The sequence below is a fragment of the Streptococcus sp. V919 genome (genome assembly GCF_054353475.1).
In genome coordinates this window covers 1-193,142 of sequence record NZ_JBTHHY010000002.1, presented here as the reverse complement: position 1 = coordinate 193,142, position 193,142 = coordinate 1, and the positions used below count along the sequence as shown (strand labels likewise).

Sequence of the window (193,142 nt, the reverse complement as noted above, 5' to 3'; positions counted from 1 at the left end):
TCGTTGTTGGCTCTTCAGTTGTTGTTGTTGAAGTAGTCGTTGTTGGCTCTTCAGTTGTTGTTGTTGAAGTAGTCGTTGTTGGCTCTTCAGTTGTTGTTGTTGAAGTAGTCGTTGTTGGCTCTTCAGTTGTTGTTGTTGTTGTCGTAGTAGTAGGTTCTGTATATACATTCGTAAATGTATTATCTTTACCGTACTGAATATCTGCTACTAACGCTTTACCTTCTTGAGTCACTACTACAGTAACTTCTTTTTCGCTATTATCATACGTAATTCTTGAGTCAGTCCCTGAGACTTCTTTTACCTTAAAGATATAAGTGCCTGGCTTTTCAAATAGTAGATTTGTAAATTGGATAGTTCCATCGGCTCCATTAGTTGCAGTTTGGACAACATTCCCTTTTTCATCAAGCAAATTGAAGGTGAACTCGCCCTCTTGAAGTGTACGTCCTTGCAGTTCCTTTTTGAAACTCAAGTCTTTTTTAATTGAATCTAAAATAGTATTCGTAATAACTGTCTTAGTACCCTCATTAGAAATACTATGATCGTATCCTTCTGGCACTTCAACTTCATCTACAGAATACTCATATTTCACTCCATTGAGAGAATCTGGTAATTCATTAAAAGTATACGTCCATTGATTATCTTCATTCAATTCAATTGGCATACCATAGTTTTTACCATTTTGTTTCAACTGAACTTTAATACCTTTACGTAATGATAATTTATTGTCATTATCCTTCCAAACTTTTGTTACTGTATGTGAAACAGTATTCCGAGTATTCGTGATGGTCACTCCGTCATTTCCTAGAGCATCTCCAGAAATGGTTGTCGTATAATCTTGCCCGTATTGTTCTTCGAGAACTTCACGAACAGCATAATCATTCACAGAAGGATCTAATAGCTTACCATCTGTCGTAAGTTTAAAGATTCCCTTCCAATCATTCGTTTCATTTAATTCTAATGTACTAAGAACTTTTGAAGGATCAGAAGTTTTAAATAATTCTACTTTAATCTTAGAAACTGAAGCATCTCTATCCCCAACCCATTTCTTTTCGACTGGGATATATTGAGGCAATTGATTCGAGACAACATTTGTCTCTCCTAAAGCTTTTGGATTACTTGCATCACGATTCGTATAGAAAGAATTATTAGCAACCAATGTATCAATAGATCCATCTGTGTAAGAAGGATTCTTCATGTTTAAAACAAAACCAACAATTTCCCCAGCAGCAATGGTTTCTCCTTCATTCAGTACGACTTTAATTGCTGTGACTTTTGTAAAATCAGTTACAGCATCTGCCTTTATCCAACCATCTGCTTGAGTCGCAGTATACGGATCTGAAGATAAGTCTTTGGCAGTATTGTAATAAACAGTGAATTTAGGGTCCACCTCAAGAGCTTTCGTTAAGAACGGAGTAAAGTTAGACCCTTTTTCATCCCCGGCATACGGAAGTCGATCATACAAAGTGAATGTTTTGATTGGTGTAATACTGTAGTTCTTCGTTTTTAACAGATATTTAAATTCTTGATCATAATCCGTTAAGACTTTATCTTTAGTCCATGTACCGTCTGATGTTGAGATGAATTTTTCAGAGCGAATCTCTGTTGGTGTATCTACTATAGTTTTTGACTTTGCACCGATTATTTTATCAGAAACTGTTCCATCAACATTTGTAACCTTGAAAATATTATCTACCAGAGATGGAGACTTCACTTTTCCAGGTAATGGTGAAAAGTCTTTAGCTGTGAAGTACGCATGATTATCTGTATTTTTCTTATAATCATCTGGGTTTTGAATCGATGTTGGCAAGGCATTCGACGTAATCTTTGCAAATATAACTGGAGAAAAGTCAACACCAATTGTTTTATCATTGTAGAAATCTAAATCTTTCAATTCAAAAACAAGGGCTTGCCTTCCGCTACCATTGTAATCTTCAATCACATACGGTTCTTTCTTGAGCATATTCTTTTGTTCTTGTTTATGAATATAATATTTTTCGTAAGTGATTCCCTCAGGTAAAACATCAATAATCTTACCACCATTAATTCGTCTACTTTTCGACAATCCATCAAATTTTATCGTTACATTGTATTGAACAACCTCACCTAAAGCACCTTGAGGATTTGAGAGTGTTGATTTATTTAATTGAATTGTTTCTTCTTTATACCTTAACTCTTCAGAAGAATCAGATGGTTTGGTTACAAATTTTCCGTTTTGGCCAAATCCATCGACAAGACCCTCTGCATGGAAACCATTTTCATATCGAATTGGATTTTCTCTTTCTGTCTCATCGAATGGATTTAATAATTTTGTTTGAACATAAACTGTAGGTTTTTCATACGGCGGAATAGTACTTCCATCCTTCAATTTGATTTTGATACTTTGATATGTTCTATTCACTCTAGATGCGTTAGCTTTATCTAATGTTCCAGCATAAATCTGATTTGCTTGGTTCGTAATCGCATCATAAGCCTCTTGGTCAACGATAACTTGTTTGCTTGTCCCTTTTTCAACACTACCTAGAAGTACTTCAGTACCATCAGCCTTAACACCATAAACATCATAATCAAATGGTGCTCTATTATACGGTACGCCTACAGCATAATAATACATGCGAGAATCTAACGTATCATCAATCAGCGTCAATTCTGAAATAGCATTGGGAGCAGTATTCGTAAAACGTAAAAGCCAAGTTGCAACAGCAGAATCAGGAGCTCCTTCATCTACTTTTAATATTGACGCATCATTATTAGACTTTCCTGATGCTCCATCACTAATAAGTTGTCCTACTAATTTGAATTGAATTCCATCATTTAAAATCAGGTTTTCTTCAGTATCACTTTGGTTTACAAAACTTAATTCTGTTTTTACGTTATTAACAATGTTTGTTTTTACTTTTGCATCTGGGAAGCTTAATAATAACGTTAATTTTCGTAAAGCATTCTCTGCTTCGGTATTATACGGAGTTAACTCATCCCCCCCAGTCACTGTTGTAGACACTGTTCCATCCGCATTCAAAGTCCATCCTGGATTCTTTGCAGGATCAAAAACAGCAGTCCCAGTTGAACCATCTACTTTTGTATAGACAGGTAAAGTATCCGTTACAGTAATAGTCTTAACAGCACGTGTTTGTGCTCTTCCATTTCCCCAGTTTTGAGTTTGACCGCCACCGTTAGTATTTGTGGATAAACTAAATTTGAAGGGAATATCACTAGGTTCTGTGATCCCGCCATTCGTTGCAGAACCGCCGTAAAGTTCTCTATTATCAATTGTATAATCTTGCAAATCGTTTGGACCATCATATTTAAACAACGATTGTTTATCGACTTTAACAGTATACTTTAAATCATTTAACGTTGGAGATAAAGTTTCTCCCGTTGAACTCTTTAATGAGATTTCTGGAGTGAAGGAATATCCTTCCGGTGTCACCCGATCTTTAAACTTGAACGAAAATGGCAAACTTGCAGAAGTCGTTTGTGTAATATCAGAAAGATATACTTTTAGAACGCCCGGAGTCGAATTGTCTGTTTTCACAACTGGACTTCCTGTAGAAACGGAAAAACTTTCAATGTAATCTACAGGATACTTAATTTCGATATATCCTCCAGTCACAGGTTGTTCTAGTCTTGAACCATCCAAGGAAATTGTTCCTTGCCTTCTAGCTGTCGTATATTGTGGGGCTTCACCAGTTACATTAGCTGCGGTTACTTTTACTTTTCCATTCTGTGCAAGCCCAACAGTAGCTGTAGCTATATTTTGCGAATTCTCTTGTGCATAAACCATTGCAGGAACAAGCGAGTTTGCAAATAAGGTCAAAATAACAGAGCCGGTATATATTTTTTTAAGCAGCTTTTTCATATTTTCTCCTTCTTCAATTTAAAACCTTTCATAATTATAGATACTAGCATTATACAACAAATATAGATTAAAAACAACTAATTTATCTTTTTTTAAAAGAAAAATATTGTTTCAAACTGTAAGATTTTCTATCTCGTACAACATCGACCAACTTGTGTGTAGTACTATCACAAATAATGAAGCTCATATTGCTATCGGAAGATTTAACAGATTTAAATTCATCAAAACACAAATGCTCGGGTAAATCATGTAATGGTTTAATCGTTAATAATCGTGCTGTATCATCTATGATACGTCTAACGGTATGAATTGAAACATTTGTTTCTTTGGCAATATATGTTTCAGATACTGTTTCACTTATTTTTGCCTTAATTTCATTTTTTAATCGTTTCGAGATATGACAGTATTTTTCTACAATTTGACTAGTATCTGCAGTAAATGAAGAACCACATTCTCTACAGAGAAATCTCTGCTTTCGTAGATTTAAGTAGGCCGGAAGGCCTGAAACAGAACAGAGAGTGATACGAGAAGTTTTCGTCCCGTTTTTAACGATATTGTTATTTTGGCTAACGCACCCACAAACGGCACAAAATTCTGGTTTATGCGTATATGTAGCTGAATAAAATAAAGATTTTCTATTTTTTAATATCTTCTCTTGAACATTATTATCCCAAATAATGTTTTTATCTTTGATTTGTAGTGTAGCTTCTAGTATATTGTTCATATGGCCATCATCCTTTTGTTTTAGGTTTCAGCGCTTTTAATATAATGGATGTTGGCCTTTTTGTATACACTAAAATAGGGTTGGTGGAAAATTTCCATCAACCCTAAAAATTATAGAACCATTCTTTTTATATCTCATTTATTCTGCCAAGGCACCCATTGGATCCCATGGTGCAAGGACGATTGGTTCTGCTTCGTAAGCAGCTCGTTCTTCTGCTGTTAGTAATTCCTTACGAACAACAATTTGGTAAGTGTATTCGTCCATCCAAGCATCTGAAGCAACAAAGTAACCATCTGTACCAACCTTGTCTCCCCATGAGTTTTCAACTTTCCACTTGACTGATTTACCATTTTCATCCAAATCCACACCTGTCAAGACCATGGCGTGGGTCATCAAACTTTCGCTGTAGTCCAAACGTCCAGCCTTGTCTTGAGTGAGTTGAATGTCCATACTTGATTCAAAGTCATAAACATCTGTCGCAAGGATTCCTGCTTTACGGTTGCTGAGCTGACCGACATCTGAACCAAACCAAACAGTTTCTCCTGTCTGCATTTGAGCAATCGCCAATTCTTTCAAGCGTTCCATCGGTACGTTAATGTAGCGAACTGCACGGCTACCAACGACATTTCCCAACATCTCAACTGTGTATGATTTGCCATAAGGTTTATCAGCAGTTGGAGCATTGATCACAGAAACGTAGTCTTCTAGTGGAAGGTCGACATATTTCTTGTAAAACTCTTGTGGAGTGATCCCTTTTTCGCTTTGGTAGTTATTATCCTTATCACGATAAGCAAAGTCAAATTTACGCGGTGGGAGACCTAGTGACATTGCAAGGAAGTTAAAGATTTCTTGCAAGAGCTCTTCTTTCTTAGCTTGAACACTTGCTTGATCAGCACCTGAAGCTAATAGGTCACGCAATATTTGAGCATCTTGACGAAGCAATTTGTTAAGAATTGCATTGAGCTCACGACTATTGCTAGATGAAACAGACTCCGGATAAACAGACTTAGGCACGACACCGTATTTCTCAAAGAGAGAAACCACCATATCCCACTGACCACCATCTTGTTGTGGAGTTTGGAGCAGGAAGCTAACCTTGCGGCTCGTCAATTCTTGGTCAGCAGTTGCAATGACTTGCTCCAAGAACCAGTTAGATTTTTCATACTTGTCCCAGAAGAAGGTGTGGGCTTGTGACAATTCAAAGTTTTCAAGTTTGTATTGAGAGATGAGTTTGTGGCGGAAGGTGTTGAGAGCCGCAAACATCCAGCAACGACCAGAAGCTTTCTGGTTGGTTACTTTATCCTTAGTCAAATCAAGTGAGAAAACTGGTGTGTTGTCTACATGACTTTGACGACGCTCGAGGGCTGCAAAAATACCGTTATGACTGGCAGCATTTTCGATAGCTTGGTATTTTACATTTGCTTCATAGTTGGCAAATAATTTATCTGTAAATGATTCTTGAATCGCGTTCATAAAATCCTCCTTTTTATTCTACAGTCTATTATAACGCTTTTCACAAAGGAAGCAACCAAAAATCGAAAAAGGTAGGGACATTTTCCCTACCTTTCCAATTTATTGAACACTCTCAAACAAGCCTTCTAGTTCTTCCTTGCTTAGGCGACGCCATTCTCCACGTTGTAAATCCTCATCCAAGGTCAAAGTTCCCATGGTTAAACGTTGCAAATCCACAACTTCCTTACCACAGTAGGCCACCATCCGTTTGACCTGGTGGAATTTGCCTTCTGCAATAGTCACACGGACCAGACTTTGACTCTTTCCCGTATCCACCGACACAAGTTCCAGTTTGGCTGGCTGACAGGTAAAATCCTTGAGCGGAATTCCTTGCGCAAATGTCTCAACATCTGCATTTGTCATCATTCCCTTGACCAGCGCCAGATAAGTTTTATCCACATGACGTTTTGGTGAAAGAAGAGCATGAGCTAGCTGGCCATCATTGGTCAAGAGCAAGAGTCCATGCGTATCGATATCCAAACGTCCTACTGGGAAAACTTCCTTGGCACGTGCATAGTCATCCATCAAATCCAAGACTGTCTTGTGTTTTGGATCCTCAGTTGCTGAGATAACTCCTTGGGGCTTGTTCATCATATAGTAAACAAACTCCTCGTAGTCTAGCTTTTGCCCATCAAAGCGAATCTCATCTTTCTCTTCATCAATTTGCAACTTGGCAGATTTTTCTTTCTTGCCATTGACCGTCACGCGCCCTAACTTGAGAAAGTTTTTGACCTCAGTCCGACTCCCAACAGCGCAGGCTACTAAAAATTTATCTAATCTCATAAAACTATTATATCATGAAAGTTCTTGCCCTTAGAACAAAAAAAGCCGCCTGATTGGGCGACTTAATTTTTTATAGGGAGATTATTATGAAAAAGTTTTAGGAGTTTAAGTTAAGGTATTCTTAACTTATGAGACAAGTATACAGCTCCTAACTTAAAGTTTCCTTAAGTTAGTTTAAATGTGAGATTTTTCCATTTATCCTGCCAATTTTTCTTGGAGAATCGAGTTTGATAGAGCTTCATCCGGTCTTCATTCTCTAAGAAATGAGGAGTCGGACGAACCTGAAAGTTGAAAACATCCTCCAAACCATAAGGAGCAAAGAGCTCTAAACTTGCATCAGCATGCAAACGAAGACCTATCGCCGTACAGCGCTCAGGATATTTACTCATGGCATCACAGGAATTTCTATACGGAGGCGTATGGGGACTATGTTGATGCATATAGACTTGATTTTTCAGCTCCCATTGATACTGGGGAAAGTCCTCTCTCAACTTGTTTTCTATTGCCAGCGTTTCTTCATAACTGACATCTGGGTCAAAGAAAATCACATCCACATCCGTTTCACGGTCAAAAACTGGTTTATCTGATAAGATATTCCAGATAAAATTTCGGACCGAACCTGCCGCCAACCAGGAATCTTTCAACTCCAGGTCTCGGATGATGGTCAGAATGGCCATCATGTCAGGATTTTCTCTGAAAAAATCTAAGATTTCAGCTTTATTTTTCAATGTATTCATACCCCAAATGCTCATAGGCCTTAGCTGTCGCGACCCGTCCAGACCGTGTCCGCATGATAAAACCTTTCTGGATCAGGTAAGGTTCATACATATCCTCTACCGTCTCACGCTCTTCCGCAATATTGACCGAAAGAGTGCCTAGACCGACAGGACCACCACCGTACATCTCAATCATGGTGCGAAGAATTTTTTGGTCAATGTAGTCCAAGCCTTCATGGTCTACATCCAGCATGGTCAAGGCCTTATCCGTAATCACATCATCAATCAAGCCATCGCCCATAATCTGGGCAAAGTCACGCACACGCTTGAGAAGACGATTAGCAATACGAGGAGTTCCACGACTGCGTAAAGCTAACTCGGAAGCTGCCTCGTGGGTAATTTCCATCTCAAAGATATCTGCCGTCCGCTCGACAATCTCTGTCAAGTCAGCATGGTTATAGTACTCCATGTGACCTGTAATCCCAAAACGAGCTCGGAGAGGATTTGAAAGCATTCCTGCTCGAGTGGTCGCACCAATCAAGGTAAATGGTGGCAAGTCTAGATGGACACTACGGCTAGCTTCTCCCGCACCAATCATGATGTCAATGTAGAAGTCTTCCATAGCACTGTAAAGCACTTCTTCTACCGACATGGGTAAGCGATGAATCTCGTCAATAAAGAGCACATCTCCAGGCTCCAAGTCATTCAAAATCGCTACCAGATCACCTGCTTTTTCGATGACAGGACCAGAAGTTTGCTTGAGATTGACTCCCAGTTCATTAGCAATAACAAAAGCCATAGTTGTTTTCCCGAGTCCTGGAGGACCAAACAAAAGAACATGGTCCAGCGCCTCGTCACGCATTTTAGCTGCTTCGATAAAGATTTGAAGCTGATCCTTGACCTTGTCCTGACCGATATATTCACGTAAATATTGGGGACGGAGGGTACGTTCTACCAACTCCTCATCACCCATGATGTCATTATCTAAAATTCTACTCATGTTCCTATTATAGCAAAAATCTAGTAGACAAACAAAAAAGCCACCTGATTTGGTGGCTTCTTTAGGGAGATTATTATGAAAAAGAAAAGTTTAGGATTTTTATTAAATAAAGTTAGGAGGTCTTTACTTAATAACTATATGATACAAGAGAAGACTTAAAGTTAACTTAAGTGAAAAGATTTATTGTAATTTTTTTCTGTCCACCCAAATCATCCCTGTACAATCATAAGTAGATAAGGTTTCAAACCCTAAGGAACGGTAAAATCCCAAGGTTTTCTCTGTTTGGTCTGTTACCAGTTGGACTTGGTAGGCGTCTTTGTAATCCCCTAAAGCCTCTTTCATCAAGTCGCTGCCAATTCCTTGGCGCTGATAGCTAGGTAAAACAATCAAATCCTGGACAAAAACCGATGAAAAACCATCCCCAACCAGACGAACTAAACCAACGATTTTCTCACCATCACGAGCAACATAAATAGCCAATGAGTGAGCTAAAGATTGCTCCAACATCTGTGGTTGGTTGGTATAGTTTGTCCAGCCAACTGCCTGGTAGAGATGTAAGACGTCATCAATTGAAACAGATGTTTCTTTTGTAATGTTAATCATAGCAAACCTTTCTAACATTCTCTAAGAGATTTCAACTGATTGCCTTCTTCATCAAAATTTTCAGGGCACAACCACGCTTCAAAACGGGCTTTAACCTTTGGCCAGTCCTTATCAATCATAGACAACCAATCCGTATCTCTGGTGCGACCTTTATAGATAACAGCTTGGCGGAAGGTCCCCTCATAGATAAAACCCAAACGCTCTGCTGCTTTTCTAGATGGAAGATTAAGAGCATCGCACTTCCACTCATAGCGTCGATAATTGAGCTCTTCAAAAACATAACGGGCTAATAAAAACTGGGCTTCTGTCCCCATTCTTGTGTGCTTGAGAGCCGGAGAAAAGGTCACTGCTCCCACTTCAATGACGCGATTGGCTTGGTCAATGCGCATCAGAGAAAAAGTCCCTAAAGCTTTACCAGTTGCTTTATCGATAATCGCGTAGTAAAAGCGATCCTTTCGCTCAATCATTTGCTTTAAAGCAACTATTAATTCTTCGAAATTTTCTACTGGTGGTTGAAAGAGGTAGGTCCACATCTCACGAGGGCTATCCGGACCATAGACAGCTAATAAATCCTCCGCATGCTTTTCCACCGATAGAGCTTCTATAATCGTATATCGCCCTTCTATCCGTACAAGTGAAGGCAAAACTCCAGGCGTATCATCTACAGGTTCCCCAATCATCTGACCGTATTCATTTACTGGCATTGTTTTCTCCTTACTGTTTTCATTTCTGGAGTTACTATACCACAATTTAGTGAGAATTGGAACCAAGAATCAATCTACTGGAATGCTTAAGATTCTAAACTTGCGACATGCTTTCGTTTATCTTTTAGAGCTTGGTTAATCTTCTGAGTTTGTTTGTAGGTTTCCCAGATTTGATAGAGCCAGATAAGTCCATAAATCAACAAGAAGATAAGCCAATTGACAGGCCTGAGCAAAGCAACTCCCCAGCCAAAAAATAGGCAGGTCAAAACTAAAATGACAGCTGTCACTAGTAAATGCAAGACCACGCGTACGCTATAAGTTAGAAATTCTAGTTCTTCAATCATAACTGACAAAATTCCCATGATCCCACTCATCAAAAAAATAGCTAAAATATTCCTACTATTAAGTGTTGGATAGATAATGCTAGGGAAAATATGAGCTAGCAAAACCAATCCCAAATAAAAGAAGGAGCCTGTCCGCATACCTGTTACAAAATAAGCTATCAAGCGTTTCATCATTTCCTCCTATAAACCTAAATAATCCATTAAGGATTTGACATATTTTCGACTCACACTAGATTTTATGCCCCGTGTCAACTTAGCCATCATATTGCCTGAAAAACTATCCGATAATGATTCTAAATGGTCAATATTGATAATGGCATGACGAGATATCTGAAGGAAATTCCGGCGATTAATCCGATTTTGAAAGTTTATTAAGGTTTCCTTAGTCCTATAAAACCCATCAACGGTATAAATGGTTAATACATTTTTATCAATATCCGCCATGATAATCTCTTCAATCTTCACCATGACCAATTTATCATCTGTTCGGATGGGAATCACAACCTGATTGACAGTTGAAAATTGTTCTAAATAATCCATCACTTCTCGAGCTTGGTCAGTCAACTGAGCTGCCTGAATGAGAATGTGAGGGTCTTTTTCTGAAAATTCTGGGGTCATCTCAAAATGAATCTTCATCTTTACTCCCATATATCTTTATTTTCTCTTGCTAGACACTTTAACCAATAAAAGCCAAAGAAGGATAGCTACGAGACTGATACTTACCACTATAAGATAAGTCTGCTCCTTTGTCAACAGCTCCTGCCATTTTAACTCGATCCCCATTTTTTCTTGAAATTCTGCTAATAAATCGCTATTCCCGGCAAAGGTATCTGCTAGTTGTTCTTTCATAAAGACTTGTCGATAGAGAGAGGCAATATAGGTTGCAGGTGTACACTTCATAAGAAGTTGAGCAAAGTTAGGCAACACTCCTAGAGGGACATAAGTCCCCACTAGAAATCCAGAAGCTGTTCCCACTATGGTGGCTAGCTTTCCAAGACTATCCACAGATTGAAATCGGTGAATCAAAATAGCATTGACCAAGCTAGAAAGCACACTACTGAGCAACATGATCAAAGCCACTTCTGCTAGATGACTCCAAACTGGGACCTCCTGAAAATACAGGCTCATCACTACAAACATAAACAACTGCATCACAAAAGAAATGACAATACTGCTGATTAGATAGGAGACCTGTAAGCCCCAGCTACCTAAATCTGTCAAAAATAGATCTTGATCTACTTGATGTTCACGGTCCTGCACCATTTGTGTAAGAGCCGTAAAACTGGTTGTAATCCCAGTCACAGCCAAGGTTCCACCCATCAGCCAATTATTTAAAAGGCTCGTTTTATCAGGGAGTTGGGACCAAGAATCCGTCAAGTTTTTCTGCAGAAAAATGATATAAAGGAGGAAGGAAATCAATGCCCCCAATAATGAGAAAAACACTCCTGAACGATTACGAAAATATAAGGTAAAGTTCCGTTTCAATAAAGCTAACATTAGCGAACCTCTCTTCCTGTTAGAGCGATAAAGGCATCATCCATAGTACCTGGGCGAAACTCAAAAGAATCAATTTCTTCTCGAACTTTTGCCAAATATTCAATGGCTTCCTGTGATGTCCTTGGATAAAAAAGATATTCCAACTCATTTTCTGCTTCTACTGTCATTTCAGTCTGTAGCCATTTTTCTAAGTCCCTCATTTCTTTAAAACGAATTTTTAGGATATTAGATGCATACTGACTCTTGATAGCTGTCGCAGAACCTTGCGCAATCACTTTTCCATGATCAACGATATAGATCTGATCCGCTTCATCAGCTTCATCCAGATAATGCGTCGTTAAAACAATGGTCATCCCTTCATCCTTTTGTAGTCGATACAGGAGATCCCAGATAGATTTGCGGGTCTGAATATCGAGTCCCGTTGTTGGCTCATCCAAGAAAAGGATATCTGGTTGCGAAAGAAGAGCACGCGCAATATCAACTCGACGCTTTTGCCCACCTGACAAAGTTCCATAGAGTTGTTTCTGGAAAGCAGTCAAACCCAGTTGATGGATCAAGTCCTCAACACGATTTGCTTCAATCCCCTTATACTGTTGGGCACGAATCGTGAGATTTTCCCTAACTGTCAACATCTCGTCCAGTACACTAGCTTGAAAAACAACTCCGATTTTCGTATTTGGTGCATATAGAACCTGACCTTGTGTTGCTTCTTTCAAACCGATTAACATGGAAATAGTTGTTGATTTTCCTGCACCGTTGGGGCCCAAAATAGCATTGAAACTTCCTTTTTCAAACTGTAACTGAATATCGTCAACAGCCGTGTAATTGCCGTACCGTTTGGTTAAATGTTTAGCTTGTAAAATCATATTTCTCCCTCCTTCTGACACATTTAGTCTAACAAAAAAGTCGTCGGAAAAACGGCTTTCGAAGACAAGTGGTTAAAATGCCAGGTTAAGTGGTGCGATAGTGGGAATAGAATTATATTTTTCGATAAAAAATCCTCCAGATTCTACTCTGAAGGATTCATTTTTTATTTCACAACAATATTAACGAGTTTATTAGGAACACTAATCACTTTCACGATTTCCTTGCCATCAATCTCTGCTTTGACTTTTTCATCAGAGAGAGCGACTTCTTGCAGCTCTTCGCGTGAAAGGTCTTTAGCAACCATGAGTTTAGCACGGACTTTACCTTTGATTTGAACGACGATTTCGATTTCGTCTTCAACCAATTTACTTTCGTCCCATGTTGGCCAAGCTACATAAGAGATAGACTCGCCTGTTTCTGCGACAGTTTGCCAGAGTTCTTCTGCCAAGTGAGGCGCAAATGGGGCAATCAATTGGATAAAGCCTTTAGCGTAATCCACATAGAGTCTATCTTCCTTGTTAGCCGCATTGACAAAGACCATGAGTTGAGCAATGGCTGTGTTGAATTTCATAGACTCGATTTGCTCTGTGACAGATTTAACGGTTTCATTGTAAACCTTGTCTAGAGCGCCATTGTTTTCCGCAACGATTTCTTTACTTGTAATCAAACGGTACACACGGTCAAGGAACTTACGGCTTCCTTCCAGACCTTCTTCAGACCAAGCGATGGAAGCATCGAGTGGTCCCATGAACATTTCATAGACACGAAGGGTATCGGCACCGTATTGTTCCACTACGTCGTCTGGATTGACAACGTTCTTGAGGGATTTAGACATTTTGGCTGGTGCTTGCTCCAATTCTTCCCCTGTTTCCACATGGAAGAAGGAACCATCACGTTTTTCAACCTTATCAGTCGCTACAAGAGCCCCACGGTGGTCACGGTAGCTTGTTCCCAAAATCATTCCTTGGTTAAATAGTTTTTGGAATGGCTCTTTAGTTGGAACAACACCGATATCATAGAGGAATTTATGCCAGAAACGAGCGTAAAGCAAGTGAAGCACGGCGTGTTCTGCCCCACCTACGTAGATATCTACTGGCAACCATTGTTTGAGGAGGTCCTCATCAGCCAATTTCTCTGTGTTATGTGGGTCGATATAGCGAAGGTAGTACCAGCTTGAACCCGCCCATTGTGGCATAGTATTGGTTTCACGACGACCTTTCACTCCATCCTCACGAGTCACTTCGAGCCAGTCTGTCAAATTAGCCAATGGGCTTTCACCAGTACCTGAAGGGCGGATGTCCTTGGTTACTGGCAAGACAAGTGGCAATTCACTTTCTGGAACGGCTGTTGAAGTCCCATCTTCCCAATGAATGATTGGGATTGGTTCACCCCAGTAACGTTGACGGCTAAAGAGCCAGTCACGAAGACGGTAGGTAACCTTTTCTTGACCAAAGCCTTTTTCTTCTAGCCAAGACACGATTTTAGCAATCGCTTCTTCTTTGTTGAGACCGTTCAAGAAATCAGAGTTGACGTGAAGGCCATCTTCTGTGTAAGCAGCCTCTTCAACGTTGCCACCTTCCAAGACTTCTACGATTGGAAGACCAAACTGTTTAGCAAATTCCCAGTCACGCTCATCGTGGGCAGGTACGGCCATAACAGCACCTGTTCCGTAGCTAGAAAGAACATAGTCCGCAATCCAGATTGGGATTTCTTTACCATTGACAGGGTTGATCGCATAAGCTCCAGTCCAAACCCCTGTTTTTTCCTTGGCAAGGTCTGTACGAGCCAAGTCTGATTTAAGGCTAGCTTGGTGTTTGTAGTCCGCTACAGCCTCAGCTTGTTCTGGGCTTGTGATGGCATCTACTAGTTCATGTTCAGGCGCCAAAACAGTGAAGGTCGCACCAAAGAGGGTATCCGGACGAGTTGTAAAGACGGTGAATTCCTTGTCTGTTCCTTTTACCTTGAAAGTTACGTTAGCACCTGTTGATTTCCCAATCCAGTTGCGTTGCATGTCCTTGATAGATTCTGGCCAATCCAACTCATCCAAGTCATTGAGCAAGCGTTCTGCATAGGCCGTGATTTTAAGCATCCATTGGCGCATTGGTTTACGAACAACTGGATAGCCACCACGCTCAGATGTTCCATCTGGAAGAACTTCCTCGTTGGCGATAGCTGTTCCCAATTCTTCAACCCAGTTTACTGGCACTTCAGCTTCATAAGCCAAACCTTTTTCGTAAAGCTTGGTGAAAATCCATTGCGTCCACTTGTAGTAGTTCGGATCTGTCGTATTGACTTCACGATCCCAGTCGTAAGAGAAGCCAAGCGCATTGATTTGGCGTTTGAAGTTGGCAATGTTTTCCGCTGTGAATTCTGCTGGGTCATTACCAGTATCCATAGCGTATTGCTCTGCAGGTAAACCAAAGGCATCCCATCCCATTGGGTGAAGGACGTTGTAGCCTTGCGCACGTTTGAAACGGCTAAGGATATCTGTTGCTGTGTACCCTTCTGGGTGTCCTACGTGAAGACCCGCTCCAGATGGGTAAGGGAACATGTCGAGTGCATAAAACTTCGGTTTTGAAGCATCTGTTCCTGTCTTAAAAGTATGATGGTCAGCCCAGTATTTTTGCCACTTAGGCTCGATTTCTTTATGATTGTAAAAACTCATGCTGTCTCTCCAATTTTCGTGATGCTCCTATTATACCATTTTTAGAGGGAATTAGCCTCTTTATTCTTAACTCTTTTCTTTTTTGACCTTGCCTTCCATTTTTAATACTGCTATACTTACTTTAACAGACTCTTCCCAAAGAGGTGAATTATGCCCCATTCTTTCAAAAATTCTCTCCAAAAAGAGATTATTCACCGTAGTTCTTTAGCTGCCCTAGCGACTTCTCTCTTACTCCTTATCCTTCTATTTGGATTTTCCTATTTCCTTCAAAAGCAGCAACTAGCTAAGGATACTCAACAAATTTCTCAACATGTTCAAGACATGAAACAAGCAAATTATGAATTATTGGAAACCATGAATAAAAAAATGGTTCCAGAATTTATAGAAGGTAAACACACTGATAGAGAATTATTTAGTCTATTTTATGAAACAAAAGCTCAACTAAAACTCAGTTCTGATTTTGTCATTCTCGATGAGACTGGCGAACTTTTATTTAGCACCAATCGCAATCATAAAGAAACTCTTTTAGCTCCCTATTATTTAAAATTATTAATTCAAAACACTACCCAAGGATCCATTTCAGAGAAAGTTGCTCTATCGATGGACAAGCAACATTATGCTGTCTTTATTATGCCCATAGTTCACAACCAGCGAGTACAAGCTTACAGTATTTCCTTTGTGAATGAGAACGACTTTGTGTCAAGCATCCCCTTGATTAATTCAAAATACGTCATCACAGACACTTTCGGTAATATATACTCGAGCAATACCAATCAATTCACACAATCAACTCTGGAAAAATTTGATGAGAAATCGCTCCGTTCAAAAACACATTGGTTCGTTGAAAATCCAATTTTGATTGAAAAACGTAAAGTTGATTCAATTTTTTCAATTTACACTTTCCAATCATTCTTTCCTATTCCTAGCTTACTTAGCCTTGCTTCCATACTAACACTTTGTATCTTTCTATTATATTTTTGGCAGGCTAGAAGAATTGCCCATAAAATCGCAACCCATAATGCTGGTCCTATTGAAAGTTTAGTCTTTCAATTACATGAAATTCCTAAGAAAAAAGAAAAGAAACTTACTCTCCATACTGAGGATGAATTTGAACTGATAGCTGAGAAAATTAACGATATGCTGCAGGAGTTGGACGAGCTTCATCAAAAGATGTTAACTATCGAGAAGGAAAAATGGGTTTTTGAAAGAAAGATGCTAGAAGCTCAGTTCAATCCTCATTTTCTCTACAATACACTTGAGACGATTAAGATCACTTCTTTAATGGATGCAGCTCTCACACAAGACCTGATTCAAAATCTCACGCGTATCTTGCGATACAGTGTGACTGAATTAGAGAAAGAGACAACTCTTGGACAGGACTTAGAAATTATCGAAGCTTATCTAAAGATTCATCAAATTCGTTTTGAACAATTTTCTTATCAAATTGACTGTTCTCAAAGTCTATATTCCCAAACCGTTCCGAAACTTTTCCTATTACCGCTTGTAGAAAATGCTCTAAAATATGGAAGACAGTATCGTATCGACCTTGCTATCTCTATCCATATCACTCAAGATCAGGAAGCACTGACCTTTATCGTTAAGGATAATGCTGGCGGTCTAACCAAACAAGAACGCCTCCATATTTTAGAATCTCTAAACAGTCCACATACACAGCACGGTATTGTCAATAGTTACAAACGATTGAACAACTTTTTTGAAACTGTCGAATTGGATTTAGGGGTGAACCCGCAAGGTGAAACTTGGGTAAAATTTGTTACGAAAGGAAGAACACATGTTTAAGCTAATCATTGTCGAAGACGAGCACCTAATCCGAAAATGGCTTGAAATTGCCGTTGACTACTCTGCTTTAGGCATTCAAGTCGTAGGAACTGCTAGTCATGGACAAGAAGGGATGGAACTGATTCAAAAACTAAAACCACATATTGTGCTGACAGATATCACCATGCCCATTATGGATGCTTTTATGATGTTTGAAGCTACAAAGTCTCTCTCTTATGAAAAAGTAATCCTATCTGGTCATGACGATTTTCAAAATGCTAAAAAAGCTATGCAATATGGAGCAGTTGATTTCTTATCCAAACCAATTGATACCAAGGAGTTGACAGAATGTCTTCAAAAAATTGTTTTGCGATTACGAGTTAGCACTCGTCAAGAAACTCCTTTTTTAGAAGAATATCAAACTTTACTCACCTCTATCCAACAAATTGATACACAAAACCAAATCATTCAGCAAATTCTTGAATTTGTGCACCAACACTACTGCATGCACTTTACCATTTCTACCATTGCAGAGAATCTAGGATATAGTGAAAGTTATCTATATAAGGTTATCAAAGAAGACTTCCCAATGACGCTAAATGAATATATCTTACGCTACCGCCTCAAGCAAGCTATAGATAAAATGGCTGAGTCCCCTAATTCTCCCTTAAGCGATATCTCTGAACAAGTTGGATTTTCAGACTATAAATATTTTGCCAAAGTTTTTAAAAAATATCTCCATATTTCTCCAAAAGAATTAAAACTCATGGATAAAAACCATTGATGTAAAAGGATTGCTCAAATCAGGCAATCTTTTTATTTTGTACTTATACTAGAACAAACTAGGAAACTCGCTACAAGCTGCTCAAATCATAGCTTTGAGATCACAGATAAAATGACGTGCTTTGAAGAGGATTACCATCGAAATCCTAGTTACAGTGTCCCCATCCTTGATCGAGATACCCATTTCCTATTTCCCGTTTTAGATTTCTTTAAGGTTTTTATTATATCCTGTAGAACTCTGCAAATTATAAATATTAAGCAAGTAGTAGAGTAAAAATGTTCGTAAAAAAGGAAATACTTATGAAAAAAATACTATTCTTTCTCTCTTGTAGCTGGATATTCCTTTCTTTGTCAGGATGTTCTTCACCTATAGAAGCGGAAACTAGCGCTGAAAAAGATTCAGATAACACTTTGGTTGTCTACTCGCCTAACCCTGAAGACCTTATCGAAGAAACAATCCCAGCCTTCGAAGAAAAATATGGTATTAAGGTTGATTTAGTACAAGCCAGCACTGGTGAATTGTTTAAAAAAGCTGAGTCAGAAAAAGAAGCTCCTGTAGCGGATGTCATTTTCGGAGGCTCCTACGCCCTCTTCTCTTCTAACGAAAATCTTTTTGAACCTTATATTTCTCAAGAGAACGACCAGATAATCCCTGAATATCAAAATAAAACTGGATTCTACACTCCTTATACACTTGATGTCAGTGTCATCATTGCCAATTCATCTCTTACAAAAGGTATTAAAATTGAAGGCTACAATGATCTACTCAATCCTAAATTAAAAGGAAAAATCGCTACTGCTGATCCAAGTAATGCTTCTAGCGCCTTTGCACAACTAACAAACATGCTTGTAGACCAAGGTGGATACGAAAATGAACAAGCTTGGACCTATGTGAAAAATCTATTTACCCTAGTAGATGGAAAAATTGCATCTAGCTCTTCGAATGTTTACAAAGCTGTCGCCGATGGAGAAATGGCTGTAGGACTCACCTATGAAGATCCTGCCTTAAAACTCTTAAATGATGGGGCTGATGTAAAAGTCATTTATCCAAAAGAAGGAACCGTCTTTTTACCTGGTAACGCGGCTATCGTCAAAAACGCCAAACATATGGAAAACGCTAAGAAATTTATCGATTTCCTCCTTTCTCAAGAAATCCAAGATAAGCTAGGAACTGAAACAACCATCAGACCCATTCGTAAAAATGCTAGAACCAATAAAAATATGAAGTCTATGACAGAAATCAATATTGCCACTGAAGATTCCGATTATGTCATTAAAAACAAATCCGCTATTCTTAAAAAGTACAATGACATTTTTACAGATATCCAATCTAAAAAATAAAATTTGACTTACCAGTGATTAACTGTCAAACCCTGCTATAAAATCAAAAAGATTACTTCCGTTTTTGTAGAGAATTTTACCCTATTAGGATAGAATTCTGAGTTTTAAAAACGCTTACATTTTTTTACAATAGTATTATCAAAACTTTGGAGGTATCCATCATGAAAAAGAAATGGATGTATTTTGCTGCTTGTGGACTTGCTATTTTAGGGCTGACTGCCTGCTCTTCTGACGATGCTTCAGGAGATAAAGCAACTGAAAATGGAGGAAGCGATACTCTTGTAGTCTATTCACCAAACTCAGAGGGCTTGATTGGAGCAACTATTCCTGCCTTTGAAGAAAAATATGGCATTAAAGTTGAACTCATTCAAGCAGGAACTGGTGAACTCTTTAAAAAATTGGAATCTGAAAAAGAAGCACCTGTTGCAGATGTCATCTTTGGTGGTTCTTATACTCAATATGCTACTCACGGAGAGCTATTTGAAAATTACGTATCTCCAGAAAATGAGAATGTTATCAAAGAATATCAAAATACAACTGGTTACTCAACCCCTTATACTTTGGACGGTAGCGTTTTGATTGTAAACCCTGATTTGACAAAGGGTATGAATATTGAAGGATATAGTGACCTCATCAAACCAGAACTTAAAGGAAAAATCGCAACTGCAGACCCTGCTAACTCTTCTAGTGCCTTTGCTCAACTCACAAATATGTTGCAAGCACAAGGTGGTTATACAGATGAAAAGGCTTGGACTTATGTCAAAGATCTCTTTACCTTGATTGATGGTAAAATCGGTTCAAGTTCATCTGGTGTTTATAAGGCAGTGGCAGATGGAGAAATGGCTGTTGGTCTTTCATATGAAGATCCTGCAGTTAAACTTCTAAATGACGGTGCTAACATTAAAGTTGTTTATCCAAAAGAAGGAACTGTTTTCTTACCAGCAAGTGCTGCTATTATCAAAAACGCAAAAAATAAAGAAAACGCTAAGAAATTTATCGATTTCATCATTTCACAAGAAGTCCAAGACACCCTTGGTACAACAACTACTAATCGTCCAGTTCGTAAAAATGCTAAAACTAGCGAAAATATGAAACCAATCGAACAAATTAAAACACTAACTGAAGACTATGACTATGTCATCAAAAACAAATCAGACATTGTTAAGAAATACAACGAAATCTTTACAGATATCCAATCTAAACAATAATAGGGGTTGACCATGAGCGAGATTAAAATTATTAATGCTAAGAAAATTTACAATGATGTACCCGTTATCGAAAATTTAAATGTTACAATTCCTAAGGGGAGCCTTTTCACTCTCCTTGGGCCTTCAGGATGCGGGAAAACAACTTTGCTTCGTATGATTGCTGGATTCAACAGTATCGAAGGAGGAGAATTCTACTTTGATGATACCAAAATTAATAACATGGAACCTAGCAAACGAAATATTGGGATGGTTTTCCAAAACTATGCGATTTTCCCACATTTGACAGTGCGTGATAACGTAGCATTCGGACTCAAGCAAAAGAAAGTTCCGAAAGACGAACTCATCAAACAAACAAATAAATACCTTGAGTTGATGCAGATTGCCCAGTACGCTGATCGTAAACCAGATAAACTTAGTGGTGGTCAACAACAACGTGTTGCTCTAGCACGTGCCTTAGCTGTTAATCCAAGCGTTCTCCTCATGGATGAGCCCCTCAGTAACCTAGATGCCAAACTTCGTCTAGATATGCGTCAAGCCATTCGCGAAATCCAACACGAAGTTGGCATTACAACTGTCTATGTAACTCACGACCAAGAAGAAGCTATGGCCATTTCTGACCAAATCGCGGTTATGAAAGATGGTGTTATTCAACAAATTGGTCGTCCAAAAGAGCTATACCACAAGCCCGAGAACGAATTTGTCGCAACCTTTATCGGTAGAACAAACATAATCCCTGCTCGTTTAGAAAAGCAAGCTGATGGAGCTTACATCGTATTCGAAGACGGCTACTCTCTTCGTATGCCAGATCTTGACCAAGTTGAAGAACAAAATATTCGTGTCAGCATTCGTCCCGAAGAATTTATCCGTGATGAAAATGGCACAATCGATGGAACAATTACCGACAGCGTTTACCTTGGCTTGAATACTGAATACTTCATTGAAACAGGATTTGCTCCAAAACTTCAAGTGAGTGAAGAATCTACATTCGAAGAAGATTTAGAAAAAGGAAATCATGTTCGTTTACGTATCAATACTCAGAAACTCAATGTCTTCTCTGAAGATGGTTCTCGGAATCTCATAAAAGGAGTCAGCCATGGAGCGTAAAAAACTTAATATCTGGACTGCATCTTCCTTCTTCATTTTCCTTACATACTTAGTTTTCTTAGTCTACCCAATCGTGACTGTATTAAAACAAGCGTTGATACATGAAGGTAGTTTCTCTTTAGAAAATTTTGTAACATTCTTTAGCAAATCTTATTATTCTGAGACACTCATTAATAGTTTTAAGGTTTCTGTAACTGCCACAATCACTTCTGTCGTTGTTGGTACCTTGCTAGCTTATCTTTTTTCAATGTATGACTTCAAGGGAAAGAAATTTTTACAAATTTTGATTATCATCGCATCCATGTCAGCTCCCTTTGTAGGTGCCTATTCTTGGATTCTACTTCTTGGTAGAAACGGAGTTATCACAAAATTTCTAACCAACACACTACATTTGCCAGGCTTTGATATCTACGGCTTTAAAGGTATTGTACTTGTCTTTACACTCCAACTTTTCCCTCTCGTCTTCCTTTATGTAGCTGGAACTATGAAGAGTATTGACAATTCCCTCTTGGAAGCTGCGGAAAGCATGGGATCTTTTGGCTTTAAACGTATTGTAAAAGTCATTTTACCTCTTTTGGTCCCAACTTTATTAGCAGCAGCCCTACTGGTATTTATGAGAGCTTTCTCTGACTTTGGTACTCCAATGTTGATTGGAGAGGGATACCGTACCTTCCCAGTGTTAATCTACACACAGTTCATTAGTGAAGTTGGAGGCAACTCAGCATTCGCATCTGCCTTAGCAATCATGGCTATTACAATTGCACTGGCTATCTTCCTCATCCAAAAGTACATTTCAAATCGTTATAGCTTCAGTATGAACTCGCTTCATCCAATCGAACCTAAGAAAACGACAAAAGGAAAGATGGCTGCTATTTATGTGACTGTTTATGGCATTATCTTATTCTCTGTATTACCTCAAGTTTACTTGATTTATACATCATTCCTTAAGACATCCGGTATGGTATTTGTTAAAGGATACTCATTAAATAGTTATAAGACAGCCTTTAACCGTATGGGGTCTGCTATTTTCAATACTATTCGAATCCCTCTACTTGCCTTGGTTCTTGTTGTTGTCTTTGCGACCTTCATCTCATACCTTGCAGTTCGTAAACGTAACCTATTTACCAATCTAATCGATAGTCTTAGTATGGTACCTTATATCGTGCCAGGAACCGTTCTCGGTATTGCCTTTATCTCTTCATTTAATACAGGTATTTTCGGAAGTGGCTTCCTTATGATTACCGGAACAGCCTTTATCCTAATTATGTCCTTATCTGTAAGAAGACTCCCATATACTATTCGATCTTCAGTAGCTAGCTTGCAACAGATTTCTCCGAGCATTGAAGAAGCTGCAGAAAGTTTAGGAAGTAGTCGTCTCAATACCTTTACTAAAATCACTACCCCAATGATGCTTTCAGGTATCATCTCAGGTGCAATCCTATCATGGGTAACAATGATTTCGGAACTTTCTACTTCGATTCTCTTGTACAATGTTAAAACTAGAACAATGACCGTAGCTATCTATACTGAAGTACTTCGTGGAAATTATGGCGTGGCAGCTGCTTTGTCAACTATCCTCACTGTCTTGACAGTTACTTCATTGTTACTATTTATGAAGATTTCTAAAAACAACAGTATTACACTCTAGTTTTTCTCCTAAAAACAGTCAAATTTCTTATTGGCTGTTTTTTATTTATACTCTCTATAAGTTAATTCTTAATAAATAATATTAATGCAAGTTAGTCCTTTTTATGGTAGAATATAGGAAAGTGCTTTCTCAGAAGGAGGAAAATATGAACAAACAAACCATCGCTGTCTTAGGTCCTGGTTCTTGGGGTACTGCCTTGTCACAAGTCCTCAATGACAACGGACACCAAGTACGTATCTGGGGAAATATTCCTGAACAAATTGATGAAATCAATACACAACATACTAACACACGTTATTTTAAAGAAGCTGTATTAGACGAAAAAATTGTTGCCTATCATGATTTGGCAGAAACCTTGAAGGGTGTTGATGCTATCTTGTTTGTGGTACCAACCAAGGTAACCAGATTGGTAGCTCAGCAAGTCGCTGCTGTTTTGGATCATAAAGTGGTTGTTATGCATGCCTCCAAAGGGCTTGAACCAGATAGCCACAAACGTCTCTCTACTGTTTTGGAAGAAGAAATTCCTGCTGAATTAAGAAGTGATATTGTCGTCGTCTCTGGACCTAGCCATGCTGAGGAAACCATTGTCCGTGACATTACCTTGATTACAGCAGCTTCAAAAAATCTGCAAACAGCACAGTATGTTCAATCACTCTTTAGCAACAACTACTTCCGTCTATATACAAATACGGATGTTATTGGAGTTGAAACAGCTGGAGCTCTAAAAAATATCATCGCTGTTGGGGCAGGGGCTCTCCACGGTCTTGGTTTTGGAGATAACGCAAAAGCTGCGATTATCACGCGAGGTCTTGCAGAAATTACACGTCTAGGTGTTCAACTTGGAGCAAATCCACTTACCTATAGCGGTCTCTCAGGAGTTGGGGATTTGATTGTTACAGGAACATCTGTCCATTCACGTAACTGGCGAGCAGGTGATGCTCTTGGGCGTGGCGAAGCCTTGGCAGATATCGAAGCCAATATGGGAATGGTCATCGAAGGAATTTCAACAACCAAAGCTGCTTACGAGTTGGCACAAGAACTTGACGTTTACATGCCTATCACCCAAGCTATTTATCAAGTTATTTATGAAAATGTTAATATTAAGGATGCCGTTGCTGAACTTATGAGCAATGAGTTCAAATCGGAAAACGAGTGGTCATAATCACCGTTAGGAAGGAAGCTCATGAAGCAAAAAGTTAGAAAAGCCGTTATCCCTGCTGCAGGACTTGGAACTCGTTTCCTACCCGCAACCAAAGCCTTGGCCAAAGAAATGTTGCCAATCGTGGATAAACCAACCATCCAGTTTATCGTTGAAGAAGCTCTCAAGTCTGGAATTGAGGATATTCTTGTTGTAACAGGGAAGTCAAAACGCTCCATCGAAGATCATTTTGACTCAAACTTTGAGTTGGAATTCAACCTTAAGGAAAAAGGAAAAACTGATCTTTTGAAATTAGTTGATGAAACAACTGGTATGCGTCTTCACTTCATTCGTCAAACCCACCCACGTGGTCTCGGAGATGCCGTTTTACAAGCCAAAGCTTTCGTCGGGAACGAACCTTTTGTGGTCATGCTTGGGGATGACCTCATGGATATCACTGATGACAAAGCTGTTCCATTGACCAAGCAACTCATGAATGATTATGAGAAGACTCATGCTTCTACTATCGCTGTGATGCCTGTACCACACGATGAAGTTTCTTCATACGGTGTCATCGCTCCTCAAGGTGAAGGAAAAGATGGACTTTACAGCGTTGAAACCTTCGTTGAAAAACCAGCTCCTGAAGATGCACCAAGTGATTTAGCAATCATCGGTCGTTACCTACTCACACCTGAAATTTTCGGTATTCTTGAAAAGCAAAAACCAGGTGCCGGAAATGAAATCCAACTAACAGACGCTATCGATACACTTAACAAAACTCAACGTGTATTTGCTCGTGAGTTTAAAGGCTCTCGTTACGATGTCGGAGACAAATTTGGATTTATGAAGACATCTATCGAATACGCCCTGAAACATCCTCAAGTCAAAGAGCACTTGAAAGACTACTTGATTGATCTTGGAAAAGAACTTTCAGAAGATAAATAATTGATGAAACCAGGTTCAAAATGTTCCTGGTTTTTTTGCTGCCTAAACACCTCCAAATCTTGTCTAAGCCTAATTTCTTGCAATAGATGCTTTTATGGTATAATAATAAGAAGTGAGGAAAGAAATGAAGAATAAATTGTTAGAACTTAAAGAAAAAGGACTGGCTTTCCTTCAGTCTCTAAAAACAAAACTAAAAAATATAGATTTGACCAAAATTGGTCCTAAAACTTCTAAGGAGAAAACACAAACAAAGACCAATATCTGGACAATCTTTGCTAATATCTTATTGGGAATCAAGGCAACCTTTAATACCCTTTTTATCATCGCCTTTCTTGGTGGACTTTTGGGCACTGGGGTTGTTTTCGGTTATGCGGTTTCTCTATTTGACAAAGTAACCGTTCCTCAGACGGAGGATCTGATCAAACAGGTGAATGATATTTCATCCATCTCTGAGATTTACTATGCTGACGGATCCATGATCGGTGCTATTGAGAGCGATCTTCTGCGAACATCTGTTGCGTCGGACGCTATTTCAGACAATCTCAAGCAGGCTATCGTTGCAACAGAGGATGAACATTTTGCAGAACACAATGGTGTCGTTCCTAAAGCTGTTATTCGTGCTAGTCTAGGAAACTTTATCGGTCTTGGTTCTTCGAGCGGTGGATCTACTCTGACACAACAGCTCATCAAACAACAAGTTGTTGGTGATGCCCCTACACTCGCTCGTAAAGCTAGTGAAATTGTGGATGCCTTGGCTTTAGAGCGAGCAATGAGCAAGGATGAAATCTTGACAACTTATCTCAACGTTGCTCCATTTGGCCGTAACAATAAAGGTCAAAATATTGCAGGGGCTCAACAAGCAGCCAAAGGTATTTTTGGGGTTGATGCAAATCAGCTAACAATCCCTCAAGCAGCCTTTATAGCAGGATTACCACAAAGTCCTATCTCTTACTCCCCTTATGAAGCGACTGGTGAGATGAAGAGTGAAGAGGATATGGAACTCGGAATCAAGCGTTCCAAAGATGTTCTCTACAATATGTATAGAACTGGAGTGCTCAGTCAGGAAGACTACGAAACCTATATAGCATATGACATTAAGCAAGACTTCTTGCCAGCAGAAAGTGTAAACCTAACAGCTAAGGGTTATCTTTACTTCACTGCACTTGATGAAGCGACTAATGTCATGTATGATTATCTGGTCAAAAAAGATAACGTTTCCGAACAAGAGCTTAAGAACGAATCTATTCAAAGATCTTATCGTGAATTGGCTGAAAAAGAAATTCAAAATGGTGGTTACCGTATCACTACTACAATCGATAAAACGATCCATAATGCAATGCAAAATGCAATGGCAAACTATAGCTACCTTCTAAATGATAGTAGTGGTCAACCTGAAGTCGGAAATGTCTTAATGGATAATAAAACAGGAGCCATCATAGGATTTGTAGGAGGACGAGATTACCAAAGCAATCAAAATAATCACGCCTTTGACACAAAGCGATCTCCGGCTTCGACTACCAAACCTATCTTAGCCTATGGTATTGCTATTGACCAAGGCTTGATGGGAAGTGCTAGCATCCTATCAAACTATCCAACGAACTTTGCCAACGGAACTCCGATCATGCACGTCAACAGTCCGGGAACAGCTATGATAAACCTAAAGGAAGCTCTCAATTATTCCTGGAATATCCCGGCCTACTGGACTTATCGTATGCTTCGTGAAAAAGGAGTTGATGTCCGCTCCTATATGGAAAAAATGGGGTATGAAATCCCAGAATACGGTATTGAAAGTCTTCCTATGGGAGGAGGAATTGAAGTTACTGTAGCTCAACATACAAACGGATACCAAACCTTGGCCAACAATGGTGTTTACCATAAAAAATACATGATTTCGAAAATCGAAAAAAGCAGTGGAGAAGTTATCTATGAACATAAAGACGAACCTGTTCAAGTCTACTCAAAAGCTACTGCAACCATTATGCAAAGTCTACTAAGAGATGTACTTTCATCCCGGATAACTACAAGTTTCCAAAGCGATCTTTATAGCATAAATTCCAGTCTAGCAGGTGCTGATTGGATTGGGAAAACTGGTACAACTAACGAGGAAGGTGATATGTGGCTCATGCTTTCAACGCCTCGATTGACTCTTGGTGGTTGGATTGGTCATGATGATAACAGTCCGTTAGCCAAAGGCGCATATTATCGTAATGCTAAGTATATGGCCCACCTCGTAAACGCTATTCAACAAGCTTCTCCTTCTGCTTGGGGAACTGAGCGTTTCAGCCTTGATTCAAGTGTAACATCTTCTCAAGTCCTTAAGTCTACTGGACAGAAGCCTGGTAAGGTCACTATCAACGGCAAAGAGATTGACGTTACTGGAGAAATGGTAACAAGTTACTGGGCTAACCAAGCTGGTGCTCCGACTACTACCTACCGATTTGCTATTGGTGGAAGTGACTCTGATTACCAAAAAGCTTGGAATACGATTGTTGGAAATTTAATAAAACAAGACAACAAAGATAAAGATAAAGATAAAGACAAGGATAAGGATAAGGATAAAGATAAGGATAAGGATAAAGATAAGGATAAGGATAAAGATAAAAATAATAACAGCTCTTCTTCGAATAGGTCCCAACGCTAACATACCTATTATCAAGAGTATGTCACCTAACTCGACTTTTATATGAATCACTATCAAAAAAATATTTTCAAGGGAACCATATATTCCCTCCTTTCCGGATTAATATGGGGTATTTGTGGCATTTTAGGAGAATTCTTCTTTACGCATTATCCAGTCTCCTCTGGTTGGATTACTTCTATGCGACTAAGTCTTGCAGGTGGTTTCGTACTCATCTTGTCCGGCTTTAAGTTCCGTTCACAGTTATTCGACCTTTGGAGAAACCGCAACAATTATCTACCTTTTCTGGCTTATGCTATCTTAGGAATTTTCTCTGTTCAGTATTTCTTCTATCTCTGTGTAGAATACTCTAATGCAACAACGGCAACTATCCTACAATTTATAAGTCCTGTTTTCATTCTCATATACAACCGTCTTATCTACAAGAAAAAAGCTTCTAAAAAAGCAATTTTCTATGTTTTGACTGCTATGCTCGGAGTCTTTCTGATGGCTACTAAAGGCGATCTGTCTAAACTATCCATCACTCCCCTCGCATTGCTGACAGGGCTTCTCAGTGCTCTGGGAGTTATGTTTAATGTTATCTTGCCCCAGCCATTTGCTAAAAAATACGGTTTTGTGCCAACTGTTGGTTGGGGAATGTTGCTGGCTGGACTCTTTAGTAATTTTCTCTATCCTGTTTATAGAATTAGCTTTCAGCTTGATTGGGTGAGTATCTTGATTTGTTTGACCATTGCCTTTTTGGGAACAGCCTTTGCTTTCTTCCTATCCATGAAAGCTGTCTCGCTCGTTTCTCCTTTGGTGGTGTCAGTCGTCAGTGCAAGCGAACCTTTGTCATCAGCTATTCTAAGTGTTCTATTTCTAGGTCTGGTCCTAGATGGGTATCTTCTTCTGGCTATGATCTTGATTATTATTCCCATGATCTTCTTATCCATTGAAGAATCAAAAGATAAACTGAAAGAATCCTCTTTTAACACTTAAGGCTTCAAAATTGAAGCCTTTTTTGGTAGAATAGTAAGCATTACAAAGAGTGAGGAGACACCTATGACTGCTACAAAAATGAATGCACAAGAAATTATCCAATTTATCGCTAATGCTGAAAAAAAGACAAGTGTAAAAGTGACCTTTGAAGGGCAACTTGATGGAGCCATCCCTGCTTCTGTTATCAAGCTTGGGAATGTTCTTTTTGGAGACTGGAAAGATATCGCTCCACTTCTTGAAGGACTTACAGAAAACAAGGACTATGTTGTTGAACAAGACGCCCGCAATTCAGCTGTACCTCTCCTTGATAAACGTGATATCAATGCTCGTATCGAGCCAGGCGCTATCATCCGTGACCAAGTTGAGATTGGTGACAACGCTGTTATCATGATGGGAGCTGTTATCAATATCGGTGCAGAAATCGGTGCTGGCACTATGATTGATATGGGAGCTATTTTAGGTGGACGTGCTATTGTCGGTAAAAATAGTCACGTAGGTGCAGGTGCTGTTCTTGCAGGTGTCATCGAGCCAGCTAGTGCTGAGCCTGTCCGTGTCGGTGACAATGTTCTCATCGGTGCTAACGCTGTAGTTATCGAAGGTGTTCAGATTGGTAGTGGTTCTGTTGTCGCTGCAGGTGCCATCGTTACTCAAGATGTTCCAGAAAATGTTGTGGTAGCAGGCGTTCCAGCTCGTGTTATCAAAGAAATCGATAGCAAAACCCAACAAAAAACAGCGCTAGAAGATGCGCTTCGCACCTTGTAAATAGTAACAGAGGCGGAAACTTTTCCAGCCTCTTTATCATATTAGTAAAAGGAAAATAGATATGTTAGATTTGATTCAGACTCGACGCGATCTTCACCAAATTCCTGAGATTGGTTTAGAAGAATTCAAGACTCACGCTTATTTACTCAATGTCATTGAGAAATTAACAGCTGACAAGGATTTTGTTCAGATTCGTACCTGGCGAACTGGTATTTTAGTTTACTTACAAGGAAGTCAGCCAGAACGTACCATCGGTTGGCGGACAGACATTGATGGCCTCCCAATTGTTGAACAAACAGGCCTTCCTTTTGCCTCTCAACATCCAGACCGCATGCATGCTTGTGGGCATGATTTTCATATGACCATTGCACTTGGAAGTCTCGAACGTGCTTTAGAAAAACAACCAAAAAACAACCTCCTCTTTCTCTTTCAACCTGCGGAAGAAAATGAGGCAGGCGGTATGCTCATGTATGAAGATGATGCCTTTGGTGACTGGTTGCCTGACCAATTCTATGGACTTCATGTTCGTCCAGACTTAAAAGTTGGACAGATTGCGACCAATACCCATACACTCTTTGCGGGCACTTGCGAAGTCAAGATTCGCTTTAATGGTAAAGGTGGTCACGCTGCTTTTCCACATGAAGCCAACGATGCTCTGGTTGCAGCTAGCTATTTTGTGACCCAAGTTCAGTCGGTTGTCAGCCGTAACGTCGATCCTATCGAGGGAGCTGTCGTCACTTTTGGTGTTTTTCAAGCTGGGACAACCAACAATGTCATCGCTGATACAGCCTTCCTGCATGGAACCATTCGAGCTCTTACACACAATATGAGTCTCTTGGTTCAAAAACGTGTCAAAGCTATCGCTGAAGGTGTAGCAGCTGCTTTTGATATTGATGTAGAGATTGGACTCAAGCAGGGAGGTTATTTGCCAGTCGAAAACAACCCTGAATTAGCCCGGGAGTTGATGACTTTCTTTGATGAAAAAGAGGGCATTGAACTAATCGATATCGAACCTGCCATGACAGGGGAAGACTTCGGTTACCTTCTCTCCAAGGTTCCTGGGGTCATGTTCTGGCTAGGTATTGATAGTCCCTATGCTCTTCACCATCCAAAGATGAGTCCTAAGGAAGAAGCTCTAGCTATCGGTGTTGACGCTGTATCAAGCTTTTTAGCCAAGAAAGCTGCGGAGTAAACTATGAAAAAAGCCCTACGCAAACAGGTCTTGCAAGGACTTAAGTCTCTATCCAAAGAAGAAAAGCAGAGCATGAACGCTTGGCTCACAGAGCAGCTCCTTCAACATCCATTCTATAAGGAATCAAAAAACATCGCCACTTATCTGTCTTTTCCCCATGAATTTCAGACAGCTGAACTCATCGAACAAGCTCAAAAAGATGGAAAGACTATCCTCATTCCCAAAACTTATCCACATGGGAAAATGGACTTTGTTCTATATGAACCAGAGAAACTCGAAAGAAATTCTTTTGGACTTCTTGAACCACAGGGGAAAACTATTGTCTTTGAGCCGTCTCAGATTGACTTGATCCATGTTCCTGGATTAGCTTTCAATACTTCTGGTTATCGGGTTGGTTACGGTGGTGGCTATTACGATCGCTACTTAGAGCATTTCTCGGGCCATACCATTAGTACGCTTTATCCATGCCAGATTCAGGATTTCCAACCGGATCACTACGATATACCAATTGAGGAGGTACTCATCTATGAAAGAGATTTTTGATCGTCGTTATCCCACCACGAGCTTCTTTCTCCTCGTGACAACCCTGGTTTTTGTACTCATGTTTCTAACCAGTGGTTTCAATTACACAAGCGCAGCCACCTTGTATAAATTCGGAGCTGTTTATCCCCCAGCAATCAAGGCCATGCCTGAACAAATCTGGCGCTTATTCTCGGCCACCTTTGTCCATATTGGCTTGCAGCACTTTTTTGTTAATATGCTGTCCCTCTACTTTTTGGGACGTCAGATGGAGCAGATCTTTGGCTCCAAACAGTTTTTCTTTATCTACCTTCTATCAGGTATGATGGGGAATCTCTTTGTCCTCGTTTTTAGCCCTAATGCTATTACCGCGGGTGCTTCAACTGCCCTCTACGGGATGTTCGCTTCTATTGTCGTTCTTCGTTATGCTTCACGCAATCCCTATCTCCAACAGCTCGGGCAATCCTACCTCTCCCTCTTAGTTATCAACCTAGTAGGTAGCGTTTTAATGCCAGGAATCAGCCTTGCCGGACACGTAGGTGGGGCTATCGGTGGCGCATTACTAGCTATCGTCTTCCCAGTTCGAGGCGAACGAAAGATTTACAGTCCAGGCCAACGTGGTCTAGCAACCCTAGCCTTTATTGCTCTGTCAGCCTTGTTGCTTTTTATCGGATTACTTTAAGACAAATAAAAACCATTGGAAACTCTCTCAGAGAGCTTTATTTCCAATGGTTTTTTGAATTTATTTGAAAAGTTACTTAAAACCCATTATTGTCACTGAGCTCTTTGAACCAGTGTCCTGATTTTTTCAAGCGGCGCTCTTGCGTTTCAAGGTTAAGCTCGACCAAACCATAGCGATTTTTGTAACTATTGAGCCATGACCAGCAATCGATAAAGGTCCAGATCAAGTAGCCTTTACAGTTGGCACCGTCTTCGATAGCGCGATGCAGTTCACGAAGGTGACCTTTGACAAAGTCGATACGGTAGTCATCCTGGATCATGCCATTTTCACGGAATTTATCTTCACCTTCAACACCCATACCGTTTTCAGTTAACATCCACTCAATATTCCCATAGTTTTCCTTGATGTTTTGGGCAATGTCATAAATTCCTTGCTCATAGATTTCCCAACCGCGGTGCGGATTAATCTTACGACCTGGCATCACGTAAGGTTCATAGAAATGTTCTGGTAAGAGTGGACTATCAGGGTGCTTAGCAAAACGTGGCGCCATAACACGCAAAGGCTGATAATAGTTGACTCCTAGGAAGTCAACGGTGTTCTCACGAATGAGTTCCAACTCTTCGACTGTGTATTCTGGTAACAAGTCATGCTCAGACAAAATTTCCACTAACTCTTCTGGATATGTTCCTAAAACAGACGGATCTAGGAAAGATTGTGCCTGGAAGAGATCTGCAATACGAGCAGCTTTCACGTCAGCAGGATGTTGGCTACGTGGATAGGCTGGTGTCAAGTTGAGGACAATCCCAATCTTAGAGCCTGGTAAGACTTCATGACAAGCCTTAACTGCAAGAGTGCTCGCCAGTTGTGTATGATAGGCAACCTTAACCGCTGCTTTGGCATCCACCTTATGTGGATAATGGGCATCATAAAAATAGCCAAACTCAACAGGAACGATAGGCTCATTGAAGGTAATCCATTGGTCCACAAGGTCACCGTAGGTCTCAAAACAGAAACGAGCATAGTCTTCATAAGCCTTAATAGTTGCTTTATTTTCCCAACCATCCCCATCTTCTTGAAGGGCGAAAGGCAAGTCAAAGTGATAGAGATTGACTAAAAGACGAATTCCCTTAGCCTTGATGGCTTCAAATACCTGACGGTAGAAAGCCACCCCTTGAGGATTGACTTCTCCACGCCCTTGTGGGAAAATACGAGACCACTGGATAGAGGTTCGAAAAGCTGTATGTCCTGTTTCTAACAAAAGTTCGATATCTTTTTCCCAGTTTTCATAGAAGGTCGATGTCTTATCAGGTCCAATGCCATTGTAGTAACGGTTTGGCTCTACTTGGTACCAATAATCCCAGAGATTATCTCCCTTGCCGTCACCAGATACTCGTCCTTCTGTCTGTGGTCCAGAAGTTGAGGAACCCCAGACAAAATCCTTTGGAAATTTTAGCATAGTACTACCTCTTTTTACGCTTTTAATGTTTACTTTCTCTCATTATAAAGAAAAAACAAGGCAAAAACTAGTTACATTTTTGTCTTGTTTTTCTTCTGATTATAGATTTTATTTGTTGGTTAAGATTTCAAGGGTCTCAAGCAAGTTATCTGCATGAACTTCGATCGTATCTCCTGTCGCCTTGATCTTCACTTCTACGATACCGTCGGCTGCTTTCTTACCAACAGTGATACGGATTGGAAGACCGATCAAGTCGCTATCGCTGAATTTAACACCGACACGTTCGTTACGGTCATCCGTCAAAACTTCGTAACCTTTGTTTACCAAGGCTTCTTCGATACGGTTGGTTAATTCAAGACTTGCTTCGTCCTTGACATTAACTGGAATCAAGTGCACATCAAATGGCGCCAATTCTTTAGGGAAGTTGATTCCCCAAGCGTAACGGTATTCACCCTTTGGAGTTTTGTTAACAAAGAGGCGAGCATGTTGCTCCATAACTGCTGAAAGGAGACGGCTGACACCGATACCGTAGCATCCCATGATGATTGGCACAGCGCGGCCATTTTCGTCCAAGACATCTGCTCCCATACTTGCTGAGTAACGAGTACCCAGTTTAAAGATATGACCAATCTCGATACCACGCGCAAAGTTGAGAACACCTTGTCCATCAGGGGAAATTTCACCCTCACGAACTTCACGGATATCCACATACTCGGCAGTGAAGTCACGATCTGGGTTCACACCAGTCAAGTGGTAACCATCTTCATTGGCACCGACAACAGCATTGCGGCTATCTTGTACCTTGCGGTCAGCGATAATCTTAACGTTTTCTGGAAGGTCTACTGGCCCAAGGGAACCAAAGTCAGCTCCCAATAATTCTTTGACTTCTGCCTCAGTTGCAGGTTCCAAGAAATCTGCTCCAAGGTAGTTTTTCAATTTGACTTCATTGAGCTGGTCATTGCCAACGAGTAGGGCAACAACTGGCTCCTCATCTGCAATATAAACCAAGGTCTTGATTGTTTGCTCTTCAGAGACATTCAAGAAAGCAGCCACTTCATCAATCGATTTGACACCTGGTGTTTCCACGCGAGCTACTTGATCTTCAGTCACAACACGGTTGCTTGGTTTGTAGGCGTTCGTTGCCATTTCCAAGTTAGCAGCATAGCTTGATTCACTTGAGTAAGCAATGGTATCTTCACCAGAAACCATCCATTTGAGCAATTCTGCCTTGATTTCTTCTTGCACTTCTACAGGAATCTCATCAAATGATGCAACAGACTTGTCTAAAACAACCCAACGGTCAAGGTCTGTACGAGCAGGTGTGATGGCCATAAATTCTTGGCTATCCTTACCACCCATAGCTCCACCGTCACCGATGATAGCTTTGAAGTCCAAGCCACTACGAGTGAAGATACGCTCATAGGCTGCCTTGTACTCATCATAAGTTACATCCAAGCTATCGTAGTTAGCGTGGAAGCTATAACCGTCTTTCATGATGAATTCACGCGTACGAAGAAGTCCATTACGTGGACGTTTTTCATCACGGTATTTAGGCTGGATTTGGTACAAGTTTAGTGGCAATTGCTTGTAAGACTTGACAGAATCACGAACAATCGCTGTGAAGGTTTCTTCGTGAGTTGGACCTAGGATGAAGTCAGATCCTTCACGGTTTTTCAATTTGTACAAGTCTTCACCGTAGGTATCATAACGGCCAGACTCACGCCAAAGATCTGCACTGAGAAGGGCTGGAGCCAACATCTCAACCGCACCAATCTTGTCAAATTCCTGACGCATGATCTTCTTAGCTTTTTCGATAACACGGTTAGCAAGTGGCAGGTAAGAATAGACTCCTGCTGATACTTGACGAACATAACCAGCACGCAACATAAGTGCGTGGCTGATAACTTGAGCATCGCTTGGCATTTCGCGAAGCGTTGGGATTAGCATTTTACTTTGTTTCATATTTTTCCTCTAATTCTTAAAAGAAGGTTCGCATGATGTCGTTCCATGTAACGGCAATCATCAAGACAACCATAATCACAACTCCGACTAGAGTAACATAGGTTTCAATTTCTTGTTTCAGTGGTTTGCGGCGAATAGCTTCGATGATGTTGAGCACGATTTTCCCACCATCAAGTGCCGGGATAGGAATTAAGTTGAAAATCCCGATATTGATAGAAATCATAGCCAAGAAGAATAGGACGTTTTCAAGTCCATTCTTAGCAGCATCGCTACTTGCCTTAAAGATGGCAACAGGACCACCCAGTTTATTCAGGTCAGGTTGGAAAATCAAGTTTTTCAAGGCATTAAGAATGCGCAAGGCTGAGTCAGCTGCAGATGTGAATCCACCTACAAACATAGACCAGATATCCGATTTAAGTCTCGGTTGAACACCCAAAATATAACGCCCTTGGCTTTCCTCAGGTGTCACACTGACTTGTTTTTCAGTTCCATTTTCAGAGACTGTCACATCTAAAACAGGTGCTGTTTTATCCTTGGTCTCTGCTTCCACTGCCTGAACCAAATCTTGCCAGTTACTGATTTCGTGTGAACCGACTTTAGTGATTTGGGCCGTATTTTCAATACCGACCTTTGCAATCGCGCTATCAGGGATGATACTAAAGTTATTACTTTGTGTATCACGAACACCACCTTGCATGAAAATCAAAATCCAGAAGACGACAACTCCTAGGATAAAGTTATTCATGGGGCCTGCAAAGTTGGTAATCAATTTGCCCCAGACAGTTGCATTTTGATATTGAACGTCTAGCGGAGCGATACGAACTTCCGTTCCATCAGATTCCACAATAGTTGCATCATGGTCTACGGAGAACGTTTTTTCCTCTTCTAAGACCAAACCTGTGATAAAGAGTTTATCCTCAAAGTCATATTGGGTTACCTGCATCGGAAGGGCTGTTTGGTCGACCTTCTTACTGGAAAGATTGATACGCTTAACCTTGCCATCCTCGGCCAAAGTCAAACTAACAGGAGTTCCTGTCTTAATCTCTGTGGTATCCTCGCCCCAACCTGCCATGCGGACATAACCACCCAACGGTAGGAGACGAATCGTGTAAGCTGTCCCGTCTTTCCCGATATGGGCAAAGATTTTTGGACCCATTCCAATGGCAAATTCACGAACCAGAATGCCAGACTTCTTGGCAAAGTAAAAATGTCCAAACTCGTGAACCACCACTATAATTCCAAAAACAAGGATAAAGGTTAATAATCCTATCATTTAATTTCTGTTCACCTTTCCTTAAAATAAGCCAAAGAGGTGCATAATAGGGAAAACTGCTAGCATAGAATCAAAACGATCCAGTACTCCGCCATGCCCTGGAATAAAGAATCCTGAATCCTTGACTCCAAAATGGCGTTTCATGGCACTTTCAATCAAATCACCTAATTGACCTGCAATACTAAAGAAAATTGCAAAGAGCATCATTTTATAAATGCCGTAAGGAAGGGCAACTGTGCTATCCACTAACATAAAGATGAGTGTGACAAGCATAGCAGCTACAATCCCACCAAAGGCTCCTTCAACTGATTTATTAGGAGAAACTCTTGGAGCCAATCTTCTCTTTCCAAAATTCATACCCACTAGGTAGGCACCACTATCTGTTGCCCACACGATACAGAGAGCCAAAAGTGCTTTATCCAAGCCAGCGATTCGAGCATCGACTAAAGCGTTGAATCCAAAACCAACATAGAAGCTCATAGCAATTGGGAAGGCGGCATCCTCAATCGTGTAGTTTTTGCTGAAGACAGTCGCTCCAAGCATAACAAAAATTACAACACTGTATGCGACGACATTTCCATCTACGGGCAAAAAGGTCAGATAGTTTTCCAAGGGGATGGTTAGTACGAAAGTTGCTAGCAAGGTTAACAAGCCCTCAGGGGTCATGGTATTTAAACCTTTCATCTGGAGCAATTCACGAACTCCAAGCATGGCTAAAATTCCCATCACAATCTGTAGCCACAGTCCTCCAACCATCAAGAGTGGGATAAAGATAGCTAGGGCCAAAGCGGCAAATATGGTCCTCTTTATTAAGTCCTTTTTCATAATTTTCCTATACTCCTCCAAATCGACGATTGCGGCGGTTAAACTCTGCAATAGCTTCCTTCAAGGCTTCCTCATCAAAGTCAGGCCACAAGACATCTGTGAAATAAAGTTCACTATAAGCTGCTTGCCAAGGCAAGAAATTACTCAAACGAAGCTCGCCACTAGTTCGGATGATCAAATCTGGATCGCGTAAAGTTTTCGGCAAATGCCCCGTAAAGAGATATTCCCCAATCAACTCTTCTTTAATATCGCCTGGATTTACCTTGGCATCCAAAACAGCCTGCGAAATCAACTTGACTGCCTGTGTAATTTCAGCTCGTCCACCGTAATTAAGGGCAAAATTGAGAATCAAACCTGTGTTTAACTTGGTCAACTCTTCTGCCTTTTTCAAAGCTTCAAAAGTCTGTTTAGGTAAACGATCCGTTTCCCCAATCATTTGAATCTTCATGTTCTTTTGGTGTAACTCAGGGACATACTTATCATAAAATTCAACCGGCAGATTCATGATAAACTTAACTTCCTGGTCTGGACGAGTCCAGTTTTCAGTTGAAAAGGCATAAACTGTCATAGCCTTGACACCCATATCACTAGCAGCAATGGCTACTGTTCTCAAAGCATCCATCCCAGCCTTATGACCAAAGACACGTGGCTGCATGCGTTTTTTAGCCCAACGACCATTCCCATCCATGATAACTCCGATGTGAGCTGGCACTACCGCTGGTGTTTCTGTAACTTTATCTTTTTTTAAAAATCCAAACATGATTGTATTCCTATTCAAAAATCTATCGTTTCATTATACCATATTTTTCGCATTTCTTCTAACATCTTTTCTTATTCTAAGGCGGAATTCCCTATAGAACTCCTATCTTTCTAAAATAACAAGCCTTGCATTTCCCAAAGAAAGTTGATACAATAAAACATAAAGATTTATCCTTGTTTAGTCACAGGGGTTTTTTATTGAAAGGATCTTATCATGTCAAAAAAACTACAACGTAAAAAACAATTAAGAAACAGTCTTCGTCGCTCAGGCGCACTTTCAAACGCAGTAAACAAGGTTGTCGAAGAAACAAAAAAAGTTGTGAAACACGCTGAAAAAGCTGCAAACAACGCAGGTAAAGCTGTTTCTAAGCAAGTTGAAAAAACTGTAGAAGCAACTAAAGAGCAAGCTCAAAAAGTTACAAGCTCTGTAGAGGAATTCGCAGCCAACCTGGGTGGACTTTCAGTCGACCGTGCCAAGACTTTCTACGATGAAGGAATCAAGTCTGCTGCTGACTTCAAAAACTGGACAGAAAAAGAACTCCTTGCTTTGAAAGGAATCGGTCCAGCTACTATCAAAAAATTAAAAGAGAACGGCATCAAGTTCAAGTAATCTTTCTTGTTCCTTGCTTTTCCGTCAAAAACTTGTTAAAATATAGCCATTAGAGGTGTTTTGAGTCCCACATTTTACAGAAAGTGGCGGAGCTGAGAAGTCCACAAATGTGTCAAAACTGGTTGCTAATGAGTTAAAATTAAAAAATGAAATATAAATCTTTTTGTTTCCTTTTAGGACTAGACAGCGAGTTGCAGGCTGTACTCAAGTACGGCAAGACGAGCTAACGACGTCATAAAAGAGAAACAAGAAGATTAGAGTTGCGGGCTCTGCCCGAAATTGGGTGGTACCGCGGATAAACATATTCGTCCCTGTCAGATTGATGACAGGGGCGATTTTTTTATTGCGGCCTAGCAAAAGGAAGTTGTCATGAAACAATCTTTTAAAACCAGCAAACTCTACTTTGGTTTCCCTATCTTCATTTTGGGGTATCAGGACCAGAACTTTGGACACAATATCACGACCTGCAGTTCCTCTTATAGCCTGGGCGATTGGCTAGTCATCGGGGTTGGCGCTGAGGAAAATGCGGCAGACCAGATTAAGCATTACCAGAGGTTCACTGTAAACATCCCTGACGAAAACCTCATGCTTGAGATGGAGCAGGCTGGCTTTATCAGCCATCGAGAGAAATTGAAACACCTGGGCCTTGACTATGAGATTTCTGAACGAACTCAGGCGCCGATTTTAGAGGCTTGTCCAGTCGTTTTAGATTGCCAGGTAGATCGAATTATCGAGGAAGATGGCATCTGCCATATCTTTGCCAAGATTATAGACCGTCTGGCTGATCCAGAGCTCTTAGATGACAAGGACCATTTTATAAATGACCGTTTTGCGCCTACTTACTTTATGGGGGACGGCCACCAGCGTGTTTATCGTTATCTGGACGACCGAGTCGATTCCATGGGAAGCTTTATCAAGAAAGCGAGGTAGAAGAATGACAAGAGCAACATTACCTGAACGAATCGAAACGGAGCGTCTAGTCTTACGAGTCCGAACAGTGGCTGATGCAGAGGACATATATGCTTACGCTAGTCTTCCAGAAGTCTCCTACCCAGCAGGTTTTCCACCCGTCAAGACCTTGGAAGATGAGATTTATTACCTAGAACATATCCTTCCCGAGCGCAATCAAAAGGATAATCTCCCAGCAGGCTATGGAATTGTGGTCAAAGGGACTGATAAAATCATCGGCTCTGTTGATTTCAACCATCGCCACGAAGATGATGTGCTGGAGATTGGCTATACCTTGCACCCCGACTATTGGGGACGAGGATATGTCCCAGAAGCAACGCGAGCCTTGATTGACTTAGGCTTTAAAGAATTGGGCCTTCACAAGATTGAACTGGTCTGCTTTGGCTACAATGTCCAAAGTCAACGCGTCGCGGAAAAACTCGGCTTTACCCTCGAAGCTCGCATAAGAGACCGCAAAGATGCCCAAGACAATCGCTGTGATGATTTGAGATACGGCTTGCTGAAGAGTGAGTGGGAAGATCAAGGCCAACATTAAAAAATAGAAATAACTAGAAAGGACACACACATGTCTAAAGAACTTTCACCTAAATACAATCCAGCCGAGGTTGAGGCTGGTCGTTACCAAAAATGGCTTGATGAAGATGTTTTCAAGCCTTCAGGAGATAAAAAGGCTAAGCCTTATTCGATCGTCATTCCACCACCAAACGTGACTGGTAAACTCCACCTTGGTCACGCTTGGGACACGACTTTGCAAGATATCATTATCCGTCAAAAACGTATGCAAGGTTTCGACACGCTTTGGCTTCCAGGGATGGACCACGCGGGGATTGCGACTCAGGCTAAGGTTGAGGAACGCTTGCGTGGTGAGGGCATTAGTCGTTATGACCTCGGTCGTGAGAAATTCCTTGAAAAAGTCTGGGAATGGAAAGATGAATATGCGACGACTATCAAGGAACAATGGGGCAAGATGGGGCTCTCTGTAGACTACTCTCGCGAACGATTTACTCTTGACGAAGGTTTGTCAAAAGCCGTTCGCAAGGTCTTTGTGGACCTTTACAAAAAAGGCTGGATCTACCGTGGTGAGTTTATCATCAACTGGGACCCAGCAGCTCGTACAGCCCTTTCTGATATCGAGGTGATCCACAAGGATGTCGAAGGTGCCTTCTACCACATGAACTATATGCTGGAAGACGGCTCACGCGCCCTTGAAGTTGCGACCACTCGTCCTGAGACTATGTTTGGGGACGTTGCTGTTGCGGTCAATCCAGAAGACCCACGCTACAAGGACTTGATTGGTAAAAATGTCATCCTTCCAATCGCTAACAAACTCATCCCAATCGTTGGGGATGAGCACGCAGACCCTGAGTTTGGTACTGGTGTCGTGAAAATCACGCCTGCCCACGATCCAAACGACTTCTTGGTTGGTCAACGCCATAACTTGCCACAAGTTAACGTCATGAACGATGACGGAACTATGAACGACTTGGCCTTCGAATTTGCAGGCATGGATCGTTTTGAAGCTCGTAAGGCAGTCGTTGCTAAGTTGGAAGAAATCGGCGCCCTGGTTAAAATCGAAAAACGTGTCCACAGTGTTGGTCACTCAGAGCGTACAGGTGTTGTGGTTGAGCCACGCTTGTCTACACAATGGTTCGTCAAGATGGACCAATTGGCAAAGAATGCTATTGCCAATCAAGATACAGATGATAAGGTAGAATTCTACCCACCTCGTTTCAACGATACCTTCCTCCAATGGATGGAAAATGTCCACGACTGGGTAATCTCTCGTCAGCTCTGGTGGGGTCACCAAATCCCTGCTTGGTACAATGCTGAGGGTGAAATGTACGTTGGCGAAGAAGCTCCAGAAGGTGACGGATGGACTCAGGACGAAGACGTCTTGGATACTTGGTTCAGTTCTGCCCTTTGGCCATTCTCAACCATGGGCTGGCCTGATGTTGAATCAGAAGACTTCAAACGTTACTTCCCAACTTCAACCTTGGTAACAGGTTACGACATCATCTTCTTCTGGGTGTCTCGTATGATCTTCCAATCTTTGGAATTCACTGGCCGTCAGCCATTCCAAAACGTTCTGATTCACGGCCTCATCCGTGACGAGCAAGGACGCAAGATGTCTAAGTCACTTGGTAACGGTATTGACCCAATGGATGTTATCGAGAAGTACGGTGCCGATGCCCTTCGTTGGTTCCTTTCAAACGGTTCTGCACCAGGACAAGACGTGCGCTTCTCTTACGAGAAAATGGATGCTTCATGGAACTTCATTAACAAGATTTGGAACATCTCTCGCTACATCCTCATGAACAATGAAGGATTGACTCTTGAGCAAGCAACTGCTAATGTGGAAAAAGTTGTTAACAAGGAAGCTGGAAATGTCACTGACCGTTGGATTCTCCACAACCTCAATGAAACCATCGGAAAAGTCACTGAAAACTTTGATAAGTTTGAGTTTGGTGTGGCTGGACACATCCTCTATAACTTCATCTGGGACGAGTTTGCGGACTGGTACGTTGAGTTGACTAAGGAGGTTCTTTATAGCGATAACGAAGAAGAGAAAGTTATCACACGTTCTGTTCTCCTTTACACTTTGGACAAAATCCTTCGTCTCCTTCACCCAATTATGCCATTCGTGACAGAGGAAATCTTTGGACAAATCTCAGAAGGCTCTATCGTTACAGCAGAATACCCAACTGTTAACCCAGCTTTTGAAGACCTTGCCGCTCACACTGGCGTGGAAAGTCTCAAAGACTTGATCCGTGCTGTTCGGAATGCGCGTGCGGAAGTAAACGTAGCTCCAAGTAAACCAATCACCATCCTTGTTAAGACAAGCGATAGCGACTTGGAAGCCTTCTTTAACAGCAATGTTAACTACATCAAACGCTTCACAAACCCAGAACACTTGGAAATCGCATCAAACATCCCTGCACCCGAACTCGCAATGTCAACCGTCATCACAGGAGCAGAAATCTACTTGCCACTCGCTGACCTCCTCAATGTCGAAGAAGAACTGGCTCGTCTCGACAAAGAACTCGCTAAATGGCAAAAAGAACTGGATATGGTAGGCAAGAAACTCTCTAACGAACGCTTCGTAGCCAACGCCAAACCAGAAGTCGTCCAAAAAGAACGCGATAAACAAGCCGACTACCAAGCCAAATACGACGCGACCGTAGCGCGTATTGATGAAATGAAGAAGTTGGTGAAATAAGGCTGACAACATGTATCTTTTGGTATTTTTATAGAAAGAGAAGAAAATTTTAAATGAATTTTAAAAATATAGTAGAAATATTGACCGGCTTTATTACATACGGGATACCTGTTTTGTCTTTTTTATGGCAAATAAAAAGTGATTCTTCTGCTAAAAAACAAATAGAGTCTATTGTGACTAATTATAATAACCAAAATCATTCAAATTTTGACTTTAAGGATATAAATATTCAAAATGGCTATATTCAAGTTAATAATCCACAGAACATAAATATAGAACTAAAGAATGAACTCGATAAATTTGATAAGGACAGATTAGAAGACAAAAAATTTTTATCAAACAATTTATACAAAGTATCTTTTTTGATTATTTTCTTAGTTTTTATTTTCAATTTAATTATTAATGATTGGAGTGAATTCAGAAATATATCTTCGATTTGGGAAACAAATATAATTAAAGATAATCTAGTTTTATCGTTTGATTCAACTTTGAAGCAAGTGTTATTAATGGTCTTAATCTATATTATTTTAGTAGTTATTAAGTACTTGCTAGATAAGCACAGTCTCATCAAAACGTTAGGTTTTATATTAGCTTTCGTTTTATACTTATTTACTTATTTAGAGATTAAGGATGGTTTTATACAGCTTTTTAAATATCCTATTATTTTATCTGATTTTTCAATTTTTATTTCATTACTTGTAGCATTAATTGTTCTGTCCTTTTTATTCTTTAGTCTGAATACCCTAATCGAAAGATTGTGCAGTTTGATTTTAGTATACAAGTCCAAAATAAAAACAACACTTATTAACACTATTTCTTCTATAAGTGTAGTTATCGCTCCAATATTTATTCTGGTTATAAAATTTATATTTAAATAATAATTACCAATTATTTTAGTGTAATATATATTGATCTATACAATAGTGATAAATAAAAGATTGAGAAATGTAATATCAAACTCAATTGATGAAAAAAATAGATTTTCTATTATTGTACAATTTTTCGTATTATCATAGAAAAGTCAATATTTTAGAAAGCAGGTTACTACATGACAAATTCTGTAAGTTCGAACCGACCTGAGAAGTACAACATTGCAGCTTTCTTCTCAGGTGTTGGGGGAATTGAGTTGGGATTTGAACAGACCAACGAGTTCAGAGTGGTGTATGCCAATGAATTTGATAAGTATGCGCGTCAGACTTATCAGTTGAACCATCCAGATACCTATTTGGATGGTCGTGATATTCACGATGTTCAGCCAGAGGATATTCCAGCTGAGCGCGTGGATGTGATTATGGGAGGTTTCCCATGTCAAGCCTTTAGTATTGCGGGTTATCGTAAGGGCTTTGACGATGATCGTGGCGATCTTTTCTTCGAATTGCTTCGCATGATTGAGGGATGCAAACCTCGCGCTATTTTTATCGAAAACGTTAAGAACATGGTCGGTCATGACCATGGTAATACCTTCAAGGTCATTCGTGAAGCCTTGACCGAGAACAACTACTTTATCAAGTGGACGGTTCTTAACGGAAAAGACTATGGGAATATCCCACAAAACCGTGAGCGTATTTACATTGTTGGTTTTGATACCAAAGAAGCTTATGACTTGTTTGAATTCCCAGAGGAAATCAAGCTGACTACGAGTCTTCAGGATGTGATTAACTTTGGTGAACAGCTAGACGAGGTCTACTACTACCGTGAAGGCAAGCAAAATTTCTACGATCAGTTGAAATTTGAAGTGACGAGTCAAGATACGGTTTACCAGTGGCGCCGTCAGTATGTCCGTGAAAATAAAAACGGAGTTGTCCCTACCCTGACAGCAAATATGGGAACAGGTGGACATAATGTTCCATTGATCCTGACGGACAGTGGTGAAATTCGTAAACTGACACCGAAAGAAACTTTTAATGTTCAAGGTTATCCTAAATCCTTTAAAATTCCAGAAGGCGTTTCTAACGGTCAGCTCTACAAACAAGCTGGAAACAGCGTGGTTGTCCCCGTGATTAAACGCATCGCGGAGAATGTTGCCAAGGCCTTAAACGAAAGCCAAGGGCAATCTCAACTTGACCGCTCAGGGAAACTGGCCATTATCTACACCAAGATGAACGGTCAGTTTGAAGGGCAATCCTATGTCAAGGACTTTGTGGATAGCTATGATCAGGCTCTTGAAAAAATCAAGGCTTATGACGATGGTTTAGCTGTTTTATCAGACGAAGAGTATTTGAGACTTGTAAAAAAACAAGGCAAACTCGAATTTTACAGTATTAATTAACGAATATATAAGAGGATTAGTGAAAAACTAATCTTCTTTTGATATACTGAGAATAGAAAAGAGGGTGCTTATGTGGGAACATCTAAAGTCTGAACAAAAAGAAAAATACAAAACCTTAATTACCAATTTCGCTAGTTTGAGCCAAGCTTTCTCTCAAAAGGCAGAATCCGAAGATGAAGGACAAGCAGAACATTATGTTGCTCCGATTATCAACTCCAAATTTCAGGAAACGGTTTTCCAGAAGGCTTTTAATGCCGTCGGGGAAGATATTGCCAATACTTCCTATGATGCCTCTGTCGTTGTAGATGAAAATCATAAATACCTAGTTGGTATCAAGTCTTTTGGGATTAATTCGGGAGACCAAAAAATTGCTCAGTTCAAGAAAGATTCTCAATCTTGGACGGACTTGTTGGGTGATATCAAATTTTATGCAGATATTGCTACTGATAAAGAAGCTGCAGACAAGGAAAACTATCAGCGCTATGAAGAGTTGGCACGGAAGATTGCGACTTTGAGAAATCAGAGAATTGAGTCCTCCAAGGCACAAATCAAGGGTTTTAACTCGGACTCAGTCAATGTTGAAGCTGTTTATCACGTTCTAATGCCAACACCAAAGGGTGAAAATCCTAAGATTTTTGTCGGTGAAACGACTTATTTACCAGTCGATATTGATAATCTAGTCATTGAAGGGTCAACTACCAAAAACAATCCTACCAATTTCCGATTTACAGATGGACAACACCACTACAAGTATACAGCAGCTGACAGCCAGCTTCACATGACTTTTAACAATAAAGACATTGTGGTAGACACTTGGAACGTCCATTATATTGAAGATCCTTTTACTCTCTTTGAAAATCTTCATTTACTAACAGCTGAAAAGGAACAATCCGATATCTTAGAAACAGTATCTTGGTTAATCACAGACAAGCATGGAAATGTGAAAGAAAACTCTGGTTTCAATGCCTTTAACAGTGGGCCGAAATTATCCCAAAAATATCGTCTGCCACGAATTTTAAAGATTCAGGAAAAATTCAAAGACAGTCTGGCTCCAGAAGAACTAGCTTTTGTGACTTTTTCTTTAGAAGAAATCCTCTTGAAAAAGTGGAATAGTAAGGAAAAAAATAATAGGAAGGCTATTCGTGAGGACTTGATTCACTTTGTTCACAAGACTGGCAATGAAAAACTTATAAAAGAAATTGAACAGTTAGTGTATCGTCCAGTCAGTGAAGTTTACATTCCCCTGCCTGACTCCAAAAACTTCCATGACGAAAGGCCCAACTTCTTCGGACCAGGATTTGGAAGTTTGAAACCTGGCACTAAAAAACTAGCTCTATCCAAAGAGGAAAGAACCTTTAAACTACGATTTTTACCTTCTGGTGATGTCATCAATGCCTATATCAACCAAGAAGCTGGTAAGGGTATTCAGTCTACTGATAAGCAAGAAATCCTTGGAAATTGGATCTTACGTGGCGTTTTCCAGTTGAAGGAACGAGAAGTCTTGACAGGTCAACGACTCAATGAACTAGAAATCAATGGCATTCGATTGACCAAGTTTAAAAACGGAGAAATAGGCATCGAATTTATCTGGATAGATACCGAAAACCCACCAAGCGATGCTATTGGCTGGGTAGCAAAATAGACCTGAACAACACAAAAAATCTCTTAGATTCATTTCTAAGAGATTTTTTCTTTCTCCCCTCACAACCAGCCTTCTTCTTCGGCAGTTTTGGCTGCTTCGGTTCGGTTGCTGGCGCCTAGTTTGGAGAGGATATTGGTCATGTAATTACGGACGGTGCCGTTTGAGAGGTAGAGCTTGTCAGCAATTTCTTGGTTGGAGAGGCCTTGGGCTACTCCATGTAAAACAGCGACTTCCTGCTCGGTCAAGGGATTGGGATGAGTCATCATGACTTCCATCAGCTCTGGAGAATACTCCTTGCGCCCCTCTAACACCGTATGCAGGGTTTGCATGAGCTCGGCGATGCTCCGCTCTTTCAAGACATAGGCGTCTACTCCTGCTTTGACAGCTCGTTCAAAATAACCTGGGCGTTTAAAGGTCGTAACGATAACCACCTTGGTTTCAGGCACTTCTTGTTTGATCCACTCGAGCGCTTCGAGACCTGTCTTGACTGGCATTTCGACGTCAAGGATGGCAATATCTACTGCTTCTTTCCCCAAAACCTCAATAGCTTCAGCTCCATTTTTCGCCTGCAGAACAGTCTCCACATCTGGTTGAAAGCTTAAGAGCTGGCACATAGCATCTCTAAGCATACTTTGATCTTCTGCAACTAATACTTTCATCTACTTTCTCTCCTTATAAGGCAGATGCACGCGCACCTCTGTTGGATGTTTCAAACTGACTAGTTCTACTTGACCTGAGAAGGCTGCAGCACGGTCTCGGACTGTATGGAGTTCATTTCCTTTTACAGTTGCAAAACCTTTCCCATCATCTCTGACCGTCAATAGCAATTCCTGATCTGTACGTTCCAGTTTTAGATAGGTTTTATTAGCGCTGGCATGTTTGATGATATTGGTCGCCAGTTCTAACAAAATCATAGCAGCCGTCGACTCCACATCTTGGGTCAGGCTAGCCTTGTCCAATTGATTGTCAACCTCAACCTCAATCCCAGCAATCTCCAGCATCTTTTTGACAGTCTCAAGCTCTGATGCTAGGGTCCTTGATTTCAGATTTTCCACGATGGTACGCACTTCATTCATGGAATCTTTGCTGATCTGGTGAATTTCTTTTAATTCCTTCTCCACCTGTGGATAGGCCTGCATCTGAAATAACTGCAGAGCTAGATCTGTCTTGACACTGAGCATAGCAAAGGTATGTCCCAGACTATCGTGCAAATCCTGACCGATACGACTACGTTCATTTTCAGCAAGCAATAAATTTATCTGGGCATTTTGCTTGACCTGAGCTTCTTTCAAATCCTCCACAATGCGAATCCGAACCAAACCCAATGTCATCAAATCGACAAAAGTAAGAATCCCAAGCTCAAAGGCTACAGCCTCAGTTTCGACTGACTGAAACATCATGAGTTGTCCAACAACAAGAACTTGAGCAAGGAGAAAAGTCCAGACATGAAGAGAACGTAGGCTACGCACTCTAAAATGATAAATCAAGAGATTGGCAAGGAAAAAGAAGAACCAGACATAGTTGCCATAAATAAAGACGGTATTTCCAGCTACATAGGCTAGCATGATAATCCAAAAGAGCCAGGATAATCGCTGACTCTTGGTGGTTAAAACGCCTAAGTAAGCCACCACAAATAGAATATCAACTAGTAAATGCCAGCTAGGAATTTCCCCAACTACTGCAGAGAGGATAGGGAAAACCATAAAAATCAAACTGGCCCAAAACATATAGTGTATGCTTTTCAGTCTTTCAAGCATTAAGCATTCTCCTTATGACCTTGAAGGTAAATAGTCAAACCAAATAAAACTGCTGAAAAAACAAGTAGATAAACTGTGGCTGAAAAATTGATGCCACCCTCGTTTAAGAAGGTCTTGAGCAACTCCATCAACTGATAGGTTGGTAGACACTTCCCGATTGCTTGCATCCAGTCTGGAAATAAAGTGATGGGCATCCAGAGTCCGCCTAAAACAGCCAAGCCTAGATAGAGAAGATTGCCCACGACAGACATCAGTTGACTAGACGGTAAGAGTGTCAGGATCAAACCAAGCGCTACAAAGGCTATACTTCCCGCAATCAGCAAGAGCCCAGCCCCAATCCAGCTTTCTAGAGGCATATCCACACCCCTGACCAAGTGCCCAACTGAGAAAACAACCAATATTGAAACCAAATAATCAACCATCATACTTGTTATCTTTGATAGATAATATTCTACCATATTTACTGGAGTATGGCGTAATGTTTTCTGCCAGTTGTTGATTTTATCGGTATGTAAAACAGCTGGGAATGAAAACATAGCTGTCGACATCATGGAAAAGGCCGTCATAGAGATAAGGTAGTCGCGCATAAAATTAGCTGGCCCATCTGGTGTATCCTGGTACATGCCTGAAAAGAATAAATAGAAGGCCGTCGGCATCCCTACGGATAATAGATAATAGACTAATTGTCGTTTGGTCAATAGAAATTCGATCTTGTTTAGTGCGATCCATCGTTTCATCTTAGTCATCTCCCTTTTGTGTTTCTTCAAAGATTGTATCTAGCAAGCTACGGTTATTGACTTCAATTTCTTGTATCCTACAGCCTGCCTGGACTAACAGTTCCCAGAAAGCATCTGCTTCGCGTGTGACTACTTGCAGGGCATCTTGTTTTTGTGACCAGTTTTCAACCAAGTTAGACTGTTCGACGACTTCCTTGTAAGCTAGAGGTAGGATGAAGTGCTTTTCAATCTCCTCACTGCGCATGGCTAGAGGTGTCGTATCACGAATCAACTCTCCCTTATTTAAGACCAAAATCCGGTCCGCTGTATGCTCTACTTCCTCAATATAATGAGACGAATAGAGAATGGTGACTCCCTGCGCTTTTAAGTCTTGGACAATTTCCCAAAAACGTTGACGGGTTGAAGTATCCATGGCCGCAGTTGGCTCATCTAAAAAGACAAGCTTTGGTCGGCCAATCAAGGTCAAGACAAATGAAAAGAGACGCTTTTGTCCACCTGACAATTTTTCCGCCAACTGCTCTTTTTGTTGCTTGTCAAACTGCAATAGTTGATCGATTTCCTGGTTGTTCAAGGGATTTGGATAAATGCTTTGAAAGAAAGCAATCAACTCTTTAACCTTTAATTTCTGAACGATGACATTTTCTTGAGGGAGGTAGCCTCTAATATAGTCTAACTGAGAACTCGTCACTGGCAAGCCTTGGATGGATACTTGACCGCTGGTGACTAGTTTATCTCCAAGCAAACAGTCCAAGAGTGTTGTCTTACCGGCACCATTTGGACCAATCAAGGCGACGCATTCGCCCTCTGCTACCTCAAATGAAATATCCTTCAATATAGCCTTGCCCTTGATGTTCTTATTTAGGCTTTCTACCTTAATCATGTTCATGATATTCTCCTTTCAACCACTCCTTCCCCATCGGAAAGGCGATAAAAATCATAAATCCTAGACCCCAAGCACCGCGAATGACTTGGTGAAGGAAGGCTTGGTCAAACCACCCTGTAAACATTTCGACCAACCATACCACTAGTGATAGTGCAATAAAGAGATAGAGAATCGCTTTTTTCATTTTTCAAACTCCTTTTTCACATCTGAGACCAATTTCAAACCTTCTCGGATCAACCAAGACATCATACCAAATCCTGCAAATAACTCCCAAGGAAAATGATAGAAGCCTTCGTCCAATCCTGAAAACATGAGATAAGTCATGACTCCTGCTGCTACTAAACTCATTGCGACAATTACTTTATGTTTCATTTTTCAAACTCCTTTTTCACATCTGAGACCAATTTCAAACCTTCTCGGATCAACCAAGACATCATGCCAAATCCTGCAAATAGCTCCCAAGGAAAATGGTAGAAGCCTTCATCCAATCCTGAAAACATGAGATAAGTCATGACTCCTGCTGCTACTAAACTCATTGCGATAATTACTTTATGTTTCATTTTTTCTTCCTCCATTTGATACATCTATTATAATTCTTTGAAGGTTGTGTCACTAGAAGCTTCTGTCATGAGGAAATATGACAAATGTCACAAAAAAAGAAAGTTGATTTCTCAACTTTCTTTTTCTTATTATTTAATCTTTATTCCACACTGAAAAGATATGGGTAAACTGGTTGTTGACCTTGGTGAATTTCTACTTCGACATCTTCGAATTCTTCTGCGATTTCTTGGGCGATTTGGTTAGCCAATTCTTCACTTCCATCTTCTCCGACATAGAAGGTTACGATTTCACTGTCTTCATCCAACATGTGTTTCAAAGTTTCAGTCAAGGTTTGGTGCATATCAGGATTTGACACGAGGATCTTCCCATCTACCATACCAAGATTGTCATTTTCATGGATTTCTAAGCCATCGATAGTTGTATCACGAACGGCTGTTGTTACACTACCACTGATGACATCGCCAAGGGCTGCAGTCATGCGTTCTTTATTTTCTTCGATTGATTTGCTTGGATCAAAGGCAAGAAGACTAGTCAATCCTTGAGGAATTGTACGAGCTTCTACCACAACAGCTGGTTGCTCTAAGACTTCAGTTGCTGATTGAGCTGCCATGAAGATATTTTTGTTATTTGGCAAGAAGATGATATTGCGAGCATTAACTTGCTCAACAGCCTTGACGAAGTCTTCTGTCGAAGGGTTCATAGTTTGTCCACCTTCGATGACATAATCCACACCTTGTGCACGGAAGATGTCTGCCAAGCCTTGTCCAGCTACTACTGCGATAAGGGCATATTCTTTTTCTTCAGCTGGCTTACTAACTTGAGCTGCTTCTTTTTCTACTTGCGCTTCGTGTTGGTTACGCATGTTATCGACTTTAACCTTAACCAAGCTACCGTATTTAAGACCTTCTTGCAAGACAAGTCCTGGATCTTCTGTATGGACGTGAACTTTAACGATTTCATCGTCATTGACAACAAGTAGAGAATCTCCAAGATCGTTCAAGTAGTTACGGAATTCTTCGTAGTCAAAGTCTTTAGCATAAGTTGGGCCTTGTTTGAGGGCAACCATGATTTCAGTACAGTAACCAAAAGTAATGTCTTCTGTTGCCACATGTCCAGCTACAGACTTGTGGTGTTCAGCATTGATCATCTCACTCATGTTTGCTGGAGTAGCAACAAAGTCCTCAGAAGCACTGTATTCACCAGTAAGAGCTGAAAGGAATCCTTCATAGATGAAGACCAAACCTTGACCACCTGAGTCCACAACTCCAACTTCCTTCAATACTGGAAGCATTTCTGGAGTCTTAGCAAGGGCTGCTTTAGCTCCTTCTAAGGCCGCACGCATAACTTCAACTGCGTCATCTGTCTGTTCTGCTTTTTTCTTAGCACCGATGGCAGCTCCACGTGATACAGTCAAGATAGTTCCTTCAACTGGCTTCATAACAGCCTTGTAGGCAACCTCAACACCTGATTGGAAGGCAAGGGCTAGGTCTTTCCCTGTTAACTCTTCTTTTGTCTTGATGGCTTGTGAGAATCCACGGAAAAGCTGAGAAGTGATAACTCCTGAGTTTCCACGCGCACCCATCAAGAGACCTTTAGCCAAGATACTTGCAGCCTCACCAACAGTTGAAGCTGGTTTGTCTGCTACTTCTTTAGCACCATTTTCGATAGTCATTCCCATGTTTGTTCCTGTATCTCCGTCTGGAACCGGGAAAACGTTCAATGAATTGACATATTCGGCTTGCTTGTTCAAACGAGTTGAAGCAGCCTGGACCATTTCTTGAAATAAGCTTGTAGTAATATTTGACACGGTTATTCTCCTACAACTTTGATATTTTGAATGTAGACATTCACAGTTTGAGCAGTGATTCCAAGTTGGTTCTCTAAGCTAAAGCGAACACGTTCTTGGATGTTTTTTGAAACTTCACTGATTTTTGTACCGTAGCTCAATACAGTATATACATCAACTGCAATACTACCGTCTTCAGCTGCTTTAACGACTACACCTTTTGAATAATTTTCTTTACCTAGAAGGGCTTGGAAATTATCTTTGAGGGCATTTTTACTAGCCATACCGACTACACCAAAAATTTCAGTTGCTGCACCACCTACAACAGTAGCGATCACATCATCTGTCAGTTCGACTTGACCATCTTTTGTATTAATTTTTACAGTCATTTTTTTTACCTCAACTAGTTGATACTCTATTTTATCATATTTCAGCCCAACTGTAAAAGCAGAATGCTGTATCATCGGATATTTGCTTGATTTTTCAAATGATTTCAGCTTTCGACCAAAAGAAAAAGACCCTGTAGGTCTTTTCATGTTTATTAAACGCGTTCTACTTTTCCTGATTTCAAAGCACGAGCTGAAGCCCAAACTTTTTTAGGTTTACCATCGATAAGAACAGTAACTTTTTGAAGGTTTGGTTTTACGGCACGTTTAGTTTGGTTCATCGCGTGTGAACGGTTGTTTCCTGATACAGTCTTGCGACCTGTAAAGTAACATACTTTAGCCATTGTGTTTTCCTCCTATTAGATCTAATATAGCGGATGTGCTAGCACCACATACCGTACTATGTTATCACACTTTCTCCGTTTTGGCAAGGGAATTGGAAGATTTTTTTATTTGACGTAGACAACTTCTAATTTACCAAAAGCCACCTCTCCACGGACAATCAGGGTCTTACTTGTAGGAGCTACCGGAGCATCTGCCTTGGCTACTCCACAAGAAGTCTCCACCTTCAGATCTACTCGCCAGTGTTGGGGCACATAGATAACTGCATTTCCTAAGTTGACTTCTACCTTCAAGGTTGCACTATCGCCTAACATCTCTGCATTGTCATAATAGATCTTGGCATTCCCACAGCTAACTTCAAACTGGTCTTCTACCAAGTCTTGGTCCTGTTTGTAAAAGGTTCCACTACCAAAGGTAACTTCCTTCTCTGTCAGAATAGTCTTTTCAGCGTCATACCACCATTTTTTACTGTCCCATGTTTTGTTCGAATTAGTCAGCATACTTACTCCAAACACGATGAGAACACTCGCCCAGAACAGTGATTGATTGGGAATCGGTAAAATGTCATAAAAATGATTAGCAATCATGAGGGCCACTAGGGCTGTAAAGGAGGCTGAAGTGAAATGACGACGAAGGATTGCCTCAACTGATTGATAGGCAAAAAATCCAATACCGATCAAGGGCCAAATTCCCCCTTCAAGTGAAGGAATACCAAAATTCCCCTGCAACAATACTAAGGCTGCCAATACTAGCAATACAATACCAAATGCTTTCTTTTTCATCTTCTTACCTCATGTTTCTTAGATTTTCTTTTAGGAGGGATTGGTAGTGTCGTGACACGTGCACCTCCTTGTGGGTCTGATAAAAGGAAATAGTTCCTGTCCCTGAGAAGGACTTGTCCACCGAGTAGACCTGCCGAAGATTGGCAATGGTCGACTTGGATACCCGACTGAAATAGCGAGGCAGGATAGCCTCTAACTCATAAAGCTTGAGTCTCACTTCATAGGCTTCTTTCTGGGTGTGGGCGTAAATCTTGCTACCTTCTGTCTCAAAAAAGAGAATTTCTGCCAAGTCCAAATAGTACTCACCCGTCCCCTTATAAAAAATCAACCTAGGAGCCTTGGTTTCTTGCAAGAGTCGTTGCAAATCAGCTATTTCATCTGTCAGGGCTGCAGCCTTGATGACAATCTCTGTCTCAGTTAATTCACTATCAATCTCGATTCGTAACTTCATCCTATCTCCTTTCTGCATCTACTATACCAAAGCCCATAAGACTTTACAAGGGCAAAAAAGCAAGTGGTCACTTTTGACCCGTAAGTGGTTACGAGCCCAAGCCCACTTGCTTTGCTTTTTACAAAATAAAGAAGAGAATTCCCCAGATGAGTCCACAGGCGTAGCCAACTAAAACATCCTTGGGATAATGAACGCCACCCAAGACTCGAACCAGACCGAGAAGAGCTGATAATACTAATAAAATCAAGCCCACAGGAAGATTTGCGTGTAAGCAAGCCATGGAAATGATAGTCGCTGAAAAGACGTGGCGACTGGGCATTGAATTGCCAGAACTGTCCTTGTCTAGTAGCGGGATAATTCCCCAAGCCTCATAAGGACGCGGTTGATTAATCCACTTACGAACTAGCGTCAATAGGACAAAGCCAGAAGCTGGCACTAAGATATAAGCATAAAGGTCGTTCACCAATCCCTTGCTCATAAAGCTTGTCCCCAACAAGGTCAAGTATGCCAAGGGCATCAGAACTGTCATCATGCGATTAAAGACTCGCATCAGTTGTAATCCTTGTGGTTGTCGAAGAAGGCTTGATTTCCTCTTGTCGTACCACTCTTGATAGTTTTTCATATATTTTCTCGTTATTTTTAGATTTTGCACAAGAAGCCTACTAGCATCTCCTACTCTAGTATAGTGTAGAAAAAGAAGGCCGTCAAGCCTTCTTTGGTTTTATTCTTCTACTTGGTCTTCTGTAAATTGACTATTGTAGAGGTCAGCATAGAAACCTCCCTGAGCCATAAGTTCCTCATGATTGCCTTGCTCGATGATATTTCCGTCCTTCATAACCAAAATCAAGTCGGCATTACGGATAGTTGACAAGCGATGGGCGATGACAAAGGATGTGCGTCCCTCCATCAAACGGTCCATGGCTTTCTGAATCAACTCCTCTGTACGTGTGTCTACCGAGGATGTCGCTTCATCAAGAATCAAGAGCGGTGCATCTTTGAGAAGGGCACGAGCAATGGTTAAGAGCTGTTTCTGTCCGACTGACAAGGTCACTGTATCATCCAAAACAGTATCGTAGCCATCTGGTAGAGTCATGATAAAGTGGTGGATTCCGACTGCTTTTGCTGCTTCAATCATTCGTTCATCACTAATCCCTGTTTGGTTGTAGATGAGATTATCACGAATGGTTCCTTCAAAGAGCCAAGTATCCTGTAAAACCATTGAAAAGGCATCGTGTACTTCTGAACGTTTCATCTTCTTGGTGTCCACACCATCAATGCGAATGCTTCCCTTATCAATCTCATAGAACTTCATCAAGAGATTAACAATGGTCGTCTTCCCAGCTCCAGTTGGTCCAACAATGGCAATCTTTTGCCCTGCATGAGCTGTCGCAGAAAAGTCATGAACGATGGTTCGCTCAGGTGTGTATCCAAAGGAAACTTGATCAAAGACTACTTCACCTTTCGTATCAGTCAATTGTGTTTTCTTATGAGATTCGTCTTCCATCTCAGCTTCACTTAGAAATTCAAAGACACGGGTCATAGCTGCACTGGCTTGTTGTAAGCTGGTAATCCCTTGGGCAATCTGTGATAAGGGTTGAGAGAAGGTACGAACATAAACCATGAAGGCTACGATGATACCAATGCTGATATGTCCTTCAAGAGCTAGGACTGCACCGACGATGATCACCAAAACATAGCTAAAGTTCCCAACAAAGATCATTGCTGGCATCATGATTCCAGAAATAAATTGAGATTTCCAGATACTATCATGTAGGTCTTGATTCAATCCTGCGAATGTTTCTTTAGTAGTATCCACAGCGTTATAGCTGGTCACAACATTGTGGCCTGAGTACATTTCTTCCACATAGCCGTTTACAGCTGCTAGGTTGTTTTGTTGGGCTTTAAAGTAGCCCTGTGACTTAGCCATAATGACTGAAACCGCAGCAAAACCTACAAGTGTTGAAACAACTGTTACTAATGCCAAAATCCAGTTCATGCCAAACATGGTAATCAAAACAGCAATCAGTAGAAAGCTAGCTGAGAGAACCGTTCCCAGACTTTGGTTGAGGGACTGAGCCGCCGTATCGACGTCATTGGTTACACGAGAGAGAGTATCTCCTTGAGAATGACGGTCAAAATAAGCAAGTGGCAGACGGTTAATTTTTTCAGCGATAGCTGTCCGCAAGCGTTTTGAAAAATGTTGGATACTCGTTGAAAAGATATAGGCTTGCGTATAGTTGAGAATAGCACCAAGTACATACAAAACAGCTAAAAAGCTGGCGATACTTGACACAGCTACCAAATCGATTTCTGTAGCCAAACCGTCTGAAATCAAGTTGGTGATTTCCTTAATCTTAGTTGGTCCATAAACAGTGATAATACTTGAACATACAGCAGCCACAACCGCAACTGGTAGGGGAAGTTGGAGACCTGCTAGAAAAGGTTTATATTGTTTCCAAAAGGACATCTTCTTATTTTCCATGTTCCAATTCCTCCTTCGATAGTTGTGAATAGGCAATTTCTTGGTAAACTTCATTAGTAGCAAGAAGTTCTTTGTGGGTGCCTTGCCCCACGACTTTACCTTGATCCAATACTAAGATCAAGTCTGCATCCATGATGGTTGAGATACGTTGGGCAACGATCAACTTGGTCATAGATTGGGTTTTTTCAGCTAGTTCTTGGCGCAAGATACGGTCAGTCTTGTAGTCCAAGGCCGAGAACGAATCATCAAAGATGAGAATCTCTGGTTTACGAGCCAAGGCACGCGCAATGGCCAAACGTTGTCTTTGTCCTCCTGAGAAGTTGGTTCCACCTTGAGCCACTTCTGAGGATAGGCCTGCTTCCTTATCTTCGATGAAGCTTTTAGACTGGGCCAATTCAAGAGCTTGCCACATAGCAGTCTCGCTTAGCGGAGTTTCCGGACTCTTACCAAAGTCTAGATTCCCCTTGACATCTCCTGAGAAGAGAACAGCTTTTTGTGGGATATAGCCGACTTTATTCCGCAAGTCTTCCAAATCATAATCCTGCACATTGACGCCGTCCACTAGGATTTCCCCATCCGAAACGTCATAAAAACGAGGCAAGAGATTCACAAGTGTAGATTTACCAGAACCAGTTGAACCGATAAAGGCGACCGTTTGACCAGCTTCTGCCTTGAAGCTGACATGTTCCACAACTGCTTCTGAATTTTTTGAATAACGGAAGGTTACATCACGGAATTCCACTTGACCTTGAATAGATGAATCTGCCGTCTGTGGTTGACTAGGATTTTCAATAGAAGAATGCAAGTCCAGCACTTGATTGATACGTCCTGCAGAAACCAAGGTACGAGGAAGGACGATAAAGAGAGCACCCATGAGCAAGAATCCCATCACAACCTGCATGGCATAAGACATGAAGACCACCATATCACTAAAGAGTGGTAGACGGTCTGTCAGGCTAGCATCATTGATGATATAGGCACCAATCCAGTAAATGGCTAGACTCAAACCGCTCGAAATCGCCATCATAATAGGATTCATAATAGCCATCAATCGATTGACAAAGAGGTTGAGACGAGTCACCTCATCATTGGCCTCTTCAAATTTCTCATCCTGATAATCCTCAGCATTGTAAGCACGAACTACTCGAATCCCTGTCAAGCTTTCACGAGTGATACTATTGAGTTTATCTGTCAATTTCTGGATGACAGATTGTTTTGGAAAGGCCAGAGTCATGAGAACTGTTGTCATCAGAACATTGACAATAACAGCCACCACTACTGCCCAGAGCCAGTATTCAGATTTGCCAAGGATTTTTCCAATGGCCCAGATAGCCATGATAGGACCACGAGTGACCACTTGGAGCCCCATAGTAAAGAGCATTTGAATCTGCGTAATATCATTGGTCGTCCGAGTCAAGAGACTTGGGATTGAAAAACGTTTGATTTCTGTCTGCGAGAAATCTAGAACACGATGAAAAATATCACTACGCAGATGAGCCGTGTAGGATGCTGCAACGCGAGCAGCAAAAAATCCAACTGTGACAGATGATAGAAAGGCCAAGAGTGACAAGCCCATCATCTTAATAGCTGGTGACCAAAGTGCATCCAACTGCGTCCCTGGTGTCCCAAGTAATGCTGTAATTTCTGAAATGTAAGTCGGTACTTCTAATTCTAGATAGACCGAGAAACAGGTAAAGAGTACAGTCAAGAGAATCATTCCCCACTCTTTTCCTGTAATACGTTTAGCGAGTTTCTTCATTCTTACCTCCAATTTTCTCTACATTAGCCTGTAGTCGATCTAGAACTTCTTCAAAAATAGCGAGATTTTCTTCAGATACTCCATCAAGTAAACTGCGGTCAATTCGATCAAAGAAAGTCTTAATCTGCTTCATTTGAGAGCGTGATTTATCCGTCAATCGAACGTACTTGGCTCTCTTGTCATTTGGACTCACTTCCAATTCCACCAAACCATTTTGCACCATACGCTTCACTAAATTACTAGCAACTGACTTGGTGACATTGAGTTCTTGTTCAATATCCTTAATGAGTGTCAATTCTTGGTCCTGCTCACGACGATCTAAAAAACGAAGAACCTGACCTTGTGGCCCACCCATTACTTCAATACCACAACGTTTGGCTTCCTGTTTCACCATGAGGTGAATCTGATGACCAAAACGTTTAAAGACTAACATTGGCTTATCCATGTTTGCCTCCTTCTAAAGAAAATAGTTCTCACGAGAACCAATTGGTTTTCATGAGAACTATTTTATCATTTTCAAATAAGATGTCAAGAAAAAAGTTTCCAGGAGAACTATTTTATTTAAAATTGACATTAGGGCTCATTTTATCTATAATAAACACTATCTTACACGAATAAGATTCCACCCTGACTAGAAATGAGAAAGCCACAAATGAAACAAAAAGAAGAGAAAATCTTAGGAATCATTGCTATCATCTTGGGAACCCTTGCACTTCTCGGATCCTGGTTGCCAATTATCAGCGTACTATCTTTTTTCTTTGCTATTATTGCAATAGGTCTAGGTGTTTTTGGTATCATCCTCAATCTCCAGAACCGTAAAATATTGGCGATTATTGGTACCGCCCTAGGCATTGGATCCATTTTCCTTGTTTTGACAACGCAAGTACTCCCTTCTGGTGTTTTTACCGACTTGGCTAGAAATTTTCGTCACCCATACAGAAGTTTAACCTCTTTAACAGAAGATGACGATTTTGGAACGCTACCAAATAATAGCATCGATGAGGATGAGGACGAGGAGGATACCGATTCCTTCACTTGGACCAAGGAACAATTCGATGCTTTGATAGAAGGTGATACTGCAAATAGAGGAAAAGGGGGCTCCAACTATAAAGATATTATCAGCAAGCATGGCCAGCCAGATTCTGAAATCGAGTCAACCTCAGGTGACTACGACATCAAGAGAATCACCTATCTATCCCTCGGTTCTAATACTAAGACAGTTGTACTGACTTTCGTAAAACAGGAGAATGGTCAGTTTCTTCTCATCCGTAAATTTGCCCTAGGATTAGACAGAACAGAGCAAACTGATGATGGAGTAAAAGTCTAAGATAACTAAAAAGCGAACAGACTTAATAGCTGCTCGCTTTTTTATTAGAATCCATCTACGTTTGTGTAGATTTTTTGTACGTCTTCGTCGTCTTCAAGAACACTGTAAAGTTTTTCAAAAGTTTCCAAATCTTCGCCTGACAACTCAACTTCTGATTGAGGAATCATTTCTAATTCAGTTACTTGGAATTCTTCAATACCAGATTCACGCAAAGCAACGATAGCCTTGTGAAGGTCAGTTGGAGCTGTGTAGACAGTGATTGTTCCTTCTTCTGCTTCTACATCGTCTACATCGACATCTGCTTCAAGCAAAAGCTCAAAGATGGCATCAGCATCATCACCTGCAAAGACGATAACACCTTTGTTGTCAAAGAGGTAAGATACAGAACCTGAAGATCCCATGTTTCCACCGTTTTTACCAAAAGCAGCACGGACATTGGCAGCTGTACGGTTAACGTTTGAAGTCAAGGTATCAACGATCAACATTGAACCATTTGGCCCAAATCCTTCGTAACGTCCTTCTGTAAAGGTTTCGTCTGTATTTCCTTTCGCTTTATCGATAGCCTTATCAATAACGTGTTTTGGCACTTGCGCTTGTTTAGCACGATCGATAACGAATTTCAAAGCAGTGTTTAATTCTGGATCTGGTTCACCTTTTTTAGCTGCTACATAGATTTCTACACCAAATTTTGCATATACTTTAGAGTTAGCTCCATCTTTAGCCGTTTTCTTGGCTACGATATTGGCCCATTTACGTCCCATTAGGAATCTCCTTTTTTCACATTTTAATCTTTCTTATTATAACACAAGTCTAGCTGATTTTCACTAGAGGAAATGGATTTTCTTTTGTAAACTAGGCTAAGATTTTCCACCGACTGCCACGATTTTCTTACCTTCTTTTATCCAAGGATGTTGAGAGAGGGAGAAGTAAAGTTGAACAGTCATCACAAGCCAGAGTATCGGTTCACATAGAATAACTCCAGTATAACCTGTCCAAGGAATAATCCAAGCCACGAAAATAATTTTCCCAAACAACTCGATAAAGCTAGATACGAGAGGCAAGAGTTTCTGACCAAGTCCCTGCAAACTATTTCTATAGATCAATAACAGGCTTAAAAATGGATAGAACACCGAACTAATACGCAGGTATAAGGTCCCGTTTTCGATCAGGTAGCCGTCTGTCGAACTTGCCAGGAAAGAAACTAGGCTAGGACTTGCAAAAAATAGGAAAATACAGGCAAAGGTTGCCCAAGACATACTCAAATAGCTCCCTAAACGAAGACCTTGGACGATACGTTCGGGACGTTTTGCCCCAAAATTTTGAGAGATAAAAGTTGTCATCGAAGCTGAAATAGCCGTCATTGGCAATAAAGCAAAAGCCATGATTCTGCGCGCTGCAGTTTGGGCGCTGATAATAACTGCTCCAAAACTATTGACAGAGGATTGCAAAATGACGCTTCCGATAGAGACGATTGACCCCATCAAGCCCATAGCTAACCCTTGCTCCAAAAGGTCAACATAGAGAGCCTTATTCCATTTGAAATGTTTGAGACCTGGAAGAAGCTCTGGAACACTCTTGCGAATATAGAAATAACAGAGGATTGCTGACAATCCTTGCGAGATAATGGTTGCAAGACCAGCAGACTGCACACCTAACTGCAATTGCGTAATAAAATACAAATCCAGAATCACATTAACAATAGCTGAGAAAATTAAAAAAGCAAGAGCCGCAAGGCTATCTCCAATCGAGCGTAATAATCCTGCAAAGAGATTGTAAGCAAAGCTAACTCCCACACAGCTAACAATCATAGAAATATATTCATAAGATTGGGGGAGAATTTCTGCAGGTGTTTCTAGGTACTGCAAAAGTGGATAAAGACCAAAGAATCCCATCAGCATGACAAGACCACTCAGGATGGCACCCAAAATCCAAGTCGCCGCGACAGCTTCCTTAATCTTAGCGAAATTACGAGCACCGTAAAGACGAGCGATAACAACTCCCATCCCATTTCCAACTCCGAGGGCAAAACCGATAATTAAATCAAAAATGGCTGTCGTAGCTCCGACTGCCGCCAAGGAATCTTGTCCCAAAAAACGCCCCACAATCAAAATATCAGCTGTATTGTATAGTTGCTGAAAGATATTGGATAGTAAAATTGGTAAAGCAAAACTAATCAGTGAAGGAAGGATAGGACCATGAATCAAGTCCACCGTTGATTTTTTATTCATAAGGGTATTATATCAGCTTTCTAGTAGAGGAACAAGGGAGCTTCATTAAGAAAGCGTTGCCTAGATACAAACAATCTGGTATAATCGTGACAGAAAAGGAGGGTAGGTATGACCTTAACAAGCCAGTTAATTACAGATGCATTCCCAGACCTTGAAAAAGTCGACCAATTAAACAAGGAAGCCTTTCCTGAAGAAGAACGCGTCTCCTTGGAAGAATTTTTAAGTTACCAGGATAGAGATGACGCCCACTTTTTCGCTTTCTATAACGAAGAAGAATTTGTTGGATTTGCTTTTGCTATCGCTAACCAAAAAGCATTCTACATCAGCTTTTTTGCCATTATGCCCCATCTCCGCAGTCATGGGTACGGGAGAGAAATCATTGAAAAACTCATTGATTTTTACCAGCGTACTATGATTCTTGAAGTGGAGCGATTAGATGAAGACTGCGATAATCTCGAACAACGAAAGGCCCGCATGGACTTCTACTTACAAAATGGTTTTAAAACTGCCAATGCTTTTTTAGAATACGAGGGAATGAGTTTTGAAATTCTCTACCGTGGTGACCATTTTGATGAAGAAGCCTATCGCAACATCTTTCAAAAATTGCAAGAAGAGAATTACTTTGACTTTCGCATCAAATACCGACGTTTTAGCGAACATTAGTTCTCATGAAATAAAAAAAGTAGCAGTTCTCTGCTACTTTTTTTATTCTTCAATTTCGATTTCAAGAGCATCGCCCAAATCAAGAGTCACTTCTTGGTTAGAACTTGTTTCTGCTGCTGAACTTGCTTTAGAGCCTTCTTCCTCTTCGATCAAACCATATTGAACACGAACTTGGTGGTCAATTTCATCAAAGATTTCTGGATGATCTGCCAAGTATTTCTTCGCATTTTCAGAACCTTGTCCGATTTTTTCACCCTTGTATGAGTACCAAGCACCTGCTTTTTGGATGATATCCAAATCACTAGCAATCTTCAAGAGTTCACCAGTTCTAGAAATACCTTCCCCGTACATGATTTCAACAAGAGCTTCTTTGAACGGTGGAGCAACCTTGTTTTTCACAACTTTAATCTTAGTTTCTTTACCGACGTTAGTATCTTTTTGGTCGCCAGTTCCCTTAATTTGTGTGCTTCCACGAACGTCTAAACGAACTGAAGCATAGAATTTAAGGGCACGTCCACCAGGAGTTGTTTCTGGATTACCAAACATAACTCCAACTTTTTCACGCAACTGGTTGATGAAGATAGCAATTGTTTTTGTCTTGTTGATAGAAGCTCCGAGTTTACGCATAGCTTGGCTCATCATACGAGCTTGAAGACCAACGTGGCTATCTCCGATATCCCCATCGATTTCCGCACGAGGTACAAGAGCTGCAACCGAGTCAATAACGACAAGGTCAACTGCACCTGAGTCAATCAATTTCCCTGCAATTTCAAGACCTTGTTCACCTGAGTCTGGTTGTGACAAGAGCAATTCGTCAATGTTTACCCCAAGAGCTGCCGCATAGGCTGGGTCAAGAGCGTGTTCCGCATCGATAAAGGCTGCAATTCCGCCTTCTTTTTGCGCCTGTGCTACAGCGTGAAGGGCTACTGTTGTCTTACCTGATGATTCTGGACCGTAGATTTCAATGATACGTCCCTTAGGATAACCACCTGAACCAAGTGCAATATCAAGAGCCAAAGAGCCTGAACTCATCACTTGTACTTTTTGCTCTGCGCGTTCACCCAAACGCATGATTGAACCCTTACCAAAGTCTTTTTCAATCAATTTAAGCGCATCATTCAAAGCTTTTTCACGGTCAGCTCCAAATTTTTTCCCAATTTCATCTAATTTTTTTGTTGGTTTTTTCGCCATTTTGTTCTCCTATATTTTAATGATTCTAAGAACCTTCTTCTATTATATCAAAAGTCAGTCACTTAATAAAGCTTTGCGAACTAAGTTGAACGCATGCATAACCGCAATTTTACGAACATCTGCTCGGCTTCTTCCAGCTATATTGACTTGAACAACTTCTGTGCCGGAGGCTTGAGACAAACCGATAAAAACCGTCCCAGCCGGATGACCTTCCAAACTTTCTGGGCCTGCTACTCCTGTCAAGCTAATCCCAAAATCTGACTGGGTTTTGAGGCGTGCCTGGTCAGCCATTTTTTCCGCAGCAAATGCTGAAACGACTCCATATTCTTCCAACTCTACTTGTGGAATGTCTAACATCTTAGCTTTTTCTTCCAGGCTATAAGTGACAAAACCACCTTTAAAGATTGTTGATGCTCCCGAAAAGTTTGCCAAAGTCGCTTGGAAAAGCCCTGCTGTTAAACTTTCTGCAGCTGTGATGGTTTGCTTTTTCTTTTTCAACTCCTCAACAACTACGCTGGCTAGACTCGCTTCTTCGCCATAACCATAGCAGATTTCCTTTAAAGCAATTCCTTCAAAAGTCTGACGTGCAAGGATTTTTTCCTCCAGATTATCTAAGGCATTTTGAGCCTCGTCTTGACTAGTGGCCTTAGTTGACAAGCGCAGAGTCACCTCTCCCGTTTTTGCATACGGTGCTATGGTTGGATCCGTCTGCTCTTCAATCAAATCTGATAAAATCGTCACTAGCTGGCTCTCACCAATGCCAAAGAAACGTAGCACACGTGAGTACAACTTAGCTCCTGTTGTCAATCTTAGTAGTAGCTCATTTAAAACCATAGGTTTTAGCTCACTTGGCGGACCTGGTAGGACAACATAAGTCACGCCAGCCACCTCAATCATACCACCAACTGCTAGTCCCGTTTCATTGGGTAGTGGGATTGACCCCTCAACAATTTGAGCTTGACGTTCATTATTTGGAGTTCGTGCATAGTCTGGTCGATGAGCAAAGAAATCATCCAATTTAGCCTGTGCTTGAGGATCAAAAGTCAAATCACGCCCTAGAAATTGAGCCAAGGTTTGTTTGGTTAAGTCATCCTCCGTTGGCCCCAATCCTCCCGTTAAAATAATCAGATTACTCCGTTCCTGAGAAATCTTCAACAGGGATATGAGTCGAGTTTCATTGTCTCCCACGGCCGTCTGGAAGTAAACATCGACTCCGATTTCAGCTAGCTTTTCAGACAAAAACTGAGCATTGGTATTGACAATTTGACCAGTTAGAATTTCTGTCCCAACAGCTATTATTTCCGCTTTCATTTTTTCCTCCTACTTATCTATTCGAATTTCTTTGAAAAAATCGCAGGAAAATTCCTACGATTTCAGTATTTATTTCTTATTGTTCTGGTTGCTCTTGCTGCACTTGTTGTCCTTGCTGTTCCTGATCTGCAATAGGTCCGGTTGTTTGTGGCAAGCGGCCATAAATATTTTCATACAAGACAACATTTGTCTCTAATTCCGTAACTTCTGGTTTGTCCAATGAACGACGCAAAAGATTTTGCATATCTAACATATGGGCAGATGACACGATTTGGTAGGATGTTCCGTCAATCATTGCATCCTCTCCACGCAATTGCTGAGACTCAATATTCTTAAATGAATCTTGGTAGCCCATCAACTGAGGAATGGTTGTTGTCGTAATCTCGATATTTGTCTGCATATTATCGCTAAGAGCCTTCAGAATTTCTTGGTAGTGACTCACACTATTCAAGCTAAGAATCTTCTCAACAATCTTTTGAATGACTTCGCGCTGACGTTTCTGACGACCATAGTCTCCTTCTGGATCTTGATAGCGCATGCGTGAGTACACCAATGCCTCTTCACCATTTAGAGTTTGCTCTCCAACGCCGATAGAAATCGTATTAAACGGTTCTTGATCTTGGATAGAGATAGGGAAACCTAGAGTGTTGTTTACTGTGATTCCACCGACAGCATCAACCATTCTTTGAAGGCCATGCATGTTGACCATCACATAACGATCGATGTGGATATTCATCATTTTTTGAATGGTTGAAATAGCAAGTTCTGCTCCACCATCAGCATAGGCGGCATTGAGTTTCGCTTCTCTAACACTACCGTCTGGTTGTTGGATTTGTGTAAGAATATCACGTTCCAAACTCATCATAACAACTTTCTTGGTTTTAGGATTTACTGTTACCAAGATCATCGAATCACTGTTACCCGCCCATGGGTCTGTACGTTCAACGTTACCCGTATCCACACCCATCAGTAGGATTGTCAGGGGTTCAGTTGCCTCGATAACCTTCGTTTCTTCCCCGATTTGTTTATAGGTTTTAGCTAGAGTCTGTGTACTTTGTTGGTAGATCGTATAGGCATAAGCTCCTACACCAAGCACTGTCACAAGGACAAAGCCTAAAAACATTCCGATTATTTTTTTTGCCATATATTTATTTGTCTATCAGTCGACCCATTTGGTAAACGTCAAGAAACTCTCCTCCCTCTATACAAGCACCACGTCCCTGTAATCCTTCTATGATGAAGCCCATCTTTTTATATAGATGAACAGCCGCAAGATTGCGTTTTTGAACTGTCAGTTGTAAGCGTCGAATACTTCCACTCGATTTGGCCCATTCAATAGCTTCTTCCATGAGGATACTACCGAGACCATATCCCCAGTATGCTTTTTTAATTCCAAGAAAGACATCACCAATATGTCGAACTCTCGGACGTTGAACCGCCGTTATATTGATGACCCCTGCTAGCTCATCATTTAAAAAAGCTAGTAAAGTAATTTGATTGTCCGATTGGGCCTGCTTATCAATAAAATGCTGCATTTCTGATGCAGTCATTGCAATTCCGTTTTCATCCAGACTGGTAAAGCTAGATTCTTGACCAATCTGATCCAAAAGTGCAATAAGAACCGAAGCATCTTGGACTTCTGCTTCACGGACTAAAAGATCATACTCCATCCGTCAACCTCTGTAAGAGCTCTGTTGCTCGTTGGCCACGGGCATGAAAGACAACTTCGCGTCCGTCACCATCTTTGAGAATTTCTAATTCCAGATATTCTGCCGGAAGAGCTTCTCCTAATAGATGCCCCCACTCAATAACAGTCACACCTGATCCAAAAAGAAATTCATCCAAGTCGATAGAATCTGCGTCCCCTTCAATACGATAAACATCCAAGTGATACAAGGGTAGACGACCTTCATATTCTCGAACAATAGTATAGGTAGGACTCTTAATCATTTGATGAATCCCTAGACCTTTAGCCAGACCTTTTGTAAGTGTTGTTTTCCCCGCACCTAATTCTCCAGTCAAAATCAATACATCATTTTTCTCTAGTAAAGAACCTAACTCTTGTCCAAGAGCAATGAGTTCATCTTCATTTTTTATGTGCATGTAATCATTATACCAAAAAGTTTTCTTTTGCGACATTTCTACTAATAAAAAAGGAGGAGAATCCTCCTTCTTTTTTTAAAGTTTTTATCATTAGTTAAGAGCCATGCTGATGTAGTTCAAGATGAACAAGGCATCCAAGATCCAGATCATGACATGGACTTCTTTGATTTGACCTTTAACAATCTTTGTCAAAGTGTAAGTCAAGAAACCAACGGCAATTCCTTGAGTGATTGAGTAGCTGAATCCCATAAAGATAGAAGTGAAGAAAGCTGGAACAGCTTCTGACATATCATCCCAAGGGATATTTTTCAAGTTAGAGAGCATCATAATTCCGACAATAATCAAAATTGGTGCAGTCGCAGCTGTTGGAACAATCGCTAATAGTGGGCTAAAGAAGCTAGATAAAGCAAAACAGATAGCAACAACTAAGGCTGTCAAACCAGTACGTCCACCAGCACCGATACCGGCTGCTGACTCAACATAAGTCGTAACGTTTGAAGTACCTGCAATGGCACCAATTGAAGTTGCTACCAAATCAGAGTAAAGAGCTTTATCCAATTTAGCTGACTCATGGTTTTCACCACTTGTCGCTACGATACCTACTTTTTCACCAGTACCGATAAGTGTACCAATAGTATCAAAAATATCTGTCAATGAGAAGGCAAGAATGGCCATCAAAGTTTCTGGTAAGCGAGAAGTGTTTGAAATCAAAGATCCTAAACCTTCTGAACCAAGAGCAGCACCAAACAAAGTTCCTAGGTCGTTGACTGCTGATGAAAGATTGTTACTAGCGAAGTCAATCCCTGACACATTAACAAGACCAACCGCAATTGCAAGAACTGTTGTTGTTAGAATAGAAAGAATGATTCCACCTTTGATACCTTTAACAACAAAGAAGATAGTAATAGCAAGACCTGCAAGAGCTACCAATACAGCTGGAGTATTGAAATCTACCAAACCTGGAACAGCTGCTGAATTCGCAGTAATCGCCGCTTGAGCCTTATCTGCTCCTTCACCTGCTACAGTATATGTACCTGGGTCAATTGAGAATTTCAAAAGACCAGCATTCTTAATACCAACGTAAGCGAGGAAAACACCAATACCAGCTGAAATTGCTGAGCGAAGTGTTGTAGGAATAGACTCAATGATCATTTTACGAACATTGGTCAATGTAATAATCAGTGAAATAACTCCACAGATGAAGACCATCCCAAGAGCTTCTTTCCAAGTATATCCCATCCCAAATACGACGGTAAATGTAAAGAAGGCATTTAGTCCCATACCTGGGGCTTGTGCATATGGCAAGTTAGCATAGAAAGCCATCATCAAAGTTCCCACAACAGAACCGATGATTGTTGCCAAGAATACACCTTGAACAGGCATTCCTGTTTGTGAAAGCATTTGAGGGTTTACAAAGAGAATATAACTCATTGCAAAGAAAGTTGTTAAACCAGCAAGAACCTCTGTACGGACGTCTGTCCCATGCTCTTTTAGTTTAAATAGTTTGTCCATTTTTAATCTCCTTTGTCATTTTACGAACAATATGACTATTATATCACCAATCATTCATCTTTTCAAGGTATTTTTACTGAATTATAAAAATCTTATCCGATGCTATCCTTCTTCTTTTTACTTATTGTCAGCTTTTCTAGCCACTTTTTGATATATTTGATATAATAGAAAACATCTTATCTGAAACTAGATTCGGGAGGATTTTATGACTAAAAAAATGATTGCCGTCGATTTAGACGGAACTCTACTCAACTCTGAAAGCAAACTTTCTGACTTTACTATTGAAACAATTAAGAAAATCTCTAAAAAAGGCCACCAAGTCGTTATTGCAACTGGTCGCCCTTACCGAATGGCAAAAGATTTTTATAACCAACTTGAACTTGAAACCCCTATGATCAATTTCAACGGTTCACTTACTCATCTGCCAGGTAAGACTTGGAAACATGAAAAGTGTCTGACTGTGGACAAAAAATACCTCTTGGATATCGTAAAACGAAAAGAGGAGATTGAGGCAGACTTTATCGCTGGTGAATATCGTAAAAAGTTTTACATTACGGCCCCAGACCAAGAAATCGCCGATCCCAAATTATTTGGTGTTGAAAACTTTCGCCCTGAAAATCAATTCAAGTCTGACTTAGTGACCAAGGGGCCTAACTGTATTTTATTACAAACTAGGGCCGACGATAAATATGCACTAGCAGAAGAGATGAACAGCTTTTACAAACACCAACTCAATATTAACACTTGGGGTGGCCCTTTGAACATTCTAGAATGTACTCCAAAAGGTGTCCACAAGGCTTTTGCCCTCGAATACCTTCTCAATGTCATGAATATCGACAAACAGAATTTGATTGCCTTTGGTGACGAACACAATGACCAAGAAATGCTTTCTTTTGCAGGTAAAGGCTATGCTATGAAAAATGCAAATCCTGCTCTCTTACCTTTCGCAGACGAGCAATTACCATTAACCAATGAAAAAGACGGAGTCGCTCACTTTTTACAAGAACGATTCCTATAAATCATAACCTATAAATTAGTAGTTCTATACTTTTGGCTAAAATACGGGCCATTGAGTAAAGAACTTTTTTTCATATAATTATCCATAAAAAAAGGATTTGCACCTGTTTTATCCAGATCCAAATCCTTTAAAATATCTATTTTTTTAAAACAATACGATCTGAAACCTCACGGTCCATGTCGTCGATAATAATCTGGTTCTCTTCTGCCACATAAATCTTGACGTCGTCTCCGATGATGACTTTCTGATTTTCTGGTTCAAAGGTTACCTTCTTAACTTCCTGTACTCCATCCGCTTCCACTTCTGTCCACGTTCCGGTATTACCAGTAACGACAAGCGTAATGCTATCACCCTCGTCCTGCCCCTTATAGATACCATCCATATTGACGGTTGTAGCATTCGTAGCGCTAGCTGTTGTTGACTCAGATACCTGACTTGTTATCACTTCTGAACTAGTGCTTGCTTGTGGTGTCGAAGTTGTTTGTTCTTTTGTTGAACAAGCAACTAAAAGACCAAGACTTGCCAAAGTGGCAAGAGAAAGTGTGATTTTTTTAAATGACATAATAGCTCCTTTCTTTTGGTGGCTAAAAGTAGCAAAAGCTGCTGAAACATTCCACCTCAACTATATCAAATAAGGGAAGGGAGGTCAATCAATAGATTCATAACCCATGAGGTATGCACGGACCTCTGATATAAAGTAGAGAGAACCTGTCACAAACAGTAACTCTTTCTCCCCTACAGAACTTTCAAAGCCATCTAAAAACTCTCGATAGGAAGCAACCTTCTGATAATCTCCCAAGTCCTGCTCCTCCAAAGAACCTTGATAATCAAAGCTAGTAACATAGAGAGGAAGGTCTGGTAAATGTTTCGTCAGATATCCAAGCATACCACTGTAATCTTTACGCTTTAAAGCTCCAAAAAGAATTTGAGCTTGATAACCTTGTTGATTTTTTTCCTGGATAAATTCAACCAAACGCTTCAAGGCTGGTAAGTTGTGAGCCCCATCCAGATAAATGTGCTCAGTAATAGCTTCTAGTCTTCCTGCCCATCTGGTAGCTCGCAAGGCAGCTCGTACTGCTTCTTGATCAACCGTCTCACCTCTCTGATTCATAAACAATAGAAAGGCTTGTATGGCAAGAGCTGCGTTTTCCTCTTGATAAGCCCCTTCCAAACCTAGTTTTAGTTGGTTCAGATTCGCAAGAGAAGAAGAAAAATGACCATTCTTGAAAGAAAAATCTCGATCAGCTTGGTAGAGAGTCACTCCCAAATCATGAGCAGTTCTTTGACAAACGAGCTGAGCTTCCGGCGCTAGATTGGCAACAACGGCTGATTTACCTGACTTAAAAATCCCTGCTTTCTGCTCAGCAATTAACTCTAGACTATCACCCAAGGTCTCTTGGTGATCTAAGCCGATGGACGTGATGACTGCTATATCTCCAGTTACCACATTAGTGGTATCAAGTAGTCCACCAATCCCAACTTCCAGTAACACCAAATCTACTTCTTGCTCTTTAAAATAAAGCAAAGCAATCAAGGTCAACAACTCAAAAAAAGATAACTGATCGTGGGTTTCTAGAAGTTTCAGCTCCATTTCCTTAACTTGATCAGCTATACGAATAAAATCGACATCCGATATGGGGTTCCCATTGATACAAATGCGATCATGAATGCTGACAATATGGGGCGAAGTAAAGGTCCCAACTTTCTTGCCATGAGAAACAAAAAGATCTTTCATAAAGGCAATGGTCGACCCTTTGCCATTTGTCCCCGTCACATGGATAATTGGATAGGTTTGCTCAGGATTCCCCAGTAAATCCACTGCTTTTTGCATCCGTCCCAAACCTGATCTAAAATTCAATCCAATCCGACTATGGAGCCATTTTTCTACTTCAAACACGCTTATCTCCTTAATCCTTAATAAAAAAGCGAAGATTCTCTTCGCTTTTTACTTCATTTGCTAGAACCTAGCTTGTTTTAATTTCAATATGGGGTAAAAATACCCCCTGATGTTCCAACTCTTTCTAGTTTCTAGGAGTTGGGCTAAAAACGTTCCCCGAACTTACTTACGGTCTTTATTTTTAGCGTAAGGGTAAAAATGTTCCCCAGACGTTCCTACTTTTTCTCATTTCTAGAAGCAGGGGTAAAAACATCCCCCGGATGTTTTTACTCCTCCATAAAGCTGTTGAAGACTTCTTCAATCATGTTCCATTCGTCGTCTGAATCTTCAGGGATTGGTTGCAATTCGCCCTCTGTTCCGTCTTCATTTTCGATGAATGAGTAAGCTTGGATTTCAACTTCTCCGTTTTCATCTTCTTCTGCATTAACTGGTACAAGAAGAACATAGTTTTTACCAAATTCTTCTTTTCCATCAATAGTCAAAAGGATTTCAAACAAAGTTTCGTTTCCTTGCTCATCTACAAGTGTAATAAGTTCACGTTCTTCGTGATCGTGGTTGTGATCGTGTGACATAGTTTCTCCTCTATCTTAAAATTTTCTATCTAAATAATTTTGCAAAATCAATTGAGCCGCTAATTTATCAATAACTTTTTTACGCTTATTACGACTAATGTCTGCTTGCTCAATCAACATGCGCTCTGCAGCAACCGTGGTTAAGCGCTCATCCTGATACTCCACTGGCAAACCAAAGAGCTCTTCCAGTTTTGCTCCGTATGCTTGACTAGCTTCCACCCGCGGCCCACTGGTATTGTTCATATTTTTAGGTAAACCAACAACAAAGCGCTCCACCTTATAGGTATCAACCAATTCTTTGAGTCGTTCAAAACCGAACTCCCCTTGTTCTTCATTGATTTGGATGATTTCGAGTCCTTGCGCTGTAAAACCTAACGGATCGCTAATCGCTACTCCTACTGTTTTGGAACCAACGTCCAATCCCATAATTCTCATTGGTTATAGATCGACTCCTTGTCCCTTAAGGTAGTAGCGGACCAATTCTTCAACAATCTCATCGCGTTCGTATTTACGGATTTGATTTCTAGCGTTATTGTAGCGAGGAACGTAAGCTGGGTCTCCACTGAGAACATAGCCCACAATTTGATTAATAGGATTATACCCCTTCTCATTCAAGGAAGCATAGACTTCTGTCAATGTTTCGCTAATCTCTTTTTTATTGGAATCGTCCAATTTAAAACGTACGGTTTCTTCAGTAAATCCCATTCTAACACCCTCTTTCCTTAGAATAGTACTATTATAGCACATTCACAGTCGTTCTACAAATCACACAGTCTGATTTTGCCTGATTTTCTGCGACTTCTTTACTGGACAGTCGCACCACTTGCAACTCGACTTGCGATATACTCTTCTGGTTCGTTTTTTAATAGATTTTCCAAGCCAACATTTTTTAAATATTCGCTTTCGCTTGCCTTTTTAACATCTAGAACTTGAAAATCATAACTTGTTTTCGTTTCAATCTCCGTTTCACTTAAGAGAGTGGTTTCAAGACTAAAACCAGGGATTTTACGAGCAGCTTGGACTGATTCATCCTTGTCTTCCTCTTCTTTCAAGGCCGTCTTTGCTTCCTCTAATCCATGCTCGGCAATGTAGTTCTTGAGTTCTTCTGAAACTTGCCGTTTTTGCTGAATCGTTAAGGTCAAGAATTGTTTACCCTTATAGGCAATGGTCTGAGTTTGCTGAACTCCATTTTCATCAGTGGGTAGGACAAGTGTCTTGGTTACTACTGTATTGTTATTCGCATTTTCTAGGACTGGTAGAGTTGATCGGAGAGCTTCTGTTGTCGTATCTTTAGCAGGCTCCGCAGATTCTTTTTTCTGACCACAGCCAGCTAGTAAAAATAGAAAGGCAACTGTACCGATAACTATCTTCTTCATGTTCGTTTTTCCTTATTTACCTATCAAATAAGGCCAGGATTCACTCCCAGCCTTTATGTTTTATAGTGCTGCACGTAAACGTGCTTCTGCATTTTCTACATTGCGGACAGAGCGTGGCAAGAAGGCACGAATGTCATCTTCTTTATAGCCAACTTGCAAACGTTTCTCGTCAACAAGAATTGGACTTTTTAGGATACGTGGTGTCTCCATTATCAAAGTGAGCACTTCATTGACACTCAAATCTTCGATATCAACTCCAAGAGCTTTAGCGTAGCGATTCTTTGATGATACAATGCTCGCAATTCCATTGTCTGTTTTTGTTAGAATATCTAATAATTCTTCTCTAGAAATCCCCTCTTTACCGAGGTTTTGTTCTTTATAACTTAACTGGTGGGCATTAAGCCAGGTTTTCGCTTTTTTACAGCTAGTACAACTTGAGACTGTATAAATTTTGATCATGTACCTACCCCTTTCGCTACATGTTACTATCAGTTTATTCTATTATACCATAAAAAACATCCGACTTGCGACCTATTTTTAAAAAAATTTAACTTTTTTGCTCATTTTTCTCCTTTTTTCTTAACAAAACACGAACTATAACCACTCTTTGTACTTCTTAATGTATAACTTCTTAATAACGGTGACGCTAAACATGTACAAGAAAATAATACCGACTAAAAACAAGAAGTATGGAAGTCCCAATGGAGCTAAACGAAGGATATTCACTAGTGGGCCATAAGGTAGACTAGTTACGAAGAAAGCCGCAACCAAAGTTGTAAAAATCACAAGCCAAGCTGGTCTGCTTTGTACAAAAGGAACTTTTGCTGTACGAAGCATATGGATAACCATAGTTTGAGACCACATAGATTCGATGAACCATCCTGTTTGGAACAAGATAATAAATTGAAGGGCAGATTCAGAACCATGAACATAATGATAGCCTGTCACCAAAGGAACAATGATAAAATAGAGGAAAATAAAGGTCAAAATATCAAAGATCGATGAAATCGGACCCATCCAAACCATAAATCGAGTAATAGATTTTGCTTCCCATGTATGAGGTTGTTTGAGGAAGTCTTGATCCACATTATCAAATGGCAATGCCACACAAGACAAATCATAGACTAGGTTTAAAACAATGAGATGAACAGGAGCCATTGGTAAAAATGGCAAGAAGATACTCGCAACAAGGAGTGAGAAGATATTCCCAAAGTTTGAACTGACGGTCATCTTGATGTACTTGGTCATGTTGGCGTAGACCTTACGACCTTCAACGATACCAGTTTCAAGAACCATGAGATCCTTGTCTAACAAAATAACATCCGCTGTTTCCTTAGCGATATCGACTGCTGTATCTACAGAAATACCGACATCTGCTACCTTCATAGATGGGGCATCATTAATACCGTCACCCATATAACCAACTCCATGACCGTTTCTCTTCAACTGTAGAATGATACGCGCTTTTTGGTCAGGTGACAATTTAGCAAAGACTGTTACTTTTTCAACAACATCTGCCAATTCTTGGTCTGTCATTTGGTCGATATCAGCTCCCAAAAGGATGTGTTCAACATCCAAACCAACCTTTTCACAAATAGCTTGGGTTACTTTTTCGTTATCCCCAGTTAAAATTTTTGTTTTGACACCATGCTCAAGCAGAGCCTGAATAGCTGGTGCTGCAGATGGTTTTGGTGGATCCAAGAAAGCAAGATAACCAGTAAGGATCATGTCTCTTTCATCAGTCACGGTATAAGCATAGTCTTCACGTAGACCTGACTTGTAACCAACACCTAAGACACGCAAACCTTGACGGTTTAATTGACCAACTTCTGCCAACACTTCTTGACGAATGTCTTCAGTAAGAGGGATGACTTCTCCACGGTACTCCACATGTGTCGAAATGTTCAACATTTCTTCTAAAGCACCCTTGGTAACCATACTAACAACATTGCTATCGTCTTTGACAATGACACTCATGCGTCTGCGCTCAAAGTCAAATGGAAGCTCGTCGATTTTTTGGAAACTAGTATCTAAATTTTGTAGGATAGCGTGTTCTTTGGCCTCTTTTTCAGTTCTACTGATGATAGCACGGTCCATCAAGTTTTTCAAACCTGTTTGGAAATGTGAATTTAGATAGGCTCTTCTTAAGACTGCCATATCCAAATCGCCATGGATATCTAATGGGTATTCTAAAACAATCTCATCTTGCGTTAAAGTTCCAGTTTTGTCCGTACATAGGATATCGATTGCCCCTAAGTCTTGTATAGCATTGAGTTTTTTGATGACCACTTTTTCCTTGGCCATGATAATGGAACCTTTGGCCAAGCTGGCTGTAATAATCATTGGTAGCATTTCTGGTGTAAGTCCAACACCAACGCTCAAGGCAAAAACTCCAGCCTCTAGCCAGTCTCCGTCGGTCAAACCATTTGCGAAAAACACAATTGGAACCATGATAAGCATCAAGCGGATCAAGAGCCAAGAAATGCTGTTCATTTCGCGTTCAAAAGAAGTTGGTTCATCATAGGTATTGAGGGTTTGCTCAATGGCCCCCATCATGGTGTCATCACCAACTGCTAGAACCATAGCTATCGCACTTCCTGAGATAACGTTTGTCCCCATGAATGCCAAAGATTCTGCTTCTAAAAGACTCTCTACATTTTGATTAGTCGCTTTATTTAAAGCAAGTTTTTCGACTGCATCACTTTCTCCAGTCAAACCTGACTGTTGAACGAAAAAGTCTCGTGATTCAAATAAGATGACATCTGCTGGAATCATATCTCCCGCACTCAATTTCACGAGATCTCCTACAACCAACTCATCGATGGGTAACTCTTGTTCAAGACCATCACGAATAACAGTTGCTGTGTTGACAATCATTTTTGAAAGATTGGTTGTTGCCTTGTCGCTCCGCAATTCTTGGACAAAACGGATACCTCCTGAAATCAAAACCAAGACAACGATAATGATAGAAGTCGTTGGATCCTCTTGTCCAGGTTTGGCAAGCCAGACATTTGTAACGAGAGAAATAAAGGCGATCACAAGTAAAATGATTGTGAAAGGATTGATAATAGACTCATAAATCTTTTTAAAGATGGAATCCTCTTGACCTTTTGTAATGGTGTTTTCACCATATAGGTCACGGTTTTCCTCGACCTGTTCTTGGTCTAAGCCTTTTAGACTTGTGTGGTAAAAAGCTAGACTATCTTTTAATGGAGTTTGAATAGCAGTTGCTAATCTTTCTTTTGTAGTTTTCATTGGTTTCTCCTATCTGTATGAATAGTGATTTCATACACAGGGACCAATCACTTTATAAGGACAGAACGACACAAATCAGCGATTGGCTGTGTATGTGCGGTTCTGGATGATCGTCAATTTGCATCGTTTGTCTCCTTTCTTTGTTTTAAAACAGCAGAAAGTCCTGCCATAAAATGGCAGGACTAAAAAACTTATTATCTGTTTTCGTTCAAGCTTTAACTCCATAGGGCGATGTAATGAGCTTAGTCTTGACCTTCGCGACCAGGACTGTTGACCAACGAGTAGTGTCTCCACTGCTTTGCGGTAGTCATCCGTATCCCTATGGTAGCCTCACCTACCGTTTTCACCTTTCAGTATAAACCTTTCACTAGTAAAAGTCAACGATTTATCTCATTTTTCTTAGATTACGATTAATTCTTTTGGAGCAAGGGTTAATAGCTCACAACCTGTATCTGTAATCAGGATATCATCTTCAATACGAACCCCGTATTTCTCTTCAATATAAATACCCGGTTCATCAGTCAAGACCATACCAGTTTTGATGACTTCTTTAGAAGTTTGGCTAAAGTACGGTTCTTCGTGGATATCAAGTCCAATACCGTGTCCAATACCGTGAGTAAAGTATTCTCCATAGCCTGCTTCCACAATAATATCACGAGGGATTTTATCAAAGTCACGGAAACCTAAGCCATCCTTAGCTTGGTCAATCAGAGCTTGGTTAGCCTTCAAAACAGTGTTGTAGATTTCTGCTTGTTCGTCGCTGGCATGACCTAGGTAGATGGTACGTGTCATATCACTGACATAGTGGTCATAAAGGCACCCAAAATCCATAGTGATTGCTTCGCCTAGTTCTACTGGCTTGTGCATTGGGTGAGCATGGGGTTTAGAAGAATTGATACCACTTGCTAGGATGGTATCAAAAGACAAACCAGCAGCTCCTAATTCACGCATACGGAAGTCCAGGAAGTTGGCAATTTCAATTTCAGTCTTCCCTGGCTTGATAAAGTCAAGAGCATCATGGAAAGCTTGATCTGAGATGGAACAAGCCTTGCGAATAGTCGCAATTTCTGTCTCATCCTTAATCATGCGAAGGGCTTCAACAAACTGAGTCTGAGGAAGTAATTCCAAACCTTCAAAGGCGGTTTGCATGCGATGGTAATAAGAAACTGAAATCTCATCTTCAAACCCGATACGAGAAAGGCCCATGTCTTTTGCAATCTTTGCGATAGTAGCTAACTCATCACGCTCTGCAAAAATCTCAAAACCAGTAACTTCTTGCTTAGCAGCGATAATATAGCGAGCATCTGTCACTAAGACCTGACGGTCACGGCTGATGAAGACCGTTCCATTTGAACCCCAAAATCCTGTCAAATAGTAGACATCTTTAAGGTTATTGATAATGATACCATCTAGTTCTTTTTCTTGCATTTTATCTAAAAATGCTTGCACACGTTTATTCATGATGTAACTTTCCTTTCAAATACTGTCCTGTATAGCTAGCTTCATTGGCAGCTACTTCCTCTGGTGTCCCTGTTGCAATAATAGTTCCGCCACCAACACCACCTTCTGGTCCTAAGTCGATAATATGGTCTGCTGTTTTGATAACATCTAGATTGTGCTCAATGACGAGAACTGTATTGCCATCATCGACAAAGCGGGATAAAACGGTGAGTAGGCGAGCAATATCCTCAGTATGCAACCCAGTTGTTGGCTCATCTAGAATGTAGAAGGACTTACCGGTCGAACGCTTGTGGAGTTCACTAGCCAGCTTCATACGCTGCGCCTCTCCACCAGAAAGTGTCGTAGCTGGTTGTCCCAAGGTCACATATCCTAGACCAACATCTTTGATGGTCTGGAGTTTGCGTTGAATTTTCGGAATGTGTTGGAAAAATTCTACTGCGTCATTGACCGTCATATCCAAAACTTGCGAGATATTCTTTTCCTTGTAGTGTACTTCTAGCGTTTCACTGTTGTAGCGAGTCCCATGACAGACTTCACAGGCTACGTAAACATCTGGCAAGAAGTGCATCTCAATCTTGATAATCCCGTCACCCGAGCAGGCCTCACAGCGCCCACCCTTGACATTGAAACTGAAACGACCCTTCTTGTAGCCACGAATCTTGGCTTCATTTGTCTGAGCAAAGAGGTCTCGAATGTCATCAAAGACACCTGTATAGGTAGCTGGATTGGATCTCGGAGTTCTTCCAATTGGACTCTGGTCAATATCTATCAGACGATCGATATGCTCGATTCCTGTAATGGATTTAAACTTACCAGGCTTGTCTGAATTGCGATTGAGCTTTTGTGCAATAGCCTTTTTGAGGATGCTGTTAATGAGGGTAGACTTCCCTGAGCCAGAAACGCCTGTTACCGCAATGAATTTCCCGAGTGGGAAGCGAGCGGTGATATTTTGCAAGTTGTTCTCACGCGCACCTGTCACTTCGATAAAGCGACCATTGCCTACACGGCGTTCTGACGGTACAGGAATCGCGCGTTTCCCTGATAGATACTGTCCTGTAATGGATTTGCTGTTGCGAGCTACCTGCTTAGGCGTTCCTGCAGCAACAATTTCTCCACCAAAGACACCTGCACCAGGGCCAACGTCAATCAGATAATCAGCTTCTCGCATAGTATCTTCATCGTGTTCCACCACGATCAAGGTATTCCCCAAGTCACGCATCTTTTTCAGACTGGCAATCAGACGATCATTGTCCCTCTGGTGAAGACCGATGGACGGCTCATCAAGGATATAGAGAACTCCTGAGAGATTGGAACCAATCTGGGTCGCCAAGCGAATACGTTGACTCTCCCCGCCTGATAATGTTCCTGCCGAGCGGGATAACGTTAAATAGTTGAGACCCACGTTATTGAGGAAGGTCAAGCGATCCTTGATTTCCTTGAGGATTGGACGAGCGATAATAGCTTCATTTTCTGATAGGGTAAGTTGATCGATGACCTCCAAATGGTCTGCAATGGAGAGGTCTGAAATTTCTCCGATATGGTGTCCTTTCTCTCCCCCTACACGAACAGATAAGGCTTGGTCATTGAGACGATAACCATGACAAGTACCACAAGTCAGCTCGTTCATATAGAGACGCATCTGTGTACGAGTGTAGTCGCTATTGGTTTCATGATAGCGACGCTTGATGTTTCCAAGCACTCCTTCAAATGGAATATCGATATCACGAACTCCACCAAATTCATTTTCATAGTGGAAATGGAATTCTTTCCCATCTGAACCATAGAAAATGAGATGTTTATCCTCCTCAGACAAGTCCTCAAAAGGCGTATCCATATCCACTCCAAAGGCTGTCATGGCTTGTTCCAGCATATTTGGATAATAGTTAGAAGAGATAGGGTTCCAAGGTGCTAAGGCTCCTTCGCGAAGAGTTTTGCTAGCATCTGGCACTACTAAGTCCGTATCAACCTCTAGCTTCATTCCCAAACCATCACACTCACTACAGGAGCCAAATGGTGCGTTGAAGGAGAAGAGACGAGGTTCTAACTCTGGAACCGTAAATCCACATACTGGACAAGCATAGTGTTCTGAAAAGAGCAACTCTGAATCATCCATAGTATCAATAACGACATAACCTTCAGCGATACGGAGAGCTGCTTCAATCGAATCAAAGAGACGACTACGGATACCATCCTTGATGATGATACGGTCTACCACCACGTCAATGTTGTGTTGTTTATTCTTTTCAAGTTCAGGAACTTCGGTCACATCGTAAACAACTCCATCGACACGAACACGGACGTAACCATCCTTTTGAATCTTTTCGATCAGCGTCTTGTGCTGCCCTTTTTTCTTACGAATAACAGGAGCCAAAATCTGCAGACGTTGGCGCTCTGGCAATTCCAAAACCTTATCCACAATCTGCTCTACAGACGAAGCCTTGATAGCCCCATGTCCATTGATACAGTAGGGTATCCCTACACGTGCATAGAGAAGACGTAGATAATCGTTGATTTCCGTCGTTGTTCCAACCGTCGAACGAGGATTTTTACTGGTCGTTTTCTGGTCAATGGAAATGGCAGGGCTGAGACCATCGATAGAATCCACATCTGGCTTTTCCATATTGCCCAAGAATTGACGAGCATAGGCTGACAGACTTTCAACGTAGCGACGTTGCCCTTCTGCATAAAGGGTATCAAAGGCTAAACTAGACTTTCCTGATCCAGATAGTCCCGTCACCACAACTAACTTGTCACGCGGAATTTCCACATCTATATTTTTTAAATTATGGGCGCGAGCCCCATGGATGACAATCTTATCTTGCATGTTACTTCTTTCTAGTCCATTGTTGCTTTCCATTATACCAAAAAAAGTGAAATTCTATTACCAAAAAAGCCGAATTTGTAGTATAATAGTACGGTGTCAAAAATCACTGTAACACGGATTAGATTAGGAAAGGATAGGAGATATGAAGCAAGTCTTTCTCTCAACTACAACTGAATTTAAAGAGATTGATACGCTCCAGCCGGGCACTTGGATCAATCTCGTCAATCCTACTCAAAGCGAATCGATGGAAATCGCCTCGGCCTTTGATATTGATATTGCCGATCTCCGTGCGCCGCTCGATGCGGAAGAGATGTCTCGTATCACCATCGAAGATGAGTACACTTTGATCATCGTAGACGTCCCAATCACAGAGGAAAGAAATAACCAGACCTACTACGTGACTATTCCCTTGGGGATTATCATCACAGAAGAGGCTATCATCACTACCTGTTTGGAGCCTCTACCACTTCTTGATATCTTTATCAATCGTAGGCTTCGCAATTTCTATACCTTCATGCGTTCACGCTTCATCTTCCAGATTCTCTACCGCAACGCGGAGATTTACCTAACCGCCCTCCGTTCAATCGAACGTAAGAGTGAGCAGATTGAGAGCCAACTTCACAAATCTACTCGAAACGAAGAATTGATTGAACTCATGGAATTAGAAAAGACCATCGTCTACTTCAAGGCTTCTCTGAAGACTAACGAGCGCGTGATTAAGAAATTGACCAGCGCAACTAGCAATATCAAAAAATATCTCGAAGACGAAGACTTACTGGAAGATACCTTGATTGAAACGCAACAGGCCATCGAGATGGCGGACATCTATGGAAACGTCCTTCACTCTATGACAGAGACCTTTGCTTCTATCATTTCAAACAACCAGAATAACATCATGAAAACCTTGGCACTTGTGACTATCGTTATGTCCATCCCGACCATGATTTTCTCAGCCTACGGAATGAACTTTAAGGATAATGAAATTCCTTTAAACGGAGAACCACATGCTTTCTGGCTCATCGTCTTTATCGCCTTTGCTATGAGTGTTTCTCTCACTCTTTACCTCATCCATAAAAAATGGTTCTAAACAGGAGTTATTATGTCACAGATTGATTTAAAAGAATTAACCAAGAAAAACCAAGAATTTATCCATATTGCAACTCAACAATTTCTAAAGGATGGAAAAACCGACGCTGAAATCAAGGCTATCCTTGAAGAAGTCATTCCTCACATCCTTGAAGAACAACCAAAAGGTGTGACTGCTCGTTCAATCTACGGAGCACCAACTCACTGGGCTCATAGCTTTAGTGAAAAAGAGCAATACGAAAAAGAACATCCAAAAGAAAACGACGATCCAAAATTGATGATGTTAGATTCAGCTCTTTTCATCACAGGACTGTTTGCAGTAGTTAGCGCCTTGATGAGCTTCTTCTCAAACCAACCCGTTGCCTACGGCTTGGTAACACTTATCAGTGTAGGGGCCTTTGGTGGAGTTGCCTTTTACCTTCTCTATCACTTCATCTACCGCTACTACAGACCAGATACTGACCGTAGCCAACGCCCTCCATTCTGGAAATCACTTTTGGTTATGTTAGCGACTATGTTTGCTTGGGTCTTCATCCTCTTCTTGAGTAACTTCCTTCCACAAGCCATCAACATCAGCCTCCCACCACTTGTTTTGTTGGTGATTGGAGGAGTTCTCCTTGCCCTACGTTTCTACCTCAAAAAACGTTTCAACATTAAGAGCGCAAGTGCAGGACCTGCCAGATATTAAGATAAACAATAAAAGTAGTGTGTTTTGTAGACAGACTATTTTTATTCTGGCTCCAAAGCATTTTTCGATTCTACAAAGAAAAGTAGCCACATTTTCTAATAACATTCTAATGTAAAATCTTCCCTTAGAATCCCAAGGTTTTATCCTTGAATCCAAGTGGTTTTTCTGTTATGCTAATAAAGTAATAAGGAGAAATATATATGACTAAACAGAGAGTTAATCAAATTGTCGGTTCAATTGGTGCCTTTATCGGAATTATTGTATTTATAGCCTACATCCCTCAAATTTTTGCCAATTTACAAGGGAACAAAGCTCAACCATTCCAACCTTTATCAGCAGCAGTCTCTTGCTTAATCTGGGTCATTTACGGATGGACAAAAGAGCCTAAGAAAGATTGGATTCTAATCATTCCAAACTCAGCCGGGGTTATCCTTGGCGGACTGACCTTCCTTACTGCTCTATAAGAATACAACTACTATAAAAAGAAAAAGCAACCACACAATTGGTTGCTTTTTTACTACTTTCTTGATCTAAAAGCCTTCTTCTGACTCTAATTCTTGTTGTTTCCCCTCATCTTTTGTGATACAATAGCATCAATTTATTTCTAGGAGGATAATATATGTCTTCTACTATTGGTATTGTTAGTTTGTCTAGTGGCATTATCGGAGAAGACTTTGTCAAACACGAAGTGGACTTGGGGGTCCAACGTCTCAAGGACATGAGACTCAATCCTATCTTTTTACCTCATTCGCTAAAAGGCTTAGACTTTATCAAGGACCATCCTGAAGCGCGTGCGGAGGATTTGATTCAGGCCTTTTCTGATGATAGCATCGACATGATCTTATGCGCCATCGGTGGAGACGATACCTATCGTTTATTGCCCCATCTTTTTGAAAATGACCAACTACAAAAGGTTATCAAGCAAAAGATTTTTCTTGGCTTCTCAGATACGACCATGAACCATCTCATGTTGCATAAACTAGGAATCAAGACTTTTTATGGGCAATCCTTTTTAGCAGATATTTGTGAATTAGACAAGGAAATGCTTGACTATAGCCTTCACTACTTTAAAGAATTGATTGAGACTGGTAGAATCTCGGAAATCCGCCCTAGTAACGTTTGGTATGAGGAACGGACTGATTATAGTCCCAAGGCTCTGGGAACACCTCGTGTTAGTCACGAAAATACAGGTTTTGACTTGTTACAAGGCAATGCTCAATTCGCAGGGAAAATCCTCGGTGGTTGTCTTGAGTCTCTCTATGATATTTTTGACAACTCTCTACACGCAGATAGCACAGACCTCTGCCAAAAATACAAACTTTTCCCTGACTTGTCAGACTGGGAAGGAAAAATCCTCTTGCTAGAAACCAGCGAAGAAAAGCCTGAACCTGACGACTTCAAAAAGATGTTGCGGACTTTGAAGGACACTGGCATATTCGCAGTCATCAGTGGACTCTTGGTCGGAAAACCTATGGATGAAACTTTCTATGACGACTATAAAGAGGCACTATTGGATATCATTGACAGCAATGTCCCAATTGTCTATAATCTGAATGTTGGACACGCAACTCCAAGAGCTATTGTCCCCTTCGGAGTCCACGCCCATGTAGATGCAACGGAGCAAGTCATTCGCTTTGACTATAACAAAGAAAGCTGAGATGAATTTCTCAGCTTTTTTTCTATATTCTCAGATGTTCTAGACATCTAACGTCACTTATTTCCACTTTTCCATTCACAAGCATTCTCATGGTCATTGACCAGGCCTGCTGCTTGTAGGAAGGACAAAACTGCGACTGGTCCGGTGAACTTAAAACCACGTTTTTTGAGATCCTTAGATATTTTCTCAGATAATGGCGTTTTAGCTGGCGCTTGACTGTAGTCCGGGATATCATTGACCATGGTTTTCCCATCTACAAAAGACCAGAGATAAGCATCAAAAGAGCCATTCTCTTTCTGAACTTGTAGAAAGACCTGGGCATTAGCTCGTGTTGCAAAGATCTTAGCACGATTGCGGATGATAGCTGGATTGTCCATCAAAGCCTCCAGTTCCTCATCCGTCATCTCCGCGACACTTTGAAGGTGATAGCCATGAAAAGACTCTCGGAAAGCCTGCCGTTTATTGAGCACCGTCTCCCAAGATAGGCCAGCCTGATAGGTCTCCATGCAAAGCAACTCAAAAAGTGCTCGGTCATCATGGAGGGGACATCCCCATTCCTCATCATGGTAGGCTACATAAAGCGGGTTGTTCATTTTAACCCAGCCACAGCGTTTTGGCATAGGAACCTCCTATTTCACCAACATCTTAAGGGCAGATTTAATGTAGTTTTCAGCAGTATCAGAAGTTCCTTCAAAGAATTTCTTGATTTTCTTGAGTTCCGTTGCCTTGTAGCCCAAGGCCAACATGGCTTCCATAGCTTCTTCCAATTCTTGGTTGTCATTGCTAGATGGAGCTGCAGTCTTAGCAGGGAGGTCATCCCCTGCGACAACCACCTTACCTTCTAGGTCCAAGACCATCTGTTGGGCTGTTTTCTTGCCAATTTTGGGGAACTTGGTCAAGTAGGTAATGTTCTTGGTCTCGATGGCTTGAACGAGCCCTGCATTGTCATCCGCTGCGATAATAGCCAGAGCTGATACAGGACCAATGCCTGATACAGAAATCAAACTGAGAAAGAGTTTTTTCTCGTCTTCTGAACGGAAACCGTAAAGGAGATGAGCATCTTCGCGAACGACTTGATGCACATAGATTTTCGCTTCTTGGTTGACTTGTCCTGAGTAGGCATAAGGGTTAGCTACATGTAGGATATAGCCGATACCGTTAGCTTCTAGAACGATGTATTTGGCAGTAATTTTGGTAATGATACCTTTTAGATATTCGTACATAATTTTCCCTTCAATTTATACTCAATGAAAATCAAAGAGTAAACTAGGAAGCTAACCGTAGGCATAACTTAAGTTAGACAAGGTAAGGCTGACGCAGTTTAAAGAGATTTTCGAAGAGTATTAGTATTTGCCTAGTTCTCGTAGGCTGGTGTGATTTTCTTGAATGCGACGGAACATCTTTTCCATATCTGACTTGTTAAAGTGGACCAAAACAGGGCGTCCGTGCGGACAGTTGTAGGGGTTGTCGCATTTAGAGAGCTGATAGAGGAGTTGTCTAGCTGAGTGGTCATCGATACGATGGTTAGCTTTGATTGAGCGTTTGCAGGACATCATAATGGCCAGCTCTGCTCGGTATTTCTTGATAGAAACTTCCTTGGTCAAGAGGAGCATATCACACATCTCATAGATACCTGACTCGATTTCCTCTTCTGCCATCCAAATAGGATGTTCCCTTAGGATAAATTGGTTCTCCCCGTACTCTGCTAGAAAGACGCCGACTTCCTCTAAGAGAGGCATTCTTTCCTTGAGACGAAGAGCATCATCAGCTGGAAATTCAAAGATGTAGGGCACAAGGAGTTGCTGTTGACTCTGATCAACATTGCCAATACTTTCACGGTACTCCTCGTACTTAACCCGCTCCTGAGCTGCATGTTGATCTATGATGTAGAGCCCATCTCTACCTTGAGCAAAGAGATAGGTCCCGTGCATTTGCCCGAAAAATTCCAACTCTGGGAAGCTCGAAGACTCTTCGCGCTCCAACTTATCATAAGCCTTATCCAAACTAGCTAGATCTAACTCTGGATGGTCCAGTTGGTCATAGCTAGCAGGTTTTCTCTCTGCAAAATGCAGTTTGGCTGGTTTAGTCAGCTGATCCAAGGCTTCCTTAGCAAAGAGGTTCAAATCCTGCTTCTCTTCTGTCAAGTTTACCTGATGGTCTGCCACCTCAGCTTGAGTCGGTCTTGTCGGTTCATTTTTTTCATAGTAGAGCGTATTTTCTCTCAGCGGCAAAGTCGTTTGCTCTACTTTTTCACGATTGCGAACGGTAGATTTGGCAAGATTTTCCAAGGCATCCGGAATCAAGGTCTGTTCTTTGAGACTCTTTGCGATAGCTTCTGAAACCAGCGCCATCAGTTCTCTTTCCTTGGAAATCCGCACTTCTTGCTTGGTTGGATGTACATTGACGTCTGCTAGATAAGGATCGATGTGAATGTGAATAACGGCTAGTGGAAAACGCCCTACCATGAGTTTGCTACCGTAACCATCTAAAATGGCACGATTGAGCAAGAAGTTTTTGATATAACGGCCATTGATAAAGAGACTGATATAGTTACGATTAGCACGTGTCAATTCCGGCAATGAGACAAAACCTGAAATTTCAAAATCTAGGTCAGAATTTTCAATCTCAACCATCTTTTTGGCACTGGCTAGACCATAGATCCCAGCAATGGCTTGTCGCAGTTGCCCCGTACCAGCTGTTCGTGTCATCTCCTTGCCATCGCTAATCAGGCTAAAGGAAATCTCAGGGTGGGCCAAGCCTAGACGGTTAACGATATCGATGATATGAGATAACTCTGCCTGCTGGCTCTTCATATACTTGAGACGGGCTGGTGTGTTGAAAAAGAGATCCTCCACACAAACCTTGGTCCCAACAGGACTGGTCGCAGGGATGATTTCTTCAACTTCTCCCCCACGAGCAACTAACTTGGTCCCGTGACTTGCTCCATCCACTGCTGTCAAAAGAGTCAGTACACTAACAGATGCGATAGAAGGCAAAGCTTCACCACGAAAACCGAGGGTCCGAATCCGAAAAAGATCTGCCTGATTCTTAATCTTACTGGTTGCATGACGGCGGAGGGCTAACTCGACTTCATCGTGGGCAATCCCGTGCCCATTATCGGTGATTTGGATTTTCTTAAGACCAGCTTCTTCGATCTCAACGATAATCTGGCTTGAGCCAGCATCGATAGCATTTTCAACCAACTCTTTAACTACGCTGGCAGGACGTTCGATCACTTCTCCTGCTGCAATCTGGTTGGCCAAGACTTCTGGCAATTCAATAATATGAGACATCTTTCAGCCCCTTTCTTAACGATTTTTATCTATTTCTCTGAAAATAAGCTAGTGCTATTATACCATATTTCACTCGTTTCCAAAAAATTCCAAGCAGCAACTTTCTTCCCGATTTTACTAGGTTATTTACTAAGTTTGTGGTAAAATAGGTAGAAACAATATTTTAAAAAGGAGAAAAGACACATGCACATTTTTGATGAGCTAAAAGAGCGTGGTTTGATTTTTCAAACGACTGATGAAGAAGCTTTGCGCAAAGCCCTAGAAGAAGGTCAAGTTTCTTATTATACTGGCTACGATCCAACTGCTGACAGCCTTCACCTAGGTCACCTTGTCGCAATCTTGACAAGTCGTCGTTTGCAGTTAGCAGGTCACAAACCTTATGCGCTCGTTGGCGGTGCTACAGGTCTCATCGGAGATCCGTCCTTCAAAGATGCTGAGCGTAGTCTCCAAACAAAAGACACAGTAGATGGCTGGGTCAAGTCTATCCAAGGACAACTTTCTCGCTTTCTTGAATTTGAAAATGGTGAAAATAAAGCTGTCATGGTCAACAACTACGACTGGTTTGGCAGCATCAGCTTCATTGACTTCCTCCGTGATATCGGAAAATACTTCACTGTCAACTACATGATGAGCAAGGAGTCTGTGAAGAAACGTATTGAAACAGGGATTTCTTACACTGAGTTTGCCTACCAAATCATGCAAGGTTATGACTTCTTCGTTCTTAACCAAGAGCACAATGTAACCCTTCAAATCGGTGGTTCTGACCAGTGGGGAAATATGACAGCTGGTACCGAATTGCTTCGTCGTAAGGCTGATAAGACTGGTCATGTCATCACTGTCCCACTCATCACAGACGCAACTGGTAAGAAATTTGGTAAATCAGAAGGAAATGCAGTTTGGCTCAACCCTGAAAAGACTTCTCCATACGAAATGTACCAATTCTGGATGAATGTCATGGACGCTGACGCTGTTCGCTTCTTGAAGATCTTTACTTTCTTGTCACTTGATGAGATTGAAGACATCCGTAAACAATTTGAAGCGGCGCCACACGAACGCTTGGCTCAAAAAGTCCTCGCTCGTGAAGTTGTGACACTTGTGCACGGAGAAGAAGCTTACAAAGAAGCCCTTAACATCACTGAGCAACTCTTTGCTGGAAATATCAAAAACCTTTCTGTCAAAGAACTCAAACAAGGACTTCGTGGCGTGCCAAACTACCAAGTACAAGCAGACGAAAATCACAATATCGTAGAACTGCTCGTATCATCTGGTGTGGTTAACTCAAAACGCCAAGCTCGTGAAGATGTTCAAAACGGAGCCATCTACGTCAACGGTGACCGTATCCAAGACCTTGACTATGTCTTGAGTGACGCAGATAAGTTAGAGAACGAACTCACTGTTATCCGCCGTGGTAAGAAAAAATACTTCGTCCTTACATATTAAAAAACAGACTGGAGGCATTTGCTATCCAGTCCTTTTTTTGCTAGACTAAAATTATGAATACAAACCTCAAACCCAAACTTCAACGTTTTGCTTCTGCTAGCGCCTTTGCCTGCCCCCTCTGCCAAGAAAACCTGACCTTGGTCGAGAGCAGTCTCAAGTGTGATAATCGTCATTCTTTTGACCTGGCAAAATTTGGCTATGTCAATCTGGCTCCTCAAATCAAGCAATCCGCCAACTACGACAAGGAAAACTTTCAAAATCGCCAGCAAATCCTAGAAGCTGGCTTTTATCAGGCTATCTTAGAAGGTATCTCGGGCATACTAACCACTAACCCATCCGCAAAAACCATCTTGGACATTGGCTGTGGCGAAGGCTTCTACTCTCGTAAACTCCAAGAAGCCCATCCTGACAAGACCTTCTATTCTTTTGATATCTCGAAAGACTCAGTCCAAATCGCTGCTAAGAGTGAACCCAACTGGGTAATCAACTGGTTTGTCGGCGACCTGGCTCGCCTTCCTATAAAAGATTCCAGCATGGATATCTTGCTTGGTATCTTTTCACCTGCCAACTATGGAGAATTTCGCCGTGTCTTATCCAAGGGCGGCATCTTAATCAAGGTTATTCCTACTGAAAACCATCTCAAGGAAATCCGCCAAATGGTACAGGAACAACTGACAAAGAAAGATTATTCTAACCAAGATATCAAAGAACATTTCCAAGAACATTTCAGCATCCAATCTAGTCAAATCGCTTCTCTGACCAAGTCTGTCACAACAGAGCAACGCCAAGCCCTGATTAGTATGACTCCCCTGCTCTTCCACGTTGACCAGAGCAAGATTGACTGGAGTCAATTGACAGAAATTACTATCGAAGCAGAGATTCTTGTTGGAAAAGTACTGTGAATGAACCTAAAAACAAAAAACGCATCTTTTTAGATGCGTTTTTTATAATCTAATGCAAAGAATCTTAGTTCAAGTGCCAGATATCTTCGTTGTACTGAGCGATTGTACGGTCAGATGAGAAGAATCCTGCTTTAGCAATGTTGACGATGACTTTATCCAACCATGCATCACGGTCTTCGTAGTCAGCAAGCATTTGCTCTTTAACTTTGATGTAGTCTTCCAAGTCAAGAAGAGTCATGAACCAGTCTTTGTTGATCAATTCGTTGTAAAGACGTTCCAAGCGCTCTTTCTTACCGACTGCAAGAACAGCATCGCTTACGATGAAGTCAACCAATGGTTTGATCGCTTTACGAGCGTAGAATTCGCTTGATTTGTATGCTGATTTCGCGTAAAGGTCGATAACAGTTTCTGAATCTTCACCGAAGATGTAGATGTTTTCGTCGCCAACCAACTCAGCGATTTCCACGTTAGCACCATCCATAGTACCAAGAGTCAAAGCTCCGTTCAACATGAATTTCATGTTACCAGTACCTGAAGCTTCTTTAGAAGCAAGTGAGATTTGTTCTGAGATATCACATGCTGGGATCAAGAAGCTTGCTGCAGTAACGTTGTAGTTTTCAACCATAACCACTTGTAAGTGTGGTGCTACTGCTGGATCGTTGGCAATCACTTCTGACAAGCAAAGGATCAAGTGGATGATGTCTTGAGCGATAGTGTAGGCAGGAGCTGCTTTACCACCAAAGAATACTGTGATTGGACGAGCAGGGATGTTACCAGCCTTGATGTCCAAGTATTTGTGGATGACATACAAAGCGTTCATTTGTTGGCGTTTGTACTCGTGAAGACGTTTGATTTGGATATCAAAGATAGAGTTTGTATTGATTTCCACACCTTGGTGCTCTTTCAAGTGACGAGCCAATTTACGTTTATTGTGAGCTTTGATGCTTTCCAATTTTTCTTTGACAGCAGCCTTGTCTTCGTATGAAAGAAGGTCTTCCAATTTAGAAGCTTCATGGTGCCATTCGCGTCCAAGAATCTCATCCAAGTAGTGAGACAATCTTGGGTTAGCATGCATGAGCCAACGACGGAAAGTAATACCGTTTGTTTTGTTGTTGAATTTTTCTGGGTAAATGTCGTAGAAAGCTTTCAACTCTGAGTTCTTCAAGATTTCAGTGTGAAGAGCCGCAACCCCGTTAACACTGTATCCGTAGTGGATATCCATGTGAGCCATATGAACACGTCCGCTCTCATCGATGATTTGAACTGCTGGATCTTTGTATTCTGCTTTAACACGGCGATCCAATTCTTCTATAATTGGTACCAAGTGAGGAACCACTTCTTCCAAGAATTCAAGAGGCCATTTTTCAAGGGCTTCAGCAAGGATTGTGTGGTTTGTGTAGGCAGTCATGCTACGAACGATAGAAATTGCTTCATCAAGTTCGATACCACGTTCAGTCAAAAGACGGATCAATTCAGGAATCACCATTGATGGGTGAGTATCGTTGATTTGTACAACTGCGTAGTCAGCAAGGTCATGCAAATTGCTTCCTTTTTCGATTGCTTCATCGATGATCAATTGTGCACCGTTTGAAACCATGAAGTATTGTTGGAAGATACGGAGCAATTCACCTTGTTTATCGCTATCGTCTGGGTAAAGGAAAAGAGTCAAGTTGCGAGCGATATCTGTCTTGTCAAAGTTGATACCATCTTTGATGATTGAAGAATCAACTGAATCCAAGTCAAACAAACGCAAACGGTTTTTGGTAGCTGTTTTGTAACCAGGTACATCGATATCGTAAAGAGTAGAAGTCAATGTGAAGTGTGCAAATGGTACTTGGTAGCTACGGCTTGAGCGAACCAACCAGTTTTGGTCAGTCAACCAAGCGTTAGGAATTGTTTCTTGTTGGTTGTTTTTAAGAACTTGTTGGAAAAGACCAAAGTGGTAGTTCAAACCAACACCGTCACCGTTCAAACCAAGTGTAGCGATTGAGTCGATAAAGCAGGCTGCCAAACGCCCCAAACCACCGTTACCAAGTGATGGTTCCAATTCTACTTCTTCGATTTCGATCAACTCTTTACCTGCGTCAGCAAGTTCTTTCTTAACATCGTCATAAAGACCAAGGTTAATCAAGTTGTTTGATAAGAGTTTCCCGATAAGGAACTCAGCTGAGATGTAGTAAACTTTTTTCTTACCAGTGTTGACTGGTTTTTGACTGCTAGCAATTTTGCTGTAGTTAAGAAGAGCAAGGTAAAGCTCTTCGTTACTACATTCTGCGATAGATTTATTGTAACGATTTTGTACAAATTCTTTTAATGGTAACATTTTTTGTGTCTCCTGATAATGTCTTATTTCTTTAATTCTACCAAATTTTCATTGATTCGGCGATAAATTGTAGTCAAGTCAAGCAAAGTTTCTTCGACAGCAGGAGTCAATTGATCCTCTGTCATACGCCATGACCAGTTTCCACCAAGAGTAGATGGGAAGTTCATACGAGCTGAACCATCCAACTCTAGCAAATCTTGCATAGTAGCGATAGTCATAAAGCTTACTGATGAGAAGGCTGTACGAAGCATAGCATGTACTACTGTTTCATATTCCTTGCGGTTTGTATAACGTGCCATGTACTCACGAGTTGGATCGTCAATCTCATCACGGTACCAACCAAGAACAGTGTTGTTATCGTGTGTTCCTGTGTACATAACTGAGTTGGCTGGTGCCAAGTGTGGGCTGTCGATACTTTCGTGTTCTGGGTTGAAGGCAAATTGAAGGACTTTCATTCCTGGGAATCCAGTGCGTTCACGTAGTTCAATAACTTCGTCAGTCATGAATCCAAGGTCTTCTGCGATGATGTTCAAGTCACCAAGCTCTTCTTTAACAGCTGCAAAGAGTTTGTAGTCAGGTCCTTTCACCCATTTACCAGGTGCCGCTGTTTTAGAACCAGCAGGGATTTCCCAGTAAGACTCAAATCCACGGAAGTGGTCGATACGAACGATATCGTAGATTTTGAAGCTTTCACGCAAGCGTTCAATCCACCATTTGTAGCCGTCTTTGTCCATTGCTTCCCAGTCATAGATTGGGTTACCCCAAAGCTGACCAGTTGCAGAAAATTCATCTGGTGGGCATCCTGCGATGCAAGTCGCCTTACCGTTGACATCTGTCTTGAAGAGATGTGGATTTGCCCACATATCGCTTGAATCTTCCGCTACATAGATAGGCATATCTCCGACAATTTCGATGTGGTTGTCATTAGCATATGCTTTCAATTTCAACCATTGTTGGAAGAAAAGGTATTGGGTTACGCGGTGGTAAACAAGCTTGTCAGCTAATTTCTCACGGTAGCTTTCAAGAGTTGAAGCTTTACGAGCACGAGCATCTGCATCTGGCCATTCTGTCCAAGCAAGATTATCAAAATGCTCCTTGATTGCCATATACTCTGCAAATAGTTCAAGCCATGATTGATTTTCTTGAGTAAATTTTTCGAAGTCTTTGACATCTCCGATTTCAAAGAAACGTTTAACTGCTTTCTCTAGAAGTGGACGACGTGCATAGTAGATTTTAGCGTAGTCAACTTCAGTTGGGTTGCTACCGAAGTCTACTCCCTCAAGATCACTTGCTTCCAACAAAGCTTGCTCTACCAAAATATCAAGGTCGATAAAATGTGTGTTGCCAGCAAAGGCTGAGAATGATTGGTAAGGAGAATCCCCATAGCTAGTTGTCCCCAAAGGAAGGATTTGCCAGTAGCGTTGCTTAGTGCGAACCAAGAAGTCAACGAAATCATAGGCGCTTTGACCAAATGATCCGATTCCGTATGCTCCTGGAAGTGATGAGATGTGCATCAACACACCGCTTTGACGTTTTTTCATATTAGCACCTCAAGTGTTTATATTGTTAATTACTTCAATTTTTGCGCAAACGTTTGCGCTAATTAAAGTATAACCCATTTCCAAAAGAAATGCAAGCGTTTTTAAAAAACTTTTTTTGATTTATTTATAATAACAAAAATAAAATTTACTATATTCACTCCTTCAAGATTAATAAAATTTCTCCAAAAATTGCGCAATCGTTTCCAATCGCCTATTTTCGAACATTTTCTTATTGTTTTTTAACTTTTTCTTCCTATTATATTGACAGTTTTCGGTTTTTCCTAATCTTTAGCTTTTTAAAATTTTTTCAAAAAATGCTTGCAACCGTTTTCTGTTTGTGCTATACTATGGTCATAAGGGAAAACGTTTGCGTTTCCTCGAAATTAAAATTTGTTATTCTTTAGGAGGAATACACTATGTCAACTAAATTCATGAAGAGCGCAGCTGTACTTGGTACTGCTACTCTTGCTAGCTTGCTTTTGGTAGCTTGCGGAAGTAAAACTGCAGATAAAGCTGCTGATTCATCTGCATCAGGAAGTCAAGAAATCACTTTCTACGTTGAAGATCAATATAAAGCCTTCGCTGAATCAGCTGCAAAAGCTTACGAAAAAGAATCTGGTGTAAAAGTTACTATTAAAACTGGTGACCAATTAGGTGGACTTGACAATCTTTCACTTGATAACCAATCAGGTAAAGCTGCTGATGTCATGATGGCACCATACGACCGTGTAGGTAGCCTTGGTACTGACGGACAACTTTCAGAAGTTACTTTGAGCGACGGTGCTAAAACAGACGACACTACTAAATCTCTTGTAACTGTTGGTGGTAAAGTTTACGGTGCTCCAGCCGTTATCGAATCACTTGTTATGTACTATAACAAAGATTTGATTAAAGAAGCTCCAAAAACATTTGCTGACTTAGAAAACCTTGCTAAAGATAGCAAATACGCTTTTGCTGGTGAAGAAGGAAAAACAACTGCTTTCCTAGCTGACTGGACTAACTTCTACTACGCATACGGACTTCTTGCAGGTAACGGTGCTTACGTATTTGGTGACAACGGTAAAAATCCTAAAGATATCGGTCTTGCTAATGACGGTGCTATCGCAGGTATTGAATACGCTAAAACTTGGTACGAAAAATGGCCTAAAGGTATGCAAGACACTGAAGGTGCTGCAAACTTGATCCAAACTCAATTCCAAGAAGGTAAAACAGCTGCAATCATCGACGGACCTTGGAAAGCTCAAGCATTCAAAGACGCTAAAGTGAACTACGGTGTTGCAACTATCCCAACTCTTCCAAACGGTAAAAACTACGCAGCCTTTGGTGGTGGTAAAGCTTGGATCATCCCATCAAGCACTAAAAACCTTGAAGGGGCTCAAAAATTTGTAGACTTCCTTGTTTCAACTGAACAACAAAAAGCATTCTACGATGCTACTAACGAAATCCCAGCGAACACTGAAGCTCGTGCTTACGCAGAAGGTAAAAAAGATGAGTTGACAACTGCCGTTATCGAACAGTTCAAGAACGCTCAACCAATGCCAAACATCTCTCAAATGTCAACAGTTTGGGACCCAGCTAAAACAATGCTCTTTGACGCTGTAAGCGGTAAGAAAGATGCTAAAACAGCTGCTAATGATGCTGTAACATTGATCAAAGAAACAATCCAACAAAAATTTGGTAACTAATTGATTGCTTCAAGGGGGATTATTTAAAGATCCCCCTTAATTTTTAGATATTTTGACAATGTTTCGGCAGCCTTGCTGATTATCATCGAGCCCAGAGCTCGTATCTTATGAAAGGAGCACTCATGGAACAACAACCAAAAAAAGCAGCCTTGCTTTCATTGATTCCTGGGTTGGGACAAATCTACAACAAACAAAAAGCTAAAGGTTTTATCTTCCTTGCTGTAACAGTAGCTTTCGTCCTCTATTTTATAGTACTTGCAGCACCTGAATTGAGCAACTTAATCACTCTTGGTGAGAAACCTGGTCGTGATAACTCTCTCTTCATGTTGATTCGTGGTGCATTTCACTCTATCTTTGTAATTGTTTATCTAGCATTCTATATTTTCAATATTAAAGACGCTCATACGATTGCAAAACGTATCAATAATGGCATTCCTGTCCCATTGACATTGAAGGATATGATTAAAGGAATCTATGAAAATGGGTTCCCATACTTACTCATCATCCCATCTTATGTTGCCATGACATTTGCTATCATCTTCCCAGTTATTGTAACCTTGATGATTGCCTTTACCAACTATGATTTCCAACATTTACCACCAAATAAATTGTTGGATTGGGTTGGATTGACTAATTTCACAAACATCTGGAGCTTGAGTACTTTCCGTTCAGCCTTCGGTTCTGTTCTTTCTTGGACTATTATCTGGGCTTTATCTGCATCTACTTTGCAAATCGTACTCGGTATCTTTACAGCTATTATTGCTAACCAACCATTCATCAAAGGGAAACGTATCTTTGGTGTTATCTTCCTTCTTCCTTGGGCTGTTCCAGCCTTCATCACTATCTTGACATTCTCAAACATGTTTAACGATAGTGTCGGAGCTATCAATACTCAAGTTATCCCTCTCTTTGCTAAGTTTCTTCCTTTCTTAGATGGCGTTCTTATTCCTTGGAAGACAAACCCAACTTGGACTAAAATTGCCTTGATTATGATGCAAGGTTGGCTTGGATTCCCTTATATCTATGTCTTGACTCTCGGTATCCTTCAGTCTATTCCAAATGACTTGTATGAAGCAGCTTATATCGATGGTGCAAACGCTTGGCAAAAATTCCGCAACATTACTTTCCCAATGATTTTGGCTGTTGCGGCACCTACTTTGATCAGCCAATACACCTTCAACTTCAACAACTTCTCTATCATGTACCTCTTCAATGGTGGTGGTCCTGGTAGTGTCGGTGGTGGAGCTGGTTCAACCGACATCTTGATCTCATGGATCTACCGTTTGACAACTGGTACAGCTCCTCAATACTCTATGGCAGCTGCCGTTACCTTGATTATTTCAATCATTGTCATCTCTATTTCTATGATTGCATTCAAGAAACTACACGCATTTGATATGGAGGATGTCTAAGATGAATAACTCAATCAAACTCAAACGTAGACTGACTCAAACCCTCACTTACCTCTACTTGATCGGACTTTCAATCGTCATTATCTATCCACTTTTAATCACGATTATGTCAGCCTTCAAGGCTGGTAACGTAGTGGCCTTTAAACTCGACAGCAATGTCAACTTTAGTCTTGATAACTTCAAAGGACTCTTTACAGAAACCTTGTACGGTACATGGTACCTTAATACTTTGATCATTGCTTTAATCACAATGGTCGTTCAGACAAGTATTATCGTACTTGCTGGTTATGCCTACAGCCGTTACAACTTCTTGGCTCGTAAGCAAAGTTTGGTCTTCTTCTTGATTATCCAAATGGTACCTACAATGGCCGCTTTGACTGCCTTCTTCGTTATGGCACTCATGTTGAACGCCCTTAACCATAGCTGGTTCCTCATCTTCCTCTATGTCGGTGGTGGTATCCCTATGAACGCTTGGTTGATGAAAGGTTACTTTGACACCGTACCAATGTCTCTTGATGAGTCTGCAAAACTTGATGGTGCAGGACACTTCCGCCGCTTCTGGCAAATCGTTCTCCCTCTTGTTCGCCCAATGGTTGCTGTACAAGCACTCTGGGCCTTCATGGGACCTTTCGGAGACTATATCCTCTCTAGTTTCTTGCTTCGTGAAAAAGAATACTTTACAGTTGCCGTTGGTCTACAAACCTTCGTCAGCAATGCGAAGAACTTGAAGATCGCCTACTTCTCAGCAGGTGCTATCCTCATTGCTCTTCCAATCTGTACACTCTTCTTCTTCTTGCAAAAGAACTTCGTTTCAGGACTTACAAGCGGTGGCGACAAGGGGTAATATACCCTCGCCACCCTTTTTCTTTTTGAACTTGTAACTAGATTGTCTGATGAGAAATCGAGCTTATCGAGAAAGCCTTCTTGTTTGTTTGTGAACAGATGTTAACAAACATTCACTTTTACCAAGGATTCTACTATCCCCGCTTGAAATAAAACCCATTTCTCTATATAATACTCGTATAGAAAAATGCCTATAGAAAGAGATTTATGTTACCATATCCGTTTTCTTATTTTAATAGTATTTGGGGATTCCGTAAGCCCCTCTCTCATCGTTTTGGTCTAAACTGGTTTCAACTGATTTTTACCAGTATATTCTTGATTAGCTTGTCTATGGTTCCTATTGCCATCCAGAACAGTTCTCAGGAAACCTATCCTTTAGAGACGTTCATCGATGATGTCTATGCTCCATTTACGGACGAAGTCGTTCAGGATCTAGCTACCAATGCTCAGATTGTAGATGGAAAACTAAGCTATACGGGGGCAACTCCTCATCAAGCTTCTGTTCAAATTGGAGATACTTCTAGTTCAAGTTTCCCTGGGGAATTACTTCTTCATTTTGAACCTGAGCAACTCGTCATCAGCAAGCAAGGAAAAGAACTAACCAGCATTCGCTATCATGCGATCACGACTGAAAGTTTCCAAAACAAGGAAAGCTTAACACAAGCCATTTCTAAAGACTGGTACCAACAGAATCGTGTCTATATTAGCCTCTTTCTTGTGCTGGGTTCTAGTTTTCTCTTTGGACTTAATTTTTTCATTGTCGCTCTAGGTTCTAGCCTCTTGCTCTACTTTACGAAAAAATCACGTCTCTTCTCATTTAAAACCTATAAAGAGTGCTATCATTTCATCTTGAACTGTTTAGGATTACCAACTTTGCTTGCCATGATTCTCGGTCTCCTAGGCCAAAACATGTCAACTTTGATTACTATTCAAAATATTTTATTTGTTCTGTACCTGGTCACTATCTTTTACAAAACGCATTTTCGTGATCCAGACTACCATAAGTAGGAGATTATTATGCCTGTTACGATTAAAGACGTGGCCAAGGCTGCAGGGGTTTCACCCTCAACCGTAACCCGTGTTATTCAAAACAAATCAACCATTAGCGATGAGACAAAAAAACGAGTTCGCAAGGCAATGAAAGAACTCAACTACCATCCCAATCTCAATGCGCGAAGCTTAGTTAGCAGCTACACCCAGGTCATTGGTTTGGTTCTTCCAGACGACTCTGATGCTTTCTATCAAAACCCTTTCTTTCCTTCTGTTCTGAGAGGGATTGCACAGGTTGCCTCAGAAAATCACTATGCCATTCAGATTGCGACTGGTAAGGATGAAAAAGAGCGTTTAAACGCCATTTCACAAATGGTCTACGGAAAACGTGTGGATGGGCTTATCTTCTTGTACGCTCAAGAAAATGATCCCTTGGTGCAATTAGTTGTCGATGAGCAATTTCCTTTCCTCATTCTTGGAAAATCACTTTCTCCTTTCATTCCGCTTGTTGATAATGATAACATCCAAGCCGGATTTGATGCGACCGAATATTTCATCAAAAAAGGATGCAGTCGCATTGCTTTCATTGGTGGTACCAAGAAGCTCTTCGTTACCCAGGACCGTCTGACAGGTTACGAGCAAGCACTTCAAGAACACAATCTACCTCTTGATAGTCACCGTACCTTCTTTGCAGACGAGTTTCTAGAAGAAAAGGGCTATAACTTTAGTAAACAACTCTTCAAACACGATCCTCAGACCGATGCCATTATCACGACTGACAGCCTTTTAGCTGAAGGAGTTTGCAACTACCTTAGCGAACACAATCTCAATATTCCTGTTCTCAGCTTTGACTCTGTAAACCCGAGATTAAATCTAGCAGCCTACGTGGACATTAACAGTCTATCACTTGGCCGAACTTCATTTGAAACCATTCTTCAAATCATTAATGATGTCAAGGAAAATCGTCAAATCTGCTATCGTCAGGTGATTGCACATGAAATCATTGAAAAATAAGAAAAACCAACTCTCTATTTTGAGTTGGTTTTTTTGTATTCTATTTACCTGAACAACTAGTTTTCAACTTCGACAAATCGTCCAAGAATATGGACATTTTCTGAGACAGATACAAAGGCTGTCGGATCAACTTGTTTCATAATCTGTTTAAAATCATTGAACTCTGCACGAGTGATAACTGTAATCAAAACCGCCTTACGCTCGTGGTTATAGGTTCCCTCCGCATCATGGATCATCGTTGCCCCACGGTGCAATTTATTGTGGATCTTCTCAATCACTGCATCTGGATTGCTAGTAACGATCATAGCCTGCATGCGTTTTTGTTTGGTGAAAACTGCATCTGTTACACGACTTGAGACAAAGATAGTAATCATAGAATAGAGAGCATATTTCCAACCAAAGGTCAATCCTGCAATCAGCATAATTGTACCGTTCACTAAGAAGGAGATACTACCGACGTTTCGGCCTGTTTTCTTACGAATGGTCAGGCTGACAATATCTGTTCCACCGCTGGAAATATTATGACGTAGAGCAAAGCCGATTCCCAGTCCCATAACGACACCGCCAAAAAGGGCATTGATGATCGGGTCCTCTGTTAAGACTACCACTGGCATAAACTGGATAAAGAGTGAGCTCATGGATACCGTGATAAAGGTGAAAATCGTAAACTTATGTCCAATTTGGTACCAGGCTAAAATCATGAGTGGGATATTGATAGTGTAAAAGGCTACTGATATCGGGAAATAAAAGCCAAACCAGTGTTTACTAAGCGCAGAAATGATCTGAGCTAAACCTGTTGCTCCACTTGAATAAACATGCCCTGGTTGGAAGAAAAAATTGACGGCTACTGCTGATAGAAAACCATATACCAGAGAAGCTGATATTTTTTCATCGTATTTTTCTCGGGAGATACCTTGCAAAACACGCAAAATCTTCACCCGATAAGCAAAGCGGCGCAGATAATGATGCCACTTTTTAGTTAGTTTCGTTTGTTTCATCTTGTTCTACTTGTAGATTAAGTTCCTCTAATTGTTTAAGAGCTACTGTTGATGGTGCTTGCGTCATTGGGTCAGTTGCCTTGTTGTTCTTAGGAAAGGCAATCACTTCACGGATATTATCTTCTCCAGCTAAGAGCATGACAAAGCGGTCAAGTCCGATAGCCAAGCCACCGTGTGGTGGGAATCCATAGTCCATAGCTTCCAAAAGAAAACCAAACTGATCATTGGCCTCTTCTGCTGAGAAGCCAAGAGCTTTGAACATACGTTCTTGGAGTTCTTTTTGGTTGATACGAAGGCTACCACCACCAAGTTCATAACCATTCAAGACGATATCGTAGGCAATGGCACGAACCTTGGCCAAATCTCCTTCAAGTTCATGAGCTGTTTCTGCTTGAGGAAGGGTAAATGGATGGTGGGCACTCATGTAACGACCTTCTTCTTCTGACCATTCAAACATTGGCCAGTCAACAACCCAGAGGAAGTTGAATTTGTCATTATCAATCAGGCCTAGTTCCTTCGCAATACGTCCACGAAGGGCACCAAGTGTTGCATTAGCTACTTCAAGCGTATCTGCTACAAAGAGAACCAAGTCCTTATCTTCAAGACTAAGTGCTCTTGTCAAATCTTCCTGAATACCAGTCAAGAATTTAGCAACTGGACCGTTTAATTCACCGTCAACAATCTTGACCCAAGCCAAACCTTTAGCCCCATACTGCTTGGCTACTTCTGTCATCTTGTCGATGTCTTTACGTGAGTAGTTATCTGCTGCACCTTTGACGACAATGGCTTTGACGGCAGGTGCTTCTGAAAAGACTTTGAAATCAACACCCTTGACAACCTCTGTCAAGTCTTGAAGCAACATTTCAAAACGAGTGTCCGGTTTGTCAGAGCCATAAAGAGCCATGGCATCATCGTACTTCATACGAGGGAATGGCAGTGTCACTTCAATGCCCTTTGTTTCCTTCATCACGCGCGCAATCAAGCCTTCTGTGATATCTTGGATTTCTTGTTCAGTAAGGAATGAAGTTTCCAAGTCGACCTGAGTAAACTCTGGTTGGCGGTCTCCACGCAAGTCTTCATCACGGAAACATTTGACGATTTGGTAGTAACGGTCAAATCCCGCATTCATCAACAACTGTTTTGTGATCTGCGGACTTTGAGGAAGAGCGTAAAAATGCCCTTTATTGACACGAGATGGCACCAAATAGTCACGCGCTCCTTCTGGTGTTGACTTAGAAAGGAATGGTGTTTCCACATCGATAAATTCCAACTCATCCAAGTAGTTACGGATCGAATGCGTTACCTTGGCGCGAAGTTTAAGATTTTCCAACATTTCTAGGCGACGAAGGTCAAGGTAACGATAACGTAGACGTGTATCATCGTTCGCCTCAATGCCATCCTTGATTTCGAATGGTGTTGTTTTAGCTGTATTAAGCACAGTAAGAGCTGTTACATTCAATTCAACCGCTCCAGTCGCCAACTTGTCATTTGCTTGCTCACGTGCAGCAACTTGTCCAGTCACCTCGATAACATATTCGCTACGAAGGCTTTCAGCTGTTACCATCACCTCTGCAGATACTTTTTCTGGATTTATGACCAACTGCATGATCCCTTCGCGGTCACGAAGGTCGATAAAGATCAAACCGCCCAAGTCACGACGACGGGAAACCCAGCCTTTCAAGGTAATTTCTTGTCCGATGTGCTCCTCACGAACACGACCAGCATACATACTACGTTTCATGTTTTCTCTCCTCTTTTATTCTGTTACTATTTTACCATAAAAGCACAGGCTCTTCATGAAAATCATCAGAAAAGTTGAGAGAATCCTCTCATAAATGAAAAAATCCAGCAAAATTATTCGCTGGATTTAGTATTTCTTTATTTTTTACGCTTTTCCGCAATCTCTGCCGCCTTTTTAGGGAGAACAATCTCCGTTGCATAAGCTGTCGCAAATCGCATAATACCTGCAATTGGTGCAAAGATAACTGCTAGATAGTTATAAAAGAAATCCCCTTTAAAAGCATAGGCAAGCGCTCCAATGATAAAGAAGAGAACAACTGCCTGAATGACTGCTAATAATAGTACTCGTTTCATAATTTCCTCCTGAGTCTATTATAGCATCATTATCATGACAAATGAAATTAAATTATTTAAGGCATGCAATCCCATACTATAAGCCAGACCACCCTTGTTGATATAAGCCAAGCCCATACTAAGACCAAGTGAAGCATAAACTAGGAACTGTAGTGGAGTTCCAGGAAAATGAACGAGGGCAAAGATGATGCTTGTTACTAGTAGAAAGAGAGCTATCTGCTTGATGTTATCCTGTTGAGGGAAGACATAACGAGCTAGCATACCTCTAAAAGTTAACTCTTCTGTCAGGGGTGCAAAGACAACTATCATGAAGAAAGCGAAGAGAGGTTGATTATGAGTCAATTCTTCTGCCGTCTGTTGATTGACTGATGGATCATTTGGCAAAAAGAATTGGGCAACAATGACAAGGGCCCATACCAAGGCAGGCAACCAGATGTATTTGTTAAGGGCTGTTTTTTCAATCGTAACGGTTCCTGTCTTATACCACTTGTAGGTAACGAAGGTGAAGATTCCTGCTAATAAGACATAAACAGGGACAGCAACGTAGTCAGGTGCTCCCATCATCAAGGCAGCTAAACCTACACCCTGAATGAAACTATAGACCATAATAAATGATAAGAAAGTAAGACTATACCAGCCAATATTTTTAAGTGTTTTCATAAGATTCTCCTATTTGAAATAACGTTTTGTTTTACGCAACTGTGCAACATTCGTGTACAAATGGATGACAACTGCTACGAGCAGAGCAACCAACTGTACTTGTCCTAATACTAGAGATAGCACGACTAAGACAACATAGATACCAGGAATGAGGAGCTGATTGACCTTGAATAAGATCAAGTAAGCTTCTTCCATCTCAGCCTGCTTTTCTCCCTCATCATAAGTATCCAGGTATTCCAAAACTTCCTTAGGAGTCGCCATAACAGAAAGTTTGTAGTTACGGATCTTGCTAGTGATTTTGAGACAGTAAGCACCCGACCAGATACCTGCAACTATCAAAAGTAAGGACGCTGCTGATGGGCCTAAAGCTCCCAAATCTATCAGTAGGCAGGATAGCATACTAATTTGGCAAACATTCCAAGCTACCGTACCATAATCTAAGAAACGATACATAGCAAGATAGTCTTGTTCGTTTTCTTCGTCCTCTTCTTCTTTTTGATAACTCTGATAAGCCTGATGACTTTTTCTAGTGAAATAAAATGTTAGGATTGCCGTAATCAGCCCTAGACCAAGAAAGAGTGATTTCAAGGCAACGACTACTTGAGCTTGACTGATACCTAAAGGATTAAGACCAAGGAATCCAGCAAATATTCCTAATAAAACACTTGCAATAAAAATCTTCAGTACAAAAATGATATGTTTCTTTTCCATCTTTTAACCTCTTTCTAAAACAAGCCAGACAACCACTGACCAAGTGCTTTACCTGATTCAAAAATAGCTGTCAATCCTTCTGTTCCAAGTGACACCAAAAGCAAACAAACAGCAAGTAAGAGAAAAGCTTGGTTTCTAGCTTTTTTTGCTCCATCCCCCAAGGGTTCATTGCCAAGCCAACCTGCTAGATAAGCATAGAGGGTCACTGTTATAATCCCCATCTCCGTCGAAGAGAGAAACAACAAGATTGTCGCCAAACGAACGATATTGGATTGAATGTTAAAATAATTTCCTAAACCTGCACAAACACCTGCAAGTGCTTTGTTCTCAGTATCTACTTGAAAACCTGCTAAAAACTCTTTCATAACTTTTCTCCTTTTACAATCTTTTTGACTTTTATCTTTCTCTCTACCCATCTAAAGACTAGTAGTAAAATAATATTTATCCAGAAGAGATACTTATTTTGAACAATCGTAAACCAACCAAATAGGGCTCCAATCATAACAAAGATATTTGCAATAAATACAAGAATACTAACGTAATAAATCACTTTATACTTGTTCATCACTCATCCTCCTCTAATCGAAAGACCGACTCGACCGGCTCATGGAATATCTGAGCAATCTTCAGGGCGATGACGATGGATGGAGTATACTCATCCCGTTCTAGCAAACTGATGGTTTGCCTGGACACGCCAGCTAGTTTGGCCAGCTCGGTTTGGTTCAGGCCATCGCGAGCCCGAAGCTCCTTTAGACGATTTTTTAGCATGTCTTTTTTCTCCTTTGTTCTTATCTTGATTTCATTGTAACACATCTTTTTATTTTTGACAAACATATTTGTCAAAAAGTTTAAGATTTTTGTCATTTTGTAAAAGAAAAAGGTCAGGAATGGTATCCTGACCGTATTTTTTATAGTTGATAAAAGATTGCTTAGTCAGCTGATGGAGCGTCTTGACTTTCTTTCAGCTGGTTTTTATCATCCTTTTTGTAATCTCTTCTGATGATATACAAAGTTGATAGACTGATGAGAGTTAGTAGAGCTCCTGTAATCCTTCCTTTTTGAGAGAAAACAAATTCTACCTTATGTTGTCCGGAAGTAATCGGGAAGGAAATAAAACTGTTCCAAGCTTTTGTCACAGGAACATACTTACCGTCAACTTTCACTTTCCAACCTTCACTATAAGGGATGGAAGTCATCATATATTTACTGTCGTCCGTGATATTCACTGAACCGACGATATAAGTATTTGAGAATTTCTCAACTTGTAGGCCTTGTGCCTTCCGTTTTTCTAAAGCACTTTGAATTTGACTGATCTCTGCACGATAAACACCTGCGTTTGAAAGGTCAACTTTATCAGTTTTAAAACGGAACTCAAGTACAGATTCTTGATCAACTGCATTATCTGCGATTTGCCAGAGTTGACGTTGCGTGTTTCTCTTAGAATGAGTAAACCACTTGCCATTTAAGAGGACTGAGTAATCTTTTTCTGAATTTAGACTTGCAGGCACAAAGAAGTAATAAGTCAAGTCTGTTCGAGGAGTAATTCGGTAACGAACCACTGCATCTTTAGAAGAGTCCACACGCTTGTAGACTGCAGTTCCCTTTTCTTTGTCAACATTTTCCTCTGTAAGATTTTCTGTCTCAACATCTCCGTAGGCTAGAGGTTTGAAGTAGTCGAGGTAGTTTTCCTCGCCTTTTTTCACACCTTCCATGGAGTTGAGGATGATGTTTTGATTTTGAATAGCGTTATTCTTACCAAAGTTGATATTTCTTACCAAATCATTTGTTCCATAGGCTAATGGGAAAGAATTTGGATTTTCGTACACAATATAGCGCTCATCCTCATAGACCTTACTCGTGAAATAACGGCGCATGTCAAAACGGCTGGCAAAACGAGTGAAATACATTCTCTCAGGATGAGCTTCTTTCTCAGCAGGTTCCAGATCCTTGATATCCATATAATAGCGAACCCCGTATAAGGCATCTGTTAACAAGGTCCCATTTTCATACTCAGTTGCTGCGTTAATCCCTTGGTCCCCCATGTAAGCAAATTGATCCATGGTTGTACGCTCTAAGCTCGAACTAAAGGTACTTAGACCTGGGTAAGACACAAGTGACGGCACTGTTTTTGAATAGGCAAAAGTAGTAGCGATTCGATAGAATGGTTGATCTGCTTGTTTTTGAACATCATCTGTGACCTGTTTTACAGATACTGTTGCATCAACAAATTTATCTACGTCTGCATAACCAAAGGTCACTTGAGAAAGATAAGCATTATAGCCTAATTCAAAGATTGTTAGGGCAGACAAGGACAGTATTGCCAATCTGGTCATTCTTGTGCGCAGTAAGAAGATAACTGCCAAATAGACCAACAAGGTTAAGACAACCTGAGATAAGAGATAACCTGTTTGGAGAAGAATGCCTAAAAGAAGTACGATAGAGCCAGCTATCAAGAGTACGATTTTTTTTACTTGAGGAGCTTTACGAGAACGACTCCAATAGAGGTAAGAAAAAGCACCTAAAATTGCTGCTAGTAAAATCCAAAATACGATGAAGTTCTTTGATAGGAATTGAGTCAAAGCTTCAGGTTGAGTTTTTGGAAGATAGGTGAATTTCTTTGTATAGAGATAAATTGCTGATAAAACCAACAATACGGCCGAAAGTAACTTTCCTCTGCGAGAAATTTCTACTTGCCCTTTCACTACTTGATAGGCTAAAACAAGCATAAAGAACGAGAATAACCATGAGAAACGGAAGAAGAATCCAGCTGGATTTTGTCCCATATGCCATATTTTACTTACAAATTCATTAACAAAGGAAATCAAGAAGATGAGGGTGACAGCACCTGCAGCCCAACGTTTTTCATTAGCTATCTGTTTCGATGTAAAGTAAAGGATGAAACCAATGAATCCTAAAGCACCGATGTAGATATTTGGGAGGTTAGGTCCAGCCGACCAACCAGAAGTCGTATCAAAGCCACCGATAGCAAGCTTCGATAGGATATCCACAGGATTAATTTGAAAGGCAAAAGAGAACCTCATGGCATCTCCAACCTGCCCCTTGCTCTCAAGAAGATTGTAAAAGACTGGCACAATTAGTACCGAAGCTGTTGCAACTCCAAGGACGGAGAAGGCAAATGTTTTTACCAAAGGACTCAAGAAGTGTTTTAGTTTTTGTTTCAGAGTTCCCTGGATAGAGAGACGTGGCGAAACATAATAGCAAGAGTATAGGACGATAAAAATCGAAATCATATACCCCATATAGAATTGAAGAAAGACCGTTAGTCCTAAAATAAAAGCATAGCGATAGGGTCTTCCACCATCCAAGATCTCTTCCAGATAGATGATAACAAGCGGTAGCATGATCATGGCATCATAGAAAATGACGTTCATCTGATAGGAAACGAGCATTCCTGAAAGAGCATAGGCTGTTGCAAACAAAGGTACCAACCACATACGTGATTCTGCACCCTTATAGCGCTTGATCAGAAAATGAGAGAAAGAAAGTCCGATTGCGCCGTATCTGAGCCAAATAGTTAGAAAGACTGCTAAACCATAGTGTTTGAAGGGGATAATAATATAAAAAATATTAAAAGGACTCATTAAGTAATAGCCTAAAACCCCTATCATATCTCCACCGAGAGATTTCGTAAAGGAGTAGGTTAGACTGCTTAAATCACCAGTAAGTACCGCATTCTTAAGTAAGCCAAAAAAACTGATATACTGCTGACCAAAGTCAACTGCCATCAGACTTTTATTCCCAAAGGGATAGCTACCCATGAAGAACCAAACAACCAACATGATGGTCATTGGTAATAAGGCACTCATCGTATAAAGCAAGGCTTTGGGATGTTTTCCCTTCAACTCTTGCCAACACTTTAACCACTTATTCATGATTGATTTCTCCTAATGTCATTTTAACCGATCTTATCTTTTTCAGCTTGGTCAATATTGCTTTTCGCGATGACAAAGTGAGGACGTTGTTTCACCTCATAATAAATCTTTCCAATATACTCTCCAAGTACACCGATGAAGATCAATTGCACACTACTAAACAAGATAATCGCTGCTATTGTCGTGAAATAGCCACTCGTATAGTCTGAAGAAAAGATAAATTTGCAAAACTCATACACAATGTAGAGCAGAGACAGAACCATACTGACAAATCCAAATTGGATACAGATTCTGAGCGGACGATCGTTAAATGAGATAATTCCCTGGAAAGCATAATTCATAGACTTTTTAAAGCCGAATTTACTTTTTCCTGCTATACGCACTTCATTTTTATAAGGGATAACCTTCTCTTTAAAACCAATCCACTCATAAAGCCCTTTGTTGAAACGATTATACTCTGGAAGGGAAACAAATACATCCACAGCTCTCTTGCTTAGGAGACGTAATTCTGATTTCCCGTCTGTTAACTTGACATCCATGGAGTGGTTAGAAAATTTATAAAAGCTACGAGCAAAGAAACTTCCTACGAAAGACTCTCCTTCTCGACTTCTCTGACCACTGACAATATCATAACCTTCTTTATAAGCATCTACAAAGAGGGGAATCAGATAAGGCGGATGTTGCAAGTCACCATCCATCACCATAACTGCATCGCCAGTTGAATACTTAAAACCAGCAAGAATTCCACTCTCACGTCCAAAGTTTCTGCTAAAGCTGATATACTTGACCCGCGGGTTTTCGTTTGCAATAGCATTAATTAGTTCTAAAGTACTATCGCTACTACCATCATCCACATAGAGAATTTCGTAATCAGATAGTTGTTCCGATAATATCATGCTCTCTAACTGTTCCGAAATAGCTTTATGCGTTTGAGCTAGAACTAATTCTTCGTTTAATAGAGTGATAAGAATTGATAGTTTCATCTAAATGCTCCATTTATTATATAATTTATAGTTTGTTGTAACATCTTATTTGTTGGCAATCAATTTACCAGTAATTGAGTCATTAATTTCAAAAATTTTAGATTTGATACCCATTGGAGAAACTATGTTAATTTCTGCTGTATCTCCAGCTTTAACTTTTTTACCTCTTAAACAAATTTTGCATTCTGACAGAAACTATACAATGAGACAACCAGCCCTGTCAAATCTCCACCTTTGTTATTTTAAATTATAAATTCTGTGATAACATCCACTTGTTTAGATGTGTCAATTTGCTTCTTACCAACTGACACCACAAAAACATAATCAATAAAATCAATGACAAATAAAATTATCATTTTTAAAACTGATTATATCATATTTATTTATTATTGCAAGTGATTAAAAGTATCTAAATAATTCTTTCTTCAATTGATTTTTTTCAATATAGTTTTAGATTTTTTATAACTTTAAAATACATAAATTATTCTTTAAATAGAATCTCAGAATAAGCAAATCATATTTGTACTTTTGTACATATATACATAGTTTATTATAATATTTAAAGAAAGAGCTTGACTCTCTCCGCTACCTAACTGTTATATTTACGTATCAACACAACTATAGCTGATAAAATAGGGACACCTGCTATTACCAAGCCAACCCCCATTGTCCCCCTTAGTTCTAAGAAATTGTGATTAATCATCTGTCGTAGTTGTGGATGTGACTTCTTTTGATTTGGTTATTTCTTTTGTATCTTCAGGAGTTGTAATAGTTTAGCTAGTCATTGACCGTCAACAGTGATCGTTGTTTTATTTGTGTAATCTATAACATCTGCTGCAAATACCGTCGTAAGCACCGTCAAAGATAAGACAAGTATCCCCACAAATCCGAACATACGCATCGCGTTCTTTTTAAAGTTCTTCATAATTGACTCCTTTTTATTCATCAGATATATCATAGCATTTTTTGTATCCGTTTACAATATTTTTGAACAATGTCATCCCTTTTTATCCAAAATTATCAGCATTTTCCTGACTATTTTTAAAAATATCAGTTTTAATAATCGGCTTCCTTATAAAGTGATTCATGATAATTATAAAAAAAGCCGGGACCTGCTTCCCGACTTTACTTTTACTGTTAAAATCCTAGTTTTTCAAAGACTTCTTTGAAATTCTGACCGATGGTATCAAGAGAAACTTCTACTTCTTCTCGGGTTTGGTTGTTCTTGACCTTCACTTGCCCGCTTTCGACTTCGCTCTCTCCTAAGGTGATAAGGGTCTTAGCTCCAAAGACATCGGCTGACTTGAACTGGGCTTTGAGTTTACGGTTGAGATAATCTCGCTCTGCCTTAAAGCCTTGTTGGCGAATATCTTGTACCAACTCTAAAGCCTTTATATTTGCTCCTTCACCAAGAACAGCAATATAAACGTCTAGGGCGTTTTCGATAGGGAGGGCTACACCTTGCTTCTCAAGGACCAGAAGAAGACGCTCCACACCAAGTCCAAATCCAAAACCAGCAGTTTCAGGGCCACCAAAGTAAGCAACCAAACCATCATAACGACCACCTGCACAGACTGTTAATTCATTGCCTTCAATCTCTGTGATAAACTCAAAAATCGTGTGGTTGTAGTAGTCCAAGCCACGTACCATATTGGTATCGATGATGTAGTCTACTCCAAGATTTTCCAACATTTGACGAACAGCATCAAAGTGAGCTTGGCTTTCTTCGTCAAGGTAATCCAAGATAGATGGTGCATTCTCCACAGCTGCCTTGTCTTCTTTTTCCTTAGAGTCCAAGACACGGAGAGGATTTTCTTCCAAACGACGTTGACTATCCTTAGACAAGCTATCTTTCATAGGTGTCAAGTAGTCAATCAAGGCTTGGCGGTAGGCTGCACGACTTTCAGGATTTCCAAGAGTATTTAGATGCAGTTTGACACCCTGAACACCGATTGCTTTCAAGAAGTGGGCTGCCATAGCGATCGTTTCCACATCAGTAGCTGGATTGCTAGAGCCAAAACACTCCACACCAATCTGGTGGAATTGACGCAAACGACCTGCTTGTGGACGCTCATAGCGAAACATTGGACCCATGTAGTAGAACTTGCTCGGTTTTTGCACTTCTGGTGCGAAGAGTTTGTTTTCCACATAAGAACGAACGACTGGAGCTGTTCCCTCGGGACGGAGAGTGATATGGCGGTCACCCTTGTCGTAAAAATCGTACATTTCCTTGGTTACGATATCGGTTGTATCTCCGACAGAGCGACTAATGACTTCATAGTGCTCAAAAATAGGGGTACGTACTTCTGCGTAGTTATAGCGTTTGAAAATTTCACGCGCAAAACCTTCAACGTACTGCCACTTAGCAGACTCAGCAGGTAAAATATCCTGCGTTCCTTTTGGTTTTTGTAATTTCATAGGGAATCCTCTTTATAACTTAATAGTCCTATTTTACCATAAATGAAAGGATTGGGACAGTCGGAGGAGTAAAGAAATAGCTTTAGTCTGTTCCTTTTTCATCTAGTTTACGGACAAATAGCAAATGTCGGCCAGCATTTACAATCTGAGCCAAGCATGGTACAATGAAAAACATCAGATATACGAAGGAGACCTTATGAAAAAGAATATCTTGACGACCCTTGTGGCTGCCCTTGTCTACTTTCTCTGTATCGGAGTGGGGGTTCTACTAGGAAACCTTGTCGACCACACTGGAAATATGTTTTATGCCCCTGCTTTTTCTGCTCTTGTGGGAGGTAGCGTCTATATGCTACTTTTAACAAAAGTACCTCGTTTTGGGGCGATTACAACGATTGGGCTCGTTATCTCTCTCTTTTTCCTCGGGAGCAAGCATGGTGCCGAAGCCTTTCTTCCAGGAATCATCTGCGGGCTTGCAGCGGATGGCATCGCTCATCTAGGTCACTACAAAGGTAAGATCAAAAACCTTCTTTCCTTCCTAATCTTTGCATTTGGTACTACTGGCCCTATCCTACTGATGTGGCTAACTCCTCAGGCTTATATAACAACTCTTGTAGCTCGTGGGGAATATCAAGGATGAAGATATTAAAAAAATTTCAGAAAAAAAACCATCATAAAAAGAGCCGATTGGCTCTTTTTTATTTATGACTTAATTTCTTGGTCAAGAAGTCTCCCAAGAATTGGATAGAAAAGATGATCAAAATGATAATGATAGTCGCCAAGATAGTCACATCGTGATTGTAACGGTTAAATCCATAAGCGATAGCTACGTTACCGATACCGCCAGCACCTACTGCTCCCGCCATAGCTGTCTCACCGACAAGGGAAATCAAAGTTACAGTCGTCACACGGATCAAGTCTGGCAGACCTTCTGATAAGTACACTCCTACAATGTCCCAAAATGTAGCTCCACTTGCCTGAGCTGCCTCAATAACACCACCATCAAGTTCTGATAAAACCACTTGAACCTGACGAGCAAAGAAAGCAAACACCGCAAAAGATAGTGGTACAATAGCGGCATTCGGCCCAATACTTGTTCCTACGATTAGATGTGAGAAGGGCGATAAGACTGCCAAGAGAATGATAAAGGGAACCGCACGGAAGATTGAAGTAATCTTATCCAAAACCCAAAAGACAAATTTATCTTCTAAGACGCCACCAGGAGCTGTCAAGACAAGGAAAAGTCCTGCAACTAGTCCTAGGAATCCTCCAATGATAAAGGAAAAAACTGTCATATAAAGCGTCAAATAAATAGCCGTTCCCCAGCCTGCTTGACCTAACCAGCCCATCTTGTAGACGTTTGGTAAATAAGTTTGAATCAAATCTGCCATCTTACTGTCCTCCCTTCAATACTTTTAGTTGCACACCAGCCTGACGGATGGCATCTTGAGCGCTTGCCAATGCTTCTTTTTCTCCAGACAAAACAACAACAAGCTCACCCACAGGGGTACCATCCAAAATTTCAATATTTCCATAAAGAATATTGGCTGTTACTTGGTAGTGTTTGTACAACTCATTCAAAAGTGGCTCATCTGTAGAAGCTCCTGCATACTTGAGTTGTACCAAAATGCTGTTTTCAGATAAGTGCTCTACAATTTCTTGTTTCTCAATCTTGACCATAGCTTCATCAATACCTGTCGCAGTTGAGATAAAGTCCTGAGTCAATGGTTGCTTAGGATCTGAGAAGATTTCAAGAACACTGCCCTCTTCAATCAAGCGACCATCCTGCATCACAGCTACACGGTTAGCAATGTCTTTGACAATCTGCATCTCATGTGTAATCAAGACAATGGTCAAACCTAGCTTGCGATTCAAATCTTGCAAGAGAGATAAGATTTGTTTCGTTGTCTTAGGGTCGAGAGCTGAAGTCGACTCGTCTGAAATCAAGATTTTTGGATCATTTGCCAAGGCACGCGCAATAGCCACACGTTGTTTTTGACCTCCAGAAAGTTGTGAAGGATAGTTTTCGGCACGGTCAGCCAAGCCGACCAAGTCTAATAATTCAGCCACTTTAGCCTTCTTATCTTTCTCGCTAAGGCCAGAGTGTTTGAGGGCAAAGGCTACATTTTCCTCGGCCGTTTTTTGACTCATAAGGTTAAAGTGTTGGAAAATCATCCCAATATCTTGACGTTTGCGGCGCAATTGCCCAGCAGTTAAGGTAACCTTGTTATCAAAGATTACATCATCATCAATGGTAATTCTACCTGCAGATGGTTTTTGCAAGAGATTAATAACACGTACTAGGGTTGATTTCCCTGCTCCAGAATATCCTACAATTCCGTAGATATCCCCTTCTTGGATGTGAATGGTCACATCCTTGACCGCTGTGATAGTTCTTTTCTTCTGGTGGAAAGTCACATCAATCTGGTCTAATTTGATAATGTCTCTACTCATAACTTCTAATCAGCTCCTCTACTAATTCAATATGGGTGTAATAATCGGCGATTCGCACATTTTCATCTCCACCATGGTCTCGGCTATTAGCATTTCCTAGACCAAAGGCAACCATGGGTACTTCTAAGGCATCAAAGACTGTATGCATAGGACCTGTCCCAGCCGTTGTTGGCAAGACCGATACGCCCTGTGGATAAAATTTCTTGGCCAGCTCAATGACATTGAGAATGGCCGGCGCACTCATGTCACTTCGATAGCTCATCTCACCCAAAGTATAGTACAATTCTACCTTATCAAAGCCGTTTTTGTCTAGTTGTTTTCGGATTTTCTCCAAAACATCATGGGGTTCTAGCCCAGGAACTAAACGTACTTCTAGCTTGGCACTAGCCTCTGCTGGCAAAATCGTTTTAACTCCTTGACCTTGATAACCAGACTGAATTCCTTCGATATTGAGTGCTGGTTCAAAGAAGAATCGTTTGAGAAAGGCTGTACGTTCCTCTTGTAAAAGAGGCAATTCCAAGCCATAAATCTGGCTGATTTCCTCTGGATTTCGTTGTGCATAGGTTTCAATCAAGGCTAACTCACGTTCATTGGCCTCCTGCACATGATCGTACAAACCTTCTACCAAGATACGCCCATCCGTAGCTCGTAAACTGTTCAAGGCTTGAATGAGATACCATGGAGCTGACTCTACAATTCCGCCGTAGCTAGAGTGGATGTCCACATCGGCACTCTTGACCTTGGCATCAAAGGTCACAATTCCCTTGTTTCCACCTGAGATTTCTAACTGCTCTAAGGCATTCTTTGTTCCTTGTTCCCAGACTAATAAATCTGCGCCTCGGAGTTTGTCCGCATGTTTTTCTAAATATTTATCCAAGTCCATAGAGGCAGACTCTTCAGCTCCTTCCATGATGAAACTGATATTGACTGGTAGATCATCATGATGCTGCATGTATTTTCTAAGAGCACTCAAGCGGGCAGTGATATGTCCCTTGTCATCATCCACCCCGCGTCCATACATGATGCCATCACGGACAGAAAGCGTAAATGGATCCTCTGTCCAGACTTGGTCGCCATCCGCAGGTACTGTGTCATAGTGGTTGTAGAAAATGATAGTTTTGGCATCTGGACGTGAACTTTTGAAATGCGCCATGACAAAGGGTGCTGTATAGCTCTCATCAATCTCGACCTCTGCACCTACACGCTTGAAGATTTCGCCTAGATAACAAGCCACCTCTTTCAGGCCAACTTGTTGGGCAAAGACTGATTTTTTAGAAATCAAGGTCCGCAAAACTTCAAAGTAATGTTGCGCTACATGATCCTTTTCAAACTTTTCAATTTGTTCTTCTTGGCTAGGAAAAACCATTTTCTCTCTACCTTTCTACTAGGGCTTGTACCTTTGGAATCAATACAAGTGGGGGCAATTACTTTAGTCTCTATATAAAAGCAAGAGGTGGAAAAATCTCTCCCACCTCCCTGTGTTTATTACCAAACTGGTTGATCCAAGCCGTCTGAAGTTTCTTCGATGACTTTTTTCACTTCGTCAGTGTGGTAAGCTGCGATAATTTTCTTGATTGCATCAGCTTTAGGTGATGATTCCCAATCTTTTTTCGCAACGATGATGTTGTACCATTGTTTTGAGTTTTCGTCAGCTTGCTCTTTAAAGAGTGCTTTCTTGTAGTCCAATTTTGCTTCTGTAACAAAAGTGTTGTTGACAACCGCTGCATCAACTGATGTCAATGAACGAGCTGTTTGGCTAGCATCCAACTCAGTGATTTTCAAGTTCTTTGGATTTTCTTTGATGTTAGCGATTGTAGCAAGTTCAGTTCCTGAAACATCCAATTTAATCAAACCAGCTGATTGAAGAAGGTAAAGGGCACGGCTTTCGTTAGTAGCATCATTTGGAATTGCGATTTCACCCTTATCTGGGATTTCTTCCACTTTAGTGTACTTGTTTTCTTCTCCGTTTTTACCTGAGTAAAGGCGGATTGGTGAGATATAAGTATCTGCAATCGCTACAAGATCTTTTCCGTTTTCTTTGTTCCAGTTATTCAAGAAGTTGTAGTGTTGGAAAGCGTTCAAGTCTACTTCACCATCAGCAGTTGCCTTGTTTGGCTGTGAGTAATCTGTAAACTCTGTGAATTCTAATTTAATGCCGTCTTTTTCAAGCAATTCTTGGACTTTATCCCAACGTGCTTCTTCTGATCCACTACGGTTAACAGTCGCAATTTTAACTGTAGTTGCATTGTCTGCTTTCTTGTCTGAATTTCCGCAAGCTACAAGTGTAAGACCTGCTACTGTAGCGATAGCTGCTACGCCTAACCATTTTTTGATTTTCATGATTCTTTCTCCTTTAAAAATAATACCGTAATAGTATCTCATACTTTATTTGATTTCGCAAATTGTTAATAGATAGGAAGACCTATAGTTTGAAACTATATACCTACAGAATGGAAAATCATCCATCTACCAGAGAATGGATGATTTAAAAATTTATTTAATATCAGCTTCTGCTGGCAGATAAGAACCGCCAAAGAACTGTTGAGATAGCTTTTCAAGGGTTCCATCTTTATATAATTCTTGGATGCGTTTGTCCACAAATGCCTTCAACTCATCTTGACCTTTGGCAAGAAGTGGGTATACGTAAGGTTGTTGGTCGCTTGGAAGTTCGATAACTTTCAAGTTATCCAAACCTTGGTCCTTGATGACTGTCTCTACACCGATTTTATCAAAAATCTTGTAGTCAAATCGGCCATCACTCAAACGTACCATGATTTGTTGGAAGTCCCCTTTAACGTAGTTAAGGATAGTTGGGTTATCTGAGTGTTGTTTGTTGTAGTCTTCTAGCTGTTTAGCAGATGTTGTTCCTTGAACAACTTCTGTTGATTTTCCACCGATATCATCAAACGATTTGATGCTAGAGTCATCTTTTTTCACTACAAGAACGTTAGGGTTTTTAGCAGTTGGAGCTGCATAAAGGTATTTTTCAGCACGTTCTTTAGTGTAGCTGATGTTGCTAACAGCCATTTGGTAACGATCAGCATCAAGTCCTGCAAAAACACCTGACCACTCTGTCTTCTCAAACTTGACAGTATACTTGTCAGAATCTTTAAAGATAGCGCGAACCACTTCAATCTCGTAACCAGTCAATTCGCCATTTTCTTCATAGTTGAATGGTTTTGGTGTAGCATTGGTTACAACGATAATTTCTTTTTTACTAGATGTTGCTTCACCAGATGCAGCATCTTTCTTTTCACCGCCTGAGCAAGCTGCCAATACACCTGCGGCTACAAGCCCTAGGGCAGCAAGTGATGAATATTTAACGATTTTTTTCATGATATTTCCTCCAAAATAGAATACAATCTTATCTTAACAGAAAAAAAGGAATTACGCTATTATATGATTTCTATATTTGTGATAGGTTTTCTTTATGGCTGATTAAAAGACCAAACGTAGGACTGCTATCAAGACTACTCCAAAGAGAACAGTCCCAACCAGATTGCGGTAACGAAAGGCTACAAAAGCCGTTGGAAAGACTGCTAAAAAGTCTAACCACTTTATCTGCGGAAGGCTTCCAACTTTTCCTGTCACCACACTTGAAAGAATCAAGGCAAAGATAATAGAAACTGGTAGAAATTTCAAAAAGCGCTCTACGATAGGCGGCAAACCCTTGTACTTGGCTAGAATAAAAGGAATCATTCTTGGAATCCAAGTCACCAAGCCAGAAAAGACAATTGCTAATAAAATATACTTACTGACCATCCAAGACCACCCCCATGGTACAACCTAGCAAGGTCGCAAACAGAACAGCTAGCGACTGAGACACTACTGTCAAGATTACAAAAAAGGAAACAGCAACAACTCCCAGAATGATGAAGAGATTGCGCAAAGGAATCCGTTTTTGCATAATCTGAAACTGGGAAGTAAAAATTCCAATAAACATCCCCACTAGGGCAAAATCTAAGCCAAAAATTTCTGGATTTGGTAGAAGTCCACCTAGAGCAGTTCCGACAACAGTTCCGACAAACCAAGCTACATAGCTGTTAAGGTTGTTCCCGTGCATCCACATAGGATTGACCTTATCCGTATGAACTAGCTCTCCCATCAAGACCCCGTAAGTCTCATCGGTCAAGAGGCTGGACATTCCGATATTATGCCATAAGCTAGTATGACGGAAATAGGTCGACGCATGCAAACTCAGCAAGAAGAGACGCAGATTAATCAAAAAGACCGTCATAGCAATGGCTGCCACAGGGGCTTGAACTGCTATCAAGGCTATCATGGCAAACTGAGCACTCCCAGCATAGACAAAGAGGCTCATCAAGCCCATCTCTACAGGGGTTACATAAGGGGAACCGATAATGCCACAAGCAAGACCAATGCTAACATAGCCCAGAGCCGTTGGCACCGCAGCCTGCACACCATCCCAAAATCCTTTTTCTTTCATAAACCTCCTCACTATTCATTCCTTCATCAACTGCTTTCCAGACAGTCACAGCAAAAATTATTATAACACATTCAAAGAGGAGAAAACAGTCTGGAATTTGAAACTAATAGCAAGTATCAGACCCTGAACAGTATGGTTCATTATGGATACATGAGAAATTGATCAATTCGAATTCTATACTTATAACCTTCATTTTTTTCAGTATATTCATCTTCTATCGGGTAGACATCAACCCAGAGCTCTCTCCTTTCTCCTTTCAATTTGACTTTATAGCGATAACCGTCGTCGTATAGTCCTACTGTCTCGGTAGTTACAGATTGGAAAGTCGGAAGAGCTTCAATTTCTTTTTTTATAGTCTGGGATAAATTGTAGAGTGCTACTTGTTGCTCCATTTTTGAAGCTACAGGAATATGAACTGTCACTTCTTCCAAGCGATGTGATTTTGAAAATGTGAAATCCGCTCGACCTGTATAACCATTCAATGCAATATTTTCGTAATGATAGAAAAGCCGGCCTGTTTTATAGAAATAAGGATCCCTTGCATGCCAAGTGTCCCGAAAGGCGGTTCCCGTTTCTTCTATCACTTCATCAGCTTCTCCAAACACTTTTTCAAGAGATTTGAGGGGCATATTGAATGACAGTGACTCAAATAGAATCAATTGTATCTTTGGAATATGCTGGCAAGCTGACATACAGAGCAATAAAGCTCCAAGAGCAAGCACAACACTCATTGTTTTTTTAAATCTCATATTTCTACTATACTAAAAAACTCGGGCATTTGTCCAAGATAAAAGAGCTAACCCTAGGCTAACTCTTTATTCCATGGTATCAAAAGCCAGGCTAGGTTTGGCATTTAGCTCCAAGCCTGCAAAATTTTCTTTGTTCCACTCGCTAACGCTAGCATAAGCAATCATTCCCGCATTATCTCCGCAAAGTCGCAGAGGTGGAATGATAACCTTGACGTCGGTGATTTCGGCTGCTAGGCGTTCTCTCAGGCCTTTGTTGGCAGCTACACCACCAGCCACGACTAGGGTTTTAACAGGGTATTTCTCTAAAGCTTTCTTGGTTTTTGCCATGAGAATATCCATGACTGCTGCTTGGAAGGAAGCAGATAGGTCTTCCTTGGATAAGCTTTCTCCCTTTTGCTCGGCATTGTGGTGCAGATTGATAAAAGCAGACTTCAAACCTGAGAATGAAAACTCCAGATTATCCTCCTTAATCATGGCACGAGGGAAGTTATAAATATCCTGACCTTGGTGGGCTAACTCGTCAATCTCCCGACCTGCTGGATAGGTCAAGCCCATGACACGACCGACCTTGTCATAGGCCTCGCCAACCGCATCATCACGCGTTTCTCCAACAATCTTATAATCACCAGCTTCAGAAACATAGACCAACTCTGTGTGTCCACCGCTGACTAGAAGGGCTAGCAAAGGAAACTCCAAGGGTTCCACACTTTGAGCCGCCATGAGGTGACCAGCCATGTGGTTCACAGGAATCAAAGGAAGTCCATGTGCCCAAGCAAAGGCCTTAGCAGCTGACAAGCCAACTAGCAAGGCTCCGACCAAGCCTGGTCCATAGGTAACGGCAACAGCTGTCACGTCCTCTTCGGCAATCCCTGCTTCTGCTAGAGTTTCCTCGATACAAGCTGTGATAACTTCGACATGGTGACGACTGGCGACTTCTGGCACTACACCACCAAAGCGCTTGTGACTTTCAATTTGACTAGCAATGACGTTGGACAAGAGCTCATCGTCGTTTTTTAAGACGGCGACACTGGTCTCATCACAGGATGTCTCAAATGCTAAAATATATCTATCCTTCATCTATTTCTCTCTTCATGATAATGGCGTCCTCAACTGGATCATGGTAGTAGGCCTTTCTCTCAGCGATGACCGCCATTTTTTCTTTCTTGTAAAATGCTTGTGCTCGTTGATTTGACTTTCTGACTTCGAGGAAAATCTCCTTGTCCGTCGGTAAAGTTGCAAACAAGTCTGATGCTATCCCCTGTCCTTGATAGGCTTTTTTGACAGCGATTTGCAGGACTTCTGCTTCAAAAAAATTCTCCTGAACTGCTAGAAAACCAATCACTTCTACCCCATCAAAAGCAAGAGCATACCAGGTCTGATCTTGAGATAGGTCTGCTTGGATTTGTTCCAAGTTCCAAGGGCTAACTGTGTAAACATCCGTCATGACAGCGTAAATTGCCTGTACCAAGTCAGGTTGCTGTTGGATTCGTTTGATTTCAATCATAGGCGTTTGATGTAAGATTCGCCAGACTCAGTGTGATTTTTGAGCCAATTTTCCTCAGCTTCGACACGTTTGAGATAGTTTGGTACAAAATCGTGCAAAGAGTCGACTTCCTTGTCCCAAGCCCAGAGAGCTAGATTCGCTGCATTTGGTAAGGTTTCCTGATAGTTAGCCTGTGGTAAACGCTCTTGGATTTGCTCAGCAAAGGCTCCCACTTCTCCGACAAAAGTGACTTGTTCAGCATCCTTGACTTGCTCTAAAACTTCCGCAAAAGACAAGTGGGCTTCGGGAAGGACATGTTGGGCATTTTCATAAAAACCTGCATAAACATTGTTACGACGTGCATCCATCAGAGGGACCACCAGACCTTCCTGCTGGCTTGGTACTAGAGCTAAAAGACTAGACATCCCCACCAACTCAATGTTCAGGGTATGTGCCAAGGTCTTGGCAGTTGCTACTGCGATTCGCAAGCCAGTATAACTACCAGGCCCCTCTGCCACAACGATTCTATCCAAGTCCTTTGGTGTCAAATCTAGACAGGTCATCAAAAAATCGATGGCTGGCATAAGGGTAATACTGTGATTTTTCTTGATATTAATTGTGGTCTCGGCAAGAAGCTGCTTGTCCTCTAAAATGGCTAGAGACAGAGCCTTGCTAGACGTATCAAATGCTAATACTTTCATAACACATTCCTATCTTTTTGTCTGTTTACTATTATACTACAAAAGCCCCCGCATGGGAATTTTCTTTGCCCCGAAACAAAATTGTCCTGCCAAACAGACAGGACAAGCACTCAAGAATTCAAACCAAAGTAAAATACGAACCAGACCACATAGGTCACCAAAAGAAGGAAAAACGAATACAGAGTCACGAAGCCAATCTTCCATATGAGTTTGGCTTTCCGATACTCTAGCCGAGTATACAAAACATTTCCTCCGTAAACACAGGCAACAAATCCCGCAAAGGCCAGAAGACGAATGACAATAGCTAGTTGAAACATATCCTGCCCTCCTTCATAAGGAAAACCTCTTTTCTAACTTTATTATAGCACTTGATTCCAAAGTCTTCAAATACTTAGACAAGGTAAAATGAAACGCATTTCAAGCTCCTTACTTTCATGTTTCCTGCTTTTACTAATTCCCCTTTTTATGTTATAATTGAGATAATTGTAACGAATCAAGGTCAATCCAGACAGAAAATGAAATGGAAACAAACAGCTTCAAGCTGGTAATTTTTTGAATACCGCTGACCTGAAAACAGAAAGGAAACACATGATTTACAAAGTTTTTTATCAAGAAACAAAAGACCGTAGCCCACGTCGTGAAACAACACGCTCACTTTACTTAGACATCGATGCTAGTTCAGAACTTGAAGGACGCATTATTGCCCGTGAACTTGTTGAAAAAAACCGCCCAGAATATAACGTAGAATATATCGAGCTCTTGTCAGACAAATTGCTAGACTACGAAAAAGAAACTGGCGCTTTCGAAATTACGGAGTTCTAATATGGCCTATACTCTTAAACCAGAAGAAGTGGGCGTTTTTGCCATTGGTGGTCTAGGAGAAATCGGTAAAAACACATACGGAATCGAATACCAAGACGAAATCATCATCGTTGATGCAGGGATTAAATTCCCTGAGGATGACCTTCTTGGTATCGACTACGTTATCCCTGATTACTCTTACATTGTCGAAAATATCGACCGCGTCAAGGCTCTCTTGATTACCCACGGACACGAGGACCATATCGGAGGGATTCCGTTCTTGCTCAAGCAAGCAAATATCCCTATCTATGCAGGACCTCTAGCTCTTGCCTTGATCCGTGGCAAACTCGAAGAGCACGGACTTTTGCGCAACGCTACACTTCACGAAATCAACCACAACACTGAGTTGACCTTTAAAAATCTTAAGGCAACCTTCTTTAGAACAACCCACTCGATTCCAGAGCCTTTGGGTATCGTTATTCACACACCTCAAGGGAAAATCGTTTGTACGGGTGACTTCAAGTTTGACTTTACACCAGTTGGTGAACCTGCAGACTTGCACCGTATGGCAGCTTTAGGCGAGGACGGAGTACTTTGTCTTCTCTCTGACTCGACAAATGCTGAAGTGCCAACCTTTACAAACTCTGAAAAGGTCGTTGGCCAGTCTATCATGAAGATTATCCAAGGTATCGAAGGACGGATCATCTTTGCATCCTTTGCCTCAAATATCTTCCGTCTCCAACAAGCAACAGAAGCTGCTGTTAAGACTGGTCGTAAAATCGCTGTCTTTGGGCGTTCTATGGAGAAAGCCATTGTCAATGGGATTGAACTTGGCTACATCAAGGCTCCTAAGGGGACCTTCATCGAGCCAAATGAAATTAAAGACTACCCTGCGAGTGAGATTCTTATCCTCTGTACAGGTAGCCAGGGTGAACCTATGGCGGCTCTCTCTCGTATCGCTAACGGAACTCACCGTCAGGTGCAACTCCAACCTGGTGATACCGTTATCTTCTCATCTAGCCCAATTCCAGGAAATACCACTAGCGTTAACAAATTGATTAACATCATTTCTGAAGCTGGTGTTGAAGTAATCCATGGTAAGGTTAATAACATCCATACCTCTGGACACGGTGGTCAGCAAGAACAAAAACTCATGCTCCGCCTCATTAAACCAAAATACTTCATGCCTGTTCACGGTGAATATCGTATGCAGAAAGTTCACGCTGGACTAGCTGTAGATACTGGAGTAGAGAAGGACAATATCTTTATCATGAGCAATGGTGATGTGCTTGCCCTCACCGCAAACTCTGCTCGTATCGCAGGTCATTTCAATGCTCAGGATATCTACGTCGATGGTAATCGTATCGGTGAAATCGGTGCAGCAGTCCTAAAAGATCGTCGCGATCTATCCGAAGATGGTGTCGTCCTTGCTGTCGCAACCGTTGACTTCAAGTCTCAAATGATTATTTCAGGTCCAGATATCCTCAGCCGTGGATTTGTCTACATGCGCGAGTCTGGTGACTTGATTCGTCAAAGTCAACGTATCCTTTTCAACGCTATTCGTATCGCATTGAAAAACAAAGATGCCAGCATTCAGTCTGTCAATGGTGCCATTGTCAACGCTATTCGACCATTCCTATACGAAAACACTGAACGTGAACCAATCATCATCCCGATGATTCTCACACCAGATGAAGATGAAGAATAATAAAAAATTCTCTGAAATCTTATGATTCCAGAGAATTTTTTTATTTAACGACAATTTCGTAACGTGTTTTGCTTGTGAAAGTTTCACCTGCTTTGAGGATGACTTGATCTTTCAGATCACTATGAATAGCATCTGGTAAAGCTTGCGCCTCAAGAGCAATCCCATTATGTTGAATCATTGGTTGACTAGCGATAATGACACTATCATCGACAAAGTTTGCTGTGTAGACTACAAAGCAAGGAGCTTCTGTTTTAAAGAGTAAGAAGCGACCTGAACCTTGATCATAGAGGAAACCAGCATTATCATGTCCTACAGGAAGAGCAAATGGATGATCCAAACCAGATACAAGTTGAATTTGCTCATCTTCTTCTGCAAAGATATCTTTCAACAAGGCACCATTGTAGATATGTTTGACCACATCACGATTAGCATCTGGAGTTTTAGCGGGCACGCCGTCAGGAGCAATTGGATAAATCCCCTCTGTATTCAGTTGGAAAACATGGCGGTCAACCGTTTGAGTGAAATCACCAGACAGGTTAAAGTAGCTATGGTTGGTCGGATTAACCAAGGTATCTTGGTCCGTCGTCACCTTGTAACTAACTTCGTAAGCACCATTTTCTTCCAAGTGGTAGCTAATCCAGATTTTAAGATTTCCAGGAAAACCTCCTGTACCGTCTGCTCTTTCCGTGTAAAGAGTCAAGCCATGGTCACTCACCTCAACTAGCTCAAACAAACTAGAATCCCAACCTGTTGAACCGCTATGGTTACAGTTGCTAGCGTTGTTGACTTCGAGGTCATAGGTTTTCCCATTCAATTCGAATGTCGCACCTGCGATACGACCTGCAACTGGACCTACACTCGCTCCATGTTTAGGACTGTTACCTACATAGCTGTCAAAATCATCAAAGTCTAGGATAACATTGGCAAAATTACCAGCCTTATCAGGAGTTACATAGCGTAGAATCGTTGCACCATAGGTCATGATTTCTAGTTGATAGCCTGCTTCTGTTTCAAAGCGATAAGCGACAACATCCTTACCATCAACTTTCCCAAATACACGTTCTGTGTATGCTTTCATCCTTCTCTCCTTATTGTTTAAATTCGTGAATAATAACACCTTGAACGACGCGGTTTACTGTACCTGTAGGTGATGGTGTATCAGGTCTGTTGCCAACTTTAAGTGAAGTCAAAAGAGCAAACAACTGTCCGTAAACAATATAAGGGAATACACGGTAAACGTCATTCAAAACTCCACCACAGCCAAGTGCTACTTCCTTAACGTTTTCAAGACCAAAGGCTTGATCACTCAAGAGAACAACGCGACGAGCGATTTGGTCCCCTGCAACTTCACGAACCAAGTCTAAGTCATACTTACGAGTATAGTCTGTTGTAGTACCAAAAACTAAAACTACAGTATCTTCATTGATAAGAGATTTTGGACCATGACGGAAGCCAACTGGGCTTTCATACATTGTCGCAACCTGACCAGCAGTCAATTCCAAAATTTTCAGTTGTGCCTCATGAGCAAGTCCGAAGAATGGACCTGCACCTAAGTAAATCACTCGGTTAAAGTCTAGGTCAACCAATTCTTTGACATCCGCTACATTATCAAGAACCTTACGAGCAAGACTAGAAAGCACTTCAAAACGTTCAGCTTTAACAGCAAATTCTGTTGGATCAAAGACTAAGAGAGCTGTTAGCATCATTGAAGTAAAGCTCGATGTCATAGCAAATCCAGCATCGTTAGAAGCCGCTGGTTGCAAGAGCAATAGATTGCGGTCATCACCATGAGCTTGAAGAGCTAATTTCCCTTCAGCAGCACAAGTGATTGTTACTTGATAAAGCTCATCAACCAAGGCCTTAGCCAAGTCAACCGTTGCTACACTCTCAGGGGAATTTCCGCTACGTGCGAATGATACCAAAACAGTTGCCACGTCTTTTTTCAAATAAGTTTGTGGGTTTGCAACGATATCAGTTGTCGCAATAGCATTGAAATTCCATTTACGTTCATCATAGACTTCCTTGAAGTATGGAACCAAGGTGTCACCTACATAAGCTGAAGTTCCAGCACCAGTCAGGATAACCTTGATGTAGTCATGTTTATCTGCAATCCCTTGCAAAAAGGCTGCAATTTCATCCCGGCGGGCTTGATAGGATTCAAAAGCTTCCTTCCAAACATCTGGTTGTTGGTAAATTTCGCGTGTGGTGATCTCTGCTCCCAACTCAAGCAAATCTTCTTTTGTATAATCTAGCATTGAAAACCTCTAATCTAATATTGTTTCATGATTGAAAACATGGGAATGGGAGTCGCTCCCATTCCCATGTATATTTTTTATAAGATGGTTTGTGACATCTTATTCATCTTCATCGTCATCGAAGCTAGCTAATAAATCATTAACTTTCACAATGCTTTCTGACGCACGACTCTTATAGTCTGCATCGATACCTGTTAGGCTTGCATTGATAAACTCAATGACCATTGGAAGGTTCATCCCTGCATAAAGTTCAATGTCGCGACCTTCCATAATTAGACGGCTCACCACGTTACATGGTGTTCCACCAAGAAGATCTGCAAAGACTAGGAAATCACCCAAACCTTCAACAGCAGCTTCAAATTTCGCAGCAAATTCTTCTGGTCCATCTTCTGGAAGAAGAGCTACCGTATGAATGTTTTCTTGTGGTCCCATAATCATTTCTGTGCTACCTTTAAGTTCTTCACAGAAACGACCGTGACTCACTAAAATCAATGATTTAGTCATAAATTATGCGCCCATTCCAAGTGCAAATTTACCAAAGGCAGAAAGAGCCAAGGCAAGCACGATAATGATACCGATAGCTTTTGTAGAGTTCATACCTTTCTTACCAAGCAACCAGAAGATGAATGCAGTGAAGATTGCTGGAAGCAAACGTGGGAAGATTGAGTTCAAGATGTCTTGGAAATCAATCATTTTTTCACCGATTGGCAATTTGTAAGAAATATCAAAGTTGATCATTGTTGCTACAAGAGCACCCATCATGAATACACCAAGTACAGATGCAGCTTCAATCAAAGCTGTCAAAGTACTTTGCATGTTGTTGATAAGGTTAACCCCTTCTTTGTAGGCAAATTCCAACTGTTTCCAACGGAAGATGTCATAAGCTACTGCAACTGCAATCCAAAGGAAGATACCCCAAGGTTGACCAGCGATAGCCATTGTTGCAGCGATAGATCCCATGATAGCAGGTACAAGTGAACCAAAGATAGTATCTCCAAGAGGAGCGAATGGTCCCATCAAACCTGTCTTGATACCGTTAACCGCGTCTTTTGAGACTACACCATCTTTTTCTTCCATGGCAAGGTCAAAACCAGCGATGATTGTGTGGAAGAATGGTGAAGTGTTGAAGAATTGAGTATGAACTTTCATCATTTCTTTCAACTCAGGAGTTCCATCTCCATACATTTTACGCAATTGTGGCAAGATCATGTAAAGGTAACCTGATGCTTGCATACGTTCGTAGTTCCATCCCAATTGGAAAGTGAACAAGCTACGTTTGTTAATTTGATTAAAATCTTCTTTTGTTAATTTGTAATTAGAATTCGTCATCTTCAATTTCCCCACTTTCTGATGGTGTAGAAGGTGCTGCTACAGCTACTTTTTGGCTATTTTTGAAGTGAAGCACTGCAAGGAAAATACCTACGATAGAGATACCGATCATAGACAATCCTTTGAAGTTGTTAGCAAAGCCAATTTTTTCAGCAACTTCAGCTGGAAGCATGCCAACGATACCAGCAACTGCTCCACCAAGACTTGTTACATATGAGTAAAGTACAGTCAACATAGCTGTCAAACCAAATCCCATAGCAAGATAGTGAAGGTTACGTTTAACTGGAAGGTAACGAAGCAAGATAGCGAATCCAAGACCTGGAAGCATACGACCTGCAAGAGTCAAACCGTCTGCAACCCATTGGTATTCTTTAACAAGGTTTACAACACCTGTAACGAATTCTCCACCGAAAGCAAGGGCGAAGAATACTGGAAGGGCACGAGATAGAGCCCAAGGAAGCGCACCAAGAAGGTAGTTGCGTTCGATTCCTTTGTAGTCAAAGCGTTCGATCGCAGCATCAATACGGTGAGCGAAGAATGTTGTAGTCATACGACCAAGTACGTCGAAGTAAGTCAAGAGTGCCGCTACTGGTACAGCGATTGTAGTAATCGCAAGGTCTGTTTCGATACCTTGTGCAACTGAGAAAGCTGTCGCAAGTACCGCACCAGAAGTTGCGTCAATACGAGAAGCACCACCGAAGGTACCTACCCCAAGTACGAACAACTGCAAGCTACCACCGATAAACAAACCAGTTGTCAAATCTCCCATGACTAAACCAGTAATGAAACCAGCGAATACAGGCGAACCTGCAGAAGAAACGATCGTCAACTCATCACAGATTTGATAAGCTGAGTACAAAGTGAGAAGTAAAATTTGCCACCATTGTATCATAACAATGACCTCCTAAAAATTTTTTCCTATTTTAATAAGCTCAAAAAGTCTGAAACTGGATCATTTGGAACCATTTGAGCAGTGAGTTTAACACCTTTTTCCGCTAATTTACGGAAGTCTTCCACGTCTTTATCCACAACGTTAATAGAACGTGTGATCGCACGTGTTTCTGGTGTTTGAGACATGTTGCCGACATTGACAGTTTCAAGTGGCACACCTGCTTCTACCAAACCGAGGAAACGGTCAGGTTTGCGTGCTACAATCAACAGACGTTGGCTATCATATTTACCAGCAAGGATATTCGCTGCTGCTTTATCAACTGGCAAAATACTAAGTTTTACACCTGGTGGTGTTGCAAGTTTCAAGCCACTTTTTTCAACGTCGTTGTTCACAACTTCATTGTCAACGACCATGATACGTGAAACATTCAGTTTAGCAGACCAAAGGTTTGCTACTTGTCCGTGAATTAAGCGCCCATCTATACGGCATCCTACAATTGTCATAAGTTTTCCCCCTTTATAAGTTTTAGTGTAGGTTTACGAGTTAAATGTATGTGTTCCTTATATTCCCCTTCAGTTTCAAAGATAATGATGCGGTTAGCACCTTCCTTGAGATAGCTATGTGGAATATATAGAGATAAGGTTGGACCAACATTCCAGAAACGGCCTAGATGATGCCCGTTGATATAAGCAATCCCTTTACCAAACTCAGATAAGTCTAAGTAGGTATCCTTTGGCGCCTCAACTTCAAAGTCATAAGCGTAAAAGGCAGGTTGCCCTTCTGTCCATCCCTTAGAGAAATCAATATTCTCGGGATTATCAAGCGGAAGCGGATATTGTTTCCAGTTGAGCAAGAAATGCAAATCTTTACAAACACCTGTGCGAATTCCTTTTCGCTGGGTATCAGCTAAGAATTTGTGCCCATAGTTGACACGTCCCATATTTTCAATGAGTATATCAATGTTGGAGAGTGCTTTCTTTTTTCCTTGACAAAAGATATCTTCGCCGATTTCTGTCTGGTATTGAGTAGCAATCCACTTGCCATCTACAAAGAGCTGTGCTCTATCTCGTCCATCAATAATTCGAATGCGTTCTTCATCTGCATCCCAACTAGCTTCTGTACGATAGAGTAGGTAGCCATAACTTTGCCCAAGTTCTTCCATTTTCTTTGGATAGAGACTTTCAATCGGACTTGATAGGTCATCCAAGGTTTCAAATAGAGAAACCTTCTCGACTAGCGGAATTGCTTCAACTTCCATACTTTCCTTGTAAAGTGGCTCAGATTGCAGATACTCAGGATAGTGAGTCGCCATCATCTCTTTCACTGCGAAATATTTAGCAGTTGGATTTCCAGCTTCGCCTAAAAGACCGTCATAATCATAAGAAGTTACTTGTGGTAAATCAATCGTTCCTCGAGCTGAGCAACCATTCATAAAACCAAAGTTTGTTCCACCGTGGAACATGTAAAGGTTGATAGAGCCTAGCTCCAAAACCTCGCGAACTGCTTCTGCTAATTCTTCTGGATCACGCTTGATGATAGGTTCTTTCCAACGATTAAACCAGCCATCCCAGAATTCCATACACATGAGTGGCCATTTCTTGCCATACTCATCTAAGAATTCTTGCATCTGTGAAAAATTATAAGTAGCTTTGGAACCAAAGTTCCCAGTCACAAAGAGATCATCCTCAATTAAGGTACCTGCCTTAAGAGTTGCTCGCCATGGACCATCTGATGTGAAAAGCGGACAAGTAACTGCTCGTTCTTCCATCAAACGTCGAATTTCCCTCAAGTAGGTCTTGTCCTCGCCATAGGATCCGTACTCATTTTCGACTTGCATCATGAGAATGTTCCCACCGTTTTCCAATAATCTCGGAACTAGACGTGGAAGCAACTGATCATAGTAGCGACCAACCATGTCAATGAAAGCCGGGTCAGATGACCGAATTCTCATCTCCTTGGTCAAGAGCCATGCTGGTAAACCACCGAATTCCCACTCTGCACAGATAAATGGAGAAGGACGCACAATTGCATATAAGCCCAAATCTTGTGCAGTTTGAAGAAATCTCTCTAAATCAAGATCACCTTCAAAATTAAAGTGTCCTTCAACAGGTTCATGCATGTTCCAAGCGACATAAGTCTCAACTGTATTGAAGCCTAATGCTTTGAGGTTGTACAATGAATGATGCCAATCTTCCGTAGGAACTCTAAAATAGTGAATGGCCCCAGACAAAATCTTGAATGGTTTCCCATCCAGATAGAAATCATCTTTAATTTCAAATCTTGCCATTCTTCCTCCCCTAAAAACGAAAAAGTTTGCGCTTTCATGTATTGTTATATCAACTATAAACTAATCGGGGGTTAATGTCAATACCTTTTGAAATTTTCTTTAAAATTTTTCTATTTTTTTTACTGAATCTTTTCTAAAAACCTTCTCAAAGCCCGTTAAATCAACATTTTGAAAAAACAAGCAAAAATAAGGAATAAAACACAAATTATTTATATGTATTCTAATTTCTTATTCCGATATTTTAAATTTTTTCAGTGCTTTTCTACTCTTTTTTTCGATTTTATGTTAAAATCATAAATGGAGAAGGAAAAAATGAGGTGAAAATATGGCAATTCCAAAGTATCAATACATTAAAGATGAATTGAAAAATAAGATCATTTCTGGTCAATTTGCTAGTGGAGATAAATTCTACACTGAAGCAGAATTGATTTCCATGTATGATGTTAGTTCAATCACAGTAGTTCGCGCCTTGAATGACCTTGCTAAAGACGGATACATTGTTCGTCAACAAGGTAAAGGAACATTCGTAGCTCGTGCTCGCAAGCATAAACTCGTTGAATTTTCTGATGTAGAAATCTTCGAGACCAAAGACGATAATGTAACTGTTCTTTCTATCGAACGCGGGAACGATCTTAAATATCTAGAAAAGCTCGGCCTACGTGGTGATCAATTCTACTACAAGATTGAACGTGTTCGTGAAACAAACGGCATCACCTATATCTATCATAGTTCATACATCCCTGAACAATACATCAATGCCAACTATCCAAACCTTGAATACTATAGTTCTGTCTATAATCGTTTCAAATTGGACTACCACATTCACATGAATGACGAGCATTTTGAAGAAATTAATGAAATTGTATTTCCAACTCCAGAACATGCCGCTTCTATCCTAGGAATCGACACTCAATTCCCAACTGTTTTCCAAACTAGGACAACTAAGCTTGAAGCAACTGGTCAAGTTTTGGAATACATCGAAACTTATAAACGTTCTGATTTCTACAAAATTAAATTCATCTCTTGTGACCGTGGTCACTAATGTTTAAAATCCTGAGACAACTGTCTCAGGTTTTTTATATACCCATTATAGCATCAGCTCCCTTTCCTGAGAATAGCATTTCAAACAATTCTATAATTAGTAACCTTTTTACTAAAAAATAGTCAAAACTTGGAAAATATATCTTAATTTATAATTTATTCTATTTTTTATAGTAATTTCCTCAAAAACTTGACTTTATTTTTGTTTGAACATACAATAAAGTCAGTATGTGAAAACGCTATCAAGAATGCGAAAAGGAGGTTTTTAATGAAACCAGAAAACAAACAGCGCTTCTCTATTCGTAAGTATGCAATCGGAGCAGCTTCTGTATTAATTGGATTTGCTTTTCAAGCCCAGGGTGTTGCGGCTGACGGAGTTGTACCTGTCACAACAGAGGATCAGCCTACTATCCAAACTACTGGAGAATCCGCTCCACAAACGAGTGAAGAAAAGCTCGAGACTGCTCCGTCAACAGAAAATGTGACTCCAGTGACTCCAGCCACTCCAGTAACAAATACTGAAGCTCTAAAAGTTGAAGCTACTCCTTCTCCTGCCTTAGAAGATCCTGCTAAAAACGAGGTCGCTCCAGAAAAATCAGAAGTAACTGAAGAAGTTAAGAAGGCAGAATCTGAAAAAGAAAAAGTTGAAAACAAAGAAGTTGCTAAAGTTGAAGCTCCTGTAGTTGCTACAGAGAGAGAAGCTCAAGTGGATGAAAAACTTGCCAAAAAGAAAATCGTTTCTATCGATGCAGGTCGTAAATACTTCTCTCCTGACCAATTAAAAGAAATCATCGACAAGGCAAAACACTATGGTTACACTGACCTTCATCTCCTCGTCGGAAATGACGGCTTGCGCTTTATGCTTGATGATATGTCCCTAACTGTAGGAGACAAAACTTACGCAAGTGACGATGTTAAACGTGCTGTCGAAAACGGAACAAATGCCTACTACAACGATCCAAATGGTAATCATCTAACTGAAAGTGAAATGACCGACTTGATCAGCTATGCTAAGGATAAAGGCATTGGACTTATCCCTTCTGTTAACAGTCCTGGTCATATGGATGCTATCCTCAATGCTATGAAAGAACTCGGTATTGAAAACCCTAATTTCAACTATTTTGGTAAAGAATCTGCACGTACCGTTGACCTTGATAATGAAAAAGCAGTTGCCTTCACAAAAGCTTTGATTGATAAATACGCTGCTTACTTTGCTGGCAAGTCTGAAATCTTCAACATCGGTTTGGATGAGTACGCTAACGATGCTACTGATGCCAAAGGATGGAGCGTTCTTCAAGCCTATAAATGGTATCCAGAAGATGGCTTCCCAGATAAGGGCTATGATAAATTCATCGCCTATGCTAATGACCTAGCTCATATAGTCAAATCTCATGGCCTTAAACCAATGGCCTTTAACGACGGTATTTACTATAATAGTGACACTACTTTTGGTACCTTTGATAAAGACATTATCGTGTCTATGTGGACTGGTGGTTGGGGCGGTTACGATGTTGCCTCGTCTAAACTTCTATCTGAAAAAGGACACCAAATCCTTAATACGAATGATGCTTGGTACTATGTTCTCGGACGTAATGCTGACGGACAAGGTTGGTATAACCTAGACCAAGGATTGAATGGCATTAAGAGTACGCCAATCACTTCTGTTCCAAAAACAGAAGGAGCTGATGTTCCTATTATCGGTGGGATGGTAGCTGCTTGGGCTGATACTCCATCTGCTCGCTACTCTCCATCTCGTCTCTTCAAACTCATGCGTCAATTCGCAAACTCAAATGCTGAATACTTTGCTGCTGACTACGAGTCTGCTGAACAAGCTCTGAAAGAAGTCCCAACAGACCTTAGTCGCTACACAGCTGAAAGTATTGCAGCTGTCAAAGAAGCAGAAAAAGCCATTCGCTCTCTTGATAGCAACCTTAGTCGTTCTCAACAAGATAGCATTGACCAAGCCATTGCAAAACTTCAAGAAGCTGTCAGCAACTTGACCTTCACTCCAGAAGCTCAAAAAGAAGAAGATGCTAAACGCGAAGTTGAAAAACTTGAGAAGAACAAGGTCATCTCTATCGATGCTGGTCGTAAATACTTCACTCTAGACCAACTCAAACGTATCGTAGATAAGGCTAGCGAACTTGGTTACTCTGATATTCATCTCCTCCTCGGAAATGACGGACTTCGCTTCCTGCTAAATGATATGACCATCACTGCAAACGGCAAGACCTATGCAAGTGACGATGTGAAAAACGCAATCATTGAAGGAACAAAAGCTTATTACGATGATCCAAATGGAACAACTCTGAGCCAAGCTGAAATCACTGAGCTTATCCAGTATGCTAAAGATAAGGGTCTCGGGCTCATCCCTGCTATCAATAGTCCAGGTCACATGGATGCTATGCTTGTCGCTATGGAAAAACTAGGCATCGCAAATCCTCAAGCTAATTTTGATAAAGTCTCAAAAACAACTATGGACCTTGAAAACGAGGAAGCAATGAACTTTACAAAAGCCCTTATTGGCAAGTACATGGACTTCTTTGCAGGCAAGACTAAGATTTTTAACTATGGTACAGATGAGTATGCCAATGATGCTACCAATGCTCAAGGTTGGTACTACCTCAAGTGGTATGGTCTATACGGTAAGTTTGCTGAGTACTCAAATAGCCTAGCTGCTATGGCTAAAGAAAAGGGCTTGCAACCAATGGCCTTTAACGATGGCTTCTACTACGATGATAATGACGATGTTGAGTTTGATAAAGATGTCATCATCTCTTACTGGTCTAAAGGCTGGTGGGGTTACAACCTTGCATCTCCTCAGTATCTTGCAAGCAAGGGTTACAAAATCCTTAATACCAATGGAGACTGGTACTATGTTCTAGGTAACCATAAGAATGACGAAGCCTATCCTCTATCAAAAGCTATTGAAAATACTGAAAAAGTACCATTTAAACAACTAGCTTCAACTAAGTATCCTGAAGTCGACCTTCCAACAACTGGTAGTATGCTAGCCATCTGGGCGGACAAACCTCAAGCAGAGTACAAGGAAGAAGAAATCTTTGAACTTATGACTGCCTTTGCAGACCACAACAAAGACTACTTCCGTGCTGACTACAAGGCTCTTCGCGAGGAACTTGCTAAAGTTCCTGAAAACTTAGAAGGATATAGCACAGAAAGCCTCGAGGCTCTCAAGACTGCTAAAGATGCTCTGAACTACAATCTCAACCGTAATAAGCAAGCTGAGTTGGATACACTTGTAGCTAACCTTAAAGTTGCGAGACTTGGTCTTAAACCGGCTGCAACTCACTCAGGAAGTCTTGATGAAAATGAAGTTGCTGCCAACGTCGAAACCAAACCAGAGCTTATCACAAGAACGGAAGAAATTCCATTTGAGACTGTCAAGAAGGAAAATCCTAACCTTCCAGCAGGACAAGAAAAAGTTGTCACTGAAGGTGCCAAAGGCGAACGTACAATCTACGTCTCAGTTACTACTGAAAATGGTAAAGAAACCGAAACAGTTCTTGAAGAAAAAGTCACAAAAGAAGCTGTCAACCAAGTGGTTGAAGTTGGAACTCCAGTCACTCATGTCGGTGACGAAGAAGGAGTCGCTCCTGTTGCAGATGCCAAACCACGTGTTGTGATTGAGGACGAAGAAATTCCGTTTACAACTATTACTCGTGAAACTGATGCCTTACCTAAGGGAGAAACTCGTGTAGTAACCGAAGGCGTTAAGGGGCGTCGTAGTCAATTCTATTCTGTGACTACTAATGCTGATGGAACTGAAGTTAAAACATTGGTAAGCAGTGCCATCGCTCAAGAACCAGTTACTCAAATCATCGAAGTTGGAACTCTTGTAACACATGTAGGAGACGAACATGGACTAGCTCCTGCTGCGGAAGAAAAACCGAAATTAGAGATTCCAAATGTGCCAGCTCCTGTTGCAGAAGAAAAACCGAAATTAGAAATTCCAAACGTGCCAACTCCAGCAACTGTTCCTGCTGAGGAAAAACAAGCTCTTCCTCAAGGCCCAGCTCCTGTAGTAAAAGAAAATAAACTTCCTGAAACAGGAAACCAAGAGTCAGAATGGTTGATTGCTACAGGTCTGATGACTGCACTCACAGCTTATGGACTAAGCAAGAAAAAAGATTAAGCACAAATAAAAAGCGAGATTAAATCTCGCTTTTTATTGTTGTCATTAGTCACCCAAACCGATACGTTCGAAGATTTCATCAACACGTTTAGTGTAATATGTTGGGTTGAAGATTTCGTCGATTTCTTCTTGAGTGAGGCGTGATGTTACTTCTGGATCTGCTTCAAGAAGTGGTTTGAAGTCGACTTGGTTATCCCATGATTGGGCAGTCTTCGGTTGAACAAGGTCGTAAGCTTGCTCACGTGTCATGCCTTTTTCAATCAAAGTAAGCATGGCACGTTGGCTGAAGATCAAACCAAATGTAGAGTTCATGTTGCGGATCATGTTTTCTGGGAAGACTGTCAAGTTCTTAACGATGTTTCCGAAACGGTTGAGCATGTAGTCAATCAAGATGGTTGTATCTGGTGCGATGATACGCTCAGCTGATGAGTGAGAGATATCACGTTCGTGCCAGAGTGACACATTTTCGTAAGCTGTGACCATGTGACCACGGATCACACGTGCAAGACCTGTCATGTTTTCAGAACCGATAGGGTTACGTTTGTGAGGCATAGCAGATGAACCTTTTTGACCTTTAGCAAAGAACTCTTCCACTTCACGTTGTTCTGATTTTTGAAGACCACGAATTTCAGTCGCCATACGCTCGATAGAAGTTGCGATGCTCGCAAGAACTGCAAAGTACTCAGCGTGAAGGTCACGAGGGAGAACCTGTGTAGAGATTTCTTGAGCACGGATACCCAATTTATCGCAGACGTATTTTTCAACGAATGGTGGGATGTTGGCAAAGTTACCAACCGCACCAGAAATCTTACCAGCTTCCACACCTGCAGCCGCATGCTCGAAACGTTCGATGTTACGTTTCATTTCGCTGTACCAAGTCGCCAATTTAAGACCAAAGGTTGTCGGCTCAGCGTGCACACCGTGGGTACGACCCATCATGATAGTGAACTTGTGTTCTTTCGCTTTGTCAGCGATGATGTTAAGGAAGTTTTCAAGGTCTTTGCGGATGATGTCGTTGGCTTGTTTGTAGAGGTAACCATAGGCAGTATCGACCACGTCAGTAGATGTCAAACCATAGTGAACCCACTTACGCTCTTCACCAAGAGTTTCAGAAACCGCACGTGTGAAGGCAACCACATCGTGACGAGTTTGCTGCTCGATTTCCAAAATACGGTCAATGTCAAAATCCGCCTTCTCTCGAATCAAAGCCACATCTTCCTTAGGGATTTCTCCCAACTCAGCCCATGCTTCATCAGCCAAGATTTCCACCTCAAGCCAAGCACGGTATTTATTTTCTTCAGTCCAAATGTTCGCCATCTCAGGGCGAGAGTAACGTTCGATCATTGTTTTGTTTTCCTTTCTTTTGATGTTTCACATCAGCTAGCAACCAATAGTCGTTTTATTCAAATTCTTCTTTCCCAATCCACACAGATGGGTAGTGATCTAGTGTATTCAAATCCGTATCCAGCGGGACATCATAGATAGCTAAATAGTTTTCAGGATATTGAGCCGTTAGCTCTTCATACTTAGCTTTTACTTTTTCGTGATCGCTACTAGCATACAAGACCTCGACTACTGCTCCAGTCTTCTCTTTTTCGACAAATGCGTTGACGATGAGTTGTATCATAGGCACGTCCTAAAAATCAATTCCTTTCCCAAACTCTTCAACCTCATCCGGCACATCACTATACAAAGTCACATGTCCCATTTTGCGATTTTGCTTCGCTACTATTTTACCATACAGGTGGAGGTGGGCGCTTGGATTTTCTGTGACATATTTTTCAGCGGCCTCGACATGCTGGCCGAGAACATTGAGCATAACGGCTGGCGCATGGAGTTTGATAGCTGACAATGGTGCTCCGAGAACACCCAAGATATGAGTATCAAACTGGGAGAAGTCGCAAGCTTCGATTGAGTAGTGGCCTGAGTTGTGTGGACGTGGCGCAATTTCATTGACGATGATATCATCAGCTGTCGCAAACATCTCCACACAAAGAGTTCCAGACAAGTTGAGTTGTTCTGCAATTCGAACCGCCATAGCTTTGGCCTTGGCTGCTAGACTTTCTGAAATGCGAGCAGGCACAATGGTTTTTGAAAGAATGTTGTTACGGTGGATATTTTCCTGAACTGGGAAAACCGTCACATCCTTGCCATTTCCAGAAACGATAACAGAAATTTCAAGATCAAAGTTGACAAATTCTTCCAAGACGCAGTCTGCTGAGTCAGCTAGAGCGTAGGCTTCTTCCAAATCTTCTGCTGAGCGAATGACCTTCTGGCCATGGCCATCATAGCCACCTGTCGCTGTCTTGAGGACATAGTTTTTCGATAGGTCAATATCTGCCAAGTCTTGGCTTGAGGTCACAATCTTGTAGGGTGCCACAGTGACTTGTGCCTTGTTTGCGAGGAAGTCCTTTTCAAAAATGCGATTTTGAGAAATGCGGAGCAAGTCTGTTCCTTGAGGGAGTTGCCCATCCTTGATAACAGCATCAAGACCATCGGCGTCCACATTTTCAAATTCATAAGTGAGAACATCACATCGGTCTGCCAACTGACGAAGTGCATCCACGTCGTCGTAAGGGGCCACGATGATTTCCGCCACACGGGAAGCTGGACAATCAGCTGCTGGGTCCAGTGCGATAACCTTGTGCCCCATGTAGATAGCTGAGATCGCCATCATCTGACCGAGCTGGCCACCACCGATGATCCCAATGGTTTTAGTTGAGCTCATTTGTAGACTCCTCTGCAATTTTTCCTTGTTCTTCAGCGAAATCCGCCAAAGCTGTCGCAATAACCTGGTCCTCTACTGAAAGAAGACGGAGGGCAAAGAGGGCCGCGTTAGTCGCTCCAGCTTCACCGATCGCCATGGTTGCGACAGGCACTCCACCTGGCATCTGAACGATGGAATAGAGTGAATCCACACCGCTAAGGGCACGAGATTTGACGGGCACACCAATGACTGGAAGTGTAGTCTTAGCAGCGACCATCCCTGGCAAGTGAGCTGCACCACCTGCACCTGCAATGATGATCTTGATGCCACGGCTACGTGCTTCTTCGGCATGTTTGAACATAAGGTCAGGCGTCCTATGGGCGGAAACAACTTTCTTTTCGTAAGCGACACCAAAGTTGTCGAGGACTTCAGCGGCTTTTTGCATGGTTGCCCAGTCGGATTTTGAGCCCATGATGATGGAAATTACTGGTTTAGTCATAATTTTTCCTTTTTCTTTTTTGATAATGGTCTTAGGTGGTGGGGCGGAAGCAAACCTTCGGTTTCATTCCTAAACTTTGAGCCTAAGGTCTCAAAGTTTCCCCCGGCCAGAACAGATCCTGCTCTGGTCCTTTCACCACGGCGACCATTATTGAGTTTGGCGACTTCGTCGCCTCATATAGCACTGATATTCGAAAACTCGAATAAAATCACAGAGCGACAAGGCAAAGCGACGAAGATAGAACTAAAGTTCATCACGGAGCTTTAACACAGTCAATCGAAGATTTTTAAAGAGTTTTATTTATTGCCTTGCTACCGATATCCGTACGATAGAAGAGGCCTTCTGTGTTTTGTTTGTTGAGTTCGTTGTAGATAATGTTTTGGCCGTCTTTGACGGTGTCTGCTGTTGTGACGAGCATGTAGACACGTCCGCCGTTTGAGAGGAGATCTTGGCCATTTTCAGCGAATTTGGCACCAGCATAGTAAGTGATGATGTCGCCCTCTGTCTTGGCTGGAAGCTGGACACCCTTCTCATAAGCGAGTGGGTAGCCGTTTGAGGCTACAACCACGCCTAGTGTCACACCCTTGTCCGTCCAAGTGATGGCTGGCTCTTTGCCTTCCAAAATATCGGTGATATTTTGTGCAAAGTCAGATGTCAAGCGAGGCAAGATTATTTGTGTTTCAGGATCGCCAAAGCGTGAGTTGAACTCAATGACTTTAGGGCCGTCAGCTGTCAAGATAAGTCCAGCGTAAAGGACACCAGTGTAAGGACGGCCTTCTTTAATCATGCCTTCAAGGACTGGCTTGACAATAGTGTCAACTGCTGTGTCAACCACGCTCTGTGGCAAGTGAGGAACTGGCGCATAGGCACCCATCCCACCAGTGTTAGGGCCCTTGTCGCCATCATAGGCACGTTTGTGGTCCTGAGCTGTTGGCATGATGTAGAACTTGTCCCCATTGACAAAGGCAAAGAGAGAGAATTCTTCCCCGTCAAGGAATTCCTCGATGACCACACGCGCACCTGAATCACCGAATTTATTGTCCAACAGCATCTCGTGAGCAGCTTCGACGGCTTGCTCAACCGTCTCCGCAACGACGACCCCTTTCCCTAGGGCCAAGCCGTCTGCCTTGACGACGATTGGAGCGCCTTTCTCCTCGATGTAGGCCTTGGCTTCCTCAAAATTTGAAAATGTACCATAGGCTGCTGTCGGAACGTCGTATTTGACCATGATTTCCTTAGCAAAATCCTTAGACCACTCCAGCTCAGCCGCAGCCTTGGTCGGACCAAAGGCCTTGAGACCAGTTGCATTAAAATCATCTACGATCCCAGCTGCAAGGGCATCATCTGGACCGATAAAGGTCCAAGCAATATTGTTGACTTTTGCGAAGTCAATCAGCTTAGAATGTTCGGAAATAGAGATATTTACCAAATCAAGTCCATCTAAGGTCATCCCGTCATTCCCAGGAGCCACGAAAACTTGCTCAACGTCTTTAGACTCCAACAACTTTTTGGCAATCGCATGCTCACGACCACCTGAGCCGACAACTAACAGTTTCATCCATCAACCTCTTTTGCGAATTATTTACTAACATTATATCATAAACGTTCGTTTTAATCTTGTTTCGTTAAGTTTTTTTAAACAAAAAAGGAAAGAAACTGTTTTCTTCCCTTTCGTTTTCTTAATGTCTAAAATGTCTCACACCTGTGAAGATCATAGTCAAGCCATGTTTATCAGCCGCTTCGATGGACTCTTGGTCACGGACTGATCCACCCGGTTGGATGATAGCTTTAATACCTGCTTTGGCGATTTCTTCCACGTTATCTGCAAATGGGAAGAAAGCATCTGAAGCAAGAACAGCACCGTCAAGACAGTCTTTAGCTTGGTCAATCGCAATACGTACGGAAGCCACACGGTTGGTTTGACCAGGGCCAACGCCAAGTGTCATGTGGTCGTTGGTTATGATGATTCCGTTTGATTTGACGTACTTGATAGCCTTCCAAGCGAATTCAAGAGCAGTCGCTTCTGTCTCAGTTGGTTGGCGTTTGGTAACAACTTGCCAGTCAGCTGGACTTTCTTTCACAACGTCTTGGTTTTGAACGAGGAGACCTCCAACAACACCAGTGTATTCTGCTTCCACTTCGCTAGCATCTTGAGCATCAAATGGCAATGCAAGGATACGCAAGTTTTTCTTCTTAGTTGTCAAGATTTCAAGCGCTTTATCTGTATAGCTTGGTGCGATGATGATTTCAAGGAAAACGCCGTGCATCTTCTCAGCTGTCGTAGCGTCCACTTCACGGTTAAGAACGACGATTCCACCAAAGATAGACACTGGGTCAGACTCATAAGCGTAGTCCCAAGCAGTCTCGATGTCATCAGCTTGACCGATACCGCACGGGTTCATGTGTTTGAGAGCCACAACGGTAGGACGGTCTTTGAAATCACGAATGATACGGATAGCGGCATCAGCATCACGGATATTGTTAAAGGACAATTCTTTACCGTTGAGCTGTTTCGCTGATGCAATCGAATAATCCGTTGGCAAAGCTTTTTGGTAGAAGTCTGCGTCTTGTTGAGGGTTTTCACCGTAACGCATTGGTTGCTTGAGGTCATAAGTCAAAGTTAGTTTTTCAGGCTTGCTTTCACCCACTTGAGCTGTGAAGTATTCTGCAATCAAGGCGTCATAAGCAGCTGTGTGACGAAATACTTTGGCTGCCAACCGTTGGCGAGTTTCGTAAGAGGTTTCACCGTTTGCTGCCAATTCGTCAAGAACAACAGCGTAGTCAGCAGGATCTACCACAACTGTGACGCTAGCGTGGTTTTTCGCTGCTGAACGAAGCATGGATGGTCCACCGATATCAATGTTCTCCACCGCATCCGCGTAAGTCACATCTGGTTTAAGGATGGTTTCTTTAAATGGGTAAAGGTTGACCACAACAAGGTCAATCAACTCGATATTATTGTCCTTAGCAGCCTCTAGGTGGCTATCGAGGTCACGACGAGCGAGGAGACCACCATGGATATTTGGGTGGAGAGTCTTGACACGACCATCCATCATCTCTGGGAAACCAGTCACATCATCGATGGCGATAGTATCCACCCCAGCATTGTCAAGGGCAACTTTAGTACCACCAGTTGAGATGATATCCCAACCAAGTTTTTTGAGTTCTTGGGCAAATTCAACAATGCCCGCTTTGTCTGAGACTGAAATAAGTGCTCGTTTAGTCATTTTTCTCTTCCTTTTTAAAAAGTTCTTCAGCTACTACAGTCGAAATTATTCTTTCAGCTCTAGCACTTCCTTATTTGCGTGCAACTCCCAAACTATCCAAGACTTCTGGATAGAGTTTGTACTCTGTTTCGTGGATGCGAGTCTCGAAAGTATCAAGGGTATCATTCTCTAGACGTGGCACACGGACTTGTTTGATGACCTTACCTGTATCCACACCAGAGTCCACCCAATGAATGGTCACACCGCTCTCAGCAACGCCTGCATTCCAAGCATCCTCAATACCATGAGCGCCTGGAAATTCAGGGAGATAGGCTGGATGAATATTGATGATACGGCCTTCATAAGCTGCTAGCAAAGTTGGTCCGACGATTTTCATGTATCCTGCGAGACAAACGAGGTCAATCTGGTGTTCATCCAAGAGTTTGACGATAGCTTCTTCATAAGCTGCTTTATTGTCAAATTCCTTGAGTTCAAAGGCATGGCTAGCCACACCAAGATTTTTGGCACGTTCTAAGACATAGGCATCCCGGTGATCTGAAAAGACAAATTCTACTGGAAATTGTTCCGCAATCACCTGAAAGTTTGAGCCGTTGCCAGAGGCAAATACAGCAATCCTTTTAGTCATTATTTAATCACCACACTTGCGCCATCTTTCTTCACAATCCGACCGATTTCATAAACCGGTTCGTCAAGAAGTTCTTTGACACGTTCCACATTTTCTGGTTTCACTGCAAGCATGAGACCAATCCCCATGTTAAAGATTTCAAACATTTCTTCATGTTTGATTTGGCCATATTTTTCAAGAGCTTTGAAAATTGGAAGGACTGGCACTTTGCTTTCGTCAATTTCAGCAGCCAAGTCATCAGCGAACATACGTGGCACATTTTCGATGAAACCACCACCTGTTATATGGGCAATCCCGTTGACCAATTCTTCTTTGATGAGTGGTAAAGTTGCTTTGACATAGATACGAGTTGGTTCAAGAAGAACGTCTTTAAGTTTTTTGCCTTCAAGTTCTGGAAGAACTTCTTCCCCCGTGTAATCAGCAAAGACAAGACGAACAAGTGAGTAACCATTTGAGTGGATACCGCTTGAAGCAAGTCCCAGAATCACATCGCCTGCCGCTACTTTTGAACCGTCGATGATTTGTGATTTTTCTGCAACACCGACAGCAAATCCAGCCAAATCATAATCATCTTCACCATACATACCAGGCATTTCAGCCGTTTCACCACCGATAAGTGCTGCACCAGCTTGTACACAACCTTCTGCAACACCGGCAACGACTTGTTCCAATTTAGCTGGTTCATTTTTACCAGTTGCGATATAGTCCAAGAAGTAGAGAGGCTCTGCACCTGCAGCAATGATATCATTGACACACATGGCCACACAGTCCTGACCGATAGTATCGTGTTTGTCATACTTAATAGCAAGCATAAGTTTAGTACCAACACCATCTGTCCCTGAGATCAAAACAGGTTCTTTGACACCTGTTTTTGAAAGGTCAAACATACCACCGAAACCACCAAGAGCTCCCATAACACCTGCACGCTCCGTACGTGCCACGTGTTTTTTGATCCGTTCAACAACTTCATAACCCGCTTCAACATCCACACCAGACTGCGCATAAGCATTTTTATTTGTCATTTGTTTATTCCTTTTCCTTTCCTTCAATGGGGAATTTTATTTGTAAAAACTCGTTTTTTCTTCCAAACTTCTACGATATTCTTCTTCATAGTCATAGAGAGGAGTTGGATATTTTCCATCAAAGTAAGCCACACAGAGGCCGCCATTTGGTGCATCTGTTTCAATCCCAATAGAGTCAATCAAGCCATCAATCGAAAGATAAGTTAGACTATCCGCACCAATGATTTGGCAAGTTTCCTCAACGGTATGATTGGCTGCAATCAACTCCTGACGTGTCTGGATATCAATCCCGTAGAAACATGGATAGGCAAGAGCAGGACTACCAATGGCAACGTGCACTTCTGATGCTCCCGCTTCTTTCAAAAGCTGGACAATGCGACGAGATGTTGTTCCACGTACAATTGAGTCATCAATCATAACCACACGTTTGCCTTTAACGACACCAGAAACGGCAGACAATTTCATTCGAACTCCTTGTTCCCGCAATTCTTGAGTCGGCTGGATAAATGTCCGTTGCGTATATTGGTTCTTGATAAGACCCATTTCATTCGGCAAACCTGATTCTTCCGCAAAGCCCATCGCTGCGCTGAGTGAGGAATTTGGTACACCAACTACAATATCAGCTTCGTGCTTGAACTCACGTGCCAACTGAGCGCCCATTCTCTTACGAGCCGTATGGACATTAACACCATGGATGTTGGAGTCAGGACGGGCAAAGTAGATATACTCCATGGAACAGATCGCCAACTGAGTATCGTTTGTATAGCTGTCATACTGGATGCCATTATCATCAATAATAACAATCTCGCCTGGTTTCACATCGCGAATCCACTCAGCACCGATGACTTCAAAGGCGCAGGTTTCAGAAGAAACGACAACTGCTCCATTCGCCATTTTCCCGATTGACAGAGGACGAAAACCATTTGGATCAAGCGCTGCAATTAACTTATCTTCAAACATCAAGAGATAAGCGAAACCACCTTTAACAAGACTGAGCGCTTCCTTGATTTTACCCATCAAGTTTGGATTGTGGCTACGGCGAATCAAGTGAGCCAAGATTTCTGAATCAGAAGTCGAGCTGAAGATTGCCCCTCTTTGTTCCAATTCTTGCTTGAGCGATTCTGCATTGGTCAGATTCCCATTATGAGCCAAACCAAACTGCATATCGTGAAAGCGGAAGAGGAAAGGTTGGATATTATCTACAGAAGCTTCTCCCGCAGTCGCATAGCGCACGTGTCCAATCGCTCCAGTCCCTGTCAATTTATCCAAATTAGCAGGATTTTTGAAGACTTCTGATAAAAGCCCCATATCACGATGACGCTTTAATTGTCCATGGTCATTGGAGAGGATCCCTGCCCCCTCCTGGCCACGGTGCTGAAGACTATGGAGTCCAAAGTAGGTCAATTTGGCAGCGTCTGGGTGGCCCCAGATACCAAAAACACCACATTCTTCATTAAGAGATTTTACTTCGTATGTCATTTTTTATACCTTTTATTTTCCAGTAAAGTATTTCACAGCTGATGCAAAGAGATGCTGGTCTTTATTTCCTGGAATATTTTGGAAGAGACCGTCTTCGAAACGTTCTGAGTGACCCATCTTACCAATAATTTGACCGTTCTTACTTGTGATACCTTCGATCGCATTAACAGAACCATTTGGATTGTATTTAGAATCCATGCTTGGTTTACCATCAAAGTCAACATATTGGGTAAAGATTTGACCATTGTCACGAAGCTCTGCAAATTCCTCAGCTGTCACGACAAACTTACCTTCACCGTGTGATACTGGGATAGCATGGATGTCACCAATTTCTACTCCCGCAAGCCATGGTGAGTTCGTGTTGGCAATACGTGTTTCCACCATCTTAGCCACGTGTTGGTTAGCATCATTGTAGAAGAGGGTTGGACTCGTGCTACTTGCATCTTCAAAGTTACCATATGGAAGAAGACCAGATTTAACAAGGGCTTGGAATCCGTTACAGATACCGATAATCAAACCACCACCTTCGATGAAGCTATCGATAGCTGCACGTACTTTTTCATTGAGCAAGATGTTCACGATAAATTTAGCTGATCCATCTGGTTCATCGGCTGCTGAGAAACCACCTGCAAAGAAGATAATATTAGCTTTTTCGATATTATCAACCATAGTGTCAACAGACTTGACAATCGCTTCTTCATTAAGTGTTACAAATGGTACCAAGTTGACTTTGGCACCTTCTTTTTCAAAGGCCTTAGCTGAATCGTACTCAGAGTTAGTACCTGGGAATACTGGGATGTAAACCACAGGTTTCTCAACTGTTTCTTTAGCTTTGATCACAGCATCTGATGCCACAGCAGGTACTTCTTCCAACTCAGTTGCTTGTGCAAATTCCGTTGGGTAAACCTCTTCCAATTTACCTTGAAAGGCACTGTCAAGTTTGTGTCCATCAAGCGTTACACCATTGACAGTAAGTGTAAAGTCAGCTACTGTTTGTCCGATCTTGGCAATCCCTGAAATTTCTTCAGGCGATGTGAAGACGAATCCACCCAATTGAGCTGTCAAGGCAGTCTCAAGATTTTCAAGGGTTACAGTGGCACCAATATGGTTACCAAATGTTGCAAGGGCAAGAGCTTCAACCACACCACCATATTTGACAGCTGATGCAGACGTAACTTTATGGGCAGCTTGGATGGCTTCAAACTTAGCAAAGTTAGACTTGATGAGATCGAAGTCAATTTCTTGTGCCAAATCTTGACCAGAAATATAGTAAATATTTTCACCAGCAGCTTTGAATTCTGGAGAAAGAACCTTACGGCTATCTGCAGTTGTTACCCCAAAAGCAACCAAGGTTGGTGGTACTGTCAATTCTTCAAAGGTACCAGACATAGAGTCTTTACCACCAATAGATGGCAACCCAAGTTGAATCTGAGCTTCAATGGATCCAAGGAGAGCAGCTACTGGTTGACCAAAACGCTCTGCTTGTTTATCCATCCGCTCGAAATATTCTTGATAAGAGAAACGAGCCTTAGACCAGTTTGCACCAGCAGCAACCAAACGGGCTGTTGCTTCAATCACCGCATAGGCAGCACCATGATATGGAGACCATTCTGCCACATAAGGGTTGAATCCTTGCGCCATGACAGAAGCCGTATGAGTTACGCCATGTTGGACTGGCAATTTCTGTACAGAAGCTTCAGTTGGTGTGATTTGATATCGACCACCAAGTGGGTGATTGACTGTTGAACGACCAACTGAACTGTCAAAGATGGTTTGTAAACCTTTTTGACTGGCATGGTTCAGGTCAGCCAAGACTTCAAGAGTATCCGCTTCAAGTGTTTCAGCAGATGTTTGACGTTCTTCTGGAAGCTTGACATCCTTGTCAACCACCTTAGCATCTACGACAACACGTACTCCGTTTGTATCAAGGAAACGACGTTCCAAATCAACGATGGTTTCACCATTCCAGTGCATGACAAGATTTGGTTTTTCAGTTACTGTCGCAACGACAACAGCATCAATATTTTCTTTATTACATGCTGCAACGAAGGCATCTACATCTTCTGGACGAACCACTACAGCCATCCGTTCCTGAGATTCAGAGATGGCAATTTCTGTACCGTTCAAACCTTGGTATTTCAATGGCACTTTGTCTAGATCAATTTCAAGACCATCTGCCAATTCACCGATAGCCACACAGACACCACCGGCACCAAAGTCATTTGATTTCTTGATAAGACGCGTCACATCCCCATTACGGAAAAGACGTTGAATCTTACGTTCTTCAATGGCATTCCCTTTTTGAACCTCAGCGCCAGCTGTTTCAACAGATTCAACCGTTTGAACTTTAGAAGAACCTGTCGCACCACCAACACCGTCACGTCCAGTTTTACCACCGAGCAAGATAATCACATCACCTGCTTCAGGTTTTTCACGGACAACATTTTCTTTAGGAGCCGCACCGACAACTGCACCTAGCTCCATACGCTTAGCAACGAAACCTGGGTGGAAGTATTCACGAACATAAGTTGTTGCAAGACCAATTTGGTTACCGTATGAAGAATAACCGTGAGCCGCTGTTTTAGAAATCACTTGTTGTGGCAATTTACCAGGACGAGTTTCAGCAATCGGAGCTGTAATATCACCAGCACCTGAGATACGCATGGCTTGGTAAACGTATGAACGACCTGACAATGGGTCACGAATGGCACCACCGATACAAGTAGCCGCTCCACCAAATGGTTCAATCTCAGTTGGGTGGTTGTGAGTTTCGTTCTTGAACATGAGAAGCCATGCTTCTTTCACACCATTGACATCCACTTCAATTTCAACTGAGCAAGCATTGATTTCATCAGACACTTCCATGTCATCCAAACGACCATTGGCACGCTCATAACGTCCAAAAATAGTCGCCATATCCATCAAGGTTTGAGGTTTTTCTGTACGTCCCAACTCATCACGCATGGCAATATACTTGTCGTAAGTCGCTTGCAATTGTTTTTCAAATTTAGAAGCTGAGAAATCGATGGTTTTCAACTCAGTCTCGAATGTAGTATGACGACAGTGGTCAGACCAGTAAGTATCCAAAACCTTAAGCTCAGTCTCAGTTGGCACACGTCCAATAGACTTGAAGTAATCTTGAATGAAGAGAAGGTCATCCACTTCCATTGCCAATCCTTGCTCCGCCTTATACTGTGCAAAATCTTCTGCCGTATAAGTTTCAAAGAAATCCAAGCTTGGAATGGTCTTGTCAGACTCAGAGAAATCCTGTTTCGCAATACCAACAGTGATATCTTTGAAACGAGAATCCACTGGGTTCAAAAGGTAATTTTTGACGGCTTCCAACTCATTCGCATCGATATCCTTGTTAACCAAGTAAAGTTGCGCTGTATTAACTGTTACATCATTTGAACTACCAAGTAAAAGCAAAGCTTCTTGTGAAGATGCCGCACGTTGGTCAAATTGACCAGGTAAACTTTCGATCGCAAAGAAATCATACTTTTCAAGATCGGCCTTAACCGCAGCCTCGTCCAAAACAGTATCGGTCACTTGCTCAGAGAAGATATGTTTTTCCGCACGCGCAAACAAGTCCTCTGCCAAACCAAAGACATCGTAAACCTGAACAATCCGAAGATCCTTCAACGTTTTCAACTGAAGATTATGCTGCAATTCTTTTACTAAAGAGTCAGATTTTACACGAAAATCAGCTTTTTTCTCAACGAAAATACGTTTATCCATTTTATTTCCTTTATTTCTATTCAAATAGGTTATCGAAGACGAAGGTTTTCCGTTTCAATCAAGTTACTTCAAGCCCTGCAATTTCTCCAACACAACCTGATATACATCCGTTAAACTGCCCAAATCTCTACGGAAAACATCCTTATCCATATGGTGCCCTTCCGCATCCCAAAGACGGCAGTTGTCTGGTGAGAATTCATCTGCCAAGATAATTTTGCCATCCTTATCAAAACCAAATTCCAATTTGAAGTCAATCAAACGAAGACCAATTTGTGCAAACCAATCTTTCAGCAATTCATTAATACGACGTGTTTCTTCCTTGATATAGGCAATCTGCTCATCGTTGGCAATGTCCAAGAACTTGACATGTTCATCATTGATAAATGGATCATCTAATTCATCATTTTTATAGTAGAATTCAACGATTGGAGTTTTCAAAACCAAACCTTCTTCAACGCCAAAACGTTTAGAAAAAGAACCGGCAGTCACGTTACGAAGGACAACCTCCAAAGGAATGATTTTTACTTTTTTATTCAATTGTTCTGTGTCAGAAATACGTTCAATAAAGTGAGTAGCTACACCAGCAGCATTCAATTTTTCAAAAATAAGAGACGAAATCTGATTATTAAGCACACCTTTCCCCTTAATAGTCTCTTTACGAGCACCATTAAGCATGGTTGCCTGGTCCTTATAGACCGACTTAATCACATTTTCGTCTTCTGTAGTATAGATATCTTTAGCTTTTCCCGTATAAATAAGTTTACTGGACATTTTCTTGTTCGCCTTTCGTATTACTTTACATCATTCTAACACAACAGACGTCAAAAATCAAATATTTCACGAACTATATTTGATATCACATCTGAAAAAGTACAGAAAAATCGCAAACGATTTTTCATTTGCGATTTTCTAATATTGATTTGAGTTAAAATGAGAACTTTATTCTTGTTTCAAAAAACAAAATATGTATTCAAAATCACAACGTGTATATCAAGAAAATATCTTAAACTATTTTTCATTCCACTGCTAAATTCTCATACATTCATTTCGGTAGGGTATGTCAATCTCACTATTACACACTACCAAAGTATTAATTGAATCAAATTATTACTACTAATCAATTTGTCTTAATCAAGTAAGGAGCTAATAAAAACTGCACTCCAAAAGTTAGATACAAAAATCTAATATTTAGAGTGCAATTCATTTACTTTGTTTTTAATTTTTAGTTATTCAAAGCTGCTGCCATTGTAGCTGCAACTTCTGCTTCAAAGTCATTTGCAGCTTTTTCGATACCTTCACCAACTTCAAAGCGAGCAAACTCAACTACTGTAGCGTTAACTGATTCAAGGTATGCTTCAACTGTCTTGCTGTCATCCATGATGTAAACTTGTGCAAGAAGTGTGTAAGCTTGGTCAACTTTAGTGTTGTCAAGCATGAAACGATCCATTTTACCAGGAATAATTTTATCCCAGATTTTTTCTGGTTTACCTTCTGCAGCCAATTCAGCTTTAATATCTTCTTCAGCTTGAGCGATGACTTCATCAGTCAATTGAGCTTTAGAACCATATTTAAGGTGTGGAAGAGCTGGTTTACCAACCATTGCACGGCTTTCGTTATCTTGGTCGATAACGTGGTTCAATTGTGCCAACTCATCTTTAACAAATTGCTCATCCAATTCTTTATATGAAAGAACTGTTGGTTTCATTGCAGCGATGTGCATTGAGATTTGTTTAGCAAGCGCTTCGTCTCCACCTTCGATTACAGAGATAACACCGATACGTCCACCGTTGTGTTGGTATGCTCCGAAGTGTTGTGCATCTGTTTTTTCAAGCAAAGCAAAACGACGGAATGAGATTTTTTCACCGATTGTAGCTGTTGCAGATACATATGCAGCTTCAAGAGTTTCTCCTGAAGGCATTGTCAAAGCAAGTGCTTCTTCGTTGTTAGCTGGTTTACCTTCAGCGATGACTTTAGCTGTAGCATTTACCAACTCAACGAATTGAGCGTTTTTCGCAACGAAGTCAGTTTCAGCATTTACTTCAACTACTGCTGCAACGTTACCGTTAACAAATACACCAGTCAAACCTTCAGCCGCAACACGGTCAGCTTTCTTAGCTGCCTTAGCCATACCTTTTTCGCGAAGCAATTCGATCGCTTTTTCGATATCACCTTCAACTTCAACCAATGCTTTCTTAGCGTCCATAACACCAGCACCAGATTTTTCACGCAACTCTTTTACAAGTTTAGCTGTAATTTCTGCCATTTTGATTCTCCTATATTTTTTTAAAAATAGGAGAGCTGGGCTAAGCCCCGCCCTCCTAGGTAATAATTACTTATTTGAATTAAGCGTTGTCGCCTTCTACAACTTCAACGATTTCTTCGATTGAGTCTGCTTGAGCTTCTGAAGCTGCAAATTCAGCTTCAACTGCCGCTGCGTCTTCACCTTGACGACCTTCGATAACAGCGTCAGCCATTTTCGCAGTGATCAATTTAACAGCGCGGATAGCGTCATCGTTAGCTGGGATGATTACATCGATATCATCTGGATCAGTGTTTGTGTCGACCATCGCTACAACTGGGATACCCAATTTTTTAGCTTCTTTAACAGCGATTTGCTCTTTATGTGGATCAACTACGTACATTACGTCTGGGATACGAGGCATATCTTCGATACCACCCAAGAATTTTTCAAGACGTGCACGTTGTTTATTAAGAAGTGCAACTTCTTTCTTAGGAAGAACGTCGAAGATTCCTTCTTCTTCCATACGTTTGATTTCTTTCAAACGAGCGATACGTTTTTGGATAGTTCCCCAGTTAGTAAGAGTTCCACCCAACCAACGGTGGTTGATGTAGTATTGACCTGAACGTTCTGCTTCTTCTTTAACAGCGTCAGCAGCTTGTTTCTTAGTACCAACGAACAATACAACTGCATCGTTAGCTGCAGCATCACGCATAAAGTCGTATGCTTGGTCAGCGTATTTTACAGTTTGTTGCAAGTCGATAACGTGGATTCCGTTACGCTCAGTGAAGATGTACTTAGCCATCTTAGGGTTCCAGCGACGAGTTTGGTGACCAAAGTGTACACCAGCCTCAAGAAGTTGTTTCATTGAAATTACTGCCATGAGTATTTCTCCTTTTTTGTTTTTTCCTCTTCTTGATTTCAACTTGCAAAACAACCAAAAGGCAACAGTTTCACAATTCATCAAGAATGAGTATTATCGTTCACACGACAAGTTTCATTTTATCATAATTGGAGCTTTATTTCAAGTAATTTTGTTATTTTCTCCTTATTAAATTACTATTTAAAAGCTCTAAATTTAAAACATCTCAACATATACTGCTGAGATGTTCTAATAGCTAATTTTTTAAAATTTAATGTAGGGGTGTTTATGCTATCTACTTCGAAGTTTCTTACGAATCTTATAAGCTAGATTAAACAAGAAATATAATGAACTTGTTGGATAGTTAAACTCACCAGCAAACTCCTCAATAGTGGGATTAAACTTAGATTTAAAATTAAATAATCCGCCTTCTAAGTTGTTTTCAATTCCACCCATATTATGAGTCTCTGCCCCACGTTCAAATGAATGTTGAGCTGTCTCAAACCATGTAGGAATAGCAGGTTGATAATGTCTAAATTCCTCATTCATTCCAGCATATAAGTTTTCAGAAGTTTTCCCAAATTCGATGGTTAAAGTTCCAGACAATGGAACGACACTGTACCCTCTATCAATATGGCTCTTAAGAAAAGAAATTTCTTCCTCTAATCGTTTTCTCTCTTGCTGATTCTCTTTTATTTTGCCTTCTTTCGTTTTATCAGTAAATTTCTGCGCTATTTTAAGATTCTTTTCGAGTTGCTGCTCAACTTCTTTCAGTCTATTAGGTAAATCTAAGTAGCTTAGTGTGATAAAAGAGTGATTAGGATAAGTAGTCAGTAACTTTTGATAATAATCTTTGCCTCGTAAACTGATATTCTTACGAGACTCTGTTTTCTTCATTAAAAATGAAAATTCATCTAATAAATCAATTCCACCGAATTTCACTTCCAATCCTTTATTCCTTGCAGTTCGGATTGCCTGTCTAGTGGACTTGGATAGTTGTTCCAACGAGAAGTTCTCTTTATGAATATTAGCTTGAAAACGTGGTTGTATATTTTCTGCCATATCCTTTGTTAAGCCTGTCCAATAAACTTTATTTTTTTTCAGTTCTTCAATAATTTCTAAAGTCCTAGAATTTTGGACAGTTTCTTGCCCAATAAGACCTCTACTGATAAATAAACTTGGATCAAATTTAACCATTATTGCATGGCTTTTTTTAGCAAGTTTTTTCAATGTTAAAAGCACAAATTTCAGAAGTTCTTTATCTTTATAATCAATGACTGGACCTCGTGGAATATAGAACATAGATAGTCCTAATGGTAGCGGCTGAATTAAGATATTCGCCACTCCAACTAGTTGATCCTCTTTATAAAAGCCAACTCTCTCATTCCCCCAAGCATCCTTTATCTTGGACCAATCACTACTCTGCAATAAATTTCCTTGAGGATGATTTTCTAAAAACAAATCCCACTCTTTCACATCAACATTTATTTTATACGTAAACATAACTCCAGTACCAACTCTCTTAAAATCTTGTTATTATTGCGTTAGATAAACATACTTATTCTAGCTACATATCCGATAATTTTTAGCCCATCTTTGATTCCATAATGACAAAAATATTCTGATGAAGATTTTTTATTAATACTATACAAAGGGTGAGATTAATAAAATCTCACCCTAAATTTAATAATAATTAATATATTAGTTTGGATAAATGTATCTTACAGTACCTCTTGATGCTGTCGGATTAAACCATCCACGATAATTTCCGATTGGTTGAGTTCCACTACCATCATAGTTACACTCAGAAACTTGAATGCGCGTTGTTGATTCAACAGCTGTAACAACCGCTACGTGTCCATAGCCACCATCATCCCAACAAGCAATCGCACCAACTTGTGGTGTAGAACCTGTACGGAAACCTGCTGCTGCTGCACTAGTAGCCCACTGACCACCATTACCCCAATAATCACCAGCCCATGGAGCCAAGGTCTTAGCACCCCATGTACATTGACCTACAGGGTAACTTGAAGCATTTGAACTATAAGTTGGTCGTTGACTCACAGTAGTTGCTGCAGGTGTGTAGCTTGAATCGTCATCTGATGATGAAGAAGAACTTGAAGTTGCTTGCACTTGTGCAGCAAAGGTTGTATTTGCTGAAGCTGTAACAGTTGCTTGTTGACTTGCTTGTTTAGCTTTATAAGCCGCTTCTGCCTCTGCTGCTGCTTTCGCTTCTGCTTCAGCTGCTGCTTTTTGTTCTAACAAAGTAGCTTTTTCACTCTCTGCTGATGCTTTTTCAGCTGCAAGATTCAACTCAGCTACTTTCAATTCAGCTTGTTTTGTTGTCAAAGCTTGTGCATCGTCAGCAAGCGTTTGTTGATTCGCAATAACTGTATTGATTGCTTCGTTATTTGCAACTTGTTTTTCAGAAATAGCTTTTTTATCTTCTTTTTGTTGTTGCAACATTTTATTGTTTGCTGACACAATTTCACTCATAGCTGCTACACGAGAAATAGCTTCTGTGATTGAGTTAGAATTAATAATTGTGTTAATGTAGCTTGTAGCAGTTCCGTTAGTTTGCGCACTACGCGCTTGATTTTCAAGCGACTCATTACGAGCTACGATATTTTTTGAAAGCTCTGCGATTTCACCTTCAAGTTTTTTAGATTCTTCTTGAAGTTTTTCGTTTTCAGATTGTAATTTTTCTTGCTCTGATTGAATAGCTGAAACTTTAGTTTGAATTTCGTCTACTTGTTTTTGAGCTTCTTTCTGTTGAGTTGTCAACTCACTAATTTTGCTATCTTGAGCAGCAATTTTTTCATCTGTTGTATTGGCTTTAACACTTGAAAGCACAGCTCCATTTGAAAGCAATACTGTACTTAACATAAGTGATGCTAGAATTTTTTTCTTCATAAGTGTAATACTCCTTCTTTAAAAAGACAATACTAGTATATCAAAAAAAGGCCTAATAAATATTACGCCTTTATTACAGTTTTGTTTCTTTCTTATAGATATATTTTTTCAAAAATATATTGAAAAACCAACATCCATAAACAGTTCAATATCATAGTAGGCACAAGACTATAAACCATAAAAACGGATAGATTTTCAGCAGTTAGCCCGACCACCTCTGCCAACATAAAGCTTCCAAACTCAAAAATGAAAGTCATCATTAAGACAGCTAGCAATCTGGTCCATCTATTTAACAAAATGACAGAGTTACTTTTATAGACAATTGCTCCAATAATCACAAAAAGAAGACTTGCAATTCCAATCAGATGGAAGAAGTAAACATCGTATAATAGACCTAGAACCAAACAATAAGCTAAAAACAGATACTCTGATACTTCAATTGTTTCAAATAATAAGAAGATAAAGATAAAGTGGCTAACAATTTGTAAATGTGGGAAAAAGCTATTTACAAGCTGCCCTAAATGGCTATCTATTAAGACAATCAAGGGTAAGAGTAAGAACATTCCTATCTGCTTAACAAGTCTCATGACGCATTCCCCACTAACTCTACAACCTTAAGATTCATTGGATCAGCGTGTAGCTTAACCATAACTTCTCTTGTTAGATAGTCAGTACTATGTGTCACTGATACAACTTCTCCTACAGAAATATCTGTAGCATTAAAGTTTCCCAAACCTCCAGTCACCACTTTGTCGCCTTGGCTAATGTCGCTATTGCTATTGAGCTGGCTGATTTTCAAAAGTTCTTTTTCCTTATCATAACCGATAATAATACCATAAATGCTACTAGAACCGTGCTGGATTTTAACGGAAATCTTCTCTGTATTCTCAGCGTTTGTCAATAAATTGACCACAGTTGAGTTGGCTTCTACTTTTTCAACACTTCCAACCAATCCTCCACCAGCAACAACAAGCATGTTTGTTGTTGCTCCTTGTTGAGAACCAACGTTAACTGTTAATTCTTGTTTCCAGGTTGATGGAGTTCTCATGATGACATCCGCAGCAATTAACTTGGTCGCATTTAATTTGGACTTCATATCTAATAACTGACGTAATTGCTCATTTTCTTCCTTCAGACTGTCTGCTTCATTCGTTTCTTTTTCCATTTGATAGAGTTCTTTTTTTAGAGTTTCATTCTCATTATAAGCTCTCGTCAAATTTCCTAAATCAGACTTTGTAGATTCTAACCATTGGAATGGCTTTTGAACAACTCTATCTATCAGAGAAATGCCATCTCCAACTTTTGTCACAACCGCACTTGATTTCGTCATCACTAAAAAAACTGAAACCACTAATACAACGACAAATAGAACAATGATATATTTTGATTTTTTAAAACGGTTCATACCTCTACCCTATCTCATTCTATACTTCACTCTAGGATTTTAACAAAAATAGAATACCACCCAAGACACAAATAAGTAATAGAGCTACACTATCTTTATTCATCCATTTCAACTGTCGATACTGACTACGTCCATTTCCGCCTTGATACCCTCTAGCTTCCATAGCTGTAGCAAGAGAATCCGCTCTTTTCAAACTGGTAGCAAACAAAGGTATCAAAATAGGTATCATAGCCTTGACTTTTTGGATTACATTCCCTTCTCCAAAATCAACACCACGCGCCTTTTGAGCATTCATAATGCGAATCGTATCATCCATCAAGGTTGGTACAAATCGCAAACTCATAGACAACATAAGCCCAATTTCATGAACAGGAACCTTGAATCTTTTCAAAGGTCCAAGCAAGGATTCAACTGCTGTTGCCAAACTTAGTGGCATGGTCGTCAAAGTAAGCAAGGTTGAGAAAAAGATAATCAAAACAAAGCGACAAAAAATAATCCCAGCCTGTTCAATTCCATGACTTGTGATTTTTATAAATCCTACCTCGAACAAGACATCTCCACCTGAGATAAAGAAAAGTTGAAAAAGGGTTGTAAAAGCAATTAGAAAAAACATAGACCGCAAACCTTTTATGAAAAAGGATAAGGGAACTTCTGATAAAGCTACAAATATACCTGTTGCAACGAAAAGGATCAAATTTGTTATTGGATTATTGGCCCAAAAAACAATCAGAATTAATAAAATCATTGCCACTAACTTACTACGAGGATCCAGACGATGAACAATCGAATTTCCTGGTATGTAACGACCTAAAATCATATTATCCATTGATGAACTCCTTAAACTCCTCTATCGTTATCGGCAATTGTTTAAAAGAAACTCCTCTGTTAGCAAGCCTTTGAGCAAATCTTGTAATTTTTGGAACACCCAATTGGATTTTTTCCATAAATTCGACATTTTGAAAGACAAGACTTGGTTTCCCACTCTTAACTAATTTCCCTTTTTCCATTACGTAAACTTGGTCAGCAAATTCTGCTACATCATCCATAAGGTGAGTCACCAAAACAATCGTGATACCATCTTGATGAAGCTTTTTAAACAAGGTCATCAACTCTTTTCGGCCAATTGGATCCAAGCCCGCGGTTGGCTCATCTAAAACCAAAATTTTAGGTTCCATTGCTAAAATCCCAGCAATAGCAACCCTTCTCATTTGTCCTCCTGAAAGTTCAAATGGACTACGTTCAAAAAGTGACTCGTCAATTCCCACTAAAGCTAGTTTTTCACGCGCGATAACTTCTGCCTCTTCTACAGAAACTCCAAAATTTTGAGGTCCAAATGCCACATCTTTTAAGACTGTTTCCTCAAAAATTTGATTTTCAGCAAACTGAAAAACCAAGCCTACTTGTTTGCGAATTTGACGAATTTGCTTATTGACTGATGTTGATGTAATCAATGTATCAAAGACACGAACACTTCCCTCTGTAGGAACTAGCAAACCATTCAAAAGTTGAAGGATTGTAGATTTCCCGCTTCCTGTATGCCCAATAATCGCAGTATAAGAGCCATCCTCTATTGTCAAACTGACATCAGACAAGGCAACTGAGGCAAACGGCGTTCCTTCTTGATACGTATAACTAACATTGTCTAGAATAATTCCCATAAAGCCTCCTCAAGTTCCTCTTCTGTAAGATAGAACTCTGGCAAATTCAAACCACTAGTACGTAATGATTCTTTCAATTGGTTGACAAAGGGTTGATCTAAGCCAATTTGATCTAAATCTGACCTAGAAAATAATTCTCTAGGAGTGCTTGTTGACTCGACTTTCCCTTTTTTCATTACTAAAACACGGTCACTCATAGCAACCTCATCTAAATCATGCGTAATAGAGATAACTGTCATCTGGTGGTCTTGGCGAATCTTCTGGACTATCTTAATCAACTCTAGTCGCCCTTCTGGATCCAACATACTTGTAGCCTCATCCAAGATTAAAATATCTGGTCGCAGAGCTACAACTCCTGCAATTGCCACTCTCTGTTTCTGACCTCCAGACAAGCGAGCTGGTTCTTTTTTTGTAAATTCCGCCATCCCAACTAATGACAGAGCTTCAGAGACTCGTTTCTTCATCTCTTCAAGTGGAATCCCTTGGTTTTCTAGGCCAAAAGCTACGTCATCTTCAACAGTTGCTCCTACGAACTGATTATCGGGATTTTGAAACACCATACCAATCTTACGTCTTTTCTCCCAGACATTTTCTGGTGTTAGGCAATCACCATCTATCCAAATTTCTCCAGATTCAGCCTCGAGTAAGCCATCAATCAAGCGAACTGTCGTTGATTTCCCACTCCCGTTGTGACCAACGATTGACAACCATTCTCCACGTTTCACGTGAAACGAAATGTTATGAACATCATAATGTTCTTGATCTGCCTGGTATCGAAATGACAGATCCTTAATTTCAATAATCGATTCCATATCTAGCGAAAGGTTCCTTTAAATAAATATGCGCTTCCCTTGAAGTAATCATAACCAGAATAAACTGTGAAGAACAAGGCAATATAAAGAGTTATCTGACCGAGCAAATTCCAATGGAATAACAAGAAGATAATCGCGAACATCTGACTAAATGTCTTGATTTTTCCTGGCATTGCTGCAGCTAAAACAGTCCCTCCGGTTTCAACTAAAAGCAAGCGCAAACCAGTAACTGCAAGTTCACGACAAATGATAACAGCCACCACCCAAGCAGGAGCCATATCTAGGCCAACTAGCATAATAAAGGCCGACATTACCAATAGCTTATCAGCCATTGGATCCGCAAATTTCCCGAAATTGCTAACGACTTGCCATTTTCTAGCCAAATAACCATCTAGATAATCCGTGATACTGGCGATAGCAAAAATAATTGCTGCTATTTTATGTAACACAGGAGATGGGCCAAATGATAGAAGGAGAACAAAAATCGGAATAAATAAAATTCTACCAAGCGTAAGTATGTTAGGAATATTTTCTTTTTTCATATTATCCTTCCTTAGTTTGAACTCACTGTTAGTCTAATCCAACCAGTTTGACCAGTTAATTTTGCAGTGTCAATTTCTTGATTATCAATTTTAATTTTAACGCCTTTTACAACGCCTAATGTGATTGTTACCGGAGAGCCTTTAGAAATTGTTGTTTTAGCTGTTTTGTTATTTGGCTCGAGAGTAGTTCCTCCAGCTAGATCCGTATCTGATACACTTATCCAACTTGTTGCATCCGTCACAGATAATTGAAGTTCAGCATTATCTTTAGAAGTTTTATACTCTACTGATATCACATCTCCCTGACCTGAAACAGTCACAGTTGATGCTTCACTCGAACTTGATGGACTAGTGGTTTGGTTGCTAGTTGTTGTTTCACTAGTTGTTGCATTTGTAGTAGTAGTTACAACATTATAGTTAGCTGAAGTTGTTTCTGTTGGTTGTGTTTGAATATAATTCCAAACATAATAGGTTACGAATACTAAAATTGATAAGGAGAATAAGACGAAGTAAAAAAGTGGAAGCAGGGAACGTTTCTTTCGATTAGAACGTCTACGACCTGATAGTTCTATCTCATCAACATCAACTTCTTCATAGGTAATCATACTACCTGAATCATAAGCATCTAGAACTATACTTTCATCCAATTCAACTGCCCAAGCATACTTTCTCAAAAAAGAGCGAACATAAAAGGGACTAGGTAATTTATCAAAATCATCTGACTCTAAAGCTTCTAGCATATCCAGTTGAATATCTGTCTTGCGCTGCAACTCCTCTAAACTCAACCCCTGGTTTACTCTTGCTAAACGTAATACTTCACCGATTGTTTTTTTTCTCATACTTATCATTCCTTCTTTCTAGTCTCATTTTTTTCAATTATTATAGCGGAAAAATCGTAAACTCAACCATTTCACTATTATCAATAAAATGATGACCTACCTCAAGAACATCTTCTAAGGTCATTTCCTGTATAATCTTTGGCAAATCAAACAAGGTTGATTCATCAACGTGCGACTGATATTGAGTCGCAATAAATTCTAAAGAATTCAGATTATGGATAAACTCTCCATAAATTTCACTTTTTATTAAATCAAGATGCTCCTCTGACACATCTGGATCAGTTACAAAATTTTTTATTGCCTTTCGAAATTGGTGTGAAATGGCAACAGGTTCTTTTGTATCCATTGTCAGCATCAAAAAATTAAAACGATGATTGATTTCAACCTCCATAGATAATGAAGAATCTAGTTTCCCAGTTTCATACAAACTTTGAAATCTTTTTGAGGTCCATCCAAACATCATCGAAAACAAGGCCTTCAACAAAACACCGTATCGATAGCAGTCTTTACTCTCCATCTCAGCATTTGTTCGAACTCCAATAGCTAATTTAGGAGAAGCCACATCCATACGAATACTCTCAACCTTCTTTACAGGGTGTAAAGCGATTGTTTCTCGTGGATTTTGAACTATACAAACTCCAACATCCTTTTGTAAGAAATAATTCTGTATCAACTCTAAATCAAAATTTCCAACGAGAAAAATATGGCTATTGACAGGTGTGTAAAATTCATCAAAATTATCTCGTAAATCCTCTAAACGAATATCTTCTATCGAATTTTCAGTACCAACAATATCCGAAGCTAAAGGACTTTCTGGATAAAGATTTGCAAGAGTTTTAAAGAACAAGCAAGAATCAGGATCATCCTGATACATTTCGCGCTCTTGTTGAATGATATCCTTTTCTCGTTCAACAGATTCTTCAGTAACGTTAAAGCAAGTAACAAGCTCGTCAAGCAAGTCTAAACACTCAGCGACATTGTCAGAGGTTGAAAAAAGATAACTTGTATTTGTAAAGCTTGTAAAGGCGTTACTATCTGCACCTAATTTGGCAAATGCAGCCATGATATCTTCAGAATTTTCTCTTTCAAAAAGTTTATGTTCTAAAAAATGAGCAATCCCACTAGGATATTCTTCCTTTTTACCATTTCTAGCTGTAAACTTTGTATCAACCGAACCAACTTGGACAGTGGCTACCCCGTAAACTTCGTTAAAGTCATTTTTCGGAAGTAAAGTAACTGTCAAGCCGTTTTTTAATGTTGCTTGATAAAGAGTTTCCTTTACAGCAGGATAAAATTTCTCTTGAAAAGTAACTCTAGTCATTCTGCTCCTTCCATAAAATAAATAGCCTGCAATTTCAAACTAGATGCCGCCCTACAGATTTCATCCCTGTCAACTTGCTCTAGTTGCTCTATCAAAGTTTCTTGGTCTAAAACTGATTTACCAAAAAAGATGCTCAAGTATTCTCTATCTATAATCGAATCTTGATTATCCTGACTCAACAACATCGTCCTACGAATCATTTCCTTAGTTTGAGTAACTTCAGCATCTGTAAATCTACCATTTTTGATTGCTAACAATTGATCATTCATCAATTTTCTTGCCTTGTTGCGATTTTGACGATTTATTCCAGCAAATAATCTTAAAAATCCACTAAAGAGATCTAAGTGACTAGAAACAGTGTAGGCCAGTCCTTGTTTTTCCCTAACTTGAGTAAACAATTTAGAGTGTGGGAAAGCTCCAAGCAAACCATTCACGAGAAGCAAGGCCATCTTTTGAACATCTCCATAACCAATTGTACTATGATAACCCATTTCTAGAATAGACTGACCTAGGTTTTTCCTGGCAATTCCTTCTCTAAGAACATTTGAATAACCTTGCTGATATTGAATATTTACAGTTTCTTTACGACCTGTCAAGTTAAATTTCTTCAAGTTTTCTAAGACTTCAATTTCATTAAAATCACCTAAAAAGAATAAATCAATCCTATCTTCTTTCAGCATTTTTTGAAAACTTGAATAGCAAGATTTAGATGTCTCTTCGGAAATTCTGGCAATTAAATCTTTAGGAACTAACTGCATTGATTCTTCTTGAAAAAACAACTGATCCAATTCTTTATGAGCAAAGAAGAAAGGATCCTCTAATTCTGATTCTAGTCTCGCCAACAATTGTTTTTTTTCAATTTCAGAGGCATTGGTCTCAAATTCATCTTCATTTGACAATGGATTAAATATGACTTGATACAATAATTCTAAAACCTGAGCAGTTAATACGTTTTTCTTACTTAAAAATTCATCTCGAACATAAGTCAAACTCACGTCTACTAAGTGACTTTGTCCCCTTCTATAAGCATGAGTTGACAAATCTGCTCCATACAATGCTGCCAGATGTTTTCTAAGAACCTGGGCAGTTGGATAGCCTTTATTAGCAGTTTCAAGCATACTGGCACTTAGCATGCGACCAGAGATTAAATCCAGAGATAATGGAGCTGTGAAACGCATAGTTATTTTATTTGTCTTAAACTTTTTAGATTGGATAAAATGCACTGCAATTCCTGGGAATAGCTCCATCTTTTACCTCCTTTTACATAGAGTTCTATTATACCATGAAAATGAAAATTTTTCTTGTTCTCTTTGACTTTTTTGAAATTAAAATCGTTTTCACTCAACGGGTTTCTTCTCCACTATTTTAAGCAAAATATGGTATAATACCAAAGATTGAGGTGAACTATGGAATACAAATTATTTGAAGAATTTATTACTCTCCAAGCTCTTTTGAAAGATCTTGGAATCATCCAAAGTGGAGGTGCTATTAAATCTTTTTTAGCGGACCATCTTGTATATTTTAATGGAGAATTAGAAAATCGTCGAGGCAAAAAAATTAGAGTCGGAGATTCTATTGAAATCCCTGATTTAAAAACTCAAATTATTCTAGTTCAACCAAATCCTGAAGAACTTGAGGAATTTAAACAAGATAAAATCGAGAAAGAGCGTGTAGCTAAACTTGTTAAAGAAATGAATAAAAAGGTTCAAAAAAAACCAGACAAAAAGAACCAGCCACCAAAAGTAAAAAGTGCACCACGTTTCCCAGGTAGGTAAATATGTGGCTGAAAAACTTATGCATTAAACAATTTCGTAACTATCGTAATACAGAAATTGATTTTAACCCAAAATTAAACGTATTTGTTGGCCGGAATGCTCAAGGAAAAACAAATCTTCTTGAAAGTATTTATTTTTTAGCTCTAACAAGAAGTCACAGAACAAAGACCGACAAAAATTTAATTCAATTTGAAGAAGAGCAACTACAAGTCTCTGGAATCTTGCAGAAAAAAACGGCAACTATACCACTTGAAATAGACCTCACACAAAAAGGTCGAATTACAAAAGTAAACCATTTAAAGCAAGCTCGTCTTTCTGATTATATCGGACATATGAACGTTGTCTTATTTGCTCCAGAAGATTTACAACTTGTCAAAGGTGCTCCGGCCATTCGTCGTAAATTCATTGACATGGAGTTAGGCCAAATCAAACCAATTTACTTGTCAGACCTGTCAAGTTATAACCACATCCTTAAACAGAGAAATAGCTATCTAAAATCTACACAAAATATTGATGACACTTTTTTATCTGTCCTTGATGACCAACTTGTAGAGTACGGATGTCGTGTAATGATTCATAGGGATGACTTCATACAAAAAATGGAACTCTTTGGAAAGAGGAAACACTTTGATATCTCAGACCAGTTAGAAGAGTTGTCAATTTGTTATCAACCTTCTGTAAACTTCGTTGACAAAGAACTTTTAGCTGATTCTTTCCGTATAGCACTTCAAAAAAGTAGATCCAGAGATTTATTTAAGAAGAATACGGGAGTTGGCCCTCATCGGGATGATATGACTTTCTTAATCAATGGAATAGACGCAAGTTTTGGTAGTCAAGGACAGCATCGTAGTCTAGTTCTTTCTATAAAACTTGCTGAAATCGAATTGATGGAGAGCATTACTAAAGAATCTCCAATTCTTTTACTTGATGATGTTATGAGTGAGCTTGACAATACCCGTCAACTTAAATTGTTAGAAACGATTTCTTATAACATCCAAACCTTTATTACAACTACTAGTTTAGACCATCTTCAAAACTTACCTGATACTCTCAGTGTATTTACAGTAAACAACGGTCAAATAGTTGTAAATTGAAGTTTACAGTTTTGTCAAAACAAAAAAATCTCCTGTTTGACAGGAGATTTTTTGTTTACATTGAGTAATTTGGTGCTTCATTAGTGATTTGCACATCATGTGGATGGCTTTCTTTTAGACCAGCACCAGACATTTCGATAAATTGAGCATTGTCATGCAATTCTTTAAGGTTAGCTGCACCACAATAACCCATACCAGAACGAATACCACCAATCATTTGGAAGACGATATCAGCTGCTGCTCCTTTATAAGCAACACGTCCTTCAATTCCTTCTGGAACGAGTTTGTTTGCTTCATTAACAGAACCTTGGAAGTAACGGTCGCTTGAACCTTTCTTCATTGCGGCGATTGAACCCATACCACGATAAGTCTTGAACTTACGTCCTTGGAAGATTTCAGTTTCCCCTGGAGCTTCATCTGTTCCTGCAAACATTGATCCAAGCATTACTGCATTTCCACCAGCAGCAAGAGCCTTAACAATATCTCCAGAATACTTGATTCCACCATCAGCAATGATTGTTTTGCCATATTCACGCGCCACTGCTGCAGCATCGTAAATAGCTGTAACTTGAGGAACTCCAACACCTGCGATTACTCGAGTTGTACAGATTGAACCTGGTCCAATACCAACTTTAACAACGTCAACACCCGCATCATAAAGGGCACGTGCACCTTCAGCCGTCGCAATATTCCCAGCAATTAGTGTACGATCTGGGAAGTGAGCACGAATCTCAGCGATTTTGCGAAGAACACCTGCTGAGTGACCGTGAGCAGTATCGATAACAATGGCATCCGCACCTGCTTCAAAAAGTGCTTCTGCACGTTCAAATGTATCTGAAGTAACCCCTACAGCACCCGCAACAAGGAGACGACCAAATTCATCTTTAGCTGCGTTTGGAAACTCAATTACTTTTTCAATATCTTTAATAGTAATCAAACCAGAAAGACGACCATCTTCGTCAACCAAAGGAAGTTTTTCAATACGGTGTTCTTGAAGAATACTTTCAGCTGTTTCAAGATCTGTTCCAACAGGAGCAGTAACGAGGTTTTCGCTGGTCATATGGTTTGAGATTGGTTGATTGTAATCTGAAATAAAACGAAGGTCTCGGTTTGTTAAAATACCAACCAATTTACGATTTTCAAGTGTTTCAACTACTGGAACACCACTGATACGGTAACGACCCATGAGTTCATCTGCTTCAGCAATGGTATGTTCTGGAGTCAAGAAGAATGGATCAATGATAACACCATTTTCAGAACGTTTTACCTTACGAACTTCATCTGCCTGTTGCTCAATAGACATATTTTTATGGATAACTCCAAGTCCACCTGCACGCGCAATAGCAATCGCCATTTGGCTCTCTGTTACAGTGTCCATCGCAGCGGTAATAATTGGGATATTTAAAGTCAAATTATCTGCCAATTTTGTAGTTAAATCCGCATCATTAGGCAACACATGACTCTCTGCCGGAATAAGCAATACATCATCAAAGGTAAAACCTTTTTTCAAAAATTTAGTGTCCCAATTAGACATTGAAGTTCCCTCTTTTCTTTCTTTTTGAGCTTAACGCTTTTTGTATTGTATCTATCATACCATTCTATGAAAATTTGTCAATTAAATTTATAAGAGAACATATAAAAAAACTATCCCTCTTATTTTAAAGAAGAAATAGTTTTATAGTTCATATTTTATCTATTAATGAAAGTAATTAAGACCCATTGCAGCTTTTACTTCTGATAAGGTCTGACCAGCAACTTCACGAGCTTTTTCACTACCTTTTTGAAGCATATTATAAACCTCACCCATGTCTTTGGCATATTCAAGGCGTCGTTCGCGAATAGGAGCAAGCTCTCTTTCCAAAATTTCAAGGAGGTAACGCTTAGTCTTAACGTCCCCAAGACCCCCACGTTGGTAGTGTTCTTTCATTTCAGCAATTTCTTGAGCATCCTCTGGACGTCCAAATACATCTAAATAATGGAAAACCATATTGCCTTCAATCTTACCTGGATCCTCGACACGAATGTGATCTGGATCTGTATACATACTCATCACTTTTTTTCGTAAAGTATCAGCATCGTCTGCTAGGTAAATACCATTATTGAGTGATTTCGACATTTTCGCATTTCCATCAAGTCCTGGTAAACGTCCTGCACCTTCATGCTCAGGGTAAATTCCTTCTGGTTCTACTAAAACATCACAGTTATAGGCATGATTGAAAGAACGTACAATTTCACGTGTTTGTTCAATCATCGGTTTTTGATCATTCCCTACTGGAACCAAGTTTGCTTTAAAGGCTGTAATATCCGCTGCTTGTGAAATAGGATACACCAAGAATCCAGTTGGAATGCTTTCTCCAAAACCTTTCTGTGAAATTTCTGTTTTTACAGTTGGATTTCGTTCCAAACGAGCTAATGAAACTAGGTTCATGTAATACATAGATAGCTCTGCCAATTCTGGAATCTGACTTTGAATAAAAATTGTTGATTTATTAGGATCTAATCCCACTGCAAGATAGTCCAAGGCAACATTCCCAATTGATTCTACAATTGTTTGAGGATCTTTTGCATGGTCAGTTAATGCTTGCTGGTCAGCTAAAAAAACAAACATGTCATATTTATTTTCTTCTTGTAGTAAGACACGATTTTTCAAGCTACCAACGTAGTGCCCAATATGTAATTTCCCCGTTGGACGATCTCCTGTTAAAATAATGGGTTTACTCATAATATTCTCCTTTGATATGGTCCTTTCAATTATAGCATTTTTTTGATAAAAAGACAGATAATTTTTTCAATCAAACAATAGTTTTCTAGCCATATATCCGTAAAGAAACTGTCAACTTACTTTACAAAAAATTGACAAATAAAAATTTGAATATTTACTAATTTTCTAGTAGAATTAGAGTATTACATATAATAGGAGAAAAACATTGCTAACAGTATCTGATGTTTCACTACGTTTTAGTGATCGCAAACTTTTTGATGATGTCAACATTAAATTTACAGAAGGAAACACCTATGGTTTGATTGGTGCTAATGGTGCCGGAAAATCAACCTTTTTGAAAATTTTAGCTGGTGATATTGAACCAACAACTGGTCATGTCTCTCTAGGACCAGACGAACGTCTTTCAGTTCTTCGTCAAAATCACTTTGACTATGAGGACGAACGTGTTATTGATGTTGTCATCATGGGAAATGAAAAACTTTACAACATCATGAAAGAAAAAGACGCCATTTATATGAAGGAAGATTTTTCAGATGAAGATGGCGTTCGTGCTGCTGAACTTGAAGGAGAATTTGCTGAACTAGGTGGTTGGGAAGCTGAGAGTGAAGCTTCACAACTTTTACAAAATTTGAATATCCCAGAAGAACTTCATTATCAAAATATGAGTGAACTTGCAAATGGTGACAAAGTGAAAGTACTCCTTGCTAAAGCTCTATTTGGTAAACCGGATGTCCTTCTTTTGGATGAGCCTACCAACGGTCTTGATATTCAATCTATTACCTGGTTAGAAGATTTCTTGATTGATTTTGATAACACAGTTATTGTCGTATCTCATGACCGTCACTTTTTGAACAAAGTATGTACTCACATGGCCGACCTTGACTTTGGAAAAATCAAACTCTACGTTGGTAACTACGACTTCTGGAAGGAATCCTCTGAACTTGCAGCTAAATTACAAGCTGACCGTAATGCAAAAGCAGAAGAAAAGATCAAACAACTTCAAGAATTCGTTGCTCGATTCTCTGCCAATGCTTCTAAATCAAGACAAGCGACTTCACGTAAGAAAATGCTTGATAAGATTGAATTAGAGGAAATTGTACCTTCTAGTCGTAAATACCCATTTATCAACTTTAAAGCAGAACGAGAAATCGGTAATGATCTCTTAACAGTAGAAAACTTATCTGTCAAGATTGACGGTGAAACTATTCTTGACAACATCAGCTTCATCTTGCGTCCAGGTGATAAGACAGCTCTTATTGGGCAAAACGACATCCAAACAACTGCCTTGATTCGTGCGATTATGGGTGATATCGACTATGAAGGAACTGTCAAGTGGGGAGTTACAACTAGTCGCTCTTACTTACCAAAAGACAATTCTGCTGATTTTGCAGGTGGCGAGTCGATTCTTGACTGGCTCCGTCAATTTGCAAGTAAAGAAGAAGATGACAATACCTTCCTTCGTGGATTCCTCGGACGCATGCTCTTTTCTGGAGACGAGGTTAACAAGCCTGTAAACGTCTTGTCAGGGGGGGAAAAGGTGCGCGTGATGCTTTCAAAACTCATGCTTTTGAAAGCAAATGTTCTTGTACTTGACGATCCTACAAATCACTTGGATTTGGAATCTATTTCAAGCTTGAACGATGGATTGAAAAACTTCAAAGAATCTATCATCTTTGCCAGTCACGACCATGAGTTTATTCAAACTTTGGCTAACCATATCATTGTCTTATCTAAAAACGGTGTAATCGACCGTATCGATGAAACCTACGATGAATTCCTTGAAAATGAAGAAGTTCAAGCAAAAGTCAAAGAACTTTGGAAAGATTAAGTATAACTTTAAAAAAACTCAGTTGGTTAAACCAACTGAGTTTTTTTATTAATTACTTGTAAATCATTCATTGTTTCACGTGAAACTTTATTAATCTTCGCCCATTTTTTTAGGTTGATAAGCTAGCATACCTAATCCTATGAATAGAACTAAAGTTACGAGAAGGAAAATTATCTGACTATGAATATTCCCTGTCATAGAAATCGTTTGTCTCAATCCTGAAACTGAATAACTCATTGGCAACCAAGGATTAACAGCTCTAAAGAAATCATTTGTCAAAGCAAGTGGATAAGTTCCTGCACTTGATGCTAATTGCAATAATAGCAAAATAAGTGAGAAGAAAGCACCTAATCGACTATTCCATGTTGTTAATGCCGTCACCATAGACATAAATGTTAAACTTGCGATAATAATTAAGAATAAAGTTCTCATTTCATGATTTGCAGTTAAACCAATAAGATGAACGCCACCATAGACTAAGACAGCGGCTAAAACAGCTATAACTCCATTTATCTCAAAGCGAGATTTGAACCAAGCCCAGCGAGTTTCAGGATGACGACCTGAAGGTAATTTAGCAAAAATCATATTTGTTGATAATGCAGCAACAAAAAGTGCAACTGATATCATGTAAGGAGCCATTGCAATCCCATTTACAGGAACCTGATCATTATCTGTCTTTGAAAGACTTAAGGGTTCCGCTAATGTTTCTGCATTTTTTGACTCTGTTGATGCTGATTTTAATTGATTGCTTGCGTTACTTAATCCTTGTCCTAGGTCAGTAGTTCCTATTTGTAAACTTTCAATACCAGCAGTTAACTTTGTTCCACCTTCTGCAAGTTTCCCAGATCCATCTGCCAATTTATTAGCTCCATTCTCTAATTGAGAAGCACCTGAAAGTAACTGACTGGATTTGTCTGCTAATTGACCAGATCCTGATTGTAATTTATCAACTCCTGCCATTAATTCTTGACTCTTTTGATTCAATTGGTTAGAGCCAGTTGATAATTTTTCAATACCAGATACTAATTCTGGAGTTTTTTCAACTAATTGACCAACTCCCGCTGTCAAGCTAGAAGATTTTTGTGTCAAGGTAGTTGAGCCTGAAACTAGTTGATCCAAACTACCTGTCAAGGTGGAATTTTTTTCACTTAGTTGACTTGCGCCCTGAGAAATTTTATCAACACCTGCAGTATATGAATTTACACCTGATGCAATCGACTGACTAGCAGGAACTAATTTACTCGTCACTGCTCCCTGCATTTCTGTTAATCCACTTGACAATCCTGTCAAAGAAGTAGAAGCAAGCGGTAATACTTGATTGGCTTGATTTTGTAATGTCGAAAGATTTGAAGATTGATTTTGTAAGTTTTCTAAACTTCCCTGTAAACCTTGTACTAAAGCTATAATTGACTGAGCCGATTGAATACTATCAGTCGAATTTTGAGATACAGAAGCGCTTATCTCAGCTTGTTGCTCACTTGTCAATGATTGATAAGCTGCTGTCGATTGAATATTGGCTAATGTAGTTGCTTTTTCAGACTGAGCACTTGCTAGCATTTGATTAGAAAGAGAAACTATACTTGATAAAACAGAAGATAATTGTTTTGTATCTCCAACATCAATATTTTGAATGGCTTGATTTAACTGATTTAGACCAGAAGATAATTGATTAATTTGATCTTTTTGCTCAGACGAAGTATCTAACTTGCTAGAAAGTTGTTGAATCCCTTCACTTAATTGCTCCACACCCATTCGAAGTGTAGCTGATTGACTAGATAACTGATTTGCACCTGTTGCAAGATTTCCCACTCCATTTGTATAGGCACTAACACCAGATGAAAATTGATTAAGACCAGTATTGAGCTGAGAAACACCGCCAGTATAGGCCTCTACACCAGTATATAATTGATTGATTCCTCCTACTAATTCAGGACTTTTAGAAGCTAATTGACCTAATCCGCTATCTAATTTACTTACTGCACCAGTATATGTAACTAAACCACTATTAAAAGTCCCTAAGCCAAGATGAAGTTGTTCAACACCAGAAACATAAGAGGATAATCCTTTAGTAAACTGCTCCGTTCCATTTGAAAATGTTAAACTTGAATCTGCTAAAGAGTGTAGGTTAGTAGTCAATGTCTGACTTCCTACAGCTAACTGACTGGCCCCGTTAGCCAATTGTTCACTTCCATCGGCTGCCTTCGTTAAACCGGATTTTAAATCACCCATCTTTTGAAATAAAGCTTTCGTGTAAGTCTCAGTTACACTGGCAGAAACATTTTGTTTTAACTGTGTCATAGCAGAATCACTCATCTTACTTGCAATGAAGCTATGCCCACTAGAAGTTTGATAGTCAATGTTCATTTGTTCTGGGTGATCTGTTAAAATAGAAGCAGCCTTTTCAGACAAATCACTTGGCAAAGTCACTACCATATAGTAATCGCCATTCTCTAGTCCTTTTTTTCCTTCTTCCTCATTTACAAAATGAAAATCCAAGGATTTATTATTTTCTAAATTAGACACCATGTCTTTTCCGATAGCCATTGTATTTCCATTGTAAGTCGCTTCCTTATCATTATTTACAACCGCTACAGGCAACTCTGATAATTGACCATATGGGTCCCACATGGATGATAAAAATATGATATTGTATAAAGCTGGAATAAGAGAAATCCCTATCATTACAATGATAAAGGTTGGTTTTTTAAAAATTGCTTTCCATTCTTTAAACATATTGTCTCCTTTTTTTACACATATTGTCTAAAATTTTGATATAATAGATTATACATTAAAAAATCAAAATTACAAGGTAAAAACTTATTTTTTAGACATTACGTCTATTTTTGTTCACAAGGAGGAACTATGACAGAGAGTAACAAACGCTTAAAAACAAAACGTATTATCGAGAATGCTATGGTTCAATTATTAATGGAACAACCATTTGATCAAATTTCTACTGTTAAGCTAGCTGAGAAAGCCGGAATTAGTCGCTCTAGCTTTTATACACATTACAAAGATAAGTATGATATGATTGAGCACTACCAAAGCAAACTTTTTCATACCTTTGAGTACATTTTCCAAAAACACGCCCATCATAAAAAAGATGCTATTTTAGAAGTATTTGAGTATCTGGAGTCTGAACCATTGCTAGCTGCTCTTTTATCTGAAAATGGTACAAAAGAAATACAAAACTTCCTGAGAAATAAACTTCATATCATGCTTAGCACTGACCTCCAGAAACGCTTTATGCAATTAAATTTAAACGACATTGAGTTAGAATATAGTAGCATCTATCTAACCAATGCACTATTTGGTGTTTGCCAGACTTGGATTGCACATGGAAAAAAAGAAAGTCCGCAAGAAATGACAGACTTTCTAATGAAAATGTTAGGAGATTCAAATTAGAAACAAAAAAGAACACCATTGGTGTTCTTTTTTGTTTGACTCCGCCAGTAGGACTCGAACCTACGACATCATGATTAACAGTCATGCGCTACTACCAACTGAGCTATGGCGGATAATATAGTCCGTACGGGATTCGAACCCGTGTTACCGCCGTGAAAAGGCGGTGTCTTAACCCCTTGACCAACGGACCATCTATCTGTAGCAGATATAACCATTATATCAATTTCTTACTAATTGTCAATCACTTTTTAGATTTTTTCTCCAGAATATCTCTTAATTTCCGAACCTTGAGACGGGTAATCGGGCAGCGATGTTCCTCATAAAAAACCACTTCTAAATTTTTTCGATCAATTTCCCTAATATTTCCTACATTAACAAGAAATGATTTATGAGCAGAATAAAATCTTTGAGTATCTTTATCTTTTTCTTGAATATCCGCCATAGTCCCATAAAATTCTTTGGCAAAATTCTTACCAATAATCCTTAACTTATGAGATACTCCTGTTGTTTCAATATATAAAATATCATGGTAGGGAATTTTCAAATCATTTCCTTTGTAGTTATAGTCAAAATAATCCACAACATCTTTATTTTCAAGCAGCATACTTTTGGTATATAAGATACTCTGTTCGATACGTTTTTTAAATAATTCATCATTGATATCTTTATCAACAAAATCCAAGGCTGATACTTGATATTTGTAAGTTAAGGTAGCAAATTCTGATCTACTAGTGATAAATACGATAATTGCATAGGGATTGTAGCGACGAATAAACTGTGCTACCTCAAATCCTTTTTTCTCAACTCCATGAATATCAATATCTAGAAAATAAAGCTGGTTTACTTCATCATTTTCGATATATTCCTTAAATTCTCGTTCTTTACCTGTTGTTTTATAAGAAATAGGAATATTCAATTCCTTTGAAATTTCATCCAAGGTTCTTTCTAATCTGACTTGATGTTGAATAACATCTTCTAAAATTAATACTTTCATTCAAAATCTCTCTTAAATCTAATAATCTGTCTAAACGTACTATCTTCCATCTCTGTCTCTAAAATGATATTTTCATACTTATCCAAAATCTCTTTGACATTATTAAGGCCAATTCCTCTATTTCTACCTTTAGTAGAAAAACCTAGTTCAAACAAGTCTTCTGAAGGTGTCATAGTAATTCTACACGAATTTTGAATCACGATAACTGTTTCTAAATCCATCTTAATCACTGCAACTTCCATTTGTTTTAAATAACTTTCTGCAGCACCCTCAACAGCATTATTTAACAAAACACTCATAATACGAACAAGATCGAGTAAATCGATTGACAATCTTGTAACAACATCTTTTACCTCAAGTGTAAACTCCACATCATTATTTTGTGCATATACAATGGATTGAGCAATCAAACTTCGTAAAGCTGAATCTTCTATGTTATTTAAATCAAAGTAGGTATATTTATCTGAACGCAATTTCTGATTAGCTTTCACTAAAACTTTATTGTAAACTCTGTCAATTTCCTGTAAATCACAGCTGTCAATTGCCATTTGCATACTGACAAGCATCCCTGCATAGTCATGACGAAAACCACGGATTTCATTGTACAAACCAACAATTTCATCAGTGTAAGTCTGTAAATGTTCTTGTTCAAATTTCTTCTGTTTTAGAGCGATCTCTCTTTCAGCTTGAACCTTATGAGCGTTCATTGCAAAGAAGATTAGTAATAAACAAATAAAGACAATTGTTGCTAAAATACTACTGAAATTATTAAAATGAGCATGAATACCCACCATATCTGAAATGAATAATAGAACTTGTAAAGTAAAGAAAATTAAAATGACCTTTTTGAAAAATGGATAAAGGTAATCTTTATCAAAATAAGTAAGTTCAAGATGAAAATAAGTAATAATTTTTTTAGTGATAAAATACGTCAGCATCAAAACCACTACAAAAAATAAATCTTCATATTTTATTAAGAAAGAATCACCTGTTATAGAGGATATGATTACTGCTATAAATGTATGAGTACTTTGATATAATAAAGACAATAATAAACTAATAAAAATAGCTTTGAACTTATTATATTTTTTAAATCCTATTAAATAAGCAAAGATAATACAGGTAAATGAAATTTTTTCCATTCCTAATCCATGTAAAGAAGTTAAATAGAATAAAATTTCAACAATAGACTGTAATATAAATACCCAAGAAATAAACAGATATCTTTCTTTTTTTGTTGCCTTACAAATGAGTTCATAGCTATTTGTTAGAATAAGAATATGAAGAATAACTATGAGTATTTTCAATAAATCCATTATATCTCCCTATAATGTTTTCTCTTTTTTCTTATAAATGAACTTACAAATCTATTATACAAAATGTGATTTATATTATAAACAATCATTCTCAACTGTACATTTTTGTACCTGAACTGTCATTTTTTTACAAAAAACGCTGGGTTACCCCAGCGTTAAATCTAGTATATGATCCCAGCAGGATTCGAACCTGCGACCGTTCGCTTAGAAGGCGAATGCTCTATCCAGCTGAGCTATGAGACCTAACTAGTTTATCTTATCAAAATAATTAAGAATAGTCAATCCTATTTATGATAAGGAGAGCCTTGTTGAATGGTAAAAGCTCGGTATATCTGCTCTGTTAATACGAGACGCATTAATTGATGTGGGAGAGTTAAACGGCCAAAACTTACTGATAGGTTAGCTCGTTTTTTCACTTCATTAGATAATCCTAAACTTCCACCGATAACAAAGGTTAAGGTTGAAAAACCATTAATAGATGCTTGTTCTAGCTGTTTACTGAATTCTTCAGAAGACAAAGTTTTCCCTTCAATAGCTAAAACAACAACAAATTCTCTATCCCCAATTTTGGAAAGAATTCGATTCCCTTCTAAATCCAAGATTTTTTCGTTTTCAGAATCACTAGCACGATCTGGTGTCTTCTCATCAGCTAATTCAACCATTTCGACAGTAGCAAAACGAGAAATTCTCTTAGAATACTCAGCAATTCCATCTTTTAGATACTTTTCTTTTAGTTTTCCAACTGTTACAATTTTAATTTTCATGCTTCTATTTTATCACAATCGTATTTTATTCACACCTTATTCACAAATAAAAACAGGGAAAATAGTGATAAATTCACAAGTTTTTAACAATTTTCCACAGATTGTGAAAAATTTAAACTTTTTTAAGTTAAGATTAAGTTAATAATTTTATAACTTTATAAAATAAATTTATAAATTTGGAGGATTCTTCTATGAAGAAAAACTTAAAAAAATGGGGACAACTTTTATTAGTCATTCTCATTAGCTTTTTTAGTGGTATTTTAGGTACTTTTACAACATTACAGCTCAGTCAAAAACAAAATAGTGGTACGACAACTACAACTACTGTCAGTAAAGCAGCTGTAAAAAATGAAAACTCAACTACACAAGCAGTCGATAAAGTTAAAGATGCTGTTGTATCTGTCATTACTTACTCATCAAACTCTCAAAACAGTTTAATCACATCTGATGAAACTGATACGGATACCAATGCTGAACAAGTATTCAGTGAAGGTTCTGGTGTCATTTATAAAAAGGAAGGGGATACTGCTTATATTGTAACAAATACTCACGTTATTAATGGCGCTAAAAAAGTTGATATTCGTTTAGCAGATGGTACAAAAGTTCCTGGTGATATTGTGGGTTCTGATACTTATTCAGATATTGCTGTTGTAAAAATTGCTGCAGATAAGGTCACAACAGTGGCCGAATTTGGTGATTCTAATCAACTAACAGTTGGAGAAACAGCTATTGCAATCGGAAGTCCCCTAGGTTCTGAATATGCCAATACTGTGACACAAGGAATTTTATCAAGCTTGAACAGACACGTTTCTTTGAAATCTGAAGATGGTCAAGCTATTTCAACAAATGCTATCCAAACAGACACAGCTATTAACCCAGGTAACTCTGGAGGTCCTTTGATTAATATTCAGGGACAAGTGATCGGTATTACATCAAGTAAAATTGCCTCTAATGGTGGAACATCCGTAGAAGGTCTTGGTTTTGCTATTCCTGCAAATGATGTTAAGAATATTATCAAACAGTTGGAAAAAGATGGAAAAGTAACTCGACCAGCTCTTGGTATCCACATGGTTAATTTGACAAACCTTAGCACTGCCGATCTACAAAAATTAAAACTTCCTGACAACGTTACTTCTGGTGTAGCTGTTCGTTCTGTTCAAAAGAATATGCCTGCAAATGGACATTTACAACAGTATGATGTCATCACAAAAGTAGATGATACCAAGATTTCATCTACTACTGAATTACAAAGTGCTCTATATAGCCACTCTATTGGAGATGAAATGACTGTAACTTATTACCGTAATGGTAAAGAAGAAACAACTAAAATCAAGTTGGACAAGAGTACTAGTGATTTAAATCAATAGTTTACAGAATATCAAAGTTGTGATACTGTAGAAACATGGAAGAATTTAAACTCATTCGTATAAGTGATATTCAAAAAAATCCCTATCAACCACGTAAAGAATTTTCAGAAGAAAAAATAAAAGAACTTGCTCAATCTATCAAAGAAAATGGATTAATTCAACCCATTATCGTCCGTCAATCTCCAGTTATTGGATACGAAATTCTAGCTGGAGAAAGACGGTATCGTGCATCCATAGCAGCTGGACTTTCAGAGGTACCTGTAATCATCAAAAAACTTTCTGATCAAGATATGATGATTCACTCAGTCATTGAAAATTTGCAGCGGGAAGACTTAAATCCGATTGAGGAAGCAAAAGCTTATCAATCTTTAATTGATAAAGGGTATACTCATGCAGAAATTGCTGACAAAATGGGAAAATCACGTCCCTATATTACTAATCTTGTTCGCTTACTTACGCTCCCTGATTTTATTCTAACGGAAGTAGAAACTGGAAAATTATCTCAAGCACATGCTCGACTCCTAATCCAGCTACCTGTTGAAGAACAAAAAAAATTACTTCATCGTATTCAGACAGAGGATTTATCAGTTCGGCAAGTAGAACATTTACTTCAAGAGGAAAAAAAGAAGAAGAAAATCAGAGAAAAAGATTACTTTATCAAAGAAGAAGAAGAAAATTTAAAAAAATTGTTGGGATTAGATGTCCAAATTGTCCTTCAAAAAAAAGAGGCAGGAAAAATAACTATCTCTTTTCATAATCAAGAAGAGTACCAACGTTTTATTAACAGCCTGAAATAAGGCTGTTATTTTATTTTTCTCAACTCACAGACTTATCCACCAAATCAATATAAATAAAACCAATAAAATCATAAATAATAGCTGTTATCCACAGCTTGTGGATAAATCTTTTAAACATTGTGGATTGTTTTTCACAAGTTGTGGAAAAAATGCTTGCTATATGATAAAATAGGTGTAAGATTATACCTTTTAGAAAAGGAGGAGTTTGTTGTTGAAAGAAAAACAATTTTGGAATCAGATTTTAGAATTAGCTAAAGAGAGATTGACACGATCAATGTTTGATTTCTACGCAACACCTGCTGAATTAATAAAGGTCGAGGGAAATGTAGCTACCATATTTTTGCCAAGATCTGAAATGGAAATGGTTTGGAGTACAAAACTCAATGATATTATTGTAGCTGTCGGTTTCCAAATCTATGACACTGAAATAAAAGCACAATATGTATTGACCAAGGAAGATTCTAGTACCTCCGAAATAACAACAACTGTTGAGAATTCTAATCTTCAACAAGAACAAACTATAAAATCTATTCCTTATTCAGAAACAGGATTAAGAGATATCTATACATTTGATAATTTTATCCAAGGTGATGGAAATATTTGGGCTAAATCCGCTGCTTTAGCTGTATCAGAAGATCCTGGACTAACTTATAATCCACTTTTTATATATGGGGGACCTGGTCTTGGAAAAACGCACTTACTCAATGCTTTAGGGAATGAAATTCTCAAAAAAAATCCTAACGCGCGTGTAAAATACATCCCTGCCGAAACTTTTATTAATGAATTTTTAGAGCATCTAAGACTCAGCGATATGGATAATTTTAAAAAAACCTATCGAAGCCTAGATCTCCTTCTTATTGATGATATCCAATCACTTAGTGGAAGAAAAGTGCAAACCCAAGATGAATTTTTTAATACTTTCAATGCTCTGCACAATAATAATAAACAAATCGTTTTGACTAGTGACCGTAGACCTGAACAACTAGAAAACCTACCTGAACGTCTTGTCACGCGCTTCTCATGGGGTCTAACGACAGATATTACACCTCCGGATTTTGAAACTCGTATCGCTATCTTAAACAGTAAAACAGAGGATTTAGATTATCATTTTCAACCTGACACAATCGAATATTTGGCTGGCCAGTTTGATTCAAACGTACGTGAATTAGAAGGTGCCCTTAAAGATATTAGTCTCATGGCTAAAGTTAAACAAATCAACACTATAACTGTGGATATTGCATCAGAAGCTATCCGTGCTCGAAAACAAAGCGTCAGCACCATGATCGTTATTCCGATTGAAAAAATCCAAGAGGAAGTCGGTAACTTTTATGACGTCAGCGTCAAGGAGATGAAAGGAACTAGACGTGTTCAGAATATTGTTCTAGCTCGTCAAGTTGCTATGTACCTAGCTAGAGAATTAACTGATAACAGTCTTCCAAAAATCGGGAAAGAATTTGGTGGTAAAGATCATACAACCGTCATTCATGCTCATGCAAAAATCAAATCTATGATTGAAACTGATGATAAATTACGTATAGAAATCGAAACCATCAAAAAGAAAATTAAATAACTTGTGGATAAGTGTTTAAAATGTTACTGATTTATTCACATTTTTTAAACAAGTATAACTTCTTGATTTTTCTAAGCTAAACTTCGTTTTCCACAGATTTCACACAGACTATTATTACTATTATCCTTCTAATAATAAAAATAAATAAAGGAGATTCCATGATTCATTTTTCTATTAATAAAAATTTATTCCTGCAATCATTAAATATTACTAAACGTGCTATTAGTTCAAAAAATGCTATTCCTGTTTTATCAACTATCAAAATCGATGTTACTAACGAAGGAATTACATTGATTGGATCAAATGGTCAAATTTCAATCGAGAACTTTATTTCTCAAAAAGATGAAAATGCAGGTCTTTTGATTAACTCTTTAGGTTCTATCCTTTTAGAAGCTTCATTCTTTATCAATGTTGTATCTAGTCTTCCAGATGTAACTCTTGACTTCAAAGAAATTGAACAAAATCAAATTGTATTAACAAGTGGAAAATCAGAGATTACGCTTAAAGGAAAAGATAGCGAGCAGTATCCACGTATCCAGGAAATTGCAGCAAGTAATCCTTTAGTTCTTGAAACAAAGCTTCTTAAAAAGATTATCAACGAAACTGCCTTTGCAGCTAGTGTTCAAGAAAGTCGTCCAATCTTGACTGGTGTACACTTTGTCTTGAGTAATCATAAAGAATTAAAAACAGTTGCGACAGACTCACACCGTCTCAGTCAGAAGAAATTGACGCTTGAGAAAAATAGTGATGATTTTGATGTTGTCATCCCAAGTCGCTCTCTACGCGAATTTTCAGCTGTTTTTACAGAGGATATCGAAACAGTAGAGATTTTCTTTGCAAATAACCAAATTCTCTTTAGAAGTGAAAATATTAGCTTCTATACACGTCTCTTAGAAGGTAATTATCCAGATACCGATCGTTTGATTCCAACAGATTTTAATACGACAGTGACTTTTGACGTTGTGAATCTACGTCAATCTATGGAACGTGCTCGTCTCTTATCAAGTGCAACCCAAAATGGTACTGTAAAATTAGAAATCAAACAAGGAGTGGTTACAGCACATGTAAATTCTCCAGAAGTTGGTAAAGTAAACGAAGAAATCGATACAATTGCTGTATCTGGTGAAGATTTGACGATTAGCTTTAACCCAACTTACTTGATTGAAGCACTAAAAGCCTTGAACAGCGAAAAGGTTACAATCAGCTTTATCTCATCAGTTCGTCCATTTACTCTAGTACCAGCTGATACAGATGAAGATTTCATGCAGCTGATTACACCAGTTCGTACAAATTAATGGAAAGAGGTTGAGCTTAGCTCGCCTCTTTTATGATATAATCGAAAATAGAAAAGGAGACTAGCTATGTATCAAGTTGGAAATTTTGTTGAAATGAAAAAACCACACGCTTGTACAATCAAATCAACTGGTAAAAAAGCTAATCGTTGGGAGATTACACGTGTAGGGGCAGATATTAAGATAAAATGTAGTAATTGTGATCATGTGGTTATGATGAGTCGCTATGATTTTGAAAGAAAAATGAACAAAATCATTGATTAGAGACACTCACTTGGAGGGTTAGCAAGTTTTCCCTTTTTGTGTTATAATATTGAAGATTGAAATGTGAACGGAGAATGAGAAACTATGGCTTTAACAGCAGGTATCGTGGGTTTGCCAAACGTTGGTAAATCAACTCTATTTAATGCAATTACAAAAGCAGGAGCAGAAGCTGCAAACTATCCATTTGCGACGATTGATCCAAACGTTGGAATGGTAGAAGTTCCAGATGAACGCCTCCAAAAATTGACGGAAATGATTACTCCTAAAAAGACAGTTCCAACAACCTTTGAATTTACAGATATTGCAGGGATTGTAAAAGGAGCATCAAGAGGAGAAGGTTTGGGAAATAAATTCTTGGCCAATATCCGTGAAGTTGATGCCATTGTTCATGTGGTTCGTGCCTTTGATGATGAAAATGTCATGCGTGAGCAAGGTCGTGAAGATGCTTTTGTAGATCCATTAGCAGATATTGATACCATTAACCTAGAATTGATTCTTGCTGATTTAGAATCAGTCAATAAACGTTATGCGCGAGTGGAAAAGATGGCACGTACGCAAAAAGATAAGGAATCAGTTGCAGAATTTAACGTTCTCCAAAAGATTAAACCAGTTCTTGAAGACGGTAAATCAGCACGTACCATTGAATTCACAGATGAAGAACAAAAAGTTGTTAAAGGTCTCTTCCTCTTAACGACTAAACCAGTTCTTTATGTAGCGAATGTGGATGAGGATGTTGTTGGAGACCCAGACTCTATTGATTATGTGAAGCAAATTCGTGAATTCGCAGAAACAGAAAATGCAGAGGTGGTTGTGATTTCTGCGCGTGCTGAAGAAGAAATCTCTGAGTTAGATGATGAAGATAAAAAAGAGTTTCTTGAAGCCATTGGGTTGACAGAATCAGGTGTGGATAAGTTGACTCGTGCAGCTTACCATTTACTTGGACTTGGGACTTATTTCACAGCTGGTGAAAAAGAGGTTCGTGCTTGGACCTTTAAACGTGGCATGAAAGCTCCACAAGCAGCTGGTATCATCCACTCTGACTTCGAAAAAGGCTTTATTCGTGCAGTGACCATGTCTTATGATGATTTGATTAAATACGGATCTGAAAAGGCTGTAAAAGAAGCTGGACGTTTGCGTGAAGAAGGAAAAGACTATGTCGTTCAAGATGGCGATATCATGGAATTCCGCTTTAACGTTTAATTAACATTTTAAATAGTGTCAATTAGGTTGGAAAAAAATTCCAACCCTTTTGGCTTTTGAAAGGAAAAATAAATGACAAAATTACTTGTAGGATTGGGAAATCCAGGAGATAAATATTTTGAGACAAAGCATAATGTTGGTTTTATGTTGATTGACCAATTGGCTAAAAAACAGAATGTCACTTTTACACACGATAAGATATTCCAAGCTGAGTTAGCCTCATTTTTTCTTAATGGGGAAAAAATTTATCTTGTGAAACCAACAACATTTATGAACGAGAGTGGAAAAGCTGTACATGCCTTATTAACTTACTATGGTTTGGATATTGAAGATTTACTAATCATTTACGATGACCTGGATATGGAAGTTGGGAAAATTCGTCTTCGAGCTAAAGGATCAGCTGGTGGTCATAATGGAATCAAGTCGATTATTCAACATATTGGGACGCAAGTTTTCAATCGTGTAAAGATTGGTATTGGGAGACCTAAAAAAGGAATGTCTGTTGTTCACCATGTTTTGAGCAAGTTTGATCAAGAAGATTACATCGGTATTTTACAGTCTATTGACAAGGTTAACGATGCTGTAAATTACTATTTACAAGAGAAAAACTTTGAAAAAACAATGCAGAAATACAATGGGTAAGGAAATGACATTAATAGATTTCTTTATTGAAAACAAGCAGATACAATCATGGAATGAGCATTTATCTCTTAAACAAAGACAATTATTACTAGGTCTTTCTGGTTCAGCAAAGTCTTTAGCAATTGCAAGTAGTGTTAAAAATCATAACAAGATTTTAGTAATGACCTCTACATATGGAGAGGCTGAACGTCTGGTGAATGATTTAATTTCTATCCTCGGTTCTGATATGGTCTATCCATTCTTGGTAGATGATTCACCTATGGTAGAATTTTTAATATCATCTCAAGAAAAGATTTTTTCTCGAATTGAAGCCTTACGCTTTCTAAGAGATAGGTCTCAAAGAGGGATTTTAGTTTGTAACGTCGCAGCTAGCCGCATATTCTTACCAGATCCTAAGATTTTCGATGATAGTGTTTTAAAGCTTGAAGTTGGACAAGAGTGCGAACAAAGAAAATTAAAAAATCAGTTAACTGCACTTGGTTATAAGAAAGTTATTCAAGTTCAAAGTCAAGGTGAATTCAGTCTTCGAGGAGATATTTTAGATATCTTTGAAACCTCACAAATATTTCCTTACCGAATAGAATTTTTCGGTGATGAAATTGATGGTATAAGAGAATTTGATGCAGATACACAGTTATCAAAGGAAAGTCGCTCTGAAATTTCTATATATCCCGCTAATGACATTTTACTGACTGTTAATGATTATAATCGTGGTCAACAATTCTTAGAACATGAGATTGATAAAACTATTTCACCTACATTAAAGTCATATCTAGAGGAAGTCTATAGTAGTGCAAAAGAGCAAGTTCTTCATGCTGATATTCGTAAATTTTTGTCTATTTTTTATAAAAAACAATGGACGCTGTTAGACTATTTACAAGAAGTACCTCTTATCTTTGATGATTTTCAAAAAATCATGAATCAGTATGATATTTTTGATAAGGAGACAGCTAACTACTTTACAGAAGATTTACACAATAGTAAAGCTGTATCAAGTTTACAATATTTTGCTGACGTAGAAAGTCGATTCAAAAAATATTTACCAGTGACTTTCTTTTCGAATTTTCAAAAAGGTCTTGGAAATCTAAAATTTGATCATCTTTATCAATTTAATCAGTATCCAATGCAAGAGTTCTTCAATCAATTTTCTTTTTTGAAAGAAGAAATTGAACGTTATAAAAAATTAAAATATACGATTGTTCTTCAATCAAGTAGCAAAACTGAACTCAAAAAACTGTCAACAATTTTAGATGAATACGAAATTAAGGTTGACAATAGTAATGGAAGTGAAATCTGTAAAGGAACTGTCAATCTTGTTGAAGGAAATCTTCGTCATGGCTTTCATTTTGTAGATGAAAATCTTGTATTTATCACTGAATATGAAATTTTTAAGAAGAAGATTAAGCGTAAATATAGAAGACAAAATATCAGTAATGCTGAGCGATTAAAGGATTATAATGAGCTCCAAAAAGGAGACTACGTCGTTCATCAAATTCATGGTATTGGGCAGTATTTAGGAATCGAAACGATTGAAATCAAAGGAATTCATCGAGATTATGTGAGTATCCAATATCAAAATGGAGATCGAATTTCTATTCCTGTAGAACAAATCCAAACCTTATCTAAGTATGTTTCAAGTGATGGAAAAGCTCCAAAGCTAAATAAGTTAAATGATGGACATTTTAAAAAAGCTAACCAAAAAGTTAAAAATCAAGTTGAAGATATTGCGGATGACTTAATTAAACTGTATGCTGAGAGGAGCCAACTGAAAGGACATGCATTTTCAAAAGATGACGAAGACCAGGTTGCTTTTGATGAAGCTTTCCCCTATGTTGAAACAGAAGATCAACTTCGAAGTATTGAAGAAATTAAGAAAGATATGCAAGCACCTCAACCAATGGATCGGCTCTTAGTTGGAGATGTTGGTTTTGGTAAGACAGAAGTTGCCATGCGAGCTGCTTTTAAAGCTGTCAATGATCATAAACAGGTGGTCGTTTTAGTACCAACTACCGTTCTTGCGCAGCAACATTACAATAATTTTAAGGAAAGATTTGAGCAATTTGCTGTAAACGTAGATGTTTTGAGTCGCTTTAGAAGTAAAAAAGAACAGACTGAAACACTTGAAAAATTGAAAAAAGGACAAGTGGATATTTTGATAGGAACTCATAGAGTTTTATCTAAAGATGTTGAATTTGCAGATTTAGGATTGATTATCATCGATGAAGAACAACGTTTTGGTGTCAAGCATAAGGAAGCACTCAAGGAATTAAAAAAGAAGGTTGATGTCTTAACCTTGACAGCTACACCAATTCCTCGAACCCTTCATATGTCTATGCTAGGTATCCGAGATTTATCTGTCATTGAAACCCCTCCAACCAATCGATATCCTGTTCAAACCTATGTTCTTGAACAGAATGATCGTGTGATTCGTGATGCTGTGTTGAGAGAAATCGATCGTGGTGGTCAGGTTTACTATCTTTACAATAAAGTTGACACGATTGAAAAGAAGGTTTCAGAATTACAAGAGCTGATTCCTGAAGCATCTATTGGTTTTGTTCATGGTCAAATGAGTGAAATTCGTTTAGAGAATACATTACTTGATTTTATTGAAGGCGAATATGACATTTTAGTAACTACGACAATTATTGAAACAGGGGTAGACATTCCAAATGCGAATACCTTGTTTATTGAAAATGCAGATCATATGGGTCTGTCCACCTTATATCAATTAAGAGGTCGGGTTGGTCGTAGCAATCGAATTGCTTATGCCTATCTCATGTACCGACCAGACAAATCTTTGACAGAAGTTTCAGAAAAGAGATTAGAAGCCATCAAAGGTTTCACCGAATTAGGTTCTGGTTTCAAAATTGCTATGCGTGATTTATCCATTCGTGGAGCTGGAAATCTTTTAGGTAGCTCGCAGTCTGGTTTTATCGATTCAGTTGGTTTTGAATTGTATTCTCAGTTACTTGAGGAAGCAATTGCTAAGAAAAATGGAATTGACAAGAAACGTGAAAAAGGAAATGCTGAGTTAATTCTACAAATTGATGCCTATCTTCCAGATGAGTACATATCAGATGAGCACCATAAAATTGAAATTTACAAGAGAATTCGTCAGATTGACAACCGTGTCAACTATGAAGAATTACAAGATGAGTTGATAGACCGATTTGGAGAATATCCAGATGTGGTTGCTTATCTTTTAGAAATTGGATTAGCCAAAGCATATCTTGATAAAGTATTTGTCAATCGTGTAGAAAGAAAGAATAATAAGCTTGTCATTCAGTTTGAAAAAATATCGCAACAACTATTTTTAACACAAGATTATTTCCAGGCTCTTTCTCAGACAAATTTGAAGGCCAATATTTCAGAAAATCAAGGTTTAATAGAAGTTGTTTTTGATATTCGAAATAAAAAAGATTATGAGATTTTAGAAGGTCTTTTAACTTTCGGAGAATCGTTAGCAAAGATAAAAGAATCAAAAGAGTCACATTAGGAGTTACCTTTTTTCTTCTATAAAAGGGATAAAAATGGTACAATAATAATTTGAGGTATTAAGATGAGATTAGATAAGTATTTAAAAGTATCACGAATTATAAAGCGCCGTACGGTGGCTAAGGAAGTTGCAGATAAGGGGCGAATCAAGGTAAATGGTATCCTTGCTAAAAGTTCAACAGATTTAAAACTCAATGATCAGGTTGAAATTCGCTTTGGAAATAAATTGTTGGTTGTAAAGGTGCTGGAAATGAAAGATAGCACTAAAAAAGAAGATGCAGCTGGAATGTATGAAATTATTAGTGAAACAAGGGTAGAAGGCGATGTATAAAAAAATAGTCCAAATGAATAACTCTTTTATTCAAAATGAACACCAACGACGTAAATACATGATGGAAGAACGTCAAAAACGCAATCGTTTTATGGGATGGGTTTTGATTTTGATAATGTTGTTATTTATCTTGCCAACTTATAATTTAGCACAAAGTTATCAACAATTACTAACACGTCGTCAGCAATTAACGGATTTGAAAAAACAATACCAGGATTTGAGTGATGAGAAGGATAAAGAAGCTAGTTTAGCAACTAAGCTAAAAGACGAATCCTATGCAGCTAAATATTCCCGTGCAAAATATTATTATTCGAAATCATGGGAGGAAGTTTATACAATTCCGGACTTGCTTCCTAGGTAATGTGAAATGGAAAATTTATTAAAGATTGTTGAACAATTTTTAAGTCAATCAGATGAAAAATTAGATGAATTAGCTCAAAAAAATCATCTGTTACGACTGCAAGAAGAAGAGGGGAAAAAGAATGCGTAAATTTTTAGTGATATTACTACTTCCAATTTTTCTAAAAAGTGTTCAAGTAGTAAGCACTGAGAATCCAGTTATCATTCCGAACCAAGAAGTTTATTCCTTAACCCACGCTTCGTATCATTTTTATTATCAAGATGTTATAGAATCTCCAAAATTTTATGGTGAAACGCCTGTTTATTCTACAGAAGACTTAATTAAAGAATCAGGAAAAGTCAATGCAGATACAAAATTATCTATTTTAGAATGGCGATTAAATAAACAAGGACATCCTGTCTTTAAATTGTCTAATAATCAATTTGTGATGGCTGATAAACGACTTTTATATGATAGTTCGATCGTCAATAATTTTTCTAAACGAGTGTGGTTAGAACCTGAATTTGTTGTCTATAATAGTCCTTATGATAAACAAGAATTAAAATCTACTTTGGCACCTTATCAAGAGGTTGAAGCAGACATGTCTGTTTTTGCTGAAGGTCGTGAATTCTTACATATCAAACAAGCTGGTTGGATTTCGACGGATTATATTTCTAATGATGATAATAGAATCCAGAAAGTACAAGAGTTACTATCTGCAAATTATCAAAATGAACAGTTTTCTATTTATGTTAAACAATTGAGTACAGGTAAGGAAGCTGGGATTAACGAAGAGCAAAAAATGTACGCTGCTAGTGTTATGAAATTACCTTATCTTTATTATGTTCAGGAAAGAATCAATCAAGGTGATTATCAACTTGACACGAAATTAAAGTATGTTTCTGAAGTTAATGATTTCCCTGGTTCTTATAAACCGGAAGGAAGTGGAAGTCTCTCTAAAACAGCTGATAATAAAGAATACACTATCAAAGATTTAATTACAAAAACAGCGAAAGAATCTGACAATGTGGCTCATAATATTCTTGGTTATTATATTACGAATAAATCAGATGACGTCTTCAAAAAAGAGATGACTAGGGTTGCTGGTAATGAATGGGATGTAAATGATAAGTTAGCTTCAGCTAAAATGGCTGGGCAAGTTATGGAATCTATTTATAATCAAAATGGTTTTGTTTTAGAATCACTATCGCAGACTTCTTTTGATAATCAACGTATTGCTAAAAATATTTCTGCTAAGGTAGCCCATAAAATTGGGGATGCAGATGAATTTAAACATGATGTGGCAGTAGTCTATACAGATTCTCCTTTCATTATTTCGATTTTTACTAAAAATTCTGATTATGATACCATTTCTAAAATTGCTAAGGATGTCTACGAGGTCCTAAAATGAGAGACCGAGAATTTTTAAATCATTTTTTAGAAAAAGGTTATTTTAGACATCATTCAAGAGTTCTACTAGCCTTGTCTGGTGGGTTGGATTCGATGTTTCTCTTTCATCTCCTTTCAACCTATCAAGAAGAACTTGGGATTGAATTATTTTTAGCTCATGTGAATCATAAACAACGACCAGAATCAGATATTGAAGAATATGAATTAAGAAAACTGGCAGAACAAGTTGGAGTCCCAATTTATGTAGCTTGTTTTACTGGAGATTTTTCAGAAGCAAATGCTCGTCAATTTCGCTATGAATTTTTTAGAGAAATGATGAGGGAAACTTCCTCCACAGCTCTTGTAACAGCTCATCATGCAGATGATCAGGCTGAGACGATTTTTATGAGAATAATTAGGGGTGTTAGATTACAACACTTATCAGCTATTAAAGAAAGACAAGAGTTTGAAAAGGGAGAGTTGATTCGTCCACTACTGTCTTTTTATAAGAAAGATTTTCCTGAAATCAAGCATTTTGAAGATGCGACGAATAAAGAAAATCACTATTTTCGCAATCGTATTCGAAATCTCTATCTACCACAATTAGAAACAGAAAATACTCAGATAAAAAAGACATTTTTAGAGTTTGGAAAAGAAGTATCTGATTATCAAATTGCTCTGGCTGAATTTTCTCAAACGATTGATGTAGAAGATTTAACTCAATTTCTATCGTTTTCAGAAGCAACACAGCGAGTTTTACTACAACAATATCTTAGTCATTTTCCAGATTTAAGTATTACAAGAGAACAATTCCGACAGGTCCATCATATTTTAAGAACCAAGAGTCAATATCGTCATCGATTAAAAAATGGATATGAACTTATAAAAGGATATCAACACTTTCAAATTTGTAAAATCAGACCAAAGTCTGATGAAAAAAGTAATGAGTGTGTGTTAAACTATCAAAATCAAGTTCATTATGAAGGTTATTTATTTTCATTTGGAATCCCTCTAAAAGGGGAAAATGTTCAAAAGATAAATGTTTCTCGTGAAACATCGTTGATTTTAAGGCATCGAAAGTCCGGTGATTATTTGATAAAAAATGGTCATCGAAAAAAATTAAGACGACTTTTTATTGATTTAAAAATTCCTACAGAAAAACGGGAAAATGCTATTATTGTTGAGCAATTTGGACAAATTTATTCAATTTTAGGAATTGAACTCAGTGATTTGAGTATAAAAATGAAAAATGATATAATGAACACTGTACTTTATATAGAAAAAATAGATAGGTAAAATCATGTTAGAACAAGATATCAAGAAGATTTTGATTTCACAAGATGAAATTACAGAAGCTGCTAAGAAATTAGGTGCTCAATTAACAAAAGATTATGAAGGGAAAAATCCAATTTTAGTTGGAATTTTAAAAGGATCTATTCCTTTCATGGCAGAATTAGTTAAATATATTGATACACATCTTGAAATGGACTTTATGATGGTTTCTAGCTACCATGGTGGTACTGTAAGTAGCGGTGTTATCAATATCAAACAAGATGTAACTCAAGATATTAAAGGTAGACATGTTGTTTTTGTGGAAGATATTATCGACACTGGTCAAACCTTGAAAAGTTTGAGAGATATGTTTACTGCTAGAGAAGCGGCATCTGTTAAGATTGTAACTATGTTAGATAAACCAGAAGGCCGTACTGTAGAAATTGAAGCAGATTATACATGTTTTACAATTCCGAATGAATTTGTTGTAGGCTATGGTTTAGACTATAATGAAAATTATCGTAACCTTCCTTATGTAGGTGTATTGAAAGAGGAAGTTTACTCAAAATAGAAGGGTAAGTTATTGAATGCAAAAACAAAATAATGGTTTTATAAAAAATCCATTTCTTTATTTGTTGATGATATTCTTGATAGTCACTGGCTTCCAGTACTTCTTTGCTGGAAGAGCTGCAGGTCATAGTCAACAAATTAAATACTCAGAATTGGTGCAGGAAATCACCAACGACAATGTAAAAGAAATGACCTATCAACCAAGTGGTAGTGTTATTGAAGTGTCTGGTGTCTACAAAAATGCTAAGACAGAACAGCCGGAAACAGGTATTCAGTTTTTCACACCTTCTGCAACAAAAGTAGAGAAATTTACTAGTATTATCCTTCCATCAGATACTACTGTAGCGGATTTACAAAAACTGGCTGGCGAACATCAAACACAAATTGAAGTGAAACATGAAAGTTCAAGTGGTATGTGGATTAACATCCTGGTTTCAGTAGTACCATTTGCCATTTTATTCTTCTTCCTATTTTCTATGATGGGAAATATGGGAGGAAATAGTGGGCGTAATCCGATGAGTTTTGGACGTAGCAAAGCCAAAGCTGCTAATAAAGAGGATATTAAAGTTCGCTTTTCAGATGTAGCCGGAGCTGAAGAAGAAAAACAAGAACTTGTTGAAGTTGTTGAATTTTTGAAAGATCCAAAACGATTTACAAAATTGGGTGCTCGTATTCCAGCTGGTGTTCTCTTAGAAGGACCTCCGGGAACTGGTAAGACATTACTTGCCAAAGCGGTTGCGGGAGAAGCTGGTGTACCATTCTTTAGTATTTCAGGTTCCGACTTCGTGGAGATGTTCGTCGGTGTCGGTGCAAGTCGTGTACGTTCTCTCTTTGAGGACGCTAAAAAAGCAGCACCAGCTATTATCTTCATTGATGAAATTGATGCCGTTGGTCGCCAACGTGGTGTTGGTCTTGGTGGTGGTAACGATGAACGTGAACAAACTTTGAACCAACTTTTGATTGAGATGGATGGTTTTGAAGGAAATGAAGGAATTATCGTTATTGCGGCAACAAACCGTTCAGATGTTCTTGATCCAGCCCTTCTCCGTCCAGGACGATTTGACAGAAAAGTGTTAGTAGGTCGTCCAGATGTTAAGGGACGCGAAGCGATTCTGAAAGTACATGCTAGAAATAAACCTTTAGCAGAAGACGTAGATTTGAAATTAGTGGCACAACAAACTCCAGGTTTTGTTGGTGCTGATTTGGAAAATGTGTTGAACGAAGCAGCCTTAGTTGCAGCTCGTCGTAATAAATCAGTGATTGATGCTTCTGATATTGATGAAGCTGAGGATCGCGTTATTGCTGGACCATCTAAAAAAGATAAAACAGTTTCTCAAAAAGAACGTGAAATGGTTGCTTACCACGAAGCAGGACACACTATTGTTGGTTTGGTCTTATCAAACGCACGTGTAGTGCATAAAGTGACAATTGTTCCTCGTGGTCGTGCGGGTGGTTACATGATTGCTCTTCCAAAAGAAGATCAAATGTTACTATCTAAAGAAGATATGAAAGAACAATTAGCAGGTTTGATGGGTGGACGTGTCGCTGAAGAAATCATCTTTAACGTTCAAACAACTGGAGCATCAAACGACTTTGAACAAGCTACACAGATGGCGCGTGCTATGGTTACTGAGTATGGTATGAGTGAAAAACTTGGACCTGTTCAATATGAAGGAAATCATGCAATGTTTGGTGCTCAAACTCCACAAAAATCTATTTCAGAGCGTACAGCTTATGAAATTGACGAAGAAGTTCGTTCATTATTGAATGAAGCACGCAATAAAGCAGCTGAAATTATTCAATCAAATCGTGAAACGCATAAATTGATTGCAGAAGCTTTGTTGAAATATGAAACCTTGGATAGTACACAAATTAAATCTCTCTACGAAACAGGAAAAATGCCTGAAGAAGTAGAAGAAGAATCACGTGCGCTATCATATGATGAAGTCAAATCAAAAATGGCTGAAGAAAACTAAAATATTAGTAGGCTAGATACAAGAGAGGATAACATTATATCCTCTCTTTCTTATTATAAAAACTAATCTATGAAAAAATAGAAAAAAATTTCAGAAAAAATAAACCCAATATCTTGACAAGCGACAAAAAGTAGGTATAATAGAAAGAGTTGAAAAGCTCAGGGTCCGTTGGTCAAGGGGTTAAGACACCGCCTTTTCACGGCGGTAACACGGGTTCGAATCCCGTACGGACTATGAGTGTATCGCGGTTAAGGTTGATAGGATTTTAAAAAAGTTAAAAAAACCTGTT

The 193,142-nt window shown here is 39.8% G+C and carries 175 protein-coding genes, 4 tRNA genes, 3 pseudogenes and 1 riboswitch; of the genes and pseudogenes, 60 read left to right on the top strand and 122 right to left on the bottom strand.

Going from position 1 to position 193,142, the window contains the following annotated elements:
- The 14 genes and pseudogenes from ACXYSK_RS07030 to leuS form a co-directional block, all read right to left on the bottom strand.
- On the bottom strand, window positions 1-556 hold a 556-nt coding region (locus ACXYSK_RS07030; protein WP_458625627.1), incomplete at its 3' end, for a Spy0128 family protein.
- Window positions 554-1,195 (bottom strand): annotated as a pseudogene (locus ACXYSK_RS07025) (Cna B-type domain-containing protein); the annotation flags it as partial. The pseudogene ACXYSK_RS07025 and the gene ACXYSK_RS07030, both read right to left, overlap by 3 nt.
- A 2,761-nt stretch (window positions 1,196-3,956) precedes the next feature.
- Window positions 3,957-4,580, bottom strand: a pseudogene (locus ACXYSK_RS07020) (transposase family protein); the annotation flags it as partial.
- Between the two features lie 138 nt (window positions 4,581-4,718).
- Window positions 4,719-6,053 (bottom strand): aminopeptidase C, encoded by a 1,335-nt coding sequence (gene pepC, locus ACXYSK_RS07015; protein ID WP_458625528.1) that lies wholly within the window; start codon window positions 6,051-6,053, stop codon window positions 4,719-4,721.
- A 99-nt stretch (window positions 6,054-6,152) separates the two neighbouring features.
- Window positions 6,153-6,875 (bottom strand): pseudouridine synthase, encoded by a 723-nt coding sequence (locus tag ACXYSK_RS07010; RefSeq protein WP_458625527.1) that lies wholly within the window; start codon window positions 6,873-6,875, stop codon window positions 6,153-6,155.
- Window positions 6,876-7,039: 164 nt separating this feature from the next.
- Window positions 7,040-7,612, bottom strand: coding sequence for a nucleotidyltransferase family protein (locus ACXYSK_RS07005; protein WP_458625526.1), 573 nt, complete (start codon window positions 7,610-7,612; stop codon window positions 7,040-7,042).
- Window positions 7,593-8,591 carry a Holliday junction branch migration DNA helicase RuvB gene (ruvB, locus tag ACXYSK_RS07000; RefSeq protein WP_006154886.1) on the bottom strand — a complete coding sequence of 333 codons (999 nt, stop codon included), beginning with the start codon at window positions 8,589-8,591 and terminating at the stop codon, window positions 7,593-7,595. Before ruvB ends, ACXYSK_RS07005 begins: the two co-directional genes overlap by 20 nt.
- 180 nt (window positions 8,592-8,771) lie before the next feature.
- Window positions 8,772-9,194, bottom strand: a complete 423-nt coding sequence (locus tag ACXYSK_RS06995) for a GNAT family N-acetyltransferase (RefSeq protein ID WP_006155126.1) — start codon at window positions 9,192-9,194, stop codon at window positions 8,772-8,774.
- 11 nt (window positions 9,195-9,205) lie between these two features.
- The gene (locus tag ACXYSK_RS06990; RefSeq protein WP_458625525.1) at window positions 9,206-9,898 is read right to left on the bottom strand and encodes a GNAT family N-acetyltransferase; all 693 of its coding nucleotides are present in this window, start codon (window positions 9,896-9,898) and stop codon (window positions 9,206-9,208) included.
- A gap of 86 nt (window positions 9,899-9,984) precedes the next feature.
- Complete coding sequence (locus ACXYSK_RS06985; RefSeq protein ID WP_458625524.1) at window positions 9,985-10,413, bottom strand: DUF3021 domain-containing protein; 429 nt, start codon at window positions 10,411-10,413, stop codon at window positions 9,985-9,987.
- Between the two features lie 9 nt (window positions 10,414-10,422).
- Window positions 10,423-10,878, bottom strand: coding sequence for a LytTR family DNA-binding domain-containing protein (locus ACXYSK_RS06980; RefSeq protein ID WP_458625523.1), 456 nt, complete (start codon window positions 10,876-10,878; stop codon window positions 10,423-10,425).
- 18 nt (window positions 10,879-10,896) lie between these two features.
- Window positions 10,897-11,739 carry an ABC transporter permease gene (locus tag ACXYSK_RS06975; protein WP_458625522.1) on the bottom strand — a complete coding sequence of 281 codons (843 nt, stop codon included), beginning with the start codon at window positions 11,737-11,739 and terminating at the stop codon, window positions 10,897-10,899.
- Window positions 11,739-12,605, bottom strand: a complete 867-nt coding sequence (locus tag ACXYSK_RS06970) for an ABC transporter ATP-binding protein (RefSeq protein WP_414287934.1) — start codon at window positions 12,603-12,605, stop codon at window positions 11,739-11,741. Before ACXYSK_RS06970 ends, ACXYSK_RS06975 begins: the two co-directional genes overlap by 1 nt.
- Before the next feature lie 164 nt (window positions 12,606-12,769).
- Complete coding sequence (gene leuS, locus ACXYSK_RS06965; protein ID WP_458625521.1) at window positions 12,770-15,271, bottom strand: leucine--tRNA ligase; 2,502 nt, start codon at window positions 15,269-15,271, stop codon at window positions 12,770-12,772.
- 150 nt (window positions 15,272-15,421) lie between these two features.
- Here leuS and ACXYSK_RS06960 point away from each other — a divergent pair, with 150 nt between their 5' ends.
- From ACXYSK_RS06960 to ACXYSK_RS06895, 14 genes are all read left to right on the top strand, one after another.
- Window positions 15,422-17,071, top strand: coding sequence for a sensor histidine kinase (locus ACXYSK_RS06960; RefSeq protein WP_458625520.1), 1,650 nt, complete (start codon window positions 15,422-15,424; stop codon window positions 17,069-17,071).
- The gene (locus ACXYSK_RS06955) at window positions 17,064-17,834 is read left to right on the top strand and encodes a response regulator transcription factor (RefSeq protein ID WP_458625519.1); all 771 of its coding nucleotides are present in this window, start codon (window positions 17,064-17,066) and stop codon (window positions 17,832-17,834) included. The genes ACXYSK_RS06960 and ACXYSK_RS06955 overlap by 8 nt, the downstream gene beginning before the upstream one ends.
- Window positions 17,835-18,133: 299 nt before the next feature.
- A complete protein-coding gene (locus ACXYSK_RS06950; protein ID WP_458625518.1) occupies window positions 18,134-19,174 on the top strand; it encodes an ABC transporter substrate-binding protein in 1,041 nt (346 codons plus the stop codon).
- A gap of 161 nt (window positions 19,175-19,335) precedes the next feature.
- Window positions 19,336-20,382, top strand: coding sequence for an ABC transporter substrate-binding protein (locus ACXYSK_RS06945; RefSeq protein WP_458625517.1), 1,047 nt, complete (start codon window positions 19,336-19,338; stop codon window positions 20,380-20,382).
- Between the two features lie 12 nt (window positions 20,383-20,394).
- Window positions 20,395-21,486, top strand: a complete 1,092-nt coding sequence (locus ACXYSK_RS06940) for an ABC transporter ATP-binding protein (RefSeq protein WP_458625516.1) — start codon at window positions 20,395-20,397, stop codon at window positions 21,484-21,486.
- Entirely contained in the window at window positions 21,476-23,134 is a 1,659-nt protein-coding gene (locus ACXYSK_RS06935) for an ABC transporter permease (protein ID WP_458625515.1), read from the top strand. Before ACXYSK_RS06940 ends, ACXYSK_RS06935 begins: the two co-directional genes overlap by 11 nt.
- A 145-nt stretch (window positions 23,135-23,279) precedes the next feature.
- A complete protein-coding gene (locus ACXYSK_RS06930; RefSeq protein WP_458625514.1) occupies window positions 23,280-24,296 on the top strand; it encodes an NAD(P)H-dependent glycerol-3-phosphate dehydrogenase in 1,017 nt (338 codons plus the stop codon).
- A 21-nt stretch (window positions 24,297-24,317) separates the two neighbouring features.
- Entirely contained in the window at window positions 24,318-25,217 is a 900-nt protein-coding gene (gene galU / locus ACXYSK_RS06925; RefSeq protein ID WP_006151351.1) for a UTP--glucose-1-phosphate uridylyltransferase GalU, read from the top strand.
- 124 nt (window positions 25,218-25,341) lie between these two features.
- Window positions 25,342-27,858 carry a penicillin-binding protein PBP1B gene (gene pbp1b, locus ACXYSK_RS06920; RefSeq protein ID WP_458625513.1) on the top strand — a complete coding sequence of 839 codons (2,517 nt, stop codon included), beginning with the start codon at window positions 25,342-25,344 and terminating at the stop codon, window positions 27,856-27,858.
- Between the two features lie 42 nt (window positions 27,859-27,900).
- Window positions 27,901-28,833: a DMT family transporter gene (locus ACXYSK_RS06915; protein WP_458625512.1), complete on the top strand. Its 933-nt coding sequence runs from the start codon at window positions 27,901-27,903 to the stop codon at window positions 28,831-28,833.
- A 63-nt stretch (window positions 28,834-28,896) separates the two neighbouring features.
- Window positions 28,897-29,595, top strand: a complete 699-nt coding sequence (gene dapD, locus ACXYSK_RS06910) for a 2,3,4,5-tetrahydropyridine-2,6-dicarboxylate N-acetyltransferase (protein ID WP_235083502.1) — start codon at window positions 28,897-28,899, stop codon at window positions 29,593-29,595.
- Window positions 29,596-29,656: 61 nt separating this feature from the next.
- Entirely contained in the window at window positions 29,657-30,787 is a 1,131-nt protein-coding gene (locus tag ACXYSK_RS06905) for an N-acetyldiaminopimelate deacetylase (RefSeq protein ID WP_458625511.1), read from the top strand.
- A gap of 3 nt (window positions 30,788-30,790) precedes the next feature.
- Window positions 30,791-31,330, top strand: coding sequence for a 5-formyltetrahydrofolate cyclo-ligase (locus ACXYSK_RS06900; protein ID WP_458625510.1), 540 nt, complete (start codon window positions 30,791-30,793; stop codon window positions 31,328-31,330).
- Window positions 31,314-31,988, top strand: a complete 675-nt coding sequence (locus ACXYSK_RS06895; RefSeq protein WP_458625509.1) for a rhomboid family intramembrane serine protease — start codon at window positions 31,314-31,316, stop codon at window positions 31,986-31,988. The genes ACXYSK_RS06900 and ACXYSK_RS06895 overlap by 17 nt, the downstream gene beginning before the upstream one ends.
- Before the next feature lie 76 nt (window positions 31,989-32,064).
- On the opposite strand, the gene ACXYSK_RS06890 is transcribed toward ACXYSK_RS06895, so the two are convergent.
- The 5 genes from ACXYSK_RS06890 to ACXYSK_RS06870 form a co-directional block, all read right to left on the bottom strand.
- Complete coding sequence (locus ACXYSK_RS06890; protein ID WP_458625508.1) at window positions 32,065-33,444, bottom strand: glycoside hydrolase family 1 protein; 1,380 nt, start codon at window positions 33,442-33,444, stop codon at window positions 32,065-32,067.
- Between the two features lie 108 nt (window positions 33,445-33,552).
- Entirely contained in the window at window positions 33,553-35,406 is a 1,854-nt protein-coding gene (locus ACXYSK_RS06885) for a proline--tRNA ligase (protein ID WP_458625507.1), read from the bottom strand.
- 16 nt (window positions 35,407-35,422) lie between these two features.
- Window positions 35,423-36,679 (bottom strand): RIP metalloprotease RseP, encoded by a 1,257-nt coding sequence (gene rseP / locus ACXYSK_RS06880; protein ID WP_458625506.1) that lies wholly within the window; start codon window positions 36,677-36,679, stop codon window positions 35,423-35,425.
- A 21-nt stretch (window positions 36,680-36,700) separates the two neighbouring features.
- Window positions 36,701-37,504 carry a phosphatidate cytidylyltransferase gene (locus tag ACXYSK_RS06875; protein WP_414312151.1) on the bottom strand — a complete coding sequence of 268 codons (804 nt, stop codon included), beginning with the start codon at window positions 37,502-37,504 and terminating at the stop codon, window positions 36,701-36,703.
- Window positions 37,505-37,511: 7 nt separating this feature from the next.
- Entirely contained in the window at window positions 37,512-38,264 is a 753-nt protein-coding gene (locus ACXYSK_RS06870) for an isoprenyl transferase (protein ID WP_458625505.1), read from the bottom strand.
- Window positions 38,265-38,477: 213 nt separating this feature from the next.
- Between ACXYSK_RS06870 and ACXYSK_RS06865 the strand changes: the two genes are divergently transcribed.
- The 7 genes from ACXYSK_RS06865 to ACXYSK_RS06835 all read left to right on the top strand — a co-directional run bounded on the left by ACXYSK_RS06865 (window position 38,478) and on the right by ACXYSK_RS06835 (window position 46,970).
- Window positions 38,478-38,873, top strand: coding sequence for a helix-hairpin-helix domain-containing protein (locus tag ACXYSK_RS06865; RefSeq protein ID WP_006151340.1), 396 nt, complete (start codon window positions 38,478-38,480; stop codon window positions 38,871-38,873).
- A 369-nt stretch (window positions 38,874-39,242) separates the two neighbouring features.
- Window positions 39,243-39,803: a flavin reductase family protein gene (locus ACXYSK_RS06860; protein ID WP_458625504.1), complete on the top strand. Its 561-nt coding sequence runs from the start codon at window positions 39,243-39,245 to the stop codon at window positions 39,801-39,803.
- A 4-nt stretch (window positions 39,804-39,807) separates the two neighbouring features.
- Entirely contained in the window at window positions 39,808-40,377 is a 570-nt protein-coding gene (locus tag ACXYSK_RS06855) for a GNAT family N-acetyltransferase (protein ID WP_458625503.1), read from the top strand.
- A gap of 30 nt (window positions 40,378-40,407) precedes the next feature.
- Entirely contained in the window at window positions 40,408-43,059 is a 2,652-nt protein-coding gene (locus tag ACXYSK_RS06850; RefSeq protein WP_458625502.1) for a valine--tRNA ligase, read from the top strand.
- Window positions 43,060-43,112: 53 nt separating this feature from the next.
- Window positions 43,113-43,937 carry an energy-coupling factor transporter transmembrane component T family protein gene (locus tag ACXYSK_RS06845; protein WP_458625501.1) on the top strand — a complete coding sequence of 275 codons (825 nt, stop codon included), beginning with the start codon at window positions 43,113-43,115 and terminating at the stop codon, window positions 43,935-43,937.
- Window positions 43,938-44,107: 170 nt separating this feature from the next.
- Window positions 44,108-45,328 (top strand): DNA (cytosine-5-)-methyltransferase, encoded by a 1,221-nt coding sequence (gene dcm, locus ACXYSK_RS06840; protein WP_458625500.1) that lies wholly within the window; start codon window positions 44,108-44,110, stop codon window positions 45,326-45,328.
- Window positions 45,329-45,398: 70 nt separating this feature from the next.
- Window positions 45,399-46,970 (top strand): hypothetical protein, encoded by a 1,572-nt coding sequence (locus tag ACXYSK_RS06835; protein ID WP_458625499.1) that lies wholly within the window; start codon window positions 45,399-45,401, stop codon window positions 46,968-46,970.
- Window positions 46,971-47,029: 59 nt separating this feature from the next.
- Here the strand turns inward: ACXYSK_RS06835 and ACXYSK_RS06830 are convergent, their stop codons facing one another.
- The 16 genes from ACXYSK_RS06830 to ACXYSK_RS06755 all read right to left on the bottom strand — a co-directional run bounded on the left by ACXYSK_RS06830 (window position 47,030) and on the right by ACXYSK_RS06755 (window position 59,341).
- The gene (locus tag ACXYSK_RS06830) at window positions 47,030-47,629 is read right to left on the bottom strand and encodes a response regulator transcription factor (protein WP_006154868.1); all 600 of its coding nucleotides are present in this window, start codon (window positions 47,627-47,629) and stop codon (window positions 47,030-47,032) included.
- Window positions 47,630-48,727: a sensor histidine kinase gene (locus ACXYSK_RS06825; RefSeq protein WP_458625498.1), complete on the bottom strand. Its 1,098-nt coding sequence runs from the start codon at window positions 48,725-48,727 to the stop codon at window positions 47,630-47,632.
- A complete protein-coding gene (locus tag ACXYSK_RS06820; RefSeq protein WP_458625497.1) occupies window positions 48,727-49,464 on the bottom strand; it encodes an ABC transporter permease in 738 nt (245 codons plus the stop codon). Before ACXYSK_RS06820 ends, ACXYSK_RS06825 begins: the two co-directional genes overlap by 1 nt.
- Before the next feature lies 1 nt (window position 49,465).
- Entirely contained in the window at window positions 49,466-50,350 is an 885-nt protein-coding gene (locus ACXYSK_RS06815) for an ABC transporter ATP-binding protein (protein ID WP_006146176.1), read from the bottom strand.
- On the bottom strand, window positions 50,337-50,531 hold the full coding sequence (locus ACXYSK_RS06810) for a hypothetical protein (protein WP_000709296.1): 195 nt from the start codon (window positions 50,529-50,531) through the stop codon (window positions 50,337-50,339). The genes ACXYSK_RS06815 and ACXYSK_RS06810 overlap by 14 nt, the downstream gene beginning before the upstream one ends.
- A complete protein-coding gene (locus ACXYSK_RS06805; protein WP_000681201.1) occupies window positions 50,528-50,719 on the bottom strand; it encodes a hypothetical protein in 192 nt (63 codons plus the stop codon). The genes ACXYSK_RS06810 and ACXYSK_RS06805 overlap by 4 nt, the downstream gene beginning before the upstream one ends.
- Window positions 50,716-50,922: a hypothetical protein gene (locus ACXYSK_RS06800; protein ID WP_025171227.1), complete on the bottom strand. Its 207-nt coding sequence runs from the start codon at window positions 50,920-50,922 to the stop codon at window positions 50,716-50,718. The genes ACXYSK_RS06805 and ACXYSK_RS06800 overlap by 4 nt, the downstream gene beginning before the upstream one ends.
- A 125-nt stretch (window positions 50,923-51,047) precedes the next feature.
- Window positions 51,048-52,715, bottom strand: a complete 1,668-nt coding sequence (locus ACXYSK_RS06795; protein WP_458625496.1) for a DAK2 domain-containing protein — start codon at window positions 52,713-52,715, stop codon at window positions 51,048-51,050.
- Between the two features lie 2 nt (window positions 52,716-52,717).
- Window positions 52,718-53,083 carry an Asp23/Gls24 family envelope stress response protein gene (locus tag ACXYSK_RS06790; protein ID WP_000216443.1) on the bottom strand — a complete coding sequence of 122 codons (366 nt, stop codon included), beginning with the start codon at window positions 53,081-53,083 and terminating at the stop codon, window positions 52,718-52,720.
- A 152-nt stretch (window positions 53,084-53,235) separates the two neighbouring features.
- Complete coding sequence (gene rpmB / locus ACXYSK_RS06785) at window positions 53,236-53,424, bottom strand: 50S ribosomal protein L28 (RefSeq protein WP_001140948.1); 189 nt, start codon at window positions 53,422-53,424, stop codon at window positions 53,236-53,238.
- 105 nt (window positions 53,425-53,529) lie between these two features.
- On the bottom strand, window positions 53,530-54,204 hold the full coding sequence (locus tag ACXYSK_RS06780; protein WP_458625495.1) for a LiaF transmembrane domain-containing protein: 675 nt from the start codon (window positions 54,202-54,204) through the stop codon (window positions 53,530-53,532).
- A 4-nt stretch (window positions 54,205-54,208) separates the two neighbouring features.
- Window positions 54,209-54,655 carry a LytTR family DNA-binding domain-containing protein gene (locus tag ACXYSK_RS06775; protein WP_458625494.1) on the bottom strand — a complete coding sequence of 149 codons (447 nt, stop codon included), beginning with the start codon at window positions 54,653-54,655 and terminating at the stop codon, window positions 54,209-54,211.
- Window positions 54,656-54,773: 118 nt separating this feature from the next.
- Window positions 54,774-55,277: a phosphatase PAP2 family protein gene (locus ACXYSK_RS06770; protein ID WP_458625493.1), complete on the bottom strand. Its 504-nt coding sequence runs from the start codon at window positions 55,275-55,277 to the stop codon at window positions 54,774-54,776.
- Window positions 55,278-55,376: 99 nt separating this feature from the next.
- Window positions 55,377-57,137 (bottom strand): ABC transporter ATP-binding protein, encoded by a 1,761-nt coding sequence (locus ACXYSK_RS06765; protein ID WP_458625492.1) that lies wholly within the window; start codon window positions 57,135-57,137, stop codon window positions 55,377-55,379.
- Window positions 57,127-58,896: an ABC transporter ATP-binding protein gene (locus ACXYSK_RS06760; RefSeq protein ID WP_458625491.1), complete on the bottom strand. Its 1,770-nt coding sequence runs from the start codon at window positions 58,894-58,896 to the stop codon at window positions 57,127-57,129. The genes ACXYSK_RS06765 and ACXYSK_RS06760 overlap by 11 nt, the downstream gene beginning before the upstream one ends.
- On the bottom strand, window positions 58,880-59,341 hold the full coding sequence (locus tag ACXYSK_RS06755) for a MarR family winged helix-turn-helix transcriptional regulator (protein ID WP_458625490.1): 462 nt from the start codon (window positions 59,339-59,341) through the stop codon (window positions 58,880-58,882). Before ACXYSK_RS06755 ends, ACXYSK_RS06760 begins: the two co-directional genes overlap by 17 nt.
- 207 nt (window positions 59,342-59,548) lie before the next feature.
- Between ACXYSK_RS06755 and ACXYSK_RS06750 the strand changes: the two genes are divergently transcribed.
- Window positions 59,549-60,223, top strand: coding sequence for a hypothetical protein (locus tag ACXYSK_RS06750; protein ID WP_458625489.1), 675 nt, complete (start codon window positions 59,549-59,551; stop codon window positions 60,221-60,223).
- Window positions 60,224-60,267: 44 nt separating this feature from the next.
- On the opposite strand, the gene ACXYSK_RS06745 is transcribed toward ACXYSK_RS06750, so the two are convergent.
- Window positions 60,268-60,984 (bottom strand): YebC/PmpR family DNA-binding transcriptional regulator, encoded by a 717-nt coding sequence (locus ACXYSK_RS06745; RefSeq protein WP_458625488.1) that lies wholly within the window; start codon window positions 60,982-60,984, stop codon window positions 60,268-60,270.
- 96 nt (window positions 60,985-61,080) lie between these two features.
- Window positions 61,081-62,451 carry an MATE family efflux transporter gene (locus tag ACXYSK_RS06740; protein ID WP_458625487.1) on the bottom strand — a complete coding sequence of 457 codons (1,371 nt, stop codon included), beginning with the start codon at window positions 62,449-62,451 and terminating at the stop codon, window positions 61,081-61,083.
- Window positions 62,452-62,559: 108 nt separating this feature from the next.
- Here ACXYSK_RS06740 and ACXYSK_RS06735 point away from each other — a divergent pair, with 108 nt between their 5' ends.
- Window positions 62,560-63,114, top strand: coding sequence for a GNAT family N-acetyltransferase (locus ACXYSK_RS06735; RefSeq protein ID WP_458625486.1), 555 nt, complete (start codon window positions 62,560-62,562; stop codon window positions 63,112-63,114).
- A gap of 42 nt (window positions 63,115-63,156) precedes the next feature.
- Here the strand turns inward: ACXYSK_RS06735 and recA are convergent, their stop codons facing one another.
- The 6 genes from recA to ACXYSK_RS06705 form a co-directional block, all read right to left on the bottom strand.
- Window positions 63,157-64,305, bottom strand: coding sequence for a recombinase RecA (recA, locus tag ACXYSK_RS06730; RefSeq protein ID WP_178894464.1), 1,149 nt, complete (start codon window positions 64,303-64,305; stop codon window positions 63,157-63,159).
- A gap of 54 nt (window positions 64,306-64,359) precedes the next feature.
- On the bottom strand, window positions 64,360-65,616 hold the full coding sequence (locus tag ACXYSK_RS06725) for a competence/damage-inducible protein A (RefSeq protein ID WP_458625485.1): 1,257 nt from the start codon (window positions 65,614-65,616) through the stop codon (window positions 64,360-64,362).
- 76 nt (window positions 65,617-65,692) lie between these two features.
- Window positions 65,693-66,760: a glycopolymer--peptidoglycan transferase LytR gene (gene lytR, locus ACXYSK_RS06720; RefSeq protein ID WP_458625484.1), complete on the bottom strand. Its 1,068-nt coding sequence runs from the start codon at window positions 66,758-66,760 to the stop codon at window positions 65,693-65,695.
- Between the two features lie 4 nt (window positions 66,761-66,764).
- On the bottom strand, window positions 66,765-67,286 hold the full coding sequence (locus ACXYSK_RS06715; protein WP_458625483.1) for an N-acetyltransferase family protein: 522 nt from the start codon (window positions 67,284-67,286) through the stop codon (window positions 66,765-66,767).
- Window positions 67,276-67,719: a tRNA (adenosine(37)-N6)-threonylcarbamoyltransferase complex ATPase subunit type 1 TsaE gene (gene tsaE / locus ACXYSK_RS06710; protein WP_025169951.1), complete on the bottom strand. Its 444-nt coding sequence runs from the start codon at window positions 67,717-67,719 to the stop codon at window positions 67,276-67,278. Before tsaE ends, ACXYSK_RS06715 begins: the two co-directional genes overlap by 11 nt.
- A gap of 90 nt (window positions 67,720-67,809) precedes the next feature.
- A complete protein-coding gene (locus ACXYSK_RS06705; RefSeq protein ID WP_458625482.1) occupies window positions 67,810-69,231 on the bottom strand; it encodes an NCS2 family permease in 1,422 nt (473 codons plus the stop codon).
- Window positions 69,232-69,436: 205 nt separating this feature from the next.
- On the opposite strand from ACXYSK_RS06705, the gene ACXYSK_RS06700 reads away from it, so the two are divergent.
- Window positions 69,437-70,249 (top strand): Cof-type HAD-IIB family hydrolase, encoded by an 813-nt coding sequence (locus ACXYSK_RS06700; RefSeq protein ID WP_458625481.1) that lies wholly within the window; start codon window positions 69,437-69,439, stop codon window positions 70,247-70,249.
- A 136-nt stretch (window positions 70,250-70,385) separates the two neighbouring features.
- Here the strand turns inward: ACXYSK_RS06700 and ACXYSK_RS06695 are convergent, their stop codons facing one another.
- The 10 genes from ACXYSK_RS06695 to uvrA form a co-directional block, all read right to left on the bottom strand.
- Entirely contained in the window at window positions 70,386-70,811 is a 426-nt protein-coding gene (locus tag ACXYSK_RS06695) for an SP_0198 family lipoprotein (RefSeq protein WP_458625480.1), read from the bottom strand.
- Window positions 70,812-70,895: 84 nt separating this feature from the next.
- On the bottom strand, window positions 70,896-72,146 hold the full coding sequence (locus ACXYSK_RS06690; RefSeq protein WP_458625479.1) for a bifunctional folylpolyglutamate synthase/dihydrofolate synthase: 1,251 nt from the start codon (window positions 72,144-72,146) through the stop codon (window positions 70,896-70,898).
- A gap of 266 nt (window positions 72,147-72,412) precedes the next feature.
- The gene (locus ACXYSK_RS06685) at window positions 72,413-72,718 is read right to left on the bottom strand and encodes a DUF1292 domain-containing protein (protein ID WP_004250503.1); all 306 of its coding nucleotides are present in this window, start codon (window positions 72,716-72,718) and stop codon (window positions 72,413-72,415) included.
- A 15-nt stretch (window positions 72,719-72,733) separates the two neighbouring features.
- Window positions 72,734-73,153 (bottom strand): Holliday junction resolvase RuvX, encoded by a 420-nt coding sequence (gene ruvX / locus ACXYSK_RS06680; RefSeq protein WP_006149608.1) that lies wholly within the window; start codon window positions 73,151-73,153, stop codon window positions 72,734-72,736.
- 3 nt (window positions 73,154-73,156) lie between these two features.
- Window positions 73,157-73,423, bottom strand: a complete 267-nt coding sequence (locus tag ACXYSK_RS06675; protein WP_004250500.1) for an IreB family regulatory phosphoprotein — start codon at window positions 73,421-73,423, stop codon at window positions 73,157-73,159.
- A 98-nt stretch (window positions 73,424-73,521) separates the two neighbouring features.
- Window positions 73,522-74,094: an SP0191 family lipoprotein gene (locus tag ACXYSK_RS06670; protein ID WP_458625478.1), complete on the bottom strand. Its 573-nt coding sequence runs from the start codon at window positions 74,092-74,094 to the stop codon at window positions 73,522-73,524.
- 60 nt (window positions 74,095-74,154) lie between these two features.
- On the bottom strand, window positions 74,155-74,553 hold the full coding sequence (gene spx, locus ACXYSK_RS06665) for a transcriptional regulator Spx (RefSeq protein ID WP_006149601.1): 399 nt from the start codon (window positions 74,551-74,553) through the stop codon (window positions 74,155-74,157).
- A gap of 135 nt (window positions 74,554-74,688) precedes the next feature.
- Complete coding sequence (mgtA, locus tag ACXYSK_RS06660; protein ID WP_458625477.1) at window positions 74,689-77,349, bottom strand: magnesium-translocating P-type ATPase; 2,661 nt, start codon at window positions 77,347-77,349, stop codon at window positions 74,689-74,691.
- A 192-nt stretch (window positions 77,350-77,541) separates the two neighbouring features.
- Window positions 77,542-77,695: riboswitch (M-box (ykoK) riboswitch) on the bottom strand.
- A 53-nt stretch (window positions 77,696-77,748) separates the two neighbouring features.
- A complete protein-coding gene (locus ACXYSK_RS06655) occupies window positions 77,749-78,810 on the bottom strand; it encodes a M24 family metallopeptidase (protein ID WP_458625476.1) in 1,062 nt (353 codons plus the stop codon).
- A complete protein-coding gene (gene uvrA / locus ACXYSK_RS06650) occupies window positions 78,803-81,634 on the bottom strand; it encodes an excinuclease ABC subunit UvrA (RefSeq protein WP_458625475.1) in 2,832 nt (943 codons plus the stop codon). The genes ACXYSK_RS06655 and uvrA overlap by 8 nt, the downstream gene beginning before the upstream one ends.
- 142 nt (window positions 81,635-81,776) lie before the next feature.
- On the opposite strand from uvrA, the gene ACXYSK_RS06645 reads away from it, so the two are divergent.
- From ACXYSK_RS06645 to ACXYSK_RS06630, 4 genes are all read left to right on the top strand, one after another.
- On the top strand, window positions 81,777-82,721 hold the full coding sequence (locus ACXYSK_RS06645) for a magnesium transporter CorA family protein (protein ID WP_006149653.1): 945 nt from the start codon (window positions 81,777-81,779) through the stop codon (window positions 82,719-82,721).
- 12 nt (window positions 82,722-82,733) lie between these two features.
- Window positions 82,734-83,408: a DUF1129 domain-containing protein gene (locus ACXYSK_RS06640; protein WP_458625474.1), complete on the top strand. Its 675-nt coding sequence runs from the start codon at window positions 82,734-82,736 to the stop codon at window positions 83,406-83,408.
- Between the two features lie 200 nt (window positions 83,409-83,608).
- Complete coding sequence (locus ACXYSK_RS06635) at window positions 83,609-83,872, top strand: SemiSWEET family transporter (RefSeq protein WP_458625473.1); 264 nt, start codon at window positions 83,609-83,611, stop codon at window positions 83,870-83,872.
- A 155-nt stretch (window positions 83,873-84,027) separates the two neighbouring features.
- Window positions 84,028-85,065 carry a S66 family peptidase gene (locus ACXYSK_RS06630; RefSeq protein ID WP_458625472.1) on the top strand — a complete coding sequence of 346 codons (1,038 nt, stop codon included), beginning with the start codon at window positions 84,028-84,030 and terminating at the stop codon, window positions 85,063-85,065.
- Between the two features lie 53 nt (window positions 85,066-85,118).
- Here the strand turns inward: ACXYSK_RS06630 and ACXYSK_RS06625 are convergent, their stop codons facing one another.
- From ACXYSK_RS06625 to mutL, 3 genes are all read right to left on the bottom strand, one after another.
- Window positions 85,119-85,685 (bottom strand): DNA-3-methyladenine glycosylase I, encoded by a 567-nt coding sequence (locus ACXYSK_RS06625; RefSeq protein WP_458625471.1) that lies wholly within the window; start codon window positions 85,683-85,685, stop codon window positions 85,119-85,121.
- 9 nt (window positions 85,686-85,694) lie between these two features.
- Window positions 85,695-86,288 (bottom strand): Holliday junction branch migration protein RuvA, encoded by a 594-nt coding sequence (gene ruvA / locus ACXYSK_RS06620; RefSeq protein WP_075227900.1) that lies wholly within the window; start codon window positions 86,286-86,288, stop codon window positions 85,695-85,697.
- 120 nt (window positions 86,289-86,408) lie between these two features.
- On the bottom strand, window positions 86,409-88,358 hold the full coding sequence (gene mutL, locus ACXYSK_RS06615) for a DNA mismatch repair endonuclease MutL (protein ID WP_458625470.1): 1,950 nt from the start codon (window positions 88,356-88,358) through the stop codon (window positions 86,409-86,411).
- A 183-nt stretch (window positions 88,359-88,541) separates the two neighbouring features.
- Here mutL and tyrS point away from each other — a divergent pair, with 183 nt between their 5' ends.
- Together tyrS and ACXYSK_RS06605 are read left to right on the top strand one after the other, a co-directional pair.
- Window positions 88,542-89,798, top strand: a complete 1,257-nt coding sequence (gene tyrS, locus ACXYSK_RS06610) for a tyrosine--tRNA ligase (RefSeq protein ID WP_458625469.1) — start codon at window positions 88,542-88,544, stop codon at window positions 89,796-89,798.
- A gap of 53 nt (window positions 89,799-89,851) precedes the next feature.
- Complete coding sequence (locus ACXYSK_RS06605; RefSeq protein WP_458625468.1) at window positions 89,852-90,700, top strand: putative RNA methyltransferase; 849 nt, start codon at window positions 89,852-89,854, stop codon at window positions 90,698-90,700.
- 64 nt (window positions 90,701-90,764) lie between these two features.
- Here the strand turns inward: ACXYSK_RS06605 and glgP are convergent, their stop codons facing one another.
- The gene (gene glgP / locus ACXYSK_RS06600; RefSeq protein WP_458625467.1) at window positions 90,765-93,023 is read right to left on the bottom strand and encodes a glycogen/starch/alpha-glucan family phosphorylase; all 2,259 of its coding nucleotides are present in this window, start codon (window positions 93,021-93,023) and stop codon (window positions 90,765-90,767) included.
- Between the two features lie 23 nt (window positions 93,024-93,046).
- Window positions 93,047-94,564 (bottom strand): 4-alpha-glucanotransferase, encoded by a 1,518-nt coding sequence (malQ, locus tag ACXYSK_RS06595; RefSeq protein ID WP_458625466.1) that lies wholly within the window; start codon window positions 94,562-94,564, stop codon window positions 93,047-93,049.
- Between the two features lie 416 nt (window positions 94,565-94,980).
- Between malQ and ACXYSK_RS06590 the strand changes: the two genes are divergently transcribed.
- From ACXYSK_RS06590 to ACXYSK_RS06570, 5 genes are all read left to right on the top strand, one after another.
- The gene (locus ACXYSK_RS06590; RefSeq protein ID WP_458625465.1) at window positions 94,981-96,249 is read left to right on the top strand and encodes an extracellular solute-binding protein; all 1,269 of its coding nucleotides are present in this window, start codon (window positions 94,981-94,983) and stop codon (window positions 96,247-96,249) included.
- Window positions 96,250-96,371: 122 nt separating this feature from the next.
- Window positions 96,372-97,661 (top strand): carbohydrate ABC transporter permease, encoded by a 1,290-nt coding sequence (locus ACXYSK_RS06585; RefSeq protein WP_458625464.1) that lies wholly within the window; start codon window positions 96,372-96,374, stop codon window positions 97,659-97,661.
- A gap of 1 nt (window position 97,662) precedes the next feature.
- Window positions 97,663-98,505 carry a sugar ABC transporter permease gene (locus ACXYSK_RS06580; RefSeq protein WP_006149616.1) on the top strand — a complete coding sequence of 281 codons (843 nt, stop codon included), beginning with the start codon at window positions 97,663-97,665 and terminating at the stop codon, window positions 98,503-98,505.
- A gap of 206 nt (window positions 98,506-98,711) precedes the next feature.
- On the top strand, window positions 98,712-99,512 hold the full coding sequence (locus ACXYSK_RS06575) for a DUF1189 domain-containing protein (RefSeq protein WP_458625463.1): 801 nt from the start codon (window positions 98,712-98,714) through the stop codon (window positions 99,510-99,512).
- A 9-nt stretch (window positions 99,513-99,521) separates the two neighbouring features.
- Entirely contained in the window at window positions 99,522-100,508 is a 987-nt protein-coding gene (locus ACXYSK_RS06570; protein WP_458625462.1) for a LacI family DNA-binding transcriptional regulator, read from the top strand.
- Window positions 100,509-100,564: 56 nt separating this feature from the next.
- On the opposite strand, the gene ACXYSK_RS06565 is transcribed toward ACXYSK_RS06570, so the two are convergent.
- From ACXYSK_RS06565 to hisS, 12 genes are all read right to left on the bottom strand, one after another.
- A complete protein-coding gene (locus ACXYSK_RS06565; RefSeq protein ID WP_458625461.1) occupies window positions 100,565-101,506 on the bottom strand; it encodes a YitT family protein in 942 nt (313 codons plus the stop codon).
- The gene (gene aspS, locus ACXYSK_RS06560; RefSeq protein WP_458625460.1) at window positions 101,484-103,247 is read right to left on the bottom strand and encodes an aspartate--tRNA ligase; all 1,764 of its coding nucleotides are present in this window, start codon (window positions 103,245-103,247) and stop codon (window positions 101,484-101,486) included. The genes ACXYSK_RS06565 and aspS overlap by 23 nt, the downstream gene beginning before the upstream one ends.
- Window positions 103,248-103,384: 137 nt before the next feature.
- Window positions 103,385-103,600, bottom strand: a complete 216-nt coding sequence (locus ACXYSK_RS06555; protein WP_045762551.1) for a hypothetical protein — start codon at window positions 103,598-103,600, stop codon at window positions 103,385-103,387.
- Between the two features lie 18 nt (window positions 103,601-103,618).
- The gene (locus ACXYSK_RS06550; protein ID WP_458625459.1) at window positions 103,619-104,260 is read right to left on the bottom strand and encodes a lysostaphin resistance A-like protein; all 642 of its coding nucleotides are present in this window, start codon (window positions 104,258-104,260) and stop codon (window positions 103,619-103,621) included.
- 9 nt (window positions 104,261-104,269) lie between these two features.
- A complete protein-coding gene (locus tag ACXYSK_RS06545) occupies window positions 104,270-104,971 on the bottom strand; it encodes a DUF3169 family protein (protein WP_458625458.1) in 702 nt (233 codons plus the stop codon).
- 14 nt (window positions 104,972-104,985) lie between these two features.
- Entirely contained in the window at window positions 104,986-105,336 is a 351-nt protein-coding gene (locus ACXYSK_RS06540) for a PspC domain-containing protein (protein ID WP_458625457.1), read from the bottom strand.
- Window positions 105,333-105,536: a hypothetical protein gene (locus tag ACXYSK_RS06535; RefSeq protein ID WP_458625456.1), complete on the bottom strand. Its 204-nt coding sequence runs from the start codon at window positions 105,534-105,536 to the stop codon at window positions 105,333-105,335. Before ACXYSK_RS06535 ends, ACXYSK_RS06540 begins: the two co-directional genes overlap by 4 nt.
- A complete protein-coding gene (locus ACXYSK_RS06530) occupies window positions 105,536-105,739 on the bottom strand; it encodes a helix-turn-helix transcriptional regulator (RefSeq protein ID WP_000916944.1) in 204 nt (67 codons plus the stop codon). The genes ACXYSK_RS06535 and ACXYSK_RS06530 overlap by 1 nt, the downstream gene beginning before the upstream one ends.
- A gap of 161 nt (window positions 105,740-105,900) precedes the next feature.
- On the bottom strand, window positions 105,901-108,864 hold the full coding sequence (gene pgfM1 / locus ACXYSK_RS06525; RefSeq protein ID WP_458625455.1) for a glycosyltransferase PgfM1: 2,964 nt from the start codon (window positions 108,862-108,864) through the stop codon (window positions 105,901-105,903).
- A 23-nt stretch (window positions 108,865-108,887) separates the two neighbouring features.
- Window positions 108,888-109,847: a glycosyltransferase PgfS gene (pgfS, locus tag ACXYSK_RS06520; protein ID WP_458625454.1), complete on the bottom strand. Its 960-nt coding sequence runs from the start codon at window positions 109,845-109,847 to the stop codon at window positions 108,888-108,890.
- A gap of 781 nt (window positions 109,848-110,628) precedes the next feature.
- Window positions 110,629-110,772 (bottom strand): hypothetical protein, encoded by a 144-nt coding sequence (locus tag ACXYSK_RS06515; RefSeq protein ID WP_458625453.1) that lies wholly within the window; start codon window positions 110,770-110,772, stop codon window positions 110,629-110,631.
- A 212-nt stretch (window positions 110,773-110,984) separates the two neighbouring features.
- Window positions 110,985-112,265: a histidine--tRNA ligase gene (hisS, locus tag ACXYSK_RS06510; protein ID WP_458625452.1), complete on the bottom strand. Its 1,281-nt coding sequence runs from the start codon at window positions 112,263-112,265 to the stop codon at window positions 110,985-110,987.
- A gap of 196 nt (window positions 112,266-112,461) precedes the next feature.
- On the opposite strand from hisS, the pseudogene ACXYSK_RS06505 reads away from it, so the two are divergent.
- A pseudogene (locus ACXYSK_RS06505) lies at window positions 112,462-112,896 on the top strand (MptD family putative ECF transporter S component); the annotation flags it as partial.
- A 64-nt stretch (window positions 112,897-112,960) separates the two neighbouring features.
- On the opposite strand, the gene ACXYSK_RS06500 reads toward ACXYSK_RS06505, so the two are convergent.
- The 12 genes from ACXYSK_RS06500 to ACXYSK_RS06445 form a co-directional block, all read right to left on the bottom strand.
- A complete protein-coding gene (locus tag ACXYSK_RS06500; RefSeq protein WP_074324940.1) occupies window positions 112,961-113,653 on the bottom strand; it encodes a methionine ABC transporter permease in 693 nt (230 codons plus the stop codon).
- Between the two features lies 1 nt (window position 113,654).
- Entirely contained in the window at window positions 113,655-114,716 is a 1,062-nt protein-coding gene (locus ACXYSK_RS06495; RefSeq protein WP_303943399.1) for a methionine ABC transporter ATP-binding protein, read from the bottom strand.
- Entirely contained in the window at window positions 114,709-116,082 is a 1,374-nt protein-coding gene (locus tag ACXYSK_RS06490) for a M20 family metallopeptidase (protein WP_458625451.1), read from the bottom strand. Before ACXYSK_RS06490 ends, ACXYSK_RS06495 begins: the two co-directional genes overlap by 8 nt.
- Window positions 116,083-116,201: 119 nt before the next feature.
- Window positions 116,202-117,056 carry a MetQ/NlpA family ABC transporter substrate-binding protein gene (locus tag ACXYSK_RS06485; protein ID WP_458625450.1) on the bottom strand — a complete coding sequence of 285 codons (855 nt, stop codon included), beginning with the start codon at window positions 117,054-117,056 and terminating at the stop codon, window positions 116,202-116,204.
- A 153-nt stretch (window positions 117,057-117,209) separates the two neighbouring features.
- Window positions 117,210-118,052: an amino acid ABC transporter substrate-binding protein gene (locus ACXYSK_RS06480; RefSeq protein WP_084921146.1), complete on the bottom strand. Its 843-nt coding sequence runs from the start codon at window positions 118,050-118,052 to the stop codon at window positions 117,210-117,212.
- Between the two features lie 102 nt (window positions 118,053-118,154).
- Entirely contained in the window at window positions 118,155-118,478 is a 324-nt protein-coding gene (locus tag ACXYSK_RS06475; RefSeq protein WP_045762538.1) for an AzlD domain-containing protein, read from the bottom strand.
- Window positions 118,468-119,163, bottom strand: coding sequence for an AzlC family ABC transporter permease (locus tag ACXYSK_RS06470; RefSeq protein ID WP_441348721.1), 696 nt, complete (start codon window positions 119,161-119,163; stop codon window positions 118,468-118,470). The genes ACXYSK_RS06475 and ACXYSK_RS06470 overlap by 11 nt, the downstream gene beginning before the upstream one ends.
- Before the next feature lie 140 nt (window positions 119,164-119,303).
- Window positions 119,304-119,912, bottom strand: a complete 609-nt coding sequence (locus ACXYSK_RS06465; protein WP_441348720.1) for a hypothetical protein — start codon at window positions 119,910-119,912, stop codon at window positions 119,304-119,306.
- A gap of 66 nt (window positions 119,913-119,978) precedes the next feature.
- Complete coding sequence (tsaD, locus tag ACXYSK_RS06460) at window positions 119,979-120,989, bottom strand: tRNA (adenosine(37)-N6)-threonylcarbamoyltransferase complex transferase subunit TsaD (RefSeq protein ID WP_441348719.1); 1,011 nt, start codon at window positions 120,987-120,989, stop codon at window positions 119,979-119,981.
- Entirely contained in the window at window positions 120,979-121,416 is a 438-nt protein-coding gene (gene rimI, locus ACXYSK_RS06455; RefSeq protein WP_303943406.1) for a ribosomal protein S18-alanine N-acetyltransferase, read from the bottom strand. The genes tsaD and rimI overlap by 11 nt, the downstream gene beginning before the upstream one ends.
- The gene (gene tsaB / locus ACXYSK_RS06450) at window positions 121,413-122,096 is read right to left on the bottom strand and encodes a tRNA (adenosine(37)-N6)-threonylcarbamoyltransferase complex dimerization subunit type 1 TsaB (RefSeq protein WP_441348718.1); all 684 of its coding nucleotides are present in this window, start codon (window positions 122,094-122,096) and stop codon (window positions 121,413-121,415) included. The genes rimI and tsaB overlap by 4 nt, the downstream gene beginning before the upstream one ends.
- Window positions 122,097-122,206: 110 nt before the next feature.
- A complete protein-coding gene (locus ACXYSK_RS06445; protein WP_458625449.1) occupies window positions 122,207-122,413 on the bottom strand; it encodes a hypothetical protein in 207 nt (68 codons plus the stop codon).
- 271 nt (window positions 122,414-122,684) lie between these two features.
- Here ACXYSK_RS06445 and ACXYSK_RS06440 point away from each other — a divergent pair, with 271 nt between their 5' ends.
- Window positions 122,685-122,918: a DNA-dependent RNA polymerase subunit epsilon gene (locus ACXYSK_RS06440; protein WP_006149645.1), complete on the top strand. Its 234-nt coding sequence runs from the start codon at window positions 122,685-122,687 to the stop codon at window positions 122,916-122,918.
- A gap of 1 nt (window position 122,919) precedes the next feature.
- Window positions 122,920-124,605 (top strand): ribonuclease J1, encoded by a 1,686-nt coding sequence (gene rnjA, locus ACXYSK_RS06435; protein ID WP_006149607.1) that lies wholly within the window; start codon window positions 122,920-122,922, stop codon window positions 124,603-124,605.
- 40 nt (window positions 124,606-124,645) lie between these two features.
- Here rnjA and ACXYSK_RS06430 read toward each other — a convergent pair whose 3' ends face one another.
- From ACXYSK_RS06430 to ACXYSK_RS06400, 7 genes are all read right to left on the bottom strand, one after another.
- Entirely contained in the window at window positions 124,646-125,683 is a 1,038-nt protein-coding gene (locus tag ACXYSK_RS06430; RefSeq protein WP_458625448.1) for an aldose epimerase family protein, read from the bottom strand.
- Window positions 125,684-125,693: 10 nt separating this feature from the next.
- On the bottom strand, window positions 125,694-126,860 hold the full coding sequence (locus ACXYSK_RS06425; RefSeq protein ID WP_458625447.1) for an SIS domain-containing protein: 1,167 nt from the start codon (window positions 126,858-126,860) through the stop codon (window positions 125,694-125,696).
- A 99-nt stretch (window positions 126,861-126,959) separates the two neighbouring features.
- Entirely contained in the window at window positions 126,960-127,364 is a 405-nt protein-coding gene (locus ACXYSK_RS06420) for a PTS sugar transporter subunit IIA (protein WP_458625446.1), read from the bottom strand.
- 3 nt (window positions 127,365-127,367) lie between these two features.
- Window positions 127,368-128,189 (bottom strand): PTS system mannose/fructose/sorbose family transporter subunit IID, encoded by an 822-nt coding sequence (locus ACXYSK_RS06415; RefSeq protein WP_458625445.1) that lies wholly within the window; start codon window positions 128,187-128,189, stop codon window positions 127,368-127,370.
- Complete coding sequence (locus ACXYSK_RS06410; protein ID WP_214262567.1) at window positions 128,176-129,081, bottom strand: PTS mannose/fructose/sorbose/N-acetylgalactosamine transporter subunit IIC; 906 nt, start codon at window positions 129,079-129,081, stop codon at window positions 128,176-128,178. The genes ACXYSK_RS06415 and ACXYSK_RS06410 overlap by 14 nt, the downstream gene beginning before the upstream one ends.
- Window positions 129,082-129,107: 26 nt before the next feature.
- Window positions 129,108-129,584, bottom strand: a complete 477-nt coding sequence (locus ACXYSK_RS06405; protein ID WP_214262566.1) for a PTS system mannose/fructose/N-acetylgalactosamine-transporter subunit IIB — start codon at window positions 129,582-129,584, stop codon at window positions 129,108-129,110.
- A complete protein-coding gene (locus tag ACXYSK_RS06400; RefSeq protein ID WP_458625444.1) occupies window positions 129,581-131,368 on the bottom strand; it encodes a glycoside hydrolase family 35 protein in 1,788 nt (595 codons plus the stop codon). The genes ACXYSK_RS06405 and ACXYSK_RS06400 overlap by 4 nt, the downstream gene beginning before the upstream one ends.
- A 325-nt stretch (window positions 131,369-131,693) precedes the next feature.
- On the opposite strand from ACXYSK_RS06400, the gene ACXYSK_RS06395 reads away from it, so the two are divergent.
- Together ACXYSK_RS06395 and strH are read left to right on the top strand one after the other, a co-directional pair.
- Window positions 131,694-132,410, top strand: a complete 717-nt coding sequence (locus ACXYSK_RS06395) for a GntR family transcriptional regulator (RefSeq protein ID WP_458625443.1) — start codon at window positions 131,694-131,696, stop codon at window positions 132,408-132,410.
- 267 nt (window positions 132,411-132,677) lie between these two features.
- Window positions 132,678-136,562: an LPXTG-anchored beta-N-acetylhexosaminidase StrH gene (gene strH / locus ACXYSK_RS06390; protein ID WP_458625442.1), complete on the top strand. Its 3,885-nt coding sequence runs from the start codon at window positions 132,678-132,680 to the stop codon at window positions 136,560-136,562.
- A 45-nt stretch (window positions 136,563-136,607) separates the two neighbouring features.
- Here strH and purB read toward each other — a convergent pair whose 3' ends face one another.
- The 24 genes from purB to yfmF form a co-directional block, all read right to left on the bottom strand.
- Window positions 136,608-137,906 carry an adenylosuccinate lyase gene (gene purB / locus ACXYSK_RS06385; protein ID WP_003009314.1) on the bottom strand — a complete coding sequence of 433 codons (1,299 nt, stop codon included), beginning with the start codon at window positions 137,904-137,906 and terminating at the stop codon, window positions 136,608-136,610.
- Window positions 137,907-137,961: 55 nt separating this feature from the next.
- Entirely contained in the window at window positions 137,962-138,189 is a 228-nt protein-coding gene (locus ACXYSK_RS06380) for a hypothetical protein (RefSeq protein WP_045760093.1), read from the bottom strand.
- 9 nt (window positions 138,190-138,198) lie between these two features.
- Window positions 138,199-139,290 (bottom strand): 5-(carboxyamino)imidazole ribonucleotide synthase, encoded by a 1,092-nt coding sequence (gene purK, locus ACXYSK_RS06375; protein ID WP_458625441.1) that lies wholly within the window; start codon window positions 139,288-139,290, stop codon window positions 138,199-138,201.
- Entirely contained in the window at window positions 139,277-139,768 is a 492-nt protein-coding gene (gene purE, locus ACXYSK_RS06370; protein WP_254727355.1) for a 5-(carboxyamino)imidazole ribonucleotide mutase, read from the bottom strand. The genes purK and purE overlap by 14 nt, the downstream gene beginning before the upstream one ends.
- Before the next feature lie 286 nt (window positions 139,769-140,054).
- Window positions 140,055-141,326, bottom strand: a complete 1,272-nt coding sequence (gene purD / locus ACXYSK_RS06365; protein ID WP_458625440.1) for a phosphoribosylamine--glycine ligase — start codon at window positions 141,324-141,326, stop codon at window positions 140,055-140,057.
- Between the two features lie 121 nt (window positions 141,327-141,447).
- Entirely contained in the window at window positions 141,448-142,995 is a 1,548-nt protein-coding gene (purH, locus tag ACXYSK_RS06360) for a bifunctional phosphoribosylaminoimidazolecarboxamide formyltransferase/IMP cyclohydrolase (RefSeq protein ID WP_458625439.1), read from the bottom strand.
- A gap of 70 nt (window positions 142,996-143,065) precedes the next feature.
- Window positions 143,066-143,620 carry a phosphoribosylglycinamide formyltransferase gene (gene purN / locus ACXYSK_RS06355; RefSeq protein WP_458625438.1) on the bottom strand — a complete coding sequence of 185 codons (555 nt, stop codon included), beginning with the start codon at window positions 143,618-143,620 and terminating at the stop codon, window positions 143,066-143,068.
- The gene (purM, locus tag ACXYSK_RS06350) at window positions 143,620-144,642 is read right to left on the bottom strand and encodes a phosphoribosylformylglycinamidine cyclo-ligase (RefSeq protein WP_458625437.1); all 1,023 of its coding nucleotides are present in this window, start codon (window positions 144,640-144,642) and stop codon (window positions 143,620-143,622) included. The genes purN and purM overlap by 1 nt, the downstream gene beginning before the upstream one ends.
- A 36-nt stretch (window positions 144,643-144,678) precedes the next feature.
- A complete protein-coding gene (purF, locus tag ACXYSK_RS06345) occupies window positions 144,679-146,121 on the bottom strand; it encodes an amidophosphoribosyltransferase (RefSeq protein WP_045613307.1) in 1,443 nt (480 codons plus the stop codon).
- A gap of 12 nt (window positions 146,122-146,133) precedes the next feature.
- Window positions 146,134-149,859, bottom strand: a complete 3,726-nt coding sequence (locus ACXYSK_RS06340; protein ID WP_458625436.1) for a phosphoribosylformylglycinamidine synthase — start codon at window positions 149,857-149,859, stop codon at window positions 146,134-146,136.
- Between the two features lie 63 nt (window positions 149,860-149,922).
- Complete coding sequence (purC, locus tag ACXYSK_RS06335; protein ID WP_458625435.1) at window positions 149,923-150,630, bottom strand: phosphoribosylaminoimidazolesuccinocarboxamide synthase; 708 nt, start codon at window positions 150,628-150,630, stop codon at window positions 149,923-149,925.
- Window positions 150,631-151,081: 451 nt separating this feature from the next.
- Window positions 151,082-152,122 (bottom strand): translation elongation factor Ts, encoded by a 1,041-nt coding sequence (gene tsf / locus ACXYSK_RS06330; RefSeq protein WP_006150917.1) that lies wholly within the window; start codon window positions 152,120-152,122, stop codon window positions 151,082-151,084.
- Window positions 152,123-152,201: 79 nt separating this feature from the next.
- On the bottom strand, window positions 152,202-152,981 hold the full coding sequence (gene rpsB, locus ACXYSK_RS06325; RefSeq protein ID WP_006150920.1) for a 30S ribosomal protein S2: 780 nt from the start codon (window positions 152,979-152,981) through the stop codon (window positions 152,202-152,204).
- Between the two features lie 270 nt (window positions 152,982-153,251).
- Window positions 153,252-154,463, bottom strand: coding sequence for an aminoacyltransferase (locus tag ACXYSK_RS06320; protein ID WP_458625434.1), 1,212 nt, complete (start codon window positions 154,461-154,463; stop codon window positions 153,252-153,254).
- Between the two features lie 198 nt (window positions 154,464-154,661).
- Complete coding sequence (pcsB, locus tag ACXYSK_RS06315; RefSeq protein ID WP_458625433.1) at window positions 154,662-155,873, bottom strand: peptidoglycan hydrolase PcsB; 1,212 nt, start codon at window positions 155,871-155,873, stop codon at window positions 154,662-154,664.
- Window positions 155,874-155,965: 92 nt separating this feature from the next.
- Window positions 155,966-156,460 carry a rod shape-determining protein MreD gene (mreD, locus tag ACXYSK_RS06310; protein WP_025170039.1) on the bottom strand — a complete coding sequence of 165 codons (495 nt, stop codon included), beginning with the start codon at window positions 156,458-156,460 and terminating at the stop codon, window positions 155,966-155,968.
- Complete coding sequence (mreC, locus tag ACXYSK_RS06305; protein ID WP_458625432.1) at window positions 156,457-157,278, bottom strand: rod shape-determining protein MreC; 822 nt, start codon at window positions 157,276-157,278, stop codon at window positions 156,457-156,459. The genes mreD and mreC overlap by 4 nt, the downstream gene beginning before the upstream one ends.
- A 31-nt stretch (window positions 157,279-157,309) precedes the next feature.
- Complete coding sequence (locus ACXYSK_RS06300; protein WP_006150899.1) at window positions 157,310-158,104, bottom strand: energy-coupling factor transporter transmembrane component T family protein; 795 nt, start codon at window positions 158,102-158,104, stop codon at window positions 157,310-157,312.
- Window positions 158,097-158,936: an energy-coupling factor transporter ATPase gene (locus ACXYSK_RS06295; protein ID WP_006150913.1), complete on the bottom strand. Its 840-nt coding sequence runs from the start codon at window positions 158,934-158,936 to the stop codon at window positions 158,097-158,099. The genes ACXYSK_RS06300 and ACXYSK_RS06295 overlap by 8 nt, the downstream gene beginning before the upstream one ends.
- Entirely contained in the window at window positions 158,921-159,748 is an 828-nt protein-coding gene (locus ACXYSK_RS06290; RefSeq protein WP_235083577.1) for an energy-coupling factor ABC transporter ATP-binding protein, read from the bottom strand. The genes ACXYSK_RS06295 and ACXYSK_RS06290 overlap by 16 nt, the downstream gene beginning before the upstream one ends.
- Before the next feature lie 2 nt (window positions 159,749-159,750).
- Window positions 159,751-160,290, bottom strand: a complete 540-nt coding sequence (gene pgsA, locus ACXYSK_RS06285) for a CDP-diacylglycerol--glycerol-3-phosphate 3-phosphatidyltransferase (RefSeq protein ID WP_006150908.1) — start codon at window positions 160,288-160,290, stop codon at window positions 159,751-159,753.
- Window positions 160,291-160,301: 11 nt separating this feature from the next.
- On the bottom strand, window positions 160,302-161,129 hold the full coding sequence (rodZ, locus tag ACXYSK_RS06280; RefSeq protein WP_458625431.1) for a cytoskeleton protein RodZ: 828 nt from the start codon (window positions 161,127-161,129) through the stop codon (window positions 160,302-160,304).
- 40 nt (window positions 161,130-161,169) lie between these two features.
- Window positions 161,170-162,450, bottom strand: coding sequence for an EF-P 5-aminopentanol modification-associated protein YfmH (gene yfmH / locus ACXYSK_RS06275; protein ID WP_458625430.1), 1,281 nt, complete (start codon window positions 162,448-162,450; stop codon window positions 161,170-161,172).
- The gene (gene yfmF, locus ACXYSK_RS06270) at window positions 162,447-163,697 is read right to left on the bottom strand and encodes an EF-P 5-aminopentanol modification-associated protein YfmF (RefSeq protein WP_458625429.1); all 1,251 of its coding nucleotides are present in this window, start codon (window positions 163,695-163,697) and stop codon (window positions 162,447-162,449) included. Before yfmF ends, yfmH begins: the two co-directional genes overlap by 4 nt.
- Before the next feature lie 159 nt (window positions 163,698-163,856).
- Here yfmF and yaaA point away from each other — a divergent pair, with 159 nt between their 5' ends.
- Entirely contained in the window at window positions 163,857-164,225 is a 369-nt protein-coding gene (yaaA, locus tag ACXYSK_RS06265) for a S4 domain-containing protein YaaA (protein WP_235083580.1), read from the top strand.
- Window positions 164,226-164,227: 2 nt separating this feature from the next.
- Window positions 164,228-165,319, top strand: coding sequence for a DNA replication/repair protein RecF (recF, locus tag ACXYSK_RS06260; protein ID WP_458625428.1), 1,092 nt, complete (start codon window positions 164,228-164,230; stop codon window positions 165,317-165,319).
- Window positions 165,320-165,374: 55 nt separating this feature from the next.
- Here recF and guaB read toward each other — a convergent pair whose 3' ends face one another.
- A complete protein-coding gene (guaB, locus tag ACXYSK_RS06255) occupies window positions 165,375-166,853 on the bottom strand; it encodes an IMP dehydrogenase (protein ID WP_016466527.1) in 1,479 nt (492 codons plus the stop codon).
- Between the two features lie 162 nt (window positions 166,854-167,015).
- Window positions 167,016-168,041 (bottom strand): tryptophan--tRNA ligase, encoded by a 1,026-nt coding sequence (trpS, locus tag ACXYSK_RS06250; protein ID WP_441348691.1) that lies wholly within the window; start codon window positions 168,039-168,041, stop codon window positions 167,016-167,018.
- Between the two features lie 205 nt (window positions 168,042-168,246).
- Here trpS and ACXYSK_RS06245 point away from each other — a divergent pair, with 205 nt between their 5' ends.
- Window positions 168,247-169,869: an ATP-binding cassette domain-containing protein gene (locus tag ACXYSK_RS06245; protein WP_458625427.1), complete on the top strand. Its 1,623-nt coding sequence runs from the start codon at window positions 168,247-168,249 to the stop codon at window positions 169,867-169,869.
- Window positions 169,870-169,959: 90 nt separating this feature from the next.
- Here the strand turns inward: ACXYSK_RS06245 and ACXYSK_RS06240 are convergent, their stop codons facing one another.
- Window positions 169,960-172,602, bottom strand: a complete 2,643-nt coding sequence (locus ACXYSK_RS06240) for a YhgE/Pip family protein (RefSeq protein ID WP_458625426.1) — start codon at window positions 172,600-172,602, stop codon at window positions 169,960-169,962.
- A 129-nt stretch (window positions 172,603-172,731) separates the two neighbouring features.
- On the opposite strand from ACXYSK_RS06240, the gene ACXYSK_RS06235 reads away from it, so the two are divergent.
- Window positions 172,732-173,274, top strand: a complete 543-nt coding sequence (locus tag ACXYSK_RS06235; RefSeq protein ID WP_303943431.1) for a TetR/AcrR family transcriptional regulator — start codon at window positions 172,732-172,734, stop codon at window positions 173,272-173,274.
- A gap of 39 nt (window positions 173,275-173,313) precedes the next feature.
- Here ACXYSK_RS06235 and ACXYSK_RS06230 read toward each other — a convergent pair.
- The 6 genes from ACXYSK_RS06230 to rlmH all read right to left on the bottom strand — a co-directional run bounded on the left by ACXYSK_RS06230 (window position 173,314) and on the right by rlmH (window position 176,348).
- Window positions 173,314-173,387, bottom strand: a tRNA-Asn gene (locus tag ACXYSK_RS06230).
- Window positions 173,388-173,392: 5 nt separating this feature from the next.
- A tRNA-Glu gene (locus tag ACXYSK_RS06225) sits at window positions 173,393-173,464 on the bottom strand.
- Between the two features lie 51 nt (window positions 173,465-173,515).
- Window positions 173,516-174,268 (bottom strand): competence system response regulator transcription factor ComE, encoded by a 753-nt coding sequence (gene comE / locus ACXYSK_RS06220; RefSeq protein ID WP_458625425.1) that lies wholly within the window; start codon window positions 174,266-174,268, stop codon window positions 173,516-173,518.
- Window positions 174,265-175,584 (bottom strand): competence system sensor histidine kinase ComD, encoded by a 1,320-nt coding sequence (gene comD, locus ACXYSK_RS06215; RefSeq protein WP_458625424.1) that lies wholly within the window; start codon window positions 175,582-175,584, stop codon window positions 174,265-174,267. Before comD ends, comE begins: the two co-directional genes overlap by 4 nt.
- A gap of 169 nt (window positions 175,585-175,753) precedes the next feature.
- Window positions 175,754-175,827 (bottom strand) — tRNA-Arg (locus tag ACXYSK_RS06210).
- Window positions 175,828-175,868: 41 nt separating this feature from the next.
- Window positions 175,869-176,348, bottom strand: coding sequence for a 23S rRNA (pseudouridine(1915)-N(3))-methyltransferase RlmH (gene rlmH / locus ACXYSK_RS06205; protein ID WP_006150541.1), 480 nt, complete (start codon window positions 176,346-176,348; stop codon window positions 175,869-175,871).
- Between the two features lie 191 nt (window positions 176,349-176,539).
- On the opposite strand from rlmH, the gene ACXYSK_RS06200 reads away from it, so the two are divergent.
- From ACXYSK_RS06200 to ACXYSK_RS06125, 16 genes are all read left to right on the top strand, one after another.
- Window positions 176,540-177,715, top strand: coding sequence for a S1C family serine protease (locus ACXYSK_RS06200; protein WP_458625423.1), 1,176 nt, complete (start codon window positions 176,540-176,542; stop codon window positions 177,713-177,715).
- A gap of 35 nt (window positions 177,716-177,750) precedes the next feature.
- On the top strand, window positions 177,751-178,512 hold the full coding sequence (locus ACXYSK_RS06195; protein ID WP_235083589.1) for a ParB/RepB/Spo0J family partition protein: 762 nt from the start codon (window positions 177,751-177,753) through the stop codon (window positions 178,510-178,512).
- Between the two features lie 211 nt (window positions 178,513-178,723).
- Window positions 178,724-180,082 carry a chromosomal replication initiator protein DnaA gene (gene dnaA / locus ACXYSK_RS06190; protein WP_458625422.1) on the top strand — a complete coding sequence of 453 codons (1,359 nt, stop codon included), beginning with the start codon at window positions 178,724-178,726 and terminating at the stop codon, window positions 180,080-180,082.
- A gap of 158 nt (window positions 180,083-180,240) precedes the next feature.
- Window positions 180,241-181,377 carry a DNA polymerase III subunit beta gene (dnaN, locus tag ACXYSK_RS06185; protein WP_458625421.1) on the top strand — a complete coding sequence of 379 codons (1,137 nt, stop codon included), beginning with the start codon at window positions 180,241-180,243 and terminating at the stop codon, window positions 181,375-181,377.
- 66 nt (window positions 181,378-181,443) lie between these two features.
- Window positions 181,444-181,638, top strand: coding sequence for a DUF951 domain-containing protein (locus ACXYSK_RS06180; RefSeq protein WP_000285188.1), 195 nt, complete (start codon window positions 181,444-181,446; stop codon window positions 181,636-181,638).
- A gap of 84 nt (window positions 181,639-181,722) precedes the next feature.
- Complete coding sequence (ychF, locus tag ACXYSK_RS06175; protein WP_458625420.1) at window positions 181,723-182,838, top strand: redox-regulated ATPase YchF; 1,116 nt, start codon at window positions 181,723-181,725, stop codon at window positions 182,836-182,838.
- A 72-nt stretch (window positions 182,839-182,910) separates the two neighbouring features.
- On the top strand, window positions 182,911-183,480 hold the full coding sequence (gene pth / locus ACXYSK_RS06170) for an aminoacyl-tRNA hydrolase (RefSeq protein ID WP_458625419.1): 570 nt from the start codon (window positions 182,911-182,913) through the stop codon (window positions 183,478-183,480).
- A complete protein-coding gene (mfd, locus tag ACXYSK_RS06165) occupies window positions 183,473-186,976 on the top strand; it encodes a transcription-repair coupling factor (RefSeq protein WP_458625626.1) in 3,504 nt (1,167 codons plus the stop codon). Before pth ends, mfd begins: the two co-directional genes overlap by 8 nt.
- A gap of 63 nt (window positions 186,977-187,039) precedes the next feature.
- Window positions 187,040-187,306 carry an RNA-binding S4 domain-containing protein gene (locus ACXYSK_RS06160; RefSeq protein WP_458625418.1) on the top strand — a complete coding sequence of 89 codons (267 nt, stop codon included), beginning with the start codon at window positions 187,040-187,042 and terminating at the stop codon, window positions 187,304-187,306.
- The gene (locus ACXYSK_RS06155; protein WP_006150553.1) at window positions 187,299-187,667 is read left to right on the top strand and encodes a septum formation initiator family protein; all 369 of its coding nucleotides are present in this window, start codon (window positions 187,299-187,301) and stop codon (window positions 187,665-187,667) included. Before ACXYSK_RS06160 ends, ACXYSK_RS06155 begins: the two co-directional genes overlap by 8 nt.
- Window positions 187,668-187,673: 6 nt before the next feature.
- Window positions 187,674-187,796, top strand: a complete 123-nt coding sequence (locus ACXYSK_RS06150) for an SP_0009 family protein (protein ID WP_458625417.1) — start codon at window positions 187,674-187,676, stop codon at window positions 187,794-187,796.
- Window positions 187,789-189,057 carry a serine hydrolase gene (locus ACXYSK_RS06145; RefSeq protein ID WP_458625416.1) on the top strand — a complete coding sequence of 423 codons (1,269 nt, stop codon included), beginning with the start codon at window positions 187,789-187,791 and terminating at the stop codon, window positions 189,055-189,057. The genes ACXYSK_RS06150 and ACXYSK_RS06145 overlap by 8 nt, the downstream gene beginning before the upstream one ends.
- A complete protein-coding gene (gene tilS / locus ACXYSK_RS06140) occupies window positions 189,054-190,331 on the top strand; it encodes a tRNA lysidine(34) synthetase TilS (protein WP_458625415.1) in 1,278 nt (425 codons plus the stop codon). The genes ACXYSK_RS06145 and tilS overlap by 4 nt, the downstream gene beginning before the upstream one ends.
- A gap of 4 nt (window positions 190,332-190,335) precedes the next feature.
- Window positions 190,336-190,878: a hypoxanthine phosphoribosyltransferase gene (gene hpt / locus ACXYSK_RS06135; RefSeq protein ID WP_006150551.1), complete on the top strand. Its 543-nt coding sequence runs from the start codon at window positions 190,336-190,338 to the stop codon at window positions 190,876-190,878.
- A gap of 16 nt (window positions 190,879-190,894) precedes the next feature.
- Window positions 190,895-192,853, top strand: coding sequence for an ATP-dependent zinc metalloprotease FtsH (gene ftsH, locus ACXYSK_RS06130; RefSeq protein WP_458625414.1), 1,959 nt, complete (start codon window positions 190,895-190,897; stop codon window positions 192,851-192,853).
- 162 nt (window positions 192,854-193,015) lie between these two features.
- Window positions 193,016-193,087, top strand: a tRNA-Glu gene (locus tag ACXYSK_RS06125).
- Window positions 193,088-193,142 lie beyond the last annotated feature (55 nt).

Bases quoted from the DNA above. Each gene is read 5' to 3' on its own strand.
- pepC (WP_458625528.1), bottom strand. From the start codon at position 6,053: ATGAACGCGATTCAAGAATCATTTACAGATAAATTATTTGCCAACTAT.
- ACXYSK_RS07010 (WP_458625527.1), bottom strand. From the start codon at position 6,875: ATGAGATTAGATAAATTTTTAGTAGCCTGCGCTGTTGGGAGTCGGACT.
- ACXYSK_RS07005 (WP_458625526.1), bottom strand. From the start codon at position 7,612: ATGAATACATTGAAAAATAAAGCTGAAATCTTAGATTTTTTCAGAGAA.
- ruvB (WP_006154886.1), bottom strand. From the start codon at position 8,591: ATGAGTAGAATTTTAGATAATGACATCATGGGTGATGAGGAGTTGGTA.
- ACXYSK_RS06995 (WP_006155126.1), bottom strand. From the start codon at position 9,194: ATGATTAACATTACAAAAGAAACATCTGTTTCAATTGATGACGTCTTA.
- ACXYSK_RS06990 (WP_458625525.1), bottom strand. From the start codon at position 9,898: ATGCCAGTAAATGAATACGGTCAGATGATTGGGGAACCTGTAGATGAT.
- ACXYSK_RS06985 (WP_458625524.1), bottom strand. From the start codon at position 10,413: ATGAAACGCTTGATAGCTTATTTTGTAACAGGTATGCGGACAGGCTCC.
- ACXYSK_RS06980 (WP_458625523.1), bottom strand. From the start codon at position 10,878: ATGAAGATTCATTTTGAGATGACCCCAGAATTTTCAGAAAAAGACCCT.
- ACXYSK_RS06975 (WP_458625522.1), bottom strand. From the start codon at position 11,739: ATGTTAGCTTTATTGAAACGGAACTTTACCTTATATTTTCGTAATCGT.
- ACXYSK_RS06970 (WP_414287934.1), bottom strand. From the start codon at position 12,605: ATGATTTTACAAGCTAAACATTTAACCAAACGGTACGGCAATTACACG.
- leuS (WP_458625521.1), bottom strand. From the start codon at position 15,271: ATGAGTTTTTACAATCATAAAGAAATCGAGCCTAAGTGGCAAAAATAC.
- ACXYSK_RS06960 (WP_458625520.1), top strand. From the start codon at position 15,422: ATGCCCCATTCTTTCAAAAATTCTCTCCAAAAAGAGATTATTCACCGT.
- ACXYSK_RS06955 (WP_458625519.1), top strand. From the start codon at position 17,064: ATGTTTAAGCTAATCATTGTCGAAGACGAGCACCTAATCCGAAAATGG.
- ACXYSK_RS06950 (WP_458625518.1), top strand. From the start codon at position 18,134: ATGAAAAAAATACTATTCTTTCTCTCTTGTAGCTGGATATTCCTTTCT.
- ACXYSK_RS06945 (WP_458625517.1), top strand. From the start codon at position 19,336: ATGAAAAAGAAATGGATGTATTTTGCTGCTTGTGGACTTGCTATTTTA.
- ACXYSK_RS06940 (WP_458625516.1), top strand. From the start codon at position 20,395: ATGAGCGAGATTAAAATTATTAATGCTAAGAAAATTTACAATGATGTA.
- ACXYSK_RS06935 (WP_458625515.1), top strand. From the start codon at position 21,476: ATGGAGCGTAAAAAACTTAATATCTGGACTGCATCTTCCTTCTTCATT.
- ACXYSK_RS06930 (WP_458625514.1), top strand. From the start codon at position 23,280: ATGAACAAACAAACCATCGCTGTCTTAGGTCCTGGTTCTTGGGGTACT.
- galU (WP_006151351.1), top strand. From the start codon at position 24,318: ATGAAGCAAAAAGTTAGAAAAGCCGTTATCCCTGCTGCAGGACTTGGA.
- pbp1b (WP_458625513.1), top strand. From the start codon at position 25,342: ATGAAGAATAAATTGTTAGAACTTAAAGAAAAAGGACTGGCTTTCCTT.
- ACXYSK_RS06915 (WP_458625512.1), top strand. From the start codon at position 27,901: ATGAATCACTATCAAAAAAATATTTTCAAGGGAACCATATATTCCCTC.
- dapD (WP_235083502.1), top strand. From the start codon at position 28,897: ATGACTGCTACAAAAATGAATGCACAAGAAATTATCCAATTTATCGCT.
- ACXYSK_RS06905 (WP_458625511.1), top strand. From the start codon at position 29,657: ATGTTAGATTTGATTCAGACTCGACGCGATCTTCACCAAATTCCTGAG.
- ACXYSK_RS06900 (WP_458625510.1), top strand. From the start codon at position 30,791: ATGAAAAAAGCCCTACGCAAACAGGTCTTGCAAGGACTTAAGTCTCTA.
- ACXYSK_RS06895 (WP_458625509.1), top strand. From the start codon at position 31,314: ATGAAAGAGATTTTTGATCGTCGTTATCCCACCACGAGCTTCTTTCTC.
- ACXYSK_RS06890 (WP_458625508.1), bottom strand. From the start codon at position 33,444: ATGCTAAAATTTCCAAAGGATTTTGTCTGGGGTTCCTCAACTTCTGGA.
- ACXYSK_RS06885 (WP_458625507.1), bottom strand. From the start codon at position 35,406: ATGAAACAAAGTAAAATGCTAATCCCAACGCTTCGCGAAATGCCAAGC.
- rseP (WP_458625506.1), bottom strand. From the start codon at position 36,679: ATGATAGGATTATTAACCTTTATCCTTGTTTTTGGAATTATAGTGGTG.
- ACXYSK_RS06875 (WP_414312151.1), bottom strand. From the start codon at position 37,504: ATGAAAAAGGACTTAATAAAGAGGACCATATTTGCCGCTTTGGCCCTA.
- ACXYSK_RS06870 (WP_458625505.1), bottom strand. From the start codon at position 38,264: ATGTTTGGATTTTTAAAAAAAGATAAAGTTACAGAAACACCAGCGGTA.
- ACXYSK_RS06865 (WP_006151340.1), top strand. From the start codon at position 38,478: ATGTCAAAAAAACTACAACGTAAAAAACAATTAAGAAACAGTCTTCGT.
- ACXYSK_RS06860 (WP_458625504.1), top strand. From the start codon at position 39,243: ATGAAACAATCTTTTAAAACCAGCAAACTCTACTTTGGTTTCCCTATC.
- ACXYSK_RS06855 (WP_458625503.1), top strand. From the start codon at position 39,808: ATGACAAGAGCAACATTACCTGAACGAATCGAAACGGAGCGTCTAGTC.
- ACXYSK_RS06850 (WP_458625502.1), top strand. From the start codon at position 40,408: ATGTCTAAAGAACTTTCACCTAAATACAATCCAGCCGAGGTTGAGGCT.
- ACXYSK_RS06845 (WP_458625501.1), top strand. From the start codon at position 43,113: ATGAATTTTAAAAATATAGTAGAAATATTGACCGGCTTTATTACATAC.
- dcm (WP_458625500.1), top strand. From the start codon at position 44,108: ATGACAAATTCTGTAAGTTCGAACCGACCTGAGAAGTACAACATTGCA.
- ACXYSK_RS06835 (WP_458625499.1), top strand. From the start codon at position 45,399: ATGTGGGAACATCTAAAGTCTGAACAAAAAGAAAAATACAAAACCTTA.
- ACXYSK_RS06830 (WP_006154868.1), bottom strand. From the start codon at position 47,629: ATGAAAGTATTAGTTGCAGAAGATCAAAGTATGCTTAGAGATGCTATG.
- ACXYSK_RS06825 (WP_458625498.1), bottom strand. From the start codon at position 48,727: ATGCTTGAAAGACTGAAAAGCATACACTATATGTTTTGGGCCAGTTTG.
- ACXYSK_RS06820 (WP_458625497.1), bottom strand. From the start codon at position 49,464: ATGAAACGATGGATCGCACTAAACAAGATCGAATTTCTATTGACCAAA.
- ACXYSK_RS06815 (WP_006146176.1), bottom strand. From the start codon at position 50,350: ATGAACATGATTAAGGTAGAAAGCCTAAATAAGAACATCAAGGGCAAG.
- ACXYSK_RS06810 (WP_000709296.1), bottom strand. From the start codon at position 50,531: ATGAAAAAAGCGATTCTCTATCTCTTTATTGCACTATCACTAGTGGTA.
- ACXYSK_RS06805 (WP_000681201.1), bottom strand. From the start codon at position 50,719: ATGAAACATAAAGTAATTGTCGCAATGAGTTTAGTAGCAGCAGGAGTC.
- ACXYSK_RS06800 (WP_025171227.1), bottom strand. From the start codon at position 50,922: ATGGAGGAAGAAAAAATGAAACATAAAGTAATTATCGCAATGAGTTTA.
- ACXYSK_RS06790 (WP_000216443.1), bottom strand. From the start codon at position 53,083: ATGACTGTAAAAATTAATACAAAAGATGGTCAAGTCGAACTGACAGAT.
- rpmB (WP_001140948.1), bottom strand. From the start codon at position 53,424: ATGGCTAAAGTATGTTACTTTACAGGTCGCAAGACTGTATCAGGAAAC.
- ACXYSK_RS06780 (WP_458625495.1), bottom strand. From the start codon at position 54,204: ATGAAAAAGAAAGCATTTGGTATTGTATTGCTAGTATTGGCAGCCTTA.
- ACXYSK_RS06775 (WP_458625494.1), bottom strand. From the start codon at position 54,655: ATGAAGTTACGAATCGAGATTGATAGTGAATTAACTGAGACAGAGATT.
- ACXYSK_RS06770 (WP_458625493.1), bottom strand. From the start codon at position 55,277: ATGAAAAACTATCAAGAGTGGTACGACAAGAGGAAATCAAGCCTTCTT.
- ACXYSK_RS06765 (WP_458625492.1), bottom strand. From the start codon at position 57,137: ATGGAAAATAAGAAGATGTCCTTTTGGAAACAATATAAACCTTTTCTA.
- ACXYSK_RS06760 (WP_458625491.1), bottom strand. From the start codon at position 58,896: ATGAAGAAACTCGCTAAACGTATTACAGGAAAAGAGTGGGGAATGATT.
- ACXYSK_RS06755 (WP_458625490.1), bottom strand. From the start codon at position 59,341: ATGGATAAGCCAATGTTAGTCTTTAAACGTTTTGGTCATCAGATTCAC.
- ACXYSK_RS06750 (WP_458625489.1), top strand. From the start codon at position 59,549: ATGAAACAAAAAGAAGAGAAAATCTTAGGAATCATTGCTATCATCTTG.
- ACXYSK_RS06745 (WP_458625488.1), bottom strand. From the start codon at position 60,984: ATGGGACGTAAATGGGCCAATATCGTAGCCAAGAAAACGGCTAAAGAT.
- ACXYSK_RS06740 (WP_458625487.1), bottom strand. From the start codon at position 62,451: ATGAATAAAAAATCAACGGTGGACTTGATTCATGGTCCTATCCTTCCT.
- ACXYSK_RS06735 (WP_458625486.1), top strand. From the start codon at position 62,560: ATGACCTTAACAAGCCAGTTAATTACAGATGCATTCCCAGACCTTGAA.
- recA (WP_178894464.1), bottom strand. From the start codon at position 64,305: ATGGCGAAAAAACCAACAAAAAAATTAGATGAAATTGGGAAAAAATTT.
- ACXYSK_RS06725 (WP_458625485.1), bottom strand. From the start codon at position 65,616: ATGAAAGCGGAAATAATAGCTGTTGGGACAGAAATTCTAACTGGTCAA.
- lytR (WP_458625484.1), bottom strand. From the start codon at position 66,760: ATGGCAAAAAAAATAATCGGAATGTTTTTAGGCTTTGTCCTTGTGACA.
- ACXYSK_RS06715 (WP_458625483.1), bottom strand. From the start codon at position 67,286: ATGGAGTATGATCTTTTAGTCCGTGAAGCAGAAGTCCAAGATGCTTCG.
- tsaE (WP_025169951.1), bottom strand. From the start codon at position 67,719: ATGCACATAAAAAATGAAGATGAACTCATTGCTCTTGGACAAGAGTTA.
- ACXYSK_RS06705 (WP_458625482.1), bottom strand. From the start codon at position 69,231: ATGGACAAACTATTTAAACTAAAAGAGCATGGGACAGACGTCCGTACA.
- ACXYSK_RS06700 (WP_458625481.1), top strand. From the start codon at position 69,437: ATGACTAAAAAAATGATTGCCGTCGATTTAGACGGAACTCTACTCAAC.
- ACXYSK_RS06695 (WP_458625480.1), bottom strand. From the start codon at position 70,811: ATGTCATTTAAAAAAATCACACTTTCTCTTGCCACTTTGGCAAGTCTT.
- ACXYSK_RS06685 (WP_004250503.1), bottom strand. From the start codon at position 72,718: ATGTCACACGATCACAACCACGATCACGAAGAACGTGAACTTATTACA.
- ruvX (WP_006149608.1), bottom strand. From the start codon at position 73,153: ATGAGAATTATGGGATTGGACGTTGGTTCCAAAACAGTAGGAGTAGCG.
- ACXYSK_RS06675 (WP_004250500.1), bottom strand. From the start codon at position 73,423: ATGGGATTTACTGAAGAAACCGTACGTTTTAAATTGGACGATTCCAAT.
- ACXYSK_RS06670 (WP_458625478.1), bottom strand. From the start codon at position 74,094: ATGAAGAAGATAGTTATCGGTACAGTTGCCTTTCTATTTTTACTAGCT.
- spx (WP_006149601.1), bottom strand. From the start codon at position 74,553: ATGATCAAAATTTATACAGTCTCAAGTTGTACTAGCTGTAAAAAAGCG.
- mgtA (WP_458625477.1), bottom strand. From the start codon at position 77,349: ATGAAAACTACAAAAGAAAGATTAGCAACTGCTATTCAAACTCCATTA.
- ACXYSK_RS06655 (WP_458625476.1), bottom strand. From the start codon at position 78,810: ATGAATAAACGTGTGCAAGCATTTTTAGATAAAATGCAAGAAAAAGAA.
- uvrA (WP_458625475.1), bottom strand. From the start codon at position 81,634: ATGCAAGATAAGATTGTCATCCATGGGGCTCGCGCCCATAATTTAAAA.
- ACXYSK_RS06645 (WP_006149653.1), top strand. From the start codon at position 81,777: ATGAAGCAAGTCTTTCTCTCAACTACAACTGAATTTAAAGAGATTGAT.
- ACXYSK_RS06640 (WP_458625474.1), top strand. From the start codon at position 82,734: ATGTCACAGATTGATTTAAAAGAATTAACCAAGAAAAACCAAGAATTT.
- ACXYSK_RS06635 (WP_458625473.1), top strand. From the start codon at position 83,609: ATGACTAAACAGAGAGTTAATCAAATTGTCGGTTCAATTGGTGCCTTT.
- ACXYSK_RS06630 (WP_458625472.1), top strand. From the start codon at position 84,028: ATGTCTTCTACTATTGGTATTGTTAGTTTGTCTAGTGGCATTATCGGA.
- ACXYSK_RS06625 (WP_458625471.1), bottom strand. From the start codon at position 85,685: ATGCCAAAACGCTGTGGCTGGGTTAAAATGAACAACCCGCTTTATGTA.
- ruvA (WP_075227900.1), bottom strand. From the start codon at position 86,288: ATGTACGAATATCTAAAAGGTATCATTACCAAAATTACTGCCAAATAC.
- mutL (WP_458625470.1), bottom strand. From the start codon at position 88,358: ATGTCTCATATTATTGAATTGCCAGAAGTCTTGGCCAACCAGATTGCA.
- tyrS (WP_458625469.1), top strand. From the start codon at position 88,542: ATGCACATTTTTGATGAGCTAAAAGAGCGTGGTTTGATTTTTCAAACG.
- ACXYSK_RS06605 (WP_458625468.1), top strand. From the start codon at position 89,852: ATGAATACAAACCTCAAACCCAAACTTCAACGTTTTGCTTCTGCTAGC.
- glgP (WP_458625467.1), bottom strand. From the start codon at position 93,023: ATGTTACCATTAAAAGAATTTGTACAAAATCGTTACAATAAATCTATC.
- malQ (WP_458625466.1), bottom strand. From the start codon at position 94,564: ATGAAAAAACGTCAAAGCGGTGTGTTGATGCACATCTCATCACTTCCA.
- ACXYSK_RS06590 (WP_458625465.1), top strand. From the start codon at position 94,981: ATGTCAACTAAATTCATGAAGAGCGCAGCTGTACTTGGTACTGCTACT.
- ACXYSK_RS06585 (WP_458625464.1), top strand. From the start codon at position 96,372: ATGGAACAACAACCAAAAAAAGCAGCCTTGCTTTCATTGATTCCTGGG.
- ACXYSK_RS06580 (WP_006149616.1), top strand. From the start codon at position 97,663: ATGAATAACTCAATCAAACTCAAACGTAGACTGACTCAAACCCTCACT.
- ACXYSK_RS06575 (WP_458625463.1), top strand. From the start codon at position 98,712: ATGTTACCATATCCGTTTTCTTATTTTAATAGTATTTGGGGATTCCGT.
- ACXYSK_RS06570 (WP_458625462.1), top strand. From the start codon at position 99,522: ATGCCTGTTACGATTAAAGACGTGGCCAAGGCTGCAGGGGTTTCACCC.
- ACXYSK_RS06565 (WP_458625461.1), bottom strand. From the start codon at position 101,506: ATGAAACAAACGAAACTAACTAAAAAGTGGCATCATTATCTGCGCCGC.
- aspS (WP_458625460.1), bottom strand. From the start codon at position 103,247: ATGAAACGTAGTATGTATGCTGGTCGTGTTCGTGAGGAGCACATCGGA.
- ACXYSK_RS06555 (WP_045762551.1), bottom strand. From the start codon at position 103,600: ATGAAACGAGTACTATTATTAGCAGTCATTCAGGCAGTTGTTCTCTTC.
- ACXYSK_RS06550 (WP_458625459.1), bottom strand. From the start codon at position 104,260: ATGAAAACACTTAAAAATATTGGCTGGTATAGTCTTACTTTCTTATCA.
- ACXYSK_RS06545 (WP_458625458.1), bottom strand. From the start codon at position 104,971: ATGGAAAAGAAACATATCATTTTTGTACTGAAGATTTTTATTGCAAGT.
- ACXYSK_RS06540 (WP_458625457.1), bottom strand. From the start codon at position 105,336: ATGAAAGAGTTTTTAGCAGGTTTTCAAGTAGATACTGAGAACAAAGCA.
- ACXYSK_RS06535 (WP_458625456.1), bottom strand. From the start codon at position 105,536: ATGAACAAGTATAAAGTGATTTATTACGTTAGTATTCTTGTATTTATT.
- ACXYSK_RS06530 (WP_000916944.1), bottom strand. From the start codon at position 105,739: ATGCTAAAAAATCGTCTAAAGGAGCTTCGGGCTCGCGATGGCCTGAAC.
- pgfM1 (WP_458625455.1), bottom strand. From the start codon at position 108,864: ATGAATAAGTGGTTAAAGTGTTGGCAAGAGTTGAAGGGAAAACATCCC.
- pgfS (WP_458625454.1), bottom strand. From the start codon at position 109,847: ATGAAACTATCAATTCTTATCACTCTATTAAACGAAGAATTAGTTCTA.
- ACXYSK_RS06515 (WP_458625453.1), bottom strand. From the start codon at position 110,772: ATGAAGAACTTTAAAAAGAACGCGATGCGTATGTTCGGATTTGTGGGG.
- hisS (WP_458625452.1), bottom strand. From the start codon at position 112,265: ATGAAATTACAAAAACCAAAAGGAACGCAGGATATTTTACCTGCTGAG.
- ACXYSK_RS06500 (WP_074324940.1), bottom strand. From the start codon at position 113,653: ATGGCAGATTTGATTCAAACTTATTTACCAAACGTCTACAAGATGGGC.
- ACXYSK_RS06495 (WP_303943399.1), bottom strand. From the start codon at position 114,716: ATGAGTAGAGACATTATCAAATTAGACCAGATTGATGTGACTTTCCAC.
- ACXYSK_RS06490 (WP_458625451.1), bottom strand. From the start codon at position 116,082: ATGGTTTTTCCTAGCCAAGAAGAACAAATTGAAAAGTTTGAAAAGGAT.
- ACXYSK_RS06485 (WP_458625450.1), bottom strand. From the start codon at position 117,056: ATGAAAATCAAAAAATGGTTAGGCGTAGCAGCTATCGCTACAGTAGCA.
- ACXYSK_RS06480 (WP_084921146.1), bottom strand. From the start codon at position 118,052: ATGAAAAAAATCGTTAAATATTCATCACTTGCTGCCCTAGGGCTTGTA.
- ACXYSK_RS06475 (WP_045762538.1), bottom strand. From the start codon at position 118,478: ATGGTCAGTAAGTATATTTTATTAGCAATTGTCTTTTCTGGCTTGGTG.
- ACXYSK_RS06470 (WP_441348721.1), bottom strand. From the start codon at position 119,163: ATGAAAGAAAAAGGATTTTGGGATGGTGTGCAGGCTGCGGTGCCAACG.
- ACXYSK_RS06465 (WP_441348720.1), bottom strand. From the start codon at position 119,912: ATGAGATTTAAAAAAACAATGAGTGTTGTGCTTGCTCTTGGAGCTTTA.
- tsaD (WP_441348719.1), bottom strand. From the start codon at position 120,989: ATGAAGGATAGATATATTTTAGCATTTGAGACATCCTGTGATGAGACC.
- rimI (WP_303943406.1), bottom strand. From the start codon at position 121,416: ATGATTGAAATCAAACGAATCCAACAGCAACCTGACTTGGTACAGGCA.
- tsaB (WP_441348718.1), bottom strand. From the start codon at position 122,096: ATGAAAGTATTAGCATTTGATACGTCTAGCAAGGCTCTGTCTCTAGCC.
- ACXYSK_RS06445 (WP_458625449.1), bottom strand. From the start codon at position 122,413: ATGTTTCAACTAGCTATTGTCATTCGTCTTCTGGCCTTTGCGGGATTT.
- ACXYSK_RS06440 (WP_006149645.1), top strand. From the start codon at position 122,685: ATGATTTACAAAGTTTTTTATCAAGAAACAAAAGACCGTAGCCCACGT.
- rnjA (WP_006149607.1), top strand. From the start codon at position 122,920: ATGGCCTATACTCTTAAACCAGAAGAAGTGGGCGTTTTTGCCATTGGT.
- ACXYSK_RS06430 (WP_458625448.1), bottom strand. From the start codon at position 125,683: ATGAAAGCATACACAGAACGTGTATTTGGGAAAGTTGATGGTAAGGAT.
- ACXYSK_RS06425 (WP_458625447.1), bottom strand. From the start codon at position 126,860: ATGCTAGATTATACAAAAGAAGATTTGCTTGAGTTGGGAGCAGAGATC.
- ACXYSK_RS06420 (WP_458625446.1), bottom strand. From the start codon at position 127,364: ATGACTAAATCATTGATTTTAGTGAGTCACGGTCGTTTCTGTGAAGAA.
- ACXYSK_RS06415 (WP_458625445.1), bottom strand. From the start codon at position 128,189: ATGACGAATTCTAATTACAAATTAACAAAAGAAGATTTTAATCAAATT.
- ACXYSK_RS06410 (WP_214262567.1), bottom strand. From the start codon at position 129,081: ATGATACAATGGTGGCAAATTTTACTTCTCACTTTGTACTCAGCTTAT.
- ACXYSK_RS06405 (WP_214262566.1), bottom strand. From the start codon at position 129,584: ATGACAATTGTAGGATGCCGTATAGATGGGCGCTTAATTCACGGACAA.
- ACXYSK_RS06400 (WP_458625444.1), bottom strand. From the start codon at position 131,368: ATGGCAAGATTTGAAATTAAAGATGATTTCTATCTGGATGGGAAACCA.
- ACXYSK_RS06395 (WP_458625443.1), top strand. From the start codon at position 131,694: ATGGCAATTCCAAAGTATCAATACATTAAAGATGAATTGAAAAATAAG.
- strH (WP_458625442.1), top strand. From the start codon at position 132,678: ATGAAACCAGAAAACAAACAGCGCTTCTCTATTCGTAAGTATGCAATC.
- purB (WP_003009314.1), bottom strand. From the start codon at position 137,906: ATGATCGAACGTTACTCTCGCCCTGAGATGGCGAACATTTGGACTGAA.
- ACXYSK_RS06380 (WP_045760093.1), bottom strand. From the start codon at position 138,189: ATGATACAACTCATCGTCAACGCATTTGTCGAAAAAGAGAAGACTGGA.
- purK (WP_458625441.1), bottom strand. From the start codon at position 139,290: ATGAGCTCAACTAAAACCATTGGGATCATCGGTGGTGGCCAGCTCGGT.
- purE (WP_254727355.1), bottom strand. From the start codon at position 139,768: ATGACTAAACCAGTAATTTCCATCATCATGGGCTCAAAATCCGACTGG.
- purD (WP_458625440.1), bottom strand. From the start codon at position 141,326: ATGAAACTGTTAGTTGTCGGCTCAGGTGGTCGTGAGCATGCGATTGCC.
- purH (WP_458625439.1), bottom strand. From the start codon at position 142,995: ATGACTAAACGAGCACTTATTTCAGTCTCAGACAAAGCGGGCATTGTT.
- purN (WP_458625438.1), bottom strand. From the start codon at position 143,620: ATGACTAAAAGGATTGCTGTATTTGCCTCTGGCAACGGCTCAAACTTT.
- purM (WP_458625437.1), bottom strand. From the start codon at position 144,642: ATGACAAATAAAAATGCTTATGCGCAGTCTGGTGTGGATGTTGAAGCG.
- purF (WP_045613307.1), bottom strand. From the start codon at position 146,121: ATGACATACGAAGTAAAATCTCTTAATGAAGAATGTGGTGTTTTTGGT.
- ACXYSK_RS06340 (WP_458625436.1), bottom strand. From the start codon at position 149,859: ATGGATAAACGTATTTTCGTTGAGAAAAAAGCTGATTTTCGTGTAAAA.
- purC (WP_458625435.1), bottom strand. From the start codon at position 150,630: ATGTCCAGTAAACTTATTTATACGGGAAAAGCTAAAGATATCTATACT.
- tsf (WP_006150917.1), bottom strand. From the start codon at position 152,122: ATGGCAGAAATTACAGCTAAACTTGTAAAAGAGTTGCGTGAAAAATCT.
- rpsB (WP_006150920.1), bottom strand. From the start codon at position 152,981: ATGGCAGTAATTTCAATGAAACAACTTCTTGAGGCTGGTGTACACTTT.
- ACXYSK_RS06320 (WP_458625434.1), bottom strand. From the start codon at position 154,463: ATGTTTACGTATAAAATAAATGTTGATGTGAAAGAGTGGGATTTGTTT.
- pcsB (WP_458625433.1), bottom strand. From the start codon at position 155,873: ATGAAGAAAAAAATTCTAGCATCACTTATGTTAAGTACAGTATTGCTT.
- mreD (WP_025170039.1), bottom strand. From the start codon at position 156,460: ATGAGACTTGTTAAGCAGATAGGAATGTTCTTACTCTTACCCTTGATT.
- mreC (WP_458625432.1), bottom strand. From the start codon at position 157,278: ATGAACCGTTTTAAAAAATCAAAATATATCATTGTTCTATTTGTCGTT.
- ACXYSK_RS06300 (WP_006150899.1), bottom strand. From the start codon at position 158,104: ATGGATAATATGATTTTAGGTCGTTACATACCAGGAAATTCGATTGTT.
- ACXYSK_RS06295 (WP_006150913.1), bottom strand. From the start codon at position 158,936: ATGGGAATTATTCTAGACAATGTTAGTTATACGTATCAAGAAGGAACG.
- ACXYSK_RS06290 (WP_235083577.1), bottom strand. From the start codon at position 159,748: ATGGAATCGATTATTGAAATTAAGGATCTGTCATTTCGATACCAGGCA.
- pgsA (WP_006150908.1), bottom strand. From the start codon at position 160,290: ATGAAAAAAGAAAATATTCCTAACATACTTACGCTTGGTAGAATTTTA.
- rodZ (WP_458625431.1), bottom strand. From the start codon at position 161,129: ATGAGAAAAAAAACAATCGGTGAAGTATTACGTTTAGCAAGAGTAAAC.
- yfmH (WP_458625430.1), bottom strand. From the start codon at position 162,450: ATGACTAGAGTTACTTTTCAAGAGAAATTTTATCCTGCTGTAAAGGAA.
- yfmF (WP_458625429.1), bottom strand. From the start codon at position 163,697: ATGGAGCTATTCCCAGGAATTGCAGTGCATTTTATCCAATCTAAAAAG.
- yaaA (WP_235083580.1), top strand. From the start codon at position 163,857: ATGGAATACAAATTATTTGAAGAATTTATTACTCTCCAAGCTCTTTTG.
- recF (WP_458625428.1), top strand. From the start codon at position 164,228: ATGTGGCTGAAAAACTTATGCATTAAACAATTTCGTAACTATCGTAAT.
- guaB (WP_016466527.1), bottom strand. From the start codon at position 166,853: ATGTCTAATTGGGACACTAAATTTTTGAAAAAAGGTTTTACCTTTGAT.
- trpS (WP_441348691.1), bottom strand. From the start codon at position 168,041: ATGAGTAAACCCATTATTTTAACAGGAGATCGTCCAACGGGGAAATTA.
- ACXYSK_RS06240 (WP_458625426.1), bottom strand. From the start codon at position 172,602: ATGTTTAAAGAATGGAAAGCAATTTTTAAAAAACCAACCTTTATCATT.
- ACXYSK_RS06235 (WP_303943431.1), top strand. From the start codon at position 172,732: ATGACAGAGAGTAACAAACGCTTAAAAACAAAACGTATTATCGAGAAT.
- comE (WP_458625425.1), bottom strand. From the start codon at position 174,268: ATGAAAGTATTAATTTTAGAAGATGTTATTCAACATCAAGTCAGATTA.
- comD (WP_458625424.1), bottom strand. From the start codon at position 175,584: ATGGATTTATTGAAAATACTCATAGTTATTCTTCATATTCTTATTCTA.
- rlmH (WP_006150541.1), bottom strand. From the start codon at position 176,348: ATGAAAATTAAAATTGTAACAGTTGGAAAACTAAAAGAAAAGTATCTA.
- ACXYSK_RS06200 (WP_458625423.1), top strand. From the start codon at position 176,540: ATGAAGAAAAACTTAAAAAAATGGGGACAACTTTTATTAGTCATTCTC.
- ACXYSK_RS06195 (WP_235083589.1), top strand. From the start codon at position 177,751: ATGGAAGAATTTAAACTCATTCGTATAAGTGATATTCAAAAAAATCCC.
- dnaN (WP_458625421.1), top strand. From the start codon at position 180,241: ATGATTCATTTTTCTATTAATAAAAATTTATTCCTGCAATCATTAAAT.
- ACXYSK_RS06180 (WP_000285188.1), top strand. From the start codon at position 181,444: ATGTATCAAGTTGGAAATTTTGTTGAAATGAAAAAACCACACGCTTGT.
- ychF (WP_458625420.1), top strand. From the start codon at position 181,723: ATGGCTTTAACAGCAGGTATCGTGGGTTTGCCAAACGTTGGTAAATCA.
- pth (WP_458625419.1), top strand. From the start codon at position 182,911: ATGACAAAATTACTTGTAGGATTGGGAAATCCAGGAGATAAATATTTT.
- mfd (WP_458625626.1), top strand. From the start codon at position 183,473: ATGGGTAAGGAAATGACATTAATAGATTTCTTTATTGAAAACAAGCAG.
- ACXYSK_RS06160 (WP_458625418.1), top strand. From the start codon at position 187,040: ATGAGATTAGATAAGTATTTAAAAGTATCACGAATTATAAAGCGCCGT.
- ACXYSK_RS06155 (WP_006150553.1), top strand. From the start codon at position 187,299: ATGTATAAAAAAATAGTCCAAATGAATAACTCTTTTATTCAAAATGAA.
- ACXYSK_RS06150 (WP_458625417.1), top strand. From the start codon at position 187,674: ATGGAAAATTTATTAAAGATTGTTGAACAATTTTTAAGTCAATCAGAT.
- ACXYSK_RS06145 (WP_458625416.1), top strand. From the start codon at position 187,789: ATGCGTAAATTTTTAGTGATATTACTACTTCCAATTTTTCTAAAAAGT.
- tilS (WP_458625415.1), top strand. From the start codon at position 189,054: ATGAGAGACCGAGAATTTTTAAATCATTTTTTAGAAAAAGGTTATTTT.
- hpt (WP_006150551.1), top strand. From the start codon at position 190,336: ATGTTAGAACAAGATATCAAGAAGATTTTGATTTCACAAGATGAAATT.
- ftsH (WP_458625414.1), top strand. From the start codon at position 190,895: ATGCAAAAACAAAATAATGGTTTTATAAAAAATCCATTTCTTTATTTG.